The following is a 171094-nucleotide window of genomic DNA, read 5'->3' on the forward strand; positions in this document are numbered from 1 at the left end:
AACAAATGGCATTTACATTGTGAAATTAACCAATGCCGGCAATACGATTGTTACCAAGGTAAATGTATACTAATCCAGATATAAGAGAGTTTTAGTATTGAATGAGAAAGGGCGTCCGAGAGGATGCCCTTTTTTAGTCTCAGTTTCTCATTCGAACGACAGATATGGCCTGAGCCGTTTCCTGTCCATATCTGTAAATTCTTCTATCAGTTGTAGGTTCTCCCATCCGGAGAGTCTGCTTTTTTGTTTGCGGAGCTGTTCGATGGCTTTTGCCTGCCGGTAGTCGAGGTAAGGATGACGGCGGAGGTCTGCGGCGGGCAGGGCGTTGACATTCAGTTTGCGGATGTACAGTGTGTCGGTGAAGAACCAGGGGGCGAGGGCAGTATAGCGCTCTTCGTCGATGCCATACACTTCCGACAATTGGCCGACGGTGTAGAATCCGCCCAACAGTTCCCTGTATTTCACAATCCGGCGGGCGAAGGTGCTGCCGATGCCGGGAACTTTCTTCAGGGTGGTCGTGTCGGCTGCATTCAGTTCGACAAGCGTCCCTTCCGGGAACTTCTCTGTCCGGACGTATGGCTTGTATTCTTTTCGTGTTTTCTTTGTTGGGAAAGGAGCGTTTTCTTTATGGGTATTTTTCTTCCCCTTCGGATGTAATTCGGATTCCTTTCGGATAGAATCTCTTTCCCTTTCGGATATGTCTTTTCCAGTGATGATCTGTTTTTCGTCCGATGCCAGTCGCTTTCCCGTCCGATGGGCATCCGTTTCCAAAGCGACAGGCATCGCTTTTTTACCCGTCCAAAGCAATAAAATCCAAGAGATTGTAATCAGGCAAAGCAGCAAGGTCAACGCCCGCCTTTCGCCTTTGGAGAAATAGAGAAGGTCTCGCCAGTTCATAGTAAGAGGCTGTATTTGTTATAATTTTATTTGTCGTCTTTTCTGTATCTTTGAAATACTTTCCCGATAAGAAATTATATCGAGTACTTCAGTACTTTTGGGCTTTCCATTCCTGCATCTTTTGTTTGAACTCTTCCAATGTATAGAATGGTCCTTCCTCCGCTTTGCGGACGCGTGCCATTAATTCTTCCTGCGTCATGTCAAGACCGGGAAGTAGTTTTCTCTTTTTCTTGATGGTTTTGATTTCCATAAGGCGATTGTTTATTAAATGAGTACTGTTTCACAAAGGTAGAAGTTCCCTGCAGATATGCAAGGAACTTCTCGGGGTATTTTAAAACAGTTTTATAATCCTGTTGATCAGCCCTAACTCGTTGAGGAAAATCAGGCCGATAGCGACCGGAGCAATGTACTTCATGAAGAAGGCGTAGGTGTTGAAGAAATGGAACGGGACGGTTCCTTCGTTCGTCAACTCGGCTTTCAGGATCTTGCGGTCGACACGTGTTCCGACAAAGATACAGATCAGCATACCGCCTAAGGGGAGCATTATTTTTGCTGTCAGGTAATCCAGCGCATCAAAGAAAATCAAGCCGCCGATCGTGAACTCTTTCAGCACGCTGAATGAGAGCGAACTGAGAATCCCTAATGTCAGCACGCCGCCTGAAACGAACCAGGCCGCCTTTTTTCGTGAAATATGATATTCTTCGTGTACATAGGCTGTCGCTACCTCATGAAGCGAGATTGTCGAAGTCAGAGCCGCCAAGGCGAGCAGCACGAAAAAGACAGTGGACCAGATCCAGCCGAAGGGCAATTGTTCGAAAACGTTCGGTAGTGTGATGAACACGAGTTCGGGACCTGCTGTCGGAGCAATGCCGAAACTGAATACTGCCGGGAATATCATCACTCCTGCCAATATAGCGACCAGCGTGTCCAGGACTGTGACCTGCAGGGCCGTTGTCTGGAGTTTTGTGTCTTTCTTGAAATAGGACGAGTAAGTAATCAGGCATCCCATTCCGATACTAAGCGAGAAGAAAGCCTGCCCCATTGCGCTGAGCACAACCGACGAGGAGATTTTGCTGAAGTCCGGATTGAACAGGAATGCCAACCCTTTCTCGGCATTCGGCAACGTGACCGAACGGATGCAGAGGGCAATCAGAATCAGGAATAACATGGGCATCATGATTTTGGATGCCCGTTCGATACCTTCTTTTACGCCGGAGATAATGATGATATGCGTCAGGGCGATGAAGGCAATTGTCCAGCCTATCGGCCGTACGATCCCGGATGAGAATTGTTCGAAGTCCAGTTTGAATTCGGCCGCTGTTTTGCCCGTTAGTGAACCGTCCAGTGCTTGCATGATATATTCGAGCGTCCAGCCTGCCACTACCGAGTAGAAGCCCAGGATCAGGAATGCCGCCAGTACGCCGTTGTAGCCGATAAGAGACCATTTTGTTCCCGGTGCCATAACCTTGAAGGCGCCGGCTGCGTTTTTGCGGGAATGACGTCCGATGAAAAACTCTGTGATCATCACCGGAAGCCCTAATAAGATAATGCAAATGATGTAGATAAGGAGGAATGCTGCTCCTCCGTTGGAACCGACCATATAAGGAAACCGCCAGATATTACCCAGTCCGACGGCACAGCCTACTGTTGCCAGGATTACACCTATTTTACTACCAAATGTTGCTCTGTTATGATGATGGGACATATAGTTGAATTATGAATTGTGAATTATGAATTATGAATTACGCCGTCTTTGATGTGGATTACGCGGTCCGTGTCGTTTGCCAGTTGTTCGTCGTGCGTGACGATAACGAAGGTCTGGTGCATCTGGTCGCGCAGGTCGAAGAATAGCTTGTGCAATTCCTCTTTGTTGCGGGTGTCTAAGCTGCCCGAGGGTTCGTCGGCGAGGATGACGGACGGATTGTTGATCAGGGCGCGGGCTACGGCTACGCGCTGTTTCTCGCCGCCTGAAAGCTCGTTCGGTTTATGTGACATCCGGTCGGCCAGACTCATGAAGTCCAGTATCTCTTTAGCTCTTTTCTCTGCCACAGCCGGCTTTTCGCGGGCGATAAGGGCGGGGATCATCACGTTTTCTAAAGCCGTGAACTCCGGCAGAAGCTGGTGGAACTGGAAGACAAAGCCGATGTTCTTGTTCCGGAAAGCTGCCAGCTTTTCTTCCGAAAGACGTACGGTTTCCGTCCCGTTGATATATAGTTTGCCGCTATCGGGCGCATCCAATGTCCCGACAATCTGCAGCAAGGTTGTTTTGCCTGCTCCGCTCGGGCCGACAATGGCGACAACCTCGCCTTCGCCTATCGTCAGGTCGATGCCTTTCAGTACTTGCAGGGAGCCGAAGCTCTTGGTTATTCCTTCTGTCTTTATCATATCAGTTTCAACTTTCAACTTTCAACTGGTTAATAACATACGATGCCAGATAGCAGCCGAATATCGCCGGCATATACGAGACAGTTCCGGTGGTCGTGCGTTTGCACTGTTCGCCTTCGATCTCTACGACAGCATCCGGATTCGCAATCTCTGTGGAGAAAACAACCGGAATCCCCTTGTTCAGGCCCAGTCCGCGTAGCCGTTTGCGTACGGCTTTTGCCAGGGCGCAGTTGCAGGTTTTAGATATGTCTGCAATCCGGACTTGCGACGGGTCTGTCTTGGCTCCCGCCCCCATGGAAGAGACGACCGGAATCCCTTTCCTGTGAGCATGATACAGGAGGAATACTTTCGGACTGAGGGAATCGATCGCGTCGACAATGAAATCGTATCGGGTGGCGGAAAGCACCTCTTCCGTCCTTTCGTCACGCAGGAATTCGTTGATAACGGTCAGCTTCAGACGCGGGTTGATATCCAATAAACGACGGGCCATGACTTCGGCTTTCGGCATCCCTAATGTGGAATGCAAGGCCGGAAGTTGCCGGTTGATGTTGCTCTCGTTCACGGTGTCGGCATCGACAATCGTCATGTGTCCGATTCCAGCCCGGCATATCTGTTCGGCAGCATAAGCGCCGACGCCCCCTAATCCGACGACTAATACATGGCTATGTGCAAGCTGTTCCATCCGGTCGGCGCCTAACAAAAGTTCCGTCCGCGTGTTCCAATTGTAACTCATTAGAAAGATTTTGGTTGCAAAAGTAATAAATCAATCAGAAACGTCCGTTCTTTTATATATCTTTGTCACATTTTAATTCAAATACCTATGAAGATACAACTTTATTGGCTGCTCTCTGCAGCCTTGTTATTATTGCCCGGAAAGGCAGACGCCGCTAACAACAAAAAACCGTTCGTCATCCCTGAACTTCAGGAGTGGAGAGGGAGCCAGGGAATGTTTACCCCGGCGGCAACCTCCCGTATTGTCTACACCGGTAAAGACCCAGCTGTAGCCCGTGTTGCCACGCAGTTTGCCGAAGACTACGAGCTGATGTTCGGCCGGCAGATGAAGGTCGTGCAGGGCGGTGCATCGGCGGGTGACTTCGTCCTCACTCTCTCTTCCGACAGCCGCTTGGGTGAAGAAGGCTACAACCTGAAGATCACTGACCGTGTCACCGTGACCGCTCCCAAGAGTAAAGGGCTTTACTGGGCTACCCGCACCTTGCTCCAGATGTCCGAACAAGAGGCTGGCCAGGCGTTGCCCAAAGGCACGGCACGCGATTATCCCGACTATGCCATCCGTGGCTTTATGATGGATTGCGGCCGTAAGTTCATCCCGATGAGCATGCTGCGCGATTATGTGAAGATGATGGCTTATTACAAGATGAATACTTTCCAGATCCACCTGAACGACAATGCCTTCAAACAATACTACAATCATGACTGGAACAAGACCTATTCCGCTTTCCGCCTGGAATGCGAAACCTTCCCCGGCCTGACCGCCCGCGATGGCTTCTATACGAAGAAGGAGTTTATCGCCCTTCAACAACTGGCTGACAGCTTAGGTGTGGAGATTATTCCGGAGATAGACGTTCCGGCTCATTCCCTTGCCCTGACGCAGTATAAGCCGGAGATTGGCAGTGAAGAGTACGGCATGGATCACCTCGACCTGTTCAAACCGGAAACATACGAGTTCGTCGACGCCCTCTTCCGCGAATACCTGGAAGGACGCAATCCCGTCTTTGCCGGTAAACGCGTGCATATCGGCACGGACGAATATTCGAATAAGAAGAAAGATGTGGTCGAGAAGTTCCGTGCCTTCACCGACCATTATATCCGCTTTGTCGAAGGCTTCGGCAAGCAGGCCTGTGTCTGGGGAGCTTTGACACATGCAAAAGGCGATACGCCCGTCAAATCCCAAAACGTGCTGATGAGCGCCTGGTATAACGGCTATGCTAATCCGAAGGAGATGATCAAGCAAGGCTATGACCTGATCAGTATCCCCGACGGCTATCTGTATATCGTCCCGGCAGCCGGTTATTATTATGATTACCTGAACACCGAAATGCTGTATAAGGAATGGACGCCCGCGCACATCGGGAAAGAGGTGTTCCCCGAAAAACATAAGCAGATCAAAGGCGGCATGTTTGCCGTCTGGAACGACCATGCCGGCAACGGGATCAGCACGAAGGATATTCACTATCGCGTCTTTCCGGCCATGCAAACGTTAGCGGTAAAGATGTGGACCGGAAAAGATTGCACGACTCCTTATGAAGACTTCAACAGCGCCCGCCGGTCAATCAGTGAAGCTCCGGGTGTGAACGTAGCCGGCCGTATCGGTACCGAACCGCGTGCCGTCTATAACCTCGAAACACTGACGCCGGGAATGGCGACAGGGTTGAAGGAGATCGGTTACCATTACACCGTTTCTTTTGACATCAAAGCAGCCCCCGAGGAAAAGGGGACAGAGCTGTTCCGCTCGCCGGACGCAGTCTTTTATCTCTCCGATCCGGCTTCCGGCAAATTAGGCTTTGCCCGTGACGGCTATCTGAACACGTTCAATTACCAGTTCTATCCCGAAGAGACTGCAACCGTCACGATTACCGGTGACGAAAAGTCTACCCGCCTTTATATCGACGGCAAGCTAAAGGAAGATCTGAATATCCAAAAGCGTTACTTCAATGCCGGCAAGGACTCGATGAACTACGTCCGTACGCTGGTCTTCCCATTGGAGAAAGCGGGAAGTTTCAAGAGTTCGATTCGCAATGTGGAAGTGCTGAACTATTGCAAGCCGGAGATGTAAACAAACTTGTCCCCGCGCTTGACGCGGGGCCGCAAGAGAACAGGCCTTATCGATAATTTGATTATACGGTCGGTTCTGATGCGATCCCGCGTCAAGCGCGGGAACCGGGCAGTTTGACACATCCTCTTATTTAATTTCCTGGTAAATGTTTTCCAGGACGGTGAGTCTTGTCGTCTTGCCGGCTTCGAAGCCTGTCAGGTCGAGACCGCTCAATCGCTTCCAGGCGGTTAGTGTGGCTGCATCGATCGGCTCCTGCAAGCGGGCGTTCCATTCGGGAAGGTAACCGCGGAGGCCCAGGTATTGAACCATGCGGAAGTGAGGATCGGTATAATCCACATCTTTGAAATACATCAGCGTCGCTTTCTGGTTGACCAGGTTGTCCTGGAGGGCGGAAAGATCGATGTTCTGCACCTTCACCTTCTCGTCTATCGACAGGGCGGAAGCGATGCCTGCAGCCTGTCCCATTGCCATCCAACAAGGCTCCATGCGCAGAGTGGAGAATCCGATATGTGAACCTGAAACGGGAACGGGCAACAGCAGGTTGTCCACCTCTTTAGGCACCATCACGCCATAAGGAACAGTATAAACGGCGGACGGGTAGCTGATGAAACCGTCCAGATGGATACGTCCCGTCTCTCTTTTCCGTACTGCGTGCGAATCGAGTGCATAGTGGCTGGCTGTTATGCTGCTTTCGTGTATGGGCGGACGGCTGCCAATCGTCACCGGGATGGCATCGTTGGCGGTAAAGAAATACATCCCTTCGAAGCGGCGGCCTTCACGCACGTAGACCTGACGCGGGAAATGCCCGTTGTCTGTATATTCATCCTTTGAGAGTCCCCATTCTTTAGCGGCTTTGCGGAAGTGGGCGGGCAGTTCTGGATCGTTCTGGGCAAACCAGAAGAGCCCTTCCGTATATTCGCGCAGACGCTGTGCAAACTTATCGCGCCATTCCCAGGAAGAGGTCGGCCAAGGCCAGTTTTCCTCCGGTAGGTCGGTGGAGACGAAGACGCCGTGCTGGTTGTTGGCGTCTGTCTTCATGTTCGGGACGTGGACAATATTGGTGATTTTGGCAATGCCCCATTTGTCGCCCGGAAGTTGGGACGGGTTACCGGCTTTGATGTGCCGGCGGTTCGCTTCCATCATCTCGTCGGTGACGCGCTGCATGGCGGCATCGGTGTTACGTCCGGTCCAGACGTCTTCCACGATGGAGGCATAGTCTTCCCGGTTGTAACGGGCAGGCTTTGCGAAGGCAATGCGATTCGACGGGTTGTTAGTCAGACAGAGGCGGTAGTTATAGGACTGGACGGCATTGTCCCGTTGGAACGTGCTGCCATCGCCTTCCGGTCCGCCCCAGTATTTGTAGACGCGTCCGGCACCCGGTTCGCCAAATTCGTCTTGTCCTTCGCGGCCTGTACGGAAGGGCACTCCGGCGGCAGCTCCGAGATCACCTTCGTAGGTGGCATCGAGGAAGACGTCTCCGCTGTATTCTTCCATCTTTCCGGTTTCGCGGTTCAGGATACGAATCCGTTCGATGCGGTTGTCGTGCATGATGATGTTTTCATCTTCCGCATCGAACTGGCGCATGGTGAGGACGGTGATTTTGTCTTTCTGCCCGTCCAGCATCTTTTGGAAGATACGGGCGCCGACAGAGGGTTCGAAGTGGTATCCGTCGCTGCACATCTTCACCTGTTCGGAGTTCGGGCCGTAGGTGTCGACATAGTATTGCCGGACTCCGTCGACAAACTCCCGGAACAGTCCGGTCGTTGCATCGCGGGTTGCAATGTCTGTCGCCCCCAGTCCGTTGGCGGGAAGCCCTCCGACATAGCGGGTCCGTTCGAGGATCACAGACTTTTTACCCATACGGGCGGCCGAAATGGCAGCCATGATTCCCCCCGGATTCCCGCCTACGATGACGAGGTCGTAGGAGGATTGGGCAAACAGGCTCGTACAACCTAACAGGAAGGAGAGTAGGATCGCTTTCTTTTTCATAAATCATTTATTTACTGTTTAATACTTCGTATGCATAACGGGCGTAATGACCTTGCAGGCCGTTGGCATATTGTTCCAATATCGTTTTACCGATATCGTTTTCGTCTCCGCATAAGTAAAGGGCTCTTGCCAGATGCAGTTCCTTTAGTGCACGGTTACGGGTGGAGGTATCGATATCTCCCGGAACAACACTGCTTTGCGCCTCTTTATAAGACTGTATGGCATGGAAACGGACGCCGGGAGTGGTCAGCATCTTTGCCAATACGGGAACGGCGTCCCGGTTACCGATAGACTCCGTGGCCATAGCAATGGCACGGAAGTGTGAGAAACAGTCTTCCGGGGTCAACTGCCCGGCTTTATTCAAGAGGGTTGGTAAAGCGGATGCCTCTCCTGTTTTTCCAAGTGCCGTGATCAGGGCGTCGAGATGGCTGAGGCTCATGCCGAACTGGTGCATACCCGTGTAATGCCAGCCTTGATCCCAGTTCTTGTACTGGCGGATCGCTTCTTCCAGGGCTGGTGCGGCTTTCTTGTCTCCCAGCATGCACAGGATGCTGGCGAGGATTGCTTTTTCGTCCGGCAGGCTTGTCTGGCTGAATTGCTTGTCAATTAGCTTCCGGCAACGTTCCGGGTCGGAGAAGAGAACTTCCAGCCCTTTGTAGTTGTCTGAAGCCGATTGGGCGGCCTTTTGCATGTCGGAGTTGCTGAAGCCCTTGAACTCCTTATCGGTCAGGACACGTTCCGGCAGATTGCCGATCCGGACCAGGTGTTTTTGTATCTTCCTGATGTCTATTTTGCGGAGTGCTTTATTCTCTTTTACACATTGTGCGGACAGGTAACCCACTGCATAGCCCTGGTTTTGCAGGCAGGGCTGCATCCGGATAACCGGCATCGCGTCACGGTGTGCACTGGCTCCCAGCCCTGTTGTCAGAATACCTTCCAGTCCTTTGGGCAGGAGGCTGCGGAGCGGGACATCGGCATCGTAGATCATGTGCCGCTTCATAGGTGGGGAGAGAAGGAAGTAAGGATCTACAATCATTCCGTGTGTATCGAAAGAACTTTGGTGGAATGAGATGGTGTCCGGATAACGGCGGTGGTTCAGCACATCGTAGACCGAGATGATATGTTCGCCCACTACTCGCCGGCGTTCGCGTGTTTGTGGAACCTTGACGATGTCGTAGTGGCCTTTCATCTTCACTTTGGCTTGGATGAAGGTGCGTGACACGTCCAAGATGTCTGTATCGTCGATAAACAACCAGTCGTTGTTATTGTAGGAGTCGCCCGGATCGCGTTTACCGGCTCCGGCTCCCTGGACGGCAAGTGTCTTTTTGCCGGTGTAGTCGAACGGCGCTCCGGCCGCAATGGCGATATCTGCACTTCCGGTACTGTCGATCAATACTTTTGACCGGATAACGCCCCGGCCGAAAGGAGTTGCCACGACAAGCCCTTTTACCTGATTGTTCTCGACCAATGCACCGCATCCGAGTACGCCGAACCAGAGTTGCCCGTTTGCTTTCAGGAGCTCTTTCCGGTACCATTCCATTTTCCAGTCGGACACCGCCCGATTCTTCCAGTCTTTTTGTTGGCGTGGATGGTTTTCCGGTGCCATTTCGTGTACACCGTTATCGATGGTTGCCGTGAAACCTTCCCTGAAGCCGTCCCAGTAACAGCCGATCAGCCCCATTGTCCCCATTCCGCCTAACCCATGCAGATATTCAAGTACCAGTGTACTGACCCCTTGCCGGGCAGCCGAGATACCTGCGGCAGCTCCTGCCGTTCCCCCTCCAAGGACGACAACGTCATATTCACCCAATACGGGTAATGCTCCGGCAGGCGAGTTGACGGTATTCTTATGAAGAAGGGGGCGGAGAGGCTGGAGGACTTCTCCGATTTGTCCATAGTCGGAGGCGTTTACTTTCTTTTGATATACGATTGCCTGGGCAGGCATGGAAAGAAGTTGGGTCCGGAATCCGATTTCTTCTCCCAAGAGTTCGCCTAAAAATACGGCATTGATAGGACGCATAACGATTTTCATGCTTTCTCTCGGAAGCTCGGCACAAGGACCTAATATCCAAAGGTTCGGATACTTTTCGGCTTGGAATGCCTCGATCGGGAGTTGCCTGATACTTCCCGATACTTCGTTACATGCTTTTTTGCTGGTAATGACCTGCTGGGGGATATACCATAGCAAATCTGAGCTGTCTACCTGGTCCGGGTCCCAAGTCTGGGTTCTCACCGTTTGTTCGATCTCCATTAAAGCGGCGTAGGAGTCGTTCTTCAATGGCATCAGGAAGGTGTATCGTGTCACCGGATATTCTTTCCCGCCGGACAGGACCGGCAACGGCAAGACTTCTGCATGAGTGATGTTTGCCGATTCTTTTTTTCCGTTACCTACGACTGTATAGTTAAATTCGACAGTCCCTTGTCCTGCGTTTTTAACCTGGATATCCGACATTCGGGCAACGGAAGCATTATGGGTCGCGTCGATAATCCCTTTGCAACGGATTGCCTGTCTGCCGGAGCGATTGGCGATGACGACGCCTGCCGGTTTCCCTTTTTCGTCTACCAGCAGGTTGGTAACGTAGCTGCTGTACAGGAAATCAACATTGTTATCGATGAGTTCGTTCTCCAGCACTGTCTTGTAATGCAAAGGCCTGAATGATTTGACTTCTTCAAAAAGTTTGCGGGCAAGAGCGGTCTGGGCTGTTTCGTCTTTTTGACGATCATAAAGGAATGCGCCGCATATATCATCGCCCAAATAAGGCATATAGCCGATCAGATAGACCTTGCAGCCGGTTTTAGCTGCTGCGACTGCTGCTGCGACTGCGCGGGAACTTCCTCCGGCCACGACCAAGTCGACATCGGCAATGACGGGAATCTCCCGTTGCGTTTCATGGCAGAATCCGTCATCCGGAACCACTGCCTGCATCGTCGCTTTCGCTTCTGTCACGCTACCTAACGAAGCTAATGCTCCTCCGGCTGCCGTTACTTTTAAAAAATCACGTCGTGTAATCATGGTATTTTCTTTTTATAAAGGTCTTTATGAGAAGCCATAAAGATAAGGATTTTATTTTTTAGGAACTAATATAATTGCATCGGCAAATAATGCACCTTTTGAGCGATGGCCGTCGATTGTGACAGAAGATAACCTGTCACCCTTGTCAAAAGCGTATGCACCTAAGCTCACCCATGAGCCTTTATAGGATTTGGGAGATATTTCCACCTGCTTGATCCCTTCTTTGCATGCTATATCGAAGGCCATGACCTCCGGCATTTGCTGGTCGGCAAGAGCCGTGCAGTAGAAGAAAACTTCGTATGTGCCTGCTTTTTTAATGATGGGCATAAAGGTAAAGGAGCAATTGTTCTTTGAGTTTGCGGACCAGAAGTAACTGTTTTTATAATGGGGGCCGAAGCTCTTTCGCCAACCGCCTGCGCTGCTTACTTTATCAATTTCGCTGTCATCGACCTGTATTTCCGGTGTGGAACCATCCAGATACGGATTTTCTTTCAATATCCGGCGCAATTTGGTTACATCGACTGTTTGCACATCCGTATTGTCGTCGATGGCTAATGCGGATGCAACGGCTGCCGACTGCCCCAATACCATAAATACCGGCTCCATCCGGATTGAACCGAAAGCAATATGAGTGGAAGATACACATACGGGAACCAGTAGATTGGTGCATTCCTCACGTTTAGGCGTAATGCTTTTATACGAGATGGGATAAGGCGGAAAACCGTGATATTCCACGTCTCCTTCGTTTTTCACCATGCCGTTTGTAACGATACGCTGACAGTTGTGCGAGTCCATTCCGTAGGCTGCCATCCCGATCGCATCGCCTACTGTTTCCTCTCCCTGGCAGTTCTTTTGCGTCATGATATATTCCCCGTTCAGACGGCGCGCTTCACGCACGTATAGTTGGGTAGGGAAATTATCATTATCGACAAATTCATCTTTCGCCCATCCGAAGCGGGAGACTTGGTCGCGAAGTTCAAGCGGAACCCGCTCGTCATGTGTGAGGAAATAAAGAAGTCCTTTTGTATAGTCAACATGTTCTTGCCAGATCCTTTCCCGGGTTGCGTAATCACCGTCCGGATAATCATAATTCATTCCGATCATATCTGTTGACAAGGGTCCCCGGTTGTTTACATCGTATTTATTCTCCGGCATGACTCCCCAGTTAAATAACAGGTAGTTGTCTATATGCAGGTCCATTTTGCGGATAGCGCGTGCCAATAACTCATATTTAGCAGGATCGTAATTTTCCGGCTTTTCAAACGGCCGTTGGTTCTCTTTGTTGTCAGTCAGGCATAAACGGAAGTTGTAAGCTTGTATAAGTTTATCTCCGCTGCCCCGTTCTTGCAATGTGTTAGGTTGGATTCCCCAACAGAGGCCACTGTTCGGATCTCCTTCTTTCAGGTAAGGATCCACCCCGTCCGGGAACTGGTGCCAGACAGACATTTGAACGCCATTGAGTGTTTCATCATATTCATCATTCCCTTCGCGTCCCGTAAAGTAAGAAACGCCGGCTTTTGCCATGAGGTCACCTTCATATGAGCAATCGATAAATTGTTTGGCCCGGATTTTAATGAGTGTTTTCTCATCCGGTTGTTGTGAATCTTCCAGTGTAATAGCCTCTATTCTTTTGTTTTGTACGGATGCCTCTGTGATACGGCGATAATATAACACATCTAAATCCGCATCTTTCACAAAGCGCATCATAGTGGCAGTAGCTACACTGGGAGGGAATGTCCATTGTTCAAACTTGTTGTAATGTTCTCCGATGCGGCGATAGAACAGGCGTGCCAATCCCGTAACTGCATATTTGTTTCCAATATCGGTAGCACCTAATCCACCAGTAGTCATTCCACCCAGATATTTGCCAGGTTCTATCAAGAGAACGGATTTTCCCATCTTTTTAGCGGAATAGGCGGCTACAACGCCTGCCGAGGTTCCACCATAAATACAAATGTCAACTTCCTTGATAGAAGATATGTTTTCTTGTTTTTCCGAATGGCAGGAGAACAAGGATATGCATAGAATAAGAGAAATAATAGTGTATTTCATATATAGTTAATTCTAAGTTAGAATAGGATAAATGATATAGATGAGGGATAATTACCCCGGATGTAACTTGAAATGTATTCCGGTAAAACAGATGTTACATCCGGGGTAAATATAGGAGAGAGATACGAGTTTATTCGTAATTCGGATTTTGTGTCAAACTCGGATTTGTTTGTCTTTCAATATATGGAATCGGCCACAGGTAATCCCTGTTTTTGTCGAATTTGCGAATATCAACGATACGCATCTTAAAGTCCGCCGATTCACCACTTTCGGCAATAGGTATGCCTTCATAGAAAGCGGTTCCCCATTCATCCATGCGCGGCGCTTTGTCCGGATATGACTTTTTCATTCGTCCTAAAAGAGGCTGATTCATTACAACTTCAGCAATTTTCCAGCGACGGATGTCGAACAATCGCAAGCCTTCACCGGCAAACTCATATTTGCGTTCGCGGGCAACAGCATAAAACAGTTCGTTGGGATCGGTTGTCGTAATAGGAGGCATGTTGACAGAAGGACGGCGGCGCACCTTATTGATGGCATCCAATACGGATGCATCGATTTCCCCGGCTTTGATTTTTGCTTCGGCATAGGTCAGCAATACTTCCGGATAGCGGATCAGGATCGTATTCATGTCACAATCGTTCAGTGCATCTTTGTCTTCAATGTTGGCATATTTACGCCAGCAGATACCGGTAAATGTGGCATACGCATGAGTTGCCTCCAAGTTGTCTACCCGTTGGTTTGTCATATAATTCCAACAGAGCAGGCTATCGCCGTGAGTCTCAAACTGGAATCCCAGGAATTCTGAACCGGAAACTGCTAATGTGAACTCTAAGCGCGGGTCTCTGTTTTTGTACGGGTGTTTCGGATCGAACAGCGGAGACTTATCTATTTGCTTCCCGTCCGTGCATTCCCATGCGTCGGCCAATTGATACGCCGGTTTCTTGTTCGTATGAGCCAATGCGTTACGGGAACCGAACAGACGGTAGAGCGCATGAACCTGTGTTCCTAATAAATATTGAACGGAGAAAATCACCTCTTTGGATGTTTGTCCCTCATATTTGAATAGTTTGGAGTAATCGTCTTCGATGATATACTCCGTTCCTTCCATTGCCATAACGGCCTGTGATGCTGAAATAGCATCCTGCCAGCGTTCGTTGTATAGTGCGGTTCTTGCTTTTAAGGCTAAGGCAGCACCCTTTGTCGCATGGCCAGAGGTCGGGTTATTGGCCGAAGGGAGGTTTTCAGCAGCTTCCGTATATTCCTTTAAGATGAAATCGACGACTTCGCTTTTCGGATTTCTCGGCTGCTGCCCCGTTTCCAGTGTCAGCACTTCCGTAACCAAAGGTACGTCTCCGTATAGTTCGATTAAATAGGAATAATAAAGTGCGCGGAGGAATTGGGCCTCTGCCTTGATTTGGGCATAGGTCGCAGGAGCTACATTTTCTTCTCCTCTTGACATGTTTTCTAAAAGATAATTACATTTGGCAATACCGGCATAGAAGGATTTCCAATAGTCTCTGGCAAGATCGCTGTTCGCATCCGCAGCGCCTTGTGCGATCGTTTGCATGGCATTAGTGTTACGGTCATATCCTATGTCGGATGCTGCATCCAAAGCCAAAAAGAATGTCATGGTTTCCCAGTTGGTCCATAAGGCGGAATAGCAGGAAGCCAGTGCCATTTGCATTTCAGTCTCAGTCGCCAGGAAAGTCTGGTCCGAAGGAGAGTTCAACGGATTCTTGTCCAGGTAGTCGCTACACGAATTCATGCATAACGCAGAACATACGGCAGTTATATATAATATTACTTTTTTCATTTTCCGAATTAATTTAAAGGTGAACATTAAAACTTAAGATCTATACCGAAGCTGATCGTCTTCAATTGCGGATAATAGCCTCCGTTTCCGACAGGAGCCTCAACATCGAATCCATCCCAGAAACTGTCGATCGTCAACAAGTTATCGCCACTGACATAGAACCTCAGGTAAGAGATCGGTGTTTTTCTTAAGATATTCTTTGATAATGAGTAGCCCAATTGTATGTTTTTCATACGGACATATGCTGCATTCTTCATCCAGAAAGATGAGTTTTGCATATTGTTTGTTTCATTAAATGCCAAACGAGGGAACTTAGCATTCCTGTTTTCCGGAGTCCAATAGTCCTTGTGTTGTTCTTGAACGGTTCCTCCCTCAACAAAAGTCTGGATTCCCTGACCATTGATGTAGCCGTCTGCTTTGCCGACTCCTTGGAACAACATACTCAGGTCAAATCCCTTATATTCACCATAAAGAGATAAACCGAACGTGTAACGCGGAATTGTTCCGCCAATGATAACCCGGTCGCTTGTGTTGATCACGCCGTCACCATTCTGGTCTTTGTACTTGATATCGCCGGGGCCGAAGTTTCCGTATTGTGTCGCTCCCAGATAGTTCCCGTCTGCATCGTAGTCTTCCGGCTGGATATAGCCGATAGCTTCCAAACCATAAAGTGAATACATTTCATGTCCTTCGCGACTAACGGTCAGTCCGGTTTCGTTTACTCCTTTCATATCCAAAATCTTATTACGGACATCAGAAATATTAAAAGATGCACGATAGTTAAAATCGCCGACGTTATCAGCATAGCTTAGAGAGAGTTCCCAACCTCTGTTCTCCATTTTACCGGCATTCTGTGAAGGTGCGTTCATACCGATGATAAGAGGCACGTTCAGTTTCATCAGGATATCGTCGGTTACTTTGTAGAAGTAATCGGCCGTGATATTTAGTTTGCCGAATAAGGTCGCGTCAATACCGATATCCGTGGAAGTTGTCGTTTCCCATGTGATCTTTCTGTTTGCCATATTCGTAATAGCAGCGCCGGATGCGATGGTTTTGTCGAATACATATTTTGTATCCAGGCTTACATTGGAAGAGAATGGATACGGATCGATTGCCGAGTTATTCGCATTCATTACATTCTGGTTTCCTAATTGTCCCCATGATCCTCTGAATTTAAGGTTATCTACGACCTCTTTTAGCGGTTCCCAGAAGGCTTCTTCCGATATACGCCATCCTACGGATACGGATGGGAAAACACCCCATTTGTTTCCTTCTGCAAACCGGGAAGAACCGTCGTAACGTATATTGGCTTCGAATAGGTATTTACCTTGATAATCGTAGTTGATACGTCCGAAGATAGAGCGTAAAGACCATTCGAAAGAATTACCGTACGCTTTCTGGTTATCTTCACCACCGGCATCCAATACAGGATAGTCGGGGAATGCATAGTTCTCGCGATACCCTCTGTGCATATCATACCGATGGTCTTCCTGCTGATAACCGACCATTGCTTTGATACCGTGATCATTGAATTGCTTTTCAAATGTGGCAGAAGCCGTTAACAGATTCCTTAGGTTTCTCTGCGTTTCATCATTTAACGTACTTTTCTGTGGCGCACGGTAATAAGGAGAACCGTCATATTTGTAAGTCTGGACCATCTTTGTGAAGTTGGTAATATGATTTTCCCAATAATTGGCAGCATAGTCGCCTTGGAGTGTCAACCATTCTACCGGTTTGTAAGTTAAGCCCAGATGGACGACAGCGGTCGGCTTTCTCTGTTTCTTCAAGCCTCCGTCATTTGTGAAGGCAATCGGGTTATCGCCATTCCAACCTTCACCCCATTGTCCGGTACTAAGGACACCTGCTTGAATAGCAGGAATACGACTCATCCAATGGAATGCATCATTTCTGGAAGGTTCTTTCTGGTCTACCATCGTAAGGTGTGCATCAATGCGGGCAGAAAGCGTTGAAGATACATCCATGTCCGTATTCATACGGAATGTGTAGCGTTTGTAGTTCGTGTTTTCAATAATACCTTCTTGATCCATGTAGCCAACACTGGCATTTGTACGGATACGTTTCGAACCGCCGCTTAATGTCACGAAATGGTTCTGCATCAATCCGCTGTTTGTCAAACATTCATCATACCAGTCAGTATCCGGATAGCGATCCGGATTTGTCAACATTCCCTGTCGGTATTCTTGGATATATTCATCAGAATACAAGGGGGATTTACCAATATTGGTATAAGCAGTATTTGTCATTAACATATGGTCGATCGCACCTACTTTGTTTGGTAGGTCGATTGCGCTCTGCCAACCAACGTAACCATTATATGAAACTGTAAATTTATCCGCTTCTGCACGTTTTGTGGTAATCAGGATTACACCGTTTGCAGCACGTGAACCGTAGATTGCAGAAGAGGCAGCATCTTTCAGCACGGATATCGATTCGATCAGAGACGGGTCAATATCATTGATTCCCATTTCGACTCCGTCTACCAAAATTAATGCATCATTGTTGTTCAAAGTCGTTTTACCGCGGATACTGATATTTCCACCGTCGGCACCTGGCTGTCCGCTTCGTTGCGTAATAGCAACACCCGGGATGAGTCCCTGCAGGGCCATTGAAGTCTGACCAACCTGACGTTTGGTCATATCTTTAATAGACACTGATGCGACGGAACCGGTCAGGTTTGCCTTTTTCTGTGTACCATAACCTACGACTACAACTTCTTCGATTCCCTGCAGGTCTTCTGCTAATTTGATATCAAATAAGTTTTTGTTGCCTACCTGAATTTCCTGCGTGAGATATCCTATGTAAGATATCTGGAGTACGGAAGATGCTGCAACGTTGAGACTGAAACTTCCTTCTGTATCGGTGATAATACCGTTGGTCGTTCCTTTCTCGATTACATTTGCCCCGATGATAGGTTCACCGTTCACATCCGTTACTTTACCGCTAATATGCTTGGTCTGTCTTTGCTGGGCGGCATATACTTTCCGGGTGATGTTGATATTGCGGTCGCTGATTGTGTAAGTCAGATCAGTATTGGCTAATGCCTGTGAAAGGACTTCATCGATTTGTTTGTTTTTTGCCTGGATGCTGACTTGAACATTCTTAACTTCTTCGTCTACGTAGAAGAACAGAAATTCGCTCTGTTTTTCTATTTGGGAGAACAGATCGATAAGGGACATCCGCTCTGCTTTTACTGATACGGTTGTAGTTTGGGAATAAGATGATTCCACGGCTACCACCTGGAACAGAGCTACGAATAATAAGATAATCGTGATTCTCATAATTGTGAAGAGTTTTTTTAAGCCTTTGGGTAAGAAAGACTTGTAATACGAAACATTTTCCATATTTTTGTACTGATTTAAAGATTGATAATTCGCTTCCTCCACAATGTTTGGTCGCGGAGCGGAAGAAGCGGGATATTAAATTTAAAGACTTAAAACCGGTTGTGCTTTCAAGTATGACCGGTTTTTTTTAGGTTAACGCTGGTGTTATTCCATAGGCATTATCTTTTTTTAAGTGTTACATATTGGATATAATAGACTCCGTTGCTGTTGCTCCACCGAATAGGCAGACTGCGGGAAATTACTTTCAATATCTGTTCGATACTCTGTTCTTTGCTGAATGTGCCGGAAACTGTTACGGTCGGCTTCTTCAACTCTTCGTTGTCGATCTCGATATCTACCTTGTATGTGTTTTTCAGTTCTTCAATCAGCTCGATAAATGGGATCGATTTATATTTTAGCAGCCCGTCTTTCCAAGAGGTAAAGGTATCTGTGTCAACATGCTTGATACCAACTTTGTTAGTCGATCGACTGAAAGTCAATTGTTGGTTCGGTGTCATGACGATGTTCTGTTTGGCTCCTTCGAAACGGATGGAACCTTCTACTAAAGTAGCCGTGATATCGTCAGAGTCCGAATCTGCTTTGACATTGAAATGCGTGCCTAATACGATGATAGAGGCGCCGTTCATCTCTACTTGGAAAGGCTTCTCCGGATTTTTTGCAACCTCGAAATAAGCTTCCCCTTCCAATTTGACATCACGTTTGTTTTTCCCATATTTATCGGAATAGCTCAAGCGGCTGTTTTTGTTCAAAGTGATGACTGTACCGTCTTCTAATGTGAAGTTGGATTTATGTTCGTCTGTCAGCAGTGTGTAATATTCCGACACATGATTATTAGTATAATAAAAGAGGAATGCGGTGGAGAAAATGAACAGTAAGGTGACGGCTGCAATAAGAGGGGCATAACTTCGCCATGACTGTCTTTTTCTGTTGTGCCTGTCCTGAACCTTGATTTGTTGGAGCAGCTTTTCAGCTGAGAAAGCAGGGGTCACGGATTGCTTGAATGCGACATCCGCATCCCAATAATTTTTGAGCCGACGAAATTCTTCCCGATTATTTTCGTTATCGTTCAGCCATTCGCTTAACGAAAGGATGTCCTCCGAAGTGCTTTCTCCGCTCAGGACACGTGCAATTATATGGTTTATTTTGTTTTCCATTTTATGTGTTTCTATAAATATAGTCGCATCAACAAAAAAAAACCCTTAGTCGTCTTGGAAAAAATATGTAGGGATGCCGGAGGTATAAGCCGGTTCGGGTTGCTGTTTATGTCCATGTAGGAATGGATGGACTGGCATGTAGAGGTTGTCCCGCGCCATCTGCTATTCATGTTACAGCCGTGAAACAAAAGAAAGATAACTGTAACATAGAAGGAAGACAGTTGTGACATGAAAAGAATACAGTTGTAACATGCAATAGGGGACGGATCAGAAATGTTAAATTGAAGTATCTTCAGCCAATGCTTCCCGCAGTTTCCGGACAGCGTTGGCCAGGTGTGCTTCCAGGGTTTTGACGGAGATGTCGAGGATGTCGGCGGCTTCCTTGTATTTGAGCTTGTCTTCGCGGATGAGCTTGAATGCGACCTTGCATTTTGCGGGCAGGGATTCGATTGCCATATTCAGGCGTTTAATCCCTTCCTGGCTGATGAGGTCTTCTTCGGGAGTCGTTTCGGTAGAGGTGAACAAGTCGATGGATACTTCATCAAGAGATATCTTTTCCATGTTCTGTTTGCGATAGTAGCTGATCGCTTTGTGGCGGGCAATGGTATAAATATAGGAATCGAAGTTAGCCACGCCGGGGAGTTGCTGGCGGCTGTTCCAAAGGGCCAGGAATGTATCGGAGACGATCTCTTCGGATTCTGTTGGCGATGAGACATACAGGCTTACGAACCGCATTAACCGTCCGAAATAGGACATGTAAAGCGATTTAAGAGCCGTTTGCGAGTCAGACAGAGCCATTTCGCAAACCCATTGCATGATATTGTCTCGATTCTCTCCCAAATATGAGTAAGATTAACAATGTTCTATATAAGTAGTCGCGAATGTAGAGAAAAACCCTTAGCCTGGATAACATTATTTTCGGATTAACTGTTTTCAAATGCAAGTAGTCATGATTGTAACAAGTTTGTAACATCTATGTCATTTGTGCGTAATATTTGTTTCAGACCTTTGCAACCAAATAAGATAACAAGCAATTATGGAGACATTCTATCTCTTTCTGATTATTTTCCTCTTTATACTGGCAATATTCGATTTGTCTGTCGGAGTTAGTAATGATGCGGTGAATTTTTTGAATTCAGCAATAGGATCGAAGGCTGCATCGTTTAAAGTTATTATGGTGATTGCTGCTGTCGGCGTATTCGTCGGCGCTTCACTTTCCAACGGCATGATGGATATTGCCAGGCACGGGATTTACCAGCCGCAACATTTCTTTTTCTCGGAGATTATGTGCATTTTGCTGGCTGTCATGTTGACCGATGTGGTGTTATTGGATATTTTTAATTCCTTAGGGATGCCTACGTCGACAACCGTCTCATTGGTTTTCGAGCTATTAGGCGGTACGGTTGCGATTTCATTAGTCAAGATAGCCAATTCGAACGGTATGCTGCAACTGGGCGATTTATTGAATACGGATAAGGCGTTTACCGTGATATTGGGTATTTTCCTTTCCGTTGCAATCGCTTTCTTCTTCGGGACAGTTGTGCAATATATTTCGCGTCTGATTTTTACGTTTAACTATAAGAAGCACGCTAAATATTTCGTGGGCCTGTTTGCCGGTCTGGCTGCCACGTCCATTCTTTATTTTATGCTGATAAAGGGATTGAAGTCGAGCTCTTTTATGGAAGTCGACCTGAAGGAGCTGATTTATGGAAATACGGATAAAGTGGTGTGGGGGGCTTTCATCTTCTTTACGATTCTGATGCAGGTGTTGTATTGGCTGAAAGTAAATGTATTCAAGGTTGTGATCCTGATGGGTACGTTTGCGCTCGCACTTGCTTTTGCCGGGAATGACCTGGTGAACTTCATCGGTGTTCCCCTGGCCGGTTATTCTTCTTATATGGATCTGATGGCACAGGGTGGGACGACCACGACGAATACATTCCTGATGGAATCTTTGCTCGAACCGGCTAAGACGCCCTGGTATTTCCTGTTTGGTTCCGGTATTGTGATGGTCATCGCGCTTGCAACCTCAAAGAAGGCGCATAATGTGGTGAAAACATCCCTCGATCTTTCCCGCCAGTCGGAGGGAAACGAAAACTTCGGGACATCTCCGGTTGCACGTACGCTGGTCCGTACCTGCAACAATATATCCAATACGATTCTGAGCGTTGTCCCTCCGCGCATGAAGGACTGGATAGACAGTCGTTTTGATAACAGCGAAATGATTCTTGAGGATAAGGCCAGCTTCGACCTGGTCCGTGCTTCCGTCAATGTGGTGCTTTCCGGTTTGCTGATTGCTGTGGGTACTTCGTTGAAGTTGCCGCTGTCTACGACTTATGTGGCTTTCATGGTGGCAATGGGTAGTTCGTTAGCTGACCGTGCCTGGGGACGTGAGAGTGCTGTTTACCGTATTACCGGTGTGTTATCCGTGATCGGCGGTTGGTTCATTACGGCGGGAGCGGCTTTCACAATCTGTTTTATCGTTGCTTTGCTGATCCATGTCGGAGGTATTGCGGCTATGGCGGCAATGGTCGGGTTGGCTGTTTATATGCTGATTCGCAGTCATCTTACCTATCGCAAAAAGATGAAGAAAGAAGCGATGCAGCAAGAGGTCGATTCTACGATTTCCAAACTGCGTGAGACAACGGATAAGCGCGAGGCTCTTTCCCTGTTCCGCGAACATAGCCGCGAAGAACTCTGCAATGTCCTGAACTTTGCATCGGATGCTTTCAACCGTTCCGTTCATGGCTTTATGGATGAGAACCTGCGTGAACTTCGTAAGGTGATGAGTGCGGTCGAGGAGAAGAAGAGCTACCTGAAGCAGGTGAAACGTGTCGGAACGCTGGGCGTGACTCAGTTGGAACATGATATTGCGATCGATAAAGGATTGTACTATTACCAGGGAAATGACTTTGCGAGCGAGATCATATTCAGTATCCGCCGTCTGACGGAACCAGGCAAAGAGCATGTCGATAACCATTTCAGTCCGTTGAGTGAGGTTCAGAAAGAGGATTTTGGAAAGATGACCGACAATATTGTGTCTTTCCTCAAACGTGGCGCCGCTATGATTGAAAGCAACGATTACCACCGTCTGGATGACCTCGTTGCCGAATCGACTGAACTGAATGCAGGGCTCACGCTCCTGAAGAAAGAGGAACTGAAGCGTATCCAGGGACAGAGTGGAAGCACGAAAGTGAGCATGGTGTACCTGAATATGGTGCAGGAGGCGCAGAATGTGGTTGCATTTACGACGAATCTGTTGAAGGTTAGCCGCAAGTTCCAGAAAGAATAATGGATGTTATAATGATAACATTTTCTTCTCTTTAATCAAATCGGTTTCGTTCATTTGGAGGGACGGTACGGTACACATTTTGATGTAATCGCCCGTCTGGCAGGTGTAGTCGTAATAGGCTTGCTGTTCGGGCGTGAAGTCCTCCTTTTGAACCAGACCGCTTTCCATAGTTAGGAATTCTTCTGTATTCGTGCTGTCGGACTCCTTGATTAGCAGGATGCGGCGGGCAACCGGGTTTCGGTTGTAGTCAAGGCCGATATACAGGCCGCGCAGTTGCCGGGGATTCCGGAAGAAGGGGATCTGCAGGTAGACTGTAACTAATGTAAATTGCGGGGACGGGTTTTCGCTGAACATGCAATAGAAATTCTGCGGGTCGCCGATGACGCCCATTCCCCATTGTGCTTCCCCATAAGCGTTCAGCCGCCCGATACGGATATGCTCTTTGTTCTCCGACAGGTTGATGATGAAAGGTTCTACTTTCAGGCAGTCCGACGAGGATGAAAGGCTGTAACTGGTGTAAAGCCCGCATATATTGTCGACCCGGTGAATCGACAGTTGCACTTCTTCCTGTAAATGTTCAAGGAAAGGATTTGCTTTCCGGGTGTCGTTTACGGCAGGTTCCAGTTTATCTAACCGCTCCAATAAATCCGGGAGGATGGAAAGCAATCTGCGTTTGGAAATATTGTTGACCAGAACGAGCGCACGTTCCAATGCTTCTTCCTGCGGACAATTTTTCAGCCCCTCAAAATAGGCCGGGAGCACTGTCGTATATAAAGAAGACAGGATACTGGGAGCCATTTCGGCGCAGTCGGCTATTTCTTTCATTTTTACCCCGTTGTTTCGCAAATATTCTATTCGTTGATAGAGTTCCCGGAAGTCGTCCATATTGTTTTTTGTTTACTGTTTTTGTATTGCAAAATAAGTACAGGCATATTGCATTTGTGTTACATGAATATTACATAAATATTGCTTTATAAATCATTGATTTATAGCAGGTATTAATAATAAACATTCATGTTTTCAGTAATATTGTTGTAATATGCCGCCTGTACTTTTGCTGCCGTAAACAAAATGACAGCATGTTATGAACAGACGGTTTTCCGATTTTCTTTTTATCCTTTGGGCCGGCGGTGCCGCTCTTCTTTCTTACTCATTGGTCTATGCCTTGCGCAAACCGTACACGGCGGCAGCTTTTGCGGATGTCGATTTCTTCGGAATGGATTATAAGGTAGTCGTGACGATTTCCCAGATATTGGGGTATGTGATTTCCAAGTTTATGGGGATTAAGCTCATCTCCGAGTTGAAACGGGAAGAACGTCTGAAATTTATCTTGATGTCTATTGTCATGGCGGAACTTTCGTTAGTGTTTTTCGGGTTGCTTTCCGCTCCTTATAATATTGCGGCGATGTTCCTGAACGGCCTGTCGTTAGGTTGTATGTGGGGAGTTATTTTTAGCTTTATCGAGGGACGGCGGATGACGGATATCCTGGCCAGCCTCTTAGGCGTCAGCATGGTGATCAGCTCGGGTACGGCCAAGTCGGCGGGGCTTTTCGTGATGAATAACCTGCATGTGAATGAGTTCTGGATGCCTGCATTGATCGGTGCGGTGGCATTACCGGTTTTGGCACTGTTAGGATATGTGCTGAACCGTTTGCCGCAGCCTACCGAAGAAGACATAGCGATGAAGTCGGAGCGGGCTACGCTGAACGGGAAACAACGCTGGGAACTGTTTCGGAACTTCATGCCCTTTCTTCTGATGTTGTTTGTTGCCAATATCGCCATTGTGGTGTTGCGCGATATAAAAGAGGATTTTCTTGTGAATATCATAGATGTCTCCAACTATTCTCCCTGGCTTTTTGCCCAGATCGACAGTGTGGTGACGCTTATTATCCTGGGGATATTCGGGCTGATGGTCTTTGTAAAGGACAATCTGAAAGCTCTTTCCATTCTTTTTTGTCTGATTATTACGGGGATGATTGTGATGTCTGTCGTCTCTTTCGGGCAGGAGCGGTTCCGGCTGTCTCCCGTTGTCTGGCTCTTTGTCCAGAGCCTTTGCCTGTATATTGCTTATCTTACTTTCCAGACGATTTTCTTCGACCGGTTCATTGCCTGTTTCAAGATTCACGGGAATGTGGGATTTTTTATTGTGACGACAGACTTCTTAGGATACACCGGGACGGTGCTTGTGCTCGTACTGAAGGAGTTTTGTAATCCCCATATCGATTGGGCTGTGTTTTACAACCAGTTTGCGGGGTATGTCGGTATTTTCTGCTGCATCACCTTCATCTGTTCCTTTGTATATTTGCACCAGCGTTTCCGGAGGGAAAACGGCTTGACAGCCAAAAGCGACGAGGTGTTTGATGCAACTCCACAGAATGCCATCACGATGGCTTGATGAATGAATAAGTATAATATTGAAATAAGAAAGTTATGAAAAAGATTTCGTGTGTGATTATGGACTGGGCCGGAACGGCTGTCGATTTCGGCTGTTTTGCCCCTCTGAATGCTTTCCTGAAGGTTTTCTCCGAAGAAAAAGGAGTAGATATAACCTACCGCCAGGCGCGTGAGCCGATGGGGCTGTTGAAAATAGACCATATCAAGGCGATCCTGAATATGCCTGAAGTGACAGACAAATTCCGGGCGCGTTATAACCGCGACTGGAACATGGATGACGTGAACGAGATGTACCGGAGTTTTGAAAAGCACCTGTTTGCTTCGCTCCGCAACTTTACGGATCCGATCCCCGGCGTACTGGAAACGATGGAAGTGTTGCGCGGACAGGGCATCCGGATCGGTTCGACCACCGGCTATACGCAGGCGATGATGGATGTGGTTCGTCCCGACGCTGCCGCCAAAGGATATGTGGTGGATAATCTGGTTACTCCGGATGATGTTCCCGCCGGGCGTCCTGCTCCGTATATGATTTATAAGAATATGATCGACCTGGCTATCCCTTCTGTCGATAATGTGGTGAAAGTGGGCGATACGATTGCCGATATCAAGGAAGGGCTGAATGCGAAAGTCTGGAGTATAGGCATCGTCACCGGCAGTAACGAGATGGGCTTGACAGAAAAGGAATACAATCATCGCTCTGCCGACGAACTGGCAGAACTGAAACGGGAAGTTCGCCAACGTATGTTGAACGCCGGTGCCCATTTCGTCCTCGACAACATCACGGAACTTCCGGCCTGCATCGAAAGAATTAATCGGTAAAACATCATTTAGATATCACAAAAACATCATAAAAACATCATGAATACAAAACGAAACTATCTATTACTTACCCCCGGCCCTTTGAGTACGTCCGAAACGGTTCGTGAAGCCATGTTGCAGGACTGGTGCACGTGGGATAAAGATTATAACGAAGGAATTGTCACTCCGATCCGTAAAGGTCTGTTGGCTATTGCCGGTCTGAATGAGGATAAATATACAAACGTCTTGTTGCAAGGAAGCGGCACATATTGCGTGGAAGCGACTATCGGTGCTGCCGTAAAACCGACCGATAAACTGTTGATCCTGGCAAACGGCGCTTACGGCAAGCGGATGGCTCAGATTGCCGGATATTATCATATCGACCACGTACTGGTTTCTTTGCACGAAACCGAACTGATCACCGGTGAAGTGGCCCGCCAGGCACTCGAAGCCAATCCGGGCGTCACTCATCTGTCAATGGTGCATAGCGAAACAACCACCGGCTTGCTGAATCCGATCGAGGAGGTGGCAGAGGTGCTGAAAGGCCGTGACATTACCTTTATTGTCGATGCGATGAGCAGCTTCGGCGGTGTGCCTATCGATATGAAAGGGCTGGGCATCGACTTCCTGGTCAGCAGCGCCAACAAATGTATCCAGGGCGTTCCCGGTTTCGGCTTTATCATCGCAAAGAAGGATAAATTGGTCGCAACGAAAGGCAATGCCCGTTCCCTCTCGCTCGATATCTATGCACAATGGGAAGCGATGGAGAAAGGCGGCGGCAAATGGCGCTTCACTTCTCCCACGCATGTGGTACACGCGTTCTATCAGGCCATGAAGGAACTGAACGAAGAAGGCGGCATCGCAGCCCGCTCGGGACGTTATAAGAAGAACCACCGCACACTGGTCGACGGCATGCGCGCCTTGGGCTTCGAGACATTATTGCCCGATGCCTCGCAAGGCCCGATCATCACCTCTTTCCGTTATCCTTCGACCGACTTTGATTTCGCCTCTTTCTACGAACAGCTGAAAGCAAAAGGGTTCGTCATTTATCCGGGTAAGATATCCGATGCCGACACCTTCCGTATCGGAAACATCGGCGATGTATTCCCTGACGATATGAAAGCGCTTTTACAGGCGATTCAATCGATAAGATATTAAAATAGCAAGTGTATGGTTGTGAGCTAAGGAGAATTTCGTTTCTTTGCAACCGAAAATCAATACACAGTTTCGTGAAATATTTCGTTTGCATTTTACTGTTCTTATTTCAGTTCACAATAGAAAAGGCAGCCGCTGTCTCTGTCCCCGCGCTTGACGCGGGGCCGCAAGATGAGCGGCTTTATCAATTAAAGCCCGATACGGCAGGCTTTGATGCGATCCCGCGTCAGGCGCGGGAACAGGTTGCGGCTTCCGATACGCTTCGGGAGCGCATGCCGGTTGTGCCGTATAAGTTCAATCCGAAAAGCCTGATTCTTCCGGCATCCCTGATTACAGTCGGAGCTGTCGGCACGGCGATAGACGGGATGAACGATTTCCATCTTTTCTCGCGCAAAGATTCCGTGAAGCAAATCCGCATAGATGATTATATGGAATGGGGAATGTTAGGTTGGGTGTTTGTTTGCGACCTGATGGGGAAGGAGAAGCACAATTGGGTGGACCAGCTTTGCCTGGTTGTCATCGCCGAAGGATTTAATGCAGCCATGACGCGAACAGTTAAATATGCGGTCAACGAAATCCGTCCCGATGGCGGTCCGCATTCTTTTCCCTCCGGGCATACAGCAAATGTCTTTTTAGGTGCGCACGTCGCCTGGAAGGAGTTTAAGGACAGCAGTCCGGTGCTGGCCTATTCAGGTTATGGCTTGGCCACGCTTGTCGCCTGTTCCCGCCTGTATAACAACCGTCACTGGGTGGCGGATGTGGTGGCCGGAGCCGGTTTCGGCATCCTTTCCGTCGAGCTTGCCTATCTGACCTATTTCCCGATTCGTAATGCGATTGCCCGCCGGATTAACCTGAAAGCCAGCGACCGCCTGGTTATAGCCCCGACGCTGTCTCCCGAAGGCGGCGGGCTTTATCTCTCCTGGAAGTTTTAGAAATCCTTACTTCGTTTCGTTGATGCGGATCAGTTCTTCGATGAATGTCCGCTCGTTGCTAAGGCGGGGAATCTTGTGCTGGCCGCCTAATTTCCCTTTCATGCGGAGCCACTCGTAGAACGTGCCCTCGCGTGCAACTATAATTTCCAATGGCTGAAGCGAAATCTCCTTATAGCGTTTGGCCTCATAGTCGGAGTTGAGCTGTTGCAGCGTCTTGTCCAACAAGGCGGCAAAATCATCTAACGAAGGCGGCATCTTCTCGAATTCGACCATCCATTGATGGCGGCCTTTTGCCTTGTCGAGCATAAAGAGGGGAGCGGCGGTGTATTCTTTCACTTTCGCTCCGGTCAGGCGCGAGACGGCACTGATCGCCTTGTCGGCATTGTCCACCATCAGCTCTTCCCCAAAGGCATTGATATAGTTCTTGGTACGTCCCGAGATCACGAACTTGTGCGGATGAAGGGAGGTGAAACGGACGGTATCGCCGATCTGGTATCGCCAAAGGCCGCCGGATGTGGTAATCACCATCGCATAATTCTTGCCGACTTCGACGGCTTCCAACGGAAGAACAGTCGGGTTGTCGCTGCCCACCTCATTGATCGGAATAAATTCATAGAACACGCCGTAGTCGATCATCATCAACAGGCTGTGCTCATCCGGATCGTCCTGCAGGCCGAAGAATCCCTCCGAAGCGTTGTAGGTTTCCATGTAATGCATTCGGTCTGAAGGAATCAGCGCCTTGTATTGGTCGCGATAGGGCTCGAAACTGATGCCGCCGTGGAAGAATACCTCCATATTCGGCCAGACATCGGTCAGGTATTCCCGTCCGGTCTTTTTCAGCATCGCCTTGATCAGGACCAGCATCCAGGAAGGGACGCCGGAAAGGCTGTTCACATCGGCCCGGCAGGTGCTTTCGACAATCGCCTTGATCTTGCTTTCCCATTCGTCCATAAGGATGATTTTCTTGGCAGGGACGCGAATCAGGTTCACCAACGGATTCAGGTTCTGCAACAGGACGGCCGAAAGGTCCCCGCAGTGCGCATTCCGGTTCAGGGGCGACGGACTGTGGCTGCCGCCTAAGATCAGGCCTTTGCTGGCGAAGAAATGACTGTCGGGAGTGTTTCGTAGATAGACGGAGACGGTGTCGAAGCCGCCTTTATAATGGCACCCTCTCAGGATTTCAGGGGTGACGGGGAGGAATTTGCTTTTGTCGTTCGTGGTGCCGCTGCTTTTCGCGTACCACCGGACGACCGAAGGCCAGAGTATATTCCTTTCTCCGTTTATCATACGGGTGACGTATGGTTTTATATCGTCGTAAGTCTGCAAGGGGATACGCCGGCAAAAGTCGGCATATCCCTGAATGCTTTTGTAGTCGTATTTCAAGCCCCACTCAGTGTTGCGGGCGGTAGATAGAAGGGATTGCAACTGGTTACGCTGGATAACGTCGGTTTCCTGCGCGAATCTTGCGATCTCTTTTTGCCGGGGGCGGAAGAGTAGTGATATCGTATTCGTTAGAATATCCATGCTCCTTTTATTTGTATTGCGTACAAATGTAGGCATTCTCTTTCTATTAATATCTTAAGATATGCATATTTTCCTATCTTTGTGCTACATACTTAATCCTGTATAACGATGAGAATAGGAATCCTTTCTTCCGGAGGCGATTGTCCCGGTATAAACGCAACGATTCGCGGTGTCGGCAAGACGGCCATCATGCATTACGGCATGGAAGTGGTCGGCATCCACAGCGGTTTCGTGGGCTTATTGAATAAAGATGTACAGACGTTCGACGAACGCAGCCTCTCCGGTATCCTGAATCTGGGTGGAACTATTTTGGGTACTTCCCGCGAAAAACCTTTCCGTAAACTGTTGGCTTCCGGCGAGAGCGAGAAGCCGCAGGTCATTATGCAGAATTATGAAGAGTTAGGCCTGGATTGCCTGGTCTGCATCGGCGGCAACGGGACACAGAAGACTGCCGGCATGCTTTCGGCCTTGGGGCTGAATGTGATCGGCGTACCGAAAACAATCGATAACGATGTCTGGGGAACGGATATTACGTTCGGCTTCGACACGGCCGTGAATATTGCAACCGAAGCGATCGACCGTCTGCATTCGACCGCCAGTTCCCACAAACGTGTGATGGTGGTTGAAGTGATGGGCCATCATGCCGGATGGATCGCCCTTTATGCCGGAATGGCGGGAGGCGCCGATGTGATCCTGATTCCCGAATTAGGCTATGACCTGGAGAAGGTAAACGAAACGATCCTGGAACGTGCCCGCAAAGGTAAACCCTATTCGATCGTTGTCGTGGCCGAAGGCGTCGAGACGCCGAACAAAGAGCGTCCTTCCGTTTATGTGACGCGTGCCATCGAGGAGGCAACCGGCATCGAATGTCGTGATACGGTGTTGGGATATATCCAGCGCGGAGGCAATCCTTCGCCGTTCGACCGCAATCTGGCAACCCGCTTGGGCGGACATGCTACGGAATTGATTGCCGAGAGACGCTTCGGGCGCATGGTTTGTATGAAAGGAGATTGTGTCGAGTCTGTCCCGCTGTCGGAAGTGGCCGGTAAACTGAAGCTGGTGACTCCGGACCATGATCTGATTGTACAGGGGCAACGGATGGGAATCTCCTTTGGGAGTTGAAAGTTGAAAATTAGTTTTCGGCGGGGACGGCTTCTTGGGCGGTTTCCGCTTTTGTTTCTTCTGCACTTGCTGTCTTTGCACTTGCTGTCTCTGCGGATATTTCTTCCTGTCCGTTGTTTTCCATTGCCTCTTCGGGGAGTTCCTCAAATTCGTGCTCGGCCGTGTTCTCGCCGGTCTTCTTTTTCTTCAGTTCCGAGATGAATTGCTGGAAAGTCTTATCCGTACGCAGTTTCTTGATCGCCATCTTGGCGGCCGATTGCTGGGATTCTTTTTTCGAGTATCCGATGCCTACGCCGATCTGTGTGTCGGAAAGGGTTACACCCGTCTGAAATACCGGATTCCCGTCGTTGTCGGTAAACGATTCGATTAGGTCGAACGATATTTCCAATTTGTTCTTCTGGCTCCATTCGATCAGGCTCGATTTGAAGTTCACCTCTTTGCGGGCGATTGTATCGATGTCGATATATTTCTTGATCATCACATCCTGGATGAAATGATAGCACACCTTGTAACCCTGATCCAGATAGATGGCTCCGATCAATGCTTCAAGCGCGTTTCCATACATGTGATTGTTGTGGGAGCTTAGTTTGGCTGAGTAAACAACCATTTTGTCGAGTCCCAATTCGACGGCAATGCGGTTCAGTGTCTCGCGTTGTACGATTTTGGAGCGGGTATTGGTCAGGAATCCTTCCCGTTTGTTTTGGAAATGTTTATAAACGATATCAGCTACGATTGCATCCAATACGGCATCACCCAAAAACTCCAACCGTTCGTTATTCAGCCATCTGCCGTCACCGCTCTCAACCGAAGATGACTTGTGGAGGAAGGCCTGTTCATACAAGTGGATGTTTTCAGGGCAAAACCCAAGTATTTTGTATAAAGAAGAATAAGGCTCCTTACCGATATTCTTGAGGAGCCTTATTCTTTTGTATAGCTTTGTAAACACGTTACTTCACAAATTTTTTAACAATCGCGCAGGCATTGTGACCGCCGAACCCGAAGGTATTTGACAGTGCAGCCCGTACTTCTCTTTTTTGAGCTTTATTGAATGTGAAATTCAGTTTATAATCTATTTCCGGATCATCATCGCCATCTGCATGGTTAATCGTAGGAGGAACGATACCGTCTTTTATAGCCATAATACAAAGGATTGCTTCCAATGCTCCGGTTGCACCTAAGAGATGACCGGTCATTGACTTCGTTGAGCTGATATTCAGATTGTAAGCATGATCTCCGAAAATTTCTTTGATCGCTTTTACTTCTGAGATATCTCCTACCGGAGTCGATGTCCCGTGAACATTGATATAATCGATGTTTTCCGGAGCCATTTCTGCATCTTCCAATGCGTTACGCATAACCAACTTAGCTCCTAATCCTTCAGGATGGGAAGCGGTCAGATGGTAAGCATCGGCAGACATTCCTGTTCCGGCAATCTCGCAATATATTTTGGCACCACGAGCCAAAGCATGTTCCATTTCTTCCAAAACCAGACAAGCACCGCCTTCTCCCATTACGAATCCGTCGCGGCTTGCGCTGAACGGACGAGAGGCTGTTTCAGGCGAATCGTTGCGTGTAGACAGTGCATTCATTGAATTGAATCCGCCGACACCTGATTCCGAAATAGCAGCTTCCGCACCACCGGTTATAATCACGTTCGCTTTTCCTAAACGGATATAGTTGAATGCGTCACCAATCGCGTTGGTAGAAGAGGCACAAGCCGAGACTGTCGCAAAGTTCGGGCCATGAAATCCATAAAGCATGGAGATATGTCCGGCTGCGATATCCGAAATCATCTTCGGAATGAAGAACGGATTGAACTTCGGACCGATCGTGTCTTTGGTCTTCGCATATCCTAATACTTCTTCGTCGAATGTCTTGATACCACCGATACCAGAGGCGAAAATAACGCCGATACGGTTCTTGTCTTCCTTGTCCAAGTCCATTGCTGCGTCTTCGATCGCCTGCTTTGCTGCCTGTATTGCAAACAAGCTGTAGCGGTCGCACTTGCGGGCTTCCTTACGATCCATCACTGTCAACGGATCGAAGCCTTTTACTTCGCATGCAAATTGTGTCTTGAATTTGGATGCATCAAACTGAGTAATAGGCCCGGCTCCACTCTTCCCGTTGATAATACCTTCCCATGTTTCCGGGAGGGTATTACCAAGTGGAGTAATAGCTCCAAGACCTGTTACCACAACTCTTTTTAATTCCATACCTTTAATTAAAAGGATTGATTACTTCGCATTAGCTTCGATGTAAGCAATGGCGTCGCCTACAGTTGTAATCTTTTCTGCTTGATCATCGGGAATAGAAATACCGAATTCTTTTTCGAATTCCATAATCAGTTCTACAGTGTCAAGAGAGTCTGCTCCTAAATCGTTAGTAAAGCTTGCTTCGTTTGTAACTTCTGTTTCTTCAACACTTAATTTGTCAACGATGATAGCTTTTACTCTTTCAGCAACTTCAGACATAACTTTTTCAATTTAGATTAATAAATACGAATATACTTTTTAAATTTGCAGTGCAAAGAAAAGAATTTTTTATGTTACAAAACAAATTTAATGAGCTAAAAATGCGGAAAACTGCACATTTTTTCTTTTCTTGTGCACTAAAACAGGTAAAAACATGAAGAACATAGCCATTTTTGCTTCCGGTTCGGGTACAAACGCGGAAAATATAGCCCGATATTTCTCTAAAAGTGAAACTATTAAAGTGGCGGTTGTTTTGTCTAACAACCGGAATGTCGGCGTCCATGGACGCGTAAACAAATTGGGAATTCCCTCTTTTGTCTTTTCGCGCGACGAGTTTGCCGAGGGAAGCGCTGTTTTGGCTAAACTGGCGGAGTACGATACGGACCTGATTGTTCTTGCCGGCTTTATGAATAAAATCTCCGACACCCTGTTGAATGCCTATCCGGGCAAGATTATCAACATCCATCCGGCCCTCCTGCCCAAATACGGCGGAAAAGGGATGTACGGGATGCATGTGCACGAGGCGGTAGTCGCCGCCGGCGAAAAGGAAACAGGCATCACTATACATTATATAGACGAGCATTACGACGAAGGGACGACCATCTTCCAGGCAAAATGCCCCGTCCTTCCTTCCGACACCCCGGAAGAGGTCGCAACGAAGGTGCATGCCCTCGAATATGCCCATTATCCGCACGTCATAGAAGATCTGTTGAGATAGAGGGGCGCATGGAAAATTCGCATCCGCAATATTGCTGGTTGTAGAAGCCGTTTTCGGCTAAGAGGATGCGTCGGCGTTCGCTTAGCCCGCCTTTGCGCCAGTTCTTTTCCCAAAATTCGACATCGGTAAATTCGGCCGCTGCTGCATGGCCGGCCTCTGCGATCTGTTCGAGGCTTTTCCAGCGCGAAGAGGCTAAGGTGGTGGCAAAGGTGTCGAAACCTCTTTCGTGCGCCATGCGTGCCGTCGCCCGTAGCCGCATCCTGAAGCACTGCCGGCAGCGTCCTCCCCGTTCCGGCTCATTCTCCAGGCCGCGGATTTCCTGCAACCAGCTCTCGTGATCGTAATCTCCGTCGATGATTTCCAGCCCTAAGGATCGGGCGTAGCGGGTACATTCGGATTTCCGGATATTATATTCTTCCAGCGGGTAAATGTTCGGATTGAAATAGAACAACACCGGACGTATCCCGTTTTCCAACAACCACTCTATAATGGCCGCCGAACAGGGCGCACAGCAGGTATGAAGTAATAAATGCATATCGGGACTGGGTTTGTTACGGGGTACGAATATAAGCAATTTTATCGGATTTTGGGAGTTGGGTCGCAAAATCGCCTGATGTATCCTGAACCGTAAATCATCATTTACCGATTCAAATTTTGAACCTTCTGCAAACAGGAATTATACAATAACCCCTTTTTCTGGCGTTTTTCTATTTCATCTGAAATCTTGATCGATTTTGAACTGACTTTTTTCACTGTTTTAGCCTGTTCAACTGACAACAGATAAAACGAGGTGCGCAGTCCGTCTCGGAAGGCATACAATTTGATTGCCGGAAAGCAGAAACAGTGACAATGTGATAAACCTTAACTCCCGGAGAATCGAATATTTGAAAACAAAACGGACGGCGTTCCAAATATCTCAAGGAAATTTAGGGGCTTTTTTGCCATGAAAACGGTCCTCTTTTCAATTACGACCGTCCAAATCGCCATTACGACCGTGCTAATCTTTGCGAGGTGCCGAGTGCACTACACATTAGCACGGTCGTAATGGCAAAGAAGACGGTCGTAATTGATGGAAACGCTCAAAAAAAGCGGAAAAGTCCCTTTTTGAGGCCGAAAAAGCAGATTAACATTTGTTTGGTTTCGGATATATTTTGAGTCTAAAAAATGCGTTTTATACAATAAGCCCCCCCCCTCGGTGGAAATACACAGGCATGAAAACGGAGGCGAATGGTTTGTGCGGAAGAAGGGACGGACAGTGTTTAAAGGTCAAAAGAAAATGACGCTGATAATGACAAATTTATAGCTATTCGTTTGGATGTGAGCCTGTAAATTCATAGCTTTACGATTCTAAACAATATCGCCATGAGAAGAACAATTTATCTATTTGTATTTACGTGCCTGCTGTTGCTTCCTTTAGTATCCAATGCACAGCTTAAATCGGGTATTGTAGTTGGTGGAGGTGATAGCTGGATGCACAAGTCGAAAATTAATTCACCTTTATTATCCGGAGAAAGAGATTTGAATTGGGATCACCGTTTCAGTTTTAATGCTGGATATCAGTTCCAATATGAATTTAAAAATCATTTTTTGCTTGATGCAGCCTTGTTGTATCAAGCGAGAAGAGTGAATATCGCTTACCAGGAACAAGGAATGGACCCTAATATAGATTACGGCAAACAGCAACCTGGTGGAGCTATTTACGATAAAACAAAATTATTTAACGGATTATCGCTAAATGCTGTCGTAGGTTATAAGCTATGGAAAGGGCTAAAAGCCGGAATCGGGGTAGAACCGACGATCTATTTCAATACGACAAGCGAAAATAATATGACAGATGATAAATTTGATATTCCTCTTGTTGTAAAAGTAGGCTATGATTTCAACTGGTTTCAAGTCGATCTGTCTTATAAGAACGGATTCAAACGGCTTTACTGGAATCCTGTAGTTGGCAATACAGAGACAAGAGACTTGCAGGTGTCGATCTTTGTTCCGATTTTCAAATGATCATTGATACAACTTGCTTTGGTTTTGAAACAAAACTATATATTTAATCCTGATAATCACTGTTTTAAAAACAATGGGGTGTATCAAAAGTCCTTTGTCCCCGCGCTTGACGCGGGGTCGCAATAGAACAGGCCTTGTCAATCAGTTGTTTATACGGTCGGTTTTAATGCGATCCCGCGTCAAGCGCGGGAACAGGGCAGTTTTGACACATTCCCATTTGGTTTAGAAGTTCACATTCAACTGCATCACGAACGTCCGGGGAGGTGAGACCAGCATCGGGCGGGTGGTGTATTCTTTGTTGAACAGGTTGTTGACCATGAACTGGACGGAGGTCTCTTTTGTGATCTTCACGCCGGCACGGAGGTCAACCACGCAGTAAGGCGTGTTGTGATCCATCCAATAGGAGGTGAGCGTTTCTCCGCCCGAGTTGCCATACAAGACGTAGCGTATGTAATCCATCAGTTCCGGCTGCGATTTTTCGCGTTCGTCCACCATCAGGTAGTCGACGGCCAGCGTCTTGCTCTTCCAGGCGATGTTGGTGCCTAAGCTCAGGCGCTTCCACTGGAAGTCGAGGACGGCTTTTACGGTGTGTTTCTGGCGGTACTTCAGGTATTTGGACGTGTTGGATTTCTCTTTCATGCGCATCGGGTCGTCGAGGAGCGCTTCTTCTGCGTTCTTGCGCTTGTAGTCGACGTCTTCCGGTTCGATAAAGACATATCCTAAATTGTAGGTCAGCGTGGTGTTCGGGTTGAACGTGTAGACGCCGTTCGTGCTGATCTCCGCTCCGTAGATACGGGCTTTCGAGACGTTGTAGAACTGGGCGCCGAATCCCGGCATCTGGCCTTGGGAGACCATGTTGAGGAAGTCACGCGTGCCGTTGACATATTCGAAGGTCGAGTTGTTGAAGATACCGAAACGGAACTCGATCATGTCGGTGTACTGGGTGTAGAAGCCCGCCACGTCGAAGAAACCCATCAGGTTGCCGAACTTATAACCCTGCTTGAATCCTAACTCGGCGTTAACCCCTTTTTCCGCTTTTACCTGGTTGTTCGGGTAGACGCCGACACCGCCGATGTCTTTGCGGGCGTATTTCTCTGTCAGAGAGGGATAGCGGTAGCCTTGTCCGAAGCTGGCGCGGATAAAGCTGTAGTCGGCAAGCTGGTAGTTCAGCCCGGCGCGGAAGATCGGCTTGACCGGGATGTGGGTGCCGAAGAGTTTCGTGTCGGCTTCGCGCAGGTAGTCGTCCACACGGTAATATTCCGCACGCATACCGGCCGAAACGCCCAGGCGGTCGAAGAAGCGTTGGTCGTACTGGACGAACAGGGCGGCGTTGTCGCTGTCGTGCGTGCCGGTCATGTTGGAGACGCTTTTCATGTGCTCGTAGGTGGCGCCTGCCGTCAGCTGTATGCCGCTGTCCCATTTCTTGTTGAACTGGTAGTCGACATAATAGGTGTAGTTCTTATCGATATCGGTCTGTTTGTCTGTTTTGTTTCCGAGAGCGCCCGAGAGCCAGGGGATCAGATCCGACTGGTCCGTGGGAAGGCCGTTTTTCATCACCCACGCTAACAGATCGCAATAGTCGCCGGTCGTCGCGGTCGGGAAAATGCCGTTCAGGATATTGGTCGCCCCGTTGACGATCCCGCCTAAGTCTCCTTGCAGGATCGGCTGGATGACCGGGAAGAAGGTGCTGTAGTCGCCGTTCTGGATGTTCTGCACCAGGCCGGTGATCGAGTTGACATCGGTGCCCATATTGCCGAGGATGTCGAGGATGGACTTCTGGTTGCTGGTTCCCTGTCCGATATTGTCGCCCCGGTAATAGAAGCGGGCTTTGATCTTGTGAGACGTGTTGTTGTTCGGATTCGTAAAGTTGAAGAACGGGTCGAGATAGAAGGTGTTCGCTTCGCGTCCCATATTGGCGATGGCGGAGGGCTGGTAAGCCTCTTTCGGCGAACGCCAGAGGAAGAAGTCGGCATAGTTGTCGGCCATATAGTTGGTGTTGAAACCGTAGTTCAGCAGTTTGCCGTCCGGCATCGGCTGGTGGTACGTCAGGTTGCCGCCTACACGGAAGCGTTTGTTATAGCCCTGTTCGCGGAATCCTTCGTCGGTAAACAGGTTCAAGCCTGCCGAGACGTCGAAATCGCCGATGCGTCGTGCGTGCGACACGTCGAAGCCTTCATACAGCGGGTTGCGGATGCCGGAAAGTACGCTTTTGCGCAGGAACGGCTCGACGTCGTATTTCCCGTCCCGCCAGAAAGCCTTGTCGCTCCACTGATAGTCTTCATTCGCCGGGTCGCCATACACGCCGACGTAGGCGCGGAGGCTGGTAGTCGGTGTCAGATTGGGCCGTTTGGTCCGGATGTTGATCACGCCGTTCAGCGCCGACGAACCGTACAAGACGGAGGAAGCGCCTTTCATCACTTCCACCTGCTCGATGTTTTCCAGCGGGACGATGTTCCAGTTGATCACGCCGCTTCCCGGCATCAGGGCGTTCATTCCGTCTATCAGGACGAGGCTTCGCGAGCCGACGCCGTAGGTCCAGCCGTTACCGCCGCGGATGGAGGGCTGCCGGTCGTTGATGTCCACGCCCGGCATCGTGTTGAGTGTCGAGCTCAGGTCGGTCGGCGCCTGCCGGGCGATGTCGCCTGCTTTCAGGAGGTCCATCGAGACGGTGACGTCGCTCAGTTTCTGTTCGAAACGTCCGGCGCTGACCACCACGTCGCCTAACAGGTTCGACTGGATGTGCATGCGGATGTCCTTTACTTTCACGTCGCCGCGGTTGAGTACTAACGGCACCAGTTCGTTTTCGTATCCGATATAACTGAACAGCAGGTCCACGCCTCCTTCCGGAAGCGCGATCTCATAGGCGCCGTCGGGGTCCGAGATCGTGCCGTTCGTGTCTCCGTTAATCTTCTTGTATGTGATGTTGACGCCGGCCAGCGGTTCGTTGTTGTCGGCGTCATAGACATGTCCTTTCAATGTCTGTCCGAAGGCCGCTCCGGTGAAGAGCAGCAATGAAAAAATCAGGCTATATAGCTTTCTCATGATGAATTGCTTTTTTAATAATTAGGTTTGTCCTTATATAAGTAAATACCGATTTCGATAGGAATTGTGTTCAGTTCCTGGATCAGCTGGTCCAGTATCGCGCCGACGGTTTTGCCTTGTAGGAGCAGGCCGGCGAGACCGGCAAACTGGGGCGGTATCATGTCGCCGATCAGATCCATGACAGGCGCATCTAACGTCTCGGCAGGGATAAGCATTTTGACAATGGGCAGCAGGGTGAGCAGCTCCTGCAGTTCCGTTTTGTTGAGTAACAGGATGATATCGCCTTGTGCCGGGTTGGCGCTCGGACGAATCTCCATTTTGATACCGGTTGTCGACCAGCCGATGATCTTTTGGTAAGCCGCCATGATGGCGTTTTCCATTGCGCTCTGGTCGGAGTCGGCTTTCGTCTGTTTGTTCATCATCACCTGGCGGATGATCATGTCGATTTGCAAAGTGACATAAAGGGAATTGTTTTCCGCGTAACAGGTCGCCAAGTTAGCGGGCGAGGCGGTCCAGTCGCTTGCGGGATGCTTGACATACGTGCCGATCAGGTCTCCTATCGCGACGGAATCGGGCAGGGGCGCGTAGTTAGCGATGATGTTGCCGTCCGGGCGGAAGGTGATATCGTCGAGGACGGAACTGATCAGGTTGCCGACGAGTTGGCCGCCGATCATATTGTAGAGCATTCCGAGCATCGTTTGCATGCCGCCGTTGTCCACATTATAATAGGAGGCATTGTTGTGGGCGATATACCAGGTCCCGTTTGCCGTCAGCTGGTTGGCGGGAATGGTGATGTCCGACAGTTCGAGTGTCATCTTTCTTTTCTGTACGCTTCCCTGATAATGAAAGGCGGTGCCGGTTGCGGCGGTTGTGCTTCCGCTGAATGTATAGCCGTCTGCGGCGGGTGAAAGAGGTACGTTTTCGAGTTTCGTCTCTCCGTCGTGCGGTAGTACATATTTAAGAATGAGATCCGCTGTTTTTCCGTCTCCCGTCTTGAATTCGACGTCTTTCCCGATGAAAATATTCTCGTTGTAGCTTAAAACTAATGAGTCGCCGTTTGCCGGAGCACTTAGTTTATTGGAATAAATCCCGCTCAGGCCTGCCGGGGAGAGGCTTTTGTCGTTGTCGTCATCATCGCAGGATATCAACAGGATAGCCATCGCTATGGCACAAATAAAACGTAGTGATAATTTTCTGTTCATAGAGTATTCTTTTTATCGAATTATAGGATGGTACAAAGAACAGGCTTATGTTCGAACCAAACAATCTCCATATTTGGGAATGTATATTCTATTTTTAAGAATGTTGGGTGAGGTAAGTATATTTTGTTACTTTTGGTACGACAAAAAGATGTGATATGAAGATAGACGTTGACTTGCCTAAATTTGACATTCCGAAGGATTATATTGTGGGTGATGGTATCACGGGTGAAATCCTGAATATGTACGGGCTTTTCCCTTGTAAGATAAAGGCTGGGGTGTTTGCTTTTTGTACGCAGGGGACGATCCGGCTGACGATTAACCTGAGCGAATATACAGTCCGTGCCAATGATTTTGTCACATTGCTTCCGAATACTTTTATCCAGATCCACGAGGTGTCGGACGATGCCCGGGTCTGTTTCGTCGCCTTTTCCTCCCGCTTTCTGGAGGGGATCAATTTTATCCGGACGATCTCCAATCTGATCGTGACGATTATCGAGAATCCGGCGGTGCCGTTGTCTGAGAATGCGGCGGCTATCTATAAAGACTTTTTCGCCCTGTTAGTGCGTGCCGATAATGATCCGGATTCGATCTTGTTTGCCGATAGCCTGAAGCCGATCCTCGATCTTATCTTCCAGGGAATCATTAATATGTATAAGAAGATCAGTACCTGGCGCGAACCGGTATTGAGCCGCGACAAGGAGATTGCCCGTGAATTCGTGCAGCTTGTTTGGCAATATTATACGAAGGAACGCAGCGCCTCTTTTTACGCCAGTAAGCTGCGGATCACACTGCCTCATTTCTGTTCCGTGATCAAGAAAACAACCGGGATGACGGCTTTGGACATCATCGCCAGTGTCGTGATCCTGGATGCCAAAGCCCAGCTGAAATCCACCAACCAGCCGATCAAGGAAATATCGATCGGACTGGGCTACAGCAATGTAGCGTTCTTCGATAAATATTTCCGCCGCTATGTCGGCATGTCTCCGTTAGAATACCGGAACAGCTAAAAGGGCGGTATCGGCAAATATTAAAATCTGAATGACGAATCGTAAAGATGGATGTTGATTGGTAATGAGATAAATACGTTCTTTGTCCATTATGTTAATGAGTATGTTATTAGGCTTCCTTGCCTTTTTAGTCCGTTGGCTGTTTAAACGGAAGGCAGGAGCTAAAAAAGAACAGCGCGATGAAAATACTACTGGTTACAAGGGGGTCGCAAGGTGATGTGCTTCCCTATTTAGGTGTTGCCCGTGAATTGGCGAACCGGGGTCATGAAGTGACAGTTAACCTGCCCCGCCTTTTTGAGAATATAATCAAGGGATATGGTCTGAATTATGTCTTGCATCCGTTTGACGACATAACCGGAATGATGGCCGGTGTCGAACAGCAGTCGCAGAGTGTGAAGACCGTCTTGAAGTGGACTCGCGATACGATCGGCGCCCAGTTCGAGCAGCTGATCCCTCTGTTGCAGGAACACGATATAATGGTGGCGACGAACTCCGAATTTTCGGCGACCAGTGTGGCCGAATACTGCCATAAACCGCTTATCCGTACGGCATACGGGCCGTTCCTGCCGGGCAATAAGATTCCGCCCGCCGTCTTTCCTTTTCCTAAGCCGCATCCGATTTTCCAGCCGCGCCTGTTGTGGTTCCTGATGAACCGGATGTCGAACTTTACCGCGCGCGATACGGTTAACCTGAACCGCGAAAAATACGGGCTTCCTCCGATCCGGAACTTCGGCCATAACGCGGCGTTGGCAGCGGACAATTATATGATATACAGCCAGTACCTCGGCCAGTCGGATCCGGAATGGAGCAAACGGTTCCGTTGGAAGGTCGGCGGATACTGCTTCAACGATACGTTTGAATATGACGAGGCGGCCTATCAGGAAATGATGTCTTTTGTGAAAGCGAAAGATACGCCCGTCCTGTTTTTCACCTTGGGCAGTTGCAGTGCGAAAGACCGGAACCGTTTCTGCGAGATGTTGCTGAAGGTTTGCAAACGGCATGATTTCCGGCTTATCGTCGGTTCGGGCTGGGCGAAGACCGGGGCTTCGATGCAGACGGACGAGCATCTTTACCTGATGCAGCATCCTGTGCCTCACTATCTGATTTTCCCGCATTGCGACGGCGTGATCCATCATGGCGGCTGCGGGACGACACACAGTGTTGCGCGTGCAGGCCGTCCGCAATTGGTAACTCCGCTGATTGTCGACCAGCATTACTGGGCTTATCGCACCCTTCAGCTCGGCCTCGGCCCGGAACGGGTCAAGATTGCCAAAGTGTCGGAAAAGGAGCTGGACCGCAAGATATGCGATTTGGTCTCCAACCCGGACTATAAGAAGAACGCCGCCGCTTTAGGCGAACAGATCCGGAGCGAGCGGGGCATAGAGAATATGTGCGACTATATAGAACGTTTTGGTCATGAGTAAGAATGCAATCGTAATCGGGGCGACATCCGGCATCGGACGCAGCGTGGCCGAATGCTTAGCTGCCCACGGCTACCGGGTCGGGATCACGGGCCGCAGAATCGAACTGCTGCAAGAGATGGAACAGGCTGCACCCGACAGTTTCGTCGCCATGCAGATGGATGTGATGCAGTTGGAGCAGTCTGTCGGACAGCTAAAGGAACTGATAGCCCGCTTGGGCGACTTGGACTTGTTGATGATCAATTCAGGCATCGGCGATCTGGACCGGGAACTTGATTTCGCCATCGAGCGGAGGACAATCGAAACGAATGTCCTGGGAATGACTAATCTTGCCGTGTATGGAACCCACTATTTTATTAACAGGAAAGCAGGCCATCTGGTCCTGATGTCTTCCGTCGCCAGTATCCGGGGAAGTAAGATCGCTCCTGCTTATAATGCCTCCAAAGCCTTTATCTCCAATTATGCGGAAGGGCTGCGGCAGAAGGTGAACGGGTTGCCGATCACCGTCACCGATATCCGTCCGGGTTTTGTCGATACGGCACTCGGACAAACCTATCCGATTCATTTCTGGCTGTCGACTCCCGATGAGGCTGCCGCCGATATCTATAAAGCAATCTGTAAAAAGAAGAAAATCGCCTATATCTCCGGGCGTTGGAAATGGGCGGCCTACATGATGCGCCTGATTCCTGTCGGCGTCTATTGCCGGATGGGAAAGAGATTACAATAGAACTTATCTTAGTTTATTCCGGTTGAAATGCGGACCCGCCTTGAACAGGAAGAATAGCGTGGACAGGATTGTCAGGCATGCTCCGAACAGGTAAGCATGGTTGAACCCCCCGAAGGCCTGCGCAATGCTTCCGCCTGCCATCAGACCGATACCGATGCCGACATCCCAGCTGGTCAGGTAAGTCGAGGTCGCCGTCCCGCGCTGGCTGTTGGGCGCCAGGTTCACAAACAGCGTGTTGAAAGCCGGGAACATAGTCCCGAAAGCAACCCCTTGTGAGAGCGCGATCCCGATATACAGATAAGAGGTGAAGCCCGGATTCCACCGCATCAGCCTTTCCAACGCCGCCAGTCCGAAGAAGCTCGCCGCCGCCAGATACATCCCTAATGAAATGACTAACGTGATCCTTCCTTTGTCCACCTGCCGTCCGGAGAATAGCCGGGAGACGGCCAAGCCGATCGCCATAAAGGTAAAATAGAGTCCCGAATTGACGGAAATCCCGATTTCATCGGCATACATAGCGACATATGTGGTCGTCATGCCGTATGGAATGGAAAGCAATAGCAGGGAGATTCCCGCCCAGGTCCCTTTCACTAAGAAGAAGCGGTCTAAGGAGATCGGCTCCTTCTTGATCGTTTGTTTCAGGGGCGTTTTAACTAAATAGGCCATGATGAACCCGAGGAAACAGGAGACGAGCGAGCAGGCAAAAATCGTTTCGTACGAGAAACTGGTGTGCATGAAAAGCCCGGTCATCGGCCCGAAACTCATGGCGATGTTGTTTGCCAGCCCGTAATAACCGATCCCTTCGCCGCGGCGCGAGGAGGGCAGGATGTCGATCACGATCGTATTACCCGACACCGTCACCATCCCGAAGGCGAAGCCGTGCAGGATGCGGAATACGATAAACAGGCTCAGCAGGCTGGCAATCATATAACCGGCAAAAATAACCATGAAGACGGCGTAGGCGATCAGATACAGCGGCCGCCGGGCAAACGTGTCCAACAGATAGCCGGAGAACGGGCGGATACACAGTGCGGCAATGGTGTAGCACGAGAGGATAAACCCGATCATCGACTTATCCGCGTTGAACTGGTCTTGCAGGTAAAACGGCAGGATCGGCAGGATCAGATAGAATGCAAAGAACAGCAGGAAGTTGGCTGCCAGAATGTAGCAGAAGCTGGGTGAAACGAGTTTGTCTTGTGCCATTGTTACGTCTTGTTACGCGTTATTATTGAATCCTGAATCCTAAATTCCGAAACAGTGCGGCTTCGTCCGGAGTCGCATGCGCGATTGTGTATGCTCGGTATTCCCGTGGATGGCGGTAGTTCGCCCGGAACCATTCGAACTTGTCCGGCTCTTCGCGCAAAGCCTTGTCCACGACGAGCGGGTCGAAAGTGGCAAGGATTGCCTGCTCGATCCGGTTTCCGGTGAATACATCCAGGTCGATTACTGGGTTTGCGGGTGCGGGCGGCACGACTTCGCCTATCTTTTCCACTTTCACGCCGAAGAAGGCTTCGATGTTTTCGAGGCACATACGCGTCCCGTTTGCTTTTCCGTCGGCCGAGAAACCGGCAATATGCGGAGTGGCTATCGCTGCCGCCACCAGCAGTTCGCGGTCGATGCGGGGTTCGTTTTCCCAACAGTCGATGATCAGTTCGCCAACCTTTCCTTCCTTCCGGGCCTGCAAGAGGGCTTGCGTGTCGTGGACGGCCCCGCGTGAGGCATTGATGAACCAGGGTTTGCGCCGGAGCTTCCCGAAGAATGCAGCGTCCGCCAGGTGGCGGGTGACAAAGCGGCCCTCTTTGGTCAGAGGCGTATGGAACGTGATGATATCAGCCTGTGCGGCAATGGTATCTAACGGTACGAAGCCGCTTTCCCCTTCCGCCTCTGCGCGTGGCGGGTCATTGCGGAGCACTTTCATTCCGTAGGCTGTGCACACTTTCTCCACCTCTTTCCCAACATGGCCGACACCGACGATCCCGATTGTCTTTCCCTGAAGTGTTTCCCCTTTGCGAAGTGCTGTCGTAATCAATCCGGCGAGCACGTACTGGGCGACTGAGACGGCGTTGCATCCCGGCGAGTTCTTCCAGGTGATGCCTGCTTCGTCGCAATAGCGGGTGTCGATATGGTCGAAGCCTATCGTCGCGCTGGTGATCAGCCTGACGCGGCTTCCTTCGAGCAGTTCGCGGGTACATTTATCGATGCTGCGTACGATCAGGGCGTCTGCATCGTGAATCCGGTCCGGTGTAAATTCGTTGGATGTGAGGTATGTTACATCAGCGATAGGCTCTGCGACCCCTTTCAGATAGGGAACGGTATTGTCGGCAACTATTTTCATCTTTTTGTCCTTTTGTCGGGGACAAAGATAGACATTATTTGTTGAACTTGACATAATTCAGGCGTGTGTACCTGACGCCATAACTCTCGTAAATCGCCGCTATCCGGGCCGAGGCGATACGGAGAAATTCTCCCGGTTCGTAGGCATGTTCCAGCGAAGGCAACTGTCCGGACACACGGCTCGGATGTTTGGACGGGAGCGTGAGACAGACCAGATTCCCGTCCCGGTCGATTGTCGTCAGGCGCTGGCGGACGTAAAAGAGCGGGATCGTGCCGTCGAGACCGGTCTTGTACGGATCGTCTTCTAACCTGACTTTGGTCACTTTCAGGGTCAGGCCGGTCAGCTTGTCGCCCGGCTTTCCTAAATACTGGCTTGGCGGACGCGTCTGCTGTTTCTTTTTCAGCATCTTGTCGAGCTGTACCATATTATAGGCTTGTGCCATCTTGACGAACCGTTCCTGTTTCGGGATGCGCGCCGTGAACTTGCAGGCGATCCAGTTGATATATCCCGGATCGATCTTCGAGACTTCATACAGGAAATGTCCGCGGTATTTGCCGAACGGAACCAAGTCGTCGCCATGCGTGGACATCCTCTTTTCATTATAGTTGGTGATCAGGATGCACCGGTTGGAATACCACAGTTCCGACGTCACGAGCCGGAGCGATGCGACGATGCCGGGTTTCAGGTCTTCGATGTACAGAAAGGAACGCCTGTCGAGCAGCGGCGTGTAAAACCAAAGGCTGTAGTTGGGATGTCCCTCGGTCGGAAGAACAACAAGATAGCATCCCGCCTCTTTGTAAGAAGCTTTTCCCTGATTGTAAGTATTCAACTTCTCGTACAGAAGAATCTGTTCCTGCTCGGATATATCGGGTAACCTGGGATTTGCCATATTATTACCTCCTTGTTGTCAATTTTTTTGGTTTTCGGGTACATGACAAACTGATCATGTGCCTGTTTTTAACTTTTCGGGTACATGATCGGTTTCTCATGTACCTGTTTTTAGTTTTTCGGGTACATGAGAAACCGATCATGTACCCATTCTGCTGTATTATTGTGCACTATGGACAGATTCTATTGTCTCTGCCTTTTGTTCCGGTTCAATTCGCCTGTTGACAAACAAATCCATCAGTGCTGTATTGATATAATAATTTGTTTTCCATATTTTTATTTTCTCTAACAAGCCCACTTCAACGATCATATCAAGATACTTTGTTGCGGTCTTTCTTTGCACCATCATATCTTTTTCTACAAATTCAATCTTGGTGTATGGATGGAAAAACAGATTATTCAATAATTCGTGTTTATATTGTTTGCCGAACAAAGGACGTAATATTTGTTTATACTGCGACATTAGTGTGTTTATGCCTTTTACTAATTGGATAGTGTCATCGGCTGTCTCCTCAACGCCTTTGAGTATAAATAATATCCATTGTACCCATTCTTCGGCATTATTTTCTCCGGCATCTCTGATATCCTGTATTAACTTATAATAGGTTCCTTTATTATGTGTGATATATCTACTCAAATAAAGAATAGGCAAATCTAACAAGTTATTGATAACCAAATATAAGATGGAAATTATCCGGCCGGTACGGCCATTACCGTCATAAAACGGATGTATACTCTCGAACTGATGATGAATAATGGCCATCTTTATGAGCGGGTCGATATCTTGCAAAGAATTGTCATTAATGTACTGCTCTAAATTAGCCATCAATTTTTCCACTTCTTGCTTATCCTGTGGCGGAGTATACACTGTATCCCCGAATTGATTTTTCAATTTTGTCCCCGGCACAGATCTGAACCCCGCATTGTTACACTCCAATTCTTGCTGAATCCGTTTAATATCGTTCAAGGTTAATAATTTGGTTTTTCTGGCCGATGTAAAACCTGAACGTATAGCTTGCCTGTAGTTTAAAACCTCTTTGGCAGAAGCGTTTATCAGATTGCTTGTCAAATCAAGTTCGGCCCTGTATAACTCGTCATTGGTCGTGACGATATTTTCTACCTCCGAACTGTCTTTGGCTTCCTGTAATGTTAAGCTATTGATAAGTATATCTTCATTCGGAATAGTCAAGGCGACCCCTTTTAACTCCGCTAATTTTTTATTGGACAGATTCAACTGTTTCAATATAGCTTTTGTCTCTAAGTCATATTTTAAAGGCAATTCGGGGATGATATATTTATGGTCCATATTAAACTCTATTTCTGTTATTTATATTAATAAACATGAGCAATGAACGAAGATAGCAATAAAATTAATAATAAGCGAACCTGTCTTTGTTTTTTTAGCATAGATGTTTTGCTTGTCTACGGCTGTTAGGCTTGCATACCCTCTATCGTCCGGTACGCATCCTGAATGATTGCGGGTGGGAAGCCGTTTATCTCCAACAGGCGGATAGCATTGCGGCGGTAAAGGGGGCCGCTTTTCAGTTTGTAATCGAATGAGAAGGAATTGCCGTGTATCACTTCGCTGAAATGATAGAGGTCGTATTCGGAATCAAGCAGTGTGGCTAACTCCGTGTCGTGCGTGGAGGCGACGATGATGTTGTCCGGCGTGTTCAGGTAGGATAAGACAGATTTGGCTGCGGCGATCCGCTCTGTCGTGTTCGTCCCTTTGAATATCTCGTCGAAGAGGAACAGGTGGGTGTTTCCGTCCTGGCTCCGGTCGATCATGTCCTTGATCGTATCGACTTCTTTCATATAGAAGCTTTTTCCTTCCGAAAGATTGTCGGCAAGCATCAGGGCGGAATAAATGTTTATGGGGGCGGAGAGGCGGAATGCCCGGGCAAAAGCGGTGTGCAATGTCTGGGCCGTTAGGACATTGATCCCGGCTATGCGGATGAAAGTGGTTTTGCCGGACATATTCGAACCGTTCAGCAGCACCGACTTCCCTTCTATCGTAATGGAGTTTGCAATGCAGTCCTCGATCAACGGGTGATACATCTCTTCACTGGCTAACCTTTGCTTCCCTTCGGTTTTTCCCGGCAGGCAATAATAAGGTAGCTCTTCCCGCAGGAAATAAACAGACAGCAAGCTGTCCACCAGACCGACAAACCGGTATACCGTCTCGATTTCCCGGTTCTTGTTCTTCAGGATGGAGACGGATTGCAGGAAAGAGAGCGGTTCCGTCAGGAAGAATATATGGATCAGTTCGGTGAAAAACCAGACAAACGCTGCTATATCACTTTGCATCTTGTTCTCCATGCGGAGGAATAAGGCAGTCCGCCGGATGGGTTTGAGTGTGGCCAAAGCCTTGGGGATATCTTTTGTCAGTTTGCTTAGTTCCGGATATTTGCACAGCTTGCCGGCGATACTCATAAGCTTGATCAACTGGGGAACGGAATAGATATAATCGATGCTTTTCATTTTAAATGTGTAATGAATGACAACATTTGCAATGATAGCGGTTAGGAACAGTATTCCGTACGCAGAAACTTGTGTTAACAGATAGAGAAGCAGGAACAGCGTTGGCAGGAATTTCAGGACTGTAAAGGCAATTTTCGCCTTTCCGGAAACGGTGGGAAGCTCATCTGTCAGCAACCGCACGATCATATAAGCCTCCGTGTCCCGCAAGCCGGACAACACTTTCGTCAGCCTCTCCCGCAGACCGTCGTCGGTTTGCAGGTGGGCGATGAAGTCTTCATTCTGCTCGATCTCCCCTGTCGTTCGGGGAACGGTGCATAATGTATGGTACAGGTATTGTTGCCCGACCCCCGATTGTGTCCTGTCCACAAACGTAAACAGCTCTTCAGTCCCCAGGTCCGAACAGGTCTGTTCGGACAAAGCATGACTCCCTTCCTCCTGCTTCTTATAAAGGAAGTAAGCCGCGATATCCGTAAGGTTGAACTCCTCTGTCTTGATTTTGCCGGGGTGGTTGTTTGCTGTTTGTTTCATTTGTTGCACTTGCCTCTGTTATAGTTACAAAGGTAATAAAATATTCAGAACCTATACCGTGCCGAAACCATAAACTCGCGCGGGCGGATGTTGATCCAGGAGGTGTAGCTTTCGGTGGCGGAGTACTGCGTGTAGCTGTATTGCCGCTTGTTGAACAGGTTGGTGGCTTCGGCGGTGAACTGCCAGCTCCCCGTTTTCCAGCGGAAGGAGAGGTCGGCGAAGAAAGCGTTGACGGCTTTGTCGCGGCTGACGTCGTTGTGGTAGTGATCCACGGCGAGATTGATCTCCACCGGGAAAAGCTCGTAAGAGAGTTGCAACTTCTGTACGACATTCAGCAGCGGGGTGAGGTCCGTATCACTGCCGATCTTCGATCTTCCCAAGTTGATGGTGGCCTGGTAGCTGGCGGCGAAGCTGCGGACGGGTGTCCAGATGACCTTCGGTTCGTATTGCATGAAGTCGTATCGGTAAGGCAAGCGTTCGCCGGCACTCAACTGTTCCGCCTGGTTGCGCCCTAAAAGGTAGTTGAGCGAGGTCTTCAGGCCGTAGTCGTAGAAGCCTTTGGAAAACGTCCCTTTCAGCGTCCAGCCGGAAGAGTGGTTCGAGAGGCGGTGGGAGACGAGGGCGATCTGTGCGTCGCGGACCTGTTGTTCGAAGATGCGGTCGGACCAGCCTCGGTTGTGCCCGAGCGAGAGGGTGGCGAAGAACTCGCGTATCGTGTTCTTATATTCCCCGTACAGCGAATAGCTCTGCGTGCGGTTGACCGGCATGATGGCGTTGTTTATCCGCATGTTGCGGTAGTCCGTGCGGTAGGCGTCCGGGTAGAAATCGGTGATGTCGCCGTACTTCTCCCTGTAGTTGGCATGGAAGGAGAAGCGCCAGGCATAATTCAACTTATAATTAATGTAGAAGAACGGATTGACGGCCAACCGCGAAAAGTCCGCCTCCGGAAAGGTGGTCCATACGAGCGGAAGATTAAAGGAGAGGTTCCATTTATGCCGGTTCAACTGATAGTTCGGGGTGAAATAGAGGCTTGTCCCGTTGCGGAGCGAGTTGAGGTCGCCTGTCACGCCGGCTGTATATTGCCGCGTCAGGTTTCCTTTCTTGCGGAGGAAGGACAGGGAATGGTCCATGTAGAGCTGTTGCAAGTCCAACGATTGCCTGTCCCCGTCGATGGTGATCCGTGCCGGCTGGTTGTGATAGCGCAGCAGGGAACGGACTTCCAGTGTGTATTTATCCCGTGCCCAGATGTTTTGCAGATAGTTCTGTGCGCCCATGTCCGGTGTCCGGATGCGCTGGTTGGCGGCCGAACTGCCGGTGATGTAAGAGGTGCCGCTCTCCCAGTTGCCGGACAGGCTGAAGTTGTTTGTCAGGTAATGGCTTTCGGCATTGTTCTCAAGGTTCACGGCCACTTCCGCGCGGTCGGTGCGGACGTGCGTATCGCTTTGCTCCGTCAGGGTGGCGGTGTCGCCCGTCTGGTAAAAGTTCGTGATGCTGCCTCTCTCCTGCCGCTTGAAGTCGTGCAGATAGTTGGCGTTAAGGCGCAGTTGCATCGTCTCGTTCAGCTTGTACACCCGGTTGCCGGAGAGGGAATGCACGTCGTTGAAGAGCAACCGCTCCTTCTTCAGCGGGGCGGAGAAAGATGGCTGGGAGAGGAAGGCGGGCAGAGCCGGCCCCGATTGCCTTTCCAGGCTGTTTTGTGTGAGGACATTCTGCTCGTCCGTCACATCTTTTCCCCGGTTGTTTCCTTTATAGATATAGGCCGACTGGCTTTTCCGGCTAAGCTGTAGCGCGTTGCCCATGCCTTGCCACAAGAGTGGAGAGGCGCCCATGCCGCCTTCGACCGTCGTCATCCAGCGGTCGCGGAAGTTGTCTTTCAGCTTGAGGTTGATGGCGATGTCTTCGGTCGTCAGCTTCTTTTGCAGGGCGCGGATGGGCTGGTGGTTCTCCATCACCTGCACGCTCTTGACGGCGTCGGCCTGCAGGTTGTTAGTCAGTTGGTTATACCGCCCGCCCGTCAGGTCCATGCCTTCGACGTAAAACTTGCTGATGCTTTTCCCGTTGTAGGAAATCGTTCCCTCGTCGTCCACATCCACGCCGGGCAGCTTCTTCAACACATCCTTGATTGCCTCGTCACGCGGGCTGATGAACTGCGCGACGTCGTAATTGATCGTGTCCTGCCGCCCGTAGACGCGTCCCGGACGTATCTCGACCTCTTTCAAGGTGAATATCTCCGTTTCGAGGCGTATGTGGACTGTCGAACCGGCAGTGACTCTCTGCTGGACGGGCTTGTATCCCAATAGCGAGACATGGATCAGGAGCGAGTCGCCGGCCTGTCGGAGCGGCAGGTTGAACTGTCCGTTTGCGTCCGTCAGGGTGTACGTCAGCGGAACCGGCTGCCCGGCTTTCCGTATCTGCACGGTTGCGGCGTCTACGGGCTGCCCGCTTTCGGCATCGGTCACGATCCCTTTTATGGATTGCTGGGCAGACAGGTTGCAGGCGATAAAGAGGAGAATGAATATGTATAGGAAGCTTTTCATCGTTTTATACTTGCTTATAATTTGAATGACTTAGGAGTAAATTAGCATAGACCCTTATCTTTGTTTGAATGGAGTCCCATCCAATCCTTGTTCGACCCGGGTCGAACGGTTGTTTGACCTCCGTCGAACAGCTGTCCCACCCTCGTCGAACAGCTGTCCGACCCGGGTCGGACAAGGTTTTTGCGGGAGCCGGATGGAAATGGGATGGGAGCTGAGGAAAAATAGAAGGGAGCTGAGGGAAACTAAGTCCCTTGTGTTACTCTCTTTCTATGGGGTTGTAGGGCGTATTCTTCGGGTGATAGGGTTGCCCGTTCTCGTCTGTGACTGTGATCTGGACATGGGGCGCCGTATCTTTCAGGTAGCCGATCGGGTCGGCGGCGAAGCGTTCGTGCACCTTGCGGAGGTCTTTGCGGGAGATGGGCTCGTATTCGGTGCCGGTGAACTGGATCGTTTCTTCTTCGCGCACCTTCTCGATGCCGGTACAGACGAAGGTGTAGTGCTGTTGGCTGTCGGAGGCTTTCAGGATCAGTCCGGGAAGGCCTTGCAGCTTCCAGGGGCCTTCGCTCCGGGGAATCTCCGGCGTGTACCAGGCCTCGTAATCCCGTCCGCGGAAACGGCAGGTCGCTTTGTAGCAGGTGTACGTGAGGATGGTCGCCGTGTCGGGCAGTAATTCCCAAGCGGGCAGTTCGGTCTTTTCCTCGCAGCGGAAGTTGCTGGCGGCGATCGGTTCGAGCATGGTCAGCTTCCCTTCGGGATAATTCTTGAAGATCTGGTAGTTCACATTCGCACTGCCTTGCTTCAGGTGTTCCTGGATGATTTCCTGTGATGCGCCGGATGCTTTGTCCGCCTCGATAAGCGAGTCCATGCGGAAGCGGGCGTAGCTGTAGAAGACGGAACTTTTGGGACCGACCTTCAGCATCATTGTTTCGTCGATCGGTTTGTCCGGATGGAGCGTATCGCCGATAAAGGAGGTGTTATACTGCGCGGTAAAGAGCACCTTGTCCACCGGCTTTGACTTAAGCACGTCATTGATATTGTACACATTGATATTAAATTGAGCCTGTGCGCCGAAGCAGCCCAACAAGAGAACTGTAGATAATACGAATCGTTTCATAACTTTATCGTTTTAGAGTGTTTGTCTGCTGCAAAAGTAGCGGGCAGCAGGCGTCCGGGACGAGTAAAGTTATTACTGAAATATTACGGGAGGATTATTCCAGACTTCTGGGATTACTTTCCAGATCTTTTATAATGAGTAAGACCGTACTTTTTAGAGGAGGGAGATGTTTCTTGATCGTGATGAATATCTTTTCTTCGTCTACTGTTGAATATTCATGCGAGATTATATTCCGTTGCCCGATAATTTTTATCCAGGGTACTTGAGGATATTTTGGTAACAGTTGCTTATTGGTCTTATCGTCCACTTTCTTTACGTATTCACCTATTGTCTGTAATCTCATGACGCATGAATCGAAAATAGTCATTCCCCAAGGGGTTGTAAGAAAGTCGTCCGGAGTTTGTATTTCCGTACATCGGTCTGTTATTACGTCGATTGCTTCGACGATTAGAGACAGTCTGTCGATGATTTCATCTTTATGCATAGATACCTTCTTCCTTTATTTTGTTAAGCAATAACGGTCTTAGGCTTTTACGCAGGCGGATTAAGTCGATTGAACAGTTGCAAAGCTTTTCCAGGTCGCTTTGGAGGTCAAACATCAGATAAGGGTCTGCTTCCTTTAATTCGACAAATATGTCAAGGTCGCTGCCTTCTTTTTGTTCTCCACGAGCCACTGACCCAAAGATGCCAATTTTGAGAATACCATATTTCCCGGCAAATTTGGATTTGAATTGCTTCAACAAGGCAATATAGTAATTGTAATCTTTCATAAAGAATCCTGCGTATGGGTTCAAAGATACATAAAAAACCGTGATTCCTATGCAAGTCACCGTTTTTTCCGTAAGTTTGTGCAAACTTCTTCGCAGGAGGGAGTTAGGCGTTTGGGTAGTATGAAATCAAACAAACATTCATATATGAAGACTTTTAATGAACAGAAAAAGAGTGTCCGTGTTCTCACCCTTTGCGGGGCGGCGATGGCGTCGTTAATCCTCTGGGGATGTGGCGGAGCAGGCACGACGGCCGAATCGTTCGAGCGGTCGGACTATTACACGCGTGGCATCGGGCAGTATCCCGGCGATCCGAAGGAAGATTTCTCTCCTTCCTTAGCTCCGGATTATTCGACTTACAGGAACATTGCTCTCCTGCGGTCGGCCTATTCCTCTTCCAGCCACGACTATAACCTGGTAGCACAGTTGGCGACAGACGGGATCGTGACGGACAAACAGCCGCAGTATCTGAACCTCTCGACTCCGGACGGCGACGTGCCGAGACGTGAACGCGAATGGATGATCGACGAAGGTCCGTATTCCCGCAACACGTTTCCCGGCGCCGATACCTATTTCCGTTTTACGCTGGCCAACTATAGCAAGGCGGTCGACAAACTGTCGCTCGTGGGAACAGTCGTTTATGACGATGCCGTGTCGAAAGGTGGTTACGAAATCGTCTGCGAAGGCTCCAACGACGGAGAGAGCTGGACGGAGATCGGCAAATTGAGCGGAAGCGGCTTGCCCGGTCAGGGACAGTCCGGACGGGTGAAGGTGACCGATCCGAACAAACAGACCGGAGAAACAACAATGCCGGTCCGCAAGCTAAATGAAACGATTACATTCGATACCGAAGCAAACTACTCGAACTATCGCGTCCGCCTGAAGATGGCAGGTGCGCACGACTGGGTGTTTACGGAGGCTAACTTCTACGATAAAGGGGAATTGGTGGAAATGAAACCGTCCCAGTTCTTCAACAGCGCCTGGATGAGCGCCACTACGGGAGAAGAATGGCTGTATGTGGATCTCGGCAGCACGTCCGAGTTCGACAAGGTAATCCTGCACTGGATAAATAAAGCCGTAAAAGGTAAGATACAGGTGTCGGATGATGCCAAGCAATGGAAAGATGTTGCCGAACTGCCGGGTGGCGACGGGCTTAACGATGAAATTGCCCTCGGCGGTAAGCAGAAAGCCCGCTACGTGCGTGTTCTCATGCAGCAGCCGGTTAATGGCAGCCGTTATATCCTGAGTGAAGTGGAAGTGATGGGTAAAGGCGGACTGGTGGCACAGCCTGTTGCGACTCCTGCCGCGTCGAAAGGCGAGATCAACCTCTCCGGCGGTAACTGGAAGCTTCAGCGCGCTTCGGAAGTGAGCGCTTCCGGCGAAGAGATATCGACTCCCGCCTTCCAGCCTGCGAACTGGATTGTGGCGACTGTTCCGGGAACTGTCCTGAGCAGCTACAAGAATATCGGGGCGATCGGCGATCCGAACTATGCGGATAACCAGTTGCAGGTCTCCGAATCGTTCTTCTGGTCCGACTTCTGGTACAGGGATGAGTTTGAAGTGCCCGAAGGATTCAAGCAAGACCGCCTGTTCCTGAACTTCGACGGTATCAACTGGAAAGCGAATGTATATGTGAACGGTAAGAAGGTCGGACGCATCGAAGGCGCCTTTATGCGCGGCAAGTTCGACGTGACGGATGCCGTCGTTCCGGGAAAGAACGTGGTGGCCGTCGAGATCATCAAGAATACGCATATCGGAGCAATCAAGGAAAAGAATAAACAGAGCACGGACTTCAATGGCGGTATCTTAGGTGCTGATAACCCGACGTTCCATGCGACGATCGGTTGGGACTGGATCCCGACGGTTCGCGGACGTAACATCGGTATCTGGAACGATGTCAGCTTGACGACTACGGGTAAGGTGACGGTTGCCGATCCGCTCGTACAGTCTGTCTTGCCGTTGCCCGACACGACATCGGCTACCCTGACGGCTGAAGTGATCGTGAAGAACCACGATGCCAATGCCGTTAAAGGTACGTTGGAAGGCAAGGTCGGAGAGATCACGTTCCGGCAGCCGGTAGAACTGGCGGCCGGAGAAGAAAAGACGGTGGTCTTCGACGCCAAGGACTTCCCGCAGTTGAAGGTCGAGAACCCGCGCCTGTGGTGGCCGAACGGTTACGGGGCGCCGAACCTGTATGATGCGAACTTTACGTTCAGGATCGACGATAAGGTTTCGGATGCTAAAGACTTCAAAGTCGGTATCCGGCAGATGACGTTCAACGAGGACAATCATATCCTGACCCTCTTTGTCAACGGACGCCGTTTTATCGGTCGTGGCGGTAACTGGGGATTCGGCGAATCGAACCTGAACTACCGTGGCCGTGAATATGACATTGCGGTGGCTTATCATGCGGATATGAACTTCACGATGATGCGTAACTGGGTCGGCATGATCGGAGACAAGGAATTGTATGAAGCTTGCGACCGCCATGGTATCATGATCTGGCAGGACTTCTGGCTGGCAAACCCGGCCGACGGACCTGATCCTTATTACCCGGAATTGTTTATCGCCAACGCGGAAGACTACGTGAAACGCATCCGCAGCCATGCCTCTATCGGACTGTATTGCGGTCGTAACGAAGGTTTCCCGCCGGAACAGATCGAAAAGGCGCTCCGCCGTATCATCAAAGCTGAACATCCCGACATCCATTATATCCCGAGCTCGGCAGACGATGTAGTGAGTGGCCACGGCCCGTACCGCATGCTCCCGGCAAAAGAATACTTTACGTTGAAGACCGGTAACGATAAGTTCCACAGCGAACGCGGTATGCCGAACGTGATGACCTACGAAAGTATGCTCCGCACCTTCTCGCCGGAAGGAATCTGGCCGCAGGGTGACCAATGGGGTATGCACGATTATACACGCGAAGGGGCGCAGGGTTGTACAACCTTCAACTCGATTATCGCAATGGGATATGGCGAACCGCAGAATGCAAAAGAGTTTGCTGAACTGGCGCAGTGGGTGAACTATGACGGTCATCGCAGTATGTTCGAATCCAGAAGCCAGAATCGCAAAGGCTTGCTGATGTGGATGAGTCATCCTTGCTGGCCTTCTATGGTATGGCAGACCTATGACTACTATTTCGAGCCGACAGCGGCCTACTTTGCTATCAAGAAGGCTTCCGAACCGTTGCACATCCAGTGGAATCCGGTAACCGACGAGGTGGAAGTTGTCAACTACAATGCCGGTGCGCATAAAGGCTTGACGGCAAAAGTCCAGATCCTGAATATGGATGCATCCGTAGTCTGGGAGAAAGAAACGACACTCGACAGTAACGAAGACACAACCGATAAATGTATCAAGCTGGAATTCCCGGCCGACATCTCGAAGGTCCATTTCATCAAGATGACGCTGACCGAGAACGGCAAAGTTATTTCCGATAACTTCTACCACCGCAGCCTTGAAGAGAACAACTATCAGGATCTGGCCAAGTTGCCGAAAGTCGCTTTGCAATCCGACATCACAATGGATAAAGCTCCCGACGGAACCTGGAGTGCAACAGCCGTTATCGAGAATACGACTTCCACCCCGGCCCTGATGATCCGCCTCAATGTGGTAGGCGAACAGGACGGACAGCAGTTCCTCCCGATGTTCTATTCGGACAACTACTTCTCTTTGCTCCCGGGCGAAAAGAAAGAAGTCCGCATCCACTGGAAGGACGAGGACACGCGCGGCAATGCACCGAAGGTGGTTGTTTCAGGATATAATGTAGAATAACAAAAGGATTACATTGTTTCTCATATATGGGGCAGGCTTCAAACCTGCCCCTGTTTGTTTTCGGTTATAATCATCAGCCCGATCCCTTTTACCGTCTTGATGCAGATTGTTTCGTCTTTTGACAACAGCTTGCGTAGTTTGGTTACGAATACATCGAGGCTGCGGGAGGCGAAATAATCGTCTTCTGTGTTCCAGAACTTGTCTAAGATGACTTCGCGGCGGACCACTTCGCCCGGCTTGCGGAACAGGAGTTCCAGGATGCCGGTTTCGCGTGGGGTGAGTAGTTGGGTGCTGCCGGAGGTGTGGAGCAGTGTAGCCTGGATAGGATTCAAGGTATAATTGCCGACTGTAAAGGTTTGCTGTGCGGCGCTTTTCTCCGCCATCCCTTGCTTCATGCGGAGCAGGGCGTGGACGTGGGCATCCAGCTCTTCGGGGAGAAAAGGCTTCTTTACGTAATTGTTGACTCCTAACTCGTAACCTTTCACCACATCTTTGGGTGAGACGCGGGCGGAGGAAAACAGGATCGGAATCTCCTGGTCCGTTTCCCGGATGCGGCGTACCATCTCGTAGCCGTCCATGACCGGCATTTCGATGTCGGCAACAATCACATCCGGCTTGTCCCGGCGGTAAGCTTCCAGCCCTTCTTTTCCGTTGTGGGCGATCGATACTTCATAATCACCGATCATATCTTCCAAGGCACTCTGAATAATATAACTCAGGTTCGCATCGTCTTCTACCAATAGTAACTTAATCATACTGTTATTTCGTGTTCTGTGGGTAAAGGTAATGAGATCGTAAATTCGCTGTATTTCCCTTCCTGGCTCTCGACGCTGACGTAGCCGCCATGCGAGCGGGTGACGTTCATCACGTAGTTCAACCCCAAGCCGAACCCGGTGACGTTGTTTGCCGCACTGCGACGGCTGGCGGAAGCGCGTTCGAACTTGTCAAAGATATGATTTTGTGCGGAGAGGGAGATACCGATTCCGTTGTCTTTTACCTTGATCTGTATAAATTTATTGTAGGTGCAGGAGCTGATTTGTATTTCGATTGTCTCTTTCGAGTACTTGATGGCGTTGTCTATCAGGTTGCTGACCGCTTCTTTCAGGTATTCTTCGTCTGCAAATATCTCTTCTGCTTCAATATTCAGGTTGAAAGTAACGGGTTTGCTTGTCTTGGCGGCAAACATCTGTGTCAGTTCCTCTATCATCGGGCGGATGGGAATCCAACTTTTCTCCAGCAAGAGTTGCCCGTGTTCCAGTTTGGAAATGGTCAGAACCTTGTTGGTTAGCGCCAACAGGTGTTCCGTCTCTTTTTCCAGGATATCGAAGAACTTCTCTTTCTTCTCCGGCTTGTCGTCCAACTTCCCGCTCCGGAGGATGCGGGCTCCCATCAGGATGGAGCTGAGCGGTGTTTTCATATCGTGGATCATGGCATAGGAGAAGTCTTCACGCATCCGGGCTACTTCATCCTGCCGTTTGATGATGTTGATTTGTTTCTGGATACCGATCAGCAGTATAATCAGTGCGATGGCTGTACCGAAAAAGTAATACAGCAACCGGCCGATGGAGCCTGCGCGCGGATTGATGATATGGGCTTGTACGCCTTGCGTGTCGTTGATCGGATAGACAAATGTATGCCGTTCGTTGAACAACTGTTCGTAGTCGGAGAAATACCGGATGTCTTTCCTTAAAACGGTTTCCGGATCGCTGAGGGAGACGGTATCTATGCGGAACACAAGTTTGTCCAGCTCTCTTTTATTGAGTTCTTCCCTGAACAGAGCCGGAAATTCTTTTGTCTTATCTGCATCGTATTGTTCCGTTGTGTGGCAGAAGGCCTCGTACACTTGTCGTGCCAACAGCCCTTTTGTCAATGAATAGCTCCTGCCTATCCATTGCCCCATCAGGAAAAGGACGACAAAGACAGCGACAGCCGTTAATATAATATAGAATGATTTCGTCATAACTTCTTGATTTCACCGGCAAATATAGGTATTTCACCATTCCCTGCACCCTTTGTTTTCCATCTTAACGTAAAGATAACGTTGAGATAACTTTCTATCTCTTTCCTCTCCCGTATCTTTGCAGTGTAGAAATCAAAAAACAAATACGATATGGAAACGCAGGATAAAAGGATGGAAGAATATATGCCTTCGGGAGGTGTGGAAGTTAAGGCTCCTATGGGTAAGAGAAGGCTATGGATAGTTTTTTGTTTTGTACTTCTTATCATGAGTTTGATGTTATTCGACTATATATGGGGGCATTCGAAATATATGACTGGAGGTGTTGGCGGACTTTTCCTTATGTGTGTAACTTATATTTCTTTTCAGTTTCTTCTACTATATTTTTTTACTGGAAGAGATATTAGGGCTCTTCGTTTTCGTATACATTGGAGGATAACAGGAGTTTTTTTGAAAAAGCCTATACTATTAAAATACTATCGTGTGATGTTGGTGCTGCCGGCTACAGTATTGGGCGTATTACCTTCCATACATGGATTGTGTACCGGGAATCCAACGTGCTATGCAGTAGGGCTGGTTCTATTTTATACGGGTGCGATGGGTGATTTTGTCTATTTGTGGAAACTCCTCCATTTTAGCGGAGAAGATATGATCGTTGATGGTGAAGAACCTTATTCCGCAATAGTTTTTAAAGGCACATATATTAATTCAGATAAAATGTAACAGCGATATGGAAACACAAGATAAAAGAATGGGAGAGTATATTTACCCGGAAGGGAGAATTGTGAAAGCGGATATGGATAAGATAACTATATATGGGCTTTATTTTGTATCCTTTATAATCTTGACCCTCTTGTTTTGTTATATTTGGGGCTTTAATGAAAGCCATAATAGTCACTATGAATTGGGTGACACAAAGAATTATGAAGTTTGGACTCCCTTGTGGTTTTCTTCTCTTTTTATTACTCCTATTGTTTGTTTTTTTATTCAATTTATTCTGTTGTATCTGTTTTCCGGAAGAAACATTCATTGTTTAGGCATGAGTTGGTCATCTTGGAGAGTATTGGTGAGAAAAAAATTGCCTTTGAAGTATTATCGCATAGCGTTGCTGTTCCCTTATTTTTTTATAGGATTGTTGTTAATCATTCATGGTTTCGGCATTGGAGACGGCCTGACTTATCAAATTGGGACGTACTGTATTCTCATAGGACTTCCTGACTTGGATTATTACTGGACGCTCCGCTCTTTTAAGGCAGAAGACAAAATCGTAGATGGCAAGAAGCCTTATTCTGGAATGATTATTAAAAGTTCGTATTAACTCTGATAAAAAATAATAACGATATGGACACGAAAGATAAAAGATTAGAAGAATATATACATCCGGAGGGGATGGAGGTGAAAATGAAAGCTGGCTGGATAAATGGAAGAGGCGTGGTATTAATACTAATGGTTGTCATAATAGGTAGCTGGTTATTTAATTATATCTGGGGGAAAGGTTCTGCTTTTGATTCTGGCCATCAGTTGGGGTATGCAATCAAGTATATAGGGATTGTCTGTATATTGTTTGGTTTTGCAGGATATATTTTGATTCAGTATGCCGTGCTGTATTATTTTTCCGGCCGAGACCGTCATGCTTTACAATGGAAGATGGATCAGGGGACGTGGCGATTTCTACTGGTTAAGCCAATGGCATTGAAGTATTATCGCGTGGCGTTATTATTGCCTTTCCTTGTGATGGGGTTACTGCCTATGTTACACGGATTTTGTATGGGAAACCCCTTAGTCTACTATTTCGGCGGTTATTGCCTTATTTGTAGCAGCAATGACTTTTGGTATTTCCTAAAACTTCGGTCTTTTAAAGACGAGGATAAGATTGTTGATGGAAAACGGTCGTTTAATGCTACTATTATCAAAGAAACTTATTAATACATATATATATTATGGAATCAAAATTACACCAACTGATTGTGCGTTATTACGAGGACAAGAGATACCGAAATGGCATAAATATACTGTTATGCTTAGTCTCTTTGGCAATGATCTATCGTTTAGGTTATGTCGTAGGGAGATTTTTCTATTATGTGCAACAAAATTTCTTTTCCTGATTTATTACTAAAATATTACGCTGCCCGAAAAAGAGCCGTCTCCATACGGGACTTATCGGGCAGCCTTTCTATCTTTGCCGGAAAGAAATAAGACGGGCAGATGGAAAAGCGGATCAAACTGATTTATATATTATCCTTGCTTTCGGCATTGGTAGCAATCGGCGTACAGGGATATTGGCTGTATAACCAATATTACTATGAGGCTGAACGGTATGCGGACGAGGTAGCTGCCGATGTATTGCGTGTCGGAGATGAAGAATTTGCCGGGCGTAAGAAGGTGGCGTTAGGGGATGATACTTCGTTTATTCTCGGCCGGAACTCGCAAACCAAATCAAAGCAAGATACTGTTTCACGGAATGTCCTGACACAGCTTAGCTTGAACTTCGACAGGAAGGGGATGCCCGATACAGCAAACGAAGACCAGGTGAATATAACAAAGCTTCGTATCTCTTTTGACCCATATCTTCCAGAGGACAGTATTATTCATGGCGTGGAGCGTAGTGTGGTCAATCACCATATACCTTTTCGGACGGAACGGCTCGACAGTCTACTTAGGGAACGTTTGCCGCAGTATGATTTCCGGGTATCATTTTTGCCGGAGGGAGATACGTTAAGCCGGTTCGCTTCTTGGGAAATCTTGCCGGGGCATCTATTCCCGCCTTGCTTAGGTGTCAAATACCGCTATGCGCCGTTAGAAAGAAAAGGAGTGATGATCGAGGTTGGCTTCACTGCTAATTCTTTATTGAAGAAGATGGCTTGGCAATTGGTATTCAGTCTTTTCCTGATTGTCTTATTATTGGGCTGTTTAGTTTTCCTGATCAAAACGATCCTTACACAGAAGAAGTTAGGCGAATTGCGCGAAAGCTTCGTCCACACAATGATTCATGAGTTGCGCCGTCCGGTGCAGACTATCAAGATGTGCATCGCTTTTCTGAATGACAAGCAGATGCGGACGGATGAGGCGGCGAGCGATGAGGCTGTGCAGGATGCGATGTTCGAGTTGGATAATCTTTCTGCTTATTTAGGGAAACTGAAGAATATGGTGAGTGCCGACGGTAGTGCGACGCTATTGCATCCTGTCGCGTTTAATCTACAGGAGTTGGTGGAAAAGGTCATTCGCCTGATCCATATCCCTTCCGGAAAACAGGTTACGTTCTCCACGGCTTTCCCTCCGGAACTTCCGCCTGTTACGGCTGATCCGGTACATATCGCCAATATCCTCAGTAACCTGATCGAGAATGCGATTAAGTACTCCGGTCCGGAAGTGAATATCCGGGTGGTTATTATCCGCAATGAACAGTCGGTCGTGTTGACGGTTGCCGATAATGGCGTGGGCATTGCTCCGGATGAACAAAGAAAAGTGTTTGATAAATTCTACCGTTCTGCCCGTCTGCCGGATAAACAGATTCCGGGATTAGGACTGGGGCTGAGCTATGTGCGCCAGGTTGTCGAGGCGCATCACGGGCATGTATCGCTCCGCAGTGAAGTCGGGAAGGGAACGGAAGTAACAGTGGAAATCCCTAATATAAGATGAGTATGGCAGCACCTTTGAAAATACTTTTTGCGGACGATGACCTGAAATATTCCCTTCTTCTGAAGCGTTTTCTGGAGAAGGAAGGATATGATGTGACCTATACCGGCAACGGGACGATGGCGCTTGAGCAGTTTCCGGTCGTTAAGCCCGACCTGGTCCTGCTGGATATCAATATGCCGGGACTGAACGGTTTTGAAGTGGCGGAAAAGATACGCGAAGCCGATCGCCATGTCCTCATCTTCTTCCTTTCCGACCGCTCGGATAAGAGTGACCGTCTGAAGGGCTTTAGCCTGAAAGGAAACGACTATCTTGCCAAACCGTTCTATCCGGAAGAGCTATTGGCGCGTATCAAAGAACGTCTGGAAACGAACCCCGAAGTGGAGGTCGAAGAAGAAACCTACCATTTCGGCAATACCGTATTCGATTACTCCACGAACGAGATACGGACCGGCAACAGCAAGACATTGATCACTTCCCGCCAGGCGGAAATCCTCCGTATCCTGGCCCGCAACCCGAATGTGGCGATCGACCGCGAAATCCTCCTTTCCACCGTATGGGGAAATGCCTCTTATGCCAATTCCCTCGCTTTGAATGTCCAAATCACTTATCTCCGCAAAGCTCTCCGCAACGACCCCTCCACCGGCATCGTTTCTTTGACAAAAAAAGGCTATATGCTGAAAGGATAAAAAAACTTGTTATCTTTGTACACTGGTATTTACAAAGAGATTCATGCGGTACAAATGAAAATGTACGATAAAAAATAATGGCAAAAATATTAGTCATACGACTTGCTGCTATTGCCGATGTGGCGATGACACTTCCGGTCATCTATTCTGCAGCCAAAGCTAATCCACAAGATTCGTTTACGGTGTTGACTCAGGCGTTTATGATGCCGGTTTTCATGAACCGTCCTTCTAATTTGGAGGTGATAGGCATCAGTACGAAAGGGGCCGAAAAAACACTCATCGGTCTTTTGCGTTTTACTTCCGCCTTGGTGAAATTCGATTATGATGTCGTATTGGATTTGAATGATGTCATTCGTACGATGATTATCCGTACACTCTTTTGGGTGAAAGGCAAGCCCGTTTATGTCTTGGACAAAATCCGGAAAAGATATCCGCCACTTATGCGGAAGGAAAATAAGAAGATGGAACCGCTACCGACTGTTATCGAGCGCTATGCTGATGTTTTCCGGGCTGCGGGACTGGCTTATACCGAGTCGTTTACTTCCCTTTATGAATCGCGTCCGGCAGACTTGTCCAAGATGGAAGCCATTGCCGGAGCCAAGACTGGTAAATGGCTGGGAGTTGCACCTTTTGCACGTTATCGGGGAAAGGTTTATCCGATAGATGAAATGGAACAGGTCGTGGCGACTCTTTCCCGGCGGGAAGATATAACGCTGTTTCTGTTCGGGGCGAAAGGATACGAGGAAGCGATACTGGAAGAATGGGAATATCGTTATCCGCATGTGAAGAATGTGGTCGGAAAATATACGCTCGACAACGAATTGGCGTTAATAAGTCAGTTAGACTTGCTGTTGAGCATGGATTCGGCTAATATGCATTTTGCATCATTAGTCGGGACGCGTGTCCTGTCTGTCTGGGGAGCGACGCATACATATACAGGCTTTTACGGCTATCGCCAGCGTCCGAATGATGTGATCGGGCTGCCTTTGCCTTGTCGTCCCTGTTCGCAGTTCGGGCAGAAAGAATGTTCCCGGGGAGACTGGGCTTGTCTGACACAGTTGCCGGCGGAAACGATCGTCTCCCGTGTGTTGGATGCTTTGAGCGAAAAACAGCAGGTTACAGCCGGTTTATCCGAACAGTACAAATAAAGTTGCATATGAAACAATTACATATTATCACTCCGGTAAAAGATTCGATCGAGCTGACTTTGCAGACAATCGAATCGATACTTGCATCCGATTTTACCGTGCCTTATCGTTATTTTGTATATAATGATTTCAGTACGGAAGAAAACACGGAAAGGCTGCGCGAAGCTTCGGAAAGACTGGGCTTTGAACTGGTGAATCTGTCGGATCTGACCGAACATCCTTCTCCCAACTATCTGTTAATCCTTCAGACGGCACAAGAAAAGGCGATTGCGGCGGAAGCCGGATTGCTGATCGTGGAATCGGATGTTATCGTGAAGAAACATACCCTGCAGGCTTTGTTTGACGGTGCGTCGGATCGCCCGGATTGCGGGATTGCCGCTGCCGTTACTGTTGACGAGCAGGAGAATATCAACTATCCTTATTTATATGCCAAAGGCAAAGAAGGACAGGTCTTTCCGGAGAAGAAACATCTGAGTTTCTGCTGTTCGTTGCTTACGCTCTCTTTCTTGAAGACGTTCGATTTCCATCAGTTGGATCCGGAAAAGAACTGGCACGATGTGACGATTTCGCACCGTTCCCTGGAAAAGGGTTTTACGAATTATCTGTTTACTACGCTCACCGTGTGGCACCGTCCGCATGGCAGCCGTCCCTGGAAACAGCTTAAATATACAAATCCCCTGAAATATTACTGGCTGAAGTATACGAAAGGCCTGGATAAAATCTGATTTGCTTATGAATCATTCACCTTTGGTTTCGGTAATCGTGCCCGTGTACAACATGGAACAGTATTTGAGTGAGACGCTCGATTCTGTTTTAGCTTCCGACTATCCTTCGTTTGAAGTGATTGTCATGGATGACGGTTCGAAAGATTCCTCCCTGCAGATTGCAAAAGCGTATGCATCGAAGGATGCACGGGTGAAAGCGTACACGCAACCGAATGCCGGCGCCTGTGCCGCCCGTAACCATGCGATAGCGTTAGCGGAAGGAGAGCTGATCCTGCCGGTCGATGCGGATAATACGATTACCCCGGTTTTTATCCGTAAAGCGGTCGAGGTAATCGTGCAGGATGATGACATCAAGGTTGTCTGTCCGCGTGCAGACTTCTTCGGTGACCGTTCGGGCGAGTGGGTTTTACCACCTTTTTCCTTGAAACTGCTGGCCAGGAAGAATATCATGGACACGTGCGCCCTGTACCGGAAGTCCGATTGGGAGCGGGTGAAAGGTTATTGCGAGGAAATCATTGCCCGCGAAGACTGGGAGTTCTGGATATCGATACTGAAAGACGGTGGGAAAGTTGTGAAGCTTCCTGAAATCTCCCTGCATTACCGGGTCCGGAACAGTTCGAAACGCGTGACGGACCGTTCATTGAAAAAGCACGTCATCGACGTCTTGAATAAGCGTCACCCGGAATTTTTTGAACGGGAATTAGGCGGTCCTCTGCGATATAGGAGAACCTGGTCGAAGCTGATAAATAAGGCTTATCGCCTGTTTCACCCTCGTGTGGTCTTTGTGAATAAGGACTTTGCGGACTTTACTTCTTTTATAAAGGCGCTTCCTGTTTATTTCAAGAATAATGAAGGCCGGATCATTCATAAAGGTCGTAATGAGTTGCGTGAGATTGATTATAAAGGGAAAGAATTGGTCATAAAGTCTTTTTGCAAACCGAACCCGGTTAATCAAATCGTCTATGGCCTCTTCCGTTCTTCCAAGGCGCAACGTTCGTATGAGTATGCAGAACTGTTGTTGAAATCGGGTATCGGAACACCTCAACCGGTGGGCTATTATACCGAACGTACAGGTTTGCTGTTTACGCGCAGCTATTACGTTAGCCTGAAATCGGAATGCCCTCACATATATTATGATTTGGTGAAAAGCCATTTTACCGGACAGGAACGGATTCTCCGTGCGATAGCCCGTGCTACGGCGGCCATGCATGAACATGGCTATTTGCATAAAGATTACTCACGTGGCAATATCCTGTTTAAGGAAACAGAACAGGACGTGAAAGTGGAAATTATTGATTTGAACAGAATACGTTTCAGAGAGATCGGGATGGAAGAAGGATGCAAGAATTTTGAGCGATTGCCCGGCACGCATGAAATGTTTGCCGTGCTTGCCGACGAATATGCAAAGGCACGTGGTTTTGATGGTGCTGAATGTTTAAAACGAATACTGAGCCATAATCCTCCCTCGCAATAAGTATCTGGTGTTTATGCCAGGTTATATTATTATCGTTAAATGTGAAATTTGAATATGAGTTACCTATTTTTAAATAAGAAAATCCTTCAGGCCATCATGGAGAGCTATAAAGCTTTCAGGCCGTGTCCGGCTCCGCGGTTGATAATGACTTTGCTGGTCAAGAATGAAGAAGACATGCTGGAAGAGAATCTGTTGTTTCACAAAGCAATGGGAGTGGACGGTTTCATTATTACTGATAATAACTCATCGGATCGGACACCGGAAATTATCCGTAAATATAAAGAAAAAGGCTGGATCCTCGAGGTTATCGAAGAGAAGGCGACGAACTATGAACAAAAGAAATGGGTCGATCGCATGATCTGGAAAGCAAAATCTGTTTATCAGGCTGACTGGATCATTAATGCGGATGCTGATGAGTTGTGGTATGCCCCGTCCGGGAACTTAAAGACGGAACTTATTTCCACTGCTGCAAATGTCCTGACTTGTGAGATGAAATGTGTTTATCCGGAAGAGGATAAACCGTTTTGGCAATGGAATCGGACGGTGGAAGTCGTTGCTGATCCTGAACTTTATAATCTTTCCCGTTATTCTCTTTTTACCCGGCAGAATCAAAAAGTAATCCATCGCACAACAGGATATATTCAAATCTCGATGGGCAATCATAAAGTGACCATGTTTCCGAAACGGACTGCAGCAAGTGAAATCCGTATTTATCATTATAATATTCGGGGAAAACAACCGTTTTTAGAGAAGATGATCAACGGAGGAAAGCAACTGGAGCAAAATCCCAAGAAGCATGGCGGACGTCATTGGCGTTATTTCTACCAATTGTATAAGGATGGTTTGTTGGAAGCCGAGTATGATAGAGTGGTGGGAATCGCTTCGTTTGACCAACTGAAACGGGACGGATTTATCCGGGAGGATTCGACTATACCGGAATTCTTTGCACGCCTGAATAAAGACTGACAAAATGAAACACGCTTATTTGATTATTGCACATGGTGAGTTACCCGTGCTGGAAACTCTGCTATCCATGTTGGATGATGAGCGAAACGATGTTTATCTGCATGTGGATAAACGTGCGCATGATTTATTTAGCCGGATAAGCTTCTTCAAGATGAAGAAAGCCGGGTTCTACATTCTGCAGAACCCGGTGAAGGTCTTTTGGGGAGATATCAGTCAGGTGAAAGTGGAATATCTGTTATTTCAGGCAGCTTTCTTGAATGGACCGTATGCTTATTATCATCTTTTATCGGGCGTTGATTTGCCGATACAGAGACAGGATTATATTCATGCCTTCTTTCAGGAGAATGGAGGAAAAGAGTTTGTCGGTTTCTGGCAGGATGAGGCACATCGGCGGGATCTGGACCGCAAAATATCGCGATATTACCTGTTTACGGAGCGTGTTAAAGGAGGAAATACTTTTTTGCATTCGGCCTCCTCTTTCAGTCGGAATATCGTATTAAGTTTGCAGAAGATTTCCTGGTATCGCAGGTATCATGAATTGGAATTCAAAAAAGGGCCAAACTGGGTGAGTGTCACGCAGGCCTTTGTCGAATACCTTATCGAGAGAAGGAATTTTGTCTTGAAACGTTTCCGGTACACACTTTGTCCGGATGAGATATTTCTGCAAACGATTCTGTGGAATTCACCTTTTCGTTCCAATGTTTATTCATTGGAGGATGCGGAAACAAGCTGTATGCGGGAAATAGACTGGAAGCGGGGACGTCCTTACGTGTGGAAAGATACGGATTGCGAAGAACTGTTTCGTTCGGATAAGCTTTTTGCCCGCAAATTCAGTTCTGCCAATCCCGGACTAATTGGAAGGATACGGAAACACTATAGTGAATAAAAACAAAGAGAATACGATGGGAAAGATAAGAGTTGCCGTTATTGGCTTAGGATATGTGGGATTGCCGTTAGCGCGGTTGTTTGCTACGCTTTATCCGGTTGTCGGATTTGATGTGAAGCGGGAGCGGGTGGCTGCCTTGATGGCCGGACAGGATGCGACGCAGGAAGTATCCGGCGAGTTGTTGCAGTCCGTATTGCTTCCGCATCTTCCGGGCGAAGGGGAGAACGGTTTGTTCTGCACTTCCGATGTGGAAGAGCTTCGCTCGTGCAACTATTATATTGTAGCGGTTCCCACGCCTGTGGATCTTCATCACAGTCCCGACTTGACACCTTTGTATTCGGCCAGCGAGACCGTCGGGAAAGTGTTGGGGAAAGGCGATATTGTGATCTATGAATCGACCGTTTGTCCCGGTATAACGGAAGAGGAATGTGTGCCGATTCTGGAAAAGACATCAGGACTCGTTTTCAACCGTGATTTCTTTGCCGGATATTCTCCGGAGCGTATCAATCCCGGCGATAAGGAACATACTGTAGAGAAGATTATGAAAGTCACCTCCGGTTCCACGCCCGAAGCGGCAGCCAAAGTGGATGCGTTGTATCGCTCGGTGATTACGGCCGGAACTTTCCCTGTCTCCAGTATAAAAGTGGCCGAAGCCGCCAAGGTGATCGAGAACTCCCAGCGCGATATCAATATCGCTTTTATGAACGAGTTGTCCAAGATATTCCATCTGATCGGCATCGACACGAATGAGGTGTTGGCTGCGGCCGGAACAAAATGGAACTTCCTGCATTTCAAACCCGGACTGGTTGGCGGTCATTGCATCGGTGTCGATCCTTATTACTTGATTCGCAAGGCACAGGACTACGGTTTTCATCCGGGACTGATCTTGTACGGACGCCGCATCAATGATACGATGGGCGAATATATCGCCGGGCGTGTCGTGAAATGCATGATTAAGAAAGATGTCCCGGTGCGGAATGCGGAAGCGTTGGTGTTGGGCTTTACTTTCAAGGAAAACTGTCCGGATGTCCGCAACTCCAAGGTCGGTGATGTCGTCCGCTATCTGCAGGATTACGGCATAAAGGTCACGATTTATGATCCTTGGGCTCGGCAGGAAGATGTGCGGCGCGAATACGGGCTGGAAGTCCTCTCTTCTCTGCCGGATAAGAAATTCGATGTAGTCGTGCTGGCTGTTGCCCATACGGATTTCCTTTCTTTGGATGTCCCGGCTCTGGCAAAGGAGCACAGCGTCGTCTATGATGTGAAAGGCTGCCTGAATCCGGCTTGGGTGGATGACAGGCTATAACGGGTAGAATAATTTGCCGACCCGGTCTATATGTTCCCGAAGGGCAGGCTCTTTTATCGCGTCATAGAGGATTAAGTCTATTTTATATAACAACTCCAGTTTATCCAATTCGATTTGGATGTCCAACAATCCGGATGCCGGGAATCGTTCCGATTTGATTGCCAGGTCGATGTCTGATCCGGAATGATAATTTCCTTTAGCACGCGACCCGAACAACCATACTTGTCCGATCTGCTGATACCGGGAAAAAACATTTCGCAGGCTTTCTATCGTTTCGTTGCTCAATCCGTATTCCATACGATTAAAACAGATTTAGTTGTTTTTGGTCTAACTCGTTTGTCAACCGGATGCAAAGTTGTTCCAGCAGGTGAACAAAAGTTCCGGCGATGTCGGATACGATCTGGTCTGCTTGTCCTTCGTCATAAGTATGAGACATCAATTCCCGCGATTTCTTCATCTTACGCCAACCGTCGGCGTCCGTAATGTAGCCGTCTTGCAGGGCTAACGATAAAGTCGCATTCGGCCCTGCAAAGTCTATATAGCCTTTGTAACGCAGGAAATCTTGTAAAGTCTTCCATGCTAATTCATATGTATATTCAAACCGTTGTATAAGCCCTTCTTTTTCCAGTTCAGACAAGGAAGGCAATTCGTTGGCTTGTACCGCTTGCAATCGCGCCAATGCTTTTTTGTAATTCATAAACCGCTGTTCCCAGCGAATATCTTCTGCCATATACTTTTCTTTTGGTTCAAAGATAACATTTTCTTTGTAATGATTTTATTTCCTCCCGAAATCCGCCGGAATCTCGCCCCATTCCGAGGTTTCCCATTTGAGGATGGTAGTTGTGTAAGTGTTTGTGTTGAGCCATTTCTCCGCCCGCTGGATCAGGTCGAAGATCGGTTCGTTCTCCGGTACGCGTTCCAATAGCGTCTTGCATTTTTTCTTTTTCACCCAGCCGATGGCGTTCCGGCTATCCGAATAGATCGGCAGGTTGCTGCCCATTTGCTTCAACAGGGCGAGGCCGTGCACGAGTGCCAGGAACTCTCCGATGTTGTTTGTCCCTTTCTTCAGCGGCCCGATGCGGAAGACCTCTTGCATGGTCGGTGGATAAACGCCCCGGTATTCCATGTCGCCCGGATTGCCGCTACAAGCTGCATCGACACAAAGGCTTTCCCAGACCGGCTTTCCAACGGGCGCTTTCGGAGTAAGACCGGCTGCCGCTTTGGCGGAGGATGCTGCTTTCAGATAATGTTCATATCCTTCATTAAAAGCCTTTGTCGCCTCTTCCTCGGTCTCGAACGACTTATATTTGGCTCCGTCCTGTCCTTCGACCTGCGCCTTGCATTCAGCCCAGTTGTCGTAGACGCCGGGATTCAGCCCTTTCCATACTACATAATATTTATTTTTTGCCATTACTTCCTGTTTAAAAGATCCGCATCAAACTCCTCCGTTCTCCGGGAGAAGTTTGGATTCCCTGCTGGGGAAACCGGGAATGCATGGGGTCAAAGATAAAAATTTATCCGGCATAAAACGGGCGTTCTTAGCGGAAAAAGTATACATTTGCAGGAAACAATCGTTTAGATATGAAGCGTATATTTCTGATTGGATATATGGGAGCCGGAAAAACTACTGTGGGAAAGGTGTTGTCAAGGCAGTTGGGGCTCTCGTTTATTGATCTGGACCATTATATAGAAGGCCGTTATCATAAAACCGTCGGTCAGCTTTTTGCTGAAAGAGGGGAAGAGGCGTTCCGGGATGTCGAACGGAGGATGCTCCGCGAAGTGGCTATGTTTGAAGACGTCCTGGTGTCTACCGGAGGCGGTGCGCCCTGCTTTTTCGATAATATGGAGTTTATGAATGAAGCCGGACAAACCGTTTATCTCAAGGTCTCGGTCGATGAGCTGGCAAAACGCCTGGAACTCTGCAAAACGACGCGTCCGGTGTTGAAAGGGCGTTCGGGCGATGAGTTGAGAGCCTTTATCGCCGAAAGCTTGGAGAAAAGGGAACCTTTCTATTCGAAGGCATCTATCGTCTTCAATGCGGAAGAGATGATGACTGATCAGGATGTGCAGAATATATCACAAGCATTGGCAACGCTATTTTCAACTTTCAACTGATATGACAGTAGGCAAACAAGGACAGGGAGTTTATATTCCCCAGGAATTATTGAAAGAACTCAGTAAGGTAAACAATCGCTTGCTGATAGGTATTCCCTGTGAGCGGGTAGAAGACGAACGGCGTCTGGCTTTGACTCCGGAAGCTGTCGATATGCTGACTGATCGCGGGCATCATGTCCTGGTCGAAACCGGGGCCGGGTTAGGAATCAACTATTCTGATAATCATTACTCGGAAGCGGGTGCTGAAATTGTGGCGACGCCGGCCGAAGTCTATCAGGCGGATGTTATCCTGAAGATATTGCCGCCGCTTGCCGCTGAGGTGGCGATGATGAAACAGCGAGCTACGTTGTTCTCCACTGTCCAGTTCAACGTCTTTTCACAGGAAGCCTTCGAGCTCATGATGGCGAAACGGATCACGGCGATTGCTTACGAGCTACTGGCGGACGAAACGCAGTGCTGTCCGGTGTTAAATGTGATCTCAGAGATTGAAGGGACGGCCTCCATTTCCATTGCATCCGAACTGTTGAGCAATACGCAGGGAGGAAAGGGTATTTTACTGGGAGGCATACCGGGTGTTTCTCCGACGGAAGTCGTGATTATCGGGGCCGGCAATGCCGGGACGGTTGCCGCTCGTGCTGCGATGGCGTTGGGAGCTTCCGTGAAAGTTTTCGATGACGATATCAACAAGCTTCGGACGATCCAGCAGGTTTTGGGGCAGGGATTGTTTACTTCCACCTTCCACCCGAATGTTTTGCAGAACGCTTTTCGCAGCGCAGATGTGGTAATCGGGGCAATGCGTTATATAAATTCCCGCCACCGCTATATAATTGCCGAAGATATGATCCGGACTATGAAGCGCGGTGCGCTGGTCATCGATCTCAGGATCAACCAAGGCGGTTGCTTCGAGACGACCTGCTGTCTTTGCCCTTCCGATCCGGCAATTTTCGAGCAGTATGGTGTGTTGCATTATTGCAAGCAGAATATCAGCAACTATGTGGCGCGTACCACATCAATGGCATTGAGCAATATCTTTGTTCCGATGCTTTTCCAGTTGGGCGACGCCGGTGCCGTGCAGGGAATGGTCAAGAGTGATCCCGGGTTCAAAAGCGGCGTGTATATGTATTGCGGGAAACCCGTTAACAACTACGTTTCCAATAGATTCGGTCTATCTTCTAATAACATCGATCTATACCTGTCTGCGTTTTAACCCTTAAAAGTTTTGAACTCGCGAAGTTTATGCTTTACTTTGCGGGAATCTTAAATATAAACAGGCGATTAAGCTAATAAATTATATTATGGCAGAACAGACAAAAGTAACAACTCTGGAAAAGGTTGTCATCCGTTTCTCCGGGGACTCCGGGGACGGAATGCAGTTAACCGGAACAATCTTTTCGAATCTGTCGGCTATTTTTGGGAATGAAATATCTACATTCCCCGATTATCCGGCAGAAGTACGTGCTCCCCAGGGAACACTAAGTGGCGTATCAGGTTTCCAGGTTCATCTGGGATCCCGTAAGATTTTTACTCCCGGTGATAAGGCGGATGTATTGGTGGCAATGAATCCCGCTGCGCTGAAAGTAAATGTAAAGAACTTAAAGTCCAATGCTATCGTCATTATCGATACCGATTCGTTCCAGAAGAGTGACCTGGATAAAGCGCTGTTTACGACAGACGATCCGTTCAAGGAACTGGGACTCGGAGGCGTTCAAGTTGTGGCAGCTCCTATCTCGACAATGGTGAAAGACGGTCTGGCCGAATTTGGTCTGGACAATAAGTCTGCGCTCCGTTGTAAGAATATGTTCGCATTGGGATTGGTTTGTTGGCTGTTCGAACGTCCGCTGGAAGAAGCCATGCATATGCTTCAGAATAAGTTTGCCAAGAAACCGGCAATTGCTCAGGCTAACATCAAGGCGCTGACGGACGGTTACAACTACGGACATAATATCCACGCTTCGGTTTCGACCTATCGTATTGAAAGTAAGAAAGCCGAACCGGGTTTCTATACCGATGTAAACGGAAACAAGGCTACTTCTTACGGTCTGATTGCAGCAGCCGAAAAGGCAGGATTGCAGCTGTTCCTGGGAAGTTACCCGATTACACCGGCAACCGATATCCTGCATGAATTGTCGAAACGCAAAGATTTAGGTGTCGTTACTGTACAGGCAGAAGATGAGATTGCAGGTATCTGTACTTCCATCGGTGCCAGCTTTGCAGGTTGTCTGGCTGCCACATCAACATCCGGTCCCGGTCTGGCGCTGAAGAGTGAAGCGATCGGTCTGGCTGTGATTGCCGAATTGCCGCTGGTTATCATCGACGTACAGCGTGGCGGCCCTTCTACGGGTATGCCGACCAAGAGCGAGCAAACCGACTTGATGCAAGCGCTTTACGGACGTAACGGTGAAAGTCCGGTTGTCGTAATTGCTGCCTCCACGCCGACAGACTGTTTCGATGCTGCTTATTGGGCCGGTAAACTGGCTGTCGAACATATGACTCCGGTTATCTTGTTGACAGACGCTTTCATCGCAAACGGTTCTTCCGCCTGGAAGTTGCCGAATCTGGATGAATATCCGGAAATCAAGCCGAATTATGTCTCCAACTACGACGCAAGCGAAAAGGTATGGAAAGCCTATCGCCGCGATAAGGATAGTTTGGTTCGCTATTGGGCTATCCCCGGAACGGAAGGCTTTGCGCACCGTCTGGGCGGTCTTGAAAAAGACTACGAAACAAGCGCCATCTCGACTGACCCGGTTAACCACCAGAAGATGGTTAACACCCGTCAAGCCAAGATTGATAAGATTGCTGATTATATCCCTGATGTAGAAGTGATCGGAGATGAAGATGCCGACCTGTTGATCGTCGGATGGGGCGGAACATACGGACACCTGTACGAAGCAATGGAAACGATGCAGGAACAGGGAAAGAAGGTGGCTTTGGCTCACTTCAAATTTATCAGTCCGTTGCCTAAGAACACAGCTGAAGTGCTGGGTAAATATAAGAAAGTGGTTGTTGCCGAACAGAACAACGGCCAGTTTGCAAACTACCTGCGTGGGCGGGTGGCCGGATTCAATCCGTACCGTTTTAACCGCGTAAAGGGACAACCTTTTGTCGTAGCGAGATTAGTTGAGGAATTCACGAAAATATTGGAGGCTTAAAAGATGGCAACTGAAGAAGTAAAATTTCAACCGAAAGATTATAAGAGCGATCAATATGTACGCTGGTGTCCGGGTTGCGGAGACCATGCCGTGTTGAACTGCTTGCACAAAGCAATGGCCGAAGTAGGAGTGGCTCCTCATGATATGGCTGTAATCTCGGGTATCGGGTGTTCTTCCCGTTTACCTTATTATATGAATACATACGGCTTCCATACCATTCACGGACGTGGCGCCGCTATCGCTACCGGTGTGAAGACGGCTCGCCCGGACTTAAGCGTCTGGTTGATTACCGGCGACGGAGACTGTCTGGCTATCGGTGGTAACCACTTTATCCATGCCGTACGCCGTAACATCGATTTGAACATCGTTTTGTTCAACAATAAGATCTATGGTCTGACGAAAGGACAATATTCACCGACTTCCGACCGTGGTTTTGTATCCAAGAGTTCTCCTTATGGAACGGTGGAAGACCCGTTTGTGCCGGCAGAACTGGCATTGGGCGCCCGCGGTAACTTCTTTGCACGTGCGATCGATGTGGATCTGAAGAATACGACAGAAGTGCTCGCTGCTTCAGCCCGCCATAAAGGGGCTTCCGTTACGGAAGTGCTCGTAAACTGCGTGATCTTCAACGATGGTATCCATAAAAAGATTGTCGACAAAGAATTTCGTGCCGACCGTACGATTTTCCTGCATCACGGTGAAAAGATGCTGTTCGGTAAGGACAACGAAAAAGGTATTGTGTTGGAAGGTCTGAAGCTGAAAGCTGTAACAATCGGACAGGATGGTTATACACTGGACGATGTGCTGGTACACGATGCACATGAAAAAGATAACACTTTGCACATGATGCTTGCCATGATGAGCGGCGATATGCCGGTTGCTTTAGGTGTGATCCGTGATGTCGAAGGCCCGACTTATGATGAAGCTGTCCATCAGCAGATTGCTGAAGTCCAAACTAAGACCCCGACCCGCAAACTGCAGGATTTCCTGATGAGCGGAGAAATCTGGGAAGTGAAGTAAGAAACCCTATCTCAAATGACAATACGAAGCTGCAGGCGCCGGAAAAATAATCCGGCGGTTTGCAGCTTTTCTTGTATAAATTGTGTATCTTTGTGAAACAAAAGGGTATAGATATGAAGACAACAGCCGAAATTGTAGAAATATTGCGCGATTATAAAGCCCGTTCCGCAGAAAAGTACGGGATAGAAATGCTTGGCCTTTTCGGTAGTGTTGCCCGTGGAGAACAGAATGAGGATAGTGATATTGATGTGTTTGTGAAGTTGCGGATTCCTGATTTTTTTGTCCGCATGAAAATTAAGGAAGAATTGGAACATTTGTTTCATACTAAAATTGATTTAATCCCTATTTTTGAAACTATGCGTGCTTTGCTTCAACAAAATATAAAACGTGATGCGATCTATATCTAAATCTTTTATTTTAGAACATTTGTCTTTTATCAGCGAGAAGGCAGAGTTTACTTTAGAACGCACTTCTTGCATTGAAGGAGTCAATGATTTTTTATTAACTCCTTCAGGCGTGGATCTGTTTGATGCAACAACTATGCGCCTTCAAGTTATTGGTGAAATGATAAAACAGATAGATGTTGCAACGAAGGGACTGTTATTGAAACAATATCCGGAAATACCATGGCGTAGTGTGTTTGGTTTGAGAAACTTAATTTCACATGAATATGCGTCTGTTGATCCAAATGAAATACTTAATATCGTCAAACATAATTTATCCCCTTTATTGGCTGTACTTCATCGTATCGCTGATGATCTAAATGCAGGTAAACACGATGCTATTTTTCAAGAAAAGGTCTGATTTGTAAACTATAGATTGCAAAATGACGGGGTTTAATGTTAACAGCCTGGAAAAGTGTAATTATTACTGAAAAATTTCCTTAATACGGTATGTACTATGAAAATTTGTATTACTTTTGTACCGCGATTAACAAGGCGAGGGAACAGCAAGTAAAAAAACAATGATGATGAGCCTTGTGGTTTTAATAGAGTAGAGAGAAAAAGTTATATAAAGTCAATCAATTAAATTAATTACAAGATGGCTACATTAGATTTAAGCAAGTACGGAATTAAAGACGTGAAGGAAGTTCTTCACAATCCGTCTTATGACGTTCTGTTCGCAGAAGAAACAAAACCAGGTTTGGAAGGCTTTGAAAAAGGTCAGGTAACTGAACTGGGTGCTGTAAACGTAATGACTGGTGTTTATACAGGTCGTTCTCCTAAAGATAAATTTTTCGTAAAGAACGAAGCCAGCGAAGATTCAGTATGGTGGACTTCTGAAGAATATAAAAACGATAACAAGCCTTGTTCTGAAGAAGCTTGGGCTGATCTGAAAGCTAAAGCTGTAAAAGAATTGTCAGGCAAACGTCTGTTCGTTGTTGATACTTTCTGTGGCGCTAACGAAGCAACTCGTATGAAAGTACGTTTCATCATGGAAGTAGCATGGCAGGCACATTTCGTAACTAACATGTTCATCCGTCCGACAGCTGAAGAACTGGCTAACTACGGAGAACCTGATTTCGTATGTTTCAACGCTTCTAAAGCAAAAGTTGACAACTACAAAGAATTAGGCTTGAACTCTGAAACTGCTACAGTTTTCAACCTGAAGACTAAAGAACAGGTTATCCTGAACACTTGGTACGGTGGTGAAATGAAGAAAGGTATGTTCTCTATCATGAACTACATGAACCCGTTGCGTGGTATCGCTTCAATGCACTGCTCTGCTAACACAAACATGGAAGGTACAAGCTCTGCTATCTTCTTCGGTTTGTCTGGTACAGGTAAGACTACTTTGTCTACAGACCCAAAACGTAAGTTGATCGGTGATGACGAACACGGATGGGATGACGAAGGTGTATTCAACTATGAAGGTGGTTGCTACGCTAAAGTTATCAACTTGGATAAAGAAAGCGAACCGGATATCTACGCTGCTATCAAACGTGACGCTCTTCTGGAAAACGTTACAGTTGCTGCTGACGGTAAGATCGATTTCGCTGATAAGAGCGTAACAGAAAACACTCGTGTTTCTTATCCGATCTATCACATCGAAAACATTGTTAAACCGGTTTCTAAAGGCCCGCACGCACAACAGGTTATCTTCCTGTCTGCTGACGCATTCGGTGTATTGCCTCCGGTATCTATCCTGAACCCGGAACAGGCTCAGTACTACTTCCTGTCTGGTTTTACAGCTAAATTGGCTGGAACAGAACGTGGTATCACTGAACCGACTCCTACTTTCTCAGCTTGCTTCGGTGCTGCTTTCTTGTCATTGCACCCGACAAAATATGCTGAAGAACTGGTTAAGAAGATGGAAAAGACTGGTGCTAAGGCTTATTTGGTTAACACTGGTTGGAATGGTTCTGGCAAACGTATCTCTATTCGCGATACTCGTGGTATCATCGATGCTATCCTGGACGGTTCAATCGACAAAGCTCCGACAAAAGTTATCCCGTACTTCGATTTCGTTGTACCGACAGAATTGCCGGGTGTTGATCCGAATATCCTTGATCCGCGTGATACTTATGCTGACGCTGCTCAGTGGGACGAAAAAGCTAAAGATTTGGCTGGTCGTTTCATCAAGAACTTTGCTAAGTTTACAGGTAACGAAGCTGGTAAGAAGCTGGTTGCTGCTGGTCCGAAATTGTAATTACATACATAACGACTATAAAGCGCAGGACTTCGGTTCTGCGCTTTTTTTGTATATATACATTAATTTTAGCACAAATGTTAGGATGTTTTAAAATCTATTTCTATCTTTACACCAAATTATCTGTTAATGTGGGATGTGAGGTATAAAATGATAAAACGTTTATTGCTGATCGTAGGAATTATTGTGTCTTTGTCATCATGTGGCGAAGATATTGCTTACCGGATAGAGGGCAAACTGACCAATCTGGAAGATCAGACCTTATATGCCGTTTTTGAAAATGATGATATAAAGGCGGTAGACACTGTCATTTGCGAGAAACCGGGTCAATTCCTGATAGAACGAAAACAAGGTGATTTCCGGGAAGTCACAATTTTCTTTGAGGATAAGACACATTGGGTCACTGTTTACCCTGAAAAAGGGGAAAAGGTGACAATTACCGGTGATGCCAATTATCCGACTATGCTGCGCGTGAAAGGAGGACATATAAACGATCGTCTTTCTGCCATAAAAAAAGAGTTGGCCCCTTTGTTGAAAGAGCAGGCTGATCTGATTCACCAACTTCATAATAGAGGTAAGGAGAGCGTTAACAATACGATAGAAGAGACAGATGTCGCTTCTCGTCTGGCGAATGTGAATCATTTGTTGAGTGAGGAAGTCGCAGCTGCCGTTAAGAAATATCCGGATGAGGAAGCTTCTGTGATATTGATCCAGAATTATTTTATGCATCCGGATGATACAAGGCGGATGGATGAACTGCTGGCTGTGTTGAATCCTAAATTGAAAGATTTCTATCTGGTACAGAAGTTACAGGAATATAGTGCACGGGCAAAGCGTACAGCTTTAGGAGCAGAAGCTCCGGGATTTAATGTGAAAAACATATATGGAGCGCCTGTTAGCCTGGATTCTTTCCCCCAAAGATATTTATTGCTTGCCTTTACGGCTCCCTGGTGCGATATGTGCCAGACGGAAGATCTGTATTTGGATAAAGTCGCAACAAAATATCCGAAGGACAAAGTGGATATGTTGTTGATTAGTTTGGATGACAATCAGAGTGAAGTTCGTAAAGTCCTTGCAAAAGACAGTATCGATTGGAATTTGGTTACTGACTCAGCCGGACAAGCGGCTATGTTGGTCGATTTATATAATGTAAGTGCTCTACCCCGTTGCTTCTTGATTGATGAAGAAGGGAAGATTATTCTGAAAACGGATAATGGAATGGAGATCAAGCACACACTGGAAAACTTAATAGAATAATGGATTTATTATTCATTGATTCTTAGTCTATAAGTCATAATTTATAATTCAAAATTCTTAACTATGTTAGTCAAGTCTTATGCTGCCGCCGTGCAGGGTATATCGGCAACGATCGTTACGATCGAAGTGAATTGCACAAAAGGTATCCAATTCTTTTTGGTAGGTCTTCCGGATGTAGCTGTCCGTGAAAGTCATGAACGTATCATTTCAGCCCTTCAAGTGAGTGGCTATAAATTCCCCCGTAACCGTATCGTGATTAATATGGCTCCTGCCGATATTCGGAAGGAAGGTTCTGCGTATGACCTGCCGCTTGCAATCGGTATTTTGGCCGCTGCAGAAGCATTGGATGCTTCTCGTCTGGACCAGTTTCTGATGATGGGTGAACTGTCGCTTGATGGTAGCCTGCAACCGGTCAAAGGGGTACTTCCGATTGCGATTAAGGCCCGGGAGGAAGGTTTCAAAGGCTTCATCGTGCCTAAGCAGAATGCCCGGGAAGCGGCTGTTGTCAATGATTTGGAAGTATATGGCGCCTCTACAATTAAAGAGGTAATCGAGTTTATTGCCGGGAAGCGGGATTTGGAGCCAACTGTTGTCAACACGCGCGAAGAGTTCTACGCCCGCCAGTTGCAGTTTGAATCTGATTTTTCAGATGTGCGTGGACAGGAAAACGTAAAGCGTGCGATGGAAGTGGCGGCAGCCGGTGGCCACAATCTGATCCTGATCGGCCCGCCGGGCAGCGGAAAATCGATGCTTGCCAAACGCCTCCCATCTATTTTACCCCCTTTTACTTTACAGGAGTCGCTGGAAACAACCAAAATACATTCAGTCGCCGGCAAAATAGGTCTGGAGACCTCTTTGATGACACAACGTCCGTTCCGTTCCCCTCACCATACGATTTCGAATGTGGCAATGGTTGGCGGAGGCGCTTTCCCCCAGCCGGGAGAGATCAGTCTGGCGCATAACGGTGTTTTGTTTCTTGATGAGCTGCCGGAGTTTAACAGGAGTGTCCTCGAAGTTATGCGGCAGCCTTTGGAAGATCGGACGATCACGGTTTCCCGTGCCCGTTTCTCTGTCGATTATCCGGCAAACTTTATGTTGGTGGCCTCTATGAATCCTTGTCCATGTGGTTATTATAATCATCCCGATCGTCCATGCCTCTGTTCACCGGGAGCTGTCCAGAAATATATGAACCGTGTTTCCGGTCCCTTGTTGGATCGTATCGATATCCAGATAGAAGTCGTACCTGTCCCCTTTGAGAAGATATCCGAACAGCGTCCCTCCGAATCCAGCGAAGCGATCCGTGAACGGGTGATGCAAGCCCGTGCCATTCAGGAAAAGCGTTTTGCCGGTTGCGAAGGCATTTACAGCAATGCGCAGATGACCTCCAAACTGCTCCACGAATATGCCGTGCCGGATGCTGCCGGCCTCTCCCTGCTGAAAGTGGCGATGCAACGTCTCAACTTGTCTGCCCGGGCCTATGACCGTATTCTAAAAGTATCCCGTACCATTGCCGACCTCGAAGCCTCTCCAAGTATTGAAGCACGCCATCTGGCGGAAGCAATCAACTATCGTAACCTGGACCGGGAGACATGGGGACAGTAAGAATTTTCTTTCTCTTCGTCTTTATGCTTCTTTTTTTCGTTTTCCTTCTTTAAGCAGGTAAAGTAATGATTATTTTCTTTTCCTTTGTTACTGAAAAGAAGATGTTATGGACTCGTTCGATATTTATATTACCCGGAAGCTTCCACTGGTCGGCCTGATCAGTGCGGTGTTTATCGTATATCCCAACATCGCCTGTATTCCCTGGGAGCTGAGATTCCTCAAAGCATCCGAACACGCCGGCTTTCTTGCGTTTTTTGTCTACCGCTTTTTTTTCTTTTGGGGGCTGATCTGCCTTCTGATACACTATAATCTGAAGAAGATGCCGGCCGCCCTGTTCCGGCAACGGTTGATGCGTAATTTCCTGTTTTCGCTGGTTGCCTATCTGATCTATGCCTCTGTTTCATACGGAGTCTCTTCCATGGGGATTCATACGGATGCGTTGGGCAGCATCCTGATCTTCCAGTTTTTCGTGACCTGCTTCCTTTGTACGTTTATCGGATATATATCGATGCTCTATTCCAGGCAGCGGGAAAAAGAGTCGGAGATCGAGCGCCTGCGTTTCGAGAACCTGCAGAGCCGGTGCGACGCGCTTGCCAACCAGATCAACCCGCACTTCTTCTTTAATTCGCTGAACGGGATATCCGCCCTGATCCGCAAGAAGGATGACGAGAAGACGCTGATGTATGTCTATCAGTTGTCCGACATCTTCCGGTATATCCTTCAGAGCGACAGGAAGGGACTGGTCTCCTTGCGGGAGGAGCTGGAGTTTATGCTTTCCTTCCAATATGTGATGGAAGTCCGCTTTGCCAACAAACTGGTCTTTTCCGTCCGGGTGGATGAGGAACGGAAGGACCGGCTGATGTTGCCCGTTCTTTCTTTGTTGCCATTGGTCGATAACGTGGTTGTACATAACACGATAGATAGCGAGCATAAGATGGAGATTTCGATTGTGCTCAACGAACTGGACGAACTGGTCGTCTCGAATCCTGTCTATCCGAAGCTATCCATCCCCGATACGAACGGTACCGGGCTGAAGAACCTGGAAAGCCGTTTCGCCCTGTTGATGGACAGGCAGATACGGATAGAGTCCACAGAAGAGACCTTCCGCGTTTATCTTCCTTTAAAATGAAAGCCGTATGAGAGTATTGATTGTAGAAGACGAAACTGCTGCTTATGAGAACCTGGTGGATATATTGAAAGAGGTGGCACCGGATATCCGGATTGCCGGGAATACGGAAAGCGTCACGCAGACTGTCCACTGGCTTCAGGAGAATCCTGCCCCGGAGCTGATTTTTATGGATATCCATTTGTCGGACGGCTCGGCGTTCAACATTTTTGACAAGATCGAGCTCGAGACGCCGATCGTGTTCACGACCGCCTACGACCGCTATGCGATAGAGGCGTTTAAGGTGAACAGTATCGATTACCTGCTGAAACCGATAAAGGTGGAAGACATCCGGCATGCACTGGCCAAATACGGCAAGCTGAACCGGCAGGATATTCTCCAATACCTGTCCCAATTAGCACGGTTGGCGCCTGCCCCCAAATACAAGGATAAACTGCTGGTTCCCTATAAAGACAAGCTGTTGCCGGTCAACCTGAAAGAGGTCTCCTGTTTCTATACCTCCGACAAAAGCACATGCATCTATTTGAAGGACGGGACGCAATATCCTTATTCCAAGACACTCGAACAGATCATGCCTTCACTCGATCCGGCGGACTTTATCCGGGCGAACAAACAGTTTATCGTCAACAGAGACAGCATCTCCGACATAACGGTTTGGTTCGATAACCGTCTGCTGGTGACCCTGGATGTGGAAGTCCCCGAACGTATCTATGTAAGCAAGAACAAGGCTTCCGAATTCAAGTCGTGGCTGGTGAGCGACTGAGCGGCATTTCGCGATGATCCACCTTTTTTTCGTTTTGGTGAAGTGCCTGTGTATATGTAAAGTAGAATTTTTGCATCTTTGTAGTTATATTTTTAACCAATAATGAGATACGCGATGTTAAGAAAGATTAGACTAATGGCGGCCACGTTGTGTTTCGTGCTTATCACACTACTGTTCCTCGACTTTACGGGGACGTTGCACGGATGGTTCGGATGGCTTGCCAAGATCCAGTTCTTGCCTGCCGTGCTGGCTTTGAATGTGGGTGTTGTGTTACTTTTAATTCTCCTGACGCTGGTGTTCGGACGTATTTACTGCTCCGTGATTTGTCCGTTAGGTGTTTTTCAGGATGTGATAGCGAGGTTCGGCAGGATAGGGAAGAAGTTGCCCTATTCCTATTCGCCTGCGCTTTCCTGGTTGCGCTATGGAGTGCTGGCCGTTTTTGTGGCGGCTTTAGTGGCGGGGGTTGGTTCCTTTGTCGCTTTGCTGGCGCCTTACAGTGCCTACGGGCGTATTGCCAACAGCTTGCTCCAGCCGCTTTGGATGTGGGGCAATAATTTGTTGGCCTATCTGGCGGAACGGATGGACAGCTACGCCTTCTACGAGGTGGATGTCTGGATGAAGAGCCTGTCGACGCTTTTAGTTGCGGTCGCTACGGTGGTCGTGCTTTTCGTCTTGGCCTGGCGGAACGGGCGTACGTACTGCAATACGATCTGTCCGGTGGGGACAGTGTTGGGCTTCATCTCCCGCTTTTCCCTCTATCGCATCACGATCGATACGGAGAAATGCAACAGTTGCGGCCTCTGTACCCGCCAATGCAAGGCGGCCTGTATCGACGGCAAGCAGCATAAAGTAGACGGCAGCCGTTGCGTTGTCTGCATGAATTGCCTGGATGTTTGCCGCAAGAATGCACTTTCGTATGCTCCGGTATGGAAAGCGAAGAAGCAGGAAACGGACCAACCGGCAACAGAAGACAAAACAAATCTTTCCCGCCGCAGAGCCTTGTCGACAACAGCCCTCGTTCTTATGGGCGGTGCGTTGAAAGCGCAGGAAAAGAAGGCGGAAGAGGTCGAGATGAAAAGAGACGGTGGACTGGCGCCGATCAAGGAACGGAAAGAGCAGGAACGGTTGACGCCTATCGTCCCGCCCGGTGCACAAAGCATACGCAACATGAGACAGCATTGCACCGCTTGCCAGTTGTGCGTTTCGGTCTGTCCCAGTCATGTGTTGCGCCCTTCCGGCGGCCTGATGACCCTGATGCAGCCGGAGATGTCTTACGAGCGCGGCTATTGCCGTCCCGAATGTACGAAATGCTCCGAGGTATGTCCGGCGGGTGCGATCCTGCCGATCACGAAAGAGGATAAGTCGTCTGTCCAGATCGGCCATGCCGTATGGGTGAAGGCTAACTGTGTGCCGATCACCGATGGTGTCGAGTGCGGCAACTGTTCCCGCCATTGCCCGACGAATGCGATCGAGATGGTGGCATCCGACCCTGCCGATCCGAAATCCCTGAAGATACCGGCTATCAATGTCGAACGATGCATCGGTTGCGGTGCTTGCGAGAACCTTTGTCCTTCGCGCCCGCTGACGGCTATCTATGTGGAAGGCCATGAAAGGCATCGAGTTATATAATCCGTTTTAAAGAATAAATCTATGAAAGATCAATATATCAACCGCCGTGATTTTCTGAATATAGTAGGCATCACGGCTGCGACGACAACAGCCGCCCTTTACGGCTGTGCCCCGAAAGATCAAAAAGGTTCCGGCAGCAAGGGCTCTTCGCCTGTCCCGACCGACAAGATGACTTACCGTTCGTTCCCCAGCTTGGGAGATGATAAGGTATCCCTGCTGGGCTATGGTTGTATGCGCTGGCCGACAATCCCTTCTCCCGACGGAAAAGGCGATCTGATCGATCAGGATGCGGTCAACGAACTGGTCGACTATGCCATTGCCCATGGTGTGAACTATTTCGATACGGCCCCCGTCTACGTGCAGGGCTGGTCGGAGAAAGCAACGGGGATCGCCCTGAGCCGTCATCCGCGCGAATCGTATTATCTGGCGACCAAGCTGTCTAACTTCTCGAACTATACGCGCGAGAACTCGATCGCCATGTACCGCCGCTCGCTGAGCGAACTGCAAACGGACTATCTGGATTACTACCTGCTCCACTCGATCGGTGGCGGAGGGATGAAGATGTTCAACGAACGTTACATCAACAACGGGATGCTTGACTTCGTGATGAAGGAACGTGAAGCGGGACGTATCCGCCACTTGGGCTGGTCATTCCACGGGAAGCCGGATGTCTTTGACGAAGTGCTGGCTTTGCACGACACGGTGCATTGGGACTTCGTGCAGATACAGATGAATTATGTCGACTGGCGTCATGCCACGGGAAACAATGTAAACGGCGAATATCTGTATCAGGAGTTGGAAAAACGGAATATACCCGCCATTATCATGGAACCGTTGTTGGGTGGCCGCCTGTCGAACGTTCCCCAGCATATCATGATGCGTTTGAAGGAACAGCGTCCCGAGGATAGCGTTGCGTCGTGGGCTTTCCGCTTTGCCGGTTCTCCCGAACTGGTCCTGACGGCATTGAGCGGTATGACCTATATGGAACATTTGCAGGATAATATCCGTACTTATTCCCCGCTGGTTCCGCTTACCGATGCGGAAAAAGACTTCCTGGAAGAGACGGCGCAATTGATGATCAAATATCCGACAATCCCCTGCAACGACTGCAAGTATTGTATGCCATGCCCGTATGCGATTGATATCCCGGCTGTGCTGCTTCACTATAATAAGTGTGTGAACGAAGGAAATGTCCCGAAAAGCCGGACGGACGAGAACTACCGGAAAGCGCGCCGCGCCTTCCTGGTGGGCTACGATCGCAGCGTGCCGAAATTGCGCCAGGCTGATCATTGCGTCGGGTGCGACCAATGCAACGAGCATTGTCCCCAATCGATCGACATACCGAAAGAGTTGCAGCGCATCGATAAGTTTGTCGAACAGTTGAGGCAGGAGACGCTGTAAAACCGGAAATCATCTCATTAAACAGGAATAGGCCATGAAGAAAAAACTAATTGCACTACTCGTCGTCTTGATTCTGATCCCCGGTTGGACATCCGCCCAGCAAGCCTATTTTATAGACGGATATCATGGTGGAATCTACGGGCATTATCCGGTCGGACAGACCGCCTTTATCGCCCTCAAGTTGCGCCAGAATCCGGATTGGCGCGTGAACCTCGAGATCGAACCGGAGTCGTGGGACGTGGTCAAGCAACGCGACCCCGAAGGATATGCCGCCTTTAAGCGCTTGTTCAAAGACCAGTCGGTGGAGACCGGGCGGATCGAATATGTTAATCCGACGTATGCGCAAAGTTATTTCTTCGGCACTTCGGGCGAAAGCGCGATCCGGCAGTTTGAATATGGGATGCAGCTGATACGGAAACATTTTCCGGAAGCTGAATTCACCACTTATTCGGCTGAAGAGCCTTGCTTCACGAGCTGTCTGCCTACGATCCTGAAGTCTTTTGGTTTTTCGTACGCTTCCACCAAGAACCCGAACACGATGTGGGGCGGATATGTCAATGCTTACGGTGGGGAACTGGTGAACTGGGGGGGACCGGACGGCACGAAGTTACTCACTGTTCCCCGTTATGCCTGTGAGAATTTGTCGCCCAACTCGACCTGGACATCTGTTGCCAGCTACAATTCGAAAGAATATATACGTAAATGCCTGGCAGCAGGTATCGGGAATCCGGTGGGAATGTGTATCCAGGATGCTGCCTGGAGTCATGGTTGGGATAACGGACCCTGGCTGGGACGGGATACTTCCGCCTATTACACGCCGACGGCCTATAAGACCTGGCGCGATTATATCCGGAACTGTTCTGTCGGAACGACTACGGACGACTGGCACGCAACGCAGGAAGATTTCTTGCCCGGCTTGATGTGGGGAACCCAGGTCATGCAACGCCTGGCAACGGAAGTGCGCACCTCGGAAAACGCAATCGTGCAGGCTGAGAAAATGGCGGCTTACGGACGTTTGTATAAAGGCATGGAATGGCCTGTCGAACGGATTGACGAAGGATGGCGGACACTTCTGTTGTCACAACACCACGATTGCTGGATTGTCCCTTACAATAATTTAAAGGATAATAAAAACTGGGCGGAAACAGTCACGGACTGGACAGCTTCGACAAACCGGATCAGCCGCGAGGTCATCCGGGAAGCGCTCGGTTTGATGACCGAAAAGGGACAGACGGCCGTGCGTGTCTATAACACGTTAGCGACGGAGCGCGATGAGCTCGTCTCCGTCGAGGTCCCCGGTGCCTGGGCAAGTGACAAATGGGTGGTAGCCGACAGAAAAGGCAAGACCTATCCTGCGCAGTTGGTTGCGGAAAACGGGCATACCCGGTTGTTCTTCCGGGCACAAGTCCCTTCTGCCGGTTACGCCTCGTACGCCCTTCGCAAAGCGGAGCCTGCAAAGACGAACGGTCCCCGGATCACACAAAACGCGGATGGAACCTATCTGCTGGAAAGTGATTTATACGCCTTGGTTATCGACCCGTCCCGGGGAGGAATTATACGCAGCCTGAAGTCTGCGAAGGCCCGGGGGCACGAGTATGTCGACCGGACGGATGAACGTAGTTTCAATGAGATGCGCGGTTATTTCGTGGACGAAGGACGGTTTATCTCCAGTACGGAACAGCCGGCAAAAGTCCGGATAGTGGAACAGGGACCCCTGTTTGCCACTGTTGCGATAGAGGGCCGGATCGGCAATCATCCGTTTACGCAAACCATCCGCCTGGTGCAGGGCGATCCGCGTATCGAGATGCGTGTGAAGTTGGATTGGAAAGGTAATCCGCATATCGGTGAACCGGGTATCCCGTTTGATTCGAAAAATCCCCGGAAAGCATTTTATGACGACCGCTACAAGCTGTTGGTGCATTTCCCTGTCAACCTTCCGGAACAACAGATTTATAAGAATGCGCCTTTCGATGTTTGCGAAAGCCGTCTGGAGAACACTTTCTTCAACCGGTGGGACAGTATCAAGAACAATCTTATCCTGAACTGGGTCGATTTGGGAAGCCGGAATAAGTCGTACGGCTTGGCTCTTTTCACCGACCATACCACCTCTTATGCACACGGACAGGATTTCCCGCTCTCGTTAGATCTTCAATATGCCGGAAAAGGTCTTTGGGGAAGGGATTATGATATCACCCGTCCAACGGAGATCACCTATGCCATCATGCCCCACACCGGCACATGGGAAAAGAGCCGCCTGTGGACTTGGAGCGAGCGGCGCAATGAACCGCTGTTAGCAACCCTTACCGGCGATTCTTCTCCCGACTCCGGTTCTTTCTTCCGGATAGAAGATCATGCATACGAGCTGGTGTCCATGACCTGCAAGGGGAACGACCTGTATATCCGTCTGTTTAATGCACAAGGAAACCAAGCCCCCAAAACGCTGACCTTCTCGGTGGAAGACATGAAGGCTTGCCTGGTGGAACTGGACGGACGTCCCGCGGGGGATTTGGCTGTGTCCAAGAAGAACAAAGCTTCATCCGTCACGTTCTCCATCCCCCGGTATGGAATAAGGACATTGAAAATAAGCGATATCTTCTAACTGTTTCTGTATTCCAACGGCCCCATTCCGACATTGCGTTTGAAATATTTGCCGAAGAAGGACATGTTGGTGAAGTTCAGCGAATAGGCGATATCGTGGATGCTCAGGTTTGTCGATTTCAACTGTGTTTTGGCATCCATAATCACCATCAGGGTAATGATCTCGACACAGGTTTTACCGGTTGTCTGTTTGACGATCGTACTGAGGTGTGCCGCAGTTATGCCAAGCTTTTTGGCATACCACGCAACGTTTCGTTGCGTGGTATAGTTCTGCATCACCAGGCGGCTGAAGTTCTTACTGATCTGTTCGGCTTTGGATATGTTTGCCTTGCTTTGGATTTTGTCCTTGTGCATGGCGCCCACTCCCATCAGTATTCCGGACAGAAGGTGGTTCAGAATATCTTTGTTTAACCGGGAGCCACAAACCTCGTATGTTTTAAGAAGTAATGAAAAGTAGTCTTTCAACAGTTGCGCGTGCTGCTCTTTCAACTCGATGATCGGGTTGTCTTTGACTGCATAAAGCATATCCATTGCCGATTTACCGATATTGGAATGTTCGATAAAATCCGACGAGAATCCCATAAAATAGATCTGCAAATCCCCCTCTACCTTATGGATTTGTAAAATCGTACCCGGCAATATCGTGATAAAGCTGCCCGGCTTCACCTGCTTGCGCGTCAGATTGACAGAGGCTTCAATTTCCCCTTGCATGCAAAGCACGAATATCTCCGCTTTCAACCGGCACGGATAATTGGCATACAGGCTGAGCAAACCGATATCGTTGTGAGTAAGATTTCCGATGATCCAATCCTCGGGAAGGTCTATTTTAGGAATGTCGTTCTCCATATTTGTGTTTATTATCTCCTTCGCAAAGATAAACGGATTTTGCGGAAAATCTATACAAGTATTGAAAAATAGGACTTCATCGTCGGGAATTTTACAATAAGCCCCCTTTTCGGCTGTTTTTCTATTTCGTCCGAAATTTTGATCGATTTTGGATTGACTCTTTTCTCTGTTTTAGCCTTGTGGGCTGACACCGGATGGAACGAGGTGCCGAGGTCGTCCCGGAAAATGTGCAAATTGATTACCGGAAAGTTGAAATGCCGACAAAGTGATAAAGCTTAACTCCCGGAGAATCGAATATTTGAAAACAAAACGGACGGCGTCCCAAATATCCCAAGGAAATTCAGGTGCTTTTTTGCCCTTTAGACGGTCCTCTTTCCAATTACGACCGTCCAAATCGCCATTACGACCGTGCTAATCTTCGCGAGGTGCCGAGTGCACTACACATTAGCACGGTCGCAATGGCAAAGAGGACGGTCGTAATGGCTGGAAACGCTCAAAAAAGAGGAAAAAGTCCCTTTTTGAGGTCGAAAAAGCGGATTAACATTTGTTTTGTTTCGGCTGTCTTTTGAACCTGAAAAATACGTTTTTTACAATAAGTCCCCCCTAAGTAGTTGAAAGTTGAAAGTTAAGAGTTGAAAGTTAGAAGGGATCATATTTAAGAAAATCTGAACCTGCAAATGATGATTTAGCAACCTTGTCTTAGGGCTGTAAGCCCGGCAGATCTCAGCCCAAGGCGTGAGCCTTGGGTTAAGGAAACGTCCACCTCCCCCTCTTAGCCCTGTAAGGGCGGCACCGGTAACATCTTGTGTCACAAGGTATCGCCCTTACAGGGCTCGAAGACAGGAGGTGGTCCTATTTAAACCCAAGGCTCACGCCTTGGGCTATGATCTGTCGCCCTTACAGGGCTTTGGGCGGTTCGCGAATCGCCTACAGGGGGGGCTTATTGTAAAAAACGGATTTTTTGAGCTCGAAAGGTTCCCTAATTCAAACAAATGTCAACCCACTTTTCAGCTGTCAAAAAGGGGCTTTTTCCTATGATTCGGCACCTTATCGCCATGAAGAGGGACTTTATCGCTCTGATCCGGAACTTTGTTGCTCTGAAGTCAGACTTCATATAGCACGAAGTCAACCTTCAGAGCGATGAAGCGTTACTTCAAGGCAATTTTCTGCGCACCTCACGGCAACAAGCCTCCAAAATTTCCTTGGGATATTTGGAACACCGTCCGTTTTGTTTTCAAATATTCGATTCTCCGGGAGTTAAGGTTTATCACTTTGTCGGCATTTCCATCTTCCGGCAATCAATTTGCACGCTTTTTGGTATGGGCTCGGCACCTCATTTCATCTGTTGTCATCCGAGCCGGTTAAAACAGAGAAAAGAGTCAATCCAAAATCGATCAAAATTTCGGACGAAATAGAAAAACAGTCGAAACAGGGGGTTATTGTAATCATTTGGTTTACGTTTCCTATGTTGGTAGTTGAGGGTTGTAAGGGTCATCTCCCAACCGGATACCATAAAAAACAGAACACTGTGTATTACTATATGAGGACTTTACTGTATGCTCATACCTTGATTTCTAAAGAAAAGAACACGTAATCGGATAAATAGACCTTGTGGAATTTTGGGGATTGTCGTTATTTTGCAGCGTTTTTTGGGGAGAAGGGGCGAAAATCATAAGGTGTATGTGTTTTTTCAAGAAGGTATAGTCTGAAGTTTAGGTAAATAACGATTTCTTATTAGATGAAAGAATGTATAATTGAATATAGTCTCGGGAGGACTACCGCATTATTAATTTGTGTATTGGGAGTGCTTGTAAGTGTATCTTCCTGCGATTCCGATCGTGTAAATGCCGGTGGAATTGGAAAACTGCGTTTGTCATTATCTGCTGATACGACTTCTTTGAATAAAGGTGTCAATAGCCCGACTAAAGCTTCCGTTTCGGATGAATTTGAGAAATTCCTGACTACAGGTGATTACAAAATTCGCATCGTGCAAGGGTCCGATACCGTCCTGTCGTATGACCGCTTCGATGGAATGCCCTCAGAAATAGAATTGAAAGAGGGTGCCTATTCCATGATCGCCTATAAAGGCGACAACCTCCCTTCCGCATTTGAAAATCCCTATTTTGAAGGAAATTCCGATTTTACGGTGAAAGCTGACATGAGTACGCCTATCGATGTGACTTGTACGTTGGGGAATGCACGGGTGACGGTGGATTATACGGAAGATTTTAAAAAAATCTATTCAAGCTATACAGCATTATTAAAAACATCTTTTACATCAACTGATATGAAAATTACGAAAGAGGAAACTCGTCCGGCTTATTTTCAGGTAGCAAAAGATGGTTCAGAATTAAAGCTTACTCTCCTCTTAACTAAAGTTGGAGAAACAAAAGAAATTAAGTTTTCCGTTCCTACAGCAATCCCATTAGAGCGTCGCCAAAGTGTACGCCTAATATTTAAAACGGATGGGACGTCTAACGGACTCGGATTAGATATTTGGTTGGATGATGAACTCAATGAGCAACCTTTATGGGAGGACATCCCAGGATATATGGAATAATGAATATTGTTTAATCGTGAAAAGAATGAAACTGATAATATCTTATATTGTGATACTTGCATCTGCATTTGTATTAAGTGGATGCAACGAAGAGGTTACGCCGAATACTTTATTTTCTGCCGGAGAAGGAGGATTAAACCTATTGCTGCCAACAGTAGAGGAAGATATAAAAATACCTGTTATCTACACTCGTGCTGACACTACTTTGAATGTGGAAGTTGATCCGAACGTTTTTGCTGTTGAGATTGATGGTCCGAAACCCAAAAGTTTTGACTCGTTCTCGGCGATGCGTGATTCAGGAGTTCCACTTCTTTTACCTATTGGATCTTATGTGGTAAAAGCTTATTTCCCAATAAATGTGGAGCATGTTTCTGAAGAGCCTTACTTTGAAGGAATCCAATCATTTGAAATAGTAGAAAAACAAACTACAAATGTAGATTTTGTATGTAAGTTTAAATCATTGGGGGTTGAACTTCAATTATCAGATCGTTTTAAGAAGCTATTGGAAGAAAAGCCCTATAGTTATGATTATAGAGTTACAGTCTTGAATGGTAAGGCTGATAAAGAATTTAACAAAGAAAATATGAGTCCCTGCTATTTTAAAGAAGGATGTGAACGATTAGTCGTTAAAGTAAATATTGTAATGAATGGTTTACCTTTTCCGGAGCGGACTTGGTATTTTACAAATAATGGAAATGCACCTCGACAGGGAGAGTATTATGTGATAACATTAGATGCTGGCAAAAGTGATGTGAAAATGACATCTTTCTTATATAATAAAGAGGAGGGAGAGAAATGAAACTACAAAAATATACTTATATAGTAGGTCTGTTTTTATCATTAGCATTGTTTTCATGTGAAATGAAGAAAGATTTGTTAGGGGGGAAAGATAAAACGGATAGCGGAAATAGTGAAATACCATTGGATCAAGCGGGTTTATTGGATTTGGAATTGAAACCATATAAAGAGGCTGACATTCCCGATACAAAAGGGGGGATATCTGGTTCTGATGTGACTGTTATAGACGTGAATGATTTTACTGTGGATATATTGGATAGTATCGGTCAGGTATATAAACATTACGAGAGTTATTCGGAACTTAAAGGTGAAGGAGGATTGTTATTGCCGATCGGGAAATATTCGGTACGCGCTACATTGGGCGAAGATGTGAATGCCGGCTTTGATGCCCCTTTTTATTCTGGTTCAAATGCTTGTGAAATATCACCTAAAGAGGTTATAAAGGTTATTACGGATTGTGTATTGAGTAATAAGAAGATTGTATTTCGTTGTTCAGACGAATTTCTTTCAAAGTTTAGTGATGATTATTCTGTTGTAATAGATAATGGGAGCGGAGCGTTATCTACATTTAAAGATGAAACTCGTATCGCATATCTTAAAAATACAGGTGTCTTGCAATTCACTCTTTATGCTACAACCGCGAATGGCGCAAAAGATTTGATATATAGTTTAGATTTATCAAAAAATTCGGAGGTACAGGAACATAATAATATATTAGTAGATTTAGGAATTGTGGATGAAATCCCGGACGAGAAGCCCAGTGATCCTACAGGGCCCACTGATCCGGATGAACCGGAAGATCCAGGAGATGATAAGCCTGAAATTGAAGTGCCTGTTAAAGCTCCTCAAATAAAGGTTGATATATCTTTAGTTGAAAGAGATTATATAATAGAAATACCTTCAAATATCGTAGATCCGGATGATCCAAGCGGTGGGGAAGAAGAACCTACGGTTGGTAAACCAACAATTGTAGGGCAGGGCTTTGATATAAAAAATCCGGTTACGGTTCCTAAGAGTAATCCGAATAAGGTTGTAAAAGTCTCGATTAATACTCCGGGAAAATTAAAAGTATTGCAAGTTGATATTTCGGAAGGACTTTGGGTTGCATTGGATGTGGTTAAATTGGATCATAGTTTTGATATGTGTAACCCTACGGACCAACAAAAAGAAGCATTGCAAAATGTCAAGTTGCCATTGCCAACCCCTAATGTCGAGGAAAATGAATTTGATATTACTGAGTTTGTCCCAATGATAGCTAAGACTATCGGAGTTGGAACGTATGATTTCAAAATAACGGTAAAGGATCATGCAGGTCAATCGACAACAGCAACGTTAACAATTGAGGTTACAAATAATTAATATGTGCGGAATGAAATATTATATCTATAGTTGTTTATGTCTTTTGTTTATCTTAGGATGTGTTTCCTGTAATGAAGATAAAAGCAGCATAGCCCCAACTGGAACTCTTTGTTTAAGTGTGGATCGGAATGATGCCTTATCGACAAAAGCTCTCAAGGAGGTGACGGATGAGGTGTTGAATGTATATATTGCAAATTCGGATGGGGATACAATAAAGACCTATAACGATTATCTTAAAGAGGTGCGCAATGAGAAAATATTATTGCCGATCGGTACATATAAAATTACTGTATGCTCCAACCAGTCAGAAGAAGCAGGATGGGAAAAACCTTTTTATGTCGGAGAAAAGTCTGTAGAGATAAAATCGGGTGAAATAACAACAACAACTGTTACTTGCACTATTGCAAATACAAAAGTGTCGGTCTTTTATACTGATGATGTCAAAAACGTTTTTGTAGACTATATAACGACAGTAAGCAATAGTTGTGGTTCGCTGACTTATGTCCGTGATGAATATCGCTCAGGCTTTTTTATACCGGAAAAGTTAGTTGCCGATTTGAAATTGGTCCGAAAGAAAGATGGACAAGAATTTTATCTAAGAAGGGTATTTCCTGATATAGAGCCTCGCTTTCATTATACATTATCATTTAGAATGGCTTCTTCTTCGGAAGACGAAGCGGGTGGAGATTTTAATCTCACTGTAGACAAAGATGCCGAAAGAGTGGATTGTGAAATAGTGATTGATGAAAGTACATTGGAACATCAAGATGTCCCTGAAATTAAGTTGTCAGAATCTTTTGAAGATAATAAAATCATATTGAAAGAAGGCCAGTCAGTCCCAGCAGCATCTTTGTCAATTAAGTCATTGGTTGGCTTGCAATCATTAGTGGTAGAGGCGAATTCTGAATTGTTTCAATCAGAAGGTCTTCTGTCTTTTGACTTGTTACATTTGGATGATGTAACAAATATGACATTGAGTGGACTTAAATTCCCTGTTCCGGCAAATCAGGAAAACTATAATGATCTGAATCTTGATTTTAATGAATTGCTGAGTTTTCTGCTGGAAAAAATAAAAGTAGAATTAGATACAAAAATACATACGTTTACTTTCTATGCAATGGATAAGTTGCATCAGGAAGTATCTCAGACCGTTACTTTTGATGTCAGTCCTAAATTACCGGCTAAGACGGTAAAAGCAAATGCTTTTGCCAAATATGCATATTTATATGGTGAAAGTTCTGAATCGACTGGTTTGGGATTCAAATATAAGTTGGAAGGTGAAAGTGAATATAAAACGATAGAGGCTAATCCTGAGTCGGATGGAACTTTTTCTGCTTTGATTACAAATTTGCAGCCCGGTAAAACATATGTGTATTATGCAATTGCCGGAGAGGACCTAAAAGGTGCAGAAAAGACATTTAATACAGAAAAGGATGAGAATCTTCCGAATGCAAGTTTTGAAGAATGGAATGGTAATAATCCTTGGGCTTCCGGTTCTATAACTGATTTTTGGGATACAGGAAATGGTGCAGCCTCTGCTGCAAGTTTAGTCTTGACACAGTCCTCTGATTATGTTCCTGATAATATGACAGGGAAGTCTGCTTATTTGAAGTCTCAGTATAAAAAATATATAGGGCAAGATATTTTTGCAGCCGGAAATCTTTTCTCTGGTGTTTTTGGAGGAATTGTTGATTTGAAAGGGGCAGATATGAACTTTGGCCAGCCGTTTACTTCTCGTCCAAGCAAATTGACCGGATATTATAAATATATATCTGTTCCAATAGATTGGGATAAAAAAGGAGGTCTGAATGGAAAAAATGATCGCTTCCATATCTATGTGATGTTGGTGTATTCAAAACATTATCTTAATACATTAAAGCAAGAAACATTCTTTGATTACGATAAGATAAAAAGGGGGGAAGATCCTGGTGTCATTGGTTTTGGTGAGTTGACAAATGAAAAAATAGAAAATGGGGAAGATGTTACACCTGCAGTGAATATGGCAGCTTATGAGAAGTTTGAAATTCCGATAGTTTATTATAAAGAGGATAAACCTTCATATATAATTGTAACATGTACTTCCAGTAAATATGGAGATTACTATACAGGTGGAATCGGAAGTCAGATGTGGGTAGATGCTTTTGAATTAATATATGATGATGCACCAAATAACGAATAAATGAAAAAAATAGGATTAAGTATAGTATGCCTGTTGGTTTCTGTTGCTGTGATGGCAAGAGGGAACAAATACGACAGAGGGATTGAAATGAAAACTTTCATTCCGAAAGGGCAATGGATGGTGGGGGCGACATTCTCCTACTCGGAACATGTTGATGATAATTTTGAATTTATGTCTGTATTGAAAGATATTGATTCGGAAGGATATTCTTTTAAAGTAACTCCTTTAGTCAGTTATTTCATACGGGATAATATTTGCATAGGCGGACGCTTGGCTTATTCGCGTTCCTATACTAAGCTGGATAACCTTTCTTTAGCGTTAGGTGATGATATCAATATTTCAATTGATGAATGGAATGATAAGTCGAATACTTATACAGCAACAGCCTTTATTCGTACCTATCTGAATTTGGGTGATAGTAAACGATTTGGTCTTTTTAATGAAGGCAGGGTTGCATATGGCTATTCTGAGGGCACGAGTAGTAATGATTTTGGAGGGGGATTGAGTGGCGTTTATCAATTGAAGCACAATCTGAATATCGGAGTAGCACCGGGGATAACTTGCTTTGTAAATGATATTGTTGCTGTAGAGGCCTCAATTGCTGTCGCCGGTCTTAATTTTAACTGGTATGATCAGAATAAAGATCAAGTAGAAAAGGGAAAACGTACATCCAGTTCTGCGAATTTCAAGATTAATTTATTATCCATCGATTTAGGTATTGTATTTTATTTGTAGCTTAAATGAATATCAAAATTAGATATACGCTTTGCTTCCTCTGCATATTCTTTTGGAGTTGTGTGGAAAATGATTTGCCGGAACGAGTGGTCGTTTGCGGTATAGAAGAAATGCAGGTTGAAGGGATGGTTTCATGTAAAATTACGGATGAAACTTCTACCGTTACAATTAAAGTTATAGATACAATGGATTTGCATAAAATACAAGTGGAGAAGTTGATCGTAACAGATATGGCAACCATTTTCCCGGACTCATCTGCTTGTATGGATGTTTCCCGTTTCCCTGATTCAAGTTTTGAATCTTTGGATCAACTGCCGGAAGATGCAAATACATTTATGGATTTTAGTAAGCCTGTCCTTTTTCGTTTGAGTTTATATCAAGACTATAAATGGACTATAAATGTTACACGTGATATTAATCGGAGTATTAAGGTTAAGAATCAGGTTGGAACAGCCTTGATTGATGAGAATACCAAACAAGTTGTGGTGTATGTAGACTCTGTTTCTCAGCCGTCTTTGCGTAATATTGAGATTTTAAGTATGCAACTTGGTAGCTCGATCGCCAAAACGGAGCCGGAACCAAGTCTGGTAACAGATTTTACTCGTCCCCGTGTCTTTTTCGTTTCGGCTTTTGGTGAAAGGGAGAAATGGACAGTAAGCGTACAATATCCTACGGCGAATGTCCAAACAACAGAGCTTTCAGCATGGACACGAAGGGCATATTTAAAAGGTTCAACTTTAACTGGCAATGTTTCTGTTGAATATCGAAAGAAAGGAGAAGAGATGTGGGAATCTGTTCTTTCAAATGAAATGAGTTATACTGAAGGTGAATTTCTGGCAATGATGACTCATTTGCAGCCTCAGACAACATATGAATATCAAATGAATATCGATGGTAAGAGCAGTGATGTAGCAGAATTTGTAACTGACTCAATCAGCCAAGTCCCTAATCTCTCATTTGAAGATTGGATAATGGATAGTAAAGCATGGTATCCGAATATAGATATGGATGACGCCAATCACTTTTGGGATTCGGGAAATGACGGAGCGAGTATAGCTTCCCGTAACCCTACCAGCCCGGAGACGAAGGAAGTGATAAAGGGTAAGGCTGTACGTATGGCTTCTGATTATATTGATATGGCATCCAAGTTTGCTGCAGGTAATATTTATACTGGTCGATTTATACAGGTTACGTCTGATTTAAGAGGGGCTGAACTTGATTTTGGCCAAAAATATGAGAGCCGTCCTTCCGGAATAAAGGGGTATTATAAGTATACCCCTGGTATAATCAATCAGGTGAAGCCACCTTTTGAAGGATTGTTGGGGCAAACAGATTCATGTCATATCTATATGGCATTATTTGATTGGACCGGCCCATTTCGGGTAAATACGACAAAAGGTATATTTGTTGATTTGACATGGAAAAATGAATCGATGATTGCTTTTGGTGAGATGAAGACTAATCAGGCAACAGATACTTATAAGGCATTTAATGTGCAGTTGCAGTACCGCGATTATTTTAAAAGGCCGACTTATATACTGATTGTGGCTTCTGCAAGTAAGTATGGTGATTATTTTACGGGTAGTACGAGTAGTGTATTGCTTTTGGATGAGTGTGAATTGGTATTTGAATAAAAGTTTTGTATATGGTTGTAAATAGCAAGTTCTCTTTTTTTAAAAACACTATATCAATTGCAGCGTTAATGCTTTTATTGATTATGTCACAGGTTGTGTATGCTCAAGATGTAACTGTTGTGACAGATGTAACACAATTAAGAAGTGCTGTTAAGGATGGGAAATCTTATATAAAATTGGCGTCTCCTGATGGGAATATAGAATTAGGGGAGAATCCTTTAGAAATAAAGGATGGAACTATAATATTGGATTTGAATGGACAGACTTTGTCTGCTATAAATGCAGCTAATATGAATGAAGCAATTTGTATAAAAGTCAATGGGGCGAATGCTAATTTGAAATTAAAGGATAACGGTAATGGTGGAATTTATGTGAAAGGAAGAAAGGCTGATGATAAGGGGAAATATAGTATTTCAAGTGGAGATAATGGCGCAAATGCTTCGGCAATAGTCTTAACAGAAGGTTCTATTTTAATAAAAGGTGTAACTTTAAATATAGAGCCAGGGGCTGGAGGAAAAAAAGGTGGTTCAGCCTTTTTGGGAAGTGATGGTAAACAAGGTAATGCAACTTTTATACGTTCTGAGAATGGTGTAAAATATAAAGACATAATAGCAGAAGGTTGTATTTTAAAGCAAGGAACTAATATTATAACAAATTTAGATGTTACTGAATTAAAATTTGAAGCAACATCTTCTATTTATTATGTAGAACAAGTAACCTACAAACTAACTTACGATACAAAGGGGGGTGAAAATCCTTCTCGCATATTAGAATCCTACACAATTGATGATAATGATTTAGACTTGCCTATCCCTGGTAAAAGTGGATATAATTTTGATGGATGGTATAAGGATGATGAAAAGCTTAGTAGTGTAGCTCCTTTCCCAAGAGCGACAGAGAATCCTTATTTGATGAATTTGATTGCTCATTGGGATCCGATAAAATACAAAATTACATATCATTTGGATGAAGGAGAGAATCCAAATGATGCCATTGATGTATATACAATTGAATCTGCAGTTACTTTGAAAGAGGCCTCTAAAGATGGGTATCGATTTATGGGATGGTATGATAATGCAAACTTCAGTGGAAATAAAGTGACTACTATATCTGAAGGTTCTGCCGGTGATAAGTCTTTTTATGCAAAGTGGTCTCAGATATATAATTTGACATATCATGCGAATGGCGGCATTATGCCCGACTCTTATTCTCTGACTTATATCAAAGAAGACACTAATACTCCATTCTTGTTGCCTGTTCCAACTCCGCAAAATGAAAATTATACGTTTATGGGATGGTGTGAGAAAGCCGATTGTTCTGATGCTCCAATTTTGGAATTGCCCGAAGGAAGTATTGCCGATAAGGTCTTATATGCAAAATGGAATGAAACTTATCATATAACCTATCATTGGCTTGTCCCTGCGGATAAGCCTACGATGAAAGAAATGGTTGATAAAACGATTTCTTATACAAAGGATGATGAAGTTATATTGTCTGATTCGATAAATGGTGCATATAAAGTAGGTGGTTGGTACGATAATCCGGATTTAACCGGAGAGGCTAAATCATTTGTAATACCAAAAGGAACAAAAGAAAACTTCCATTTTTATGCGAAATGGATTCCTGTTGTTTATACTATTAAATATGAAACTTATTACGGCTCTTTCCCTGCCGGTATAACTGTTCCAACTGAATATACCTATGAATCGGGAGATATCAACTTGCCTTATCCTGTACGGGGTGGTTATACTTTTAGCGGTTGGTTCACCGATGCAGCCTTGACTAAAGAAGCCGTTTCTTTGGCAAAAGGTTCGATGGGAAATAAAACTTTCTATGCGAAATGGACACTTGGTAATGTTGTTAGTATTTCCCAACCTGCCAATGGAAAGATTAAAGTAACGAGTGGAAATCTGGAAATTAAAAACAATGAAAAGGTCGGAGCCGGGATTGCCTTGAAGGTTACGGCTACACCGGATTCATCTATTTATAGTTTAGTAAAACTAAGGATTGGGGATAAAACATACACCTCAAGTCCGGTTGATACGATTATGCCGGGTTCTGATGGGCTTACTATTTCTGCTGAATTTGCAGATAATCGCCCTGCTGTTTCTGCCCCGAAGATCGTAACGAATCCAGTTTCTACTGATTTTATTGCAGCGGGTGAAAGTGTGACGGTCACTTTAGAGAATACCGATAATACCTCTACATTATATTATAGTTTGGATGGCTCTACACCGAAACTTTATTCAAAGCCCTTCCAAGTCAGTAGCTTGACAACGGGTAAGACCATACAAATAGTCGCATACGCCAAAAAGGAAGGATATAAGGATGGTATAGCTACGCGTGATATTGTTTTTGCTGCGGGAAAGATAACGATCACATTTGATTTGCCTAAAGGAATTACTGCGGTTAATCCAGAAGGTGGTGAAGTCGTGTCGGCTATAGCGACTGGCGGATCATTTGAATTTAAACTGGTTATAGATAAGAATTATTTTGAATCGTTGGATTCTTTGGTTGTTTCGGTAGGTGGTAAAAATATAACACCTGATAGCCAAGGTGTTTATACTTTGACGGGCAACACCTCGAACGTAGTTGTTAAAGTGACTGGCATAACCGGAATTAAGCATAAGGTTGTTTTGTCGCAGACAGCTAACGGTTATATCTATTTTACAAGTGATGAAAATGCGGGTTCTTCGCAAATTGTTAATTATGGCGATCGTATATCCATAACAGCCAGGCCGGATGAAGGTTATAAGTTCTTTACTTGGTCTGATGGTATAACGGATAATCCTCGTATTGTAACGGTAGAGAAAGATACGACTATCCAAGCCCGTTTCGTACAGGAAGATCCGGGTTATTTGGTTGTTCTTCCTACTCTTACCGGTGTTAAAGTGAAGCCGTTGACCGGTTATCCTACGGAAGTAAAGAAGGGTGGAACGTTTAAATTCTATATTAGCAAAGATGCGGATTATAGCGAATCAGAACCGGAAGTGTATGCAAATGGAGAGAAACTGACTGTTTATAAAGATGTTTATAGTGTTTATAATATAACAAAGAACATCGTGATAGCTGTCAATGGAATCAAACTGAATGAGATGAAATTGGATTTACCTGAAAATGTTTCCGGTATCCACCTGGAAACAGGTAAAGATGTGAAAGATGGTGGTTTGACACCTGTTTCTATGATTGCTATTCGGGCAATGGCTCCGTCTGGTAAAACGTTCTCTATGTGGAATGATGGAAAGGCTGATAATCCGCGTATTATAGCTGCGAAAGATGCCGGACAACTTTTGCCGTTGTTCGTCGAGGCTTCTGATGAACCGGTGGTTAAGGTTGAACTTCCTGTCTTGATGGGGGCTGGGGTTGGCACTGTGAATGCTAACTCTGATGCTGTTGCGTTAGGAGGTGATATTCAGTTGAAACTTGTTGTTCTTCCTCAATATAGCAATAGTCAAATTAAAGTTACTGCTAACGGGGATGTGTTGGATACTGATTTGTCTCTTCGAGCTTCTTCAGAAACAAAAACGTTATTTTATAATTTGAAGAAGGTGACAAAGGACGTGAAAATAGATGTTTCAGGGTTGGAGATCAACAACTATAAATTTTCATTGCAACAGACTGTGGGTGGTACGATAAGAGCGGATAAAACCGGTTCGTTGAAACATGGAACCGTCGTAACACTGACTGCGTCACCAGTAAATGGTAGTATATTCTTGAAATGGAGTGATGGTAATACATTGAATCCATATGCTTATACTTTGACTGGCGATTGTGTCATGAGTGCTCAATATGGAAATGCAGATATTCCATTGGCTAATGCAGATATTCAACTCGGAGATATACGGATTTATGCTATTGATAATATGTTACATGTCGAGACGGAACAGCCTGCCCGTTTATCTGTTTGGAACTTGGGGGGACTGCAGATAAAAAGCGAAACTCTTCCCGGAGGACATTCTGCTTATCAAATGTCTGCCGGAACATATGTGGTAAAAGTGGGAGAACAAGATGCTGTAAAGGTTTTCATCCGGTAATATCTAAAATTATTTTCTTACCTTTGTGCCTCAAAAAGAGAACACAAGGTATGGAAAAACAGTTTAAGAGAACACTGATTACTACGGCGTTGCCGTATGCGAACGGGCCGGTGCACATCGGTCACCTGGCCGGAGTGTATGTGCCTGCAGATATTTATGCACGCTATCTTCGCCTGAAAGGAGAAGAGGTTCTGATGATTGGTGGATCGGATGAACACGGAGTGCCTATCACGTTGAGAGCGAAGAAAGAAGGCATCACTCCGCAGGATGTGGTTGACCGCTATCATGGCATTATCAAGAAGTCTTTCGAGGATTTCGGTATCACCTTCGATATCTATTCCCGCACGACTTCGGCCACACATCGCCAGGTTGCGTCGGATTTCTTCCGTACCTTATATGACAAAGGCGAATTCATCGAGAAAACGAGCGAACAGTATTATGACGAAGAGGCAAAACAATTTCTTGCCGACCGCTATATCACCGGAACTTGCCCTCACTGCGGAAACGAAAAGGCCTACGGCGACCAGTGCGAAGCCTGCGGCACATCCCTGAGCCCGACAGACCTTATCAATCCGAAATCCGCGATCAGTGGAAGCCAGCCGGTGATGAAGGAAACCAAACACTGGTATCTGCCTCTCGATAAATGGGAACCGTTCCTGCGCCAGTGGATTCTGGAAGGACACAAGGAATGGAAACCGAACGTCTACGGCCAGTGCAAGAGCTGGTTGGATATGGGCTTGCAGCCCCGCGCCGTAAGCCGCGACCTGGATTGGGGAATCCCCGTTCCGGTGGAAGGTGCTGAAGGCAAAGTGCTGTATGTCTGGTTCGATGCGCCTATCGGATATATCTCCAACACGAAAGAGTTGCTGCCCGAAAGCTGGGAAACCTGGTGGAAAGATCCGGAAACCAAGATGGTCCATTTCATCGGAAAGGATAACATCGTGTTCCACTGCATCGTCTTCCCGGCGATGTTGAAGGCGGAAGGCAGTTTCAACCTGCCGGAAAACGTGCCGGCCAACGAGTTCCTGAACCTCGAAGGCGATAAGATCTCCACTTCCCGCAACTGGGCTGTCTGGTTGAATGAATATCTGGTCGATATGCCGGGCAAGCAGGATGTCCTGCGCTATGTCCTGACCGCCAATGCTCCGGAAACGAAGGATAACGATTTCACCTGGAAAGACTTCCAGGCGCGTAATAACAACGAGTTGGTTGCTATCTTAGGTAACTTCGTCAACCGCGCACTGGTGCTGACCGAGAAGTATTTCGAAGGAAAAGTGCCCGCAGTCGGCGAACTGACCGACTATGACCGCCAGACGCTGACGGACTTCGCCAACGTGAAAGCCGACGTGGAGCGCCTGCTGGATACATACCATTTCCGCGACGCCCAGAAGGAAGCCATGAACCTGGCCCGCATCGGTAACAAATACCTGGCCGACACCGAACCCTGGAAGTTGGCTAAGACCGACATGGGACGTGTGGCAACCATCATGAACATCGCCCTGCAGATCACGGCTAACTTGGCGATCGCCTTCGAACCGTTCCTGCCCTTCAGCATGGAGAAACTGAACAAGATGCTGAACGTCGCGCCGTTAGGCTGGAACCGTCTCGGCTCGACCGACCTTCTGGAAGCCGGCCATCAGTTAGGCAAATCCGAACTGCTGTTTGAAAAGATCGAAGACAGCGTGATCGAAGCGCAGGTGCAGAAGCTGCTCGACACCAAGAAAGCAAACGAAGAAGCCAACTACAAGGCAAAGCCGGTTCGCGAGAACATCGCTTTCGACGACTTTACGAAGTTAGACATCCGTGTCGGGACAATTCTGGAATGCACAAAGGTGCCTAAAGCGGACAAACTGCTTCAGTTCCGCATCGACGACGGTTTGGAAAAACGTACGATCGTCTCCGGTATCGCCCAGCACTACGCTCCCGAAGATCTCGTCGGCAAGCAGGTCTGCTTCATCGCCAACTTAGCGCCGCGCAAACTGAAAGGTATCGTCTCCGAAGGAATGATACTGTCCGCCGAAGATTTCAACGGAAGTCTCTCCGTAATCATGCCGGAGAAAGCTGTGAAACCCGGCAGCGAAGTGAAATAAACACCTTCGGGAAGAAAATGTTTGAAGAACAGATACAAATGGTCGATTTGCACGGACAATATCTCCGCTTCAAGGAGGAGATAGACGCAGCCATGCAACATGTGATCGACAATTGTGCCTTTATTAACGGCCCGCAGGTGAAAACCTTTTCAGCGCATTTGGGTGAATATCTCCGGATTCCTTACGTGATTCCATGTGGAAACGGTACGGATGCGTTGCAGATAGCCCTGATGGCGCTGGAACTCGAGCCGGGCGATGAGGTGATTCTGCCGGCGTTCACCTATATCGCTGCTGCCGAAGTGGTCGCGTTGTTAGGACTGACGCCAGTGCTTGTCGATGTCGATCCGCGCACATTCAATATCGATCCGCAGAAGATAGAAGCGGCCGTTTCTGAGCGGACAAGAGCGATTATCGCCGTCCACCTCTTCGGACAATCCTGTGAAATGGAGAAGATTATGGCCTTGGCCGACGCTTATCATTTGTATGTGATAGAAGATAATGCCCAGTCTATCGGGGCGGAATATACTTTCCCGGACGGACGGGTGCAGAAGGCCGGGACAATCGGCCATATCGGGATTACTTCCTTTTTCCCCTCCAAGCCATTGGCGTGCTATGGCGACGGCGGTGCGTTGATGACCCAGGACGAGGCGTTGGCTACGCGTATCCGCATGATTGCCAATCATGGACAGGAATGTAAATATCATCATAAACGGATTGGCTGCAACTCCCGCTTAGACACGTTGCAGGCTGCTATTCTGGATGTCAAGTTGAAGCATATCACAGCCTTTACCGAAGCCCGCCGGAAGGTTGCCGCCCACTATGACGAGACGCTTGCCGCTTGCGAGCAGTTTGTTCTGCCGGTGCGTTCCCCGTTTTCCACCCATGTCTATCATCAATATACGATTCAGGTGAAAGACGCTAACCGGGATGCACTGCAAGGTCTGTTGAAGGAGCGGGGAATCCCTTCGATGGTTTATTATCCTCTGCCTGTGCATCACCAGGAAGCATACGGCTCTATTTCCCGCATCTCCGGCAGTTTGGACGTCGCTACTCGTTTGTGTGAATCCGTCCTTTCCCTGCCCATTCATACCGAGATGCCGATCGAACAACAGCAATACATAACAGAAACCCTCGTAGAGGCGAGTTCCAAACTTGCCCTCAAATAAAATATGATTATGGATAAAAAGATAAAATTCGCAGTAGTCGGTTGTGGCCATATCGGTAAACGCCATGCCGAGATGGTGACCCGCGATCCGGATGCCGAACTGGTAGCCCTTTGTGACATCCGTCCCCGTGAAGAACTGGGTGTCGAAGCCTACGACGTTCCTTTCTTCTCCTCTCTGGCGGAGTTGTTGCAGAGCGGTCTTGCGATCGATGTCGTGAATATCTGCACCCCGAACGGCCTGCACGCTGCGATGGCTATCGAAGCTATTCAGGCTGGTTGCCATGTTGTGATCGAGAAGCCTATGGCACTGACGCTTGCCGACGCCGAGAAGGTCGTTTATGCCTCGTTGAAATACCGCAAACAGGTCTTCTGCGTCATGCAGAACCGATATTCTCCTCCTTCCGTCTGGATCAAGGAAATGGTGGAATCCGGCAAGTTAGGCAAGATCTATATGGTTCAGCTGAACTGCTACTGGAACCGCGACGAACGCTATTATAAGCCGGGCGGCTGGCACGGAGATGCCAAGCTGGACGGAGGGACGCTCTTCACCCAATTCTCCCATTTCATCGATATCATGTATTGGCTTTTCGGGGATATCTGCAACATTCAGGCCCGTTTTGCCGACTTCAACCATGCCGGGCTGACCGCTTTTGAGGATTCCGGCTTCGTGAACTTCAATTTCGTAAACGGCGGGATGGGAAGCCTGAGCTATTCCACTTCCGTCTGGAACAAGAACATGGAAAGCAGCATGCTGATCGTAGCGGAGAACGGCAGCGTGAAAATAGGCGGGCAGTATATGAATGAAGTGGAATACTGCCATGTCAAAGACTACGAAATGCCAGTGTTGGCGCCGACCAATCCGGGAAATGACTACGGCCCTTACAAAGGTTCCGCCCAGAATCACAACTTTGTGATCCGCAACGTGGTACGCGTCCTTTCCGGCGCCGACGCCGAATGCATCACGACCAACGTGCTGGAAGGCATGAAAGTGGTGGACATCATCCAGCGCATTTATGCGTTGAAGAAATAGGCAGGAATGGTAAATTCGTCATCCTATTGACGAATTTAATATAAAAATCGTCAGTTGAGAGATCGTTTTTACTATCTTTGCTGTAAACTAAGTGGATATGGAGACAGTCAAACGAATCCTACAGGATAAAATATCAGAGCGGATAGAGCCGGGTAAGGCAATTCTGCTCTTTGGAGCAAGGCGAGTTGGTAAAACTGTCCTTATGCGCGAATTAATCAAGACGTTTAAAGGGAAAACGATGTTGCTCAACGGTGAAGACTATGATACAATCTCTTTGCTGAGTGAACGCAGCATATCCAACTATAAACATTTACTCGAAGGAATTGACTTGCTTGCTATTGATGAAGCTCAAAACATTCCGGACATTGGTGCTAAGTTGAAACTGATTGTAGACGAGATTGAGGGAATAAGAGTGATTGCAAGTGGTTCATCTTCATTCGACCTGCTTAACAAAGCCGGCGAACCGTTAGTCGGGCGTTCAACCCAGTTCCATTTGAACCCATTTTCGCAAAAAGAGATATCTCAAATCGAGAATGCTCTGGAGACGAAGCGTAATTTAGAATCCCGGTTGATATATGGCTCCTATCCTGAAGTGGTAATGCTGGAGAGTTTTGAGCGTAAAACGGATTATCTCCGGGATATTGTTGGAGCTTATTTGTTGAAGGATATTTTGGCAATCGACGGTTTAAAGAACTCCGGTAAGATGAGGGAACTTCTACGACTGATTGCTTTTCAAATGGGAAGTGAAGTTTCGTATGAGGAACTTGGGCGGCAATTAGGCATGAGTAAGAATACAGTAGAGAAATACCTTGACTTACTTTCAAAGGTATTTGTTGTCTACCGTTTGGGAGCATATTCACGGAATTTGAGAAAAGAAGTTGTAAAAGCCGGAAAGTGGTATTTCTATGATAATGGAATTCGCAATGCTATTATTGGTAATTTTAACCCGTTGGCTGTGCGCCAGGATATTGGTGCCTTATGGGAGAATTATTTGATTAGCGAGCGTATTAAGAAGTGTAATAACCAAATGCAGATAAAGGAGTTTTATTTCTGGCGTACGTATGATAATCAGGAAATAGACTTGATTGAAGAGTCCCCGGACGGGATTTCTGCATTTGAATTTAAATGGGGCGATAAGAAGCCTTTAGCGCCGTCTGCTTTTTCGGCCGCATATCCGGAGGCCTCTTTCGACGTAATAAATAAGGATAACTATTTGGACTTTGTTTTATAGGTGAGTTTTAACCGTCAGATATGTATCCCGTATTGATGTTTCACCTCGGCCATTACGAATGTGCTTTCGAGGGAGCCGAGGCTGTCGATTGTTCCTAATACGTTCAGGATAAATTCCTGGTAGTATTTCATATTAGGTGCGTGTATTTTGAGCAGGTAATCATAGCGGCCCGATATATTGTAGCATTCCGTTACTTCCGGAATGTCTTGTACGATTCTTGTAAACTCGGCGGCAATTTCCTTGTTCAACCTTCTGAGCTTTACGCTGCAAAACACCACAAAACCCTGGTTCAGCTTTTCTGCATCCAGCACGGCAATGTACTTCTTTATATATCCTCCGTTTTCAAGACGTTTCAGGCGTTCGAAGACGGGGGTCGATGAAAGGCTGACGCTTGCCGCCAGCTCTTTTGTCGTCAGTCGGGCGTTGCTTTGCAGGGTTCGCAGGATCTGCAGGTCCACTTTGTCTAATTTCTCCGGTGTGTTCATAAGAATAAAATTCTATTGAGAGCTACTTTCGGCACGCTGTGCCTTACGCTTGTTCTGTTTGATGCGGTAAAAATAGTATTATTTTCTGTATTTAGTGCAAATCTTGTTTGAAGTATCTATAGTCTATAGTTTTGCTGGAAAATAAACAAGAAGAATAATTTAAAAGAATAAGACTATGGCAACAAAGAAATTGCATTTTGAGACCTTACAACTCCATGTCGGACAAGAGCAGCCGGATCCCGCAACAGATGCGCGTGCAGTCCCTATTTATCAGACAACTTCCTATGTGTTCCACGATTCGCAGCATGCGGCAGATCGTTTCGGTCTTCGCGACGCGGGTAATATCTATGGTCGCCTGACTAACTCGACACAGGGCGTTTTTGAGGCACGTGTAGCGGCTCTTGAAGGAGGTGTCGCCGGCTTAGCTGTCGCTTCCGGTGCGGCTGCCGTTACCTATGCGTTGCAAAATATACTGCGTGCAGGCGACCATATCGTTGCTGCCGATAATCTTTACGGCGGCTCTTTCAACCTGATCACGCATACGTTAGTCGGTCAGGGCATAAGCAATACGATTGTCAACGTAAATGACCTTGCCGCTTTGGAGGCCGCTATCCGGGAGAATACGAAGGCTGTTTATGTGGAAACATTCGGCAACCCGAACTCCGATGTGACCAATATCGATGCTGTGGCGGAAGTGGCTCATCGTCATCATATCCCGTTGATTGTCGATAACACTTTCGGCACGCCGTATCTGATCCGTCCGATCGAGCACGGTGCCGACATTGTGGTCCACTCTGCGACCAAGTTTATCGGAGGTCACGGCACGAGTTTGGGAGGCGTGATTGTTGATAGCGGTAATTTCGACTGGAAAGCGAACGCTGACAAGTTCCCGACACTGGCCCAGCCGGACCCGAGTTATCACGGCGCCGTTTTTGCGGATGTGGCCGGTCCGGCAGCTTTTGTGACCCGCATCCGTGCCGTCATCCTGCGTGACATGGGGGCGACTATTTCTCCATTCAACGCTTTTATCCTGCTGCAAGGTTTGGAAACATTGTCGCTTCGTGTGGAACGGCATGTGGCAAATGCCTTAAAGGTTGTGGATTACCTGTCCCGTCACCCCAAAGTGTCAAAAGTGAACCATCCGTCCCTTCCGTCCCATCCCGACCATGAGCTGTACAAGAAATATTTCCCTAAAGGCGCCGGCAGCATCTTTACCTTTGAGATTAAAGGCGGACAGGAAGCTGCCTGGAAGTTTATCGATTCATTAGAAATCTTCTCTCTTCTTGCCAATGTCGCCGATGTGAAGAGCCTCGTCATTCACCCTTATACGACCACCCATTCGCAGATGACCCCGGAAGAACTGGCCGGACAACGCATCACGCCTTCCACTGTGCGCCTGAGTATCGGAACCGAATATATCGACGACATCATTGACGATTTGGAGCAGGCGTTTGCCCAAATCTGATAAAAGATATAATAATTTGCTACATTTGCAAATGTCCGACTCAGATTAACCTCTATGGATGGATATGTAGTGCAATATATAAAATATTAGAGCAATGAAGAATGTAGAACAAATTACAAAAGGCAAAGGCTATACCGCCATTGATATGGGTGCGCTGGATCGTGTCGGAGAGTATTCTCTTATTCATCCGAAGTTGAAAACCGAGATATTCGGGAAGCTGTTCCTGAAAGATCTTACGGGAGCTACCGGAACGGAGATCTCATTCAATACTCTGCCACCCCATGCAGAAGTTCCCTACTTTCATCGCCATGCTGATAACGAAGAGACTTATATCATCCTTAAAGGCAATGGCGACTTCCAGATAGACGATGATTGCTTTCCCATTTGTGAAGGCTCGGTTATCCGTGTTGCACCTGCACCTTCGAGGGGCATGAGGAATTCGTCTGATGAACCGATGATCTATATGGTCATCCAATCCAAAGAAAACTCTTTGGGTAATTACTCCACTGAAGACGGTACGAGAACCGAATGGAACCCGAAGTGGTAATCATAGAAGCATAAAGAAGATTAATGCTTAAACAGGTATGTTGAAAAAGATTTTAAAGATCATACTATGGATAGTAGGTGTTGTGGCCGGATTGGTTGTGCTGCTGTTATTATCTATATGGATATCCAGTGGGAATACGCCGGAAGGCGGGACTAAAATAGCTAAGAAAGGCTGGGCGGAAATCGGAGGAATTAAGCAGGGATATTTTATTCGTGGTGAAGATGAGCGGAATCCGGTCATCCTGTTTCTGCACGGTGGTCCGGGAAGCCCGGAGCTATCGATGATTAAAGATACCGAACTGGAGAAGTACTTCACCATCTGTTATTGGGATCAACGTGGAGCAGGAATGACATTCGATTCCGATACGGATCCGGCGACGATGAACACGGCACAACTTGTGGAAGATACCCAGCAGATAACCGACTCACTCCGCAGTTGGTATGGTGTCGATAAGGTTTACCTGATGGGCCATTCCTGGGGTTCTTTTCTCGGCATCAAAACCATTGGGAAGTATCCTGAACTGTACCATGCGTATATTGGAATCGGTCAGGTATGCCATCAACTGGAATCGGAGCGGTTGGCATACGATTATCTTGTTGCCCAAGCGCGCGAAGCGGGGGATACAGGGACTGTGGAAGCCTTTGCTGCATACGATAAAAACAGCAACGATTTCCCCTCCAATGAATATTTACTGAAAGTCCGCACCATTGCCATGAATAAGTATGGCGTGGGTATTAAGCACAAAGATATATCGATGTTGGATATCGCCAAAGATCTTCTTTACTATCAAGGCTATACATTGGGTGAGAAGCTAAACTATTTGAGGGGAACAATGTTTTCACTCAATATGTTTCATGAGGTAATAGATGATAACCTTTTCGAGACATCCACCCGATTTGAAATTCCGATCTATATCATCCAGGGCAAGTATGACTATCAGGTTTCCTATGACTTGGCTAAGGAGTATCTGGATTCAATCGATGCTCCGAAGAAAGCATTTTTCACCTTTGACGAGTCTGCTCATTCGCCTAACCTGGAAGAACCGGAACGGTTTGTGGAAGTTGTCAGGTCAATCGCTAAGCAGTAATGTTATGCCAGCAAACGCTATCGTCAAGAAATCTGCCCTGTGGAATCCGTGGCACGGCTGTCACAAGTTGAGTGAGGGCTGCATGCATTGCTATGTCTATCGGGGAGATGCAAGAAGAGAGGTGGACAGTACTGTGGTGACACAAACCAAGAGCTTTGATGTACCCATCCGCCGGAAGCGTAACGGGGAATACAAAATCCCGTCCGGGACATTGGTCTATACCTGTTTCACTTCCGATTTCTTTGTCAGCGACGCCGATGAATGGCGTTCCGATGCCTGGGAGATGATACGGCAGCGCAGTGACTTGAACTTCATGATGATTACCAAACGGATCGATCGCCTTGCCCAATGTCTGCCGGATGATTGGGGAGAGGGATACGACAATGTGACCATCTGCTGCACAGTCGAGAATCAGTCCCGTGCCAATTATCGTTTGCCGATTTACCGCACTTCTCCCATCAAGCATAAGATCATCATCTGTGAGCCGTTGCTGGAACGGATCGATCTCACCCCTTTCCTCATAGGCGAATGGGTGGAACAGGTTGTCGTCGGAGGTGAATCAGGCTATGATGTCCGTCCCTGCGATTTCGACTGGGTGATGGAACTTCATGATGTTTGCGCAAAAAACGGCATCTCGTTCTGGTTTAAGCAGACCGGGGCAAAGTTTATCAAAGATGGCAAACTCTATCACGTCAAACGCCAATTCCAGCACTCGCAGGCACGGAAGGCGGGGATTAATCTCCTATAACCCATTTGCTGCCCGGTATATACGAGATAATCTTTGTTGTTACGAAACAGCAAATGAAAGTACTTACAGCAATACAGGGTATGGCGGCAACAGTAGGCAATCCCAATGTCTGCTTGAATACTGTTACCCATAGTCCGAGCCAGAATATATGCATAAGGTATATGCCATAGCTGAGTTTTGACAATTCCGTTATGAGTCGTGGGGCTTTCGGCCGGCTTATGCATGTAAACATAAGGAATGTGCCCGTTGTGAGAATCACACAGTTAATTGTGCAGAAGGCCCATCCTATCTCTATAACAGGAGTGGTAAGTGTTTCTCCGGGTATAGCCTGGATATAGAACGAATAGATGGTTGAAACCGCTCCGATAAGCATTAAAACGGTTCCTATAGCGAGGCGTTTTGTGCGATCCCATGTCAGATGAACACGTATGTAGTGCGCCAATACGAGGTATCCTAAATAACCGGAGAAATACCACAACATATGGTATTCGTTCCAAAAACATTGTCCCCATACTTCACCGGACCATCGGTTGAGATACGGCATGCATGTCGATAAGAGGAACAGCCCTATGAAGAAACGTTCTTCTTTTGCTGTGGCTTTGCTCAGCCATGGAGAGATTATAGGGATGAAGAGATACAGACTGATCAAAGGATACATAAACCACAGATGTCCGGCCAGCGAAGGAAAGTTCAGTAATATTCGCGACAGGTCGGTTAAGGATGTATCCCTGTCTATCTGTCCCCATAGCAGAGGTAGCGTGCTATACAGTATCATGAATATGAAAAACGGCGGCAGGATGCGGGTGAAACGCCGGCGGTAGAATTGCCACATACTCTGTTCTTCCTTCATCGGTACAAGAAGAAAAGCAGAAACAATCATGAACAGAGGAACTGCCATACGCGAGAAACCGTCGTACACGGAAACCCAGAGCCGGTCGGCCTCGTTGGCCAAATAGGATTGCGGTCCCGCCATGTCTGTAGATCCGGCTGCACCATAAAAGTTCTCACTGGCATGGACGACAATGACGAGGAAGCATGCGAACACGCGCACATAGTCTAAAAAAACGATACGTTTCATTTTTGTAACTGTCTTATAAGGTAACAAATAAAAAAAAGGCTTGGAGATAAGTCTCTAAGCCTTTAAGTTTGAGTGAACCGCCTGGGGTTCGAACCCAGGACCCCATCCTTAAAAGGGATGTGCTCTACCTGCTGAGCTAGCGATTCATCCTGTGCGTTACTTCTGTAATGCGGGTGCAAAGGTAGGGCTTTTTTTTATATATGCAACACTTCAGGTGAGTTTTTTACTCATCGGGTGTCGTTTTTCTCTTTTGAGCCTTTGATATCTCGTTCTTTTCCGTGAGTGAATGATCATCTTCCATCAGTATAAAACGTTTATAATAAGAGAGAAAGAGCGTCGTTAGGGGCAGTGCTATGATCAGGCCTATAAATCCGAGCAAAGTACCCCATATGGATAGAGACAGAAGAATGATGGCGGGATTCAATCCCATGGCCTTTCCCATGATACGGGGGGTGAGGAACAGATCCTGTATGCATTGTACGATACCCAGGACAAGAATACCCGAACCGAAGATTATCCAGAAGTTATCGCCTGTTTCGGCAGACTTGAGGAGGCTGAGCAATATCATCGGGATAATACCGATGGCCTGCATATAAGGAATCAGATTCAGGACACCGATGAACAATCCCAAGATGACTGCCAGCGGGAAACCGACAATCCTGAATCCGATAGCGAGCAGAACCCCGACACTGAGCGCAATCAGTGACTGGCCGCGGAAATAACGGTTCATACTGTATTCGACATCGTCAGCCAAGCCTTGCACGAAAGGCCGGTAGCGTTCCGGGATCAGATGAATCCAGCCGCTTGCTATCCGTTCGTAGTCCAGCAAGATAAAGATGAAATAGAGGAAAATTACAAAGACAATTGTGATGCTGAAAAGTATGGAAAAAGTATTGGTCAACACCACCCACATTTTCGGTGCGATCTGTTTGACGGCTTTCTCAATATTCTCCTTACTCAGCAATTGGGCCAACTGGTCGGGGTCGATGTTTTTCTCGATATATTCGGTCCAAGCCTGCGGGATCATCGGAATACGTCCGTAGTTCCGGTTATGTTCCTGCATCAGTTCGACAGTCCTGTTGACCTCCTGTGTGACGGAAGGAACGACCAATACAGTGACTAACGATAAAATAAGAAGTGTGGAGATGAGTACGGCCAGAATAGATAATAACCGGCTTTTCAGCTTTACTTTATATTGGAAAAAACGGACAAATGGTTGCATCATATAGGCCAGCAGCCAGGCTATCAGGAAAGGCAACAAAGCATTACGCAGGACAGCAATCAGATAGATGATACCACTGATCACGGCGAGGCCGAAAAGGATACGCGCCACCCTGTCGAATGTAAACGGTTTATCGAATAGTGGGTTCATATATAATTATTATCTTTGGGCAAAGATAAAATAAAGTCTAATAGAAAGGATGATACGAAACAAAATATTACCGATTTGCCTGTTCTTTTGTTTTCAGCTGTTGGCAGAAGCGCAAGTACCCGCGCCTGTTAAACAATTGCTGCAGGCCCCTTATATGCAGGGTGCTTCTTTTTCACTGATTGTAAAAGACGTGAAGGAAGGCAAAACAGTTTATAGTTATGATACCGACCGCCTGCTTTCTCCGGCATCGGTTTTGAAGACTGTTACTACAGCTACGGCGCTCGAGATATTGGGGGAAGACTATCGCTATCCGACTTCGCTGGAATATGACGGAGCGTTGCGAGATGGTGTTTTGCGCGGCAATCTGTATGTAAAGGGGAGCGGTGACCCCTCTTTGGGCTCTTCACATTTCGCTCCGGAGCAAAACAAGTTCCTGGCTACCTGGATCGCTGCTTTGCAGAAAGCGGGTATCAAACAGATTACGGGTTCCGTTATTTCGGATGAAAGCATTTTCGATACGGAAGGCATCTCTATCAAATGGCTTCGGGAAGATATGGGAAACTATTATGCCGCCGGTAGCTATGGCATCTCCGTTTTCGATAACCTGTATAAGCTGTCTTTGCAGACCGGTCCTGCCGGGACGCAGCCTTCCGTAAAGGGTACGGACCCGGATATTCCCTCTATCTGTTTTAAGAATTACCTGAAAGCCCTTTCCGTCTCTTCGGACAGTGCCTATATCATAGGCTCGCCGTTTGATAATGTGCGTTATTTATATGGAGTCCTCCCTGCCAACCGTGAGCAATATGTGTTGAAAGGGGATATCCCTGATCCGGCCTTGTTTATGGCAGAATACCTGACTGCCCGGCTGCGCCAGAAAGGAATCCGGGTGGACGGAGCTCCTTCCTGCTATCGTATGGAAATGGAACAGAACCGATGGAAGAAACAAGAACGCACCCGTGTAGTCACCACTTATTCGCCTACTTTGGGGGAGATCGCAAGCGTATGTAACCATGTCAGCCATAATCTGTTTGCGGACGCCTTACTCAAAACGGTCGGTTTGCAGTATAAGCCTCGCCGGAATGAAGTGATTTCTTCTTTTGGCCGTGGCGTACAGGTGGTAAAGGAGTATTGGGAGAAGAAAGGATTGGATGTTTTCCCGTTGAAGATGCATGACGGTTGCGGTGCTGCCCCTGCGGATAAGGTCTCTGCCGCGTTTATCGGGGAACTGTTGGTCTATATGGCTACGCAGTCTGACGTATCCGATGCTTTCATCGCTTCTCTTCCGCAAGCCGGGGTGGAAGGTTCCGTCCGTAATCTGTTAAAAGGGACGAAGCTGCAAGGAAATACCCGCCTGAAGAGTGGAGGCATGACCGGCGTCCGGAGTTATGCCGGCTATATCACCAAAGATGGAAAGACGTATGCCGTCGCCGTCTTCTCGAATAACTACTCATGCAGTATGGGGCAGATGACCAAAGGCCTGGAGAAACTCCTGTTGCAGCTCTTCTGATTACGGAAGCAGTGACCGCTGGGCGAGGAAATCCATGAACTTCTGTTTGTAGTTGTCGGAGATCGGGATGTATTCTTTGCCGAACACAATCCGGTTCCGTTCGATCACCCTGATTTTTTCCGGCTGGACGATGAAGGAACGGTGTACGCGGATGAAACGGTCTGTCGGAAGCATTTCTTCCAGCGACTTCATGCTCATCAGGGAGAGAACAGGATGCGCTTCATCCTCGATGTAAATCTTGACATAATCCTTCAACCCCTCGATATAGAGTATCTTGCGCAGTTCGATCTGCACTAATTTGTATTCCGTCTTGATAAAGATCGATTCGAAGCCCGTTGTCGTAGGGGCGGTTCGCGCCAACTCATACCATTGCAACGCCTTGTTGGCCGCCTTGAGGAAATCCGGGTAACTGATCGGCTTCAACAGATAATCGAGCGCATTCACCTTATAGCTGTCGAGTGCATATTGCCCGAAAGCCGTCGTAAAGATGATACGGGTATTGGCCTCCAAGATGCGCGAGAACTCCATACCGCTCAATTCCGGCATCTGGATATCCAGGAAAAGCAGATCGACAGGTTCCTTGCTGAGTATGGGAAGTGCGTTGACGGCGCTATTATATTTCCCCGCCAACTCCAGGAAAGGCGTCTTGTTCACATAGCTTTCCAAAAGGCTGATCGCCAGTGGTTCGTCGTCAATGATGGCACAGGTCAGTTTCATATGCGGTTATCTGTTAGATGATGCAAGCAAAAGTAAGCAAAATCCTGTAACCCCGTCACATCCGGCCCATGAATTATGTCATATCATTGATCGATGAGGGGAGACGCCTGCAGTTCCAGTAAGCTGTGGTAGTTGTCGCCCTCTGCCTTGCACGAGAAAATATGGCGGTTGGGATACAGCAACTCCAGCCGGCGGCGGAGGTTCTGTAAGCCGATGCCGGAACCGCTCTTGTCCTGGTCGGTATCTTTCGGGAAATAGCTGTTGCGGATGGAACAGATGATCCGCTCGTTCTCCTGATGGATGTCCAGATCGATGAAAGAGGGTTTGTTATTGCTCACCCCATGCTTGAACGCATTCTCGATCAGCGAGATGAAAAGGAGCGGAGCTACGGGTGTTGACGGATTGACGGATGAGATGGCAGTGGTCAACCGGGCATGTTCCGGCAGGCGGATACGCATCAACTCCACATAATTACGGATAAAATCGAGCTCTTTCTCTAACGGCACGACAGGCTGGCTGCTCTCATAGAGGACGTAACGCAAGAGGCGGCTCAGGTCGTGCACCGCTTCCTGTGCCCGTTCGGGGCTGAAAGCGATCAGGCTATAGATATTATTCAGCGTGTTGAATAGGAAATGCGGGTTCAGCTGGCTCTTCAGGTTCTGTAGTTCGGCTTCGGCACGGCTCTTCTCCAATTCCCGCCGGGCGGTTTCGGTCTGATACCAGCTCCCTGTCATTTTGATCGCGACGCTTAGTCCTGCTACAAGCAGGTATAGCATGGCATTCACGATGAAGAAACCGATGACCTCCTGTATCTCTTTCTCCGGTCTGGGGTGCGTCCATTCCGGATGCGGAAGCAATTCGAACATCAGATGGACACCGCCCATTGCAGCGGCTATTAATACGATATTGCTGAGGAAGAATTTCCATGTATGCTTGGTGAACAGAAAATGATCGATCAACAGGACATAGTTGGCATAGAACACCAGCATGAACGACAGCGGAACGATGACGGAACGGACGTAGCTGATAACAGTCACCGTTTGCGACTCCCGGCCTGTAAAGAAGAAGGGTAGCCCGAAGAGGATACCCCAGGCTACGATATGTATCAATTTTCCCATCCCTTTAAAAGGGGGAGCCGGCAGTGTATTATGCATTGTCTCCGTAGTTTTCATTTGTGCAAAGATACGTTTTATTTGCATTCTATTCATATCGGATCGCCTCTATCGGGTCGAGTTGTGCAGCCTTCTTAGCCGGGTACCAGCCGAAGAATACGCCGGTGACGGTACATACGGCAAACGACAGGACCACGCTCCAGGGCTGGATGTAGATTGGAAAGTGGGCGACCCCGTTCACAATGAGCGCTGCGCCCACTCCAAAGACTACACCTATCAGACCACCTGTCACACTGATCAGGATAGACTCGATCAGAAACTGTGCCAGGATGTCAATGCCTTTTGCCCCGATACTCATGCGGAGGCCTATTTCACGTGTACGTTCGGTGACGCTGACGTACATGATGTTCATAATTCCAATACCACCTACGAGAAGAGAAATACCCGCCACAGCCGCCAACAGCACCGTCATCATATCCGTAGTACTTGTCAACATCGTGCTCAACTCCTGCTGGCTACGGATCGTAAAATCATCATCATCTGTATCCTTCAACTTATGGTTGCGGCGGAGTATCTCTGTTATCTCGTCGATGGCCTGGTCGGTATATTCCTCTTTGAGGGCCGAACAGGTAATGCCTTGCAAATGGGTAATGGCCAGGACCTTTTTCTGAATAGTTGTGTATGGAGCTAAGATTAGGTCGTCCTGGTCCATTCCCATGCTGTTGTATCCTTTGCTTTCCAGCACGCCTACGATGCGGAAAGGCAGACTCTTGAATCGTATCACTTTGCCGACCGGATTGCCCCCTTCGGGGAAGAGGTTGTCGACAACGGTTTTCCCTACTACACATACCTTGGCGGCGGTTTGCACGTCCTGGTCACTGAACATCTCGCCGTCCTGCACCTTGTAACGGCGGATCTCGAGATAATCGGAACTGATGCCGTAGACGGTGGTCGGCGCGTTGTTGGCTCCGTAGATAGCCTGCCCGCTACTGCTGACAGAAGGGGAGACGGCGGAGACATAGCGGGTTTCGTCGGCTATGTCTTCATAATCCTGTAACTTCAGCGTTTCCATGGCCGAGGCATCCTGGCGGACACCGCCACGCACGTCGGCTCCGGGATGTATCATGATCATGTTGGAACCCATTTCGCTGATCTGTGCCTGTATGCTTCGCTTCGAACCTTGTCCGATGGCGAGCATCGTGATCACGGATGCAACGCCGATAATGATACCCAGCATCGTAAGGAAGCCGCGCAGCTTGTTATTGGCGAGTGCCCGGAGGGCTATTTTTATTAGGTTTGTTCCGTTCATTGTGAATAATGTGCTAATGTGTTAATATGCCAATGTGCCAATGTGCTACAGCCGTATTGCCTTTTGTGATTTCATATTGGCATATTGGCACATTTGCACATTGAATAATTATTAATCATCGTTCTTTGGTAGTTTTGCCAAAGCTTCAGCTGCGTCTTGGATATTCGTATTGACCGTGTCGGAGGTGACATGCCCGTCGCGCAGTGTGATGTTGCGGCTGCTGTATTGGGCGATCTCCGGGTTGTGGGTCACGAATATGATGGTGCGTCCTTCGGCATGAAGTTTCTGGAAGAGTACGAGGATCTCGAACGAGGTCCGGGTATCGAGGTTTCCGGTCGCTTCGTCCGCCAGGATCACGGCAGGGTCGTTGACCAGTGCACGGGCGATGGCGACGCGTTGCATCTGTCCGCCGGACATCTGGTTGCTCTTGTGCATCAGGCGATCGCCCAGGCCTACGGCTATCAGCGATTCGATTGCCTTTTCACGGCGGGCGGCTGCGCTGTAGTTGGGGTTGTACATCAGGGGCAGTTCTACATTCTCGATCGCTGTCGTTTTCGGCAACAGGTTGTAGCTCTGAAAGACGAATCCGATCTTGCGGTTGCGCAGGGTCGCACGGGAGTTTTTCCCCATCGTACGGACCGACACGCCGTCGAGGTAGTATTCTCCGCTGGTCGGTGTGTCGAGGCAACCTAACGTGTTCAGCAAGGTACTCTTACCGGAGCCGGATGTCCCCATGATGGTGACAAACTCGCCTTCGTAGATCGTGAAGGAGACGCCACGCAGGGCATGGACGGTCTCGTCGCCGACCTTGAAGTCACGTTTGATGTTTTCTAATTTGATTATCTCTTTCATCATGATTCTCCTACTTTGCACTCTTCTTGTTCTTATTGCTTCCCGGAGGGCCTGGCATGAAAGGGCTGCGTTCCGTTTCGGCACTGGCGGTCGGGGCGGCGGAGGCTGCTTCGAGGTCTACAGCCAGCTCTTCGCCTTCATTGAGGCCGTCGGTTATCTCGATCATGTTGCCGCTGGTGGAACCTACGGTGACAAGCTTCGGCTTCAGTTCCTGTCCGTTCTTGATCCATACCATTCGCTTGCCGGTCGGGGCTTCCATGTTTGCATCGGATACGACGTAACCTAATTGGGCCAACATCTCTGCATCCGGCACGAAACGGAGCGATTTGGTCGGAACGGTGAGGACATTGTCGCGTTCCAGCGTGAAGATCGTCACATTGGCCGTCAGGCGCGGTTTCAACTTCAGGTCCGGGTTTTCGGCCGAGATGACTACTTCATAGGTCACAACCGTTGACGTGGAGGTCGAAGCGGAACTGCTGCTCTCGCTGTCGCCGAGGCGGATCTGGGTGACTGTCCCTTCAAAGACATCGTTCGGATAGGCATCGACGGTGAAGGAGACGCGCTGTCCGTTCTCGACATTGCCTATATCGGCTTCATCCACATCGGCGATCACCTGCATCTTGGTCAGGTCGGCGGCGATCGTGAACAGGGTCGGTGTTTCGAATCCTGCTGCAACGGTCTGTCCTTCTTCAACGGCACGATTGATGACAACGCCGTCTATCGGGCTGGTAATGGTTGCGTATTCGAGGTTGCGGTTCACCTTGACCATAGAAGCCTGGTTCTGTTCGTAAGCGGCTTTTGCTTTCTCGTAGTTGTAAGTCGCGGTCTCGTAGTCGGAGTCGCTGATCAGCTTCTTTTCATAGAGGACCTTGTTGCGGGCATAGTTCTTTTGCTGGTATTCGTACTCGCATTTACTGCTTGCCAACTGTGCCTGGGCGGAGGCGAGTTCGGCTTTCAGGTTGACCTTGTCCATTTCGGCGATCAACTGTCCTGCCTTTACCACGTCGTTGTAGTCCGCATAGAGTTTGTCGATGATGCCGGATACCTGTGTACCGACTTCCACTTCTGTTACCGGTTCGACTGTTCCGGTTGCTGTCACCGTGTTCGAGATGGAACTACGGCCCACTTTGGCAGTCTCGAGTCTGATACCGCCTTTCGACGATTTACCGGTGAAGAACCAGATGCCTCCGGCTACGACCAGTACGCCTACTATACCGATGATTAGTTTCTTCTTGTTCATATCCTTGTCTGTTTTTATTTCTTCTTTGATGCTGATTCCCTTTTTGAGGGTCCCTGCCGGAGTGCTATTCCGAACAGGGACTGAAACAAAAAGAGAGTGAATATATTCATTAGTGTCTCACCCTTTTTAAAATAGATTAATTTCTTCTCCCTGGTAGAAACGGAGCAGGCCGGCGTTCAGGATGGCTGTGTATTTGGCCTGAAGCGTTTCCTGTTGTGCACTTAGCAGGTTGTTCTTTTCGGTGAGCAGTTCGACGGTGTTTTTCATACCCACGTTGAACTGTTCGCTGACGAGCGAGTAGCTGGTCTCAGTGCTTTTCAGCTTCCGGGCAGCGGCTACGTATTGCTGTTGTGCGCTGTTAGCGCTTAACCAGAGGCTTTCGATCGTCTTATAGAGTGTCTTTTGCTTGTCAAGCAGGTCCAACTGGCTGGTCTGCCGTTGTAACTTGGCCTTGTTGATGGAGCTTTTTGTCTGTCGCTTGTCAAAGATGGGAATGCTTAGGGTCAGGCCTAACGAGTTGTTCCAGTTCTGTTTGACCTGTTCGCTGAAACTGAAGTCGCTCCCGTTGGCATTGGTCGTTCCGATGCCTGCGCTGAGGCTGAGGGCCGGAAGGTATCCGGCACGTGCCGTCTTGATGCTCAGATCGGAAGTCTCCACATTCAGCTTGCCGGATTCTATTTCGGGACGGAGGCTGAGGGCGGTATGATAGACATCGTCTTTGGCAGGCAGCGGGATCAGCACGTTGCTGTCGTCTAATTGCGGCAGGTAGAGGGCCATTTCGAAGTCTCCGTCCAGTTCGAGAAGCTGTTTTAGTTGCAGCTTGTAATCCTGCAGGGTAGCTTGCGAAGTGACTAATTGGTAATTGTCGTTGCTTACCTGCGCTTCCAGTTGGGCGAGGTCGCTCGAGGCGATGCTCCCGACGTTGAACAGTTCCTGGCCGCGTTCGTACTCCTTCCGGCTCACTTCTAAGGTCGATTCGTTCACCTTTACGGCTTCGGCGGAGTAGAGTATCTGCACATACAGTTGGGTGATGCTTTCTTCGATGGAGTTCTCGCTTTCGGAAACGTTGAGTTCGGCTATGCGGCTGTTCAGCTCTTGTTGTTTGATGGTGTTTAACCGCTTGCTTCCGTTGTAGACGGTCCAGTTGGCATCGATGCCGTAGCTTCCGTTGTAGGAGGTCTTACTCTGGCTGGTGGTGATATTGTCACCACTGATGATCGTGCCGCTTGCACTGTTCGGGCGGTTTACGACACGTTGGCTTATACTTCCGTTCAGGGAGGGGAGCAGATTAGCTTTCGCTGTCTTTACGTCTTCTTGCGTGCTTTCGACGTTGATACGGTTACGCCGGATCGTGATGTTATGCTCCAATGCATAATCGATACAGTCGCTGAGCGTCCACTGTTTTGGCACGTCGTCCTCCGCTTTCATCCCGGCTGGCAGGAGAAGCAGGCAGGAGAGGAGTATGGATGATATTCGTTTCATAATGCTTTTGTTTTGCAACCTGACAATCTTTTTACCTTGTTTACGGAAGCAAAACTACAAAGCGGTGGAAACCTGTACAATCGGATTAGAAAAAGAGGGGCTTTCCCTCGACAAAAGGGGAATTTCTATCGATGAAAGGTTTTAAATGATGATTTATCGGTGTGTTTGCTCGTATTTACCGGACGCAGACGGGCGCAGATTACGCAGAGGAACGCAGACTTATTTTTCTTTTAAAACAATAAATGATCTGCGTTCGTCTGCGTCGTCTGCGGAATCTGCGTCCGGTAATACTATTTTAATATTTACCAATAGAGGGCAATCCCGGCAATACCTGCTAAAATGATCATCAGGATAGGGTTGATCTTGAACTTCCAGGTCAGGATAAAGGCTGCGCCGAATATCAGGAAGCTCTTATAGTCGATGAAGTTTTCGCTGTTCATCAGCAGCAAGGCTGCCGCCGCAATCAGGCCGACCGTTGCCGGGCGAAGTCCGTAGAAAGCGGCAGAGACATATTTATTATTCCGGAACTTGGCGAAGGCGTACGAGATAGCCAATACCAACAGGAAAGAAGGAAGGCAAACGGCGAAAGTCGTCAGGCAGGACCCTAAGATTGCCATTCCCGGTGAATAGCCGGCATTATGGATCGCCGTATATCCTATATAGGTAGCACTGTTGATCCCGATCGGTCCCGGTGTCATCTGCGAGATTGCCACGATATCCGTAAACTCCTGCGAGGAAATCCACCCGTAACGGTCTACCACGTCCGCCTGGATCAGGGAGAGCATGGCATAGCCACCGCCAAAGCCGAATATTCCGATTTTCAGATATACGTAAAACAGTTGCAACCAGATCATATCAGTCTTTCTTTATTTTCAGTCCGTAAATAAGTCCCCCTACAATGGCCGCCACGATAATCCATACCGGAGACAGGCCGCCCTGCCAGATCAGTAGCGCCGCCGCAATAGGAATAATCAGCTCTTTGTAGCTCATCTTGATGGAGCGCGCCGTTGTCAGACAGGGCACGGCAATCAGCGCCACAACAGCCGGGCGCAGTCCTTTGAACGCTTTCTCCACCCATACATTGTCCTGTACGTGTGTAAAGAACAGCGCAATCGCTAATATAATAAAGAAGGAAGGGAGTATGCTTCCCAAGGCGCAGACAACGCCTCCCGGCACTTTCTTCAGCTTATAACCGACAAAGATGGAGATGTTTACCGCAAATATCCCGGGCAGCGACTGGGCGACGGAGAAAAGATCGACAAAGTCTTCTTTCGAAAGCCACCCTTTATCCACCACCTCCCGTTGGATCAGGGGAAGCATCGCATATCCTCCCCCAATGGTAAAAGTCCCTATCTTTACAAATGTCAGAAATAGTGTCCAGTACATTTTATACAAATTGAATATCGAAGTTTATTTTACCCCCGAGAGCCTCAACTAATTGGACAATAGTGGAGATTGTCAGATTGCGCCCCTTCTCAATCCTGGAAATCTGTGTTTTATCTTTGCCTACCAACTCTGCAAGTTGGGCTTGTGTCATATTTTTACGGATACGCATTTCTTTTAACTTGGAAGCAATGATTTCTGCCTTCAATTCAGCTTCAAACTTATCCCGTTCGGTGGTCCCTTTTTTACCGATGAATTCGTTTAATAGTTCGCTATGTGATGTCAACTTATTCATTGTTGTTAAAATATTTTTTTCTTAACTCTTTTGCATGCTCCAATTCGGAGAGAGGTGTTTTACCGCTCTTCTTAATAAAACCATGTGTACAAACGACGACTGTTTCAGATGCAGAATCCCAAAATGCAAGTAGCCTATAATAAGTTTTGTTATATAGCGTCCTGAATTCCCATATATCTTCGTCCAGCTTTTTGAATAGCTCAATATCTCTAATATATTGTGTTTTGGATATATTGTATAAGATTTTCAATCTTGCTTTACTATCCAAAGAACGAAGAAAGGCTTCAGCCTCTTGCATATATATTACATCTTCATAGTATTTCATAATATCATGGTTTGTACAAAGATAAGGTTAATTGTTATATAATACAACTTTTATCGTCCCAACTCCTTTTCGTACCGCTGTTCGTCATTGATGAGGCGCAAGGCTTCCTGATAGCTTTCGTTGTCGTCGTTGATGACTTGGAAGTACTCGGCCATGTCATACAGGTCGCGGGCTATCAAAGCTTTGATCTGGAGCATGATCAGCGGTTTGGAACGGTTGTATTGTTCTTCGTTGAACTCGATCTTATTTTCTTTCGCCAATGAGATCAGTTCCTGCATCATCTCTTCCGTAACATTGAAGTTCTGCTTGTATTGGGCGAACTTCGGGTATTTCTTGTTCAACTCGGCACGATGGCGGTCCAGGTAATTCATGGCGATGCGGTTCACCAATCCGGCAGCCACCACACTACGGTGGTAATCGGTATAGCGGGAAGTGTCGACCGGAATAAAGACATCCGGCATGATACCGCCGCCGCCGTAAACAATACGCTTTGTCTCTAATGTGTTGTACTTCATCGAGTCGGGGAAATGGATGCTGTCCGCACTCATCAGCTCGCCCCGGTTGTAGCGGTCGATCAGGTCGTGATTATACTGTTCCTGGTTACCGTTTACATACGGTTTCTGGATGGAACGGCCTGTCGGTGTGTAGTAACGGGCGACAGTCAGACGGATCATCGAACCGTCAGGCATCGGGATCGGTTTCTGCACCAACCCTTTTCCAAACGTCCGGCGACCGAGAACTACGCCACGGTCCCAGTCCTGTATCGCTCCGGAAAGGATCTCACTGGCGGAAGCGGATGTCTCGTCCACCAATACGACCAAACGTCCTTCCTCGAAACCACCGCGAGCCGTCGATTTGGCTTCTTCACGCGGTTGTTTGTTCCCTTCTGTATATACGATCAGTTTATCTTTACCTAAAAACTCATCCGCCAGGTCGATGGCTATGTTCAGATAACCGCCGCCATTACCCTGCAGGTCGAGAATCAGGTTTTTCATTCCCTGCTTTTTCAGTTTCTCCAATGCTTCCTTAAATTCGTCGGCAGAAGAGGCCGCAAAACGGTTCAGTTTGATATATCCCGTAGTCTTATCCGCCATGTATGCAGCGTCTAAGCTGTACACGGGTATCTTTCCGCGAATGATCCTGAACTCGATCAGGTCCGGCACGCCATTACGCAAAACCTTTACGCGGACTTCCGTATTTTTTGGACCGCGAAGGCGCTTCATCACATCCGTATTCTTCATCTTGACACCGGCAATCAGCGTATCGTCTACCATGATGATACGGTCGCCTGCCATCAAACCCACCTTTTCCGAAGGACCGCCGGGGATTACCTGGATCACATATAAGGTATCCGTCAGCATATTGAACTGGATACCGATCCCGTCGAAGTTACCCTGCAACGGCTCTGTCATCTCCTTTGTCTCTTCCGGGTCCGTATAGGTAGAGTGGGGGTCCAGTTTCTCCAACATGCCTACAATAGCATCTTCCACCAGTTTTGTTTCACTTGTAGAATCCACATACAAATTGGAGATGGCATACAGAGCCAACTGAAGCTTGCGGGCATCCACGTTGTTACCACGCTGTGCCGACATCGAAGCAGCAAAAACACTCAATATAAGGAGTGGCAGGATAATTTTTTTCATTGTTCTAATTTATTAATAAAGGTTTGTCCCTTTCGGCACAAACTGGGAAATATCTTTGCCATACCGCAACAATTCCCGCACGATGCTGGAACTGATATGCGTATGTTCCGGTTCCGTAAAGAGAATGAACGTCTCGATACCGCTCAACTTCCGGTTTACGTCGGCAATGCTCTTTTCATATTCGAAATCGTTCACCGTACGGATACCGCGCAGGATAAACCCTGCTTTCATCTGTTGGGCGAAATCGACCGTCAGCGAATCGTACGACATGACCTGCACGCGCGGTTCATCCTTGTATAACTCCCGGATCGCCTCCAATCGTTTCTCCAAGGAGAAATGAGTCTGTTTCGTGTCGTTGATACCGATAGAAATAATAATCTCATCCACCAACTCGAGCCCGCGGCTTACCAATGACTCATGACCGATCGTAAACGGGTCGAACGTCCCGGGAAAAAGAGCAATTCGTTTTGCCATATTCTCTTTCATTTTCAATTAACCACGTCTTCTTCTACAACCAGATTGTCGATGATAAAGTTCTGTCGTTCCATGGTGTTCTTGCCCATATAGAACTCCAGCATATCTTTCACGAGGTCTTCCTTCTTCATCGTTACCGGGTCCAGGCGGATATCCTTTCCGATAAAATGCTTGAACTCGTCCGGCGAAATCTCTCCGAGACCTTTGAATCGGGTGATTTCTGCATTCTTTCCTGCGGCAGCAATCGCATTCAGGCGTTCCTCTTCACTGTAGCAATACCAGGTTTTCTGTTTATTGCGCACACGGAACAGCGGCGTTTGCAGGATATAGACATGATTGCGTTTGATCAGGTCCGGGAAGAACTGCAGGAAGAACGTGATCAGCAACAGGCGGATATGCATACCGTCCACATCGGCATCGGTCGCAATGATTACCTTATTATATCGTAAACCTTCCAACCCGTCCTCGATATTCAACGCCGCCTGAAGCAGGTTGAACTCTTCGTTCTCATAAACAATCTTCTTGGTCAGCCCATAGCTGTTAAGCGGTTTACCGCGAAGGCTGAATACCGCCTGTAAATTCGGATCGCGGCTCTTTGTGATCGAACCGCTTGCCGAGTCACCCTCGGTGATGAAGATGCAACTGTCTTCCAGGTTATCCCCTTTCGTGTCATTCAGGTGAATGCGGCAATCGCGCAGTTTCTTATTATGCAGGTTCGCTTTTTTGGCACGTTCACGGGCCAGTTTCGTAACGCCGGCAATCGCTTTACGTTCCTTTTCCGACTCCTGTATCTTGCGGAGCAAAGCATCCGAAGTCTCTGCGTTCTTGTGCAGGTAGTTATCCAGTTCCTTCTTGATGAAATCCCCGATAAACTTACCGACCGAAGGACCCTCCGGCCCCATATCTTTTGATCCAAGCTTGGTCTTGGTCTGGCTTTCGAACACCGGCTCTTCCACCTTGATACTGATGGCGGCTACTACACCGGCACGGATATCCGAATATTCGAAATTCTTGTTGTAATATTCCTTTATCACACGTCCCAACGCTTCGCGGAAAGCCGAGAGGTGCGTACCGCCCTGTGTCGTATGCTGTCCGTTGACGAACGAGTAATATTCTTCCCCGTACTGGTTGCTGTGCGTGATTACGACCTCTATGTCTTCCCCTTTCAGATGGATGATCGGGTATAAAGGTTCGGTCGTCATGTTCTCGTTCAGCAAGTCCACCAGACCGTTGCGGGAATGGAACTTCTTGCCGTTAAAGATGATTGTCAATCCGGAGTTCAGGAACACATAGTTCTTCAGCAGGCTCTCGATGTACTCGTCCTTGTACTGGTAATCCTTGAATATCTCTTTGTCCGGAATAAAATAAGTCAGCGTGCCGTTCGGCTCTTCCGTCGGGCAGATAGGAGCGTCTTCCGTCACGATCGCTTTGCTGTATTCCACCCGCTTGCATTCGCCGTCGCGGTGGCTGGTGATCAGGAAATAGCTGCTTAAGGCATTCACCGCCTTGATACCGACACCGTTCAGACCGACCGACTTCTTGAAAGCCTTGCTGTCGTATTTGGCTCCGGTATTCATCTTGCTGGAGACGTCGACCACCTTGCCTAACGGAACCCCGCGGCCATAGTCGCGTACGGAGACGGTGCCTTCTTCAACGGTCACTTCTATGGTTTTACCGTACCCCATCATGTATTCGTCGATGGAGTTGTCCAGCACCTCTTTCAGCAATACATAAATACCATCATCGGCATAACTACCATCCCCTAACTTTCCGATATACATACCGGGGCGGCGACGGATATGTTCCATCCAGTCAAGCGTCTTGATGTCATCATCATCGTACGCTGTCGGCTGTTGCATTGTTGAATTCAGTTCGTCCATAGATTATAATTGTTTTATAAAAGCTCTTCTTGTTTTATGATGTTCACGTTTGAAATAATCCCATTGTGCCTGTACCGCATTGTTTGTTTCCAACTCCGGATTACTTTCAGCGTAAACAGCTCCTACACTCTTATATACCGGGATCAGGTCGTTAAACAACAACGCGTTTACTCCCTTGCTCTGGTACTCCGGCAAAACGCCGGTCAGATACAAATCGATTACTTTCGGCTTGCTCTTCAACGCCTTCAGCAGATAAATCCAGCCGAAGGGGAAAAGATGCCCTTTCGCTTTCTGCATCGCCTTGGACAGGTTAGGCAGCGAAATACCGAAACCGACCACTACGTCATCTTCCTCACGGACGATGAGCGTAACCAGGTCATACCGGAGCATCGGTATGTACGTGGCGAGATAAAAATCGATCTGTTTCTGGGTGAGCCGTGCAAACCCGTACAGAGGTGCATACGACTCGTTCAGGGTCTGAAATACTTTCTGCGCATAAGGCATGATCGCCTTGGCATTCTTGAACTTCATCACCTTCAGCCCATACTTTTTCTTTACGATCTCTCCGATACGCAAATGTTTTTCCGGCACTCCCTCCGGAATATATATCTTGAACTCGTGCCAATCCTGATCTTTCGTATATCCCATACGCTCCATCTGTTTCGGATAGTACGGATAATTATAGATCGTCGCCATTGTCCCGAGCTGATCAAATCCTTCTATCAGCATCCCTTCGTGGTCCATATCCGTGAATCCCATCGGTCCGTGTATCTCCGCCATGCCTTGTTCACGCGCCCATTTCTCGACAGCGTTGAATAAAGCATCGACCACCTCCACATCGTCGATAAAATCGACAAACCCGAAACGGGCTCTCTTCTGGTTCCATGTTTCATTACTTCGGCGATTAACCATCCCCGCAATACGTCCCACAACTTTTCCGTCTTTGTAAGCCAGAAAATAGATTGCATCACACACTTCGAACGCCGGATTCTTCTTTTTATCCAACGTCACCATCTCTTCTTCTATTAGTCCTGGCACATGATACGGGTTGCCTTTGTATAATTCGATATTGAATTTTACGAATTTCTTAAGTTCCTTCTTACTGGTAACTTCTCTAATTTCTACGCCCATCAGTCATTTAGTTTGAACGGCAAATTTACACAATTAATTCATTTTAGACGTTAGTTGGTGATAAGAAATTGTTTAGGGGGTGGTTTACATGGGCGAGAGAAAGGCTTGTTATGCTTGTAAAAGTAGGATTTTGCTTATATTTTGGCTTTCTGTATTGAAAGAGATAAATGGCGAAATTACAATAACCCCCTTTTCCCGGCATTTTTCTATTTCATCTGAAATCTTGATCAATTTTGAACTGACTTTTTTCACTGTTTTAGCCTGTTCTACTGACAATAGATAAAATGAGGTGCGCAGCCCATTCTAAGAAACGTGCAAATTGATTACCGGAAACCGGAAACACCGACAAAGTGATAAAGCTTAACTCCCGGAGAATCGAATATTTGAAAATAAAATGGACGGCGTTCCGAATATCCCAAGGAAATTCAGGTGCATTTTTGCCCTTAAGACGGTCCTCTTTTCAATTACGACCGTCCAAATCACCATTACGACCGTGCTAATCTTCGCGAGGTGCCGAGTGCACTGCCTATTAGCACGGTCGTAATGGCAAAGAGGACGGTCGTAATTGCTGGAAACACTCAAAAAAGGCGAAAAAGTCCCTTTTTGAGGTCGAAAAAACGGATTAACATTTGTTTTGTTTCGGACGTCATTCGGACCGGAAAAATGCGTTTTATACAATAACCCCCTTTTGGGACAACGGATAATTATCCCGAACTATAATTTGTACGCTTAACGTGGAATATGTCAATTTGTACAAAAACTAAATTTTAAGGTGTACAATGGTTCCAATTTCTTATCTTTGTGGCGTTTTCGTCGTTCCCAGTATGGGAGTGACGAACCTTTGTGTGTCCGAAACCCTGTTGGTGGCACGTAATCGTAACTTTTATTTGATTATAAAATCATGAAAATAGCTATAGTGGGGACAGGTTATGTGGGACTTGTCACCGGTACATGTTTCGCAGAAATGGGAACCGAAGTTTTCTGCGTCGACGTAAATGCCGAAAAGATCACAAACCTGAAGCAAGGTATCATTCCTATCTACGAGCCTGGTCTTGAAGAGATGGTTCACCGTAACCAACAAGCCGGCCGTCTCCATTTCACAACCGATTTGACGGAATGCCTGAACGAGGTCGAAGTCCTCTTCAGTGCCGTAGGTACTCCTCCCGACGAAGATGGCAGTGCCGACTTGAAGTATGTGCTGGAAGTAGCCCGTACCGTCGGTCGCAACATGACAAAACATCTCCTGGTCGTGACGAAGAGCACCGTTCCGGTAGGTACGGCCCGCAAGGTTCGTGAAGCGATCCAGGAAGAATTGGATAAGCGGGGATTACAGATCGAGTTTGATGTCGCTTCCAATCCCGAATTTCTGAAAGAAGGTGCAGCTATTAAGGATTTCATGAGCCCTGACCGTGTGGTTGTCGGTGTTGAATCCGAACGTGCAGAAGAGTTGATGACTCGTTTGTACCGTCCTTTCCTGTTGAATAATTTCCGTGTGATTTTCATGGATGTCCCTTCCGCCGAGATGACGAAGTATGCGGCTAATGCTATGTTGGCTACCCGTATCAGCTTTATGAACGACATTGCGAATTTGTGCGAGATCGTCGGGGCGGATGTGAATATGGTACGTAAGGGGATTGGCTCGGATGCCCGTATCGGCAACCGTTTCCTGTATGCCGGTATCGGTTATGGCGGCTCCTGCTTCCCGAAAGATATAAAGGCGTTGATTAAAACGGCTAAATCGAATGGTTACTGTATGCGTATCCTGGAAGCTGTTGAAGAAGTCAACGAAGAACAGAAATCGATCCTGTTCCGTAAGCTGAATGATTATTTCAAAGGCGATCTGAAAGGAAAACGCGTAGCTATCTGGGGGTTGGCCTTTAAGCCGGAAACGGATGATATGCGCGAAGCCCCATCCTTAGTTTTAATAGATAAACTGTTGGCTTCCGGTTGTGAAGTCTATGTCTATGATCCTGTCTCGATGGAAGAAACCCGCCGTCGTTTAGGTGATACGATCCATTATGCAAAAGATATTTATGATGCCGTAGTGGATGCCGATGCCCTCCTGCTTGTCACGGAATGGAAAGAGTTCCGTATGCCTTCCTGGTCGGCTGTCAAGAAGTTGATGGCTACGCCGCTGATATTGGATGGAAGGAATATCTATGATGTGAAGGAGCTGGAGGAGAATGGGTTTGTTTATCATTGCGTAGGACGATGACAAAAGAAGAAGTCTTGCAATTGATCCGTCAGGGGGAAAGTTTTCGGCTGGAAGCGAAGAAGGCCGAAAAAGAGGTTCCTGCATCTGTATGGGAAAGTTATTCTGCTTTCTGTAATACGGATGGAGGCGTCATATTGCTTGGCGTGTCGGAAGATAAGAAAAATAAAGAGCTTTATGTTTCCGGCGTTGAGGACAGTGGCAAGATTATCCAATCTTTCTGGAACCAGATTAATAATAAACAGAAAGTGAGCGATAACCTGCTTTTCAATCGTCAGGTTTATGCTCTTTCCATTGAAGATAAAGACGTTGTAGTTATTGAAGTTCCTCGTGCAGACCGTCATTATAAACCCGTTTTTATAAATGATAACTTGTTTGCCGGTACATACCGGAGGAATGCTGATGGTGATTATCATTGCCAGCGCGAAGAGGTGAAGGCTATGCTTCGCGACCAGGCGGATATTACTTTGGATAGCACAATAATAGAAAATGTCGATTGGCAGGAACTGGATAAAGATACGATTTATCGTTTCAGGATGCGTTTTCGTAATCTGAAACCCGAACATGTTTGGAACACTTTGGATGATGTCGAGTTTCTATTGAAAGTAGGTGCACTCAAACGTAGTAGTGACGCTCCTGAAGTTCATCCGACTTTAGCCGGTATTCTGATGTTTGGTACGGAAATGCTGATCACCAACGAATATCCGAATTATTTTCTGGACTATCGGGAGATCGAAGACGGGAACCGTTATACGGACCGTGTCTTTTCTGCTTCCGGTGATTGGTCGGGTAATCTTTTTGATTTTTATTTCAGGATTGTTGATCGTCTGACATCCGGATTGAAAGTTCCCTTTCAATTGCGTAACGGATTAGACCGTATTGATGACACGCCTGCCCGTTCTGCTTTACGAGAAGTTTTGGCAAACGCGTTGATTCATGCCGATTACCATGGTCGTAGGGGTGTTGTGATCGAAAAGCATAAAGACCATGTGATTATCTCGAATCCGGGAGCTTTGCGCATCACAATGGATGAAGCTCTTGAAGGCGGTATCAGTGATCCCCGCAATGCGAGTGTATTCAAGATGTTTGTTTTGGTTGATGTTGGCGAACGTATTGGCAGTGGTTTGCAGAACCTGCGTTATGTCTGGGGGCAAATGGGATTAGAAGTTCCAGTTTTACGAGAATCTTTTTCTCCTGATAGGATGCGATTGGATGTTCTGTTAGAAAACCCTGTTACCAACCCTGTTACCAACCCTGTTACCAACCCTGTTACCAACCCTGTTACCAACGGAAGTAATGTTGACCGAAACAGGGGGTATAATTTGTCAGAGAAGCAGAAAATAGTATTATCTTATTGTGCAGAGGCACGTAGTAGCCGAGAAATATTATCTTATTTAGGCGTCACTTATCAATCGAAAAATCTCAAACAGTATGTAAGTGATTTGGTTGAATTTGGTTTCCTGATGCCTACAATACCTGATAATCCGAGCCATCCGGGACAAAAATATATTACAAAAGTGTCTCTGCATGAGGTAAGCGGAATATCTTGATGGGCGGGTGAAGGAACAAGGAAATGACAAAGAAAGAAGCAATTGGGAAGCGACTTGCTGTATTTAGTCTAAAATTTCGTTATGACGAAAGGAAAAGGTGATATCCTTCTATATCAAACTGCAGACGGTAAGTCGAGAATAGAAGTTACGTTGTCAGATGACACTGTTTGGTTGACACTCGATCAGATGGCGGATTTGTTTCAACGTAATAAATCGACTATTTCACGCCATATCCGGAATATTTTGGAAACAGGAGAATTATCATCTGAGGCAGTTGTTGCATTTTTTGCAACAACTGCCTCAGATGGGAAAAATTATCGGGTGGCTTATTACAATTTGGACATGATAATCAGCGTCGGTTATCGTGTTAATTCACATCGTGGAGTTCAGTTTCGTATATGGGCAACGCAGGTACTGAAAGAATATTTGGTTAAAGGCTTTGCACTTAATGATGATCTGCTTAAAAGGGCAGGAGGAGGAAACTATTTTGACGAACTGCTTTCACGTATTCGTGACATACGTTCTTCCGAGAAGATTTTTTATCGGAAGATACTTGAAATATACGCTTTAAGCATCGATTATGATCCCCGTTCGGAGATCACACAACAGTTTTTTGCCACGGTACAAAACAAAATGCATTTCTCCACCCATGGGCACACGGCGGCAGAGATTATTTACAGCCGGGCTGATGCTGAAAAAGATTTTATGGGCTTGACCGCATGGACGGGTGCTTTGCCAAAACGTAAAGATGCAGAATATGCCAAGAACTACCTGACAGCAGATGAGCTTGATACCTTAAACCGTATTGTCAGCCTGTATTTAGATTTTGCAGAATTACAGGCAAAAAGCAAGACTCCGATGTATATGGAGGATTGGATTCACAAGTTAGATGATTTTCTGAAACTTTCAGGCAAGCAGCTGTTAGCTCATGCTGGAACAGTTTCAGCTGAAGTTGCAAAGAAAAAAGCCGATATGGAATATGATAAATTCCATGAACGGGCAAAGAATCAGCTGTCTCCTGTTGAAATTCATTTTATTGAGAGTTTCGAACGTGAAAGTAAGCGGTTGAAGGAGCAAGGAAATGAAAAAAGCAGAAATAGCCTCTGATTATAAACATTGGCTTCAAGAATTGAAGCAACGTATCCGGCAGAGCCAGATCAAAGCGGCAGTTCGTGTGAACACTGCTTTGTTAGAACTCTATTGGAGCATCGGGGCGGATATTGTCGACCGGCAGGTGGAAGAAAAGTGGGGAAGTGGTGTTATTCCTCAATTAAGTGCCGACCTACGTGCAGAATTTCCTGAGATGCAAGGCTTTTCTACTACAAATTTGTGGTATATAAAGAAGTGGTATCTATTTTATTCACAGGAAGATATAAAACTCCACCAACCTGGTGGAGAATTGAAACTACCGGCTATTATACTTCCTATACCTTGGCGACATTATGTGGAAATCATAACAAAATGTAAATCCGTTGAGGAAGCTCTTTTCTACGCTCGTAAAGTAAGTGAAGAAGGTTGGAGTCGTAAAACCTTGTTAGATTATATGGAGGTTGATCTTTATGCGACTCAAGGCCATGCGATTACAAATTTTACACAAACTCTTCCTGCCGAACGGAGTGGACTGGCAATAGAAACATTGAAAGATCCTTATACATTTGACTTTCTTACCTTATCGGTTGGTTATAAGGAACGTGAGTTGGAAGATGCTTTGGTACAAAATATTACAAAATTTTTACTGGAGTTGGGGACGGGTTTTGCTTATGTCGGTCGTCAGGTTGAAGTTGTGGTTGGCGACTCATCCTATTTTATGGATATGTTGTTCTATCACATTAAGTTGAAGTGCTACGTTGTAGTTGAACTGAAGACAGTTAAATTCGAACCTGAATTTGCAGGAAAATTAAACTTTTATGTCACTGCCGTTGATCGCCAAATGCGTGAAGAAAGTGATAATCCGACAATCGGTTTGTTGATCTGTAAAACAAAAGACAATGTGATTGCCGAATATTCTTTGTCCGATATTCACAAACCATTGGGAATATCAGCTTATAATCTGAAAAACATATTGCCGGAGGACTTGCAATCGTCTTTACCTTCAATAGAGGAGGTGGAGGAAGGGTTATCAAAGATATGATTCCTTAAAAGTTTTCTGGTGACGAAACAAAAGTTTCATGGGCATGAAACAAAAATTCCATGGGCATGGAATAAATAGAACATCTTGATAGGCGGTTGAAGGAGCAAGGAAATGACAAAGAAAGAAGCAATTAAAATATTTGAAGAGAAAAAGGTCCGTACAGTCTGGGACGACGAGACGGAAGAATGGTATTTCTCTATTGTTGATGTAGTGGGTGTACTGACGGACGAATGGAAACGACACGGCCTACAAGAAGGTGTGCAGTTCGCTACCCTGACAGATATTATCTACAAAATGTGGTTCGGTAACACCTCTGTGATAATATGACGAATACCGAACTTGCCCTCAATATGTTAGCAGAAGCTGCTATCACGGAGTTGTCAAAAGAAAAGGATCCTCAATATTTTGAGGAACACGCACTAATTGCCCAGCAAGGAGGAAAAGCAGCCGAAGCGGCCCGGAAGCAATTGGAAAGTGATTTGGGGCATTCGGTGATTTCTCCACTTAATGCGAAAACGGGGTTAAGATTGAATATTGCAAACGGAGAGAAAGAATAGATGGCAGAGCAAACATTAAAAGAGAAAACAGCTAAAGGTCTTCTTTGGGGAAGTATCAATGGTGGTATCCAACAGATTTTGAATATTGCATTTGGTATTTTTCTGGCTCGCTTACTTTCTCCTGGTGATTATGGTTTGATTGGGATGTTGGGTATCTTTATGGGGATAGCAACTGTATTACAAGATAGTGGGTTTAGTACTGCTTTAATAAATCGGAAAGAGATTAACCATGATGATTATAATTCTGTATTTTGGTTTAGCTTTTCAGTCGGAATTATTTGTTATGTAATTTTATTTTTCTGTGCTCCATTAATTGCTGATTTCTTTGGACATCCTGAATTAACAAATTTATCCCGCGTCCTTTTTCTATGGTTTTTAATAGGCTCGACATCAATAGCTCATTCAGCGATGCTGACAAAAAAATTGATGGTAAAAGAACGTACAAAAATAGAAGTGTGTTCATTAGTCGTATCAGGTTTTGTTGGAGTTTTATTAGCCTATAAAGGCTTTGCTTATTGGGGGATTGCAATACAAACAGTAACACATAGTTTGGTAGGTAGCATTCTTCGTTGGTATTATGTTCCTTGGAAACCAACTTTTACCTTTGCTCTAAGACCTCTGAAGGAAATGTATTCGTTTGGGGTTAAGATCTTGTTTACTAGTATTTTTGCCCAAATTAATGCGAATATATTCTCTGTACTATTAGGGCGATTCTATAAAGAAGATCAGGTAGGATATTATACTCAGGGTAATAAATGGATGACAATGGGATATACCTTTATTTGGAGTATGATTGGAAATGTTTCCCTCCCCGTTTTATCAGAGGTTGCTTTGGATGTAGAACGTCAAAGACAAGTTTTTCGTAAAATGTTGCGTTTTGTATCATTTATATCATTTCCTGCAATGTTAGGACTTGCTTTAGTTGCTCCTGAACTGATCGTTATAGGAGTTTCTGATAAATGGTTACCATGTGTTCCTGTTATGCAGTTGTTGTGTATATGGGGAGCAGTAACTCCTATAAGTAATTTATATACTCATGTTTTATTAAGTCATGGAAAATCAGACATTTATCTATATAGTACAATTATACTGGGCTTGGTTCAATTGATTGTTGTTATCAGTATGTTGTCTTTGGGTATCTATTATATGGTTTTGGCGTTTGTTGTTGTTAACGTACTATGGATATTTGTTTGGCATTATTTTGTGAATAGATATATTAAAATTTCTATTTTAGACGTGGCAAAAGACATTTTACCCTATTGCTTTATAGCTTTAATAGTATTATGTATTACATATTTTGTTACAAAATCAATAAGTAATATATACATGCTTTTCATTGCTAAGATTCTATTGGCTATGTTTGTGTATGGTATATTCATGCATTTGGCAGATTCTGTAATTTTTAAAGAGTCATTCACCTTTTTAGTAAAAAGAAAATGAACGTAGAAGAATATCAAAAAATAAATAAATCTTTTAAAAGAAAATTGATTTATAAGGTTGGTTTAGATTGTGGCTTTTTTTCAGAATATAATAATATGATATTAGCAATGGCTTATTGCATAACGCATAAAATACAGTTTATTCTAAGTTCAAATAACGCAAATTTTGATTATGAAAATGGCTGGTGTGGCTTCTTTGAACCTTTTTGTGAGGATATTGTATCTGAAAAAGAACAACATTACAAAACTGTGAATTGGAAATATATGCTTAAACTCCTTCTAAGACAGAAAGAGTTTAAGATATTACGTAATATTTTTCCTTATTTTTCTTTTTACAAAAAACAAATGTATACACAAGATATTTTTGGGCGAAGTCGAGATTATGGTTTATTAAAAAAGAGGATAAAAGTAAAGTCGTTGAAATCTAAGTTGTCGTTTCAGGAGCTTTGTTCTATCCTTGTAAACTTAACTTGGAAATATAATTCAGAAGTAAAAAAGGAAGTTCATGAATTGATTTCTTCTTTAGGGTTACCAGCGGAATATGTCGGTTTTCATATTCGAGGTGGGGATAAATTTTTAGAATATCAGATTGAACCAATTGAAAGTTATTTTGCGAAAAATAAAACGGGTATTAAGAATATATTTGTTTTAACGGATGATTTTACGATAATATCTGAAATTAAAAGAAAATATCCTGATCATATCGTATATACATTATGTGAAGAATCTGAACATGGATACTTTCATGGAGATTTTATGAATCAAGATGAAAAGTATAGACGTCGTAAGTTGATTCGGTTGTTTGCATCCATTGATATATGTGCAACATCAAAATTGTTTGTTGGAACATTTAGTTCGAACCCTGGTATGTATTTAGGTATGAGGTCACCTTCTATATCCCAAGGTATAGATTTTAATAAATGGATAATTTGGTGAATATGAAAACATTTACATTGGTTCCAATAGGGGGATTAGGAAATAGGATTAATGCTATTTGTTCTGCAATAGTATATTGTCAACAGCATAATCGTGCGTTAAAAATATATTGGTTTAAGGACCCTACTCTTAATTGCCCTGTAGGGGACTTGTTTTCATTAGATCCTCGTTTGCAGAATGTAGAACTAATAGATGGGAATTTTTGGGATTATTATAAAATAGATAAACCGAGGAAACGAAATTTGTGGATTCCACAAATTTATCAAAAGCATGCTTTTGATAAACGGATATTAGATAGTGATGTTTTTAAGGTTATATCAAATCATGAATGTGTCGATTTTGGTGATTTAACTCAATTTCGCCATATTTATATGGTTAGTTATTGGCGTTTCTGGACAGATCCTAATATGTGGAAAATTATTAGAGTTAATCCTATGATTCAAAAAAAAGTTAATGACTTTTTATCTAATAATAATTTAAAAAGGAAGATCGGAATTCATATAAGGAGAACTGATAATGTGTATTCAGTTGAAGAGAGTCCAATAGAACTGTTTGAAAATGTTATTGTAGAAGAACTGAATAAATGTGAAAATACTTTTTTTTATTTAGCATCTGACTCTGTTGAAGTTAAGAAGCGTTTAGTGAATAAGTTCGGAAATGTTATAAACACAAATTTAGAGCCAGCAGTAAGAAATTCTAGAGATGGAATTATTACTGCTTTTACAGAACTTAATATATTGTCAAAAATGGATAAGATTTACGCTTCTTCAAGAAGTTCATTTTCCGAGTTAGCTCATTTCTTGTCGAATAATATTTTTAAAGAATTAAAGATATGAAATATGTATTGAAAATTATGTGTGTTATAAAATCTATACTCCCATATAGTTTTAAGAAGAGGTTATTAAATCTATTTTATTATTTTAGATTTCGATATAATTATTGGTTAAATCATAGTCGGTATTTGCATATTGAAAAAAGAATTGCTAAACAGAAAAATATAAAAGTAGTTTTTTTTGTAACAAGTTCATATGAGTGGAAGGCGGATGAATTATATCTTTTGTTAGAGAATAGTCCTCGTTTTATACCATATATTGTTATCTGTCCAATTATTACTCAAGGTCAGTCTAAAATGATAGAAGATATTAAATCAGCCGAACTGTTTTTTTCAAAAAAACGGTATCGTTATTATAATAGTTATAATAATGAGACTAAAAAATGGATGGATGTTAATAAAGAAATAATGCCAGATATTGTGTTTTTTGCTAGCCCATATAGAGGATTAACGTTAAATAGATATTATATATATAACTATTCAAATAGTCTTTCTTGTTATATTCCCTATGGCTTTATGATTGCAAATATTGAGCAGCATCAGTTTAATGAGTATTTTCATAATTTACTTTGGAAAGGTTTTTATGAGACAAATATACATAAAAAAATGGCAGCTAAATATGCATTAAATAGAGGTGAGAATATCATTGTCTCTGGATATCCTCAATGTGATCAGTTTTGTAAATCTACTAGTTCCTATGATATGTCTGTATGGAAAAATACATCAAAAAGTATGAAAAGGCTGATTTGGGCGCCTCATCATACAATTGAAAAAAATAATGTTGATATCTCATATTCTAATTTTCTGGAATATGCAGATTTTATGTTGGAAGTAGCAGATAATTATTTTGATAAAATTCAAATAGCATTTAAACCTCATCCTCTTTTGAAATATAAGTTGTATGCTCATAAAGAGTGGGGAAAAGATAAGACTGATAATTATTTTGAATGTTGGAGAACTAGAACTAATACTCAATTGGAAGAAGGTAATTATGTAGATTTGTTTATGACTTCTGACGGAATGGTTATGGATAGTATTTCGTTTATGGCCGAATATTTATTTACAAAGAAACCGAGTTTGTTTATGGTTGCAGGAAATACAAGATCTAATTTTAATGATTTTGGGAAATTAGTATTTGATTTATTATATAAATCTGACAGTAAAGAAACTTTGCTTTATTTTATTGATAAAATCCTTTTGGAAGGTGAAGATGTAAAGAAACAAGAACGATTAGATTTTTTAAATACAGTATTATTACCTCCAAATCATCTTTCTGCATCACAAAATATTTTTAATACGTTAAATCAATTGTAATATGATTAAATTTATATTTGACTTGGATGGGACAATTACAAAACAAGAAACTTTGCCTCTAATAGCGGAAAACTTTGGCGTTCAACATGAAATTTCGCAATTGACTCAAGAAACTGTACAAGGGAATATCCCTTTTATTGAGAGTTTTATTCGACGAGTACATTTGTTGGGTGAACTTTCTGTTTCTTCAATCTCAAATTTGTTGATAAAAGTTCCTTTATACGATAGAGTTTTAGAGTTTATTAGAATGCATTTAGATGATTGTGTAATTGCTACTGGAAATCTTGATTGTTGGTCAGAACAACTAACAAGAATTGTTGGTTGTACAAGTTATTTTTCACATGCAAGAGTAGAAATGGATAAGGTTGTTAAGCTGGAGACTATTCTTCGTAAGGAACAAATTGTTAGGATGTATAAAGAGCAAGGTTATAAAGTTGTATTTATTGGAGATGGAAATAATGATCTGGAAGCTATGCGCTTAGCAGATGTTGCAATTGCAACAGGCTTGACACATTTTCCATCAAAAAGTATACTTCCTGTTTCTGATTATTTAATTTTTAATGAGATTACATTATGTCGTTTACTAAATCAGTTGTATTAAGTTGTGCTGGAATTGGTTCTAGATTGGGGCTTGGCCAAACAAAAGCCTTAATTAATATAAATGGAAAAACTTTGATTAGACTTCAATTAGAATTGTTGAAGGATGTTGAGGATCTAAGAATCGTTGTTGGTTATCAAGCACATGATATTGTTGAAGAAGTTCTAAAGTATAGGACTGATGTTGTATTTGTTTATAACCATAATTACTTTGAAACCAAGACGGGCACAAGTTATTATTTAGGGGCTAAAGACGCAAATGATTATGTTATAGAATGGGATGGAGATTTACTGGTACATCCCGATTCTATAAAAAGAATTTTAACTCAAGAAGGAGAGTTTATTTGTTATGCTGACCGAACATCAGAAGAAGCTGTTTTTGTACGCACAGATGAAATGGGTAATGTGCTTTCGTTTTCAAGAGCAAGTGGCTCATATGAGTGGACTGGCCCTGCCTGTTTGAAGCGCTCTAGAGTTCATTATACATCAGAAAATGTATATAATCAACTAGAACCATATCTGCCTATCAGAGGTTTAAAAATAGAAGCGTATGATATTGATACATATGAAGATTATAAAAATGTTATTCGTCGTATTCAAGAATGGAAAATTTAATGATAAATAATGCTCTTGCGATTAAGTTCTGGAAACAGAGAGCTCAAAATGTTATAGATCCAAAAGTCGTAAAGGTGAACTCCTGTAATGATTTTACATCGTATGATGTGAATTTTATATTAAAGTTTGTATGTAGTAAAACTACCCTTTTAGATATAGCTTCAGGAACAGGAATGACCATAAACAAACTGTATGACAAAGTATTAAAAATTGTTGCTGTTGAAAAATTTTCTCAGTTTACAAAAGAAATTATACAATCTCCTAATATTGAGATTTATAATGAAGATATATTGACTTTTGCAATTGATGAAAAATTTGATTTAATAACAATGTTTGGAATTGTTCAGTATTTTAACGAAGAGGAGGTGAAAAATATCTATGAAAAATATTATAATTATTTATTGCCTTCTGGTCATTTGATAATAAAAAGCCAATTCGGTTTGAAAGAAACTGTTACGATTTCAGGGTATTCATCTGAAATTAAAACTGATTATTATTCGCAATATAGAACTCTGGATTTGGAAGTAAATATGTTGCGTAAAGTAGGATTTAAAAATATTGTTTCTTATGATATTTATCCACCTGAGTGTAATCGTTGGAGCAACACTCATTTCTATGCGATAGTTGCTGAAAAATGAAAACTGATATTTTTTTGTTACCCAAAATAGCCGATAAACGAGGTAATCTTTCTTTTTTTGAAGAGGAAAATCATTTGCCTTTTATACTAAAGCGTGTTTATTGGATCTATGATGTTCCAGGCGGAGAGATTCGTGGTGGACATGCATATAGGCAGAATGAAGAGTTTATTGTAGCTTTGTCTGGTAGTTTTGATGTTGTAATTTCAGATGGTAAACAATCTAAAGTGTATCATTTAAATCGTTCATATAAAGGAGTCTATATTCCTAAAATGTGCTGGAGAGAATTGGGGAATTTTTCAACTAATTCAGTGGCTTTTGTTGCAGCTTCAACACTATATGATGAAACTGATTATATTCGAGATTATGATGAATATAAGGAAATGGTAAAATGAAAAGAACGTCAGTTTTTGATTGTACTCTTATTACTTTAGATAAACATCATCATGATAATGGGAACTTATCGGTAGTCGAAGGAGATGCTACCCTTCCTTTTCCGATACGTCGTGTTTATTATTTATATGATGTTCCTGGGGGTGAATCTAGAGGAGGGCATGCACATAAAGAACTTTATCAGCTGATTGTTGCTGTTAGTGGAAGTTTTGATGTGACATTAGATGATGGTTTTGTTAAAAGGACGTTTTCCTTGAATCGTTCATATCAAGGACTGCTGGTTGTTCCGGGGATTTGGCGTGAATTGAATAATTTTTCATCAGGGTCAGTATGCTTGGTATTGGCTTCTTTAATATATGATGAAAGTGATTATATAAGAAACTATAATGATTTTTTAGTTTATAAGAATGTTTGAAGTAAAAATATATTGTTCAGAAAAAATAGATTTGTGGGATCAGTTTGTACGAAAAGCTAAAAATTCTACTTTTTTATTTGAACGTAAGTATATGGACTATCATTCAGATCGTTTTTTGGATATGTCATTAATGATATATAAGAATGATGTACTATGTGCTTTATTACCTGCCAATAAGAAACGAGATATATTATATTCTCATCAAGGATTGACATATGGAGGATTATTATTGTCTTTCAAAATATCTGCAGAAGATGTTCTTTTGATATTTCAACAGATAAATGTTTTTTTGAAAGATCATGGTATTACAAAGGTTATTTATAAAACGATACCTTGGATTTATCATGTTTGCCCGGCAGAAGAAGATCTGTATGCTTTATTTAGATTACAGGCAAGATTAATAGGTCGAAATTTGTCTTCTACCATTATTCATTCACATATTCTAAAGTTCACTGAATCTCGTAAAAGTGGATTAAGAAAAGCTATAAAAAATAACATAAAGGTGAAAGAGTCTAATGATTTTGATTCTTTTTGGTATATATTATCCAATAATCTGAATCATAAATATGGTACTTCTCCTGTTCATAGTGTTGATGAAATAAAATTGTTGCATGAACGTTTTCCTGATCAGATTAAATTGTATGTGGCATTATTGGAACAAGACATTATTGCAGGTACTGTCCTTTATATCACAAAACAAGTTGTCCATACTCAATATATTTCAGCAAATCCAATAGGAAAAGAATTGGGTGCACTTGATTTGTTGTTTGATCATTTAATTAATTATGAATATTTGTCTTATCCATATTTTGATTTTGGTCAGTCTACAGAAGATAATGGGCTTTTTTTGAATCAGTCGCTTATTTTCCAAAAAGAAGGTTTTGGAGGAAGAGGAGTTGTTTATGATGTTTATGAATATGATTTGTAAATGGAACGGAATATAGAACAATATATACAAGATTATAAGTCTTCTGATTTTGAAAAAGTAATGGTTCATTATCGAAGACAACAGGTTTTGCAGTCAATAAATCAATATCCTCATCACCGAATTTTAGAAATAGGCTGTGGTGAACAGCCATTGTTTACGGAAATTGCAGATTTTGATGAATATGTTGTAGTTGAACCTGCCTCTTATTTTTGTGACAAAGCCTTTGCCGTCGCTAACGGCAAATCCTGTATAACAGTTATACAGGATTTTTTTGAAAATAGAGTAAATGAATTGTTAGAGAAACAATTTGATTTTATCGTGGTCAGCGCATTATTGCATGAAGTAATAGATCCTCAAAGTTTATTAGATGGTATATATCAATGTTGTACTGATCAAACTGTTGTCCATATCAATGTACCTAATAGTAGGTCTTTTCATATGTTGTTGGCTTATGAATCTGGGATTATTCCTAAAATAGGATTACTTAGTGATCGTGCAAAGGTTTTACAGCAACATACAAGTTTTGATTTGGATTTGTTAAAGAGTTATGTTACAATTAATAAGTTTATAATATTGGATAGTGGGTCATATTTTATAAAACTATTTAATCATGAGAAAATGCAACGGATGATAGATATTGGAATATTAGATTCCAATATATTGGATGGATTAAATCGTATGATAAAATATATGCCTGATGAAGGAGCTGAAATATATGTTAATGTAAAAAAGAAATAGTAATGATTAAGTTCTTGGAGTTAAAAAAAATAACAGATAAATATTCAAATGAGATCCATGAGGCTGTTGCAAAGGTAATTGATTCGGGATGGTATCTACAGGGTGAGGCTGTTGCTTCCTTGGAGATAAATTATGCCCAATATATAGGAACGAAATACTGCGTTGGTGTTGCAAATGGATTAGATGCTTTAATTTTGATTCTTAGAGCATATATAGAATTAGGCATCATGAAAAAGGGAGATGAAATAATAGTTCCTGCCAATACATTCATTGCAACTATTTTAGCAATTACAGAAAATGGACTTGTTCCCGTTTTTGTAGAACCTCATTTGGATACATATCAAATTGACGATGCTCGAATTGAAGCTGTAATAACAGAAAAGACACGTGCAATTATGATTGTTCATTTGTATGGACAATGTGCATATACAGCTAATATAGGAGAGTTATGTCGTAAATACTCTCTTAAGTTGATAGAAGATAATGCACAAGCTCATGGTTGCAAGTTTTTGGATAAGCATACAGGTTCCTTAGGGGACGCCGCAGGCCATAGTTTTTATCCAGGTAAAAATTTGGGCGCTTTAGGGGATGCTGGTGCTGTTACTACAAACGATGAACAATTAGCTGAGACTATTCGTTCATTAGCAAATTATGGTTCTACTCAGAAGTATGTATTTCAATTTACTGGGCGTAATAGCCGGATTGATGAAATACAAGCTGCTATTCTTGATGTGAAGCTAAAGTATTTAGATGAAGATATATTGCAAAGGAGGAAAATTGCTCAATACTATATAGAGAATATTGTTAACCCTCTCATTGTTATACCTGTAGTCCCTAATTGGAATGCTCATGTTTTTCATATTTTCCCGGTGAGATGTAACAGAAGAGATGAACTGAAAAAGTATTTAGAAAAGAATGATATTCAAACAAATATTCATTACCCGATTCCTCCACACAAACAAGAATGCTATAAAGAATGGAATAATTTGTTATTTCCTATAACAGAACAAATTCACCGAGAAGAGTTGAGCTTGCCGATGAGTCCTGTTTTGACAATCGATGAAGTTTCATATGTTGTTAATAAGCTGAATGAATTTGTATGATTAATCTAATTCGTATATCTGTTTATATTGTTTCTTATAATCAAGAGAAGTATATAAGACAATCGATAGAATCTGTTTTGGGACAATCTATTTCCCCTTATGAGATTTGTATCTTTGATGATCATTCTACAGATCAAACGTGGAATATTATTCAAGAGTATCAACAAATTTATCCAGATATTATAAAAGCATATCGGCATGAAGTAAATCAAGGGATATTTAAAAATCTGAATTTTGCGGAGAGCCACCTTAATGGAAATTTAATAACAGCAGTGGCTGGTGATGACTTTATTATGCCTGGGTATTTTGAGGATGCTGTACGCTGCATAGAGCAAAATAATCTAGACCCAGATAAAGACAGTTTTATTATTGTTCCTAATATAATTAGTTTGCTGGAAGATGGAAGTGAGATTCGATATAGCAATGTGAAATATCAAGATAAGGATTTACTTTTTTTGCGTTTAAGAGGGCTAATAGATGATCGATATGGGTTGGTAAGTCGTTCTTCTTTTAATAAAACAAGTGCTTATATTGAAAATATAGGAATTCATTCTGATTTCGTTTGGGGGATTGATCGTTACCTTCATACAGATAAGGTTTTGTTTATTGATGGGTATTATCCTGTCTACCGAATGGGGGTTGGTATAGTAAGCCGTACAAAAGAAATAGATTTTGCGCAATCTATGATTCAAGCAATCGATGTCATAGAGGAACAGTATAATGCAGATTTGACATATAAGGATCTCCGTTTTTTGAAGTATCTGCGTGCAAAGAGTGTATATCAGTTTCATAAGTCTTTGAAGACTTATTTTTCTTTATTCTGGAATACAGTAATTAATATAGGAAATTTTGGGAATACAAGAAAACAGCTTAAAGCATTTATTTTTTTAGGACTACCTTATAGGCTTAAGCAATTATTATTTCGTAGTAAATATATAAAGTCTTTATCTAAATAAGTCTTTTTATTGATCAGATTTGTGGATAACATACCTAATAGTCTATAGAAAAGGAGCTTTTCTTGTTGATAAATATAAAGTGTATTTCTTATGTCAGATATTAAGAATAAGTGGATGAAAAGTAGAACAATATATATAGATTTAAAAGTTATAGAATCTTTAAAAGATAAGAATTTTTAGAAAGAATAGGTTCTGGTAAAAATAGATATTGGAGAATGATAAAAGGTAAATGAATATTCTGATTTTAAATACATCCGAACGTACCGGAGGGGCTGCAGTAGCAGCCGGACGTTTAGGTAAAGCTTTAAGAAAGGGTGGAATACCAGTAGATAAACTTGTCCGGGAGGATACATGCTTAAACCGTTTTCGATTTTATTGGGAGCGGTTAATTATTTTTTTGTTTAATCATTTGAGTAGAAAGAACCTGTTTACAGTTTCCATTGCCAATACCGGAGTGGATGTCTCCAACCATCCTTTGGTAAAAGAAGCGGATATTATTCATCTTCATTGGGTTAATCAGGGATTTCTTTCATTAAAAGATATAAAGGCACTTATCAAACTGGGTAAGCCGATTGTATGGACTATGCATGATATGTGGCCTTGTACAGGTATTTGTCATCATGCGAGGGATTGCGAAAAGTTTCAAACACGGTGTGAGGCTTGTTTCTTCTTGAACTCAAGGGGTAAAGATCTTTCAACTTTTGTTTTTGATAAAAAGCAAGCTTTATATAAAGATGCGAATATGACTTTTGTCGGTTGCAGTCAATGGCTTGCAAACCGAGCAAGGCAGAGTCGCTTGTTGCAAAATAAAACGGTTCTATCGATCCCGAATCCAATTGATATGAATATTTATCATCCTATGGACCAGGGACAGGCTCGCCAATCTTTAGGATTGCCTTTAGGTAAGAAACTCTTGTTATTTGGGGCGTTGAATGTTACGGATAAACGAAAGGGGATAGACTATTTGATTGCAGCTTTGCAAGAAATAAAGAATCAAGATATTGAACTCGTTGTTTTTGGACAGGTAAAAGAAGATATTCGAAATCTTTTCTCTGTGCCGATTCATCCTATGGGTTATTTGTCTGATGAATCTAAGATTGTAGAGCTATATAATGCTGTAGATGTGTTTATAACCTCTTCCTTAGAGGAAAACCTACCGAATACAATTATGGAATCGATGGCATGTGGAACCCCTTGTGTTGGATTTGAAATAGGTGGTATTCCGGAAATGATCGATCATAAAATAAATGGCTATGTCGCAAACTATATGGATGCAAACGATTTCGCTAATGGTATCCAATGGATTTTAAACAATCCGAATCCTCAAGTTCTTTCAGATGCCTGTGTAAAGAAAGTGCAGGAAAATTATGCTGAACAAATAGTTGCAGAGAAATATCTTGCATTGTATCAGAATTTATTACATAATAGTGATGAAAGATTATAAGTTGGCTAAATATTATTTGATTTTGTTTTATGGAATAACAGGGATCCTTTTCTATCTGTTATCTGCTTATACTCCTTTAATGGCAGATGATTTTCCATATGCATATGTTTTTAATGAAGAAGGTACTAATATTTTGTCTCCTATAACTACTGTTAAAGATATTATCATCTCTCAGTACCACCATTATTTTATAGCTAATGGCCGGAGTGTTGTTCATTTTGGGGAGCAATTCTTTGTCGGGATTTTAGGTAGAAGTTATTTTAATGTATTTAATACTTTGATTTTTCTTTTACTTTTGTATGGTGGTAGTTATTTGATTTCTAACAAAAGAAAATTGACTGCTTCTTTTATCTTATTTTTATTAGTATGGTTTTTTATCCCTGTTCCAGGGGAAACTTTATTATGGACTGCTGGAAGTTTTAATTATTTATGGTCTACAACACTTGTTGTTTTATTTCTTTGCTTAATAAAGAGACCCAGTAGCTGGCTAAATAAATTTTGGCTTTTCCCTTTTCTGTTTTTAATAGGTGTATTTTGTGGTTGGACACATGAGGGATTATCTGCAGGTGTATCAGGTGCTTTATTTATTTATTACTGTTTGGATTATAAAAAGTTTACTGGGAAAATAATACCTTTAGTTGTTGGCTTTTGGCTGGGAACTGTATTGGTTTTGTTTGCTCCGAGTATCTGGGACCGAGCACAAGGAGCTTTAGAAGAGAGCAATCTTATTAGTATTCTGGCTGTGAGAGTTCGTTTTTTGATGTATACCAAATTGTTCCCGTTCTTAATTGTAGTAATGATTTATCTGTTTTTTAGGAAAAGGTTACGTTTAAAAAAACTTTTGAAAGAAAATACTCTTTTATGCTGGATTATCCTTTTTGAGTTTTTATTTGGTTGTATGATCGGATTGCAATCTATTCGGCAAGTTTTTTTTATTGAACTATTTTCAGCTATTTTGTTAGGACGTATATTTTGTGATTATTTAGATGTAAAATCTGTCCTGCTGAAAAAAATACTATATCCGGCTTTAGTACTACTTTTTATTACTGATTATTCCTCTGTCTTGAGAGCTTGTAATATTAATTACAAATTATATCAGGAAATATTTAATGCATCTATGAGATCAAAAGAAGACGTAATAGCTTCTTCTTATAAGAGGCAAGCCACATTTTTTACAACTCATGATTCAAACCGTTTTGTACATGCTTATTTTTTCACTCATAATCCTGCGTATTATTTGAATAGTATGCTTGCGTTTTATGTTCATAAATCGCATTTAGTTATTTTGCCAGAAGATATATATGTTAATTTGTATCAAGCAGATCATTTTTGTAACGAATCAAATTTTGTTTTAGAAAATATATATACAAAACCTGATATTGATTTTTATGTGATGCCAATCGCTCCAGATTCGATTGATTATGAAAAAGATGACGTGTTTTATGCTTTTGATGCAATACAATTAGATGAGCTACCTTGGTATATGAAAATGCTTCGTCCATTTGTGAAAAGATTAAATCCTCCGGAGTCCATGACGGTTTCCTCTGCTGTGACCCGGTTGAAGACATTACACGGTGATTATCTTTTGATCGACAAGCCGTATTTTATGGATATGGGAGTCAAAGTTAAGGATATTAGATTGGTCCAACAGGAATAATCGTTGAAATTTGATTATGGAAAAAGGCATAGGAACCTATTGGGAGGATTTGCCATTACAATGGCGTGAATTTATCAAGTTTGGTATTGTTGGAGTTTTTGCAACAATTGTTCATTATGGTGTTTATTTATTGATATATATTTACGTTCCTGTAAATGTTGCTTATACGATAGGTTATATAGTTAGTTTCTTGTTGAATTTTGCTCTCTCTTCTTATTTTACATTTGGAGTGAAGCCTACAATTCGAAAAGGAATTGGATTTGGAATGAGTCATGGGGTTAATTATTTACTCCATATGTTCTTCCTGAATTTATTTATTTGGTTAGGAGTTGGTAAAGAGATTGCTCCGTTTCCGGTATTTCTGATTGTTATACCGATAAATTTCTTGTTAGTACGTTTTGTCTTTAAATCCACGAAGATATGAAAAAAGTAACAATCTTGATACCTTGTTATAATGAACAGGAATCGTTACTCACTCTTTATGCGAGGCTAAAGCTACTGATGGATGCAAATGTTTCTTACTGTTGGGAAATATTGTTTGTCAATGATGGGAGTAAGGATAATACGATTCATATAATAAAACAGCTTCATTATAAGGACTCACGGATTTCATATGTTGATCTTTCCCGTAATTACGGGAAAGAAGCCGCCATGCTTGCCGGCTTTGATTATGCTACTGGTGATTGTATGGTCATTATGGATGCAGATCTGCAACATCCGCCGGAGTTGATCCCTGGAATGTTAATGCTCTGGGAAGAAGGGTATGATGATGTGTATGCTAAAAGAAAGAGTAGAGGAAAAGAGAGCTGGATGAGAAAACAGTTTTCTTTGCTATATTACAAGATATTACAGAAAACAACACGAGTAGAAATTTTACAAAATGTAGGCGATTTTCGCTTATTGGATCGGAAATGTATAGATGTATTGAGAACATTACGTGAGAGCCAACGGTATACTAAAGGTATGTTTTGTTGGATAGGCTTTAAAAAGAAAGAGATAGAATTTGAACAATGTGATCGTTTGGCTGGTACATCTTCATGGAATTTTTGGAGTCTATTTAGTTTAGCAATAGAGGGTATAACATCTTTTACAACAGCACCTCTTAGGTTATCTACTGTTGTTGGCTTTTTTATTTCTATTATAGCTTTTATCTATATGTGCTATATTTTAGCTAAAACATTGATATATGGAGATCCTGTTCAAGGATTCCCGACATTGATGATTGTTATTTTGTTTCTGGGAGGGGTACAATTACTGTCACTAGGCATTATTGGTGAATATTTAGGACGTATTTTCTATGAAACGAAGAATAGGCCTGTTTATGTGGTTAGGGAATATAGTGGAGAAATAAAGAATTAATTTATTGAGGGCTTACATTACAAATATACTGATTTATAATAAACTCAAAAGTCATTTCCATACCGGAATAACTTTAATCATTTTATTCTCAACCTCTAATATTTGTTCGCTTTCGTGTGTAATAATCATCAACCTTTTACACTATAACACGAATATATAAGATCAAAAGAACAACAAGAAAAATAAGTAACGATGAAACGAGATGAATTATTAAAGAATCCGGTATATTGGACAACAGCTCTTCAGATGGAATTATACCGCCAGATAAATGTATTTATGCAAAAGCGGGGCATGAATAAGACACAGTTGGCAGAATATCTCGGTTGTTCGAAGGGGTATGTGACACAGCTTCTTTCCGGTGATTATGATCATAAGATTAGTAAATTCGTTGAGTTGTCTTTGGCTATCGGAAAAATACCGGAGTTTAGTTTTATAGATGTGGACGAATATATTGAAAGCGAAAATTCGCTTTATGTCAGTACCGTCTCATCGAGTAGCTGCACGAGTGTGTGACATCATCCATACGAAAACCGAAGGTACAGTTTTGAATGCAATTATCCTTCCTCCAATCAATTTAGTAAATATGATCGAAAAAGGGATGCCTGTGTAAGAAAGTACAGATACGGGTTTATGATGATAAGTTGGTGATTGGTAACGAAGCTCGTTTGCAGGATATCACGGTAGAGGATTTATCCAGATCCCATCCTTCAAGGCCACATAATAAAGTGATTGCCGATGTCTTTTATAATTATAAAACTGGTTTTATCGAAAGTTGGGGGAGAGGGACGCAACGGATTATCGACACATGTATAAAAGAAGGATTACCCGCTCCTGTTTATGAGTATAAGATGGGCTTTTTATATCTGATATTTTCAAATGAGCGGATAAATGAGTTGACGGAAATGGAGCAGAAAGTGTATGATCTGATTCGCCTGGATCCGCACATACGTCAATCGGATTTGGCTGTGCAGTTGGACTTGACAGAGTAATATATTCGTAAGATCGTAGAACATTTAAGGGACGGAATGTTTATTGAAAGAGTGGGGGCTCGAAAGAATGGATTTTGGAAAGTAAAGTAAGACGTTTTTGGGGGATCTATTGAACTAAAAACACCTATGTTTTGTCATCAAAGCATAGGTGTTTTTAGTTTATCATGAATGTTAATCGGCTAAATGGAAAAAGGTTTTATGCGCAAATAAAGAAAAATAACGACAAATAAGTTGAATTTCAGAAAGGAAGGATATAGAATACTTAATAATTCTTATATTTGTTCTGTATCTATGGAAAGGACTGGTTTAGTCAAAATTGTTGAATAATATAATTAAAAATGGATGGCCTTGCATATTAATATAGAACAGCTACTATCTACTCGGACAATAGAAAGCAATCGCATTGAATTTAAAGAAGGGTGGAATCCTGCTCCTATCTATCGGACGATATGTGCTTTTGCAAATGATTTTGACAATATCGGAGGAGGATATATCGTTATTGGTATCAGAGAGAAAGACGGTATTGCTGCCCGTCCTGTATGTGGGTTGGAAGAGGAACAAATTGATAAGATCCAAAGAGAGATATTGCAGTTTAATAATTTGATAGAACCAGTATATTTCCCGAAAGTTTCAATTGAAGAGATTGATGATCGTAAAGTCCTTGTGATCTGGGTCCCAGGTGGCTCAAATCGACCTTATAAGGTTCCGGATGATGTGAAGGCAAAAAATAAAACTTATAATTATTATATCCGTTATAATTCGTCATCGATTATTGCAAAAGGAGAAAATGAGCAGGAATTGATAAGTTTATGTAATCAAATACCTTTCGATGACAGAGTTAATCAGAGTGCTACGATAAATGATATTTCAGGGACGTTGGTCCGGGATTTTTTAATCCGAACAAAAAGTAAGTTGGTGGATCAATTGGAAAGTATGAGTTTATCGGATATCCTTGCTCGGATGGATCTCATAGTCGGTCCACAGGAAAGAGTTTTGCCGAAGAATGTAGCTTTGATGCTTTTTAATTATGAACCGTATCGATTTTTCCCTTATACACAAATTGATATTGTAATTTACCCGGAAGGCAAAATGGAAAATCCTTCGAGTATAATTGAGATACCTTCGATAAAAGGGCCAGTGCATTTGATGATTGCAGAAGCGTTGAATTATCTGAAAACGAATGTGATTAAAGAGAAAATTAAAAAAGTTCCAAATCAGGCGGAAGCAATAAAGTTTTATAATTATCCGTATCAGGCGTTGGAAGAGGCAGTTGTGAATGCTCTTTATCATAGGAATTACCAAGAAAGAGAACCTGTTGAAATCGTAATTAATCCTGATAAAATAGAGATAATCAGCTATAATGGTCCTGATCGGTCAATCCATATCTCTGATTTGAAAGCGGGAAATAATATACGGGCTCGTAGATATCGCAACCGGAAGTTGGGAGATTATTTGAAGGAGTTGGATTTGACTGAGGGACGGGGAACCGGTATTCCTACTATACAAAAAGAATTACAATCCAATCGTTCCGAAAGAGCTGTTTTTGAAACGGATGAAGAACGAACTTATTTTCTGGTCGAAATACCTTGCCATAAAGATTTTATAGAACCTGAAATGAGAGAAATAGATCGTGAGGAATTAGCCAATATCCGGTTTGAATATAAGTATTTACAGAAGTATCAAAGTGTATTGTCTTTTCTGGCATCTCATAATGCAAAGAGAGGGGAAATATTGGAGTTCATTCATGTTTCTGATAATTATTATAATAAAACGAAATATATAAGTACATTGTTAAGTTATGGACTAATAGAAATGACCAAGGAGAATTTGCAAGATCCTAATCAAGGCTATCGAATTACGGAAAAAGGCTCGCGCTACCTTGAAATACTTAAGAAAGAGCAATTTTCAGGTAAAGAGTAGTTAGTAAGTTAGTTAGTAAGTTAGTTAGTTAGTTAGTTAGTAAGTTAGTTAGTAAGTTAGTTAGTAAGTTAGTTGGCGTTCATCCCTGTTAACTGGTACGACGCCTACTTCACTTCCAAATAAGCAAAGGACCTGGTTCACTTTATCCAACCGGAGCGATTCTTTTCCTTGTTCCAGTTCACGACAAAGCGTAAGCCTACACCTGTTTTGTTTGACTCTTGAATATCTTTCTTATCTTTGCACAGAAACAAAAATAGATCACTAAGTCTATATGCAGCAACCTTTATTCTCAATCATAACAATTACATATAACGCATCACGTTGGGCGGAACAGACTTTTCTGAACGTGTTGAGCCAGTCGTATCCACATATCGAGTATATCGTGATAGACGGCGGGTCGACGGATGGAACTGTCGATATTATCAAACGGTATGAATCGGGGTTTGCCTATTGGGTGAGCGAACCGGATAAGGGTATTTATGATGCGATGAATAAGGGGCTTCAAAAGGCGACGGGCGATTATGTCTGGTTTATCAATGCCGGTGATTCTTTATGTACGGCGGATACGGTCCAGCGGGTAGCTTCCCTGATACAAAAGAGGAAGGCTTTGCCGGATGTGGTCTATGGCGAAACGAATATTGTGGATGAGGAAGGCCGGTCGTTAGGACTCAGGCGGCTTAAGGCTCCCCGGATGCTTTCGTGGAAGAGTTTTCGGATGGGGATGTTGGTTTGTCACCAGTCGTTTATAACAAAACGTACGATTGCTCCGTTATATGATTTACAATATCGCTACTCTGCCGATTTTGACTGGTGTATCCGTTGCATGAAGCAGGCCGGGGTGTTGTATAATACGCATCTCACCCTGTCCAATTTTCTGGATGGAGGGACGAGTACGATGCAAAGAAAAGCATCATTGCGAGAACGATATGCGATTATGTGCAAATATTATGGTACTTTTGCTACGGTTTTGCTTCATGGGTGGTTTGCTGTCCGTTTCTATACGGCCAAACTTCTGAAAGGGCGCGTTTGATAGTATGAATTTTAATGACATATATATGAAGGATTTGCTAAAGCAGTGGGGAAAACACATTGTTGCCCTGATCTTGTTTTTAGGTCTGGTGATGGTCTATTTTTCACCGGCGGTGTTTGACGGGAAAGTGGTTATGCAGGGTGATAATATCAAGGCTGTCGGAATGGGACATAGCCAGATGGATCAGTATGCCAAGACTGCACAGCCCGGCGAGTTCAGTGCCTGGTCGGACGCTATGTTCGGGGGAATGCCGTATGTGACCGGATATGGACAGCCTGCGCCGAGTATGCCTTCTTACACGATTGTAGACGGTTGGTTGAAAAAGGTCGGTTATGGTGATGCGGCTATGGTTTTTGTCGGTTTGGTCAGTTTCTATCTTCTGATGTGTATCATGGGAGTGAACTGGTGGCTGGCCATTGCCGGGGCGATTGCCTTTGCTTTTGCTTCGTATAACATCATCATAATAGAGGCCGGGCATATTGTGAAGGCTTATGTGATTGGATATATGCCGGTAACGTTGGCGGGGATGGCTTTGTTGTTCAGGCGTTCTTACCTGTGGGGAGCTGTTCTGTTCTTGTTGGGGGTAGCTTTGTCTTTAGCGAACGGGCATATTCAGATTACCTATTATTTGGTATTGCTTTGCCTGTTTATCTATATAGGATATGTGATTAAGAAAATTCGGGAGAAAGCCTATGGAGAATGGTTGAAGACCTCGTTGATTATGGTTGCTTGCGTCATTTTGGCGGTATTGCCTAATGCACAAGGTATGTATTCCAACTGGGATTTGAGCCAGCATTCGACTCGTGGCGCAACGGAATTGACGCCTAAGCCTGATGCTTCGGGAAAGGTGGAAAAGGTTTCTACCGGTCTGGATAAGGATTATGCTTTCCAGTGGAGTTACGGATGGAAGGAACTGCTGACGGTTCTTGTGCCGAATACGTATGGCGGAAGTTCCGGAGGCACGTTGGACAGTTCTTCCGAGTTGTATAAAGAATTGAAGAAAAACGGGGCGCAGGTAGGGAAAGAGTTGCGGACTTACACATATTGGGGGGATAAGATTTTTACTTCTGGGCCGGTTTATTTCGGGGCGTTGGTTTGTTTCTTGTTCGTTTTAGGGATGTTTGTGGTCCGGAATCGGATGAAATGGTGGCTATTTGCCGGTTCTGTCTTTCTGACTTTCCTGGCATTGGGGCGTAACTTCGATGCTTTCAACGATTTGATGTTCCATTATCTGCCGATGTATAATAAGTTCCGTACAGTTGAAATGGCGTTGGTGATACCGGGATTGGTATTTCCGATTATCGGTATTTGGGGATTGCGGGAAATCCTGGCACAGAAAGTGGACGAGGCCCGGTTGAAGAAAGGATTCCTTTGGTCGTTGGGCTTGACGGGTGGTATTTGTGTGATTCTTTGGTTGATGCCGTCTTTGTTGTTGAATTTCCAGTCTGCTTATGATGCCCAGTTCCAGAATCAGGTTCCGGAATGGTATTATACGGCTTTGCTGATGGACCGTGCTTCATTGGCTTCGGCTGATGCACTGCGCTCTTTGATCTTTATTCTGTTGGGAGCCGGTTTGCTTGTCTGGTTCTGGAAAGCGAAGAATAAGAAAACAGCTGCTACGGTAGTGAGTGCAGGTGTGGCAGTTCTGATTTTGGCTGACCTTTGGACGGTGGACCGCCGCTATTTGAATGACAGCAATTTTGTAAAACAACAGCCGAGTGAAATGTATAAGGAAACAGTGGCCGATGAGGAAATCCTGAAAGATACGGATTCGACTTTCCGCGTTCTGAATATCAATAATCCCTGGCAGGAGACGAATACTTCCTATTATCATCATTCGATTGGCGGTTATCATGCTGTCAAGCTGCGCCGTTATCAGGAACTGATCGATCATCGTCTGGATGGAGAATTGCGTGGCATTATCGGGGCTTTACAGAAGGCACAGACGGCAGATGATGTGATGTCCGCATTGGCGGCTTGTCCTTCTTTGAATATGCTGAATACCCGCTATATTATTTATAATCCGGAGCAGCAGCCGTTGAGAAATCCGTATGCGTTTGGAAATGCGTGGTTCGTGGATAAACTGGATATTGTGGAGAATGCGGATGCCGAGATCGAGGCGTTGAATACAATTAATCCGTTAGTGACGGCTGTTGTCGATAAGCGTTTCCAGAAAGATTTGGAAGGATTTGTACCGCAGAAAGATTCAACAGCGACAATCGTGTTGGAAGAATACCGTCCGAACCGCTTGACATATAAGAGTAAAGCTGATAAGGAACAATTGGCTGTCTTTTCTGAAGTCTATTATCAGCCGGGATGGACGGCAACGATTGACGGCAAAGAAGTGCCGCATTTCCGTGCTGACTGGATTTTGCGAGGAATGCGTGTTCCGGCAGGCGAGCATACGATTGTGTTCGACTTCAGACCGCAAGGTTATGTCACGGCTGCTTATGTGGCTTCCTATAGCTCATTCCTGATCTTATTGCTGTTGATCGCAGCAGTCGGTTGGTCGGGGTGGCAGTATTGGAAAAAGAATAAAGAATAAGGATATGGTAGGGGCGAGGTTTTCTCGCCCTTATTTGTAGAATGTCTTTTGAAATGCCGAAAACTCCTCTTTTTTTAGGATTAACCGGTTCCATGTGGCATCCAGGAAACCGCAGCCGTATCCTAACAGCTGGATAAACGATGCAATGATCGACAGGAAGCCGATCTTAATGCTTTTATTCTGTATGGTGGAATCTGCAAAAATCAGCAGGCAGAATAGGCCGAGCGGCAATAAACTCCATGCACAGAAGATACTTCCGATCAGGAAGAATAATACGCCTAAAGTAAAGATTGCCGGCAGTAGGTGGACCAGTTTAAGTGAATCCGGATATTTCTTATACAGATTGATTCGGGCAATACCCGAATTGTAGACCTGGCGGAAAAACTTGCGCCAGTCTGTGCGCCGTTTGTGATAGACCCATGCAGATGGGAACAGGCATACTTTATATCCGTTTTTAAAGAGGCGGATGCTGAAATCTATATCTTCTCCAAAGCGCATGGCGGAAAAGCCGTTGAGCGCCTCGTATGTGCTTTTACGGATTCCCATATTGAAGCTGCGAGGATAGAACTTGTCCATTTTCTTCTTGCCTCCCCGGATGCCTCCTGTGGTGAAGAAAGAAGTCATGGAGTAGTTGATGGCTTTTTGGATATCCGTAAAGCTGTCTGAGGCCTTGTCCGGTCCTCCGAAAGCGTCCGCCCCGGTTTCCTGCAATTCTTTGTTTACCGATTTGATGTAATCGGGGGGGAGGATGCAATCCGAATCAAGAACGATCAGATAATCGCCTTTACTTTGTTTTGCTCCGTAGTTACGGGCATTTCCGGGGCCTCCGTTGGGAATATAGTAATAGGAAATAACCAATTTATCCTTAAAAGCATCGACAACATGTTCACAAGTTTCTTTGGAGCCATCTTCAACGATGACGACTTCGAAGTTTGTTTCGCTTTGCCGTGTAAGACTGTCCAGCAGCTCCTCCACCTCATTCGGGCGGTTGTAGACAGGGATAATCAGGGATAAATGGGATGTTGCCATATCTATGAATTCTTTAAAATGTAATACCCGCAGGTCGTATAGAAATTACGGATATAAGGGATATTCAATATGCCCCATAGTTTCCGGGGACGGAGATTGAATTTTGTTTCGTAGTTCGGATTGATGAAGTAGAGGACTTCTTCGAGTATCTGGTAGTTTTCTTTATGCACGATTGAAAGAAAACGTTCCAGTGAAATGCCGGTATCTTTGATCTCCAACAGTCCGTCCGGATTAACGTTACCCCATTCCAAAACTTTCTTATAGACAGGACGGGGCAATAGATGGATCCAGGGTGAATGGCTGAGAAGCTTGTTGCCGCATATTTGTTGATGTCCGCCGAATGGATTCTGCCAAGGAGGAAAAGCAACAAAAATGATACCGTAAGGATTCAAGAATCTTTTAATAAAAGGCAAGAATAATTCTTGGTTTGGGATGTGTTCTATCACATCCCGGATAATGATGATATCAAATGTGTTGTTTAGTTCTGTTACTTTGTAGATATCCTCGCAGATCAGTGTCAGGTTTTTATTGTTGGGGTGTGTACTGTAAATATCTTTTGCAATGGCGATCTGACCTCCGTTGATGTCGATACCTGTCACTTTACAACCGAGATCTAAGAACGGTTTGATATTACCGCCTTCACCACAACCTATTTCGAGAATATTGGATTCGGCAGTTATCTGTCGATGTTTTTCGATAAACGGTATTACATATTTTTGTGTAGTAATACTTTGTTCCTTGAAATATAATTGTCTGTCTGCGTGTCTTGTTTGCATGTCTACAAAATAGAAATCCGGAAGGAATCCTTGATTTAAACAAGATTCCTTCCGGAGAGATATTAATATCTGTAATGTTCAGCTTTGTACGGTCCTTCAACCGGCACGCCGATATAATCAGCTTGCTTCTGTGTCAACTTGGACAGCTTGACACCAATACGTTCCAGGTGGAGGCGGGCTACTTCTTCGTCCAAACGTTTAGGCAGGCGGTAAACACCGATTTCATAAGGCATTGTCCACAAATCCATCTGAGCCAGAACCTGATTCGTGAATGAGTTACTCATGACGAAAGAAGGATGGCCTGTTGCACAACCTAAATTGACCAGACGACCTTCTGCCAGCAGGAAGATGGAGTTTCCTGTTGGGAAAGTATATTTGTCTACCTGCGGTTTGATGTTAGTGTGCTTGATATTCGGATAGCTTACCAGCTTGTCTACCTGGATTTCGTTGTCGAAGTGGCCGATGTTACATACGATAGCCTGGTCTTTCATCTGAGCCATATGCTCGATAGTCAGGATATCGCAGTTGCCGGTAGTTGTAACAAATACGTTACCTTCCTTAACCGCTTCTTCCATTGTAGTTACTTCGAAACCTTCCATAGCAGCCTGTAAAGCACAGATCGGGTCGATTTCCGTAACCAGGACGCGAGCGCCGTATGAGCGCATGGAATGGGCGCAACCTTTACCGACATCGCCATATCCGGCAACTACTACCACTTTACCGGCGATCATTACATCCGTCGCACGCTTGATACCGTCAGCCAGTGATTCGCGGCAACCATAGAGGTTGTCGAATTTGGATTTCGTAACGGAGTCATTGACGTTGATAGCCGGAACCAGCAACTCGCCTCTTTCCATCATCTGGTACAGACGGTGTACGCCGGTTGTCGTTTCTTCGGAAACACCTTTCATTTCGGCTACTGTACGATGCCAGCGGGTATTGTCTTCAGCCAGGATACGGTTTAATGTATCCAGGATCACCTGTTCTTCATGGTTGCTACCTTTGCGGTTGATTGTTTCGGCATCGTTCTCTGCACGGTAACCCATGTGAACCAGCAGGGAAGCGTCACCACCGTCATCCACAATCATCTGCGGACCTTTACCGTCGGGGAAACGGAGCGCCATGTCGGTACACCACCAGTATTCTTCCAGTGTTTCACCTTTCCAGGCGAAAACGGGAACACCATCGGCAGCGATTGCTGCGGCAGCGTGGTCCTGTGTGGAGAAGATGTTACAGCTTGCCCAGCGAACATCTGCTCCCAACGCAACTAATGTTTCGATTAACACTGCGGTCTGAATCGTCATGTGCAGTGAGCCGGTGATACGAGCCCCTTTCAAGGGTTTCTGGTCGGCGTACTTCTTGCGGAGTGCCATAAGTCCCGGCATTTCGTGTTCGGCGATTTCGATTTCCTTGCGACCGAATTCTGCCAAACTCATATCTGCTACTTTATAAGGCAGATTAGTTGGAAATAATTGTGACATAAATTGATACTAAAATGTTAATGCTGCAAAGGTAGTAAAAAAACTTATACAGGCGTAATCCCTTGCTCTGCCAATAACTTTAATCCTAAGTCTTTCAATTTGAATTTCTGAATCTTTCCGCTACCGGTCATGGGGAAAGTATCGACGAAGAAGATATATTTCGGAATTTTGTGGCGGGCGATTTTTCCGCGGCAGAAATCCTTGACGATATCTTCAGTCATTGTGACGCCGTCATGCAGAATGATGAAAGCGCCAACCTCTTCCCCGTATTTCTTCGATGGGACGGCTGCGACTTGTACATCTTTCACGCCTTCCAGGTGGTAAAGGAATTCTTCCAGTTCACGCGGATAGATGTTCTCACCTCCGCGAATAATCATATCTTTGATACGGCCGGTGATCCGGTAGTTGCCGCTTTCGTCTTTCACGCCTAAGTCACCGCTATGGAGGAAGCCGTTCTTGTCGATCACTTCAGCGGTTGCCTGTGGGTTATTATAGTAACCTTTCATGTTATTATAACCCCGGTTACACATTTCGCCCTGTACGCCAACCGGACATTCTTCTCCGGTTTCGGGGTCAATCACACGTACTTCAGTAAATTCGTAGTCATGTCCGACCGTATTATAGCGCACTTCTGCCGGATCTTCGATACGGGAATGCGTCATGCCGGGCGATGTCTCAGTCAATCCGTACACGCTTGTTACACGCATATACATTTTCTCTTCCACCTGTTTCATCAACTCGACAGGGCAGAGAGAACCAGCCATGATGCCTGTACGCAGGGAAGTCAGGTCGAACATGCTGAACATCGGATGGTTCAGTTCGGCAATGAACATGGTCGGTACGCCGTATAGTGCCGTACAACGTTCTTTATGGATAGAAGCCAACACAACCAGCGGATCGAACTTCTCGACCATAACTTGCGTGCAGCCGTGTGTCAAGACATTCATGGATGCCAGTACGACACCGAAGCAGTGGAACAGCGGCACACAGCAGCAGAGTTTGTCTTCTCCTGTGAATTTCATATGCTCGCCCGTCAGCAAACCATTATTGGCAATGTTATAGTGAGTCAACATGACCCCTTTCGGGAAACCGGTTGTACCGGATGTGTATTGCATGTTGACAACATCGTGCGGTGTTACCAACTTTTTGGCTTCGATTAAAGTCTCGTCACTTACATTTTCTCCTAAGAGCAGCAATTCGGGTGTGTTATACATCCCTCTGTACTTCTCCTGTCCGATGTAAACGACATTCTTCAGGACTGGAAAACGCTTGCTCTTCAGGTAACCGCGTTGCGATTCTTTCAGTTCCGGAAGCATCGTGTACATCATGTCGACATAGCTGCCGTCGAATACGCCATCGGTAATACACATTGTATGGATATCGGCGTTTTCAACTAAAAACTCCAACTCGCTTTGCTTATAGTTTGTATTGACAGTAACGGCTACTGCGCCTATCTTGGCTGCTGCATACAGGAAAGTCAGCCAGTCCGGAACATTTGTTGCCCAGATGCCGACATGCGTACCATGCTTGATCCCGATCGAAAGCATGCCTTTTGCCATCCGGTCTACACGTTCGTTAAATTCCTTCCAGGTGAAACGCAAGTCGCGGTCTGAATATACCAGGTATTCCCTGTCCGGCGTTGTCTCGGCCCAGTGTTCCATCCATTGGCCGAGTGTTTTATCTTGTAATTGTATTTCCATAAAGACTGCGGATTAATAGGGGGTGTAAACGACTCCGAGTATTTTCGCCGTATTGTCGGCAGCGGCGTGTACATGGTGGGCTACGATCGAATCATAGTAGATGCTGTCGCCTTCTTCCAGAATATAGGTGTTTTTGCCATAGTTGATTTCGAGAATGCCTTCCAGTACGTAGATGAACTCTTCCCCTTCGTGAGTAGACAGGACAAAATCGACACCTTCTTTTGTCGGCGCAACGTCGATCAGGAACGGCTCCATGTGGCGTCCGGATTTATCCTGCGACAAGGAGTGATATTCCATGTGCTTGCGTGCTTTGCTGTCGTTATTGCTGAAGCCGATACTGTTCGCATCGTTGCTGTCTTTTTTACGGCAAATAACAGGACCGAGTTCGGCCTGATCGTCCAGGAATGTACCCAGGCGGACGCCCAATACGCGGGCTATCTTGATTAACGGGGCCAGAGACGGGAAGTCGATGTTGCCCTCGATGCGTTCTATTTGATCAATGCCTAAGCCTGAGCGTTCGGATACTTCCTCGATAGAAAGTTGTTTGGATTCACGGATGCTTTTGATTTTCGCTCCGATGATTTTGTTGTTTCCCATGAGTATTATTCGTTTATTGTTTGTTGATTCTTTTAATTTGTAACTGAACGGCGCAAAATTACATTAATTTTTCATTAATCAAAGTTCTTTCGTAAAAGAAAAAAAGGATGCCCTCCGTAGAGACCATCCTTTTCTGTAACTTCTTGCGAAGAAATTGTTTCTTACTTTCTGATACCAAGCTCTTTGATGATAGTACGATATCTTTCGATATCAGTCTTGATCAGGTAGTCCAGTAAACGGCGACGTTTACCTACCAACATCTTCAGAGCTCTTTCAGAGCTATGGTCTTTGTGATTAACCTTCAGATGTTCTGTTAAATGTGCGATACGTACTGTAAACAGTGCGATCTGGCTTTCTGCTGAACCTGTGTTTGTAGCAGATTTGCCATACTTTTCGAAAAGTTCTTTTTTCTTTGCTGAATCTAAAAACATGATTCTTTTGTACTTTAATAAATTAATACTATGTTATCTAAGCGGGGACAAAGGTAGGTATTCCTTTTTGATTGACCAATCTTTTTCAGTATCTTTTTTTATTTTGAAGCGCCATTGTCATATACTTCTCGCAAATTTATTGTAATTTTGTCGCCAATAAATTAGTTTTCAATGCAAAAGATTAGAAACATCGCGATTATCGCGCACGTAGACCACGGTAAGACAACGCTCGTGGATAAGATGTTATTAGCTGGTAAGCTTTTCCGTGAAGGACAGGCAGAGCCGGATCAGTTCCTGGATAACAACGACCTGGAACGCGAACGAGGGATCACGATCCTCGCCAAAAATGTCTCTATTAATTATAAAGGTTATAAAATCAACATTATCGATACTCCGGGCCACGCCGACTTTGGAGGTGAAGTGGAACGCGTATTGAACATGGCCGATGGCTGTCTGTTGTTGGTCGATGCTTTTGAAGGCCCGATGCCGCAGACGCGCTTCGTGCTTCAGAAAGCTATCCAGCTCGGGCTGAAACCGATCGTTGTGATTAATAAGGTAGACAAGCCGAACTGCCGTCCGGAAGAAGTACAAGAAATGGTGTTTGACCTGATGTTCAGTCTTGACGCAACGGAGGAGCAGCTCGATTTCCCGACTATTTACGGTTCTGCAAAGCAGGGTTGGATGTCGGAAGACTGGAGAGAACCGAAAGAAGATATTACGGCAGTGCTTGATGCTATCATTAAGTATATACCGGAACCTACGGTTCTGGAAGGAGCTTCACAGATGTTGATTACTTCATTAGACTATTCCAAATATGTAGGCCGTATCGCTGTAGGTCGCGTACATCGTGGAGAACTGCGCGAAGGTCAGGACATCATGCTGTGTAAGCGTGACGGCTCGATGGTGAAATCCAAGATTAAGGAAATCGACGTATTCGAAGGTTTGGGACGTACAAAGGTGGATGCCGTCCAGTCCGGTGATATCTGCGCCGTTATCGGTGTAGAAGGCTTCGAGATCGGTGAAACGATTGCCGATGCAAACGAGCCGGAAGCGTTGCCGACAATTGCTATCGACGAGCCGACAATGTCTATGCTCTTTACCATCAATAACTCTCCGTTCTTCGGAAAAGACGGTAAGTTTGTGACATCCCGCCATATCTACGACCGTTTGATGAAGGAGCTGGATAAGAACCTCGCATTGCGCGTTGTTCCGACAGATTCAGCCGATGCCTGGTTGGTTTACGGACGTGGTGTGCTCCACTTGTCTGTGTTGATCGAAACTATGCGACGTGAAGGCTACGAGTTACAGGTCGGCCAGCCGCAGGTAATCATTAAGGAGATCGACGGTGTGAAATGCGAGCCGGTTGAACAATTGACAGTCAACCTGCCGGAAGAGTGTTCCAGCCGTATCATCGATATGGTAACCAAGCGTAAAGGTGAAATGACGATGATGGAAAGCAAGAACGACCGTATGCATTTGGAATTTACGATTCCTTCACGTGGTATCATCGGTTTGAATAATGCTGTTCTGACTGCTTCTGCCGGTGAAGCGATCATGGCGCACCGCTTCCTTGAATACCAACCGTGGAAGGGCGAAATCGAACGTCGTACGAACGGTTCCATTATAGCCATGGAGACAGGCACGGCTTATGCTTATGCCCTGAATAACCTGCAGTCTCGCGGACGTTTCTTCATCGCTCCACAGGAAGAGGTTTACGCCGGACAGGTTGTTGGCGAACATACAAAAGACAATGATTTGGTTGTAAACGTAACGAAGTCCAAGAAACTGACAAACATGCGTGCTTCCGGTTCCGACGATAAAGTATCTTTGGCTCCTCCTACTGTCTTTAGTTTGGAAGATGCTCTGGAATATATCAAAGGTGATGAATACGTGGAAATTACGCCGAACAGTATGCGTATGCGTAAGATCATTTTGGATGAACTGGAGCGTAAGCGTCAGGGAAGATAAGCAATAATGTAAGAGAAATCTGTTTTCGGCGGCGCCGTGTATGTTTTTGACATTGCCATGAATATTTTTGGCATCGTCGAAAATATACACGGCGTTGTCGTAAATAGATTTTCCGTAGAATATCTTATATTTGCCATCCGAAATGATAAGCTTTGCTAATTAATGATGATGAAAAATGTATTTAAGGCAGTTGTGTGCCTCTGTTGTGTCTTTACATCTCTTTCTGCTCAGGACCGTGTAGTCGAATTGACAAATCCGGATGAAAGTTGTACAAGTATTGCTGCCGGAAAGTTGGCTACAGCCGATGGTTCGGTTATGACATCCCAAACCTGTGATGGAACTTCACGGACTTGGATGGAAGTTGTACCTGCTCATGATTGGCCGGATACGGCGAAGGTTGACATCTATTGGGATCTCCGCCATACCGAAAGTAAAAACGACCGTTTGGGAGTAATTTTGAAAGGCTCCATACCTCAAGTCCCTCATACGTTTGCTTATCTGAACACTGGCTATCCTTGTATGAATGAGAAGCAGTTGGCAATGGGTGAAACGACAATTGTAGGACGTAAAGAACTGCGTAACCCGAAGGGACTTTTCCATATAGAAGATTTACAAGGAATAGCCTTGCAACGTTGTAGCACTGCTCGTGAAGCCGTTCTGTTGATGGGACGCCTGGCTGAACAATACGGCTACCGCGATGGAGGCGAATGCCTGACAGTTGCCGATAAAAAAGAACTTTGGTTTTTTGAGATTACCGGTGCGGGACCGGATGATCCGAGTGCATTATGGGTTGCCCGGCGCATACCGGACGATCATGTGACGGTGTCTGCCAATACGCCCCGTATCTCGGATGTGGATTTTAAGGATAAAGATAATTTTATGTATAGCAAAGGGCTGAAAGAAAAAGCCCTTAAACTGGGATATTGGGATGGGAAAGAACCGTTCAAATTCTGGAAAGTTATCCATGAAACAGGAAAAAAGCCTTTTACGATTCGTGATTTCTTTGTCTTGAAAACACTGGCGCCTTCTCTGGATCTGACGATGGATATGGAGGAACTTCCTCTGTCTGTCAAACCGGACCGGCAAGTGTCATTGGCAGACATCAACCGCCTGCTGCGTGAAACATACGAAGGTACGGAGTGGGATATGACAAAAGATATAATGATCACAAAAAAGATCAAAGATAAAGATGGAATAGAGCGTGATACCACTTATAAAAGCCCTCTGGCGCAAAACTGGATGACGAACGACATGTTAGAATTCCTGAATGCGCAGCGGGGTGAAGAAAGGAAGATCGAGAAACAACGTACGATATCTGTCGTCTGGTGCTCTTATTCATTTGTGATACAATGTCGTGATTGGTTGCCGGATGCGATAGGAGGTGTTTGTTGGTGGTCGGAAGATAATCCGGGAGAAAGTCCCCGCGTTCCGTTGTTTGCCGGGATGACGGATGTTCCCGAGAGCTTTAAGGTTTGCGGGCATAAACGTTACCGGCCGGATGCAGCTCTGTGGACATACCGCCGCACAAACCGGTTGGCCCAGGTTAGTTGGGGGCATGGGCGTAAGTTGATTGAACCGGCCGTTCTTTCTTTTGAGCAAAAAGCGGCAGACGAGATGCCTCTGATCGAAAATAAAGTATCAGCCCTGATTAAAGAAGGTAAAGAAGAGGAAGCCAAGGCCTATCTCACCCGCTATTCGTCCGACTTTATCTATTCCACTCTGCGTTGCTGGGAAGAGATGGAAGGAGAGCTCTGGCATAAGTTCGGGCGGGGATTCTGAATGGAATCCCTTAGTGTAAATTCTTTTGAGCTTTTTCGCGCTGCTTCTCGATTTCTTTTCGATAAGAAAGCGGGTTTATGCCCGTTTTGCTCCTGAAGAAGTAGGAAAAATAATCCGCCGATTCGAAATTCAGTTTCATGGCGATGTCTTGTATGGACATATCCGTACTACTTAGCAAATCTTTGATCTTGCTGAGCTTCAGCTGCAACATGTATTGGTGTGGGGCGATTCCCGTATATTGTTTGAATGATTTCCTGAAATTGGAATAGCTCATGTTAATCGATTCCGCAACATCCTCGGGAGTAAACTTGTCATAGATATTCTCCCGCATCAGGACACAGGCTTCCTGTATTTTCTGCATGGATGCCGAACCGGAGTCCTGATTTTTGCTGATGGAATAGATCAAACCTATGGTGTGCATGACAATTCCGGCTAACACTGCCTGGAATCCAGTCCTCTGTGCCCTGGCACAGTCAAGCATTTCCCCGAAATGCTTGACTATTTGATCGTTTATACCAATATGAAATATAGGGTTTGCGTTATTCACAATCTTGTTTAATAAATTTTCAAAATATTCTCCGTGAAATGTAACGTAATATTCATCCCATCCGATATTGGGTTTGGGTTGATAATTATGCCATTGCCCCGGGAAAAGAAAAAAAGCGTCACCTTTGGAGAGCTTTTTTTCCGGACAGGTTATAGAAGAAAAGGTCCCTTCTCCTTTTATTATATAGACTAATGCAAATTCATCGATAATTCTACCTCTTTCAGGATTGAATGTATATCCGATCGGATGTCCTTTAAGAGGGTAGCTGTCTTTTGAGTCAATAGATTGAAATCCAATTCCGCTAATAGACATGCTCCAGATGTTTTCATCATTATTTGTCGGTAAGTACTTTATGACATTATGTTTGCTACGGTCGAAATCCATTTGGTGCTTTTTTGAAGTTATAGAATGAAATTTTATTATGTGAAATTTGCATCTTACTCGCAAAGATCATACTATATATAGTGTATCCTAATCACGCAAACATAATATTTATTTTTCAATTTCCTTTGCTACTTGTTTGTTTTTTTAGCAATATACTTGTTTGTAAGATTTTTTGTTTCGTAAAGAAATCCCTGAAAAACAGGATTTGATATTCGATTGAATTTCTCCAATAGTCGCTTTTGGAAATAATAGAGAATCTTATGTTCAAACCAGCATATATCAGGAATGTCATTTTTTTATTTCCTGGGACTTATTGTATAAAACGCATTTTTTAGACTCAAAAGATCTCCGAAACCAAACAAATGTTAATCTATTTTTTTGGCCTCAAAAAGGGCCTTTTTCGCCTTTTTTGAGCGTTTCCAGCAATTACGACCGTCCTTTTTGCCATTACGACCGTGCTAATGTGTAGTGCACTCGGCACCTCGCGAAGATTGGCACGGTCGTAATGGCGATTTGG

Annotated in this window: 141 protein-coding genes, 1 tRNA gene and 2 pseudogenes; 83 read left to right on the forward strand and 61 right to left on the reverse strand. The window is 45.5% G+C overall.

Features of this window, described 5'->3' with window-relative positions:
• Positions 1-147: 147 nt before the first annotated feature.
• The 5 genes from DWU89_RS03255 to DWU89_RS03270 form a co-directional block, all read right to left on the reverse strand.
• Positions 148-897, reverse strand: coding sequence for a helix-hairpin-helix domain-containing protein (locus DWU89_RS03255; protein ID WP_115498247.1), 750 nt, complete (start codon positions 895-897; stop codon positions 148-150).
• Positions 898-985: 88 nt separating this feature from the next.
• On the reverse strand, positions 986-1147 hold the full coding sequence (locus DWU89_RS20585) for a hypothetical protein (protein ID WP_158543316.1): 162 nt from the start codon (positions 1145-1147) through the stop codon (positions 986-988).
• 81 nt (positions 1148-1228) lie between these two features.
• Positions 1229-2602, reverse strand: coding sequence for a sodium-dependent transporter (locus tag DWU89_RS03260; protein WP_115498248.1), 1374 nt, complete (start codon positions 2600-2602; stop codon positions 1229-1231).
• A 23-nt stretch (positions 2603-2625) separates the two neighbouring features.
• Entirely contained in the window at positions 2626-3282 is a 657-nt protein-coding gene (locus DWU89_RS03265) for an ABC transporter ATP-binding protein (RefSeq protein ID WP_115498371.1), read from the reverse strand.
• 7 nt (positions 3283-3289) lie between these two features.
• Positions 3290-4015 (reverse strand): tRNA threonylcarbamoyladenosine dehydratase, encoded by a 726-nt coding sequence (locus tag DWU89_RS03270; protein WP_115498249.1) that lies wholly within the window; start codon positions 4013-4015, stop codon positions 3290-3292.
• Positions 4016-4102: 87 nt separating this feature from the next.
• Here DWU89_RS03270 and DWU89_RS03275 point away from each other — a divergent pair, with 87 nt between their 5' ends.
• On the forward strand, positions 4103-6076 hold the full coding sequence (locus tag DWU89_RS03275; protein ID WP_115498250.1) for a family 20 glycosylhydrolase: 1974 nt from the start codon (positions 4103-4105) through the stop codon (positions 6074-6076).
• Positions 6077-6202: 126 nt separating this feature from the next.
• On the opposite strand, the gene DWU89_RS03280 is transcribed toward DWU89_RS03275, so the two are convergent.
• The 7 genes from DWU89_RS03280 to DWU89_RS03310 all read right to left on the reverse strand — a co-directional run bounded on the left by DWU89_RS03280 (position 6203) and on the right by DWU89_RS03310 (position 20278).
• Positions 6203-8065: an FAD-dependent oxidoreductase gene (locus tag DWU89_RS03280; RefSeq protein WP_115498251.1), complete on the reverse strand. Its 1863-nt coding sequence runs from the start codon at positions 8063-8065 to the stop codon at positions 6203-6205.
• Between the two features lie 7 nt (positions 8066-8072).
• Positions 8073-11078 (reverse strand): FAD-dependent oxidoreductase, encoded by a 3006-nt coding sequence (locus DWU89_RS03285; RefSeq protein ID WP_115498252.1) that lies wholly within the window; start codon positions 11076-11078, stop codon positions 8073-8075.
• Positions 11079-11129: 51 nt separating this feature from the next.
• On the reverse strand, positions 11130-13130 hold the full coding sequence (locus tag DWU89_RS03290) for an FAD-dependent oxidoreductase (RefSeq protein WP_115498253.1): 2001 nt from the start codon (positions 13128-13130) through the stop codon (positions 11130-11132).
• A 130-nt stretch (positions 13131-13260) separates the two neighbouring features.
• The gene (locus tag DWU89_RS03295) at positions 13261-14946 is read right to left on the reverse strand and encodes a RagB/SusD family nutrient uptake outer membrane protein (RefSeq protein ID WP_158543318.1); all 1686 of its coding nucleotides are present in this window, start codon (positions 14944-14946) and stop codon (positions 13261-13263) included.
• 26 nt (positions 14947-14972) lie between these two features.
• Positions 14973-18245, reverse strand: a complete 3273-nt coding sequence (locus tag DWU89_RS03300) for a TonB-dependent receptor (RefSeq protein WP_158543320.1) — start codon at positions 18243-18245, stop codon at positions 14973-14975.
• Between the two features lie 221 nt (positions 18246-18466).
• Positions 18467-19462, reverse strand: a complete 996-nt coding sequence (locus DWU89_RS03305; protein WP_115498256.1) for a FecR family protein — start codon at positions 19460-19462, stop codon at positions 18467-18469.
• Positions 19463-19738: 276 nt separating this feature from the next.
• Entirely contained in the window at positions 19739-20278 is a 540-nt protein-coding gene (locus tag DWU89_RS03310; protein WP_167451626.1) for an RNA polymerase sigma-70 factor, read from the reverse strand.
• Between the two features lie 220 nt (positions 20279-20498).
• Between DWU89_RS03310 and DWU89_RS03315 the strand changes: the two genes are divergently transcribed.
• Entirely contained in the window at positions 20499-22754 is a 2256-nt protein-coding gene (locus DWU89_RS03315) for an inorganic phosphate transporter (RefSeq protein WP_115498258.1), read from the forward strand.
• Between the two features lie 6 nt (positions 22755-22760).
• Here the strand turns inward: DWU89_RS03315 and DWU89_RS03320 are convergent, their stop codons facing one another.
• Entirely contained in the window at positions 22761-23639 is an 879-nt protein-coding gene (locus DWU89_RS03320) for a hypothetical protein (RefSeq protein ID WP_115498259.1), read from the reverse strand.
• A 199-nt stretch (positions 23640-23838) separates the two neighbouring features.
• Between DWU89_RS03320 and DWU89_RS03325 the strand changes: the two genes are divergently transcribed.
• The 4 genes from DWU89_RS03325 (at position 23839) to DWU89_RS03340 (ending at position 28033) form a co-directional block, all read left to right on the forward strand.
• A complete protein-coding gene (locus DWU89_RS03325) occupies positions 23839-25149 on the forward strand; it encodes a DUF5690 family protein (protein ID WP_115498260.1) in 1311 nt (436 codons plus the stop codon).
• A gap of 35 nt (positions 25150-25184) precedes the next feature.
• A complete protein-coding gene (gene phnX / locus DWU89_RS03330; RefSeq protein WP_115498261.1) occupies positions 25185-25967 on the forward strand; it encodes a phosphonoacetaldehyde hydrolase in 783 nt (260 codons plus the stop codon).
• 39 nt (positions 25968-26006) lie between these two features.
• On the forward strand, positions 26007-27104 hold the full coding sequence (phnW, locus tag DWU89_RS03335) for a 2-aminoethylphosphonate--pyruvate transaminase (RefSeq protein WP_115498262.1): 1098 nt from the start codon (positions 26007-26009) through the stop codon (positions 27102-27104).
• A gap of 215 nt (positions 27105-27319) precedes the next feature.
• Positions 27320-28033 carry a phosphatase PAP2 family protein gene (locus tag DWU89_RS03340; protein WP_244205845.1) on the forward strand — a complete coding sequence of 238 codons (714 nt, stop codon included), beginning with the start codon at positions 27320-27322 and terminating at the stop codon, positions 28031-28033.
• A 6-nt stretch (positions 28034-28039) separates the two neighbouring features.
• Here DWU89_RS03340 and DWU89_RS03345 read toward each other — a convergent pair whose 3' ends face one another.
• The gene (locus DWU89_RS03345; protein ID WP_115498264.1) at positions 28040-29557 is read right to left on the reverse strand and encodes a GH3 auxin-responsive promoter family protein; all 1518 of its coding nucleotides are present in this window, start codon (positions 29555-29557) and stop codon (positions 28040-28042) included.
• Positions 29558-29665: 108 nt separating this feature from the next.
• Between DWU89_RS03345 and DWU89_RS03350 the strand changes: the two genes are divergently transcribed.
• Positions 29666-30679, forward strand: coding sequence for an ATP-dependent 6-phosphofructokinase (locus DWU89_RS03350; protein WP_115498265.1), 1014 nt, complete (start codon positions 29666-29668; stop codon positions 30677-30679).
• A gap of 10 nt (positions 30680-30689) precedes the next feature.
• On the opposite strand, the gene rnc is transcribed toward DWU89_RS03350, so the two are convergent.
• The 3 genes from rnc to DWU89_RS03365 are packed head-to-tail and all read right to left on the reverse strand — an operon-like array spanning position 30690 to position 33150.
• Positions 30690-31625, reverse strand: coding sequence for a ribonuclease III (rnc, locus tag DWU89_RS03355; RefSeq protein ID WP_115498266.1), 936 nt, complete (start codon positions 31623-31625; stop codon positions 30690-30692).
• Between the two features lies 1 nt (position 31626).
• Positions 31627-32892 (reverse strand): beta-ketoacyl-ACP synthase II, encoded by a 1266-nt coding sequence (fabF, locus tag DWU89_RS03360; protein WP_115498267.1) that lies wholly within the window; start codon positions 32890-32892, stop codon positions 31627-31629.
• 21 nt (positions 32893-32913) lie between these two features.
• Positions 32914-33150, reverse strand: a complete 237-nt coding sequence (locus DWU89_RS03365; protein ID WP_005639879.1) for an acyl carrier protein — start codon at positions 33148-33150, stop codon at positions 32914-32916.
• A 154-nt stretch (positions 33151-33304) separates the two neighbouring features.
• Between DWU89_RS03365 and purN the strand changes: the two genes are divergently transcribed.
• Positions 33305-33868, forward strand: coding sequence for a phosphoribosylglycinamide formyltransferase (gene purN, locus DWU89_RS03370; RefSeq protein WP_115498268.1), 564 nt, complete (start codon positions 33305-33307; stop codon positions 33866-33868).
• On the opposite strand, the gene DWU89_RS03375 is transcribed toward purN, so the two are convergent.
• Entirely contained in the window at positions 33846-34403 is a 558-nt protein-coding gene (locus DWU89_RS03375) for an epoxyqueuosine reductase QueH (RefSeq protein WP_115498269.1), read from the reverse strand. The genes purN and DWU89_RS03375 overlap by 23 nt on opposite strands.
• Before the next feature lie 827 nt (positions 34404-35230).
• On the opposite strand from DWU89_RS03375, the gene DWU89_RS03380 reads away from it, so the two are divergent.
• A complete protein-coding gene (locus DWU89_RS03380) occupies positions 35231-35872 on the forward strand; it encodes an outer membrane beta-barrel protein (protein WP_244205841.1) in 642 nt (213 codons plus the stop codon).
• 222 nt (positions 35873-36094) lie between these two features.
• On the opposite strand, the gene DWU89_RS03385 is transcribed toward DWU89_RS03380, so the two are convergent.
• Both DWU89_RS03385 and DWU89_RS03390 read right to left on the reverse strand, forming a co-directional pair.
• Positions 36095-38914, reverse strand: coding sequence for a TonB-dependent receptor (locus DWU89_RS03385; RefSeq protein WP_115498270.1), 2820 nt, complete (start codon positions 38912-38914; stop codon positions 36095-36097).
• Between the two features lie 14 nt (positions 38915-38928).
• Positions 38929-40116 carry a DUF4925 domain-containing protein gene (locus DWU89_RS03390; RefSeq protein WP_115498271.1) on the reverse strand — a complete coding sequence of 396 codons (1188 nt, stop codon included), beginning with the start codon at positions 40114-40116 and terminating at the stop codon, positions 38929-38931.
• A gap of 155 nt (positions 40117-40271) precedes the next feature.
• On the opposite strand from DWU89_RS03390, the gene DWU89_RS03395 reads away from it, so the two are divergent.
• The 3 genes from DWU89_RS03395 to DWU89_RS03405 all read left to right on the forward strand — a co-directional run bounded on the left by DWU89_RS03395 (position 40272) and on the right by DWU89_RS03405 (position 43271).
• Positions 40272-41123, forward strand: a complete 852-nt coding sequence (locus DWU89_RS03395) for a helix-turn-helix domain-containing protein (protein ID WP_115498272.1) — start codon at positions 40272-40274, stop codon at positions 41121-41123.
• A 179-nt stretch (positions 41124-41302) separates the two neighbouring features.
• Positions 41303-42547, forward strand: coding sequence for a glycosyltransferase (locus tag DWU89_RS03400; RefSeq protein WP_115498273.1), 1245 nt, complete (start codon positions 41303-41305; stop codon positions 42545-42547).
• Positions 42540-43271, forward strand: coding sequence for an SDR family NAD(P)-dependent oxidoreductase (locus DWU89_RS03405; RefSeq protein WP_115498274.1), 732 nt, complete (start codon positions 42540-42542; stop codon positions 43269-43271). Before DWU89_RS03400 ends, DWU89_RS03405 begins: the two co-directional genes overlap by 8 nt.
• A 3-nt stretch (positions 43272-43274) precedes the next feature.
• Here the strand turns inward: DWU89_RS03405 and DWU89_RS03410 are convergent, their stop codons facing one another.
• From DWU89_RS03410 to DWU89_RS03450, 9 genes are all read right to left on the reverse strand, one after another.
• Positions 43275-44474 carry an MFS transporter gene (locus tag DWU89_RS03410; RefSeq protein ID WP_115498275.1) on the reverse strand — a complete coding sequence of 400 codons (1200 nt, stop codon included), beginning with the start codon at positions 44472-44474 and terminating at the stop codon, positions 43275-43277.
• Positions 44475-44496: 22 nt separating this feature from the next.
• Complete coding sequence (gene pdxB, locus DWU89_RS03415) at positions 44497-45606, reverse strand: 4-phosphoerythronate dehydrogenase PdxB (protein WP_115498276.1); 1110 nt, start codon at positions 45604-45606, stop codon at positions 44497-44499.
• Between the two features lie 34 nt (positions 45607-45640).
• Positions 45641-46495 (reverse strand): exodeoxyribonuclease X C-terminal domain-containing protein, encoded by an 855-nt coding sequence (locus DWU89_RS03420; RefSeq protein WP_115498277.1) that lies wholly within the window; start codon positions 46493-46495, stop codon positions 45641-45643.
• A 159-nt stretch (positions 46496-46654) separates the two neighbouring features.
• The gene (locus DWU89_RS03425) at positions 46655-47800 is read right to left on the reverse strand and encodes a Fic family protein (RefSeq protein ID WP_115498278.1); all 1146 of its coding nucleotides are present in this window, start codon (positions 47798-47800) and stop codon (positions 46655-46657) included.
• A 125-nt stretch (positions 47801-47925) separates the two neighbouring features.
• Positions 47926-49503 carry a MutS-related protein gene (locus DWU89_RS03430; RefSeq protein WP_115498279.1) on the reverse strand — a complete coding sequence of 526 codons (1578 nt, stop codon included), beginning with the start codon at positions 49501-49503 and terminating at the stop codon, positions 47926-47928.
• A 44-nt stretch (positions 49504-49547) separates the two neighbouring features.
• Positions 49548-52040, reverse strand: a complete 2493-nt coding sequence (locus DWU89_RS03435) for a TonB-dependent receptor (protein ID WP_115498280.1) — start codon at positions 52038-52040, stop codon at positions 49548-49550.
• 256 nt (positions 52041-52296) lie between these two features.
• Positions 52297-53154, reverse strand: coding sequence for a GLPGLI family protein (locus tag DWU89_RS03440; protein WP_115498281.1), 858 nt, complete (start codon positions 53152-53154; stop codon positions 52297-52299).
• A gap of 94 nt (positions 53155-53248) precedes the next feature.
• Entirely contained in the window at positions 53249-53638 is a 390-nt protein-coding gene (locus DWU89_RS03445) for a HepT-like ribonuclease domain-containing protein (protein ID WP_187574912.1), read from the reverse strand.
• Positions 53631-53924 carry a nucleotidyltransferase family protein gene (locus DWU89_RS03450; protein ID WP_115498374.1) on the reverse strand — a complete coding sequence of 98 codons (294 nt, stop codon included), beginning with the start codon at positions 53922-53924 and terminating at the stop codon, positions 53631-53633. The genes DWU89_RS03445 and DWU89_RS03450 overlap by 8 nt, the downstream gene beginning before the upstream one ends.
• A 144-nt stretch (positions 53925-54068) precedes the next feature.
• On the opposite strand from DWU89_RS03450, the gene DWU89_RS03455 reads away from it, so the two are divergent.
• Positions 54069-57698: a glycosyl hydrolase 2 galactose-binding domain-containing protein gene (locus DWU89_RS03455; RefSeq protein ID WP_115498282.1), complete on the forward strand. Its 3630-nt coding sequence runs from the start codon at positions 54069-54071 to the stop codon at positions 57696-57698.
• A gap of 38 nt (positions 57699-57736) precedes the next feature.
• On the opposite strand, the gene DWU89_RS03460 is transcribed toward DWU89_RS03455, so the two are convergent.
• Both DWU89_RS03460 and DWU89_RS03465 read right to left on the reverse strand, forming a co-directional pair.
• Complete coding sequence (locus tag DWU89_RS03460; protein ID WP_115498283.1) at positions 57737-58453, reverse strand: response regulator transcription factor; 717 nt, start codon at positions 58451-58453, stop codon at positions 57737-57739.
• Positions 58450-59658 (reverse strand): sensor histidine kinase, encoded by a 1209-nt coding sequence (locus DWU89_RS03465; protein WP_115498284.1) that lies wholly within the window; start codon positions 59656-59658, stop codon positions 58450-58452. Before DWU89_RS03465 ends, DWU89_RS03460 begins: the two co-directional genes overlap by 4 nt.
• 150 nt (positions 59659-59808) lie before the next feature.
• Between DWU89_RS03465 and DWU89_RS03470 the strand changes: the two genes are divergently transcribed.
• The 11 genes from DWU89_RS03470 to DWU89_RS03520 all read left to right on the forward strand — a co-directional run bounded on the left by DWU89_RS03470 (position 59809) and on the right by DWU89_RS03520 (position 70485).
• Complete coding sequence (locus DWU89_RS03470) at positions 59809-60378, forward strand: metalloprotease family protein (protein WP_115498285.1); 570 nt, start codon at positions 59809-59811, stop codon at positions 60376-60378.
• A gap of 7 nt (positions 60379-60385) precedes the next feature.
• On the forward strand, positions 60386-60973 hold the full coding sequence (locus DWU89_RS03475) for a hypothetical protein (protein ID WP_115498286.1): 588 nt from the start codon (positions 60386-60388) through the stop codon (positions 60971-60973).
• Positions 60974-60996: 23 nt separating this feature from the next.
• A complete protein-coding gene (locus DWU89_RS03480; RefSeq protein ID WP_115498287.1) occupies positions 60997-61581 on the forward strand; it encodes a metalloprotease family protein in 585 nt (194 codons plus the stop codon).
• 279 nt (positions 61582-61860) lie between these two features.
• Positions 61861-63294 (forward strand): sensor histidine kinase, encoded by a 1434-nt coding sequence (locus DWU89_RS03485; RefSeq protein ID WP_115498288.1) that lies wholly within the window; start codon positions 61861-61863, stop codon positions 63292-63294.
• Positions 63295-63296: 2 nt separating this feature from the next.
• The gene (locus DWU89_RS03490; RefSeq protein ID WP_115498289.1) at positions 63297-63980 is read left to right on the forward strand and encodes a response regulator transcription factor; all 684 of its coding nucleotides are present in this window, start codon (positions 63297-63299) and stop codon (positions 63978-63980) included.
• A gap of 77 nt (positions 63981-64057) precedes the next feature.
• Entirely contained in the window at positions 64058-65128 is a 1071-nt protein-coding gene (locus DWU89_RS03495) for a glycosyltransferase family 9 protein (protein WP_115498290.1), read from the forward strand.
• Between the two features lie 8 nt (positions 65129-65136).
• Positions 65137-65853, forward strand: a complete 717-nt coding sequence (locus tag DWU89_RS03500) for a glycosyltransferase family A protein (protein WP_115498291.1) — start codon at positions 65137-65139, stop codon at positions 65851-65853.
• 7 nt (positions 65854-65860) lie between these two features.
• The gene (locus tag DWU89_RS03505; protein ID WP_115498292.1) at positions 65861-67327 is read left to right on the forward strand and encodes a glycosyltransferase; all 1467 of its coding nucleotides are present in this window, start codon (positions 65861-65863) and stop codon (positions 67325-67327) included.
• 54 nt (positions 67328-67381) lie between these two features.
• Positions 67382-68293 carry a glycosyltransferase family 2 protein gene (locus DWU89_RS03510; RefSeq protein ID WP_115498293.1) on the forward strand — a complete coding sequence of 304 codons (912 nt, stop codon included), beginning with the start codon at positions 67382-67384 and terminating at the stop codon, positions 68291-68293.
• Between the two features lie 4 nt (positions 68294-68297).
• Complete coding sequence (locus tag DWU89_RS03515; protein ID WP_115498294.1) at positions 68298-69179, forward strand: beta-1,6-N-acetylglucosaminyltransferase; 882 nt, start codon at positions 68298-68300, stop codon at positions 69177-69179.
• Between the two features lie 16 nt (positions 69180-69195).
• Positions 69196-70485, forward strand: coding sequence for a nucleotide sugar dehydrogenase (locus DWU89_RS03520; protein ID WP_115498375.1), 1290 nt, complete (start codon positions 69196-69198; stop codon positions 70483-70485).
• On the opposite strand, the gene DWU89_RS03525 is transcribed toward DWU89_RS03520, so the two are convergent.
• From DWU89_RS03525 to DWU89_RS03535, 3 genes are read right to left on the reverse strand one after another with little or no spacing between them, the layout of a single operon-like run.
• The gene (locus tag DWU89_RS03525; protein WP_115498295.1) at positions 70480-70782 is read right to left on the reverse strand and encodes a nucleotidyltransferase domain-containing protein; all 303 of its coding nucleotides are present in this window, start codon (positions 70780-70782) and stop codon (positions 70480-70482) included. The genes DWU89_RS03520 and DWU89_RS03525 overlap by 6 nt on opposite strands.
• Before the next feature lie 4 nt (positions 70783-70786).
• Positions 70787-71215: a nucleotidyltransferase substrate binding protein gene (locus DWU89_RS03530; protein ID WP_115498296.1), complete on the reverse strand. Its 429-nt coding sequence runs from the start codon at positions 71213-71215 to the stop codon at positions 70787-70789.
• 45 nt (positions 71216-71260) lie between these two features.
• Positions 71261-71896 (reverse strand): ribonuclease H1 domain-containing protein, encoded by a 636-nt coding sequence (locus DWU89_RS03535; protein ID WP_115498297.1) that lies wholly within the window; start codon positions 71894-71896, stop codon positions 71261-71263.
• 170 nt (positions 71897-72066) lie between these two features.
• Between DWU89_RS03535 and DWU89_RS03540 the strand changes: the two genes are divergently transcribed.
• The 14 genes from DWU89_RS03540 (at position 72067) to DWU89_RS03605 (ending at position 89798) form a co-directional block, all read left to right on the forward strand.
• Positions 72067-72600 (forward strand): shikimate kinase, encoded by a 534-nt coding sequence (locus tag DWU89_RS03540; protein WP_115498298.1) that lies wholly within the window; start codon positions 72067-72069, stop codon positions 72598-72600.
• A 1-nt stretch (position 72601) separates the two neighbouring features.
• Positions 72602-73807 (forward strand): alanine dehydrogenase, encoded by a 1206-nt coding sequence (locus tag DWU89_RS03545; protein WP_115498299.1) that lies wholly within the window; start codon positions 72602-72604, stop codon positions 73805-73807.
• Between the two features lie 88 nt (positions 73808-73895).
• Positions 73896-75752, forward strand: coding sequence for a 2-oxoacid:acceptor oxidoreductase subunit alpha (locus DWU89_RS03550; RefSeq protein ID WP_115498300.1), 1857 nt, complete (start codon positions 73896-73898; stop codon positions 75750-75752).
• A 3-nt stretch (positions 75753-75755) separates the two neighbouring features.
• Positions 75756-76772, forward strand: coding sequence for a 2-oxoacid:ferredoxin oxidoreductase subunit beta (locus tag DWU89_RS03555; RefSeq protein WP_115498301.1), 1017 nt, complete (start codon positions 75756-75758; stop codon positions 76770-76772).
• Positions 76773-76885: 113 nt separating this feature from the next.
• On the forward strand, positions 76886-77179 hold the full coding sequence (locus DWU89_RS03560; protein ID WP_115498376.1) for a nucleotidyltransferase family protein: 294 nt from the start codon (positions 76886-76888) through the stop codon (positions 77177-77179).
• Positions 77163-77576 (forward strand): HepT-like ribonuclease domain-containing protein, encoded by a 414-nt coding sequence (locus DWU89_RS03565; RefSeq protein WP_115498302.1) that lies wholly within the window; start codon positions 77163-77165, stop codon positions 77574-77576. Before DWU89_RS03560 ends, DWU89_RS03565 begins: the two co-directional genes overlap by 17 nt.
• A 237-nt stretch (positions 77577-77813) precedes the next feature.
• Complete coding sequence (gene pckA, locus DWU89_RS03570; RefSeq protein WP_115498303.1) at positions 77814-79421, forward strand: phosphoenolpyruvate carboxykinase (ATP); 1608 nt, start codon at positions 77814-77816, stop codon at positions 79419-79421.
• 150 nt (positions 79422-79571) lie between these two features.
• Positions 79572-80678, forward strand: coding sequence for a TlpA disulfide reductase family protein (locus DWU89_RS03575; protein ID WP_187574913.1), 1107 nt, complete (start codon positions 79572-79574; stop codon positions 80676-80678).
• 63 nt (positions 80679-80741) lie between these two features.
• The gene (locus DWU89_RS03580; protein ID WP_115498305.1) at positions 80742-82280 is read left to right on the forward strand and encodes a YifB family Mg chelatase-like AAA ATPase; all 1539 of its coding nucleotides are present in this window, start codon (positions 80742-80744) and stop codon (positions 82278-82280) included.
• Between the two features lie 106 nt (positions 82281-82386).
• Positions 82387-83409, forward strand: a complete 1023-nt coding sequence (locus DWU89_RS03585; RefSeq protein WP_115498306.1) for a sensor histidine kinase — start codon at positions 82387-82389, stop codon at positions 83407-83409.
• A gap of 7 nt (positions 83410-83416) precedes the next feature.
• Entirely contained in the window at positions 83417-84169 is a 753-nt protein-coding gene (locus DWU89_RS03590) for a LytR/AlgR family response regulator transcription factor (RefSeq protein WP_115498307.1), read from the forward strand.
• A gap of 114 nt (positions 84170-84283) precedes the next feature.
• Positions 84284-85798, forward strand: coding sequence for a 4Fe-4S binding protein (locus DWU89_RS03595; RefSeq protein WP_115498308.1), 1515 nt, complete (start codon positions 84284-84286; stop codon positions 85796-85798).
• 21 nt (positions 85799-85819) lie between these two features.
• On the forward strand, positions 85820-87199 hold the full coding sequence (locus DWU89_RS03600; protein ID WP_115498309.1) for an aldo/keto reductase: 1380 nt from the start codon (positions 85820-85822) through the stop codon (positions 87197-87199).
• Between the two features lie 34 nt (positions 87200-87233).
• The gene (locus DWU89_RS03605) at positions 87234-89798 is read left to right on the forward strand and encodes a glycoside hydrolase family 38 C-terminal domain-containing protein (RefSeq protein ID WP_115498310.1); all 2565 of its coding nucleotides are present in this window, start codon (positions 87234-87236) and stop codon (positions 89796-89798) included.
• Here DWU89_RS03605 and DWU89_RS03610 read toward each other — a convergent pair.
• Positions 89795-90643, reverse strand: a complete 849-nt coding sequence (locus DWU89_RS03610) for a helix-turn-helix domain-containing protein (RefSeq protein ID WP_115498311.1) — start codon at positions 90641-90643, stop codon at positions 89795-89797. The two genes, DWU89_RS03605 and DWU89_RS03610, sit on opposite strands and share 4 nt — an antisense overlap.
• A gap of 1738 nt (positions 90644-92381) precedes the next feature.
• Here DWU89_RS03610 and DWU89_RS03615 point away from each other — a divergent pair.
• The 11 genes from DWU89_RS03615 to DWU89_RS03665 all read left to right on the forward strand — a co-directional run bounded on the left by DWU89_RS03615 (position 92382) and on the right by DWU89_RS03665 (position 109458).
• Complete coding sequence (locus tag DWU89_RS03615) at positions 92382-93203, forward strand: DUF4493 domain-containing protein (RefSeq protein WP_115498312.1); 822 nt, start codon at positions 92382-92384, stop codon at positions 93201-93203.
• Between the two features lie 25 nt (positions 93204-93228).
• On the forward strand, positions 93229-94002 hold the full coding sequence (locus tag DWU89_RS03620) for a DUF4493 domain-containing protein (RefSeq protein WP_158543322.1): 774 nt from the start codon (positions 93229-93231) through the stop codon (positions 94000-94002).
• Positions 93999-95360 carry a DUF4493 domain-containing protein gene (locus DWU89_RS03625; RefSeq protein ID WP_244205842.1) on the forward strand — a complete coding sequence of 454 codons (1362 nt, stop codon included), beginning with the start codon at positions 93999-94001 and terminating at the stop codon, positions 95358-95360. Before DWU89_RS03620 ends, DWU89_RS03625 begins: the two co-directional genes overlap by 4 nt.
• A gap of 10 nt (positions 95361-95370) precedes the next feature.
• Positions 95371-97539 (forward strand): DUF4493 domain-containing protein, encoded by a 2169-nt coding sequence (locus DWU89_RS03630; RefSeq protein WP_158543324.1) that lies wholly within the window; start codon positions 95371-95373, stop codon positions 97537-97539.
• A complete protein-coding gene (locus tag DWU89_RS03635) occupies positions 97540-98274 on the forward strand; it encodes a hypothetical protein (RefSeq protein ID WP_115498315.1) in 735 nt (244 codons plus the stop codon).
• A 5-nt stretch (positions 98275-98279) separates the two neighbouring features.
• Positions 98280-99908, forward strand: coding sequence for a PCMD domain-containing protein (locus tag DWU89_RS03640; protein WP_115498316.1), 1629 nt, complete (start codon positions 98280-98282; stop codon positions 99906-99908).
• Positions 99909-99919: 11 nt separating this feature from the next.
• Positions 99920-103942 (forward strand): InlB B-repeat-containing protein, encoded by a 4023-nt coding sequence (locus DWU89_RS03645; RefSeq protein ID WP_115498317.1) that lies wholly within the window; start codon positions 99920-99922, stop codon positions 103940-103942.
• A gap of 50 nt (positions 103943-103992) precedes the next feature.
• Positions 103993-106032 (forward strand): methionine--tRNA ligase, encoded by a 2040-nt coding sequence (gene metG / locus DWU89_RS03650; RefSeq protein ID WP_115498318.1) that lies wholly within the window; start codon positions 103993-103995, stop codon positions 106030-106032.
• Between the two features lie 17 nt (positions 106033-106049).
• Positions 106050-107198, forward strand: coding sequence for a DegT/DnrJ/EryC1/StrS family aminotransferase (locus tag DWU89_RS03655; protein ID WP_115498319.1), 1149 nt, complete (start codon positions 106050-106052; stop codon positions 107196-107198).
• A 9-nt stretch (positions 107199-107207) separates the two neighbouring features.
• Positions 107208-108227: a Gfo/Idh/MocA family protein gene (locus tag DWU89_RS03660; protein ID WP_115498320.1), complete on the forward strand. Its 1020-nt coding sequence runs from the start codon at positions 107208-107210 to the stop codon at positions 108225-108227.
• 97 nt (positions 108228-108324) lie between these two features.
• Entirely contained in the window at positions 108325-109458 is a 1134-nt protein-coding gene (locus DWU89_RS03665; RefSeq protein WP_115498321.1) for an ATP-binding protein, read from the forward strand.
• Positions 109459-109472: 14 nt separating this feature from the next.
• Here the strand turns inward: DWU89_RS03665 and DWU89_RS03670 are convergent, their stop codons facing one another.
• Positions 109473-109943 (reverse strand): Lrp/AsnC family transcriptional regulator, encoded by a 471-nt coding sequence (locus DWU89_RS03670; RefSeq protein WP_115498322.1) that lies wholly within the window; start codon positions 109941-109943, stop codon positions 109473-109475.
• A 175-nt stretch (positions 109944-110118) separates the two neighbouring features.
• Between DWU89_RS03670 and DWU89_RS03675 the strand changes: the two genes are divergently transcribed.
• The 4 genes from DWU89_RS03675 to DWU89_RS03690 all read left to right on the forward strand — a co-directional run bounded on the left by DWU89_RS03675 (position 110119) and on the right by DWU89_RS03690 (position 113790).
• Positions 110119-111408, forward strand: a complete 1290-nt coding sequence (locus DWU89_RS03675; RefSeq protein ID WP_115498323.1) for an O-acetylhomoserine aminocarboxypropyltransferase/cysteine synthase family protein — start codon at positions 110119-110121, stop codon at positions 111406-111408.
• Positions 111409-111502: 94 nt separating this feature from the next.
• Positions 111503-111955 carry a cupin domain-containing protein gene (locus DWU89_RS03680; protein ID WP_115498324.1) on the forward strand — a complete coding sequence of 151 codons (453 nt, stop codon included), beginning with the start codon at positions 111503-111505 and terminating at the stop codon, positions 111953-111955.
• Between the two features lie 37 nt (positions 111956-111992).
• Positions 111993-113042, forward strand: coding sequence for an alpha/beta fold hydrolase (locus DWU89_RS03685; RefSeq protein WP_115498325.1), 1050 nt, complete (start codon positions 111993-111995; stop codon positions 113040-113042).
• Positions 113043-113046: 4 nt separating this feature from the next.
• On the forward strand, positions 113047-113790 hold the full coding sequence (locus DWU89_RS03690) for a DUF5131 family protein (protein WP_115498326.1): 744 nt from the start codon (positions 113047-113049) through the stop codon (positions 113788-113790).
• Here the strand turns inward: DWU89_RS03690 and DWU89_RS03695 are convergent.
• The 3 genes from DWU89_RS03695 to DWU89_RS03705 all read right to left on the reverse strand — a co-directional run bounded on the left by DWU89_RS03695 (position 113777) and on the right by DWU89_RS03705 (position 116240).
• The gene (locus DWU89_RS03695; protein WP_115498327.1) at positions 113777-114868 is read right to left on the reverse strand and encodes an acyltransferase; all 1092 of its coding nucleotides are present in this window, start codon (positions 114866-114868) and stop codon (positions 113777-113779) included. The genes DWU89_RS03690 and DWU89_RS03695 overlap by 14 nt on opposite strands.
• Before the next feature lie 73 nt (positions 114869-114941).
• Positions 114942-115014 (reverse strand) — tRNA-Lys (locus DWU89_RS03700).
• A 77-nt stretch (positions 115015-115091) separates the two neighbouring features.
• Complete coding sequence (locus tag DWU89_RS03705; RefSeq protein ID WP_115498328.1) at positions 115092-116240, reverse strand: AI-2E family transporter; 1149 nt, start codon at positions 116238-116240, stop codon at positions 115092-115094.
• 49 nt (positions 116241-116289) lie between these two features.
• Between DWU89_RS03705 and dacB the strand changes: the two genes are divergently transcribed.
• Positions 116290-117747 (forward strand): D-alanyl-D-alanine carboxypeptidase/D-alanyl-D-alanine endopeptidase, encoded by a 1458-nt coding sequence (gene dacB, locus DWU89_RS03710; protein ID WP_115498329.1) that lies wholly within the window; start codon positions 116290-116292, stop codon positions 117745-117747.
• On the opposite strand, the gene DWU89_RS03715 is transcribed toward dacB, so the two are convergent.
• The 14 genes from DWU89_RS03715 to DWU89_RS03780 form a co-directional block, all read right to left on the reverse strand.
• Entirely contained in the window at positions 117748-118464 is a 717-nt protein-coding gene (locus DWU89_RS03715) for a LytR/AlgR family response regulator transcription factor (RefSeq protein ID WP_115498330.1), read from the reverse strand.
• An 83-nt stretch (positions 118465-118547) separates the two neighbouring features.
• Complete coding sequence (locus DWU89_RS03720) at positions 118548-119618, reverse strand: sensor histidine kinase (RefSeq protein WP_115498378.1); 1071 nt, start codon at positions 119616-119618, stop codon at positions 118548-118550.
• A gap of 46 nt (positions 119619-119664) precedes the next feature.
• On the reverse strand, positions 119665-120885 hold the full coding sequence (locus tag DWU89_RS03725) for an ABC transporter permease (protein ID WP_115498331.1): 1221 nt from the start codon (positions 120883-120885) through the stop codon (positions 119665-119667).
• A 111-nt stretch (positions 120886-120996) separates the two neighbouring features.
• Positions 120997-121737: an ABC transporter ATP-binding protein gene (locus DWU89_RS03730; RefSeq protein WP_115498379.1), complete on the reverse strand. Its 741-nt coding sequence runs from the start codon at positions 121735-121737 to the stop codon at positions 120997-120999.
• 10 nt (positions 121738-121747) lie between these two features.
• Positions 121748-122977: an efflux RND transporter periplasmic adaptor subunit gene (locus tag DWU89_RS03735; RefSeq protein WP_115498332.1), complete on the reverse strand. Its 1230-nt coding sequence runs from the start codon at positions 122975-122977 to the stop codon at positions 121748-121750.
• A 126-nt stretch (positions 122978-123103) separates the two neighbouring features.
• A complete protein-coding gene (locus DWU89_RS03740) occupies positions 123104-124405 on the reverse strand; it encodes a TolC family protein (protein ID WP_392391919.1) in 1302 nt (433 codons plus the stop codon).
• Positions 124406-124761: 356 nt separating this feature from the next.
• Complete coding sequence (locus DWU89_RS03745; RefSeq protein ID WP_115498334.1) at positions 124762-125313, reverse strand: chromate transporter; 552 nt, start codon at positions 125311-125313, stop codon at positions 124762-124764.
• A 1-nt stretch (position 125314) separates the two neighbouring features.
• Entirely contained in the window at positions 125315-125845 is a 531-nt protein-coding gene (locus DWU89_RS03750) for a chromate transporter (protein WP_115498335.1), read from the reverse strand.
• A 1-nt stretch (position 125846) separates the two neighbouring features.
• On the reverse strand, positions 125847-126137 hold the full coding sequence (locus tag DWU89_RS03755; RefSeq protein ID WP_115498336.1) for a helix-turn-helix domain-containing protein: 291 nt from the start codon (positions 126135-126137) through the stop codon (positions 125847-125849).
• Positions 126130-126462, reverse strand: a complete 333-nt coding sequence (locus DWU89_RS03760; protein ID WP_199662217.1) for a type II toxin-antitoxin system RelE/ParE family toxin — start codon at positions 126460-126462, stop codon at positions 126130-126132. Before DWU89_RS03760 ends, DWU89_RS03755 begins: the two co-directional genes overlap by 8 nt.
• Before the next feature lie 50 nt (positions 126463-126512).
• Positions 126513-128105, reverse strand: coding sequence for a S41 family peptidase (locus tag DWU89_RS03765; protein ID WP_115498337.1), 1593 nt, complete (start codon positions 128103-128105; stop codon positions 126513-126515).
• A gap of 12 nt (positions 128106-128117) precedes the next feature.
• Positions 128118-128579 (reverse strand): pantetheine-phosphate adenylyltransferase, encoded by a 462-nt coding sequence (gene coaD, locus DWU89_RS03770; protein ID WP_115498381.1) that lies wholly within the window; start codon positions 128577-128579, stop codon positions 128118-128120.
• A gap of 14 nt (positions 128580-128593) precedes the next feature.
• Positions 128594-130459, reverse strand: coding sequence for a DNA topoisomerase IV subunit B (locus DWU89_RS03775; RefSeq protein WP_115498338.1), 1866 nt, complete (start codon positions 130457-130459; stop codon positions 128594-128596).
• A 3-nt stretch (positions 130460-130462) separates the two neighbouring features.
• A complete protein-coding gene (locus DWU89_RS03780) occupies positions 130463-131590 on the reverse strand; it encodes a hypothetical protein (protein WP_115498339.1) in 1128 nt (375 codons plus the stop codon).
• Between the two features lie 901 nt (positions 131591-132491).
• On the opposite strand from DWU89_RS03780, the gene DWU89_RS03785 reads away from it, so the two are divergent.
• The 25 genes and pseudogenes from DWU89_RS03785 to DWU89_RS03905 all read left to right on the forward strand — a co-directional run bounded on the left by DWU89_RS03785 (position 132492) and on the right by DWU89_RS03905 (position 156310).
• Positions 132492-133805, forward strand: a complete 1314-nt coding sequence (locus DWU89_RS03785) for a UDP-glucose dehydrogenase family protein (protein WP_115498340.1) — start codon at positions 132492-132494, stop codon at positions 133803-133805.
• Positions 133802-135352 carry an RNA-binding domain-containing protein gene (locus DWU89_RS03790; RefSeq protein WP_115498341.1) on the forward strand — a complete coding sequence of 517 codons (1551 nt, stop codon included), beginning with the start codon at positions 133802-133804 and terminating at the stop codon, positions 135350-135352. Before DWU89_RS03785 ends, DWU89_RS03790 begins: the two co-directional genes overlap by 4 nt.
• Before the next feature lie 81 nt (positions 135353-135433).
• A complete protein-coding gene (locus DWU89_RS03795) occupies positions 135434-136459 on the forward strand; it encodes a virulence RhuM family protein (RefSeq protein ID WP_115498342.1) in 1026 nt (341 codons plus the stop codon).
• Positions 136434-137483, forward strand: coding sequence for a PDDEXK nuclease domain-containing protein (locus DWU89_RS03800; protein WP_115498343.1), 1050 nt, complete (start codon positions 136434-136436; stop codon positions 137481-137483). Before DWU89_RS03795 ends, DWU89_RS03800 begins: the two co-directional genes overlap by 26 nt.
• A 111-nt stretch (positions 137484-137594) precedes the next feature.
• A pseudogene (locus DWU89_RS20985) lies at positions 137595-138040 on the forward strand (hypothetical protein).
• Positions 138041-139480, forward strand: coding sequence for a lipopolysaccharide biosynthesis protein (locus DWU89_RS03810; protein ID WP_115498344.1), 1440 nt, complete (start codon positions 138041-138043; stop codon positions 139478-139480).
• Positions 139477-140415, forward strand: coding sequence for an O-fucosyltransferase family protein (locus DWU89_RS03815; protein ID WP_115498345.1), 939 nt, complete (start codon positions 139477-139479; stop codon positions 140413-140415). Before DWU89_RS03810 ends, DWU89_RS03815 begins: the two co-directional genes overlap by 4 nt.
• 2 nt (positions 140416-140417) lie before the next feature.
• Positions 140418-141251 (forward strand): O-fucosyltransferase family protein, encoded by an 834-nt coding sequence (locus DWU89_RS03820; protein WP_115498346.1) that lies wholly within the window; start codon positions 140418-140420, stop codon positions 141249-141251.
• Positions 141248-142561 (forward strand): CDP-glycerol glycerophosphotransferase family protein, encoded by a 1314-nt coding sequence (locus DWU89_RS03825; RefSeq protein WP_115498347.1) that lies wholly within the window; start codon positions 141248-141250, stop codon positions 142559-142561. Before DWU89_RS03820 ends, DWU89_RS03825 begins: the two co-directional genes overlap by 4 nt.
• Position 142562: 1 nt before the next feature.
• Positions 142563-143162 (forward strand): HAD-IB family phosphatase, encoded by a 600-nt coding sequence (locus tag DWU89_RS03830; RefSeq protein WP_115498348.1) that lies wholly within the window; start codon positions 142563-142565, stop codon positions 143160-143162.
• A complete protein-coding gene (locus tag DWU89_RS03835) occupies positions 143135-143773 on the forward strand; it encodes an NTP transferase domain-containing protein (protein WP_115498349.1) in 639 nt (212 codons plus the stop codon). Before DWU89_RS03830 ends, DWU89_RS03835 begins: the two co-directional genes overlap by 28 nt.
• A complete protein-coding gene (locus tag DWU89_RS03840; protein WP_208642445.1) occupies positions 143761-144411 on the forward strand; it encodes a class I SAM-dependent methyltransferase in 651 nt (216 codons plus the stop codon). The genes DWU89_RS03835 and DWU89_RS03840 overlap by 13 nt, the downstream gene beginning before the upstream one ends.
• A complete protein-coding gene (locus tag DWU89_RS03845) occupies positions 144408-144803 on the forward strand; it encodes a sugar 3,4-ketoisomerase (protein ID WP_115498350.1) in 396 nt (131 codons plus the stop codon). Before DWU89_RS03840 ends, DWU89_RS03845 begins: the two co-directional genes overlap by 4 nt.
• A complete protein-coding gene (locus DWU89_RS03850; RefSeq protein WP_115498351.1) occupies positions 144800-145216 on the forward strand; it encodes a sugar 3,4-ketoisomerase in 417 nt (138 codons plus the stop codon). Before DWU89_RS03845 ends, DWU89_RS03850 begins: the two co-directional genes overlap by 4 nt.
• On the forward strand, positions 145209-146144 hold the full coding sequence (locus DWU89_RS03855) for a GNAT family N-acetyltransferase (protein ID WP_115498352.1): 936 nt from the start codon (positions 145209-145211) through the stop codon (positions 146142-146144). The genes DWU89_RS03850 and DWU89_RS03855 overlap by 8 nt, the downstream gene beginning before the upstream one ends.
• On the forward strand, positions 146145-146882 hold the full coding sequence (locus tag DWU89_RS03860; protein WP_115498353.1) for a class I SAM-dependent methyltransferase: 738 nt from the start codon (positions 146145-146147) through the stop codon (positions 146880-146882).
• Positions 146883-146884: 2 nt separating this feature from the next.
• Positions 146885-147985: a DegT/DnrJ/EryC1/StrS family aminotransferase gene (locus tag DWU89_RS03865; RefSeq protein WP_115498354.1), complete on the forward strand. Its 1101-nt coding sequence runs from the start codon at positions 146885-146887 to the stop codon at positions 147983-147985.
• A complete protein-coding gene (locus DWU89_RS03870) occupies positions 147982-148941 on the forward strand; it encodes a glycosyltransferase family 2 protein (protein WP_115498355.1) in 960 nt (319 codons plus the stop codon). Before DWU89_RS03865 ends, DWU89_RS03870 begins: the two co-directional genes overlap by 4 nt.
• A gap of 229 nt (positions 148942-149170) precedes the next feature.
• The gene (locus DWU89_RS03875; protein ID WP_115498356.1) at positions 149171-150385 is read left to right on the forward strand and encodes a glycosyltransferase family 4 protein; all 1215 of its coding nucleotides are present in this window, start codon (positions 149171-149173) and stop codon (positions 150383-150385) included.
• Positions 150372-152042, forward strand: coding sequence for a DUF6056 family protein (locus tag DWU89_RS03880; RefSeq protein WP_115498357.1), 1671 nt, complete (start codon positions 150372-150374; stop codon positions 152040-152042). Before DWU89_RS03875 ends, DWU89_RS03880 begins: the two co-directional genes overlap by 14 nt.
• A gap of 16 nt (positions 152043-152058) precedes the next feature.
• The gene (locus DWU89_RS03885) at positions 152059-152466 is read left to right on the forward strand and encodes a GtrA family protein (RefSeq protein WP_115498358.1); all 408 of its coding nucleotides are present in this window, start codon (positions 152059-152061) and stop codon (positions 152464-152466) included.
• Positions 152463-153401: a glycosyltransferase family 2 protein gene (locus DWU89_RS03890; RefSeq protein ID WP_115498359.1), complete on the forward strand. Its 939-nt coding sequence runs from the start codon at positions 152463-152465 to the stop codon at positions 153399-153401. The genes DWU89_RS03885 and DWU89_RS03890 overlap by 4 nt, the downstream gene beginning before the upstream one ends.
• A 192-nt stretch (positions 153402-153593) precedes the next feature.
• On the forward strand, positions 153594-153914 hold the full coding sequence (locus DWU89_RS03895) for a helix-turn-helix domain-containing protein (RefSeq protein ID WP_115498360.1): 321 nt from the start codon (positions 153594-153596) through the stop codon (positions 153912-153914).
• A 107-nt stretch (positions 153915-154021) separates the two neighbouring features.
• Positions 154022-154390 (forward strand): ATP-binding protein, encoded by a 369-nt coding sequence (locus DWU89_RS03900; RefSeq protein ID WP_262511135.1) that lies wholly within the window; start codon positions 154022-154024, stop codon positions 154388-154390.
• A 342-nt stretch (positions 154391-154732) separates the two neighbouring features.
• Positions 154733-156310, forward strand: a complete 1578-nt coding sequence (locus tag DWU89_RS03905) for an RNA-binding domain-containing protein (protein ID WP_115498361.1) — start codon at positions 154733-154735, stop codon at positions 156308-156310.
• Positions 156311-156370: 60 nt separating this feature from the next.
• Here DWU89_RS03905 and DWU89_RS20990 read toward each other — a convergent pair.
• Positions 156371-156561 (reverse strand): annotated as a pseudogene (locus tag DWU89_RS20990) (hypothetical protein).
• 20 nt (positions 156562-156581) lie between these two features.
• On the opposite strand from DWU89_RS20990, the gene DWU89_RS03915 reads away from it, so the two are divergent.
• Positions 156582-157340 carry a glycosyltransferase family 2 protein gene (locus DWU89_RS03915; protein WP_115498362.1) on the forward strand — a complete coding sequence of 253 codons (759 nt, stop codon included), beginning with the start codon at positions 156582-156584 and terminating at the stop codon, positions 157338-157340.
• 25 nt (positions 157341-157365) lie between these two features.
• Complete coding sequence (locus tag DWU89_RS03920) at positions 157366-159885, forward strand: YfhO family protein (RefSeq protein WP_115498383.1); 2520 nt, start codon at positions 157366-157368, stop codon at positions 159883-159885.
• A gap of 30 nt (positions 159886-159915) precedes the next feature.
• Here the strand turns inward: DWU89_RS03920 and DWU89_RS03925 are convergent, their stop codons facing one another.
• From DWU89_RS03925 to rpsO, 6 genes are all read right to left on the reverse strand, one after another.
• On the reverse strand, positions 159916-160914 hold the full coding sequence (locus DWU89_RS03925; protein WP_115498363.1) for a glycosyltransferase: 999 nt from the start codon (positions 160912-160914) through the stop codon (positions 159916-159918).
• 2 nt (positions 160915-160916) lie between these two features.
• A complete protein-coding gene (locus DWU89_RS03930) occupies positions 160917-161690 on the reverse strand; it encodes a class I SAM-dependent methyltransferase (RefSeq protein WP_115498364.1) in 774 nt (257 codons plus the stop codon).
• A gap of 62 nt (positions 161691-161752) precedes the next feature.
• Positions 161753-163171 (reverse strand): adenosylhomocysteinase, encoded by a 1419-nt coding sequence (ahcY, locus tag DWU89_RS03935; RefSeq protein ID WP_115498365.1) that lies wholly within the window; start codon positions 163169-163171, stop codon positions 161753-161755.
• Between the two features lie 44 nt (positions 163172-163215).
• Positions 163216-164871, reverse strand: a complete 1656-nt coding sequence (locus tag DWU89_RS03940) for an AMP-binding protein (protein WP_115498366.1) — start codon at positions 164869-164871, stop codon at positions 163216-163218.
• 12 nt (positions 164872-164883) lie between these two features.
• Complete coding sequence (locus tag DWU89_RS03945; protein WP_115498367.1) at positions 164884-165468, reverse strand: helix-turn-helix domain-containing protein; 585 nt, start codon at positions 165466-165468, stop codon at positions 164884-164886.
• Positions 165469-165629: 161 nt separating this feature from the next.
• Positions 165630-165899, reverse strand: coding sequence for a 30S ribosomal protein S15 (gene rpsO, locus DWU89_RS03950; RefSeq protein WP_115498368.1), 270 nt, complete (start codon positions 165897-165899; stop codon positions 165630-165632).
• A 171-nt stretch (positions 165900-166070) separates the two neighbouring features.
• Between rpsO and typA the strand changes: the two genes are divergently transcribed.
• The gene (gene typA / locus DWU89_RS03955; protein ID WP_115498369.1) at positions 166071-167867 is read left to right on the forward strand and encodes a translational GTPase TypA; all 1797 of its coding nucleotides are present in this window, start codon (positions 166071-166073) and stop codon (positions 167865-167867) included.
• Positions 167868-168032: 165 nt separating this feature from the next.
• On the forward strand, positions 168033-169646 hold the full coding sequence (locus DWU89_RS03960; RefSeq protein ID WP_115498384.1) for a dipeptidase: 1614 nt from the start codon (positions 168033-168035) through the stop codon (positions 169644-169646).
• A 10-nt stretch (positions 169647-169656) separates the two neighbouring features.
• On the opposite strand, the gene DWU89_RS03965 is transcribed toward DWU89_RS03960, so the two are convergent.
• On the reverse strand, positions 169657-170577 hold the full coding sequence (locus tag DWU89_RS03965; protein WP_115498370.1) for an AraC family transcriptional regulator: 921 nt from the start codon (positions 170575-170577) through the stop codon (positions 169657-169659).
• Positions 170578-171094: the final 517 nt, after the last annotated feature.

The organism is Parabacteroides acidifaciens (genome assembly GCF_003363715.1).
GTDB classification, from domain to species: Bacteria; Bacteroidota; Bacteroidia; order Bacteroidales; family Tannerellaceae; genus Parabacteroides; species Parabacteroides acidifaciens.

Coding starts and splice junctions, on each gene's coding strand:
- DWU89_RS03630 (WP_158543324.1), top strand. CDS start 95,371: ATGAAATATTATATCTATAGTTGTTTATGTCTTTTGTTTATCTTAGGA.
- phnW (WP_115498262.1), top strand. CDS start 26,007: ATGAATACAAAACGAAACTATCTATTACTTACCCCCGGCCCTTTGAGT.
- DWU89_RS03785 (WP_115498340.1), top strand. CDS start 132,492: ATGAAAATAGCTATAGTGGGGACAGGTTATGTGGGACTTGTCACCGGT.
- DWU89_RS03395 (WP_115498272.1), top strand. CDS start 40,272: ATGAAGATAGACGTTGACTTGCCTAAATTTGACATTCCGAAGGATTAT.
- DWU89_RS03715 (WP_115498330.1), bottom strand. CDS start 118,464: ATGAAACTGACCTGTGCCATCATTGACGACGAACCACTGGCGATCAGC.
- DWU89_RS03280 (WP_115498251.1), bottom strand. CDS start 8,065: ATGAAAAAGAAAGCGATCCTACTCTCCTTCCTGTTAGGTTGTACGAGC.
- DWU89_RS03815 (WP_115498345.1), top strand. CDS start 139,477: ATGAACGTAGAAGAATATCAAAAAATAAATAAATCTTTTAAAAGAAAA.
- DWU89_RS03560 (WP_115498376.1), top strand. CDS start 76,886: ATGAAGACAACAGCCGAAATTGTAGAAATATTGCGCGATTATAAAGCC.
- DWU89_RS03735 (WP_115498332.1), bottom strand. CDS start 122,977: ATGAACAAGAAGAAACTAATCATCGGTATAGTAGGCGTACTGGTCGTA.
- ahcY (WP_115498365.1), bottom strand. CDS start 163,171: ATGTCACAATTATTTCCAACTAATCTGCCTTATAAAGTAGCAGATATG.
- DWU89_RS03925 (WP_115498363.1), bottom strand. CDS start 160,914: ATGGCAACATCCCATTTATCCCTGATTATCCCTGTCTACAACCGCCCG.
- DWU89_RS03870 (WP_115498355.1), top strand. CDS start 147,982: ATGATTAATCTAATTCGTATATCTGTTTATATTGTTTCTTATAATCAA.
- DWU89_RS03555 (WP_115498301.1), top strand. CDS start 75,756: ATGGCAACTGAAGAAGTAAAATTTCAACCGAAAGATTATAAGAGCGAT.
- DWU89_RS03505 (WP_115498292.1), top strand. CDS start 65,861: ATGAATCATTCACCTTTGGTTTCGGTAATCGTGCCCGTGTACAACATG.
- DWU89_RS03905 (WP_115498361.1), top strand. CDS start 154,733: ATGGCCTTGCATATTAATATAGAACAGCTACTATCTACTCGGACAATA.
- DWU89_RS03855 (WP_115498352.1), top strand. CDS start 145,209: ATGTTTGAAGTAAAAATATATTGTTCAGAAAAAATAGATTTGTGGGAT.
- DWU89_RS03755 (WP_115498336.1), bottom strand. CDS start 126,137: ATGAATAAGTTGACATCACATAGCGAACTATTAAACGAATTCATCGGT.
- DWU89_RS03425 (WP_115498278.1), bottom strand. CDS start 47,800: ATGGACCATAAATATATCATCCCCGAATTGCCTTTAAAATATGACTTA.
- DWU89_RS03455 (WP_115498282.1), top strand. CDS start 54,069: ATGAAGACTTTTAATGAACAGAAAAAGAGTGTCCGTGTTCTCACCCTT.
- DWU89_RS03865 (WP_115498354.1), top strand. CDS start 146,885: ATGATTAAGTTCTTGGAGTTAAAAAAAATAACAGATAAATATTCAAAT.
- DWU89_RS03530 (WP_115498296.1), bottom strand. CDS start 71,215: ATGGCAGAAGATATTCGCTGGGAACAGCGGTTTATGAATTACAAAAAA.
- DWU89_RS03965 (WP_115498370.1), bottom strand. CDS start 170,577: ATGGATTTCGACCGTAGCAAACATAATGTCATAAAGTACTTACCGACA.
- DWU89_RS03795 (WP_115498342.1), top strand. CDS start 135,434: ATGACGAAAGGAAAAGGTGATATCCTTCTATATCAAACTGCAGACGGT.
- DWU89_RS03810 (WP_115498344.1), top strand. CDS start 138,041: ATGGCAGAGCAAACATTAAAAGAGAAAACAGCTAAAGGTCTTCTTTGG.
- DWU89_RS03585 (WP_115498306.1), top strand. CDS start 82,387: ATGGACTCGTTCGATATTTATATTACCCGGAAGCTTCCACTGGTCGGC.
- coaD (WP_115498381.1), bottom strand. CDS start 128,579: ATGGCAAAACGAATTGCTCTTTTTCCCGGGACGTTCGACCCGTTTACG.
- DWU89_RS03895 (WP_115498360.1), top strand. CDS start 153,594: ATGAAACGAGATGAATTATTAAAGAATCCGGTATATTGGACAACAGCT.
- DWU89_RS03545 (WP_115498299.1), top strand. CDS start 72,602: ATGACAGTAGGCAAACAAGGACAGGGAGTTTATATTCCCCAGGAATTA.
- DWU89_RS03480 (WP_115498287.1), top strand. CDS start 60,997: ATGGACACGAAAGATAAAAGATTAGAAGAATATATACATCCGGAGGGG.
- DWU89_RS03515 (WP_115498294.1), top strand. CDS start 68,298: ATGAAACACGCTTATTTGATTATTGCACATGGTGAGTTACCCGTGCTG.
- DWU89_RS03620 (WP_158543322.1), top strand. CDS start 93,229: ATGAAACTGATAATATCTTATATTGTGATACTTGCATCTGCATTTGTA.
- DWU89_RS03320 (WP_115498259.1), bottom strand. CDS start 23,639: ATGGACGACTTCCGGGAACTCTATCAACGAATAGAATATTTGCGAAAC.
- DWU89_RS03495 (WP_115498290.1), top strand. CDS start 64,058: ATGGCAAAAATATTAGTCATACGACTTGCTGCTATTGCCGATGTGGCG.
- purN (WP_115498268.1), top strand. CDS start 33,305: ATGAAGAACATAGCCATTTTTGCTTCCGGTTCGGGTACAAACGCGGAA.
- DWU89_RS03730 (WP_115498379.1), bottom strand. CDS start 121,737: ATGAAAGAGATAATCAAATTAGAAAACATCAAACGTGACTTCAAGGTC.
- DWU89_RS03640 (WP_115498316.1), top strand. CDS start 98,280: ATGAATATCAAAATTAGATATACGCTTTGCTTCCTCTGCATATTCTTT.
- DWU89_RS03450 (WP_115498374.1), bottom strand. CDS start 53,924: ATGAAAGATTACAATTACTATATTGCCTTGTTGAAGCAATTCAAATCC.
- dacB (WP_115498329.1), top strand. CDS start 116,290: ATGATACGAAACAAAATATTACCGATTTGCCTGTTCTTTTGTTTTCAG.
- DWU89_RS03680 (WP_115498324.1), top strand. CDS start 111,503: ATGAAGAATGTAGAACAAATTACAAAAGGCAAAGGCTATACCGCCATT.
- DWU89_RS03690 (WP_115498326.1), top strand. CDS start 113,047: ATGCCAGCAAACGCTATCGTCAAGAAATCTGCCCTGTGGAATCCGTGG.
- DWU89_RS03430 (WP_115498279.1), bottom strand. CDS start 49,503: ATGAAACAAACAGCAAACAACCACCCCGGCAAAATCAAGACAGAGGAG.
- DWU89_RS03400 (WP_115498273.1), top strand. CDS start 41,303: ATGAAAATACTACTGGTTACAAGGGGGTCGCAAGGTGATGTGCTTCCC.
- DWU89_RS03875 (WP_115498356.1), top strand. CDS start 149,171: ATGAATATTCTGATTTTAAATACATCCGAACGTACCGGAGGGGCTGCA.
- fabF (WP_115498267.1), bottom strand. CDS start 32,892: ATGGAATTAAAAAGAGTTGTGGTAACAGGTCTTGGAGCTATTACTCCA.
- DWU89_RS03420 (WP_115498277.1), bottom strand. CDS start 46,495: ATGGCAAATCCCAGGTTACCCGATATATCCGAGCAGGAACAGATTCTT.
- DWU89_RS03615 (WP_115498312.1), top strand. CDS start 92,382: ATGAAAGAATGTATAATTGAATATAGTCTCGGGAGGACTACCGCATTA.
- DWU89_RS03465 (WP_115498284.1), bottom strand. CDS start 59,658: ATGACGAAATCATTCTATATTATATTAACGGCTGTCGCTGTCTTTGTC.
- DWU89_RS03305 (WP_115498256.1), bottom strand. CDS start 19,462: ATGGAAAACAAAATAAACCATATAATTGCACGTGTCCTGAGCGGAGAA.
- DWU89_RS20585 (WP_158543316.1), bottom strand. CDS start 1,147: ATGGAAATCAAAACCATCAAGAAAAAGAGAAAACTACTTCCCGGTCTT.
- DWU89_RS03825 (WP_115498347.1), top strand. CDS start 141,248: ATGAAATATGTATTGAAAATTATGTGTGTTATAAAATCTATACTCCCA.
- DWU89_RS03885 (WP_115498358.1), top strand. CDS start 152,059: ATGGAAAAAGGCATAGGAACCTATTGGGAGGATTTGCCATTACAATGG.
- DWU89_RS03800 (WP_115498343.1), top strand. CDS start 136,434: ATGAAAAAAGCAGAAATAGCCTCTGATTATAAACATTGGCTTCAAGAA.
- DWU89_RS03820 (WP_115498346.1), top strand. CDS start 140,418: ATGAAAACATTTACATTGGTTCCAATAGGGGGATTAGGAAATAGGATT.
- DWU89_RS03775 (WP_115498338.1), bottom strand. CDS start 130,459: ATGGACGAACTGAATTCAACAATGCAACAGCCGACAGCGTACGATGAT.
- DWU89_RS03405 (WP_115498274.1), top strand. CDS start 42,540: ATGAGTAAGAATGCAATCGTAATCGGGGCGACATCCGGCATCGGACGC.
- DWU89_RS03285 (WP_115498252.1), bottom strand. CDS start 11,078: ATGATTACACGACGTGATTTTTTAAAAGTAACGGCAGCCGGAGGAGCA.
- DWU89_RS03290 (WP_115498253.1), bottom strand. CDS start 13,130: ATGAAATACACTATTATTTCTCTTATTCTATGCATATCCTTGTTCTCC.
- DWU89_RS03835 (WP_115498349.1), top strand. CDS start 143,135: ATGTCGTTTACTAAATCAGTTGTATTAAGTTGTGCTGGAATTGGTTCT.
- DWU89_RS03275 (WP_115498250.1), top strand. CDS start 4,103: ATGAAGATACAACTTTATTGGCTGCTCTCTGCAGCCTTGTTATTATTG.
- DWU89_RS03610 (WP_115498311.1), bottom strand. CDS start 90,643: ATGGAGAACGACATTCCTAAAATAGACCTTCCCGAGGATTGGATCATC.
- rpsO (WP_115498368.1), bottom strand. CDS start 165,899: ATGTTTTTAGATTCAGCAAAGAAAAAAGAACTTTTCGAAAAGTATGGC.
- DWU89_RS03525 (WP_115498295.1), bottom strand. CDS start 70,782: ATGGAATACGGATTGAGCAACGAAACGATAGAAAGCCTGCGAAATGTT.
- DWU89_RS03485 (WP_115498288.1), top strand. CDS start 61,861: ATGGAAAAGCGGATCAAACTGATTTATATATTATCCTTGCTTTCGGCA.
- DWU89_RS03840 (WP_208642445.1), top strand. CDS start 143,761: ATGGAAAATTTAATGATAAATAATGCTCTTGCGATTAAGTTCTGGAAA.
- DWU89_RS03540 (WP_115498298.1), top strand. CDS start 72,067: ATGAAGCGTATATTTCTGATTGGATATATGGGAGCCGGAAAAACTACT.
- DWU89_RS03960 (WP_115498384.1), top strand. CDS start 168,033: ATGATGAAAAATGTATTTAAGGCAGTTGTGTGCCTCTGTTGTGTCTTT.
- DWU89_RS03695 (WP_115498327.1), bottom strand. CDS start 114,868: ATGAAACGTATCGTTTTTTTAGACTATGTGCGCGTGTTCGCATGCTTC.
- DWU89_RS03500 (WP_115498291.1), top strand. CDS start 65,137: ATGAAACAATTACATATTATCACTCCGGTAAAAGATTCGATCGAGCTG.
- DWU89_RS03595 (WP_115498308.1), top strand. CDS start 84,284: ATGTTAAGAAAGATTAGACTAATGGCGGCCACGTTGTGTTTCGTGCTT.
- DWU89_RS03660 (WP_115498320.1), top strand. CDS start 107,208: ATGGATAAAAAGATAAAATTCGCAGTAGTCGGTTGTGGCCATATCGGT.
- DWU89_RS03380 (WP_244205841.1), top strand. CDS start 35,231: ATGAGAAGAACAATTTATCTATTTGTATTTACGTGCCTGCTGTTGCTT.
- DWU89_RS03655 (WP_115498319.1), top strand. CDS start 106,050: ATGTTTGAAGAACAGATACAAATGGTCGATTTGCACGGACAATATCTC.
- metG (WP_115498318.1), top strand. CDS start 103,993: ATGGAAAAACAGTTTAAGAGAACACTGATTACTACGGCGTTGCCGTAT.
- DWU89_RS03475 (WP_115498286.1), top strand. CDS start 60,386: ATGGAAACACAAGATAAAAGAATGGGAGAGTATATTTACCCGGAAGGG.
- DWU89_RS03580 (WP_115498305.1), top strand. CDS start 80,742: ATGTTAGTCAAGTCTTATGCTGCCGCCGTGCAGGGTATATCGGCAACG.
- DWU89_RS03565 (WP_115498302.1), top strand. CDS start 77,163: ATGCGATCTATATCTAAATCTTTTATTTTAGAACATTTGTCTTTTATC.
- phnX (WP_115498261.1), top strand. CDS start 25,185: ATGAAAAAGATTTCGTGTGTGATTATGGACTGGGCCGGAACGGCTGTC.
- DWU89_RS03345 (WP_115498264.1), bottom strand. CDS start 29,557: ATGGATATTCTAACGAATACGATATCACTACTCTTCCGCCCCCGGCAA.
- DWU89_RS03385 (WP_115498270.1), bottom strand. CDS start 38,914: ATGAGAAAGCTATATAGCCTGATTTTTTCATTGCTGCTCTTCACCGGA.
- DWU89_RS03260 (WP_115498248.1), bottom strand. CDS start 2,602: ATGTCCCATCATCATAACAGAGCAACATTTGGTAGTAAAATAGGTGTA.
- DWU89_RS03300 (WP_158543320.1), bottom strand. CDS start 18,245: ATGAGAATCACGATTATCTTATTATTCGTAGCTCTGTTCCAGGTGGTA.
- DWU89_RS03550 (WP_115498300.1), top strand. CDS start 73,896: ATGGCAGAACAGACAAAAGTAACAACTCTGGAAAAGGTTGTCATCCGT.
- DWU89_RS03750 (WP_115498335.1), bottom strand. CDS start 125,845: ATGTACTGGACACTATTTCTGACATTTGTAAAGATAGGGACTTTTACC.
- DWU89_RS03460 (WP_115498283.1), bottom strand. CDS start 58,453: ATGATTAAGTTACTATTGGTAGAAGACGATGCGAACCTGAGTTATATT.
- DWU89_RS03470 (WP_115498285.1), top strand. CDS start 59,809: ATGGAAACGCAGGATAAAAGGATGGAAGAATATATGCCTTCGGGAGGT.
- DWU89_RS03315 (WP_115498258.1), top strand. CDS start 20,499: ATGGAGACATTCTATCTCTTTCTGATTATTTTCCTCTTTATACTGGCA.
- DWU89_RS03435 (WP_115498280.1), bottom strand. CDS start 52,040: ATGAAAAGCTTCCTATACATATTCATTCTCCTCTTTATCGCCTGCAAC.
- DWU89_RS03445 (WP_187574912.1), bottom strand. CDS start 53,638: ATGCATAAAGATGAAATCATCGACAGACTGTCTCTAATCGTCGAAGCA.
- DWU89_RS03350 (WP_115498265.1), top strand. CDS start 29,666: ATGAGAATAGGAATCCTTTCTTCCGGAGGCGATTGTCCCGGTATAAAC.
- DWU89_RS03605 (WP_115498310.1), top strand. CDS start 87,234: ATGAAGAAAAAACTAATTGCACTACTCGTCGTCTTGATTCTGATCCCC.
- DWU89_RS03720 (WP_115498378.1), bottom strand. CDS start 119,618: ATGCATAATACACTGCCGGCTCCCCCTTTTAAAGGGATGGGAAAATTG.
- DWU89_RS03705 (WP_115498328.1), bottom strand. CDS start 116,240: ATGAACCCACTATTCGATAAACCGTTTACATTCGACAGGGTGGCGCGT.
- DWU89_RS03600 (WP_115498309.1), top strand. CDS start 85,820: ATGAAAGATCAATATATCAACCGCCGTGATTTTCTGAATATAGTAGGC.
- DWU89_RS03845 (WP_115498350.1), top strand. CDS start 144,408: ATGAAAACTGATATTTTTTTGTTACCCAAAATAGCCGATAAACGAGGT.
- DWU89_RS03675 (WP_115498323.1), top strand. CDS start 110,119: ATGGCAACAAAGAAATTGCATTTTGAGACCTTACAACTCCATGTCGGA.
- DWU89_RS03325 (WP_115498260.1), top strand. CDS start 23,839: ATGAACAGACGGTTTTCCGATTTTCTTTTTATCCTTTGGGCCGGCGGT.
- DWU89_RS03685 (WP_115498325.1), top strand. CDS start 111,993: ATGTTGAAAAAGATTTTAAAGATCATACTATGGATAGTAGGTGTTGTG.
- DWU89_RS03535 (WP_115498297.1), bottom strand. CDS start 71,896: ATGGCAAAAAATAAATATTATGTAGTATGGAAAGGGCTGAATCCCGGC.
- DWU89_RS03940 (WP_115498366.1), bottom strand. CDS start 164,871: ATGGAAATACAATTACAAGATAAAACACTCGGCCAATGGATGGAACAC.
- DWU89_RS03365 (WP_005639879.1), bottom strand. CDS start 33,150: ATGTCTGAAGTTGCTGAAAGAGTAAAAGCTATCATCGTTGACAAATTA.
- DWU89_RS03665 (WP_115498321.1), top strand. CDS start 108,325: ATGGAGACAGTCAAACGAATCCTACAGGATAAAATATCAGAGCGGATA.
- DWU89_RS03510 (WP_115498293.1), top strand. CDS start 67,382: ATGAGTTACCTATTTTTAAATAAGAAAATCCTTCAGGCCATCATGGAG.
- typA (WP_115498369.1), top strand. CDS start 166,071: ATGCAAAAGATTAGAAACATCGCGATTATCGCGCACGTAGACCACGGT.
- DWU89_RS03670 (WP_115498322.1), bottom strand. CDS start 109,943: ATGAACACACCGGAGAAATTAGACAAAGTGGACCTGCAGATCCTGCGA.
- DWU89_RS03945 (WP_115498367.1), bottom strand. CDS start 165,468: ATGGGAAACAACAAAATCATCGGAGCGAAAATCAAAAGCATCCGTGAA.
- DWU89_RS03830 (WP_115498348.1), top strand. CDS start 142,563: ATGATTAAATTTATATTTGACTTGGATGGGACAATTACAAAACAAGAA.
- DWU89_RS03255 (WP_115498247.1), bottom strand. CDS start 897: ATGAACTGGCGAGACCTTCTCTATTTCTCCAAAGGCGAAAGGCGGGCG.
- DWU89_RS03725 (WP_115498331.1), bottom strand. CDS start 120,885: ATGAACGGAACAAACCTAATAAAAATAGCCCTCCGGGCACTCGCCAAT.
- DWU89_RS03915 (WP_115498362.1), top strand. CDS start 156,582: ATGCAGCAACCTTTATTCTCAATCATAACAATTACATATAACGCATCA.
- DWU89_RS03520 (WP_115498375.1), top strand. CDS start 69,196: ATGGGAAAGATAAGAGTTGCCGTTATTGGCTTAGGATATGTGGGATTG.
- DWU89_RS03310 (WP_167451626.1), bottom strand. CDS start 20,278: ATGCAATGGGTTTGCGAAATGGCTCTGTCTGACTCGCAAACGGCTCTT.
- DWU89_RS03410 (WP_115498275.1), bottom strand. CDS start 44,474: ATGGCACAAGACAAACTCGTTTCACCCAGCTTCTGCTACATTCTGGCA.
- DWU89_RS03575 (WP_187574913.1), top strand. CDS start 79,572: ATGATAAAACGTTTATTGCTGATCGTAGGAATTATTGTGTCTTTGTCA.
- DWU89_RS03765 (WP_115498337.1), bottom strand. CDS start 128,105: ATGAAAAAAATTATCCTGCCACTCCTTATATTGAGTGTTTTTGCTGCT.
- DWU89_RS03890 (WP_115498359.1), top strand. CDS start 152,463: ATGAAAAAAGTAACAATCTTGATACCTTGTTATAATGAACAGGAATCG.
- DWU89_RS03490 (WP_115498289.1), top strand. CDS start 63,297: ATGGCAGCACCTTTGAAAATACTTTTTGCGGACGATGACCTGAAATAT.
- DWU89_RS03625 (WP_244205842.1), top strand. CDS start 93,999: ATGAAACTACAAAAATATACTTATATAGTAGGTCTGTTTTTATCATTA.
- DWU89_RS03645 (WP_115498317.1), top strand. CDS start 99,920: ATGGTTGTAAATAGCAAGTTCTCTTTTTTTAAAAACACTATATCAATT.
- DWU89_RS03390 (WP_115498271.1), bottom strand. CDS start 40,116: ATGAACAGAAAATTATCACTACGTTTTATTTGTGCCATAGCGATGGCT.
- DWU89_RS03790 (WP_115498341.1), top strand. CDS start 133,802: ATGACAAAAGAAGAAGTCTTGCAATTGATCCGTCAGGGGGAAAGTTTT.
- DWU89_RS03930 (WP_115498364.1), bottom strand. CDS start 161,690: ATGCAAACAAGACACGCAGACAGACAATTATATTTCAAGGAACAAAGT.
- DWU89_RS03270 (WP_115498249.1), bottom strand. CDS start 4,015: ATGAGTTACAATTGGAACACGCGGACGGAACTTTTGTTAGGCGCCGAC.
- DWU89_RS03920 (WP_115498383.1), top strand. CDS start 157,366: ATGAAGGATTTGCTAAAGCAGTGGGGAAAACACATTGTTGCCCTGATC.
- DWU89_RS03760 (WP_199662217.1), bottom strand. CDS start 126,462: ATGAAATACTATGAAGATGTAATATATATGCAAGAGGCTGAAGCCTTT.
- DWU89_RS03880 (WP_115498357.1), top strand. CDS start 150,372: ATGAAAGATTATAAGTTGGCTAAATATTATTTGATTTTGTTTTATGGA.
- DWU89_RS03860 (WP_115498353.1), top strand. CDS start 146,145: ATGGAACGGAATATAGAACAATATATACAAGATTATAAGTCTTCTGAT.
- DWU89_RS03850 (WP_115498351.1), top strand. CDS start 144,800: ATGAAAAGAACGTCAGTTTTTGATTGTACTCTTATTACTTTAGATAAA.
- DWU89_RS03745 (WP_115498334.1), bottom strand. CDS start 125,313: ATGATCTGGTTGCAACTGTTTTACGTATATCTGAAAATCGGAATATTC.
- pdxB (WP_115498276.1), bottom strand. CDS start 45,606: ATGAAAATAGTTGCCGACAATACCGTTCCCTATCTGAAAGGGGTCGCA.
- pckA (WP_115498303.1), top strand. CDS start 77,814: ATGGCTACATTAGATTTAAGCAAGTACGGAATTAAAGACGTGAAGGAA.
- DWU89_RS03740 (WP_392391919.1), bottom strand. CDS start 124,405: ATGAAAGCGGAGGACGACGTGCCAAAACAGTGGACGCTCAGCGACTGT.
- DWU89_RS03440 (WP_115498281.1), bottom strand. CDS start 53,154: ATGAAACGATTCGTATTATCTACAGTTCTCTTGTTGGGCTGCTTCGGC.
- DWU89_RS03265 (WP_115498371.1), bottom strand. CDS start 3,282: ATGATAAAGACAGAAGGAATAACCAAGAGCTTCGGCTCCCTGCAAGTA.
- DWU89_RS03635 (WP_115498315.1), top strand. CDS start 97,540: ATGAAAAAAATAGGATTAAGTATAGTATGCCTGTTGGTTTCTGTTGCT.
- DWU89_RS03295 (WP_158543318.1), bottom strand. CDS start 14,946: ATGAAAAAAGTAATATTATATATAACTGCCGTATGTTCTGCGTTATGC.
- DWU89_RS03375 (WP_115498269.1), bottom strand. CDS start 34,403: ATGCATTTATTACTTCATACCTGCTGTGCGCCCTGTTCGGCGGCCATT.
- DWU89_RS03590 (WP_115498307.1), top strand. CDS start 83,417: ATGAGAGTATTGATTGTAGAAGACGAAACTGCTGCTTATGAGAACCTG.
- DWU89_RS03780 (WP_115498339.1), bottom strand. CDS start 131,590: ATGGGCGTAGAAATTAGAGAAGTTACCAGTAAGAAGGAACTTAAGAAA.